At 72.6% G+C, this 226,427-nt stretch carries 208 protein-coding genes, 2 tRNA genes and 2 pseudogenes (2 of these 212 cut by a window edge); 120 read left to right on the top strand and 92 right to left on the bottom strand.

The window, feature by feature from the left end; genetic code table 11:
* Both IF19_RS0107935 and IF19_RS0107930 read right to left on the bottom strand, forming a co-directional pair.
* On the bottom strand, nt 1–461 hold the 5' portion of the coding sequence (locus IF19_RS0107935; protein ID WP_050493732.1) for a serine/threonine-protein kinase. Its footprint begins 1,615 nt before the window's first position; the window shows 461 of its 2,076 coding nt (coding positions 1–461); the start codon lies at nt 459–461; its stop codon lies off the left edge, out of view.
* 528 nt (nt 462–989) lie between these two features.
* Nucleotides 990–1,901 carry an SDR family oxidoreductase gene (locus IF19_RS0107930; protein ID WP_030115745.1) on the bottom strand — a complete coding sequence of 304 codons (912 nt, stop codon included), beginning with the start codon at nt 1,899–1,901 and terminating at the stop codon, nt 990–992.
* A 327-nt stretch (nt 1,902–2,228) separates the two neighbouring features.
* On the opposite strand from IF19_RS0107930, the gene IF19_RS0107925 reads away from it, so the two are divergent.
* The 3 genes from IF19_RS0107925 to IF19_RS0107915 all read left to right on the top strand — a co-directional run bounded on the left by IF19_RS0107925 (nt 2,229) and on the right by IF19_RS0107915 (nt 4,576).
* Entirely contained in the window at nt 2,229–2,990 is a 762-nt protein-coding gene (locus IF19_RS0107925; RefSeq protein ID WP_030115744.1) for an SDR family oxidoreductase, read from the top strand.
* 19 nt (nt 2,991–3,009) lie between these two features.
* Entirely contained in the window at nt 3,010–3,942 is a 933-nt protein-coding gene (locus IF19_RS0107920) for a LysR family transcriptional regulator (protein ID WP_050492572.1), read from the top strand.
* Nucleotides 3,943–4,246: 304 nt separating this feature from the next.
* Nucleotides 4,247–4,576, top strand: a complete 330-nt coding sequence (locus tag IF19_RS0107915; RefSeq protein WP_030115742.1) for a nuclear transport factor 2-like protein — start codon at nt 4,247–4,249, stop codon at nt 4,574–4,576.
* A 190-nt stretch (nt 4,577–4,766) separates the two neighbouring features.
* On the opposite strand, the gene IF19_RS0107910 is transcribed toward IF19_RS0107915, so the two are convergent.
* The 3 genes from IF19_RS0107910 to IF19_RS0107900 form a co-directional block, all read right to left on the bottom strand.
* On the bottom strand, nt 4,767–6,248 hold the full coding sequence (locus IF19_RS0107910; RefSeq protein ID WP_030276242.1) for a helix-turn-helix domain-containing protein: 1,482 nt from the start codon (nt 6,246–6,248) through the stop codon (nt 4,767–4,769).
* A 196-nt stretch (nt 6,249–6,444) separates the two neighbouring features.
* Nucleotides 6,445–7,266 (bottom strand): SAM-dependent methyltransferase, encoded by an 822-nt coding sequence (locus tag IF19_RS0107905; RefSeq protein ID WP_030115738.1) that lies wholly within the window; start codon nt 7,264–7,266, stop codon nt 6,445–6,447.
* On the bottom strand, nt 7,241–8,110 hold the full coding sequence (locus IF19_RS0107900) for a helix-turn-helix domain-containing protein (RefSeq protein WP_030115737.1): 870 nt from the start codon (nt 8,108–8,110) through the stop codon (nt 7,241–7,243). Before IF19_RS0107900 ends, IF19_RS0107905 begins: the two co-directional genes overlap by 26 nt.
* 399 nt (nt 8,111–8,509) lie before the next feature.
* Between IF19_RS0107900 and IF19_RS0107895 the strand changes: the two genes are divergently transcribed.
* Together IF19_RS0107895 and IF19_RS0107890 are read left to right on the top strand one after the other, a co-directional pair.
* On the top strand, nt 8,510–8,926 hold the full coding sequence (locus IF19_RS0107895) for a hypothetical protein (protein ID WP_030115736.1): 417 nt from the start codon (nt 8,510–8,512) through the stop codon (nt 8,924–8,926).
* A gap of 102 nt (nt 8,927–9,028) precedes the next feature.
* Nucleotides 9,029–9,547, top strand: coding sequence for a hypothetical protein (locus IF19_RS0107890; protein ID WP_030115735.1), 519 nt, complete (start codon nt 9,029–9,031; stop codon nt 9,545–9,547).
* Nucleotides 9,548–9,575: 28 nt separating this feature from the next.
* On the opposite strand, the gene IF19_RS0107885 is transcribed toward IF19_RS0107890, so the two are convergent.
* Nucleotides 9,576–10,205 carry a class I SAM-dependent methyltransferase gene (locus tag IF19_RS0107885; protein ID WP_030115734.1) on the bottom strand — a complete coding sequence of 210 codons (630 nt, stop codon included), beginning with the start codon at nt 10,203–10,205 and terminating at the stop codon, nt 9,576–9,578.
* Between the two features lie 546 nt (nt 10,206–10,751).
* Here IF19_RS0107885 and IF19_RS1000000138145 point away from each other — a divergent pair.
* The 3 genes from IF19_RS1000000138145 to IF19_RS0107870 are packed head-to-tail and all read left to right on the top strand — an operon-like array spanning nt 10,752 to nt 13,332.
* Nucleotides 10,752–10,907, top strand: coding sequence for a hypothetical protein (locus IF19_RS1000000138145; RefSeq protein WP_234313170.1), 156 nt, complete (start codon nt 10,752–10,754; stop codon nt 10,905–10,907).
* 5 nt (nt 10,908–10,912) lie between these two features.
* Nucleotides 10,913–12,745 carry an alpha/beta hydrolase gene (locus IF19_RS0107875; RefSeq protein ID WP_030115732.1) on the top strand — a complete coding sequence of 611 codons (1,833 nt, stop codon included), beginning with the start codon at nt 10,913–10,915 and terminating at the stop codon, nt 12,743–12,745.
* A gap of 5 nt (nt 12,746–12,750) precedes the next feature.
* Nucleotides 12,751–13,332 (top strand): hypothetical protein, encoded by a 582-nt coding sequence (locus tag IF19_RS0107870; protein WP_234313173.1) that lies wholly within the window; start codon nt 12,751–12,753, stop codon nt 13,330–13,332.
* Nucleotides 13,333–13,388: 56 nt separating this feature from the next.
* Here the strand turns inward: IF19_RS0107870 and IF19_RS0107865 are convergent, their stop codons facing one another.
* A complete protein-coding gene (locus IF19_RS0107865) occupies nt 13,389–13,748 on the bottom strand; it encodes a hypothetical protein (RefSeq protein ID WP_030115730.1) in 360 nt (119 codons plus the stop codon).
* A 456-nt stretch (nt 13,749–14,204) separates the two neighbouring features.
* Between IF19_RS0107865 and IF19_RS0107860 the strand changes: the two genes are divergently transcribed.
* The 3 genes from IF19_RS0107860 (at nt 14,205) to IF19_RS0107850 (ending at nt 16,676) form a co-directional block, all read left to right on the top strand.
* A complete protein-coding gene (locus IF19_RS0107860) occupies nt 14,205–15,437 on the top strand; it encodes a phospholipase D-like domain-containing protein (protein WP_030115729.1) in 1,233 nt (410 codons plus the stop codon).
* A gap of 245 nt (nt 15,438–15,682) precedes the next feature.
* Nucleotides 15,683–16,123, top strand: coding sequence for a hypothetical protein (locus tag IF19_RS0107855; RefSeq protein WP_030115728.1), 441 nt, complete (start codon nt 15,683–15,685; stop codon nt 16,121–16,123).
* Between the two features lie 196 nt (nt 16,124–16,319).
* Nucleotides 16,320–16,676 (top strand): antibiotic biosynthesis monooxygenase family protein, encoded by a 357-nt coding sequence (locus IF19_RS0107850; protein WP_032747423.1) that lies wholly within the window; start codon nt 16,320–16,322, stop codon nt 16,674–16,676.
* 86 nt (nt 16,677–16,762) lie between these two features.
* On the opposite strand, the gene argS is transcribed toward IF19_RS0107850, so the two are convergent.
* Nucleotides 16,763–18,544, bottom strand: coding sequence for an arginine--tRNA ligase (gene argS / locus IF19_RS0107845; RefSeq protein WP_030115726.1), 1,782 nt, complete (start codon nt 18,542–18,544; stop codon nt 16,763–16,765).
* Nucleotides 18,545–18,725: 181 nt separating this feature from the next.
* Here argS and lysS point away from each other — a divergent pair, with 181 nt between their 5' ends.
* Both lysS and IF19_RS1000000138650 read left to right on the top strand, forming a co-directional pair.
* Complete coding sequence (lysS, locus tag IF19_RS0107840; protein WP_030115725.1) at nt 18,726–20,495, top strand: lysine--tRNA ligase; 1,770 nt, start codon at nt 18,726–18,728, stop codon at nt 20,493–20,495.
* Between the two features lie 446 nt (nt 20,496–20,941).
* Entirely contained in the window at nt 20,942–22,210 is a 1,269-nt protein-coding gene (locus tag IF19_RS1000000138650; protein WP_032747421.1) for an MATE family efflux transporter, read from the top strand.
* Between the two features lie 74 nt (nt 22,211–22,284).
* Here IF19_RS1000000138650 and IF19_RS0107830 read toward each other — a convergent pair whose 3' ends face one another.
* The 3 genes from IF19_RS0107830 to IF19_RS0107820 all read right to left on the bottom strand — a co-directional run bounded on the left by IF19_RS0107830 (nt 22,285) and on the right by IF19_RS0107820 (nt 25,994).
* Nucleotides 22,285–23,823, bottom strand: a complete 1,539-nt coding sequence (locus IF19_RS0107830; RefSeq protein WP_030115723.1) for a DUF2637 domain-containing protein — start codon at nt 23,821–23,823, stop codon at nt 22,285–22,287.
* A gap of 214 nt (nt 23,824–24,037) precedes the next feature.
* Complete coding sequence (locus IF19_RS0107825; protein WP_030115722.1) at nt 24,038–24,895, bottom strand: hypothetical protein; 858 nt, start codon at nt 24,893–24,895, stop codon at nt 24,038–24,040.
* A 196-nt stretch (nt 24,896–25,091) separates the two neighbouring features.
* A complete protein-coding gene (locus tag IF19_RS0107820; protein WP_030115721.1) occupies nt 25,092–25,994 on the bottom strand; it encodes a hypothetical protein in 903 nt (300 codons plus the stop codon).
* 163 nt (nt 25,995–26,157) lie between these two features.
* On the opposite strand from IF19_RS0107820, the gene IF19_RS0107815 reads away from it, so the two are divergent.
* A complete protein-coding gene (locus IF19_RS0107815; RefSeq protein WP_030115720.1) occupies nt 26,158–27,351 on the top strand; it encodes an RtcB family protein in 1,194 nt (397 codons plus the stop codon).
* Between the two features lie 30 nt (nt 27,352–27,381).
* Here IF19_RS0107815 and IF19_RS0107810 read toward each other — a convergent pair whose 3' ends face one another.
* From IF19_RS0107810 to IF19_RS0107795, 4 genes are all read right to left on the bottom strand, one after another.
* Nucleotides 27,382–27,999 carry a dihydrofolate reductase family protein gene (locus tag IF19_RS0107810; RefSeq protein ID WP_030276238.1) on the bottom strand — a complete coding sequence of 206 codons (618 nt, stop codon included), beginning with the start codon at nt 27,997–27,999 and terminating at the stop codon, nt 27,382–27,384.
* A gap of 111 nt (nt 28,000–28,110) precedes the next feature.
* Nucleotides 28,111–28,869 carry an SDR family NAD(P)-dependent oxidoreductase gene (locus tag IF19_RS0107805; protein WP_030115718.1) on the bottom strand — a complete coding sequence of 253 codons (759 nt, stop codon included), beginning with the start codon at nt 28,867–28,869 and terminating at the stop codon, nt 28,111–28,113.
* Between the two features lie 260 nt (nt 28,870–29,129).
* Complete coding sequence (locus IF19_RS0107800; protein WP_030115717.1) at nt 29,130–29,864, bottom strand: Mut7-C RNAse domain-containing protein; 735 nt, start codon at nt 29,862–29,864, stop codon at nt 29,130–29,132.
* A 4-nt stretch (nt 29,865–29,868) separates the two neighbouring features.
* Entirely contained in the window at nt 29,869–30,753 is an 885-nt protein-coding gene (locus IF19_RS0107795) for a helix-turn-helix domain-containing protein (protein ID WP_050493718.1), read from the bottom strand.
* 105 nt (nt 30,754–30,858) lie between these two features.
* On the opposite strand from IF19_RS0107795, the gene IF19_RS0107790 reads away from it, so the two are divergent.
* A complete protein-coding gene (locus IF19_RS0107790) occupies nt 30,859–31,443 on the top strand; it encodes a TIGR03086 family metal-binding protein (RefSeq protein WP_030115715.1) in 585 nt (194 codons plus the stop codon).
* Between the two features lie 291 nt (nt 31,444–31,734).
* Here IF19_RS0107790 and IF19_RS0107785 read toward each other — a convergent pair whose 3' ends face one another.
* On the bottom strand, nt 31,735–32,319 hold the full coding sequence (locus IF19_RS0107785; RefSeq protein ID WP_078580496.1) for a hypothetical protein: 585 nt from the start codon (nt 32,317–32,319) through the stop codon (nt 31,735–31,737).
* A gap of 331 nt (nt 32,320–32,650) precedes the next feature.
* On the opposite strand from IF19_RS0107785, the gene hemL reads away from it, so the two are divergent.
* The 7 genes from hemL (at nt 32,651) to ccsB (ending at nt 40,922) form a co-directional block, all read left to right on the top strand.
* Nucleotides 32,651–33,922 carry a glutamate-1-semialdehyde 2,1-aminomutase gene (gene hemL, locus IF19_RS0107780; protein WP_078580505.1) on the top strand — a complete coding sequence of 424 codons (1,272 nt, stop codon included), beginning with the start codon at nt 32,651–32,653 and terminating at the stop codon, nt 33,920–33,922.
* A complete protein-coding gene (locus tag IF19_RS0107775) occupies nt 33,919–34,638 on the top strand; it encodes a histidine phosphatase family protein (protein ID WP_030115712.1) in 720 nt (239 codons plus the stop codon). Before hemL ends, IF19_RS0107775 begins: the two co-directional genes overlap by 4 nt.
* A gap of 555 nt (nt 34,639–35,193) precedes the next feature.
* On the top strand, nt 35,194–36,456 hold the full coding sequence (locus IF19_RS0107770; RefSeq protein ID WP_030115711.1) for a polysaccharide deacetylase family protein: 1,263 nt from the start codon (nt 35,194–35,196) through the stop codon (nt 36,454–36,456).
* A gap of 67 nt (nt 36,457–36,523) precedes the next feature.
* Nucleotides 36,524–37,126, top strand: a complete 603-nt coding sequence (locus IF19_RS0107765; RefSeq protein ID WP_030115710.1) for a TlpA family protein disulfide reductase — start codon at nt 36,524–36,526, stop codon at nt 37,124–37,126.
* 4 nt (nt 37,127–37,130) lie between these two features.
* Entirely contained in the window at nt 37,131–37,913 is a 783-nt protein-coding gene (locus IF19_RS0107760) for a cytochrome c biogenesis CcdA family protein (RefSeq protein WP_030115709.1), read from the top strand.
* 4 nt (nt 37,914–37,917) lie between these two features.
* On the top strand, nt 37,918–39,837 hold the full coding sequence (gene resB / locus IF19_RS0107755; protein ID WP_030115708.1) for a cytochrome c biogenesis protein ResB: 1,920 nt from the start codon (nt 37,918–37,920) through the stop codon (nt 39,835–39,837).
* Complete coding sequence (gene ccsB / locus IF19_RS0107750) at nt 39,834–40,922, top strand: c-type cytochrome biogenesis protein CcsB (RefSeq protein ID WP_030276234.1); 1,089 nt, start codon at nt 39,834–39,836, stop codon at nt 40,920–40,922. The genes resB and ccsB overlap by 4 nt, the downstream gene beginning before the upstream one ends.
* Before the next feature lie 233 nt (nt 40,923–41,155).
* Here ccsB and IF19_RS0107745 read toward each other — a convergent pair whose 3' ends face one another.
* The gene (locus IF19_RS0107745) at nt 41,156–41,509 is read right to left on the bottom strand and encodes a PLD nuclease N-terminal domain-containing protein (RefSeq protein WP_030115705.1); all 354 of its coding nucleotides are present in this window, start codon (nt 41,507–41,509) and stop codon (nt 41,156–41,158) included.
* 211 nt (nt 41,510–41,720) lie between these two features.
* Between IF19_RS0107745 and IF19_RS0107740 the strand changes: the two genes are divergently transcribed.
* Together IF19_RS0107740 and mqnP are read left to right on the top strand one after the other, a co-directional pair.
* Entirely contained in the window at nt 41,721–43,178 is a 1,458-nt protein-coding gene (locus IF19_RS0107740) for a menaquinone biosynthesis decarboxylase (RefSeq protein WP_030115704.1), read from the top strand.
* Complete coding sequence (mqnP, locus tag IF19_RS0107735) at nt 43,175–44,095, top strand: menaquinone biosynthesis prenyltransferase MqnP (RefSeq protein ID WP_030115703.1); 921 nt, start codon at nt 43,175–43,177, stop codon at nt 44,093–44,095. The genes IF19_RS0107740 and mqnP overlap by 4 nt, the downstream gene beginning before the upstream one ends.
* A gap of 34 nt (nt 44,096–44,129) precedes the next feature.
* On the opposite strand, the gene IF19_RS0107730 is transcribed toward mqnP, so the two are convergent.
* Nucleotides 44,130–44,762: a rhomboid family intramembrane serine protease gene (locus IF19_RS0107730; protein WP_030115702.1), complete on the bottom strand. Its 633-nt coding sequence runs from the start codon at nt 44,760–44,762 to the stop codon at nt 44,130–44,132.
* A 122-nt stretch (nt 44,763–44,884) separates the two neighbouring features.
* On the opposite strand from IF19_RS0107730, the gene IF19_RS0107725 reads away from it, so the two are divergent.
* The gene (locus IF19_RS0107725) at nt 44,885–45,571 is read left to right on the top strand and encodes a UbiX family flavin prenyltransferase (RefSeq protein ID WP_030115701.1); all 687 of its coding nucleotides are present in this window, start codon (nt 44,885–44,887) and stop codon (nt 45,569–45,571) included.
* 42 nt (nt 45,572–45,613) lie between these two features.
* Here IF19_RS0107725 and IF19_RS1000000138645 read toward each other — a convergent pair whose 3' ends face one another.
* Entirely contained in the window at nt 45,614–45,748 is a 135-nt protein-coding gene (locus IF19_RS1000000138645) for a hypothetical protein (protein ID WP_256438788.1), read from the bottom strand.
* Nucleotides 45,749–45,880: 132 nt separating this feature from the next.
* Here IF19_RS1000000138645 and IF19_RS0107715 point away from each other — a divergent pair, with 132 nt between their 5' ends.
* The 4 genes from IF19_RS0107715 (at nt 45,881) to IF19_RS0107700 (ending at nt 49,865) form a co-directional block, all read left to right on the top strand.
* Entirely contained in the window at nt 45,881–46,336 is a 456-nt protein-coding gene (locus tag IF19_RS0107715) for an Lrp/AsnC family transcriptional regulator (RefSeq protein WP_030115700.1), read from the top strand.
* A 114-nt stretch (nt 46,337–46,450) separates the two neighbouring features.
* Nucleotides 46,451–47,614: an aminofutalosine synthase MqnE gene (mqnE, locus tag IF19_RS0107710; RefSeq protein WP_030115699.1), complete on the top strand. Its 1,164-nt coding sequence runs from the start codon at nt 46,451–46,453 to the stop codon at nt 47,612–47,614.
* 182 nt (nt 47,615–47,796) lie between these two features.
* The gene (locus tag IF19_RS0107705; RefSeq protein WP_030328721.1) at nt 47,797–48,090 is read left to right on the top strand and encodes a DUF4229 domain-containing protein; all 294 of its coding nucleotides are present in this window, start codon (nt 47,797–47,799) and stop codon (nt 48,088–48,090) included.
* Nucleotides 48,091–48,494: 404 nt separating this feature from the next.
* On the top strand, nt 48,495–49,865 hold the full coding sequence (locus tag IF19_RS0107700; RefSeq protein WP_030115697.1) for a dicarboxylate/amino acid:cation symporter: 1,371 nt from the start codon (nt 48,495–48,497) through the stop codon (nt 49,863–49,865).
* A gap of 98 nt (nt 49,866–49,963) precedes the next feature.
* On the opposite strand, the gene IF19_RS0107695 is transcribed toward IF19_RS0107700, so the two are convergent.
* Nucleotides 49,964–51,184, bottom strand: a complete 1,221-nt coding sequence (locus IF19_RS0107695) for an alpha/beta hydrolase family protein (protein WP_030276232.1) — start codon at nt 51,182–51,184, stop codon at nt 49,964–49,966.
* A gap of 201 nt (nt 51,185–51,385) precedes the next feature.
* Between IF19_RS0107695 and IF19_RS0107690 the strand changes: the two genes are divergently transcribed.
* Nucleotides 51,386–52,030 (top strand): TetR/AcrR family transcriptional regulator, encoded by a 645-nt coding sequence (locus IF19_RS0107690; RefSeq protein ID WP_030115694.1) that lies wholly within the window; start codon nt 51,386–51,388, stop codon nt 52,028–52,030.
* A gap of 36 nt (nt 52,031–52,066) precedes the next feature.
* On the opposite strand, the gene IF19_RS0107685 is transcribed toward IF19_RS0107690, so the two are convergent.
* The 7 genes from IF19_RS0107685 to IF19_RS0107655 form a co-directional block, all read right to left on the bottom strand.
* Nucleotides 52,067–52,582, bottom strand: a complete 516-nt coding sequence (locus IF19_RS0107685; protein ID WP_030115693.1) for a MarR family winged helix-turn-helix transcriptional regulator — start codon at nt 52,580–52,582, stop codon at nt 52,067–52,069.
* 49 nt (nt 52,583–52,631) lie between these two features.
* Nucleotides 52,632–53,045 carry an STAS domain-containing protein gene (locus IF19_RS0107680; protein ID WP_030115692.1) on the bottom strand — a complete coding sequence of 138 codons (414 nt, stop codon included), beginning with the start codon at nt 53,043–53,045 and terminating at the stop codon, nt 52,632–52,634.
* Nucleotides 53,042–54,145 carry a cobalamin B12-binding domain-containing protein gene (locus tag IF19_RS0107675; RefSeq protein WP_030115691.1) on the bottom strand — a complete coding sequence of 368 codons (1,104 nt, stop codon included), beginning with the start codon at nt 54,143–54,145 and terminating at the stop codon, nt 53,042–53,044. Before IF19_RS0107675 ends, IF19_RS0107680 begins: the two co-directional genes overlap by 4 nt.
* Entirely contained in the window at nt 54,142–55,725 is a 1,584-nt protein-coding gene (locus IF19_RS0107670) for a PP2C family protein-serine/threonine phosphatase (protein ID WP_030115690.1), read from the bottom strand. The genes IF19_RS0107675 and IF19_RS0107670 overlap by 4 nt, the downstream gene beginning before the upstream one ends.
* 315 nt (nt 55,726–56,040) lie before the next feature.
* On the bottom strand, nt 56,041–57,228 hold the full coding sequence (locus IF19_RS0107665) for a PP2C family protein-serine/threonine phosphatase (RefSeq protein WP_030115689.1): 1,188 nt from the start codon (nt 57,226–57,228) through the stop codon (nt 56,041–56,043).
* A gap of 235 nt (nt 57,229–57,463) precedes the next feature.
* Nucleotides 57,464–58,363 (bottom strand): MaoC/PaaZ C-terminal domain-containing protein, encoded by a 900-nt coding sequence (locus tag IF19_RS0107660; RefSeq protein WP_030120795.1) that lies wholly within the window; start codon nt 58,361–58,363, stop codon nt 57,464–57,466.
* Between the two features lie 5 nt (nt 58,364–58,368).
* Entirely contained in the window at nt 58,369–59,691 is a 1,323-nt protein-coding gene (locus IF19_RS0107655) for a 3-oxoacyl-ACP reductase (RefSeq protein ID WP_030115686.1), read from the bottom strand.
* Between the two features lie 100 nt (nt 59,692–59,791).
* On the opposite strand from IF19_RS0107655, the gene IF19_RS0107650 reads away from it, so the two are divergent.
* Together IF19_RS0107650 and IF19_RS0107645 are read left to right on the top strand one after the other, a co-directional pair.
* Entirely contained in the window at nt 59,792–61,081 is a 1,290-nt protein-coding gene (locus IF19_RS0107650) for an acetyl-CoA C-acetyltransferase (protein WP_030120796.1), read from the top strand.
* A 220-nt stretch (nt 61,082–61,301) separates the two neighbouring features.
* Nucleotides 61,302–63,227, top strand: a complete 1,926-nt coding sequence (locus IF19_RS0107645) for an AMP-dependent synthetase/ligase (protein ID WP_030115684.1) — start codon at nt 61,302–61,304, stop codon at nt 63,225–63,227.
* Nucleotides 63,228–63,266: 39 nt separating this feature from the next.
* Here the strand turns inward: IF19_RS0107645 and IF19_RS0107640 are convergent, their stop codons facing one another.
* Complete coding sequence (locus tag IF19_RS0107640) at nt 63,267–63,713, bottom strand: PIN domain-containing protein (RefSeq protein ID WP_030115683.1); 447 nt, start codon at nt 63,711–63,713, stop codon at nt 63,267–63,269.
* Complete coding sequence (locus IF19_RS0107635; protein WP_030115682.1) at nt 63,710–63,952, bottom strand: type II toxin-antitoxin system Phd/YefM family antitoxin; 243 nt, start codon at nt 63,950–63,952, stop codon at nt 63,710–63,712. Before IF19_RS0107635 ends, IF19_RS0107640 begins: the two co-directional genes overlap by 4 nt.
* 251 nt (nt 63,953–64,203) lie before the next feature.
* On the opposite strand from IF19_RS0107635, the gene IF19_RS1000000138135 reads away from it, so the two are divergent.
* On the top strand, nt 64,204–65,793 hold the full coding sequence (locus IF19_RS1000000138135) for a glycosyltransferase family 39 protein (protein WP_030115681.1): 1,590 nt from the start codon (nt 64,204–64,206) through the stop codon (nt 65,791–65,793).
* Between the two features lie 31 nt (nt 65,794–65,824).
* Here IF19_RS1000000138135 and IF19_RS0107625 read toward each other — a convergent pair whose 3' ends face one another.
* Nucleotides 65,825–67,315: a cytochrome P450 gene (locus tag IF19_RS0107625; RefSeq protein ID WP_063751474.1), complete on the bottom strand. Its 1,491-nt coding sequence runs from the start codon at nt 67,313–67,315 to the stop codon at nt 65,825–65,827.
* A gap of 360 nt (nt 67,316–67,675) precedes the next feature.
* On the opposite strand from IF19_RS0107625, the gene IF19_RS0107620 reads away from it, so the two are divergent.
* On the top strand, nt 67,676–68,509 hold the full coding sequence (locus tag IF19_RS0107620) for a M23 family metallopeptidase (protein ID WP_030115679.1): 834 nt from the start codon (nt 67,676–67,678) through the stop codon (nt 68,507–68,509).
* Between the two features lie 160 nt (nt 68,510–68,669).
* Nucleotides 68,670–69,587, top strand: coding sequence for an MOSC domain-containing protein (locus IF19_RS0107615; RefSeq protein ID WP_030115678.1), 918 nt, complete (start codon nt 68,670–68,672; stop codon nt 69,585–69,587).
* A 186-nt stretch (nt 69,588–69,773) separates the two neighbouring features.
* Here the strand turns inward: IF19_RS0107615 and IF19_RS0107610 are convergent, their stop codons facing one another.
* The 3 genes from IF19_RS0107610 to IF19_RS0107600 form a co-directional block, all read right to left on the bottom strand.
* Nucleotides 69,774–71,240: a Cys-Gln thioester bond-forming surface protein gene (locus tag IF19_RS0107610; RefSeq protein WP_418952712.1), complete on the bottom strand. Its 1,467-nt coding sequence runs from the start codon at nt 71,238–71,240 to the stop codon at nt 69,774–69,776.
* An 814-nt stretch (nt 71,241–72,054) separates the two neighbouring features.
* Nucleotides 72,055–72,621 carry a hypothetical protein gene (locus IF19_RS0107605; RefSeq protein WP_050493717.1) on the bottom strand — a complete coding sequence of 189 codons (567 nt, stop codon included), beginning with the start codon at nt 72,619–72,621 and terminating at the stop codon, nt 72,055–72,057.
* Between the two features lie 351 nt (nt 72,622–72,972).
* A complete protein-coding gene (locus IF19_RS0107600) occupies nt 72,973–73,383 on the bottom strand; it encodes an ATP-binding protein (protein WP_030115675.1) in 411 nt (136 codons plus the stop codon).
* Nucleotides 73,384–73,626: 243 nt separating this feature from the next.
* Here IF19_RS0107600 and IF19_RS0107595 point away from each other — a divergent pair, with 243 nt between their 5' ends.
* The 4 genes from IF19_RS0107595 (at nt 73,627) to IF19_RS0107580 (ending at nt 76,079) form a co-directional block, all read left to right on the top strand.
* Nucleotides 73,627–74,481: a helix-turn-helix domain-containing protein gene (locus tag IF19_RS0107595; RefSeq protein ID WP_030115674.1), complete on the top strand. Its 855-nt coding sequence runs from the start codon at nt 73,627–73,629 to the stop codon at nt 74,479–74,481.
* A gap of 47 nt (nt 74,482–74,528) precedes the next feature.
* A complete protein-coding gene (locus IF19_RS0107590) occupies nt 74,529–74,699 on the top strand; it encodes a DUF397 domain-containing protein (RefSeq protein ID WP_324605202.1) in 171 nt (56 codons plus the stop codon).
* Nucleotides 74,700–74,871: 172 nt separating this feature from the next.
* Nucleotides 74,872–75,408: a CYTH domain-containing protein gene (locus tag IF19_RS0107585; protein WP_030115672.1), complete on the top strand. Its 537-nt coding sequence runs from the start codon at nt 74,872–74,874 to the stop codon at nt 75,406–75,408.
* Nucleotides 75,409–75,554: 146 nt separating this feature from the next.
* Nucleotides 75,555–76,079: a DUF6924 domain-containing protein gene (locus IF19_RS0107580; RefSeq protein ID WP_050493716.1), complete on the top strand. Its 525-nt coding sequence runs from the start codon at nt 75,555–75,557 to the stop codon at nt 76,077–76,079.
* A 350-nt stretch (nt 76,080–76,429) separates the two neighbouring features.
* On the opposite strand, the gene IF19_RS0107575 is transcribed toward IF19_RS0107580, so the two are convergent.
* A complete protein-coding gene (locus IF19_RS0107575; RefSeq protein ID WP_030115670.1) occupies nt 76,430–76,816 on the bottom strand; it encodes a VOC family protein in 387 nt (128 codons plus the stop codon).
* Between the two features lie 221 nt (nt 76,817–77,037).
* Between IF19_RS0107575 and IF19_RS0107570 the strand changes: the two genes are divergently transcribed.
* The 6 genes from IF19_RS0107570 (at nt 77,038) to IF19_RS0107545 (ending at nt 85,818) form a co-directional block, all read left to right on the top strand.
* Nucleotides 77,038–77,982, top strand: coding sequence for an LLM class F420-dependent oxidoreductase (locus IF19_RS0107570; protein WP_030276229.1), 945 nt, complete (start codon nt 77,038–77,040; stop codon nt 77,980–77,982).
* A 153-nt stretch (nt 77,983–78,135) separates the two neighbouring features.
* Nucleotides 78,136–78,933, top strand: coding sequence for an SDR family NAD(P)-dependent oxidoreductase (locus tag IF19_RS0107565; protein ID WP_030115667.1), 798 nt, complete (start codon nt 78,136–78,138; stop codon nt 78,931–78,933).
* Between the two features lie 131 nt (nt 78,934–79,064).
* A complete protein-coding gene (locus tag IF19_RS0107560) occupies nt 79,065–80,189 on the top strand; it encodes an LLM class flavin-dependent oxidoreductase (protein WP_030115666.1) in 1,125 nt (374 codons plus the stop codon).
* 498 nt (nt 80,190–80,687) lie between these two features.
* Nucleotides 80,688–82,427, top strand: a complete 1,740-nt coding sequence (locus IF19_RS0107555) for an N-acyl-D-amino-acid deacylase family protein (RefSeq protein ID WP_030276227.1) — start codon at nt 80,688–80,690, stop codon at nt 82,425–82,427.
* The gene (locus IF19_RS0107550; RefSeq protein WP_030276225.1) at nt 82,424–83,887 is read left to right on the top strand and encodes an aldehyde dehydrogenase family protein; all 1,464 of its coding nucleotides are present in this window, start codon (nt 82,424–82,426) and stop codon (nt 83,885–83,887) included. Before IF19_RS0107555 ends, IF19_RS0107550 begins: the two co-directional genes overlap by 4 nt.
* A gap of 350 nt (nt 83,888–84,237) precedes the next feature.
* The gene (locus IF19_RS0107545; RefSeq protein WP_030115663.1) at nt 84,238–85,818 is read left to right on the top strand and encodes an APC family permease; all 1,581 of its coding nucleotides are present in this window, start codon (nt 84,238–84,240) and stop codon (nt 85,816–85,818) included.
* A gap of 32 nt (nt 85,819–85,850) precedes the next feature.
* Here the strand turns inward: IF19_RS0107545 and IF19_RS0107540 are convergent, their stop codons facing one another.
* The 3 genes from IF19_RS0107540 to IF19_RS0107530 form a co-directional block, all read right to left on the bottom strand.
* On the bottom strand, nt 85,851–86,579 hold the full coding sequence (locus IF19_RS0107540; protein ID WP_030115662.1) for a siderophore-interacting protein: 729 nt from the start codon (nt 86,577–86,579) through the stop codon (nt 85,851–85,853).
* A 181-nt stretch (nt 86,580–86,760) separates the two neighbouring features.
* Nucleotides 86,761–87,249, bottom strand: coding sequence for an SEL1-like repeat protein (locus IF19_RS0107535; RefSeq protein WP_030120802.1), 489 nt, complete (start codon nt 87,247–87,249; stop codon nt 86,761–86,763).
* A gap of 55 nt (nt 87,250–87,304) precedes the next feature.
* Nucleotides 87,305–88,903 (bottom strand): CehA/McbA family metallohydrolase, encoded by a 1,599-nt coding sequence (locus IF19_RS0107530; RefSeq protein WP_050493715.1) that lies wholly within the window; start codon nt 88,901–88,903, stop codon nt 87,305–87,307.
* 193 nt (nt 88,904–89,096) lie between these two features.
* Here IF19_RS0107530 and IF19_RS0107525 point away from each other — a divergent pair, with 193 nt between their 5' ends.
* Nucleotides 89,097–89,942 (top strand): LLM class F420-dependent oxidoreductase, encoded by an 846-nt coding sequence (locus tag IF19_RS0107525; protein ID WP_030115659.1) that lies wholly within the window; start codon nt 89,097–89,099, stop codon nt 89,940–89,942.
* A 343-nt stretch (nt 89,943–90,285) separates the two neighbouring features.
* Entirely contained in the window at nt 90,286–91,770 is a 1,485-nt protein-coding gene (locus IF19_RS0107520) for a peptidoglycan D,D-transpeptidase FtsI family protein (protein WP_030115658.1), read from the top strand.
* A gap of 227 nt (nt 91,771–91,997) precedes the next feature.
* On the opposite strand, the gene IF19_RS0107515 is transcribed toward IF19_RS0107520, so the two are convergent.
* A complete protein-coding gene (locus IF19_RS0107515) occupies nt 91,998–92,951 on the bottom strand; it encodes an SMP-30/gluconolactonase/LRE family protein (protein WP_030115657.1) in 954 nt (317 codons plus the stop codon).
* Nucleotides 92,952–93,051: 100 nt separating this feature from the next.
* On the opposite strand from IF19_RS0107515, the gene IF19_RS0107510 reads away from it, so the two are divergent.
* A complete protein-coding gene (locus IF19_RS0107510) occupies nt 93,052–93,510 on the top strand; it encodes an Lrp/AsnC family transcriptional regulator (RefSeq protein WP_030115656.1) in 459 nt (152 codons plus the stop codon).
* Nucleotides 93,511–93,575: 65 nt separating this feature from the next.
* Here IF19_RS0107510 and IF19_RS0107505 read toward each other — a convergent pair whose 3' ends face one another.
* Nucleotides 93,576–94,376, bottom strand: coding sequence for an HAD family hydrolase (locus tag IF19_RS0107505; protein ID WP_030115655.1), 801 nt, complete (start codon nt 94,374–94,376; stop codon nt 93,576–93,578).
* Nucleotides 94,377–94,540: 164 nt separating this feature from the next.
* On the opposite strand from IF19_RS0107505, the gene IF19_RS0107500 reads away from it, so the two are divergent.
* Nucleotides 94,541–97,129, top strand: coding sequence for a bifunctional FO biosynthesis protein CofGH (locus IF19_RS0107500; protein ID WP_030276222.1), 2,589 nt, complete (start codon nt 94,541–94,543; stop codon nt 97,127–97,129).
* Nucleotides 97,130–97,174: 45 nt separating this feature from the next.
* Here the strand turns inward: IF19_RS0107500 and IF19_RS0107495 are convergent, their stop codons facing one another.
* The 3 genes from IF19_RS0107495 to IF19_RS0107485 are packed head-to-tail and all read right to left on the bottom strand — an operon-like array spanning nt 97,175 to nt 100,315.
* Nucleotides 97,175–97,690 (bottom strand): hypothetical protein, encoded by a 516-nt coding sequence (locus IF19_RS0107495; RefSeq protein WP_030115652.1) that lies wholly within the window; start codon nt 97,688–97,690, stop codon nt 97,175–97,177.
* Entirely contained in the window at nt 97,687–99,834 is a 2,148-nt protein-coding gene (locus tag IF19_RS0107490; RefSeq protein ID WP_030115651.1) for a hypothetical protein, read from the bottom strand. Before IF19_RS0107490 ends, IF19_RS0107495 begins: the two co-directional genes overlap by 4 nt.
* Nucleotides 99,835–99,886: 52 nt before the next feature.
* Complete coding sequence (locus IF19_RS0107485; RefSeq protein ID WP_030115650.1) at nt 99,887–100,315, bottom strand: hypothetical protein; 429 nt, start codon at nt 100,313–100,315, stop codon at nt 99,887–99,889.
* Nucleotides 100,316–100,464: 149 nt separating this feature from the next.
* Between IF19_RS0107485 and IF19_RS0107480 the strand changes: the two genes are divergently transcribed.
* From IF19_RS0107480 to IF19_RS0107470, 3 genes are all read left to right on the top strand, one after another.
* A complete protein-coding gene (locus IF19_RS0107480) occupies nt 100,465–101,139 on the top strand; it encodes a class I SAM-dependent methyltransferase (protein ID WP_372340795.1) in 675 nt (224 codons plus the stop codon).
* A 16-nt stretch (nt 101,140–101,155) separates the two neighbouring features.
* A complete protein-coding gene (locus tag IF19_RS0107475) occupies nt 101,156–101,437 on the top strand; it encodes a hypothetical protein (RefSeq protein ID WP_030115648.1) in 282 nt (93 codons plus the stop codon).
* 336 nt (nt 101,438–101,773) lie between these two features.
* Nucleotides 101,774–102,631: an NPP1 family protein gene (locus tag IF19_RS0107470; RefSeq protein ID WP_030115647.1), complete on the top strand. Its 858-nt coding sequence runs from the start codon at nt 101,774–101,776 to the stop codon at nt 102,629–102,631.
* 112 nt (nt 102,632–102,743) lie between these two features.
* Here the strand turns inward: IF19_RS0107470 and IF19_RS0107465 are convergent, their stop codons facing one another.
* The 3 genes from IF19_RS0107465 to IF19_RS0107455 all read right to left on the bottom strand — a co-directional run bounded on the left by IF19_RS0107465 (nt 102,744) and on the right by IF19_RS0107455 (nt 105,721).
* Nucleotides 102,744–104,102 (bottom strand): tetratricopeptide repeat protein, encoded by a 1,359-nt coding sequence (locus tag IF19_RS0107465; protein ID WP_050493714.1) that lies wholly within the window; start codon nt 104,100–104,102, stop codon nt 102,744–102,746.
* Between the two features lie 114 nt (nt 104,103–104,216).
* Entirely contained in the window at nt 104,217–104,978 is a 762-nt protein-coding gene (locus IF19_RS0107460; RefSeq protein WP_030276220.1) for a class I SAM-dependent methyltransferase, read from the bottom strand.
* Between the two features lie 149 nt (nt 104,979–105,127).
* Complete coding sequence (locus IF19_RS0107455) at nt 105,128–105,721, bottom strand: hypothetical protein (protein WP_106973598.1); 594 nt, start codon at nt 105,719–105,721, stop codon at nt 105,128–105,130.
* Between the two features lie 156 nt (nt 105,722–105,877).
* Here IF19_RS0107455 and IF19_RS0107450 point away from each other — a divergent pair, with 156 nt between their 5' ends.
* From IF19_RS0107450 to IF19_RS0107425, 6 genes are all read left to right on the top strand, one after another.
* A complete protein-coding gene (locus IF19_RS0107450; RefSeq protein ID WP_372340794.1) occupies nt 105,878–106,009 on the top strand; it encodes a hypothetical protein in 132 nt (43 codons plus the stop codon).
* 12 nt (nt 106,010–106,021) lie between these two features.
* Nucleotides 106,022–108,427 carry a tetratricopeptide repeat protein gene (locus IF19_RS0107445; RefSeq protein ID WP_030276218.1) on the top strand — a complete coding sequence of 802 codons (2,406 nt, stop codon included), beginning with the start codon at nt 106,022–106,024 and terminating at the stop codon, nt 108,425–108,427.
* Nucleotides 108,428–108,469: 42 nt separating this feature from the next.
* Nucleotides 108,470–108,739: a ribbon-helix-helix domain-containing protein gene (locus IF19_RS0107440; protein ID WP_030112188.1), complete on the top strand. Its 270-nt coding sequence runs from the start codon at nt 108,470–108,472 to the stop codon at nt 108,737–108,739.
* The gene (locus IF19_RS0107435; RefSeq protein ID WP_030112187.1) at nt 108,736–109,173 is read left to right on the top strand and encodes a type II toxin-antitoxin system VapC family toxin; all 438 of its coding nucleotides are present in this window, start codon (nt 108,736–108,738) and stop codon (nt 109,171–109,173) included. Before IF19_RS0107440 ends, IF19_RS0107435 begins: the two co-directional genes overlap by 4 nt.
* Before the next feature lie 179 nt (nt 109,174–109,352).
* Nucleotides 109,353–109,970, top strand: coding sequence for an AAA family ATPase (locus tag IF19_RS0107430; RefSeq protein WP_030115640.1), 618 nt, complete (start codon nt 109,353–109,355; stop codon nt 109,968–109,970).
* Nucleotides 109,971–110,141: 171 nt separating this feature from the next.
* Nucleotides 110,142–111,257: an ADP-ribosylglycohydrolase family protein gene (locus IF19_RS0107425; protein WP_030115639.1), complete on the top strand. Its 1,116-nt coding sequence runs from the start codon at nt 110,142–110,144 to the stop codon at nt 111,255–111,257.
* A 170-nt stretch (nt 111,258–111,427) separates the two neighbouring features.
* Here IF19_RS0107425 and IF19_RS0107420 read toward each other — a convergent pair whose 3' ends face one another.
* Nucleotides 111,428–112,210 (bottom strand): SDR family oxidoreductase, encoded by a 783-nt coding sequence (locus IF19_RS0107420; protein WP_030115638.1) that lies wholly within the window; start codon nt 112,208–112,210, stop codon nt 111,428–111,430.
* Nucleotides 112,211–112,295: 85 nt separating this feature from the next.
* On the opposite strand from IF19_RS0107420, the gene IF19_RS0107415 reads away from it, so the two are divergent.
* Nucleotides 112,296–113,141 (top strand): hypothetical protein, encoded by an 846-nt coding sequence (locus IF19_RS0107415; RefSeq protein ID WP_030115637.1) that lies wholly within the window; start codon nt 112,296–112,298, stop codon nt 113,139–113,141.
* 257 nt (nt 113,142–113,398) lie between these two features.
* Here IF19_RS0107415 and IF19_RS0107410 read toward each other — a convergent pair whose 3' ends face one another.
* The 3 genes from IF19_RS0107410 to IF19_RS0107400 all read right to left on the bottom strand — a co-directional run bounded on the left by IF19_RS0107410 (nt 113,399) and on the right by IF19_RS0107400 (nt 115,700).
* On the bottom strand, nt 113,399–113,602 hold the full coding sequence (locus tag IF19_RS0107410) for a DUF397 domain-containing protein (RefSeq protein ID WP_030115636.1): 204 nt from the start codon (nt 113,600–113,602) through the stop codon (nt 113,399–113,401).
* Nucleotides 113,603–113,864: 262 nt separating this feature from the next.
* The gene (locus tag IF19_RS0107405; RefSeq protein WP_030115635.1) at nt 113,865–114,722 is read right to left on the bottom strand and encodes a helix-turn-helix domain-containing protein; all 858 of its coding nucleotides are present in this window, start codon (nt 114,720–114,722) and stop codon (nt 113,865–113,867) included.
* Nucleotides 114,723–114,980: 258 nt separating this feature from the next.
* Complete coding sequence (locus tag IF19_RS0107400) at nt 114,981–115,700, bottom strand: GOLPH3/VPS74 family protein (protein ID WP_030115634.1); 720 nt, start codon at nt 115,698–115,700, stop codon at nt 114,981–114,983.
* A 193-nt stretch (nt 115,701–115,893) separates the two neighbouring features.
* Between IF19_RS0107400 and IF19_RS0107395 the strand changes: the two genes are divergently transcribed.
* The gene (locus IF19_RS0107395; protein WP_030276213.1) at nt 115,894–118,632 is read left to right on the top strand and encodes a serine hydrolase; all 2,739 of its coding nucleotides are present in this window, start codon (nt 115,894–115,896) and stop codon (nt 118,630–118,632) included.
* Nucleotides 118,633–118,930: 298 nt separating this feature from the next.
* The gene (locus tag IF19_RS0107390) at nt 118,931–120,877 is read left to right on the top strand and encodes a membrane protein (protein ID WP_030115631.1); all 1,947 of its coding nucleotides are present in this window, start codon (nt 118,931–118,933) and stop codon (nt 120,875–120,877) included.
* A gap of 124 nt (nt 120,878–121,001) precedes the next feature.
* Here the strand turns inward: IF19_RS0107390 and IF19_RS0107385 are convergent, their stop codons facing one another.
* Complete coding sequence (locus tag IF19_RS0107385) at nt 121,002–121,781, bottom strand: ATP-grasp domain-containing protein (RefSeq protein WP_030276212.1); 780 nt, start codon at nt 121,779–121,781, stop codon at nt 121,002–121,004.
* 128 nt (nt 121,782–121,909) lie between these two features.
* Here IF19_RS0107385 and IF19_RS0107380 point away from each other — a divergent pair, with 128 nt between their 5' ends.
* Entirely contained in the window at nt 121,910–122,770 is an 861-nt protein-coding gene (locus tag IF19_RS0107380) for an aminoglycoside phosphotransferase family protein (RefSeq protein WP_030276210.1), read from the top strand.
* A 108-nt stretch (nt 122,771–122,878) separates the two neighbouring features.
* Here IF19_RS0107380 and IF19_RS0107375 read toward each other — a convergent pair whose 3' ends face one another.
* The 5 genes from IF19_RS0107375 to IF19_RS0107355 all read right to left on the bottom strand — a co-directional run bounded on the left by IF19_RS0107375 (nt 122,879) and on the right by IF19_RS0107355 (nt 128,378).
* Nucleotides 122,879–123,577, bottom strand: a complete 699-nt coding sequence (locus IF19_RS0107375; RefSeq protein WP_030115626.1) for an 8-oxoguanine DNA glycosylase OGG fold protein — start codon at nt 123,575–123,577, stop codon at nt 122,879–122,881.
* Between the two features lie 156 nt (nt 123,578–123,733).
* Nucleotides 123,734–123,806: transfer RNA gene (locus tag IF19_RS0107370), tRNA-Arg, on the bottom strand.
* Between the two features lie 202 nt (nt 123,807–124,008).
* Complete coding sequence (locus IF19_RS0107365; protein ID WP_030289900.1) at nt 124,009–126,738, bottom strand: non-ribosomal peptide synthetase; 2,730 nt, start codon at nt 126,736–126,738, stop codon at nt 124,009–124,011.
* A gap of 81 nt (nt 126,739–126,819) precedes the next feature.
* Entirely contained in the window at nt 126,820–127,644 is an 825-nt protein-coding gene (locus tag IF19_RS0107360; protein WP_030115623.1) for an SDR family oxidoreductase, read from the bottom strand.
* Complete coding sequence (locus IF19_RS0107355) at nt 127,635–128,378, bottom strand: thioesterase II family protein (RefSeq protein ID WP_030115622.1); 744 nt, start codon at nt 128,376–128,378, stop codon at nt 127,635–127,637. The genes IF19_RS0107360 and IF19_RS0107355 overlap by 10 nt, the downstream gene beginning before the upstream one ends.
* Before the next feature lie 1,224 nt (nt 128,379–129,602).
* Here IF19_RS0107355 and IF19_RS1000000138130 point away from each other — a divergent pair.
* From IF19_RS1000000138130 to IF19_RS0107325, 4 genes are all read left to right on the top strand, one after another.
* Nucleotides 129,603–129,791: a hypothetical protein gene (locus IF19_RS1000000138130; RefSeq protein WP_030115621.1), complete on the top strand. Its 189-nt coding sequence runs from the start codon at nt 129,603–129,605 to the stop codon at nt 129,789–129,791.
* A 144-nt stretch (nt 129,792–129,935) separates the two neighbouring features.
* Nucleotides 129,936–130,310 carry a PadR family transcriptional regulator gene (locus IF19_RS0107335; protein ID WP_030115620.1) on the top strand — a complete coding sequence of 125 codons (375 nt, stop codon included), beginning with the start codon at nt 129,936–129,938 and terminating at the stop codon, nt 130,308–130,310.
* A complete protein-coding gene (locus IF19_RS0107330; protein WP_030115619.1) occupies nt 130,307–130,885 on the top strand; it encodes an HAAS signaling domain-containing protein in 579 nt (192 codons plus the stop codon). Before IF19_RS0107335 ends, IF19_RS0107330 begins: the two co-directional genes overlap by 4 nt.
* A gap of 189 nt (nt 130,886–131,074) precedes the next feature.
* Nucleotides 131,075–132,304: a class I adenylate-forming enzyme family protein gene (locus IF19_RS0107325; protein ID WP_030115618.1), complete on the top strand. Its 1,230-nt coding sequence runs from the start codon at nt 131,075–131,077 to the stop codon at nt 132,302–132,304.
* Between the two features lie 94 nt (nt 132,305–132,398).
* On the opposite strand, the gene IF19_RS0107320 is transcribed toward IF19_RS0107325, so the two are convergent.
* The gene (locus IF19_RS0107320; RefSeq protein ID WP_030115617.1) at nt 132,399–133,676 is read right to left on the bottom strand and encodes a M6 family metalloprotease domain-containing protein; all 1,278 of its coding nucleotides are present in this window, start codon (nt 133,674–133,676) and stop codon (nt 132,399–132,401) included.
* Nucleotides 133,677–133,943: 267 nt separating this feature from the next.
* On the opposite strand from IF19_RS0107320, the gene IF19_RS0107315 reads away from it, so the two are divergent.
* Together IF19_RS0107315 and IF19_RS0107310 are read left to right on the top strand one after the other, a co-directional pair.
* Complete coding sequence (locus IF19_RS0107315; protein ID WP_106973597.1) at nt 133,944–134,732, top strand: TetR/AcrR family transcriptional regulator; 789 nt, start codon at nt 133,944–133,946, stop codon at nt 134,730–134,732.
* A 214-nt stretch (nt 134,733–134,946) separates the two neighbouring features.
* Nucleotides 134,947–136,488 (top strand): MFS transporter, encoded by a 1,542-nt coding sequence (locus IF19_RS0107310; protein WP_032747170.1) that lies wholly within the window; start codon nt 134,947–134,949, stop codon nt 136,486–136,488.
* A gap of 145 nt (nt 136,489–136,633) precedes the next feature.
* On the opposite strand, the gene IF19_RS0107305 is transcribed toward IF19_RS0107310, so the two are convergent.
* Nucleotides 136,634–137,146: a MarR family winged helix-turn-helix transcriptional regulator gene (locus IF19_RS0107305; RefSeq protein WP_030115614.1), complete on the bottom strand. Its 513-nt coding sequence runs from the start codon at nt 137,144–137,146 to the stop codon at nt 136,634–136,636.
* 265 nt (nt 137,147–137,411) lie between these two features.
* Between IF19_RS0107305 and IF19_RS0107300 the strand changes: the two genes are divergently transcribed.
* A complete protein-coding gene (locus IF19_RS0107300) occupies nt 137,412–138,194 on the top strand; it encodes a dioxygenase family protein (protein ID WP_030115613.1) in 783 nt (260 codons plus the stop codon).
* A gap of 41 nt (nt 138,195–138,235) precedes the next feature.
* Here the strand turns inward: IF19_RS0107300 and IF19_RS01000000134575 are convergent.
* Nucleotides 138,236–139,254, bottom strand: a pseudogene (locus tag IF19_RS01000000134575) (questin oxidase family protein).
* A gap of 576 nt (nt 139,255–139,830) precedes the next feature.
* On the opposite strand from IF19_RS01000000134575, the gene IF19_RS0107290 reads away from it, so the two are divergent.
* On the top strand, nt 139,831–140,835 hold the full coding sequence (locus tag IF19_RS0107290; protein WP_030115612.1) for a sigma-70 family RNA polymerase sigma factor: 1,005 nt from the start codon (nt 139,831–139,833) through the stop codon (nt 140,833–140,835).
* 249 nt (nt 140,836–141,084) lie between these two features.
* Here the strand turns inward: IF19_RS0107290 and IF19_RS0107285 are convergent, their stop codons facing one another.
* A complete protein-coding gene (locus tag IF19_RS0107285; RefSeq protein ID WP_030276204.1) occupies nt 141,085–142,140 on the bottom strand; it encodes a helix-turn-helix transcriptional regulator in 1,056 nt (351 codons plus the stop codon).
* A gap of 245 nt (nt 142,141–142,385) precedes the next feature.
* Between IF19_RS0107285 and IF19_RS0107280 the strand changes: the two genes are divergently transcribed.
* On the top strand, nt 142,386–143,813 hold the full coding sequence (locus IF19_RS0107280) for an MFS transporter (RefSeq protein ID WP_234313171.1): 1,428 nt from the start codon (nt 142,386–142,388) through the stop codon (nt 143,811–143,813).
* A gap of 165 nt (nt 143,814–143,978) precedes the next feature.
* Here the strand turns inward: IF19_RS0107280 and IF19_RS0107275 are convergent, their stop codons facing one another.
* Nucleotides 143,979–144,734, bottom strand: a complete 756-nt coding sequence (locus IF19_RS0107275) for a DUF6227 family protein (RefSeq protein ID WP_030115609.1) — start codon at nt 144,732–144,734, stop codon at nt 143,979–143,981.
* Nucleotides 144,735–145,063: 329 nt separating this feature from the next.
* On the bottom strand, nt 145,064–146,281 hold the full coding sequence (locus IF19_RS0107270; protein WP_234313169.1) for a P1 family peptidase: 1,218 nt from the start codon (nt 146,279–146,281) through the stop codon (nt 145,064–145,066).
* 269 nt (nt 146,282–146,550) lie between these two features.
* Between IF19_RS0107270 and IF19_RS0107265 the strand changes: the two genes are divergently transcribed.
* The 6 genes from IF19_RS0107265 (at nt 146,551) to IF19_RS0107240 (ending at nt 152,089) form a co-directional block, all read left to right on the top strand.
* Nucleotides 146,551–147,660, top strand: coding sequence for a hypothetical protein (locus tag IF19_RS0107265; RefSeq protein ID WP_030115606.1), 1,110 nt, complete (start codon nt 146,551–146,553; stop codon nt 147,658–147,660).
* On the top strand, nt 147,657–149,984 hold the full coding sequence (locus IF19_RS0107260; protein ID WP_030115605.1) for a molybdopterin oxidoreductase family protein: 2,328 nt from the start codon (nt 147,657–147,659) through the stop codon (nt 149,982–149,984). Before IF19_RS0107265 ends, IF19_RS0107260 begins: the two co-directional genes overlap by 4 nt.
* Before the next feature lie 6 nt (nt 149,985–149,990).
* Nucleotides 149,991–150,593, top strand: a complete 603-nt coding sequence (locus tag IF19_RS0107255; RefSeq protein WP_030115604.1) for a 4Fe-4S dicluster domain-containing protein — start codon at nt 149,991–149,993, stop codon at nt 150,591–150,593.
* Complete coding sequence (locus IF19_RS0107250; RefSeq protein WP_030276199.1) at nt 150,590–151,405, top strand: QcrA and Rieske domain-containing protein; 816 nt, start codon at nt 150,590–150,592, stop codon at nt 151,403–151,405. Before IF19_RS0107255 ends, IF19_RS0107250 begins: the two co-directional genes overlap by 4 nt.
* Entirely contained in the window at nt 151,402–151,797 is a 396-nt protein-coding gene (locus IF19_RS0107245) for a hypothetical protein (protein WP_030115602.1), read from the top strand. Before IF19_RS0107250 ends, IF19_RS0107245 begins: the two co-directional genes overlap by 4 nt.
* Nucleotides 151,798–151,858: 61 nt before the next feature.
* Entirely contained in the window at nt 151,859–152,089 is a 231-nt protein-coding gene (locus IF19_RS0107240) for a hypothetical protein (RefSeq protein ID WP_030115601.1), read from the top strand.
* A 201-nt stretch (nt 152,090–152,290) separates the two neighbouring features.
* On the opposite strand, the gene IF19_RS0107235 is transcribed toward IF19_RS0107240, so the two are convergent.
* The 5 genes from IF19_RS0107235 to IF19_RS0107215 form a co-directional block, all read right to left on the bottom strand.
* A complete protein-coding gene (locus IF19_RS0107235; RefSeq protein ID WP_172674271.1) occupies nt 152,291–152,845 on the bottom strand; it encodes a hypothetical protein in 555 nt (184 codons plus the stop codon).
* A 643-nt stretch (nt 152,846–153,488) separates the two neighbouring features.
* Nucleotides 153,489–154,427: an S-methyl-5'-thioadenosine phosphorylase gene (locus IF19_RS0107230; RefSeq protein WP_030115599.1), complete on the bottom strand. Its 939-nt coding sequence runs from the start codon at nt 154,425–154,427 to the stop codon at nt 153,489–153,491.
* Between the two features lie 272 nt (nt 154,428–154,699).
* Nucleotides 154,700–155,047: an FmdB family zinc ribbon protein gene (locus IF19_RS1000000135940; RefSeq protein WP_030115598.1), complete on the bottom strand. Its 348-nt coding sequence runs from the start codon at nt 155,045–155,047 to the stop codon at nt 154,700–154,702.
* Nucleotides 155,048–155,113: 66 nt separating this feature from the next.
* Nucleotides 155,114–156,394, bottom strand: a complete 1,281-nt coding sequence (locus tag IF19_RS0107220; protein ID WP_030119720.1) for an MFS transporter — start codon at nt 156,392–156,394, stop codon at nt 155,114–155,116.
* Nucleotides 156,395–156,853: 459 nt separating this feature from the next.
* Complete coding sequence (locus tag IF19_RS0107215; RefSeq protein ID WP_030115595.1) at nt 156,854–158,446, bottom strand: potassium/proton antiporter; 1,593 nt, start codon at nt 158,444–158,446, stop codon at nt 156,854–156,856.
* A 278-nt stretch (nt 158,447–158,724) separates the two neighbouring features.
* On the opposite strand from IF19_RS0107215, the gene IF19_RS0107210 reads away from it, so the two are divergent.
* A complete protein-coding gene (locus IF19_RS0107210; RefSeq protein WP_030115594.1) occupies nt 158,725–161,469 on the top strand; it encodes a penicillin acylase family protein in 2,745 nt (914 codons plus the stop codon).
* A 108-nt stretch (nt 161,470–161,577) separates the two neighbouring features.
* On the opposite strand, the gene IF19_RS0107205 is transcribed toward IF19_RS0107210, so the two are convergent.
* Entirely contained in the window at nt 161,578–162,204 is a 627-nt protein-coding gene (locus IF19_RS0107205; protein ID WP_030115593.1) for a 5-formyltetrahydrofolate cyclo-ligase, read from the bottom strand.
* 93 nt (nt 162,205–162,297) lie between these two features.
* Here IF19_RS0107205 and galU point away from each other — a divergent pair, with 93 nt between their 5' ends.
* The 7 genes from galU (at nt 162,298) to IF19_RS0107170 (ending at nt 167,893) form a co-directional block, all read left to right on the top strand.
* Complete coding sequence (gene galU, locus IF19_RS0107200) at nt 162,298–163,200, top strand: UTP--glucose-1-phosphate uridylyltransferase GalU (RefSeq protein WP_030115592.1); 903 nt, start codon at nt 162,298–162,300, stop codon at nt 163,198–163,200.
* Between the two features lie 4 nt (nt 163,201–163,204).
* Nucleotides 163,205–164,515 (top strand): molybdotransferase-like divisome protein Glp, encoded by a 1,311-nt coding sequence (gene glp / locus IF19_RS0107195; RefSeq protein WP_030115591.1) that lies wholly within the window; start codon nt 163,205–163,207, stop codon nt 164,513–164,515.
* A gap of 99 nt (nt 164,516–164,614) precedes the next feature.
* Nucleotides 164,615–165,115: a cyclic pyranopterin monophosphate synthase MoaC gene (moaC, locus tag IF19_RS0107190; RefSeq protein WP_030115590.1), complete on the top strand. Its 501-nt coding sequence runs from the start codon at nt 164,615–164,617 to the stop codon at nt 165,113–165,115.
* Nucleotides 165,116–165,246: 131 nt separating this feature from the next.
* Nucleotides 165,247–165,720: a MogA/MoaB family molybdenum cofactor biosynthesis protein gene (locus tag IF19_RS0107185; protein ID WP_030115589.1), complete on the top strand. Its 474-nt coding sequence runs from the start codon at nt 165,247–165,249 to the stop codon at nt 165,718–165,720.
* A 17-nt stretch (nt 165,721–165,737) separates the two neighbouring features.
* A complete protein-coding gene (locus IF19_RS0107180; protein ID WP_030115588.1) occupies nt 165,738–166,361 on the top strand; it encodes a GNAT family N-acetyltransferase in 624 nt (207 codons plus the stop codon).
* A gap of 161 nt (nt 166,362–166,522) precedes the next feature.
* Complete coding sequence (gene sepX / locus IF19_RS0107175; RefSeq protein WP_030276196.1) at nt 166,523–167,725, top strand: divisome protein SepX/GlpR; 1,203 nt, start codon at nt 166,523–166,525, stop codon at nt 167,723–167,725.
* A gap of 94 nt (nt 167,726–167,819) precedes the next feature.
* Nucleotides 167,820–167,893: transfer RNA gene (locus IF19_RS0107170), tRNA-Ala, on the top strand.
* A gap of 178 nt (nt 167,894–168,071) precedes the next feature.
* On the opposite strand, the gene IF19_RS0107165 is transcribed toward IF19_RS0107170, so the two are convergent.
* Complete coding sequence (locus IF19_RS0107165) at nt 168,072–168,344, bottom strand: pyridoxal-phosphate dependent enzyme (RefSeq protein ID WP_030115585.1); 273 nt, start codon at nt 168,342–168,344, stop codon at nt 168,072–168,074.
* Between the two features lie 234 nt (nt 168,345–168,578).
* Here IF19_RS0107165 and IF19_RS0107160 point away from each other — a divergent pair, with 234 nt between their 5' ends.
* Both IF19_RS0107160 and IF19_RS0107155 read left to right on the top strand, forming a co-directional pair.
* Entirely contained in the window at nt 168,579–168,797 is a 219-nt protein-coding gene (locus IF19_RS0107160) for a hypothetical protein (RefSeq protein ID WP_030115584.1), read from the top strand.
* A gap of 479 nt (nt 168,798–169,276) precedes the next feature.
* Entirely contained in the window at nt 169,277–170,509 is a 1,233-nt protein-coding gene (locus IF19_RS0107155) for a S1 family peptidase (protein WP_030115583.1), read from the top strand.
* A gap of 125 nt (nt 170,510–170,634) precedes the next feature.
* On the opposite strand, the gene IF19_RS0107150 is transcribed toward IF19_RS0107155, so the two are convergent.
* Nucleotides 170,635–171,825, bottom strand: a complete 1,191-nt coding sequence (locus tag IF19_RS0107150; protein WP_234313168.1) for a helix-turn-helix domain-containing protein — start codon at nt 171,823–171,825, stop codon at nt 170,635–170,637.
* A gap of 174 nt (nt 171,826–171,999) precedes the next feature.
* On the opposite strand from IF19_RS0107150, the gene IF19_RS0107145 reads away from it, so the two are divergent.
* The 5 genes from IF19_RS0107145 to IF19_RS0107125 all read left to right on the top strand — a co-directional run bounded on the left by IF19_RS0107145 (nt 172,000) and on the right by IF19_RS0107125 (nt 176,581).
* Nucleotides 172,000–173,520: a sigma-70 family RNA polymerase sigma factor gene (locus tag IF19_RS0107145; RefSeq protein ID WP_030276194.1), complete on the top strand. Its 1,521-nt coding sequence runs from the start codon at nt 172,000–172,002 to the stop codon at nt 173,518–173,520.
* A 195-nt stretch (nt 173,521–173,715) separates the two neighbouring features.
* Complete coding sequence (locus IF19_RS0107140) at nt 173,716–174,174, top strand: hypothetical protein (protein ID WP_128647543.1); 459 nt, start codon at nt 173,716–173,718, stop codon at nt 174,172–174,174.
* Nucleotides 174,175–174,186: 12 nt separating this feature from the next.
* The gene (locus IF19_RS0107135) at nt 174,187–175,539 is read left to right on the top strand and encodes a hypothetical protein (RefSeq protein ID WP_030115577.1); all 1,353 of its coding nucleotides are present in this window, start codon (nt 174,187–174,189) and stop codon (nt 175,537–175,539) included.
* Between the two features lie 29 nt (nt 175,540–175,568).
* Nucleotides 175,569–176,069 carry a hypothetical protein gene (locus tag IF19_RS0107130; RefSeq protein WP_030115576.1) on the top strand — a complete coding sequence of 167 codons (501 nt, stop codon included), beginning with the start codon at nt 175,569–175,571 and terminating at the stop codon, nt 176,067–176,069.
* A complete protein-coding gene (locus tag IF19_RS0107125; RefSeq protein WP_030115575.1) occupies nt 176,066–176,581 on the top strand; it encodes a hypothetical protein in 516 nt (171 codons plus the stop codon). Before IF19_RS0107130 ends, IF19_RS0107125 begins: the two co-directional genes overlap by 4 nt.
* 91 nt (nt 176,582–176,672) lie before the next feature.
* Here the strand turns inward: IF19_RS0107125 and IF19_RS0107120 are convergent, their stop codons facing one another.
* On the bottom strand, nt 176,673–177,164 hold the full coding sequence (locus IF19_RS0107120; protein ID WP_030115574.1) for a GNAT family N-acetyltransferase: 492 nt from the start codon (nt 177,162–177,164) through the stop codon (nt 176,673–176,675).
* Between the two features lie 49 nt (nt 177,165–177,213).
* Here IF19_RS0107120 and IF19_RS0107115 point away from each other — a divergent pair, with 49 nt between their 5' ends.
* On the top strand, nt 177,214–178,029 hold the full coding sequence (locus tag IF19_RS0107115) for an exodeoxyribonuclease III (RefSeq protein WP_030115573.1): 816 nt from the start codon (nt 177,214–177,216) through the stop codon (nt 178,027–178,029).
* Nucleotides 178,030–178,145: 116 nt separating this feature from the next.
* On the opposite strand, the gene IF19_RS0107110 is transcribed toward IF19_RS0107115, so the two are convergent.
* Entirely contained in the window at nt 178,146–178,787 is a 642-nt protein-coding gene (locus tag IF19_RS0107110; RefSeq protein ID WP_030115572.1) for a MerR family transcriptional regulator, read from the bottom strand.
* A gap of 168 nt (nt 178,788–178,955) precedes the next feature.
* Between IF19_RS0107110 and IF19_RS0107105 the strand changes: the two genes are divergently transcribed.
* From IF19_RS0107105 to IF19_RS0107090, 4 genes are all read left to right on the top strand, one after another.
* The gene (locus IF19_RS0107105) at nt 178,956–180,554 is read left to right on the top strand and encodes a flavin-containing monooxygenase (protein WP_030115571.1); all 1,599 of its coding nucleotides are present in this window, start codon (nt 178,956–178,958) and stop codon (nt 180,552–180,554) included.
* Entirely contained in the window at nt 180,551–181,519 is a 969-nt protein-coding gene (locus IF19_RS0107100; RefSeq protein ID WP_030115570.1) for an alpha/beta fold hydrolase, read from the top strand. The genes IF19_RS0107105 and IF19_RS0107100 overlap by 4 nt, the downstream gene beginning before the upstream one ends.
* Nucleotides 181,516–182,409, top strand: coding sequence for an SDR family oxidoreductase (locus IF19_RS0107095; RefSeq protein WP_030192223.1), 894 nt, complete (start codon nt 181,516–181,518; stop codon nt 182,407–182,409). The genes IF19_RS0107100 and IF19_RS0107095 overlap by 4 nt, the downstream gene beginning before the upstream one ends.
* Nucleotides 182,410–182,565: 156 nt before the next feature.
* The gene (locus IF19_RS0107090) at nt 182,566–182,757 is read left to right on the top strand and encodes a hypothetical protein (protein WP_030115567.1); all 192 of its coding nucleotides are present in this window, start codon (nt 182,566–182,568) and stop codon (nt 182,755–182,757) included.
* A 236-nt stretch (nt 182,758–182,993) separates the two neighbouring features.
* Here IF19_RS0107090 and IF19_RS0107085 read toward each other — a convergent pair whose 3' ends face one another.
* Entirely contained in the window at nt 182,994–186,395 is a 3,402-nt protein-coding gene (locus IF19_RS0107085; protein WP_030276192.1) for a S41 family peptidase, read from the bottom strand.
* Between the two features lie 189 nt (nt 186,396–186,584).
* Between IF19_RS0107085 and IF19_RS0107080 the strand changes: the two genes are divergently transcribed.
* Both IF19_RS0107080 and IF19_RS0107075 read left to right on the top strand, forming a co-directional pair.
* The gene (locus tag IF19_RS0107080; protein WP_030115564.1) at nt 186,585–187,157 is read left to right on the top strand and encodes a TetR/AcrR family transcriptional regulator; all 573 of its coding nucleotides are present in this window, start codon (nt 186,585–186,587) and stop codon (nt 187,155–187,157) included.
* Nucleotides 187,158–187,283: 126 nt separating this feature from the next.
* Nucleotides 187,284–189,503: an MMPL family transporter gene (locus IF19_RS0107075; RefSeq protein ID WP_030115563.1), complete on the top strand. Its 2,220-nt coding sequence runs from the start codon at nt 187,284–187,286 to the stop codon at nt 189,501–189,503.
* Between the two features lie 180 nt (nt 189,504–189,683).
* Here IF19_RS0107075 and IF19_RS0107070 read toward each other — a convergent pair whose 3' ends face one another.
* Nucleotides 189,684–190,130, bottom strand: a complete 447-nt coding sequence (locus IF19_RS0107070; protein ID WP_030192219.1) for an SsgA family sporulation/cell division regulator — start codon at nt 190,128–190,130, stop codon at nt 189,684–189,686.
* 440 nt (nt 190,131–190,570) lie between these two features.
* On the opposite strand from IF19_RS0107070, the gene IF19_RS0107065 reads away from it, so the two are divergent.
* The 7 genes from IF19_RS0107065 to IF19_RS0107035 all read left to right on the top strand — a co-directional run bounded on the left by IF19_RS0107065 (nt 190,571) and on the right by IF19_RS0107035 (nt 196,086).
* Nucleotides 190,571–191,737, top strand: a complete 1,167-nt coding sequence (locus IF19_RS0107065; protein ID WP_030115561.1) for a serine hydrolase domain-containing protein — start codon at nt 190,571–190,573, stop codon at nt 191,735–191,737.
* A complete protein-coding gene (locus tag IF19_RS0107060) occupies nt 191,734–192,537 on the top strand; it encodes an SDR family NAD(P)-dependent oxidoreductase (RefSeq protein ID WP_030119730.1) in 804 nt (267 codons plus the stop codon). The genes IF19_RS0107065 and IF19_RS0107060 overlap by 4 nt, the downstream gene beginning before the upstream one ends.
* Before the next feature lie 41 nt (nt 192,538–192,578).
* Complete coding sequence (locus IF19_RS0107055) at nt 192,579–193,061, top strand: GNAT family N-acetyltransferase (protein ID WP_030115558.1); 483 nt, start codon at nt 192,579–192,581, stop codon at nt 193,059–193,061.
* A gap of 58 nt (nt 193,062–193,119) precedes the next feature.
* Nucleotides 193,120–193,620 carry a hypothetical protein gene (locus tag IF19_RS0107050; protein ID WP_030276190.1) on the top strand — a complete coding sequence of 167 codons (501 nt, stop codon included), beginning with the start codon at nt 193,120–193,122 and terminating at the stop codon, nt 193,618–193,620.
* A gap of 169 nt (nt 193,621–193,789) precedes the next feature.
* The gene (locus IF19_RS0107045) at nt 193,790–194,326 is read left to right on the top strand and encodes a hypothetical protein (protein WP_030119731.1); all 537 of its coding nucleotides are present in this window, start codon (nt 193,790–193,792) and stop codon (nt 194,324–194,326) included.
* Between the two features lie 238 nt (nt 194,327–194,564).
* Nucleotides 194,565–195,149, top strand: coding sequence for a GNAT family N-acetyltransferase (locus IF19_RS0107040; RefSeq protein WP_030115555.1), 585 nt, complete (start codon nt 194,565–194,567; stop codon nt 195,147–195,149).
* 22 nt (nt 195,150–195,171) lie between these two features.
* Nucleotides 195,172–196,086 carry an aminoglycoside phosphotransferase family protein gene (locus tag IF19_RS0107035; protein WP_063751481.1) on the top strand — a complete coding sequence of 305 codons (915 nt, stop codon included), beginning with the start codon at nt 195,172–195,174 and terminating at the stop codon, nt 196,084–196,086.
* A gap of 108 nt (nt 196,087–196,194) precedes the next feature.
* On the opposite strand, the gene IF19_RS0107030 is transcribed toward IF19_RS0107035, so the two are convergent.
* Complete coding sequence (locus IF19_RS0107030) at nt 196,195–196,797, bottom strand: TetR/AcrR family transcriptional regulator (RefSeq protein WP_030115553.1); 603 nt, start codon at nt 196,795–196,797, stop codon at nt 196,195–196,197.
* A 164-nt stretch (nt 196,798–196,961) separates the two neighbouring features.
* Between IF19_RS0107030 and IF19_RS0107025 the strand changes: the two genes are divergently transcribed.
* The gene (locus IF19_RS0107025) at nt 196,962–198,041 is read left to right on the top strand and encodes a hypothetical protein (protein WP_234313167.1); all 1,080 of its coding nucleotides are present in this window, start codon (nt 196,962–196,964) and stop codon (nt 198,039–198,041) included.
* A 142-nt stretch (nt 198,042–198,183) separates the two neighbouring features.
* Here IF19_RS0107025 and IF19_RS0107020 read toward each other — a convergent pair whose 3' ends face one another.
* The 3 genes from IF19_RS0107020 to IF19_RS0107010 all read right to left on the bottom strand — a co-directional run bounded on the left by IF19_RS0107020 (nt 198,184) and on the right by IF19_RS0107010 (nt 200,446).
* Nucleotides 198,184–199,035: a DMT family transporter gene (locus tag IF19_RS0107020; protein WP_030115551.1), complete on the bottom strand. Its 852-nt coding sequence runs from the start codon at nt 199,033–199,035 to the stop codon at nt 198,184–198,186.
* Complete coding sequence (locus tag IF19_RS0107015) at nt 199,032–199,559, bottom strand: YbaK/EbsC family protein (protein WP_030115550.1); 528 nt, start codon at nt 199,557–199,559, stop codon at nt 199,032–199,034. Before IF19_RS0107015 ends, IF19_RS0107020 begins: the two co-directional genes overlap by 4 nt.
* Nucleotides 199,560–199,699: 140 nt before the next feature.
* Nucleotides 199,700–200,446, bottom strand: a complete 747-nt coding sequence (locus IF19_RS0107010; protein WP_030115549.1) for an AraC family transcriptional regulator — start codon at nt 200,444–200,446, stop codon at nt 199,700–199,702.
* 54 nt (nt 200,447–200,500) lie between these two features.
* Here IF19_RS0107010 and IF19_RS0107005 point away from each other — a divergent pair, with 54 nt between their 5' ends.
* Nucleotides 200,501–201,697 (top strand): MFS transporter, encoded by a 1,197-nt coding sequence (locus tag IF19_RS0107005; protein ID WP_030115548.1) that lies wholly within the window; start codon nt 200,501–200,503, stop codon nt 201,695–201,697.
* A gap of 33 nt (nt 201,698–201,730) precedes the next feature.
* The gene (locus IF19_RS0107000) at nt 201,731–202,345 is read left to right on the top strand and encodes a 3'-5' exonuclease (protein ID WP_050493710.1); all 615 of its coding nucleotides are present in this window, start codon (nt 201,731–201,733) and stop codon (nt 202,343–202,345) included.
* 136 nt (nt 202,346–202,481) lie between these two features.
* On the opposite strand, the gene IF19_RS0106995 is transcribed toward IF19_RS0107000, so the two are convergent.
* Both IF19_RS0106995 and IF19_RS0106990 read right to left on the bottom strand, forming a co-directional pair.
* Nucleotides 202,482–202,703: a hypothetical protein gene (locus IF19_RS0106995; protein ID WP_136975131.1), complete on the bottom strand. Its 222-nt coding sequence runs from the start codon at nt 202,701–202,703 to the stop codon at nt 202,482–202,484.
* Between the two features lie 128 nt (nt 202,704–202,831).
* Nucleotides 202,832–204,472 (bottom strand): penicillin-binding transpeptidase domain-containing protein, encoded by a 1,641-nt coding sequence (locus IF19_RS0106990; protein WP_030115545.1) that lies wholly within the window; start codon nt 204,470–204,472, stop codon nt 202,832–202,834.
* A gap of 643 nt (nt 204,473–205,115) precedes the next feature.
* Between IF19_RS0106990 and IF19_RS0106985 the strand changes: the two genes are divergently transcribed.
* The 3 genes and pseudogenes from IF19_RS0106985 to IF19_RS1000000138125 form a co-directional block, all read left to right on the top strand.
* Nucleotides 205,116–205,715: a DUF3592 domain-containing protein gene (locus IF19_RS0106985; protein ID WP_234313166.1), complete on the top strand. Its 600-nt coding sequence runs from the start codon at nt 205,116–205,118 to the stop codon at nt 205,713–205,715.
* Between the two features lie 193 nt (nt 205,716–205,908).
* Complete coding sequence (locus IF19_RS1000000136850) at nt 205,909–206,064, top strand: hypothetical protein (RefSeq protein ID WP_093902362.1); 156 nt, start codon at nt 205,909–205,911, stop codon at nt 206,062–206,064.
* A gap of 136 nt (nt 206,065–206,200) precedes the next feature.
* Nucleotides 206,201–206,311 (top strand): annotated as a pseudogene (locus IF19_RS1000000138125) (DNA-binding protein); the annotation flags it as partial.
* A 48-nt stretch (nt 206,312–206,359) separates the two neighbouring features.
* Here the strand turns inward: IF19_RS1000000138125 and IF19_RS0106970 are convergent.
* Both IF19_RS0106970 and IF19_RS0106965 read right to left on the bottom strand, forming a co-directional pair.
* Nucleotides 206,360–206,983, bottom strand: a complete 624-nt coding sequence (locus tag IF19_RS0106970) for a hypothetical protein (protein WP_030115543.1) — start codon at nt 206,981–206,983, stop codon at nt 206,360–206,362.
* A 66-nt stretch (nt 206,984–207,049) separates the two neighbouring features.
* A complete protein-coding gene (locus tag IF19_RS0106965) occupies nt 207,050–208,819 on the bottom strand; it encodes a dolichyl-phosphate-mannose--protein mannosyltransferase (RefSeq protein ID WP_030115542.1) in 1,770 nt (589 codons plus the stop codon).
* Nucleotides 208,820–208,872: 53 nt separating this feature from the next.
* Here IF19_RS0106965 and rsmI point away from each other — a divergent pair, with 53 nt between their 5' ends.
* Complete coding sequence (rsmI, locus tag IF19_RS0106960; RefSeq protein ID WP_032747401.1) at nt 208,873–209,763, top strand: 16S rRNA (cytidine(1402)-2'-O)-methyltransferase; 891 nt, start codon at nt 208,873–208,875, stop codon at nt 209,761–209,763.
* A 77-nt stretch (nt 209,764–209,840) separates the two neighbouring features.
* Here the strand turns inward: rsmI and IF19_RS0106955 are convergent, their stop codons facing one another.
* From IF19_RS0106955 to IF19_RS1000000137595, 5 genes are read right to left on the bottom strand one after another with little or no spacing between them, the layout of a single operon-like run.
* Nucleotides 209,841–210,959 carry a serine hydrolase domain-containing protein gene (locus IF19_RS0106955; RefSeq protein ID WP_030115540.1) on the bottom strand — a complete coding sequence of 373 codons (1,119 nt, stop codon included), beginning with the start codon at nt 210,957–210,959 and terminating at the stop codon, nt 209,841–209,843.
* Nucleotides 210,956–211,885 (bottom strand): DUF6895 family protein, encoded by a 930-nt coding sequence (locus IF19_RS0106950; RefSeq protein WP_030192192.1) that lies wholly within the window; start codon nt 211,883–211,885, stop codon nt 210,956–210,958. Before IF19_RS0106950 ends, IF19_RS0106955 begins: the two co-directional genes overlap by 4 nt.
* On the bottom strand, nt 211,882–212,901 hold the full coding sequence (locus tag IF19_RS0106945; RefSeq protein WP_030115537.1) for a DUF6895 family protein: 1,020 nt from the start codon (nt 212,899–212,901) through the stop codon (nt 211,882–211,884). Before IF19_RS0106945 ends, IF19_RS0106950 begins: the two co-directional genes overlap by 4 nt.
* Nucleotides 212,898–213,605, bottom strand: coding sequence for a hypothetical protein (locus tag IF19_RS0106940; protein WP_030192190.1), 708 nt, complete (start codon nt 213,603–213,605; stop codon nt 212,898–212,900). Before IF19_RS0106940 ends, IF19_RS0106945 begins: the two co-directional genes overlap by 4 nt.
* 10 nt (nt 213,606–213,615) lie before the next feature.
* Nucleotides 213,616–213,792 (bottom strand): hypothetical protein, encoded by a 177-nt coding sequence (locus IF19_RS1000000137595; protein ID WP_093902358.1) that lies wholly within the window; start codon nt 213,790–213,792, stop codon nt 213,616–213,618.
* 471 nt (nt 213,793–214,263) lie between these two features.
* Between IF19_RS1000000137595 and IF19_RS0106930 the strand changes: the two genes are divergently transcribed.
* From IF19_RS0106930 to IF19_RS0106915, 4 genes are all read left to right on the top strand, one after another.
* A complete protein-coding gene (locus IF19_RS0106930) occupies nt 214,264–214,635 on the top strand; it encodes a hypothetical protein (RefSeq protein ID WP_030115535.1) in 372 nt (123 codons plus the stop codon).
* Between the two features lie 131 nt (nt 214,636–214,766).
* The gene (locus IF19_RS0106925; protein ID WP_030115534.1) at nt 214,767–215,633 is read left to right on the top strand and encodes a TatD family hydrolase; all 867 of its coding nucleotides are present in this window, start codon (nt 214,767–214,769) and stop codon (nt 215,631–215,633) included.
* Nucleotides 215,634–215,729: 96 nt separating this feature from the next.
* A complete protein-coding gene (gene rsmA / locus IF19_RS0106920; RefSeq protein WP_030115533.1) occupies nt 215,730–216,602 on the top strand; it encodes a 16S rRNA (adenine(1518)-N(6)/adenine(1519)-N(6))-dimethyltransferase RsmA in 873 nt (290 codons plus the stop codon).
* Nucleotides 216,599–217,504, top strand: a complete 906-nt coding sequence (locus tag IF19_RS0106915) for a 4-(cytidine 5'-diphospho)-2-C-methyl-D-erythritol kinase (RefSeq protein ID WP_030115532.1) — start codon at nt 216,599–216,601, stop codon at nt 217,502–217,504. Before rsmA ends, IF19_RS0106915 begins: the two co-directional genes overlap by 4 nt.
* 1 nt (nt 217,505) lies before the next feature.
* On the opposite strand, the gene IF19_RS0106910 is transcribed toward IF19_RS0106915, so the two are convergent.
* Nucleotides 217,506–218,249, bottom strand: a complete 744-nt coding sequence (locus IF19_RS0106910; protein ID WP_030115531.1) for a PASTA domain-containing protein — start codon at nt 218,247–218,249, stop codon at nt 217,506–217,508.
* 349 nt (nt 218,250–218,598) lie between these two features.
* Here IF19_RS0106910 and IF19_RS0106905 point away from each other — a divergent pair, with 349 nt between their 5' ends.
* Nucleotides 218,599–219,933 carry an acyltransferase family protein gene (locus IF19_RS0106905; protein WP_030115530.1) on the top strand — a complete coding sequence of 445 codons (1,335 nt, stop codon included), beginning with the start codon at nt 218,599–218,601 and terminating at the stop codon, nt 219,931–219,933.
* A gap of 3 nt (nt 219,934–219,936) precedes the next feature.
* Here IF19_RS0106905 and IF19_RS0106900 read toward each other — a convergent pair whose 3' ends face one another.
* From IF19_RS0106900 to IF19_RS0106880, 5 genes are all read right to left on the bottom strand, one after another.
* Nucleotides 219,937–220,197, bottom strand: a complete 261-nt coding sequence (locus tag IF19_RS0106900) for a Txe/YoeB family addiction module toxin (RefSeq protein WP_030115529.1) — start codon at nt 220,195–220,197, stop codon at nt 219,937–219,939.
* The gene (locus IF19_RS0106895; protein WP_030115528.1) at nt 220,194–220,445 is read right to left on the bottom strand and encodes a type II toxin-antitoxin system Phd/YefM family antitoxin; all 252 of its coding nucleotides are present in this window, start codon (nt 220,443–220,445) and stop codon (nt 220,194–220,196) included. Before IF19_RS0106895 ends, IF19_RS0106900 begins: the two co-directional genes overlap by 4 nt.
* 84 nt (nt 220,446–220,529) lie before the next feature.
* The gene (locus tag IF19_RS0106890; protein ID WP_030119739.1) at nt 220,530–221,594 is read right to left on the bottom strand and encodes a hypothetical protein; all 1,065 of its coding nucleotides are present in this window, start codon (nt 221,592–221,594) and stop codon (nt 220,530–220,532) included.
* Nucleotides 221,591–222,718: a hypothetical protein gene (locus tag IF19_RS0106885; protein WP_030115526.1), complete on the bottom strand. Its 1,128-nt coding sequence runs from the start codon at nt 222,716–222,718 to the stop codon at nt 221,591–221,593. Before IF19_RS0106885 ends, IF19_RS0106890 begins: the two co-directional genes overlap by 4 nt.
* A gap of 73 nt (nt 222,719–222,791) precedes the next feature.
* On the bottom strand, nt 222,792–223,508 hold the full coding sequence (locus IF19_RS0106880) for a lipoprotein (RefSeq protein ID WP_030115525.1): 717 nt from the start codon (nt 223,506–223,508) through the stop codon (nt 222,792–222,794).
* A 154-nt stretch (nt 223,509–223,662) separates the two neighbouring features.
* Here IF19_RS0106880 and IF19_RS0106875 point away from each other — a divergent pair, with 154 nt between their 5' ends.
* A complete protein-coding gene (locus IF19_RS0106875) occupies nt 223,663–225,486 on the top strand; it encodes an ABC-F family ATP-binding cassette domain-containing protein (protein ID WP_030115524.1) in 1,824 nt (607 codons plus the stop codon).
* A gap of 395 nt (nt 225,487–225,881) precedes the next feature.
* Nucleotides 225,882–226,427, top strand: partial view of an outer membrane protein assembly factor BamB family protein gene (locus IF19_RS0106870; protein WP_030276187.1) — the 5' end (the start) only. 1,350 nt of this gene lie beyond the right edge of the window; 546 of the gene's 1,896 nt are visible here — the first part of the coding sequence; the start codon lies at nt 225,882–225,884; its stop codon lies off the right edge, out of view.

The raw sequence follows: 226,427 nt of genomic DNA, 5'->3' as shown, positions 1-226,427 counted from the left end.
TTCTCCCGTACGAGGACGTTGCCCGGCTTCACGTCGCGGTGCACCACCGACGCCGCGTGGACCGCCCGCAGCCCCTGCACGATCTGGAGGCCGATCTTCGCCGCCCTCGGTACGGAAAGGACCTGCTCGCTGCTCAACAGGTCAGCCAGGGAACGCGCGTCGAGCAGCTTCATCACGATCCAGACCTGGCGGTCGGTCTCGACCTGGTCGTGAACCGTCACCACGTTCAGGTGCTCGATCTTGGCGATGGCCTCGGCCTCGCGCCGCGCCCGCTGCATGGCGTCCGCCTGTGTGCTCGCGGTCATGGCGTTCCGGTCCATCAGCCCCTTCACCGCGACGAACCGGCGCAACCGCAGGTCGTACGCCTTCCAGACCTCGCCCATGCCGCCGCTGCCGATCGGCTCCAGCAGCTCGTAGCGGCCGTCGATCACGGTCCGCGCGGCGGGCTGATCGGGGGCCACGGGCCACGCGTTGCCGGGCGGGGCCTCGTCGGGCCGTGGCTGGAAGGAACGGCTCTCGTCGGAGCGGGCCCCGGAGGAGCGGCTCTCGTCGGAGCGGGCTTCGTCCGGGCGGGCCTGGTGCGCGGGTGTGTTCGGCCAGACCTGCGGGGGCTCTGACGCGGGCTGCCCGGGGGCGTCGTCCGCCCATCGGTCGTGAGGGCCCCCGGCCCGCAGCCCGTCGCCGCGCCCGTCCTCTCGCCGCCCGCCGTCCCCGTCTTCCGGCCTGCGGTCGTGTACCTGACCGTCGTCCGGCCTGTGGTCGTGTACTCGACCGTCGTCCGCCCGACCGTCGTCCGCCCGCCCGTCGTCCTGCCGACCGCCGTCCGCCCGGCCGGACCTGTCTTCGTTGTGCATACGACCCCCTGTGCACTCCATGACCCAGGCCAGATTAGACGTGATACGGCGCGTGCGGCTGTGCTGACGTGGCGTCAAGAGCCCTGTGGCGGGCCGTCGGCGCGTCCGCGGCGCGGACCGTTCTCCCGTAAGGCGTCAGGAAGCCGCGCCGCCGTTGCTCTTGAGCAACTGCCCGTTGATCCACTGGCCTTCGGGTGAGCAGAGGAAGTCCACCAGGTGGGCGGTGTCGCGCGGGGTGCCGAGGCGGCCGAGCGGAGTGCCCTGGATCAGGGACGCGCGCAGGTCGTCGGTCATCCAGCCGGTGTCCACCGGGCCGGGGTTGACGACGTTCGCCGTCACGCCGAGGTGGGCCAGCTCGTGCGCGGCGGCCAGCGTGATGCGGTCCAGGGCGCCCTTGCTCGCTCCGTAGGGGAGGTTGCCCACGGTGTGGTCGCTGGTGAGTGCCACGATCCGGCCCGTCGGGGGCCGGGGAGCGGAGTGCGGGCCGGGACGACCGCCGGAGTCTGCGGTCGCGTGGCCGGAAGCGTCGGCCGGTGCGTCGGCGCCCGTACCGTACGAGCCCGCGCCCGGGGCGTCCGCCCGCCCGCCCCGGAAGCGCAGCCCGTACTCGCGGATCAGCAGCCAGGTCGCCCGTGCGTTCACCGCGAAGTGCCGGTCGAACGCCTCCACGGTGGTGTCCAGCAGGCCCGAGTCCACCGACTCCGCGTGCGAGAGGACCAGTGCGGTCACCTGCCCGCCGAGGCGTTCCTCCGCCTCGTCGAAGATCCGTGCCGGGGCGTCGGGGTCGGTCAGATCCGCCTCGATCGCCGCCGTACGGGCCCCGGCCGAGGTCAGCTCGTCCGCGATGGACGCGGCGGCTCCGGGCTCGGCGCCCCACTCCATCCGGCGGTCGTACGGCGTCCAGTAGGTGAAGGCCACGTTCCAGCCGGAGGCGGCCAGCCGGCGCGCGATGCCCGCGCCGATGCCGATGCTGCGGCCGACCCCGGTGATCAGGGCGACGGGGCGTGCCGGGCTGGAGGCGGCCGAGGGCTGTTCGTCGAAGGTCACACGGTGATCCTTCGTGACCCGAACGGGTACGTCAACGGGCTTTCCGGGCTCGGATTCACCCTCTCGCACCGCCGCTGACCTGCGACGATCCATCTTCCTGGTGGGCCGACCCGATCTTTGTGTTTCCGTACGGCGAGGCGCGCTCCTAGCGTGGTCGGTGCGCGGCGGAAACTGTGATGAACAGTGTGTACCGCGCATATCGGAAGGCGCTCGGAACCCGCTGGGAAAGCGCTCGGACGCGTACCGAAGCGGATGGCCCGATCGGCCCGATCGGACCGAGTGGCCCGAGCGACCCGAGAGATCCGAGAATCGAGAGAGGGAATCGTCATGGGTGAGCAGCAGACGGCACTGGACGGCAAGACCGCGGTGGTCGCCGGAGGGGCGAAGAACCTCGGCGGACTCATCAGCCGCACGCTCGGCGAGGCCGGTGCGAACGTCGTCGTCCACTACCACTCCGAGAACACGGCCGCCGACGCCGAGAAGACGGCGGAGGCCGTACGGGGCACGGGCGCGCAGGCCGTCGTCGTCCGCGAGGACCTGACCCGGGTCGAGGGCGTGCGCAGCCTCTTCGACCAAGCGCTCGACGCCTTCGGCGGGGTGGACGTCGCCGTGAACACCACCGGCATGGTGCTGCGGAAGCCGATCGCCGAGACGACCGAGGAGGAGTACGACCGCATGTTCGCGATCAACTCCAAGGCGGCGTACTTCTTCCTCCAGGAGGCCGGCGCGCGCCTCAACGACGGCGGCCGCATCGTCAGCCTCGTGACGTCCCTGCTCGCCGCCTTCACGGACGGGTACTCCACCTACGCGGGCGCGAAGGCCCCGCTGGAGCACTTCACCCGGGCGGCCGCCAAGGAGCTCGCGCCGCGCGGCATCTCTGTGAACAACGTCGCTCCCGGGCCGATGGACACCCCGTTCTTCTACCCGCAGGAGACGCCGGAGCGGGTGGAGTTCCACAAGTCCCAGGCGATGGGCGGCCGGCTGACGGAGATCGAGGACATCGCGCCGCTGGTGAAGTTCCTCGTCACCGACGGTGGTTGGATCACCGGGCAGACCATCTTCGCCAACGGCGGGTACACGGTCCGTTGATCCTCGTCCGGGAGGCCGCGTGAGTCTGGACCTGCGCAAACTGGAGCACCTCGTCGCCGTCGCCGAGGAGGGCGGATTCACCCGGGCGGCCGAACGGCTGCACCTCAGCCAGCAGGCGCTCAGCACCAGCATCCGCACGCTGGAGCGGCACGTCGGCGTCCAGCTCCTGGACCGGGGTCACCAGCACGTCACCCCGACCCCGGCCGGACAGGCCCTCATCGAGGACGCCCGCGCCCTGAACGCCCAGGCGCTCGCCGCCCTGGACCGCGCCCGGCGCATCGGGCGCGGCCGGGCGGGGCACCTGCGCGTCGGCCACACCCCGGCGGTCACCGCGGAGGAGGTCGTGGAACTGCTGACCCGCGCCCGTACGGAGGAGGAGGGCATCCAGGCCCACGTCCGCCAGCTCTTCCCCGACGAGCTGCGCGAACACCTGCTCACGGGCGCCTGCGACGTGGGGCTGAGCCGGGCGATGCCCGCCGGTACGGGGCTGACCCGGGCGCGGATCGCCGAGCACCGCCTGCGGGTCGCCGTACCGGCCGGGCACCCGTTGGCCGACCGCGCCTCGGTGGCCCTGGCCGACCTGCGCGACCAGCCGCTCACGGTGTGGGGCGAGCCCGGCTCGTCCGCGTACACCGACCTGCTGATCGGGCTGTGCCGGCAGGCGGGCGTGGAGCCGGACACGCGCCGCAATCCGGTCCAGGGCACGCCTCCGGTCACCGCCGTCACCGCGACCGGGCGCATCGCCTTCGTCACGACGCCGGCGGGCCCGGCGGCGGGTGGCGCGGCCCGGGTGGTCGACCTCGACCCGCCCGTACGGGTCCCGGTCCACGCGCTGTGGCCGACGCACACCACGTGCCCGGGGCGGGACCTCTTCCTCAGCCGGACCGGCAGCGGGGACGGTAACGGGCACGGGGGCGGAAGGGGAGGCGAGGGCGGCTCAGGGGGCGGGTGAGGCGGACGGGGCCCGTGTGTGCGGTGCGGGCAGTTCGGGCGGCTCCCCGGCCGGTTCCGCCACCTTGCCCGGTTCCGTCGGCCGCTCGGCTTCGTCGTACCGCTCAGCCCCGTCGGTTGATCCGGGCGTACGTCCACCGGAACACATGCCGCAACGGAACGTGCAACCCAGCGCGGTGCCGTCGTCGCTCGTCGTGCGGCGAGCCCGCGCCCGACATGCGGGGGCGGGGGCGACGACACAGACTCAGGTGGGGCTCCGGGACGTCCGCTCCCGGACGCAGACAAGACAGCCGAGGAGGAACACGATGACCGCATCGGTCAGCGACCCGGTGGTGCGGAAGTTCGTCGCCGCGGTGAACGCGGGCGACAAGGACGCCTTCTTCGCCGACGTCCTCACCGAGGACGCCACCATGTCCGACGACGGCAGCGAACGGGACCTGGCGGCCTGGACGGAGAAGGAGATCTTCTCCCCGCAGGCCAACGGGCGCATGGAGGTCGTGGAGGCGTCCGACGACGGCCGCAGCCTCGTCGTCGACTACACCAACGACACCTGGGGCACCATGCGGACCCGGTGGATCTTCACGGTCGCCGGTGACCGCGTCAGCCGCTTCGAGACGGGCCAGGCGCCGTCCTGAGCCCGCTGTACGGGTGCGTCGGCGGAGACGCGGGGGACGGGAGACCACCGGCGGATGCGCGGGCGGGGGCCGGGACGCGAGCCCCGCACGAGGTTGGGAAACGGGCCCGCGAGCCCCGTACGAGGTCTGGAAACGGCCCCGTGAGCGCCGTGCGGGGTCTGGAAGCGGCCCCCGTACAGAGCGCCGCCCCTCACGCGCGGCGGTAGGTGCGGCCGCCGCGGCGGGGGAGGTCCGCCGGGGCGTCGCGGCCGCAGCGGGTGATCCTCAGGGCGAGGTGGATCTCGGCGCGTACGGTGGCGTCGGCGAGGTTCTGCGCGAGGTGGTCGGCGCACTGGTGCAGCCAGGTGGTCAGCGTCGTGCGGTGGACGTGCAGTTCGGTCGCGGCGGGGGCGGTGCGGGCGTGATGACGCAGCCAGCAGGTCAGGGCGATCCGCAGACGCGGCTCCAGGCCGTCGACGAGCCCGCCCGCCCAGGCCCGTACCGCCCCGGTGTCCAGGATTCCGCCCGGCAGCGCCTCCAGCCGCGCCTCACCCGCGTTCCGTAGGGCTGCCTCGTCGGAGCCGGAGGCGGCATCGGCAGCGGCGTCGGAGTCGGCGGGCGCGGGGGCGCGGAGGGCGAGCAGCAAGTGGGCCCGGACGGTGGCGTCCTCCAGGTCCGCGTCGAGCAGCCGGGCCGCCTCGCGTATCCGGGCCCGTACGGTACCGGCGGAGAGACCGAGGGCCTCCGCCGCACTGGGTTTGCTGCCGGTGCGCAGCCACACCAGCAGCAGGTGCTGCTGGGCCGGGTCCAGCGGGCGCAGCACGGCCGCCGCCCACCGCGCGTACGGGGCGGCGGGCAGGAGCGGTGCGAGCCGGGGTGCGCCGATCGCGTCGGCGGGGACGATGCGGTGCGCCGGGGTGGCGCTGTGCCGGGCGGCGGCCGCGTCGCAGTAGGCGGTGGACATCTCGGCCAGGGGCAGCGGCCCCGCCATGCCCGCGAGCAGGCCGTGCCGCTCGCACACCCGGGAGACCAGGCGCAGGATCCGGCCGTCGTCGGAGCCCCGGTGCACCTCGGCGACGACCAGCTCGCCGTCCAGCCGGCCCAGCAGCGTGCAGGCGTCGGCGTGCGGGGTGAGGGTGGGGCGTACCGCTCGCCACAGCACCTGGTGGGCGGCGGGGGTGTCCTCGCCGGTGAGCCGGTAGACGGTCACGTGCGTGTAGGCGCCGCCGCCCAGGGCGTCGACGACGGCGTCGGCGTGCCCGGCCAGCAACAGCCGTAGCAGGGTGGTGTGCAGTCGCATCTGCTCCCCGCGCAGCTCCGCCGCCCGCTGCCCGCGCACCTCCAGGAGCGCCGCCGTGGTCGCGGCGACGTGACCGGTGTGCTCGGCGGGCGTGGCCGGTGCGGGGGCCAGCACGAGAACGGCTCCGGCGGCCGGGAGTTGGACGCTGTACGGGTGGTCGTGCGGGGCGGCCGCCGCGTGGACGCCGTCGGCCGCCGCGGCGGCGGGGGCGCTGTAGACGGCCCCGGCTATCGGATCGGCCAGCACGGCCCACCCCTGGACCAGGGTCGCGGCCTCGGCGATCAGCCGGGCGCCGGAGCCGGTCGCCGCGCGCAGCAGGCGGCCCGTCGTGTCGCGCCCGTCGCGGGCGTCCCAGGGGCCGTTGGGCCCGTGGCCGGTCGTGCCTGTGCCCATGATGCCTGCGCCTGTACCTGTGCCTGTGATGCCCGTACTTGTGCCTGCTATGTCTGTGCCTGTGCCCGTGGTGCGGTCTGTGCCCGTGGTGCGGCCTGTGTCGCGTACGTCGGTCGTGGTGCGCCGGTCCACGTCGCGTGGAGTGGACCCGGTCGCGCCGATCCACGTCGCGTGACGCGGATCGGCGGTGCGCCGGTCAGGGAATGCGGGCGACCGCACCCCAGCCGGCGCGGTCGGTGGTGGTGCCGGTGTTGGCGTCGGGGCGCCAGTTCGGCCAGGACACCATGCCCGGCTCCACCATCTCCAGCCCGTCGAAGAAGGCGACCGTCACCTCCGGCTCCCGGAAGATGTACGGGATCGCGCCGCTCGCGTTGTACTCGTCCTGGACGGCCCGGTGGGCGTCGTCGGACGCGGTGGAGTGGCTGAGGGAGAGGTAGCTGCCGGAGGGCAGGCGCTCCACCAGGCGGCGGACGAGCGAGAGGGCGTCGTCCCAGTCCACGATGTGGCCGAGGACGTCGCTGATCACGAGGGCGACCGGCTGGGTCAGGTCCAGGGTCTTCGCCGCCCCGGCGAGCACCGCGTCGGTGTCGCGCATGTCGGCCTCGACGTACGCGGTCGCGCCCTCGGGGGTGCTGGTCAGCAGCGCGTGGACGTGCAGGAGCACCAGCGGGTCGTGGTCGACGTAGACGATGCGGGAGTCCGGGGCTATCCGCTGGGCGACCTCATGGGTGTTGTTCGCGGTCGGCAGCCCGGCGCCGACGTCGAGGAACTGCCGGATGCCGGCGTCCCGGGCGAGGTAGGTTACCGTGCGGCGGAGGAAGTCGCGCGACTCCTGCGCGAACGTCTCGATCAGCGGGTACTTCCCCCGGTACGCGTCGCCCGCCGCCCGGTCCGCGGGGAAGTTGTCCTTGCCGCCGAGCCAGTAGTTCCAGACACGGGCGGAGTGCGCGACGCTCGTGTCGATCTGGGAGGGCAGTTCCGGCCCGTTCGCCTCAGGCCCATTTCCGGTCGTACTCATCCTGCAACACCTCTCCTGTTCGGTCCGGCCGCATCGCCATCACGCACGACACGTCCAGCATTCCCTGATACGTCTGCACCGGGTGCGGGCTGTCCCACACCTCCGCCGTTCCGGGCAGACCTCCCTCCCGCACCACATGGTCCGCGATCTCCCGGACTTCCACCCGGTAAAGGCTCAAGGCCGGTACGCCGGTCAGCGGGTGTGGCGGAGCGTACTCGGGGTGCAACTGCACCGTCACATCGCCGCGTTCGGCGATCCGCCGTAGTGCCCGAAGCTGTTCGCGCATCACCTCTTCGCCACCCACCCGGCAGCGCAGCGCGGTGACGGGGAACACCGCCCAGAGCCGCGTCTGCTGCTCCCGCAGACGATGTTGACGCTCCATCAGGAAATCCGCACGCCGTTTCCGTACGGCCTCGTCCTGGTCGGGGTGGACCGCCGCGTCCACGGCCATCGCGTACGCGGGCGTGCGCAGCAGTGCCGGCACCAGCGCCGGGTCCCACGTGCGGACGACGCCGGCGGCGGACTCCACGCTCATCACGTCCATCTGCCAGGGGGCCATCGCGTCCCGCCAGGGATGCCACCAGCCGGGCAGGTTGGCCGCGTTGAGCCGTCCCATGATGTCGTCGGTCTCCGCCGCGCCCGCCCCGTAGGCGGTGAGCAGGGCGGACACCTGCCCCACGTCGAGCGAGGTCTGCGCCTGTTCCAGCCGCCGCAGCGTCGAGGGGTGCCACCCCAACTGCGCGGCGGCCTGCGGTACGGACAGGCCCGCGCCCTCCCGCAGCCGCCGGAGGCGGGCCACCAGGACCAGATGCCGCGCCGTCCTGCCGGATCTCTCGCGCGCCACGGCGCCACCTCCCCGGTTCGGCTCGATCTCACCGACATTCCGCGCAGGTTGCGCGGAATGCACACAGCGCACCTTGCGACGTTCGCACGGCGCTCCCAAGGTAAGCATGTCCGACCGTATTCCACGCCAACAGGGAGGGACAGAGGCGATCTTGCTCCCGTCGCCCACCGACTGCCGCACGACATCCGCTCCAGCGAGCCTCCAGCACCTCTCCCACAGGCCCTGACCCCCCACCTCACGGCCCGCCCGCACCGCGCCACCCCCGGACCTCACGCAGACCCGCGCTCGCGCCCGTAGCCCAGTGCCGCCCGTAGCTCCGCACCGCCTCGGCTGTCCCGCGCCCGCGCACGCCGTTCCACGCACCGTCGTTCCGGCGGCCCGTTCTCTGGAGCCCACCTCATGAACCACCTGACCGACCTGACCGCAGTGCCCGATCTGGCCCCGCTGACCCACCCGAAGCTCCGGTCCGTCGTCGCCGTTCCGAGGTCCGCTCCGCCCCGCCCGCTCGACCTGCGCGTCCGCGCCCAGCGCATCCAGATCGACGAACTCGTCGTCGACGATCCGCACCAGGTGCTCGCCCACGCCCAGCAGGCGGCGCTCGACGACCCGGACATGGCTGCCCAGTTCGGCCACGGCCCGATGGACACGATGTCGCTCTCGGAGGCGGCGGCCCTCCTGTGCGCGCTGTACGACACCGACGCCCTCACCACCATGGGGCTGCGCCTCACCCGCGAAACCACCCGCGTCTCCGCCTCCAACCAGCAGTCGGAGCCGGTGTCGTTGGTGCGGACGACCACGGTGGAGGGGCACGACTGACACGCCCCGCGCAGGGCGTGAGGCCCGCCCCCGCAGGGCGCAAGCACCGTCTCCGAAGCGCACGTTGGGGAGGACGCCGGCCGCGCGCGGCAGACTGGGCGCATGGACTCAGGACTCGCCGCGCTCCTGGGCGCCGCCGTCGGCTGCGCCGCGACCCTCGGGGCCGCCGTGGTCACCGGACGGGCCCAGGCCCGCTCCCAGCACGCCCAGCAGAACCGCCAGCACCGGCGGGACGCGTACGCCCGATACCTGAGCGCCCTCCACGACCGCGATCTCGCCATGGACGCGGTGCTCGACGTCCTCCGCTCGGACCGGCCCGATCCGGCGGCCCTCGATGAGCGGACGGACCGCTTCGTCGCCCTGGCCCGCGAGGTCCACCGGGCGTGCGAGGTCGTCATCCTGGAGGGACCGGCCTCCGTCGCGGACCTCGCGAGCCGCGTCACCGACGCCTCCGCCGACCTCTCGTACGTCATGCGCCGCATGGCCGAGAACGCCCGCGCGGGCGACACCACCCGCACCACCGAGGACGCGGCCCTCGCCGCGGAACGGGAGCAAGCCCTCTACACCGCGATCAAGGAATTCCGCCTGGCGGCCCGCACCGCCCTCGGCCGGACGGTCTGACGGGGGCCGGGGCGGTGAGTGCGCCGTATCACCCCGCCGCAAGCACCAGGCGAGTCCAGCGGACTCCCTCGCGGCCGTGAAGATCGTCGCGCTCGCTGCGGTGTACCACCCGCAAGCCGTACGAACGGCCCAAGAGCACCGTTTCGGCCGCCGAGACGTCGAACATGCGGCGGCCCTCAGGGACGGGGCCGTGCCGCAGAGTGAGGAAGAACCGGCCTTCCGGCGCCAGCAACGAGGCTGTCCTTGCCATCGATCCCCTGCGCTCCGCCTCGTTCAGGTGCATCCACACCGCTGTGGCGAAGACGGCGTCGAAGCGGCCCGGGTGCCGGTGGAGCGGCAGTTCGGGGAGGGCGTCGTCCACCCAGTGAACGGTTCGGGTCCCGTGGATCCGCTCTCCGTGTGCGCGTAGTTCGGCGGTCGGCTCCGCCGCCACGCACCGGTACCCGCGAGCCGCCAGCGCCGCGGCGTCCCGCCCGGTGCCCGCGCCCACGTCCAGGACGCGGGCAGGCGCGACGGGCAGCAGGTGCAGCACCTCGCGGTGGACCTCCTCGAAGCTGACCTGCTCGTACTGGACGGCCAGCGCGTCGGCTGCTTCGGAGTACCCGGCAGTGCTTCCGTCCGCGACGGCGGGGCGCGGGGAGGATCGTCGGTCGCTCATGGGTGGGCAGAGTAGCGGCGGTGAGTTCACCACGGGCCGTACGGACTGCGGCAAGGGACGCCGCGAGCTCGACGGACAGGGCGTTCCGGTGTCGCCTGCGGGATTCCGTGGCCCTGGAGATCTCTTCGCAGTCGGTGCGTGCGCAAGCGCCCGGGTCCGACTGTCACGGCTCGCCAACCGCTTCGTGTCCGAAAATTGTTCTCGATCGCATACATGTTTCGCTCGCCGCGCTACTCTCTCGCATCGCAGACAGGGAACGCGTACAAACGGGGGATGGCCATGTCCAGTTCGGAGCGCTGGCAGGAACTGTTCGGACCGGGCGGCGATGAGCCGGCGATGAGGCTTGCCTCGGCATCCTCCAGCCTCGGGGCCGAAGGAGGTGGAACTGGGAACCTCAAGCATTCCAAAGGGCCTTGGACCAGTGCCTCCGGTACGGCCGGGGAACTGCGGACCAGGACCGAGACGAGCAGGTCGGTACTCAAGCGAGGCCACGAAGGCGTCCAGGCGGGGACAACCGGTCTCAGCTCTGTCGCGGCCCTCAAGAGTGTGCTGACGTCCTGGGAGGACCGCCTCCAAGCCGTACGGGACGAGTGCGGACAACTCGCGGGGAGTCTGCTGACGGTCGCCAAGGAAATGGGGGAGTCGGAGATTGCTGTCAAGTCGTCCGTCAAGGGAGTCCACGTCCCCGACGCGGTGGATTGAAGGCGATGACCCCCGCCCTCACCTGGCAGATGCTGCGCGATCTCAAGACTTCCGGTCTCACGCAAGCGGGCGACAGATGGCACGAGGTGTCGAGCCGATCGGCCGCTGACCGGGGACAGGTCGACCGCGCGATGTCAGCGAAGCTCCGCGAGACCCAGGAGAGCGAGTCCGCGGAAGCCGCCCTTCGCGGGCTCCGGCGTCTCAGCCGGAATTTCCAGTATCTGCAGACGGAATGCGGACTGGTCCGTACGGCACTCAACGGGCTCGCCGGTGATCTCGCCGAGCCGCAGAGCCAGTTGAAGCAGGCACTCGATGATGCTGCCGCGCTGAACTTCACCGTGCGAGAAGACGGCTCCGTGAGCTACCCGGCTACCGAGGTCGCAGACATGACCGGAGCCAAGCGGGAAGCGGCAGGCGGCAATTCTCAGGGAGACGCCCGTCTCCCGTTGGACCGATCCGGCCTCGGCCCGCCGGGACAGCGGTCGTTGCATCCCGGGTACTCCGGGTTCGTGCCGACGAATCCCAACGCGGCGAAGGCGCAGGAAGTGGCCGACCGTATCGCCCGAGCCGTACGGTCCGCACAGGAGATCGACGCGCGGTACGCGAAGGTACTCCATGGCCTGAGGGCGGAGAAGGGCCTGGACGTCACGGCGGCCACGCTGAAGGACGTAGCCCGGGACACTGCCGATGTCCGCTCCACCGCAGGTATGCATCTCGCCGAAGGCATCCCGCAGGACAAGGACCCCGCCGAGCGTAAGAGGTGGTGGGACGGGCTGTCCGAAGAACAACGGCAGGAGTACCTGAAGGTTGCCCCGGACCTGATCGGCGATCTCGACGGCATTCCGGCGGTGATGCGCGACGAGGCGAACCGCAGGCACCTCCCGCTCCTCATCGAGGCGCTGGAACGTCGGGGCGGTGACGACGCGAAGGACAAAATTGATGCCCTCCGAATGCTCCAGGACAAACTCGAAAAGCCGAGCAATCCACCCATGTTCCTCTTGGGGATCGGGTCCGAGAGCAACGGACGCGCGATCGTCTCGTACGGAGATCCAGACGCGTCGAAGCACGTTGCGGCCTACGTCCCCGGTCTCGGCACCAAGCTTGACGGCGATTTTGTCGAAGAAACCATGAAGCGAGCCCAGGATACGGCCCTTGGTGCGCAAGAAGTGGATCCGTCCAGCGCCGCCATCATCTGGCTGGGCTACGACGCTCCACAGAATGTGGACGTGATGGATAAGGGTGATGCGCAACGGGGCGCACCGGCGTACAACGAGTTCATGTCGGGCCTCTCGGTGACGAATGCGCACGAGGATCCGCACGTGACGGCGATCGGGCACTCCTACGGCTCGCTGACCGTGGGCACGGCAGCACAGCAGGCGGGCGGGATCCCAGGCGTTGACGATGTGATCCTGCTCGGCAGCCCTGGCGTGGACGCGCAGAAGGCAACAGAACTTGGTGTCGGTAAGGACCATGTGTTCGTCGGTGCTGCCGATAACGACCCGGTCACCCACCTGCCGTCGAAGAGAGAGGTTGGGCTCGGCGTGATAGCAGGGAGTGTGCTGGGAGGCCCGCTCGGGGTGCCGGCGGGAATCGAGGTCGGGCGTGACCTTTTCGATGCCGGGAACGACGATGTGTATTTCGGTAAGGATCCGGCGAGCGAAGCCTTCGGGGCCCAGCGCTTCCGGGTGGACGACGGGCCGAGGATGGTTTTTGAGGCCGGTCTGTTCGATGCTCATTCCCAATATTTCGATCCAGTGAAGGATCAGGATTCAGCGGAAAGCATCGCGAAGATCGTCGGTGGAAGTCCTGAACACATTGTGAGGGAGAAGCATCGGTGAGGCGCATGAAGCAGGCTTTTCGCCGGTTTTCCGTGATGGTCGCGATCGGCGTACTGCTCGCTGGGTGCGGGCTGTTGAGTGAATCCCATAATGAGAAAGGGGCGTCCACGGGAATGGACATGCAGGCGGCGGCGGAACATGCCGACGGGATGTTCTACGCGACGGTCGGAGAGGTCAAGCCGGAGGTCGCATGGACCCACCGCGCGACGACGACCGGCAGGTGCGATGTATCGCGCTATTGGGCGGTGATGACGGTCATCTCGGAACAGCGGCGGGGTAACTTCCTGGGTGTGGTCGAGCGCTTCTGGAAGGCGAATGACTACCGGATCGGCACGGTCAATCCGAGCAAGGACCTGCCGACGATCATTGCCACATCCCCGGACGGCTTCGGCATCAGAGTCAGCTTCGGCTACAAGGGACAGGCGTTCTTCGAGGTCACCACTCCCTGTGTGGACAAGTCGGAGGTGGCTCCGCCCACGAAGGCGGCGAACGGCCGCGCGTACGAAGGCAAGATCCCCACGCCCGACGTCCGCTCGGACTTCTGGTCGGCCGCGTCCCCGGTGCCGAGCCCGTCCGCTTCGGGCTGACGCCGCCGGCTTCCCCCTCGGCGGACCCGGCTCAGGCGGAGGAGGCGGGGCCCCCGTCAGTCCAGCCGTTCCAGGGCGAGGGCCGTGTGCTGGGTGTCCAGGCCCTCGACCGCGACGATCGTGCAGGCGGTGACCCTGGCCCGGTAGACGCGGCTGACGACGAGGTCGGCGCGCGGGGTGAGCGGGTACGGGTTGGCCGCGAAGCTGTTGCCGCCGTTGCCGGCGCGGCTGGCGTGGACGTGGTTCATGTAGCGGATGCCGGTGTCCAGATCGAGGACGACCGGGTGGCGGAACGCCTCGCTCAGATCCCAGCCCTTGCGCTTCTTCTCCGGCCGGGTGTCCGCGTACTCGGTCACCTCGACGGTGTGTCCGACCGGTATCGGCACGGCGTGGTTGAGCGGCAGGATGAACGACATGCCGGTCAGCGTAGAAGGGCGCCGGTCCGGGAAGAAGGGCCCGCCGCCGCCGTACCGCGCGCAGGCTGACGGGCGGGCGCGCGCCGGGGGAGCCCGGCAGGCGCGACGGACGCGGCCCGGCAGACGCCAGGACACGGCGTACGTACGGGGGCGGGCGAGGCCCGGTGGACACGGCATACGTGTGAGGCCCGGCAGGCGCGACGGACGCGGCCCGGCGCACGCGAGGACACCGCATACGTGCGGGGGCGGGCGGGGCCCCGGGCGATGGGTGAAACGGGCGAGGCGGGGAAGACGGGCGGAGCGAGTGCCCGAGCCGTCGCCGCCTCCGGACGCTGACCGATAGCAGCCGTACACGCGGACAGGACTCGGGAGTACAGTCTGCGAGGCCCTGGCAGCCCCGCCGCCGCGCGACGACGGTGTACGGCCGCCCCACCCCCGTACCCCACCAGGTGAAACATGTCCGCCACTACCGCTGAAACCGCTGCCGACGCCCCCGAAGCCACCGACCGACCGGCCCTGGACGATCGCACCTGCGAGCGGCGGACCCTCCGGCTCAGACGCAGGCTGGAGCGGCTGATAGGGATTGCCGCCACCGAGGGCAACGCCCTCGTCCCGCTCCGCAACGGCGACCAGATCTTCGGCGCGATGCTGGAGGCGATCCGGGGCGCCGAGCACACCGTGGACCTGATGACCTTCGTCTACTGGCGGGGTGACATCGCCCTCAAGTTCGCCGAGGCCCTGGCCGACCGCGCCCGCGCCGGGGTCCGGGTGCGGCTCATGCTCGACGGGTTCGGGTCGCGGCTCATCGAGAAGGACCAGCTGGCCATGATGGACGAGGCCGGCGTCACCGTCACCTGGTTCCGCAAGCCCCTCTACCTCTCGCCGCTCAAGCAGAACCACCGCTGCCACCGCAAGGTCCTCGTCGTCGACGAGCAGACCGCGTTCACCGGCGGTGTCGGGATAGCCGAGGAGTGGTGCGGCGACGCCCGCAACGAGCGCGAGTGGCGGGACACCCACGTCAAGGTCACCGGGCCCGCCGTCGACGGACTGGCCGCCGCGTTCGCCCAGAACTGGGCCGAGTGCCACGACGAGCTGTTCGACGACAGCGACCGGTTCATCACGGAGGAGCACCACGGCGACTCGATCGTCCAGGTCGTCCGGGGCTCCGCCTCCCTCGGCTGGCAGGACATGCAGACCCTGATCCGGGTCGTCCTGGAGTCCGCCGAGGAACGCGTCCGCCTCACCACCGCCTACTTCGCTCCCGACGCCTACTTCACCGGGCTCCTCTGCGCCGCCGCCCGGCGCGGGGTGGAGGTCGAGATCCTGCTCCCCGGCCCGCACACCGACAAGCGGGTCTGCCAGCTCGCCGGGCAGCGGTACTACGAGGAGCTGACCGCCTGCGGCGTGAAGATCTACCAGTACCAGCCGACGATGATGCACACGAAGTCCATCACCGTGGACCGGGTCGCCTCCCTCATCGGCTCCACCAACTTCAACCGGCGCTCCCTCGACCACGACGAGGAGGTCATGCTCGCCGTCCTCGACCGCGACTTCACCGCCACCCTCGACGGCCACTTCGACGAGGACCGCGAGAAGAGCGTGCTGATCGAGCGCGCCCGGTGGAAGCGGCGCGACCTCCTCCAGCGGGCCCGGGAAGCGGCCGTCGTCCCCATCCGCCGCTTCCTCTGATCCGCACGGGAGAACCGGGTTCCGCCGGTCGCGGCTTCCGGAGGCCGCCGCCCCGCACGGAAGACCCGCGGGCGGCACCCGGGCCGCCGCCCCTCCCCGCCCCTCCCCGCACGGAAGAACCGGGGCGGCTCCCGCCCCCCTCCCCGCCCCCGCCGCACACCCGCTCCAGGTGTCGGGCGTGGTCCGGCGTTCGCCGGGAAGGCGGGGAGGGCGACCCCTCGTCCGCCATGTGAAGGGAAGGGCCCATGAGCGCCACCGCCGAGACCTCTCCGGCACCGTCCGCCGCGGTGATCACCGAACCGCTGCCCGACCTTCAGCTCCAGCTGCTCATCCAGCTCCTCGACGAGGACCCTCGCTCCAGCCTGCCGCTCACCCTCACCCACCCCGGCGGCCTGCTCCACGGCGATGTCATCGGGCACGAGCAGTGGAAGGCCGAGTGGGCCAGGAGCCTGCGCCAGGTCGAGGGCGAGGGCGCCAACCTGCTCGCCGAGTTCCCGGAGACGGTCGACCAAGGCGTACGGGAGCTGCGCGCCGAGGAGGAGGCGGCCGGGGCGAGCCGGCTGCCCCGCTGGATCCACCTGAGGGACGTCACCCTCATCGCCGGGGCCATGACGCCGGTCTCGCTGCCCCTGTGGCGCGGACGCCTCGCCGACGTGTCGGGGTGGGCGCTGGGCCGCCCGCAGTAGGCCGGGAGCCGGGCCGCCGTCGGCGCGGCGGCGGGCGAGAAGCCGGCCGTCGGTGCGTCCGTAGCGGGCGAAGGCGAGCGAAGGGCCGCCGCAGCAGCCCGGAGCGGAAGCCGGGCCGCCCGCAGCAGCCCGGCGTGATCCGGGCGAGAAGCCGGCCGCCCGGATCACCCCGTCGGCCGGCTCCTAGAGTGGCGGCATGACCACAGAGAACGGCTTAACGGCCGACGCGCCGCAGTCCCCCGTCACCTTCATCAACGTCTTCGAGATCGCCGCCGACGAACTCGACGCGTTCATCGAGAAGTGGGAGCAGCGCGCCCGCCTCATGCGCGACAAGCCCGGCTTCATCGACTCCCGGATGCACCGGGCCCGCTCCACGGACTCCCGCTTCCAGCTCGTCAACGTCTCCCACTGGGAGAGCCAGGAAGCCTGGGAGACCGCCACCGCGGACCCCGACTTCGCCTCCCGCACCCGCGCCGCCCGCGAGGAGAGCCGGCAGCCGATCACCCCGAACCCGGCGGTCTACGACGTCGTCGTGGAACTCACCGCACCCTGAGGGGCTTCTCCCGTACGCACGTCGGCCCCGGCGCCTGTCCAGGCGCCGGGGCCGATCGCGTACTACGTCGAGCGCCGGGAGCGTCGTCAGAGCTTCTCGGGCGTCCGGATGCCGAGCAGCGCCATCCCCCGGTGCAGGGTCCGGGCGGTCAGCTCGACCAGGAACAGCCGGTTCTCCACGACCTCGGGGGCGTTGTCCGGGCTGAGCACCTGGCACTGGTCGTAGAACGTGGTCAGGTGCGACGCGAGCTGGTACAGGTACGCGGCCAGCTTGTGCGGCTCGTACCCCGCGGCCACCTCCGCCAGCACCTCGCCGAACTGGTCCAGGTGCAGACCGAGCGCCCGCTCCGCCGGGACCAGCTCCAGCTCCGGGTGGGCGGCCGGAACCGCGTCACCGGCCCTGCGCAGGATCGACCGGATCCGGGCGTACGCGTACTGGAGGTACACCGACGTGTCGCCGTTCAGCGCCACCATCTGGTCCAAGTCGAACTTGTAGTCCCGCACGGCGGAGGTCGACAGGTCCGCGTACTTCACGGCCCCGATGCCGACGTACCGGCCGTTCTCGACGATCTCGTCCTCGGACAGGCCCACCTTCCCGGCCTTCTCCCGGACGACCGCCGTGGCCCGCTCGACCGCCTCGTCCAGGAGGTCCTGCAGCCGGACGGTCTCGCCCTCACGGGTCTTGAACGGCTTGCCGTCCTTGCCGAGGACCGTGCCGAAGGCGAGCTGCACGGCCTTGACGTCCTCGTTCAGCCAGCCGGCCCGCCGGGCCGTCTCGAAGACCATCTTGAAGTGCAGTGACTGCCGGGCGTCCACCACGTACAGCAGGGTGTCGGCCTTGAGGTCCTGCACCCGGTCCCGGATCGCGGAGAGGTCGGTGGCCGCGTAGCCGTAGCCGCCGTTCGTCTTCTTCACGATGAGCGGGACCTTGTTGCCGTCCGGGCCCTTCACATCGTCGAAGAACACGCACAGCGCACCCTCGGAGCGGACGGCGACACCCGTCTCCTCCAGGATCCGGCAGGTCTCCTCCAGCATGTCGTTGTAGCCGGACTCACCGACGATGTCCGGGTCGCGGACCTCCATGTCGAGCTTGTCGAACACCGAGTGGAAGTAGATCTTCGACTCGTCGACGAAGCCCTGCCACAGCTCCAGCGTCTCCGGGTCCCCGGCCTGGAGCGCCACCACCCGGTCCCGGGACCGGGCCTTGAACTCCTCGTCCGAGTCGAACAGGGCCCGCGACTCCTTGTAGACCCGGTTCAGCGTCGACATCGCCGCCTCGCCGTCGCTCGCGCCGTCCGCCGCGCCGTCGTGCTTCAGGGCGCCCGGGTGCTCGATCAGGTACTGGATGAGCATGCCGAACTGGGTGCCCCAGTCGCCGATGTGGTGCCGCCGGACCACGTTCTCGCCGGTGAACTCCAGGATCTTGACCATCGCGTCGCCGATGACCGCCGACCGCAGGTGGCCGACGTGCATCTCCTTCGCCACGTTCGGCTGGGCGTAGTCGATGACCGTGGTCCCGGCGTCGGCGTCCACCGGCACGCCGAGGCGGCCCTCGGTGTCGGCGGCCCGCGCGGCCAGCGTCTCGACGATCGCCTTGTCGGAGAGCGTGATGTTGAGGAAGCCGGGGCCGGAGACCTCGATGTCCTTGATCAGCTCACCCGCAGGGAGGGCGGCGGTCACCTGGGAGGCCAGCTCCCGGGGGTTGCCCTTGAGCTTCTTGGCGAGCGCCAGGATGCCGTTGGCCTGGAAGTCGGCCCGGTCGCTTCGGCGCAGCAGCGGGTCGGCGGCGCCGGCATCCGGCAGTGCTGCCGTCAGGGCGTCCGCCAGCTGCTGCTGGAGCGAGGAAGCGAGGGAAGGGACCGAGGCCATGGTCTGGCTGCCGTTTCCGTAGGGGGACAAGGGATCGCTCCAGTATCCCACGGGGTGCAAAGCCGTTTTACGGTCGGCGTTCCGCCCGGCCCGCCCCGGACGGAAAGCCATTTTCGCGCTGCGGGGCATAGCTGGGAGAATGGCCCGTACCCCATCGGGAAACGACAGACGAGAGAAGGACGTGCCGACCGTGGCCGAGAGTCAGACCAGCACCGAGACCGACTGGGTCTCCCGCTTCGCGGACGATGTCATCGCCGAATCGGAGCGTCGTGCGCCTGGCAAACCGGTCGTCGTCGCCTCCGGCCTGTCGCCCTCGGGCCCGATCCACCTGGGCAACCTCCGCGAGGTCATGACCCCGCACCTGGTCGCCGACGAGATCCGCCGCCGCGGGCACACCGTGCGCCACCTGATCTCCTGGGACGACTACGACCGCTACCGCAAGGTCCCGAACGGCGTCCCCGGCGTCGACTCCACCTGGGCCGAGCACATCGGCAAGCCGCTGACCTCGGTGCCCGCCCCGGCCGGCTCCGCCCACCCGAACTGGGCCGAGCACTTCAAGGCCGCCATGACCGAGGCCCTGGACGAGCTGGGCGTCGAGTACGACGGGATCAGCCAGACCGAGCAGTACACCGCCGGGACGTACCGCGAGCAGATCCTGCACGCGATGAAGCACCGCGCCGACATCGACGCCGTCCTCGACCGCTACCGGACGAAGAAGGACCCGGCGGCGGCTCAGGGCAAGGGCGGCGGCAAGAAGCCGCAGCAGCAGAAGAAGGTCGACGAGGCCGAGCTGGAGGCCGCCGAGGGCTCCGGCGCCGCCGACGAGGACGACGGCAGCGGCAACAGCGCCGGCTACTTCCCGTACAAGCCCTACTGCGGCAACTGCGAGAAGGACCTCACCGTCGTCACCTCCTACGACGACGACACCACCGAGCTGAACTACACCTGCTCGGCGTGCGGCTTCGCCGAGACGGTCCGGCTCAGCGAGTTCAACCGCGGCAAGCTGGTCTGGAAGGTCGACTGGCCGATGCGCTGGGCGTACGAGGGCGTGATCTTCGAGCCCAGCGGCGTCGACCACTCCTCGCCCGGCTCCTCCTTCGTCGTCGGCGGCCAGATCGTCCGCGAGGTCTTCGACGGCGTCCAGCCCATCGGGCCCATGTACGCCTTCGTCGGCATCTCCGGCATGGCCAAGATGTCCTCCAGCAAGGGCGGGGTGCCCACCCCGGCCGACGCGCTGAAGATCATGGAAGCGCCGCTGCTGCGCTGGCTCTACGCCCGCCGCAAGCCCAACCAGTCGTTCAAGATCGCCTTCGACCAGGAGATCCAGCGGCTGTACGACGAGTGGGACTCGCTGGGCCGCAAGGTCGCCGACGGCACGGTGCTGCCCGCCGACGCCGCCGCGTACTCCCGCGCCGTCCGCACGGCGGCCGGGGAGCTTCCCAGCACCCCGCGCCCGCTCCCGTACCGGACGCTCGCCTCGGTCGCCGACATCACCGCCGGCGCCGAGGACCAGACGCTGCGCATCCTCGGCGAGCTGGACCCGGCCAACCCGCTGACCTCGCTGGACGAGGCGCGCCCGCGTCTCGACCGGGCCGAGAACTGGATCACCACCCAGGTCCCGGCCGAGGCCCGCACCATCGTCCGGGACGAGCCCGACACCGAGCTGCTGGGCTCCCTCGACGACCAGGGCCGTGAATCCCTGCGCCTCCTCCTGGAGGGCCTGGACACGCACTGGTCGCTGGACGGCCTCACCACGCTCGTCTACGGCGTGCCGAAGGTGCTGGCCGGCCTGGAGCCGGACGCCAAGCCGACGCCGGAGCTGAAGGCCGCGCAGCGGTCCTTCTTCGCCCTGCTCTACCGCCTCCTCGTCAGCCGCGACACGGGTCCGCGCCTGCCCACGCTGCTGCTCGCGGTGGGGGCGGACCGGGTGCGCAGGCTGCTCGGCGCGTAGCGGTGCGCTTACGCGGACGCTCGTCGGCCCGTGTGCCGGAGGGCCGCCGCCCAGGGACATCCCGGGCGGCGGCCCTCCGCCGCGTCCCGGGGCCGGGCACGGCGGCCGCCCCACCCGCCGAAGCCACCACCGGGCGGGGCACCGACCACGGCGCGGGGCCGCCCACCGGTCCCGCCGACCACGGCGCGTGTCCGCCCGCCGGGCCCGCCGACCACGGCGCGGGGCCGCCCACCGGACCTCCGGGTTCGGACGCGCGTCCGCCCACCGGCCCCACAGAACGCGACACGGGTTCGTCTCCCGGGTCTCCCGGCCACCCCGGCCGCCCTGGCCGGGCCCCGGGTTCGTCTCCCGGCCACCCCGGCCGGGCCCTGGGTTCCTCTCCCGGTCCAGCCGGCCGGGCGCTGATCGGGCGTACCGTCGTCACCGCTCTCCCGCTCTACCTGACCATGCTCGCCTCCACCGCGGGCGCCCTGGTCGACACCGCCGTACTCGGCCGGCACGCCACCGCCACGCTCGCCGCGTTCGCCCTCACGATGGCCGTGTACACCCCGGCCACCGCGACCGTCGCCGGTGCCCTGCGCGGGGTCATGCCCTTCACCGCCGCCCACGACGACGACCCCGACGCCCTGCTGCCGGTGGTGCGCGACGGCCTCTGGCTCGCCATCGCCACCGGGCTCCTCGGCGCCCTGGCCGTCGCCGGGGTGCCGCTCATCGGCCTCGCCTCCGGCGTACCGCACCGGACCCTGTCGGAACTGGGCGTGTTCCCCCACCTGATGGCGGCGAGCGTCCTGGTGGCCGCCATGGGCAACGCCGCCACCTCCACCCTCGTCGGCCTCGGCCGCTCCAGGCTCGTGATGCGCGCCGGGATGTCCGGCACGGCCGCGGCCGTGGTGCTCTCCCCGGCCCTCGTGAACGGCGTCGGCCCGCTCGACGGGCTCGGCCTGCCCGGAGCGGGGATCGCCATGCTGACGGCCGCCGCGATCAGCGCCGCGGTGGCGCACACGGGACTGCGCCGCTGCGCCGTCCTGGCCGGCCGGCCGCTCGGCCCCGGAACGCCGAGGGTCCGGGCGGTGGTCGCGCTGGCCGGCGTCGGCCTGCCGCTCGCGGCCACCGTCCTCATCAAGTTCGCCGTACTCGGCGTGCTGGCCGTCGCCGCCGCGCGCATCGACCCCGTGCACGCGGCCGCCCACAGCATCTCCGTCTCCCTGACCGGCCTGGTGTTCACCGCCGCCGTCGCCGTCGGCCAGGCCACGATCCCGCTGGTGGCGCCCCACCTGAAGGCCAAGGACGTCCGAGGGGTGCGCGCCGCCGTACGCGCCGGAGCTGTGACCGCCCTCGGCGCGGTCCTGCTCATCGGCGGGGTCCTGGCGGTCCTGCGCGTCCCGGTGCTCTCCCTCTTCACCCACGACGCGGCCGCCCGGGACCAGATCCTGGCCCTGCTGCCCCTCGTGCTCCTGGTGGTCGTCACCGACGCGCTCCAGGCGGTCTTCGGCTTCGGCCTCGTCGCGATCAGGGACACCGTGCCCGGCCTGCTCGCCTTCGCCGTCTGCTACGGGCTGCTGGCCCTGGCCGCCGTCCCGCTCACGGCCCGGGGCGGACTCACCGCGCTGTGGCTCGCCCTGCTCGGCGCCAACACCCTGCTGGTCGTCGGGCAGGCGACCTTCTTCCACCGGCGCAGCGGCCGGCTCGGCGTCCCGGGACCGGGCACGGACTGAAACCGGTCGGACGTGGACACGGGCCCGACCGCGCCGTGCTGTTCGCGGGGCGGGTCGCGCCGTGGGGCGGTGCGTCAGGCGCTCTGGTCGGCCGTCGTACGCTCCGAGGCGTACACCTGCTCGAACTCGGGCCACAGGCGCTGAAGCAGCTGATGGGCGTGGGGGTGGCGGACGTCGCGGTCCTCGGCGAGGTGGTTCACCAGGTCGTCGAGGCCCGGAGCGCCGCCGTGCTCGTCCTTGTACGCGCTGAAGGACTTGAAGGCCATGTTGGCGTACTCGTTGTCCTCCTGCGGCCACTGCTCCAACTGCGGTGCGTCCTCGGGGGCGTACGCGGGGGAGTCGTCGGCGTGCTCGGCAGGGACGGGGGTCTGCTCGGCAGGGACGGCGGCGTCGGCCGGGGCCTTGCCGGGGGCGGCCTCACCGGGCTCCCCGGAAGCTTCCCCGTGAGCCTCGACGCCGGCCTCGTCGCGGGCCCGGACCGGGGTGTGCTCCAGGCCCCCGTCCTGGTGCGGGTCGTACGCGCTCTGGTGCGGGGCACCGTCGGGCAGCTTCTGCGTCGCGAACCAGGGGCTGTCGTGCGTGGGCGGCACGGCGGGCGCCTGCTGCTGCGGCAACGGGCCCTGCGGGTGCGGCTGGTGGGGTTGCTGGGACTGCTGGGGGTTCTGGTTCTGGCTCTGGTGGGGCTGCTGGTCCTGCGGGTGCTGCTGGAGCCCCTGCTCCTGCGGGTGCTGCTGGTCCTGCGGATGCGGGTGCGGGCGCTGCTGGGGGTGCTGGTCGTCGCGCCCGGGGCCGTCCCCGTACGCCTGCTCGTGCCCGTGGTCGCCCTGCTCGCGCCCGTGCTCGTGGTCGCCGGGCCGCCCCTGCCCCGGCTCGTACGGCAGCTCCGCCTTCGGGCGTGGGCCCTCGACCGGCGGCAGCAGCGCCGGTTCGATACCGGCGGCGGCGAGGCCCGCCGGGGCGGTCTCGGCCAGCGGGACGCCGTACTTCGCCAGCCGCAGCGGCATCATCGACTCGACCGGGGCCTTGCGCCGCCAGTTGCGGCCGAACCGCGCCTGGAGCCGGGCCTGGTAGATCAGCCGGTCCTGTTCGAGCTTGATGACCTGCTCGTAACTGCGCAGCTCCCACAGCTTCATCCGCCGCCACAGCTTGAACGTCGGTACGGGCGACAGCAGCCAACGGGTGAGGCGGACCCCCTCCATGTGCTTGTCCGCCGTGATGTCCGCGATCCGGCCCACCGCGTGCCGCGCGGCCTCGACAGCCACGACGAACAGCACCGGGATCACCGCGTGCATCGCCGTACCGAGCGGATCCGGCCAGGAGGCGGCCCCGTTGAACGCGATCGTCGCGGCGGTCAGCAGCCACGCCGTCTGCCGCAGCAACGGGAACGGGATGCGCATCCAGGTGAGCAGCAGGTCCAGCGCGAGCAGGACGCAGATGCCCGCGTCGATGCCTATCGGGAAGACCAGGGAGAACGATCCGAAGCCCTTGTTCTCCGCGAGTTCGCGCACAGCGGCGTAGGAGCCCGCGAAACCGATCGCGGCGATGACCACCGCACCGGCGATGACGACCCCGATGAGTATGCGGTGCGTGCGTGTCAGCTGCATCGCGGCCACGCGCGATCCCCTCCCCGACCTCTGCTGCCCGACTGCGGCTTCCGCGCCCGGCGTTGGTTTTCAGCCGAACCTCAGACGTCCGGCGATGGCACAGCCTGGCACATGTGTACGAGTTTCGTTGCGCGGGGAGGGGGGAAAGCCCGGCCCCCGAGGGGGTCGGGCTCTCCAACGCGCGGGCCGGACCTGCGGTTTGGCGATCCGCGGGAGCGTCAGGTCACGACTTGGGCGTGGCCTTGGCCTTCTCCTTGGGGGAGTCCTCGTCCCCGGAGTCGGCCGAGTCCTTCTTGCCGTCGTCCCCGGCCTTCTCCGTGCCCTTGTCGGCGTCCTTGTCCTCGCCCTTGGCCGGGGGCGTGGCCTCGGCGGTCTTCTCGACCGCGCCGATCGCCTCCTTGACCGCCTTCTGCGCGCCCTCGACCATGTCGGCCGAGCTGGGCTTCTTCCCGCCCGCGAAACCCGCGCCGTTGTACGTCAGGGTGACGACGACGTTGCCGGTGCGCGCCACGACGGTGGCGTACTCGAAGTCCTCGTCCGTCTTGCTGAGGCCGTACGTGACGACGGTGGCCTCCTCGCCGATGCCCGCCGTCGCCTCGGCGGCGACCTTCGTGGCGCCCTCGGCGGCCTTGGCCTTGGCGATCTGCTTCGTGTAGTCGGCGGTGGCGCGCTCGGCCCCGCTGCCGAGCGCCTGGTCCGAATCGAACCGGGTGAGGCCGACGTCAAGCCAGCGGTACTGCGAGCCCTTGAGGCCCTTGTCGTCCAGACCGTTCCAGGAGCAGCTGCCCCGGGCCGAGAGGTCGCTGGACTGCCCGGCCGTGCCGCCCTTCTTCTTGGCGTCGGGCACCAGGTCCTCGACGGTCTTCTTCCCGATCGCGCCGCACGGGTCGGGCAGGTCGGAGAACTTCGCCGGCTCGACGGTGGGCTCGGAGGGCTTGGCGCTGGCCGAGCCGGACGGCGAGGAGCCCGCGTTCTTCTTGCCGTCGGAGCCGGAGTCCGACGAGCAGCCGACGGCTACGAGCATCACCGGAACGGCGGCGCAGGCGAGGATGCGGGACAGGCGCGGGGCAGATCGGTGCATGGTTCCTTCACTCGGATGGCACGGAGCTCTCGGTGCGGGAGGTCTCGGTTCGTGCGGTGTACGGGCGGGCGGGCTCGGTAGCGGGCGGGTACGTCTTCCGGACAGCCACCGTACGACGGGCGGCGACCGGCCCGCGCCGCCGCCGGGAACCCCGCGGGGGCCGGAAAGCGGCCGGTGAGGCCCCCTGGGCGGGCGTCTACTCGCTGAGCTTCTCGGCCAGTTTCCGGGCCAGTGCCTGCGCCTTCTCCTGGAGTTCCCTGCCGTCGGGCCGCTGCGTGATGAGGGCCGGCTGCTCGGCGTACCGGACGGTCACGACCACGTTCGATGTGCGGAACACCACGCTCACCGTGTGGTTCTGCGCGGTGGAATCCGCCCCTTTGGGAAGGTCCTGGAGGAATGCGGCATCTCCGAGATTGTCGAGGAGGCGGGAGGGAAGGGCGTCCTCGGGATCGCCGCTGCCGGGGTCACCGCTGCCGGGGGTGCCGCTTCCCGGAGTGCCGTCCGAGGCGGCGTCGTCGCTGCCGCCGCCGCTGGTCGCGGAGGACGAGGGGCTCGCGGTGTCCGTCGCCTTCCCGCCACCCTCGCCCTTCTCCTTGTCCTCTTCCTCTTCCTTGTCCCCGCTTCCGGTGGTCGCGGCCGCGTCCGCTGCGGGCGCCGTCGGGGAGGACAGCCCGGCGGCCTTCTTCCTCTTCTCGTACACCGTGTCGGCGCGGTCGTCGTCGCTGACCGCCGGGTCGTACGAGACGACGCGCTCGAAGTCGATGACGAGGCTGCGGGTGGCGTTCGGCGCGTCCGCCTTCCAACTGCACCCGACTTTGCGGTCGGTGTCGTACGTGACGGCCGCCGAACCCCGGAACACCTTCTCCCGCTGGTCCTGCGGCAGCTCGGCCGTGCCCGGCAGCAGGTCGTTGAGCGTGGTGCGCGGTACGGCGCGGCAGGGTGAGGGCAGGGTCGCGTAACGGCCCGGGGGTGCGGGCGAGACCGCCGGTGTGCCCGGCTTGCTGTCGGCGCCGTTCGCGTCACCGCCGCCGGCGCTGCAGCCGCCGACGACGAGCGCGGCCAGGAGTGCGACGCCGGGTACGTACGCCTTGTGTCGCACCGTCCCAGGCTCCCTTCGGTACGGAAAACGTGTTGCCGCTCGACGGCGGCCGATGGACACAATGTGTATCGCACGCGCCGCCGTGTCCGCCGGTCGGCCGACAGGTTTGCCGACCTTGGCACCGGTATTGCGCTTTCAGTCTTTTCGGGGGAATCGAGGAGTTATGTCGTACGTAGAGATACCGGGGGCGAAGGTCCCCATCCGCATGTGGGCGGACCCCGCGACGGTCGAGGACGGCGCGATGCAGCAGCTGCGCAACGTCTCCACCCTGCCGTGGATCAAGGGCCTCGCCGTCATGCCGGACGTCCACTTCGGCAAGGGCGCGACGGTCGGCTCGGTCATCGCGATGCACGGGGCGGTGTGCCCGGCGGCGGTGGGCGTGGACATCGGCTGCGGAATGTCGGCGGTGAAGACCTCCCTCACCGCGAACGACCTCCCCGGCGACCTGTCCCGCCTGCGCTCCAAGATCGAGCAGGCCATCCCGGTCGGCCGGGGGATGCACGACGACGCGGTGGACCCGGGTCGGCTGCACGGGTTCTCGACGGCGGGATGGGACGACTTCTGGGGGCGGTTCGGCGGAATCGCCGAAGCGGTCAAATTCCGCCAGGAACGCGCCACAAAGCAGATGGGAACGCTCGGCTCCGGAAATCACATGATCGAGTTCTGTCTCGACAGTGATGGGGCGGTGTGGCTGATGCTCCATTCCGGCTCCCGCAACATCGGCAAGGAACTCGCCGAGCACCACATCGGCATCGCGCAGAAGCTCCCGCACAACCAGGGCATCATCGACCGGGACCTCGCGGTCTTCATCTCGGACACCCCGCAGATGGCGGACTACCGGAACGATCTGTACTGGGCGCAGGAGTACGCCAAGTACAACCGCGCGATCATGATGGCGCTCTTCAAGGACGTGGTCCGCAGGGAGTTCAAGAAGGCGAAGCCGGTCTTCGAGCAGGAGATCTCCTGCCACCACAACTACGTGGCCGAGGAGCGGTACGACGGAACGGACCTGCTGGTCACCCGCAAGGGAGCGATCCGCGCCGGCTCCGGCGAGTACGGGATCATCCCCGGCTCGATGGGCACCAGCTCGTACATCGTGAAGGGCCTCGGCAACGAGATGGCGTTCAACTCGGCCTCCCACGGGGCCGGTCGCCGGATGAGCCGGGGCGCGGCCAAGCGACGCTTCACCGTGCGTGACCTGGAGGAGCAGACGCAGGGCGTCGAGTGCCGCAAGGACTCCGGCGTGCTGGACGAGATCCCGGCCGCGTACAAGCCGATCGAGCAGGTCATGGAGCAGCAGCGGGACCTGGTCGAGGTCGTCGCCAAGCTCAAGCAGGTCATCTGCATCAAGGGCTGAGCCCTTGACGCACAGGTGGGCCCCCGGCCCCTACGCCCCGCCCCCGTACGTGCCGTAGTCCGGTGATCCCGTCGTGGTGAAGATGTGGATCGAGACGCCGGCCGGGGTGGTCCGGTGGCTGGTCAGGCGCAGGCCCGTGGGGGCGCCGCCGTCCGGGAACAGGCGGCGGCCCTCGCCGAGGACGACCGGGGCGATGGCCAGGCGGAGTTCGTCGACCAGGCCGGCGGCCAGCAGGGACTGGGCCAGGCGGGCGCTGCCGTGGACCTGGAGGTCGCGGCCCGGGCGGCGTTTCAGGTCGGCGACGCGGGCGTGGACGTCGCCGGTCAGGATCGTCGTCGGGTCCCAGGTCGCCCCGGCCTCGGTCAGGGTGTGCGAGGCCACGTACTTCGGCAGGCCGTTGAGGACGGGTGCGAAGGGGTGGTCGGTCATCCGGGGCCAGTCCCGGGCGAAGTTCTCGTACGTACGCCGGCCCAGGAGGAAGGCGTCCGCCTCGCCGAGCCAGTCGCCCGCCACCTGCTCGAACGCCGCGTCCAGATGCGGTACGAACCAGCCGCCCCGGGTGAACCCGTCGCTGGTGTCCTCGTCCGGGGCCCCAGGGCCCTGGGAGACGCCGTCGAGCGTCAGGAACTCCTGCACCACCAGCTTCATCGTGGACCGCTCCTTCGGTGCGTGCGACGACGGGTCCGGCAGGACGCCGGTCCGGCGGGCGGGCGTACCCCCTGCTCCCTTCCTAGCAGGGGGAGGCGCCGGCCGCCGCGCTCAGAGCTCCCGGTGGACCTTCGTGTTGGACGCCTGCGCGCGCGGGCGGACCACCAGCAGGTCGATGTTGACGTGGCTGGGACGCGTGACGGCCCAGCCGATCGTGTCCGCCACGTCCTCGGCGGTCAGCGGGGCGGCGACGCCCGCGTAGACCTTGGCTGCCTTCTCCGTGTCGCCCCGGAAGCGGGTGGTGGCGAACTCCTCGGTCCTGACCATGCCGGGGGCCACCTCGATGACCCGGACCGGGGTCCCGACGATCTCCAGCCGCAGGGTCTCGGCGAGGACGTGCTCGCCGTGCTTGGCCGCCACGTAACCGCCGCCGCCCTCGTAGGCGGCGAGCGCCGCGGTGGAGGAGAGGATCACGATCGTGCCGTCGCCGCTCGCGGTGAGGGCGGGCAGCAGGGCCTGGGTGACGTTGAGGGTGCCGATGACATTGGTCTCGTACATCTGCCGCCAGTCCGCCGGGTCGCCGGTCGCCACCGGGTCGGCCCCGAGCGCCCCGCCGGCGTTGTTGACGAGGACGGCGAGGGTGCGGAACGCGGTGGCGAACTCGTCGACCGCCGCCCGGTCGGTGACGTCCAGCTGGTACGCCGTCGCCTGGTGGCCGGCCTCGTTCAGCTCGGCCGCCAGCGCCTCGACGCGGTCCTTGCGGCGGGCGGTCAGCACGACCCGGAAGCCCTCGGCGGCCAGCGTACGGGCGGTGGCGGCGCCGATGCCGCTGCTCGCGCCGGTGACGACGGCGATGGGGGTGGCGGCCATGGCGAATCTCTCCTCGGGCTGCTGATGCGTGCTGCTGACGCGTGCTGCGGTCGCGTACTGATGCCGCGTGCCGGTGTCGCGCACTGCTGGTCGGTACGGGCCAAGGATAGGCAGGCGTCGCGGACCGCCTCCGTGCGCGGGCGCACCCCGGCGTGCGGTGTGCGTGGGCCGGGCGGGCGCTGTACGCGCGGCGGGCGGATGGGCGCGGTGCGCGGGGTGGGCGCCGGGGTGCACGCGGCGGGCGGGCGCGGTGCGCGCCGCTACGCCGCCGCGCCCCCGAACTCGCGGACCGCCTCGGACACGATCGTCTCCAGGTGGCCGTGGTGGGCGCCGCGCCAGTAGACCCGGTCGCACTCCGCGCACTGGGCGAACACGTCGTACGCCTCCTGGGTGCCGTGCTCCAGCAGTCCGCTCACGGCGTCCTTGGCGGCCACGGCCAGCGTGCCGTTGCACGCGGTGCAGCGGGTCCACGGGGCCAGGACGGGGGCGAAACGGCCGAGGACGTCGCGCAGTTGCTCCTTGGGGCGGTCGCTGTAGACGTACGCTCCCGCCCAGATCTCGCGGCGGCGCAGCAGCCCCCGGTCCCGGGAGAGCAGGACTCGCCGCTCCCGCGCCGAGAGGGCGGCGAGCGCGGGGTCGCCGATGTCCTCGCTCTCGTACGCCGCGTCGACGCCCAGCAGCCGCAACCGGCGGGCCAGCGTGCCGAGATGGACGTCGAGGAGGAAGCGCAGGGGCGCGCCGGGGACCTGCTGGGGGCGTTCCACGGCGCGTACGGTGACGTGTTCGCCGGGGCCCGGCACGTGTGAGCGGGCCACGGGCGCGCCGTTCACCAGCAGGGTGCCGGCTTCGGTGAGCGGGACGCCGAGGGACTCGATGACGTGGCCGAGGGTCGAGGCGCCGTCCGTGACGAGGAGCGTGGGCCCGCCGCGACGCTCATGCGGAACGAAAAGTCGCAGTTCAGGGGCTACTTCGACGGTGATCTCGGGTCCGTTCACCCGGTCAGGATGCCACCGGCGGGGGAGGGGCTGCCAGGGGTTTCCCGGGGCGCGCGGGGGGCGCGTGTCCGTGCGGGGCGAACGCCGTCGGGGTGGCGCCCACCGTCGCGGTGAAGTCCCGCACCAGATGGGCCTGGTCGCTGTAGCCGAGGTCGGCGGCGAGCCGCGCCCAGTCGATCTCCGGGCCGGATGCGGCGGCCTCCAGCGCCTCGTGGATGCGGTAGCGGAGGATGACCCATTTGGGGCCGACGCCGACGTACGCGGAGAAGAGCCGTTGCAGGGAGCGTGCGGAGAGCCCGGTGTCCCGGGCGAGCCCGTCCACCCGGCGCACGGTGCGGTCGTCACGGATCCGGTCGACGACGGCCATCGCGAGAGCCGCCCGGGGGTCGGGGCGGGGTTCCAGCGCCAGCAGGCAGGCGTCCAGGGCGGCGACCCGGGCGTCCTCGTCGTCCGGGTCCAGGACGGCGTCCACCGGGGGCGGCGTACGGAGCACGTCGGCGGCGTCCACCCGGCGTCCGGTCAGGTCGGCGACGGCGTGCTCCGGCGCGAACGGGCGGAAGCCGCCGGGCCGGAACTGGACCCCGCAGACCCGGCCGCGCCCGGCCAGTTCCCGGGTGAAGAGGGCGTGGGCGACGCCCGCCACCTCGGCGTACCCGGACCGGTCCCGAGGGGCGTCCCCGTCGTCGTACCGCTGGAAGACCAGGTTCACCGACGGATGAGGGACGACGTGGGCGGCGTACGGCTCGGCGAGGTCCCAGTCGATGAGCCAGTAGTGCTCCAGGTACGGGCTGAGCGCGGCGGCGGGCTCGCGGCGGCGGAAGCGTACGCGGGCGAAGAGGTCCGGGGCGCCGACGATGCCCCGGGTGTCGCGGCGGGGTCCCTCGGTCATGACCGTGATCCTAGGGCGCGTCCGGCGGGCGGGGCCGGGACGTGCGAGGGGCCGTCTGTCGTGTTTCTTCTAGACGGCGGGGTGTGCGCGGCGCAGGGTGGCGGCATGACACAGAAGATCAGTGAACTGCTGGAGGCCGCCGCGGACTGGGCGATGCCGGTCGTGCGGGGCATCGACGACGCGCGGCTGGGCGATCCCACGCCGTGCGCGGAGTACGACGTGCGGGCGCTGCTGAACCACCTGTTCCTGGTGGTCGTGAACTTCCAGGCGCTCGCGGCCCGCGAGGACGTGGATTTCAGCCAGGAGCCGGAGTTCGTGACGGGCGACTGGCGGGGCCGGTTCGGTGAGGAGACCGCCCGGCTGGTGGAGGCGTGGGGCGCGCCGGGGGCCGAGGAGGGCACGACCGGGCGGATGGGGCTGCCGGCGCGGACGGTGGGGCTCATGGTGCTCGGCGACCTGACCGTGCACGCCTGGGACCTGGCGCGGGCGACCGGCGGGGACTTCGTGCCGGATGCGGGCGTGCTCGACGAGGTGGGCCCGGGGCTGGCGGCGATGGCTCCGCAGGCCCGCGAGATGAAGGTGTTCGGCGAGCCGTTCCCGGTGGGGGAGGACGCCACGGCCTTCGAACGGCTGCTGGCGTTGACGGGGCGCGATCCGGGGTGGACGCCGGGCGGGGCGACGGTGGGCTGAGCGGGGCGGGCGGGGCCCGGGGCGGTGCGGCGGGCTGAGCGGTGGGCGGGCCGGCGGTGCCCGACCCGGGCTGACACCGGAGGACGGTCCGCCGTGGGCCCGGCCCGGGCGGGGCACGCCGTTGTGGAGCGGGGCCTGTCCGCCCGCGTGTGGGGGCTCAGTTGGTGGGCTGGCCGCGCGTGGAGGGCCAGCCCGGAGCCCGGCCGCGCGTAGAGGCTCAGAGTGAGGGCCGGCCGCCCGGGGGCCGCCCGCTCGGGGCCGGGCCAGACAGTACGCCCGGGGCCCGTCCGCTCAGGGCCACACCAAGCAGTACGCCTGGTGCCCCGCGTCGTGCAGGCGGTGGGAGAAGTCCTGCCACTCGTGGAGCAGCTGGTAGACGTTGAAGGCGTCGCGCGGGCCGCCGCGGTCGGGGACCGTGGACCAGATGAACGCCGCCGCGCCCACCGACTCCTCGCCGACGCCGCGCAGCGGGTCGACCACGGTCATCGGGAGCTTCACCACCGCGTAGTCGGGGTGGAGGACGACCAGTTCCAGCGGGGGGACCTTGTGCAGCGGTATGCCCTGGATGCCGGTGAGGACCATGGCCGCCACGGTCTCCGGCTTGATCTTGGTGAACATGCCGCCCATGCCCAGCTCGTCACCGCCGAGTTCCTCCGGGCGCATCGAGATGGGCACCCGTGCGGCGGTGGCGCCGTCCGGAGCACCGAAGTACTTGTAGGTCACCCCCATCCCGCCCCCGCTCCTGGTCCCCGGGGGCGGTGTGCTCTCCGCACCCCTGCTCTGCGCGCGCTCGGTCCTGCGCCGGTGCCGCCCTCGACGGGCAGGCTCGGGCCCCAGGCCGTCGGTCCCTTCGCCCACTCCGCCACCGCGATGCATATCTCATCCACCCGACTACTTCTTAGGAGGCACAGTCCCCGCCGCGCAACCCGATCATCGTGTCAGTGACCTCCCCCGCGGGCGTGCGGTGAAACACCTGCCCGCAAGACCGTCCGTGCCTCTGACACCATGGCATGTGTGAGCTTTCCCTATGACGCCCCAGTTTCGCAGACGCGAGGGGGCTGACGCTCTTTCGTGATACGAGGGGAGCGCGCTCCCTGCTCACCGGTGGCCGAGATTGGTAGGGATTTCCCGGCCCGGCCTCCCGATACCCGAATCGCAGATCAGGACCAAAGTGGCGTATTCATACGAAGCCCCAGTTTCGCAGTCGCTGTTCGACCGGGCGTCCGTCGTGACGCCCGGCGGCGTGAACTCTCCCGTGCGTGCCTTCCGGGCCGTGGGCGGTACGCCCCGGTTCATGGTGTCCGGCACCGGTCCGTACCTGACCGACGCCGACGGCCGTGAGTACGTCGACCTCGTGTGCTCGTGGGGACCGATGATTCTCGGCCACTCCCACCCCGAGGTCGTCGCCGCGGTCCAGGAGGCGGTGGCCCGGGGGACCTCCTTCGGTACGCCGGGTGAGGGCGAGGTCGCGCTCGCCGAGGAGATCGTGGCGCGGATCGAGCCGGTCGAGCAGGTGCGGCTGGTCTCCTCCGGCACCGAGGCGACGATGTCGGCGATCCGGCTGGCCCGCGGTTTCACGGGCAGGGCGAAGGTCGTGAAGTTCGCCGGCTGCTACCACGGCCATGTGGACGCGCTGCTCGCCGCCGCCGGGTCGGGGCTCGCCACCTTCGGCCTGCCCGACACCCCGGGCGTCACCGGCGCCACGGCCGGGGACACGGTCGTGCTGCCGTACAACGACCTGGACGCGGTGCGCGCGGCCTTCGCCGCGCACCCGGGCGAGATCGCCTGTGTGATCACCGAGGCGTCGCCCGGCAACATGGGCGTCGTCCCGCCGGCGGACGGTTTCAACGCCGGGCTCAAGGAGCTGTGCGCGGCCGATGGGGCGCTGTACATCTCCGACGAGGTCATGACGGGCTTCCGTACGTCGAAGGCCGGCTGGTACGGCGTCGACGGGGTCCGGCCCGACCTGATGACCTTCGGCAAGGTCATGGGCGGCGGCTTCCCCGCCGCGGCCTTCGGCGGACGCGGTGACGTGATGGCGCACCTCGCCCCGGCGGGCCCGGTCTACCAGGCGGGCACCCTCTCCGGGAACCCGGTCGCCACGGCGGCGGGCCTCGCGCAGCTGCGGCTGCTGGACGACGCGGCGTACGCGAAGGTCGACGCGGTCTCCGCCGAGCTGCGCGCGCTGGTGGGCGACGCGCTCACCAAGGAGGGCGTCGCGCACACGGTCTCGGCCGCGAGCAACATGTTCTCCGTCTTCTTCACCGACCGCCCCGTGCGGAACTACGAGGACGCCAAGCGGCAGGACGTCTTCCGCTTCACCGCGTTCTTCCACTCGATGCTGGCGCAGGGCGTCTACCTGCCGCCCTCCGCGTTCGAGTCGTGGTTCGTCTCCACGGCCCACGACGAGCGGGCGGTCGAGCGTGTCGCCGCCGCCCTGCCCGCCGCCGCCCGCGCCGCGGCGGAGGCCACCGCATGAGCGAGAAGGGGAGTGACGCGAGCGTGAACCGGGACGAGCAGCTGACCGTCGTCCACGTGGTCCGGCACGGCGAGGTGCACAACCCGGACGGCGTGCTCTACGGCCGCCGCCCCGGCTACCACCTCTCCGACCTGGGCCGGAAGATGGCCGACCGGGTCGCCGAGCACCTGGAGAAGCGCGACATCACCCATGTCGTCGCCTCCCCGCTGGAGCGCGCCCAGGAGACCGCCGATCCGATCGCCCGGGCACACGGCCTGGAGCTGGCCACCGACCGCCGGCTGATCGAGGCCGGCAACGTCTTCGAGGGCAAGACCTTCGGCGTCGGCGACGGCGCGCTGCGCAAGCCGGACAACTGGAAGCACCTCACCAACCCGTTCAAGCCGTCCTGGGGTGAGCCGTACGTCGAGCAGGTCGTCCGGATGATGGGCGCGATCGACACCGCACGGGACGCGGCGCGCGGGCACGAGGCGGTCTGCGTCAGCCACCAGCTCCCGATCTGGATTCTCCGCTCCTTCGTGGAGCGCCGCCGGCTCTGGCACGACCCGCGCAAGCGGCAGTGCACGCTGGCCTCGCTGACCAGCTTCACCTACCGGGGCGACACGATCGTCTCGGTCGGCTACTCGGAGCCCGCCCGGGACCTGGTGCCCGCCCATCTGCTGGCCGGGGCGAAGCCGGTGAAGGGGAAGCCGGGGCAGTCGAAGGCGTTCGGCGCGTAGCAGTCGGCGGCGCGCCCCCGCCGCACGCTCTTCCCGCCCCGACGCCCCGCCCGGGCCTCGGGGCGTCCGGGGACATCACGGGACCGGTCACCGAAGCAACGGTGGCCGGTCCCGTCCCGTGCGGCGCCCGTTGCGAGCCGGTAGCCGGTAGCCGGTAGCCGGTAGCCGGTAGCCGACAGCCGACAGCCGCGAACCGTGAGTCGCCCGCTGTGAGCCGGAAGCCGGTGGTGGGTAGCCGTGAGCCGTCCGCCTCTCCCTCGCGCCTGTTCACGGCCCCCGCGCATGAGTTCGACGTTTCCGGGAAGCCGCCCCACATCCGCCGCCCGGCGGCAGAACTGCCGAGGGCCGTCCGTGCGTCCCTCACCCGGGGCGGCCCGCATATGTGTACGGGTCACGTACAGGCGTCGCGCCGTGTCCGGTCGGACTGTCGGACGATCGGCAAGGTAAAGCGTAAAGAAAGTCCCCAAATGTTCGGAACCGACGTGTTACGCACCTCATCTAACCCTTCAGCAGTTTGTATGGGCTTGATATAAAACGACCGCAGATGAGGACGGTATGCGCGACATCAATCGAAGGGGCCTGCTCGGTGCGGGGCTCGGGGCCGCAGCCGCGATCGGGCTCGCCGGATGCGGGACCTCCGGTTCCTCCGGTGACGGAGGGTCCGGGCAGGGCGGCAAGGGCGACGCCGGGACCGGCGGGAACGGCAGCGGCAACGGCAACGGCGCGCCGAAGAACAAGGTCCGGCCGATCGGCGACGGCTCGACCGCCGACACCGGCAAGCAGCCCCACCAGCCGCCGGCGCCCACCCCCCTCGAACCGGGTCAGACGCCGCCGCAGTTCGTGATCTTCTCCTGGGACGGGGCCGGCGAAGTCGGCAACGGCCTCTTCCCGCGCTTCCTCGAACTCGCCAAGGAACACGACGCGGCGATGACCTTCTTCCTCTCCGGGCTCTATCTGCTGCCCGAGTCGAAGAAATCCCTCTACCGCCCGCCGAACAACCCGCGCGGCGCCTCCGACATCGGCTATCTCACCGACGCGCACATCAAGGACACGCTGAAGTACGTGCGTCAGGCGTGGCTGGACGGCCACGAGATCGGCACCCACTTCAACGGACATTTCTGCGGCGGTTCCGGATCGGTCGAGCGGTGGACGCCCGCCCAATGGCACAGCGAGATCAATCAGGCTGTGTCGTTCGTCACGGAATGGCGGACCAATACCGGCTGGGAGGACGAGGACCCGCTCCCGTTCGACTACCGCAAGGAACTCGTCGGCGGCCGCACCCCCTGTCTGCTCGGCCAGGACAATCTGCTGCCGACCGCGAGCAAGCTGGGCTGGCGCTACGACGCCAGTTCGCCCGGCGGCCGCCAGATGTGGCCCGTCAAGCGCGGTGGCGTCTGGGACCTGCCGCTCCAGGCGATGCCGTTCCCCGGGCACTCCTTCGAGGTGCTCTCGATGGACTACAACATCCTCGCCAACCAGTCGCAGAATTCGACCAAGGGCATGCCCTCCCGTTATCCCGGCTGGCGCAAGCAGGCCACCGACGCCTATCTCGCCGGTTTCCAGCGCGCGTACGAGACGAATCGCGCGCCCTTCTACATCGGCAACCACTTCGAGGAGTGGAACGGCGGCATCTACATGGACGCCGTCGAAGAAGTGATCAAGAAGGTGGCGGACAAGAAGGACGTGCGCCTCGTCTCGTTCCGCCAGTACGTCGACTGGCTCGACGCACAGGACCCCGCCGTGCTCGACAAGCTCCGTTCCCTGGAGGTCGGACAAGCGCCCGCCGGTGGCTGGAACTCCTTCTTTAAACAGGCTTGACAAGGGGCTTTACGGGCACTGAGGGGGGCGCGCCGATCGCCGGAAACTGCCATGCGAAACTTTTCACATGAGCCTTGGCCGCGCGTCCCGACGCCGCTTCACCCTGCTCGCCGCCACCGCCGTGGCCGGTGCCCTGACGCTGTCCGCGTGCGGCGGTGGCGCCAAGTCGGGCGGCGGCGGCAACACCAACTTCGTCACCGGCACGGGCGGCGTCGCGACCGTTCCCAAGGCGGACCGGGTGGCCGCGCCGAAGCTCGACGGCGAGGGTTTGGACGGCAAGCCGGTCGACGTCTCCGACCACAAGGGCAAGGTCGTCGTCCTCAACGTCTGGGGCTCCTGGTGCGGCCCCTGCCGCCTGGAGGCGAAGTACTTCGCGAAGGTCGCCGAGGAGACCGCCGGCCAGGGCGTCCAGTTCGTGGGGATAAACACCCGCGACCCCGAGCGCGACAAGGCGATCAACTTCGAGAAGGACTACGGGGTCGAGTACCCGAGCATCTACGACCCGTACGGCAAGCTCATCCTCCGCTTCCCCAAGGGCACCCTGAACCCGCAGGCCATCCCGTCCACCGTGGTCCTCGACCGGGACGGGAAGATCGCGGCCCGCACGCTCCAGGCGCTCAACGGGGACGAGCTGCGGAAGATGATCGACCCGATCATCGCGGAGAAGTGACCCGGTGATCCCGCTCGCCGCCCACCACGAGACCGTCACGCTCGCCGCGACGAACAGCACCGTGTTGTCCGGGGCGCTCCTGGTCGCCCTGCCGCTCGCCCTGCTGGCCGGTCTCGTCTCCTTCTTCTCCCCCTGCGTCCTGCCGCTGGTCCCCGGCTACCTGAGTTACGTCACCGGGATCAGCGGCACCGACCTGGCCGACGCGCGCCGGGGCCGGGTGGTGGCCGGCGCCGCGCTGTTCGTCCTCGGCTTCACCGTGGTGTTCGCCTCCACCGGCGCGCTCTTCGGCTACTTCGGCCAAGAGCTCCAGATGCACGCCGAGGTGCTCAACAAGGTCCTCGGCGTGCTGATGATCCTCATGGGCGTCTTCTTCATGGGGCTCCTGCCGGGCGTGACGCAGCGCGAGTTCCGCTTCCACAAGCGGCCGGTGACCGGTCTGGCCGGGGCGCCGCTGCTCGGCGCCCTGTTCGGGATCGGCTGGACCCCGTGCATCGGCCCGACGCTCTCCTCCGTGCTGGCGCTCTCGACCCAGAGCGCCACCGCCGGACGCGGCGCGCTCCTGACCGTGGCGTACTGTCTCGGACTCGGTGTCCCTTTCGTCCTGGCCGCGGTCGCCTTCCGCAAGGCACTCGGCGCGTTCGGCTGGGTCAAGCGCCACTACGCATGGGTGATGCGGATCGGCGGCGGCATGATGATCGTGACCGGAATCCTGCTGCTGACCGGTGTGTGGGCCACGCTCATGCAGCACATGCAGAGCTGGTCCAGCGGCTTCGTTGTAGGGATCTGAGTTCATGAGCAAGGCGAACAGCACGGGCAGCACCGGCACGCGGCGGCCCGCGGACACGGACGCGGACGAGGCGACGAGCGCCTCGGCCCCCGGGCCGGACGGGTCCGCCCAGGACTCCGCCCACGGCGCGGCCGGCGAGCGGCTCTCCACCGCGCCCCGCGAGGACCGCCCCGAGACCGGCGGCGTGCCCGCGATGGGCGTGGTCGCGTGGGTCCGCTGGTTCTGGCGGCAGCTCACCTCGATGCGGGTGGCGCTGATCCTGCTCTTCCTGCTCTCGCTCGGCGCGATCCCGGGGTCCCTGATCCCGCAGAACAGCGTCGACGAGATGAAGGTGGAGGCGTTCAAGGGCCGGCACACCACCCTCACGCCGCTGTACGAGAAGCTCCAGCTCTTCGACGTCTACAGCTCGGTGTGGTTCTCCGCGATCTACATCCTGCTGTTCGTCTCGCTCATCGGCTGCATCGTGCCGCGCACCGGCCAGTTCGTCGGCCAGCTCCGCAGCCGTCCGCCGGGCGCGCCGAAGCGGCTGACGCGGCTGCCCGCGTACACCACCTGGCGCACGGAGGCCGAGCCCGACGAAGTCCGCGCGGCGGCCCTGAAGGTGCTGCGGAAGCGGCGCTTCCGGGTGCACGAGGCGGGCGACGCGGTCGCCGCCGAGAAGGGCTACCTGCGCGAGGCCGGGAACCTGGTCTTCCACATCGCCCTGATCGTCATGCTGGTGGCCTTCGCCTGCGGACAGCTCTTCAAGTCCGAGGGCGGCAAGCTGATCGTGGAGGGCGACGGCTTCGCCAACACCCAGACCCAGTACGACAACATCAAGTACGGCTCGCTCTACGACCCCGACTCGCTGGCCCCGTTCAGCTTCGTGCTGAAGGACTTCGTCGGCACGTACGAGAAGAGCGGCCCGCAGCGCGGCACCCCCCGCACCTTCGAGGCCCGGGTGACGTACGCGGAGGGGGCCGACGGCCCGGACCGCGACGGCGTCATCAAGGTCAACGAACCGCTCGTCGTGGACGGCACCAAGGTCTATCTGATCGCCCACGGCTACGCCCCCGTCGTCACCGTCCGGGACGGTTCGGGCAAGGTGGTCTCGCGGTCCGCCGTCCCGCTGCTGCCGATCGACAACAACATCACCTCGTCCGGCGCCATCAAGGTCATGGACGGCTACAAGGACAAGAACGGCGAGAAGACCCAGCTGGGCTTCAAGGCGTTCTTCGTGCCGACCTTCGCCGGTCACGGCAAGGGCCAGATGTTCTCGCAGTTCCCCGCCCTGGACTTCCCCGTGCTGGCGCTCAGCGCCTACCACGGCTCCCTCGGCGTCGACTCCGGGCTCGCGCAGAACGTCTACCAGCTCGACACGTCCAAGATGAAGGAGTTCAAGGACGAGAAGGGCGAGCTGCTCAAGAAGATGCTGATGCCCGGCGAGAAGCTGGACCTGCCGGACGGCGGCGGTTCCATCACCTACGAGGGCACCGAGGAGTGGGCCAGCTTCCAGATCTCGCAGCAGCCGGGCAACGGGTGGGCGCTCGGCGGGGCCGTCGCCGCCATCGCCGGGCTCGCCGGTTCGCTCTTCATCCAGCGCCGCCGCGTGTGGGTCCGGGCCGTCCGGGGCGCCGACGGCGTCACGGTCGTGGAGATGGCGGGCCTGGGCCGCAGCGAGTCCGCCCGGCTCCCCGAGGAGCTGGGCGAGCTGTCGGGCGCCCTCGTCGCCACCGCCCCCGTCGCCCCGGCCGCCCCGGAGGAACCGGACGCGCCCGACACCCCAGACGCGCCCGACACCCCCGACGCCCCGCACACCGACGGGAAGCCGATCACCCCGCACGCCGGCCAGGACCAGGAACAGGACCAGGACCCGGACGCGCCCGAAGCCACCAACGAGGCCGGGAGCCGGCCCGTACACCCTGCCGAAGGGGCTGAGAAGTGAATCTCGCCGCCGCAACGAACGAGAGTCTGGCGAGCGCCAGCAACGTTCTGATCTATTCGTCGATGGCCGTCTACACCCTGGCCTTCTTCGCGCACATCGCGGAGTGGGTCTTCGGCAGCCGCAGCAAGGTCGGCCGCACGGCCGCCGCGCTGTCCGCCCCGGCGGCGAAGGCCGCAGCCGGTACGGCGGCCCCCGCCGTGAAGACGCAGGCCGGCGGCACCGCCGTGCTGGAGCGCCCCGAGGTCGTCACCCGCTCGGCCAGTGGCACCCGCGACGTGCCCGACGGACCGGGCGCGGCCGGCGGCACCTTCAAGGGCGACCTGTGGGGCCGTATCGCGGTCTCGCTGACCGTGGTCGCCTTCCTCGTCGAGGCGGGCGGCGTCGCCACCCGCGCGCTGTCCGTGCAGCGGGCCCCCTGGGCCAACATGTACGAGTTCTCCATCACCTTCTCCACGGTGGCGGTCGGCTCCTACCTGGTGCTGCTCGCGTTCAAGAAGAACGTCCGCTGGATCGGCCTCCCGCTGGTCACCACGGTCCTGCTCGACCTCGGCATCGCGGTCACCACGCTCTACACCGACAGCGACCAGCTCGTCCCGGCCCTGCACTCGTACTGGCTGTGGATCCACGTCTCCACCGCGATCCTGTGCGGCGCGGTCTTCTACCTCGGCGCGGTCGGCACGATCCTCTACCTGTTCCGCGACAGCTACGAGAACAAGCTCGCCTCGGGCGGCACGCCCGGGAAGTTCGCCTCCTCGGTGATGGAGCGGCTGCCCTCGGCCGCCTCGCTCGACAAGTTCTCGTACCGGATCAACGCGGCGGTCTTCCCGCTGTGGACGTTCACGATCATCGCGGGCGCGATCTGGGCGGGCGACGCGTGGGGCCGCTACTGGGGCTGGGACCCCAAGGAGGTCTGGTCCTTCATCACGTGGGTCGCGTACGCCGCCTACCTGCACGCCCGCGCCACCGCCGGCTGGAAGGGCCGCAAGGCCGCCTACCTGGCCCTCATCGCCTTCGCCTGCTGGCTGTTCAACTACTACGGCGTGAACATCTTCGTCTCCGGCCTGCACTCCTACGCCGGAGTCTGATCCGCCGGACACGCTCAGGGCGCGTCCGACGAATCTTGATCGGGGCCGCGACGCCTGGAACGGCACCTCGCGGCGTTGCCGAAACGCCCGAATCGCTCCGCGATGCAGGCGTTCCAGCGCCTTGCGATGCACCGCACCAGACGCCGCGGCCCATCCGATCCTGATCCGCCGGACACGCCCTCGGCCCCCGGACGGCACAACGTCCGGGGGCCGAGGTGTGTGCGCGGCGTCCGTCAGGAGGCGGGCGGGGCCTTGTCGTCGGGGTTGGTGCCGTCGCGGCGGCCCCGCTCCTCCTCGGCCTCCGCATCCGGCTTCCGGTCGTCCTTGAGGGACTTCAGGAAGTCCGGGTTGTCGTCCGGGGCCACCCACTGCTGCCGCCTGCTGCGCTGCCAGGAGCCGGGTCCGGACGCGCCGGCCGCGGAGCGGCGGGTCTTGCCGGCGATCAGCCAGACGACCGGGCCGACGATCCAGAACAGCAGGATGATGAAGACCCAGGCGATCTTCGGCAGATGCTTGGTCTCCTCCTCGGAGGTGTTCAGGCAGTCGATGAACGCGTAGATTGTCAGAGCCAGCGGTACGAGAAACATCAGGGCTCTCATGGTGCGTCCCCCAGGAGGTGGCGGCGGGCGGGATGATTGCCCCGTATCGCCGCCAGGGTACCGGCTCGACATGAAGGATCCCGGGCCCCGGCCGGGTCCGGCGCGGGTCCCGGCGAAGGCCCGTCCGGGCCGTGCGACGCGGCCCCGCCGGGGGGAGCCCCGGCCCGGGCGCGGGGGCGGGGATGACAAACTGGACCGCATGGCTTACGACGATCTTCGCTCCCTGCTCCGGGCTCTCGAGCGCGATGGTGATCTCAAGCGCGTCAAGGTCGAGGTCGACCCCCACCTGGAGGTCGGTGAGATCGTCGACCGGGTCAACAAGGCGGGCGGCCCGGCCCTGCTGTTCGAGAACGTCAAGGGGTCCTCGATGCCCCTGGCGATGAACGTCTTCGGCACCGACCGTCGCCTGCTCAAGGCCCTCGGGCTGAAGTCGTACAGCGACATCAGCGACAAGATCGGCGGGCTCCTCAAGCCGGAGCTGCCGCAGGGCTTCGTCGGCGTGCGGGAGGCGTTCGGGAAGCTCGGCTCGATGGTGCACGTGCCGCCGAAGAAGGTGAAGTCCGGCGACGCGCCCGTCCAGGAAGTGGTGCTGACCGGCGACGACGTCGACCTGGACCGGCTGCCCGCGCTGTTCACCTGGCCCGAGGACGGCGGCTCGTTCTTCAACCTCGGCCTCACCCACACCAAGCACCCCGAGACCGGCATCCGGAACCTGGGCCTCTACCGGCTCCAGCGCCACGACAAGCGCACCATCGGGATGCACTGGCAGATCCACAAGGACTCCGCCAACCACTACCAGGTCGCGGCGAGGCGCGGGGAGCGGCTGCCCGTCGCCATCGCCTTCGGCTGTCCGCCCGCTGTGACGTACTCCTCCACCGCGCCGCTGCCCGGCGACATCGACGAGTACCTGTTCGCCGGGTTCGTCCAGGGCAAGCGGATCGAGATGGTCGACTGCAAGACCGTGCCGCTCCAGGTCCCCGCGCAGGCCGAGGTCGTCATCGAGGGCTGGCTGGAGCCGGGCGAGATGCTGCCGGAGGGCCCGTTCGGGGACCACACCGGCTTCTACACCCCGCAGGAACCGTTCCCCGCACTGACCATCGACTGCGTGACCATGCGCAAGCGGCCGCTGCTCCAGTCCATCGTGGTGGGCCGGCCGCCGACCGAGGACGGGCCGCTGGGCCGGGCCACGGAGCGCTTCTTCCTGCCGCTGCTGAAGATCATCGTGCCGGACATCGTGGACTACCACCTGCCCGAGGCGGGCGGCTTCCACAACTGCGCGATCGTCTCGATCGACAAGAAGTACCCGAAGCACGCGCAGAAGGTGATGAGCGCCATCTGGGGCGCGCACATGATGTCGCTGACCAAGCTGATCGTGGTGGTCGACTCCGACTGCGACGTCCACGATCTGCACGAGGTGGCCTGGCGGGCGCTCGGCAACACCGACTACGCCCGGGACCTCACCGTCACCGAGGGTCCGGTCGACCACCTGGACCACGCCTCGTACCAGCAGTTCTGGGGCGGCAAGGCGGGCATCGACGCCACGAAGAAGCTGCCGACCGAGGGGTACACCCGGGACGGCGGCTGGCCGGAGATGGTCGTCTCCGACCCGGAGACGGCGGCGAAGGTCGACCGCCGCTGGAAGGAATACGGGCTGTGAGCAGTACGGCAGAGGCGGCGTCGGTCCCCGGGCCCGCGCCGTCGGACAGCAAGGTGAAGGCGTTCCTGCGGCTGGTGATGATCGAGCACTCGGTCTTCGCGCTGCCCTTCGCGTACATCGCCGCGCTGACCGCGATGTTCCTGAAGGACGGGACGATCCACTGGGGCGTCCTGCTGCTCGTCACGCTGGCGATGGTGGGGCTGCGGACCTTCGCGATGGCGGCCAACCGGATCATCGACCGGGAGATCGACGCCCGCAACCCGCGCACCGCGGGCCGGGAGCTGGTGACCGGCGCGGTGTCGGTGAAGTCGGCGTGGACCGGGGCGCTCGTCGCGCTGGTGGTGTTCCTGGGGGCGGCGGCCCTGCTGAACCCGCTGTGCCTGGCCCTCGCGCCGGTCGCGGTGGTGCCGATGGTGGTCTACCCGTACGGCAAGCGGTTCACGAACTTCCCGCACGCCATCCTGGGGCTCGCCCAGGCCATCGGGCCGGTCGGCGCCTGGCTGGCGGTGACCGGAAGCTGGTCGTGGGACGCGGTGATCCTCGGGCTCGCGGTGGGGATCTGGATCGGCGGGTTCGACCTGATCTTCGCCTGCCAGGACGTCCAGGCCGACCGGGCGCACGGGGTGCTCTCGTTCCCGGCGCGGTTCGGGATTCCGGCGGCGCTGTGGGGCGCGCGGGTATGCCACGTGATCACGACCGGGCTGCTGGTGTGGTTCGGCCTGGCCACGGACGCCGAGGTCTTCTACTGGATCGGCATGGTGATCGTCGCGGCGGCGTTCGTGTACGAGCACCGGGTGGTGCGGCCGCACGACCTGTCCCGGCTGAACCGGGCGTTCTTCTCGGTGAACGGTTTCATCGGCATCGCGCTGTTCGCCTGCGCGCTGCTGGACCTGCTGGTGCGGGGCCTGACCCCGTGACGCGGTGACGCGCCTCGGTCGCTGAGGGCGTGCCTCAGACCGTGACCAGGTTGTCCGGTCCTCGGCGTGCGGGCGGACGGCGGAAGAGGAACGCCGCCGCCACCCCGCCGATCAGCCCGAAGAGATGGCCCTGCCAACTGATCCCGGAGTCGGTCGGCAGGACGCCCCACAGCAGCGAGCCGTAGACCACGGCGACGCCGATGCCTATGAGGACGTCCCAGGGGCGGCGGTCCACGAAGCCGCGCACCAGGAGATAGCCCAGCAGCCCGAAGACCACGCCGGACGCGCCGAGCGTCACCGTGTTCGCCGGGGCGGTGAGCCAGACGCCGAGGCCGCTGGCCACGATGATCGTGAGGACGACGGCGGCGAACCGGCGGAGCCCCGCGAGGGCGGTGATGAAGCCGAGGACCAGCAGCGGCACGCTGTTGGAGGCCACGTGCTCCCAGCCGCTGTGCAGGAACGCGGCGGGCACCACGTCCCGCAGCTCCGCCACCTCGCGCGGGCTGATGCCGTAGGTGTCCAGGGCGTTGCCCGTGACCTGGTCGATGCCTTCGAGGACCCAGAGCAGGGCCACCCAGCCGGCCATCAGGAGCCCCGCGGTCAGGGCCCGCCCGCCGCCGGTGGTGCCGCGGCGCGCGGTGCGGTCGGTCGTCCAGTAGTCGCCCATGGTGTACCCCTGCCCCCGGGTTGCCCGTCACCCGGTTGAACGTCTGCGGCGGCCGCCCGGTTCCGGGTGCCGGGTGCGAAGGGGCGCCGGATAGGCTCGCGGGTGTGGAATCCAGGACTTCAGTGACTCATCAGCAGCGGCGGCCTTGGATTGTCGGGGTGTCCGGTGCTTCGGGTACCCCGTTCGCGGCCGCCGTCCTGCGGGGGCTCCTGGCGGCCGGCGAGAGCGTCGATCTGGTGGTGAGCCGGGCCTCGCGCCTCACGCTGCTGGACGAGACCGGCATCGCGTTCCGGGACGGGCACTGGCGCGACGACCTGCGGGTCTGGCTGGAACGGGGCGCCGACGGGAAGCCGGACGCGTTCGCGGTGGGGGAGGCCGAGCTGGAGCGCGTACGCCACTGGCCGGCCGGCGATCTGGCCGCCGGGCCGTCCTCCGGGTCGTACCCGGCGCGGGGGATGCTCATCGTGCCGGCCTCGACGGCCTGTGTGGCCGGGGTGGCGCTCGGTCTGTCGAAGGATCTGCTCCAGCGGGCCGCGAGCGTGACGCTCAAGGAGCGCCGTCCGCTCGTCGTCGCGGTGCGCGAGACCCCGCTGAGCGGCCAGACGCTGAAGCAGATGGTGGCCCTGGACGAGGCGGGCGCGATCGTGCTGCCCGCCTCTCCGGCGTTCTACGCGGGGGCGACGCACATCCAGGACCTGGTGGACTTCGTCGCCGGGCGGGTGCTGGACGCGGCGGGTGTGCCGCACGGCCTGTACCGCCGCTGGGAAGGAGAGCTCGGTGGCGGCTCCCGCGACCCGGGGGGCCGTTAGGTCCCGGGGGGCCGTCAGGGGCCGTCGGAGCCCGTCCCGGCGTCAGCGCTTCTTGTGCGCGCGCGGGGTGCGGGTCTTGTCGACGCGGTGGGCGGCGGCGGGCTGGTGGGCACGCGAGCGGTTGGCCAGGTCCTGCAGCTCGCGCATCCGGGCGTAGGCCATCTCGATCGTGTACACGGTGACGTCACTCCTGAAGATTCGAAAGCGTTTCTTGGATGTTCTGAAAGATTTGTAGGGTGTCGGCCCTACATGCCTTAGATTCTACACGTAAACTCGCGGTACTGCTGAACAATGGAAGGTTTCAGTCATATGGACGCGGTGGACAGGCAGCTCATCCAGGCCCTCAGGGAGAACGGCAGGGCCTCGTACGCCGAGCTGGGACGGCTGGTGGGGCTCTCCGGGCCCAGCGTCACCGACCGCATCAACCGGCTGGAATCTGCCGGTGTCATCACCGGCTACCGCGCCACCGTCGACTCCGCCTCGCTCGGGCTGGGGGTGACCGCGCTGATCGGGATCTCCCTCTCCGACGCGGCCGACCACGAGGACGTGGCCCACCGCCTCAAGGACCTCGCGGAGATCGAGGACTGCTGGTTCATCGCGGGCGACGACTCGTACATGCTCAAGGTCCGCGTCGGGGACGTGGACGGGCTGGAGCGGACGATCCGCCGGCTGAGCGGCACGAAGGGCGTCTCGCGGACCCGGACCACGATCGTTCTCTCCACCAAGTGGGAGAACCGGGTCGGGGAGCTTCCCGAGGAGTCGTAGGGGCCCGGCGGCCCCGGACCGGCCCGCGCGGCCCGGCAGGGGGCCGCTCCCCGCCGGAGGCCGGGGGAGTACCGTGGGGCGGAGTCTGAACACGGAGAAATGGGAGGCGCCCTAGTGGACGCGGGACTCAAGCGCGAGCTGGAGGAGAAGGTCCGGGCCGGCGAGCGGCTGACCCGCGAGGACGGGATCGCCCTCTACGCGTCCGACGACCTGGCGTGGCTGGGCGGCCTGGCGCACGAGGTGCGGACGCGCAAGAACGGCGACGTCGTGCACTTCAACGTCAACCGCCACCTCAACATGACCAACGTGTGCACCGCCTCGTGCGCGTACTGCTCCTTCCAGCGCAAGCCGGGCGAGAAGGACGCGTACACCATGCGCATCGAGGAGGCCGTCCGCCTCGCCAAGGCGATGGAGGGCGAGAACCTCACCGAGCTGCACATCGTCAACGGGCTCCACCCGACCCTCCCGTGGCGCTACTACCCGCGCTCGCTCAGCGCCCTCAAGGAAGCCCTGCCGGACGTGGCGCTCAAGGCGTTCACGGCGACGGAGATCCACCACTTCGAGACGATCTCCGGGCTCTCCGCCTCCGAGATCCTCGACGAGCTGATCGAGGCCGGGCTCGAATCGCTGACCGGCGGCGGGGCGGAGATCTTCGACTGGGAGGTCCGCCAGCACATCGTCGACCACCGCACCCACTGGGAGGACTGGTCGCGCATCCACCGCCTGGCGCACGAGAAGGGGCTCAAGACCCCCGCGACGATGCTGTACGGGCACATCGAGGAGCACCGCCACCGCGTCGACCACGTGCTGCGGCTGCGGGAGATGCAGGACGAGACCGGCGGCTTCCAGGTCTTCATCCCGCTGCGCTACCAGCACGACTTCGTGGACATGAAGGACGGCAAGGTCCGCAACAAGCTCCAGGCGCGCACGACGATGGCGACCGGCGCCGAGGCGCTCAAGACCTTCGCGGTTTCCCGGCTGCTCTTCGACAACGTCCCGCACGTCAAGGTGTTCTGGGTGATGCACGGTGTGCAGACCGCCCAGCTCGCGCTCCAGCACGGCGCGGACGACATGGACGGCTCGGTCGTCGAGTACAAGATCACGCATGACGCCGACGACTTCGGGACGCCGAACAAGCTCGGCCGCGACGATCTGCTGGACCTGATCCGCGACGCCGGTTTCCGGCCGGTCGAGCGGAACACCCGCTACGAGATCCTGCGCGAGTACCCGGGCCCCGACCCGGACCGGCGCGAGTCGCCGCAGCCGATGCGCGTCTGACGCGCACCGCGTCGCGTTCCGCGTTTCGTCCCGCGTTTCGTTCCGCACGAGAGCCCCGGCCCGCTGTCCCCGGCCGGGGCTCTCGTGGGTCCGGCAACCCCCTGAACCGAGAGAATTCGGACCATGCTTCACTGGACGGGCAGAAGCGTGTCGAGAATTCCCGGGAAGAGAGAGGGCCCACCGTGTCCGCTGCCAAGCCGAGCGCGATGATCCGTTACACGGCGTTGCGCCTGCTGATCTTCGTCGGCTGTTTCTTCGTCGCCGGTGTCGCCGTCCACTTCGGCCTCGTTCCCTCCGGTCTCGGCGGCTCCAACATGGTCTGGGTGATCCTCCTCGGCCTGATCCTCTCCGCGCCGCTCAGCTATGTGCTGCTGCGCAAGCAGCGCGACGAGATGTCCGAGCAGATCGTCGCCGGCGTCGACCGCACCAAGGCCCGCCTCGACGCCAACCGCACCCGCGAGGACGCGGTTCAGTAAGGTTCCTCACACGCGCGCGCCGCGCGTACCGCCTTCCCCCAGGCCCCGTACCGGAGCAGACCGCTCCGGAGCGGGGCCTTCGGCGTTCCGCCCGTACCCCACAACGGGGAAAGCGCTGTCCCCTGACCAAAGAAACGCTTTGAGGTTCTCAAAGTTCAAGTGTTAACGTGTTCGACATGAAGACAGCAGTGCGCCTCCGCCATGCCGTGAGCATCCCGCTCGTGGCGCGCCTGCACGTCGATCTCTGCCGCTGTATGTCCGCGGTCTGTTGCCGCAGCGTCTGATCCGGCATCATGCAGCGGCGCCGCCCCCGACGCGGGCGCCGCGACCCCGTCCCCGTTCCACCGCACGACCGCACGGGCACCCCCGTGCGTTTCCGATGCGATCCCCGTTGGAGTGTGTCCGTGTCCGCGTCCCCCGCGTCCACCGCCCCGGAGGCCGAACAGCCGTCCGGCCCCGGCCCCCGCCGCTACGTGCCCAGGGTCCCGTTCTGGATCCAGATCGTCGTCGGTCTGGTGCTCGGCGTACTGCTCGGCTGGCTCGCCCGCAGCTTCGAGCTCGGCTGGCTCGTCACCACCCTCGACGAGATCGGCTCGCTCTTCGTCCAGCTCCTGAAGCTGGCCGTCGCCCCGCTGGTCTTCTTCGCGATCCTGGTGTCGATCACCAACCTGCGCCAGGTCAACAACGCCGCCCGGCTCGCGACCCGCACCCTGCTCTGGTTCATGATCACCTCGCTGATCGCGGTCGCCATCGGCCTCGCGATCGGCCTGATCACCAACCCCGGCGCCGGCACCGGACTCACGCCGAAGGACGGCGCGCTCTCCGAGACCAAGGGGAGCTGGATCGACTTCCTGACCGGCATCGTCCCGGACAACGTGATCACGCCGTTCACCGAGCTGAACGTGCTCCAGATCGTGTTCATGGCCGCCGTCGCCGGTATCGCCGCGCTCAAGCTCGGTGAGAAGGCCAAGCCGATCCTCACCCTCAGCCAGTCGGTCCTGGAGCTGCTCCAGAAGGCCCTGTGGTGGGTCATCCGCCTCGCCCCGATCGGCACCGTCGGCCTCATCGGCTACGCCATCGCCGACTACGGCTGGGACCTCATCGGCAAGTACGCGACGTTCACCGCCGACGTCTACATCGGCTGCGCCCTGGTGATGTTCGGCGTCTACCCGCTGCTCCTGGCCACCGTCGCCAAGGTCAGCCCGCTCCAGTTCTTCAAGGGCGCCTGGCCCGCGATCCAGCTCGCCTTCGTCTCCCGCTCCTCGGTCGGCACCATGCCGGTCACCCAGCGGGTCACCGAGCGCCTCGGCGTCCCGAAGGAGTACGCCTCCTTCGCCGTCCCGTTCGGCGCGACCACCAAGATGGACGGCTGCGCCGCGATCTACCCGGCGCTGGCGGCGATCTTCATCGCGCAGATCTTCGACGTGCAGCTCGGCATCGGCGACTACCTGCTGATCGCCTTCGTCTCGGTGATCGGCTCCGCGGCCACCGCCGGCCTCACCGGCGCGACGGTCATGCTGACCCTCACGCTGTCCACGCTGGGCCTCCCGCTGGAGGGCGTCGGCCTGCTCATGGCGATCGACCCGATCCTCGACATGATGCGCACCGCCACCAACGTGGCCGGCCAGGCGCTGGTCCCGGTGATCGTCTCGGCCCGCGAGAAGATCCTCGACCACGACGCGTACGACACCGCGTCGGCCTCCCCGATCGACTCCCTCGACCAGGACGACGTCCGCGACGCCGAGCGGAAGGTGACCCTGCCGGCCCCCGCCTGACCCGGCGGGCGGCACGCGCCGCGCACGACCGCGCCCCCGGCCACGTCTTCCGTACGTGGCCGGGGGCGCGGTCGTGTCCGAAGACTCCGGGTGCGCGGTCAGGGCCGCCGGAAGAGCACCTCGGGGTGGGCCGGGCTCGGGCCGTCCAGCAGCCGGGCCGGCCGGCCGCGCAGGGACCGGTCGAAGAACGCGGTCACGTAGGCGCGGGTGATCGCGGTCGAACGGGTGGCGGAGAGCGGCGCGCTCGGGTCCACGATGCCGAGCTGCTCCCCGATCTCCGGGGTGTCGGTGAAGGTGAAGTGCCCGGAGTCCCGGACCGTCAGCCACCGCTTGAAGCCGTCCAGCCGCGTCCAGCCCTCGTCCCAGGTCGTGTCGCCGCCGCCCGGGCCGTGCCCCGGCTCGGTCCCCAGCATGAGGAACGGCCGCCCGCCGAGGCCCCGCGCGCTCACCGGGTCGAAGAACATGCCGTCCATGTTCACGCCCGCGTCCACCCGGCGGTCCGCCGCCATGGTGGAGGCGGCCGCGTTGCCCCCGATCGAGTGGCCCGCCATGCCGATCCGGTGCGGCTCGATCGTCCGGGCGTGCCGCCACGCCGGGCGCGGGCCCGTCAGCCGGTCCAGCAGGAACGACACGTCGGCGGCCCGCCCGGTGGAGACGGCGGCCAGCACCTTCCGCCGCCCGGCCTCGTCGGGCTGCGCGTCCACCGCGTCGCACGCGGCGCACGGCAGGACCCGCCCGTCGGGCAGCTCCATCCCGGTGGTCTCGTACGGGTGGTCCGCGCTCGCCACGACGTAGCCCCGGCTCGCCAGCTCCTCCGCGAGCCCGGTCAGCGTGGCCCGGGGCGTGCCGAAGCCGGGGGAGAGCACGACCAGCGGGAAGCGTCCCGGGGCGGGCGCGGCCGCCGTACGGGCGTGGGTGCGGGCGGCGCTCACCAGACCCGGCCACGCCGGATCGTCGAGCCCGCGCTGCGCGAGCATCAGCCGGGCCTCCTCCACGGCCAGGTACGGGGCCGGGTCGCCGCCGGTGCCGGGGCGGGCCGGGTAGTGCAGGGTGACCGAGAGCCGGCGCGGCCCGGCGTCCGGCGCCCAGGGGTCGGGGCGGGCGTGGTCGGTGAGGAGGAGGGCGTCGCGGCCGGTGGCGTACGGGCCGGTGGGCCGGGGGAGGGCCAGGGCGGAGGGGGTGGCCGCCACCGCCGCCGTCGGAATCGAGGCCGAGGCCGAGGCGGGGGCGGCCGTCGTGGCCAGGGTGGCCAGGGCGACCAGGGCCACCGCTGCCGAAGCGGCGGCCGACCGCCGCCGGTTGCGCGGGAAGATTGTCATGTCCGCCACGCTAGGCGGCGGTTCCGGGTCTCCGCGTCGGACGTCGGGTGGAAGCGGGTAGGACCGAGGTATGACCCGCGTCATCCGATGGTCGCGGAGCCTCCGCCCGGCGCTTTCCTTGATCACTCGCTGCGACGTGGGGCCGCCGGTCGCCGTAGGGTGGACGGGAGCAGGGCAGCGGGGGCGGGGAGGAAGCCGGACATGGGTGCTGTGAAGGGCAAGCGGATGCCGCGCGCCGTGCGCGAGCAGCAGATGATGGACGCCGCCGTGCGGACCTTCGGCCAACGCGGTTACCGGGCCGCCTCCATGGACGAGATCGCGGAGCTGGCGGGCGTCTCCAAGCCGCTGGTCTACCTGTACCTGAACTCCAAGGAGGACCTGTTCTCCGCCTGCATCAAGCGTGAGGCGGACGCCCTGCTGGAGGCGGTACGGGCCGGAGTGGACCCCTCGCTGCCCGCCGACGCCCAACTCTGGTCGGGGCTGCGGGCGTTCTTCGTCCACACCGCCGAGAACCCGGACGCGTGGTCGGTGCTGCACCGTCAGGCGCGGTCGCACGGCGAGCCGTTCGTCACCGAGGTCAGCGGGATGCGGGACGGGATCGTCGCGTTCGTGACGGGTCTGATCGGGGCCGCCGCCCGCGAGGCCCACAGCGACCCCGCGCTCGCCGACCGGGACGTGGCGGGTTTGGCCCAGGCGTTGGTCGGCGCTGCGGAGTCGCTGGCGGGCTGGGCCAACGACACCCCGGACGTCTCGGCGCGGGAGGCCGCGGCGACCCTGATGAACTTCGCCTGGGCGGGCCTGGAGAACCTGATGCACGCCCGCCCGTGGACGCCGCCGGCCGGATAGACGGGGCTCCGCGGACCTTCTGTACGGTCCGGGTGCTCAGGCCGCCGAGTTTCGGCCGGCGGTGGTGCGGAGTCGGTCGCCGGGGGCGGCCGACGGGTCGAGCTGGGCCCGCAGCCCCGCGAGGCCCTGGGCCAGGGCGCCGCGTTCGCCGGGCGTCATGTTCTCTATGGCCTGATGGAGCACCGTGTCGCGCTGGGCGCGGATGCGTTGCAGGTGCTCCCGTCCGGCCGGGGTGAGCCGGAGGGTGATCTCGCGGCCGTTGTCCGGGCACGGCAGGCGTTCGAGGAAGCCGATGGCCTGGAGGCGGTCGCACATGCGGGTCACGGTCGGCGGTGCTGAGGAGAGGCGGTGGCACACCGCGCGCATGCGGACGCCCTCCTCGCCGTCGATGACGTACATCAGACGGAGCTGGGACGTGGAGCCGGGCGCGGCCGTCCCCGTGGTGGCGTTCCTGGCGTGGTCCCACATCACGTCGAGGAGCTCGACGATGGAGCTCGCGGCGTGGATCGGCTCCTGCCGGAACCCGGTGGTGGCGGCCTCTGAGGCGTTCATGGTTGCCCGTCGGTGGGTGCTTCTGTCCGGTGGAGCGCCGGGCAGTGGCTCAGGTGGTGACGTCCGGTCCGGTGGGGCGGGCCGCCCCGGCGCTCTCCTCGGCGGCCGAGGTCGCCGAGGACCGGGGCGGGGGCGGGGCGGTGAGGTGGCCCAGCGTACCGGTGAGGGTCAGGAGCCGTTCCAGCCGCGCGGGCCGGTCGTCCAGATGCAGCCGCACCCCGGCCTCCGCGGTGCGGCGCGCGATCATCAGCAGCGCGCACAGGCCCATGGAGTCCACCGCGCCGAGGTCCGCGCAGAGCAGGTGCAGATCGGTCAGCGCGGGCCGGGCGGCGAGCCGGTCGGTGGCCTCCTGTACGAGGAGGTCGGCGTTGTCGTAGTCCAGGTCTCCGTGGAGTTCTATCCGGACGCTGTCCTCGCCGTCGACCGTGGTCAGCTGGAGGTGGTGGTGGGGGTGCGTGGTCATGCGGGGTTCCCGGCGGCGGTGGAGTGGTCGGTGGAGAGGGCCCTGGTCCCGGCCCCGATGATGCGGACGGCCCGGGAGAAGTCCTTGAGTTCGCGGGCCAGCAGGTCCAGTGTCGGCGGCAGGCTCGCCGCCGGTACGCCCCGGGCGACGAGGATGCGGGCGGTCCAGGTGATGAACCGGGTGAAGAGCTCCTCGTCGTCCAGGTAGAGGGCGGTGGCGAGGAAGTCGACGATGTGCGCGAGGTCCTCGGCGGTGCGCTCCCGCTGTACGTCGGTGTACGAGCGCATCGCGGGGAAGGCATCCTCCAGCGCGGTGAAGACCTGGCGCACCAGGGAGGCACCGCTGCGGGAGACCAGGGTGTACTCCTGGTCGGCCAGGTGCGGCAGGTCGTCGTACTGCTGGTGGTCCAGTTCCGGCCGGGGCAGCGGCTCCCGGGCGAGGAGGTCGGCGGCGGCGCGGGCGTCGGGCGCCCAGGCGTCGGCGCCGAGCGGCTTCGCGTACTCGCCGTCCGGGCCGAAGGCGGCCCCGCCGACCAGGACCGGGACCCCGATCGCCTGGCAGGCGGTGATCGCCGCGTGCGCGGTGGGCAGCCGGGTGGGGATCGAGCTGGAGAGCGCCACCGCGTCGGCCTCGGTGTTGTGCAGGTGGACGATCAGGTGCGGGGTGGGGATCTGCGCGCCGAGGTAGTCGACCTGCCAGCCGCGCAGTTTGAGGACCTCGGCCAGCAGGCGGGCGGGCAGCCCGTGCCACTCGCCGTCCACGCAGGCCACGGTGAGGCGGCCCCGGGTGGCGGTGGTGCGGGCGGCGGGGTGCGTACTGAGCGCGGCGACGGCCCGCTCGTTGATGGCGGTCGCCGCGTGCTCCTGGGCGACGCTCATCCGGTTGGCCGCCCACTCCTCGCCGACACGGCCCTGCACCCGGGCGATCACGTCCAGCAGGACGCTCTCCGGGTCGGCGCCCTCGTCGAGCAGGCGCAGGACGAGATCGCCGGCCGCGTACTCGTCCCCGGCGGAGACGGCTGCCCACAGCAGTTCCACCGACCGCTCGATGTGCCCGGCGTGCCCCATGGCGGTGAGGCGGGTCACGGTGCTGGTACTCATGCGGTGTACCTGCCCCGGGTGTGCCCGTTCACCGCGCTCAGATGGTGCGTCCGGGGCGCGGAGATCACGACGACGGCCATGTCGTCGTGCGGCCGGTCGTTCAGCCACTGGGCGGCCAGCATCTGCACGTGCTCCACGATCCCCTCGGCGGGCATGCCCGCGCAGCCGGCGAGCGCCCGCTTGAGCCGCTCCTCCCCGAACAGGTCGTCGCCCATCGGGCCGCCCTTGGCCTCGGTGATCCCGTCGGTGTACAGCACGCAGGACTCGCCGGGCGCCAGGGACGTGGAGACGGTGGCGGCGGTGACCGTGGGGATGGCCCCGATCAGGGTGCCGTGGGTCTCGGCCTCCTCGACCGTTCCGTCCGCGCGGACGATCAGCGGGCTCGGGTGGCCGCCGCTGGTGAGCTTGAGGTCCACCGTGCTGCCGCGCCGGACGGCGGAGGCCAGGACCATGGTCGCGAAGCGGGTGTGGTGCGAGCTGAGCATCGAGGTGTTCAGCAGACTCAGCATCCGCTGGTGGTCGTCGGCCAGGGGCAGCAGCGCGTGCAGGGTGTTGCGGATGCGGCCGGTCAGCACGGCGGCCTCCAGGCCCTTGCCGCACACGTCCCCGAGCAGGACGAGGGACGGCTCGCCCTCGACGGTCGCGGGGTGCACGTCGTAGAAGTCGCCGCCGATCCGCTCGTGGTCGGCCGAAGGCCGGTAGCCGCCGGCGAAGTCCACCCCGGAGATCTGGTGCAGGGCCGGGGGCAGGAGCTCGCGCATCAGCAGGTCGCTGATGGAGCTCTGCTCCGCGTACAGCCGGGCGGCCGACATTCCCGCGCCCGCGCGGGCGGCGAACAGCCGGGCGAAGACCTCCTCCTCCTCGGTGAAGGCGGCGGCCTCCGCCCTGCGCAGCAGGATCAGCGCCCCGGCGGGGACCCCGTGGCCGGGCAGCGGGGTGATCACGATCGAGCCGACCGGGCCGATGCCCTCGGGCACCATCCACGCGGGGGCCGCCGACGGGTCGATCCACCGGGACGGGACCGGCGGGAACCCGCGCAGCGCCTCTCCCAGCCCGGGTACGGCGTCGGGGTCCGCGGTCACGGTGGACGTCTCGGGCTCGCCGCCGCGCAGGCAGGTCACCACGGGCAGCCGCTGACCGCGCACCGGAGCTATCACGAGCGCCGCGTCGGCGAGGCTCTCCGCGGCCATCTGCGCCGTCGCGTCCATGCAGCGCGCCAGGTTGAGGGAGGACAGCAGGACGTTGGACGCCTTCGCCAGGAACGCGCCCCGCTCCTGCTCCATGCGCAGCGCCTCCCGGACGAGCCGGTGGTCGGTGTCGTCCACCAGCCACCAGGCCACGGACCCGTCGTCCCGTACCGTGGGGTGCGCCTCGTAGAACCGTCCGCCGATCTCACCGGCCGGGGCCCGGCCGGAGTCCGGCGCGGTGTGCGGGCCGGGGGAGCACAGCCCCGCGTGCGCGTCGCGGAGCCAGCCCGGGACCACGTCCGCGAGGGGCGCTCCGGGGGCGGCGGCGGGCAGGACCGGCACCGCCGCGTCGTTGCACCGGACCACGAGGCCCCGGGCGTCGGCGATCAGCACCGGGTACGGTGCCTGGCCCCAGGGGAAGTCCGGGTGCGTGTCCGTGCGGGTTCGCGCTCGGGTGGAAGCCAAATATCGAGGGCCCGCTGGGCGAACCCCTCACCTCATCAACTAGACGATTGCCTTGAGGCAACCATCCCTCACGTCGTCCCCCTGTGACAACCCGGGCCCCGTTCCGTACGCGACACCCGTACAGAAGGTCGCGGAGTCTTCACCCCATGACCACATGCCCGGCCCGGCGCGATTCAGCCCGGCGCGGTCCACCGCCCGGCGCGATTCACCACCGGACGGGGTTCCCCGCGTCTCCTCGCGTCCCTAGGGGCTCGGGGCCTCACGACCGTGCCAGTCCAGGCACATCACGAGCGAGTCGTCGGCCGCCGGACCGGAACCCCGGTGCCCCAGCAGCTCCTGGAGCATCACCCGCGGCACCTGCGGCGCGGGCAGCAGCCGGGTGCTGTTGATCGAGGCGGCCAGCGCCCGGAGGCTGTACTTCTCACCGGCCGGGGACAGCGCGTCGTACACGCCGTCGCTGACGAACAGCAGCCGGTCGCCGGGCTCGACCCGGAAGCGCTGGGAGACGTAGTCGGTGTCCTCGAACATGCCGAGCGGCATCTGCGCGTCGAACGCGATCTGCTCCACCGCTCCCGCGCGCACCCGCCACACCCGGGGCGAACCCGCGTCGATGACCTCCACCTCCCCGGTCGGCAGGTGGAAGCGGAAGAGCAGGGTCGACAGGTGCTGCTCCCCCCGGTGCTGCCCGTACACCGCCTGGTCGGCCAGGTACGCCTGGTCGCTCAGGCTCAGGCCGGCGCGGCGGGCGTTGCGCAGCGCGTTGACGCAGAGGTTCGTCAGCAGGGCGGCGTCGATGCCCTCGCCCATGCCGTTGCTGACCGTCACGTACAGGTCGTCGGCCGAGGCCGACCAGTCGAAGCTGTCGCCGAAGATGGCGTAGGCGGGCTCCAGCTGGGCGCCGAGGCTGTACTCCGGCCGCGCGCAGGAGCGGCCGGGCAGGAGCTGCCACTGCATCTCGGCGGCCAGGGTCAGCCGCTCCGCCCGCCGCGCCTGGAGGAAGAGGTCGGTGTCGCGCTCGGCGACGACCACCTCGTGGGCCAGGGCGTCGGCACACTCCTGGAGGTCCGCCAGGACGTCGGCCGCCGGGCCGCCGTCCTCGTCCGCCGCCAGGGTGACGCTGAGGACGCCCAGCCGGTCGCCCCGGACGCTGACGGGGAGGTGGGCCGTCACGGTGTCCGCCGAGCGGTCCCGAACGCAGTGCGCGGCCTGCGCGCCGAAGGCGCGGCCGGGCGCGCTGTCGTGGACCGGCACCGGGGGACGGGTGTGCGGGAGGACGCCGACGGGCTGCAGCCGGGTCATCGCGTAGTCGACGAGCAGCAGGTCCACCGTGCGGGCGCGGTGGCGGCGCTCGATCAGCGAGCGGACCACGTCGAAGATCTCGTGGGGTGCGGCCTCACGCAGTGCGCGCTCGACCGCGCTGGGTCTCTCCACCGGTACCGGACCTGCTTTCTCGGGCGTGCGACCACCGGGCGGCAGCGTCGACGGCCGGCCGGAGCGGGCGAAGGCGCCCACACGGGAGTGTCACATGCGCGCGGTCCGGCCCCTGGAAGCGCCCACCGCCGGACGGGCGGGGCCGCCCGCCCCGCACGCGCCCGGGAGCGGCCCGAAGGCGGCACGGAGGCGGCCCGGGAGGCAGGTTCGGGATACAGGCCCAGGGGATGGCCCCTTACCCCTTCCGGGTCACCGCCCCCACCAGGTGGACGCGGTCCCCGGGGCCGCGCAGCGCGAAGGCGTCGCCGGCGGCGTCGGCCGCGTACGTCACGGTGGCGGGCAGCAGGACGGGGGCCCGGAAGTCGATCCGTACGGTACGGACGGCGGCCGGGTCCCGGGTCTCGGCCAGGCAGCGGGCGGCCGTCCACATGCCGTGCGCGATGGCCCGGGGGAAGCCGAAGAGCCGGGCGGTGAGCGGGTACAGGTGGATCGGGTTGCGGTCCCCGGAGACGGCCCCGTAACGCCGCCCGAGATCGCCGGGCAGCGACCACTCGGCGCGGGCGGGCAGATGCTCGGGGGACGCGGCGGCCGGGCGACCTGCCGTGCTCGCGGTCGCCGTCGGCAGGTTCGCGCCCGCCTCCGCGGCCGACGGCGTGCTCGCGGGGTCCGGCTCCGGGCGGCGGGGCGCGTGCCGGGACAGATAGCCGCTGCGGGACTCCCACACCAGCTCCCCGGCCACCCGCGCCTCGGTCGTCATGGTGACCTCGGTGCCCCGGCGGTGCGGGTTCAACTCCTGTGCGTAAACCGTCAGTTCGAGCGGTTCCGTCGGCTCGACGGGCCGGTGCGGGGCGATCTCGATCCAGGTGTGGACGAGCCCGAGCACCGGCAGCGGGAAGGCCCGGCCGGTCATCAGCCGCATGGTGTCCGGGAAGGCCAGCACATGCGGATACGTGAGCGGCAGCGCGCCGGACTCCGTGAACCCGCAGATCCTCCCGTACGCGGCGAGGGGCCCCGGCGCGACGGGTGTGGCCGGGCGGGTCGGGCGGTCCGGGGGCAGCGCGGCGTCCGGGCGGCCGGCGCGCTTGAACGGCGAGAGGAGGGCCCCGCGCACGAGCGAGGCGCTGAGCGAGGTCATCGGTCTCACGCCCCCAGCAGGCTCTGGCCGCAGACGCGCAGCACCTGGCCGTTGACGGCGGCGGAGCCGGGCTGCGCGAACCAGGCGACGGTCTCGGCGACGTCCACCGGGAGCCCGCCCTGGGACAGGGAGTTCATCCGGCGGCCCGCCTCCCGGATGAAGAGCGGCACGGCCGCCGTCATCTTCGTCTCGATGAACCCGGGGGCCACCGCGTTGACCGTGACCCCGTGCTCGGCGGCGGCGCGCGGGCCGAGCGAGCGGACCAGGCCGATGATCCCGGCCTTGCTGGCCGCGTAGTTGGTCTGGCCGTTGTTGCCCGCGATGCCCGCGATGGAGGCCGTGGCGACGATCCGCCCGCCCCGGTTCACCGCGCCCGAGGCCAGGAGTTCGTCGGTGGTGCGGAGCACGCTGTCGAGGTTGACCTCGATGACCTGCGCCCACCGTTCGGCCGGCATGTTGGCGAGTCGGCGGTCGCGGGTGATCCCCGCGTTGTGGACGAGGACGTCGAGCCCGTCCGGCGCGCCGGCGGCGATGCGGGCGGCGGCGTCGGGCGCGGTGATGTCCAGCGGCAGCGCGGTGGCCCCGAGCCGGTCGGCGGTGCGCGCCAGGTCGTCCCCTGCCTGGGGCACGTCCAGCACGATCACCCGGGCCCCGTCGCGGGCCAGTACCGAGGCGACGGACGCGCCGATGCCCCGCGCCGCCCCGGTGACCAGGGCGGTGCGGCCGGTGAGCGGGGCGTCCGGGTCGGCCGCCGGGTCCGGCGCGGCGTCGGTCAGCTCGATCACCTGGCCGCTGACGTAGGCGGACCGGGGTGAGAGCAGGAAGCGGAGGGTGGACTCGGCGGCCACCGGCGCGGCCCCGGCCGGGAGCCGGACCAGCTGGACGGTGGAGCCGCGCCCGATCTCCTTCCCCAGCGACCGGACGAAGCCCTCCAACGCCTGCTGGGCAGCGGCCTGGTGGTGGTCCTCGGAGGACGGGGGCGTGCCGATGACGACGATCCGGCCACCGGGAGCCTGCGACCGTACGACCGGGTGCAGAGCCGCGTGCACCTGGGCGAGGCCCCGGGCGGAGGTGACCCCGGTGGCGTCCAGCACGATCGCGGCCGGGCGCTCGGACCGCTGCTCCACGGCGAGGCCGGTGGCCGCCAGCACCTTGGCCAGCTCACCCCCGATCGCCGAATCCCCGGCGGTCAGATGCAGCAACGGCCCCTCCAGGCGCGGGGTTTCGAGGGACCAGCGGCGCAGCGGGGCGGGCTGCGGCAGGCCGAGGCGGCGGGTGAGGAAGCGGCCGGGTGCTGTGCCGGTGAGGTGCAGATAGCGATCGGCCATTGTCCTGACTCCCTGCTCGGTCGTAGATTTACCGTTGAGTAAGGTTACTCAAGAGTCAGGAGATGGTCGAGATGAACAATCCCGGACCGACCGAGACGAGATGGTCACGATGACGCGCCCGTTCGTTCCGCTCCCCGTGCCGCGGGTGCGCCGCGTCGCGGTGCTCGGCGGCAGCCGCGTCCCGTTCGCCCGGTCCGACGGCCCGTACGCGACCGCCTCCAACCAGGACCTGCTGACGGCCGCGCTGAACGGCCTGGTGGAGCGGTACGGACTGGCCGGCGACCGGGTCGGGGCGTTCGTCGCGGGCGCGGTCCTCAAGCACAGCCGCGATTTCAACCTGGCGCGCGAGACCGTCCTCGGCTCCGCCCTCGATCCTCGTACCCCGGCGTACGACATACAACAGGCGTGCGGCACCGGTCTCCAGGCGGTCGTCGCCGCCGCGAACACCATCGCCCTCGGCTCCGTCGACTCGGCGATCGCGGGCGGCTCCGACACCACGAGCGACGCCCCGCTCGGCGTCAACGACGAACTGCGCCGCATCCTGCTCGCCGCCCGCCGCGCGAAGTCCGCCGGAGCCCGCCTCAAGGCCCTTTCCGCCGTACGCCCCCGCCACCTCGTCCCGGACATCCCGCGCAACGCCGAACCCCGCACCGGCCTGTCGATGGGCGACCACGCCGCCGTCACCGCCCGCCGCTGGGCGGTCACCCGTGAGGACCAGGACCTGCTGGCCGCCACGAGCCACCAGCGCCTGGCCGCCGCGTACGAACGGGGCTTCCTGGACGACCTGGTGGTCCCGTACCGGGGCCTGGGCCGCGACCAGAACCTGCGCCCCGGCTCGACGGTCGAGAAACTCGCCACGCTGAAACCGGTGTTCGGCACGGACGGCCCGAACGCGACGATGACGGCGGGCAATTCGACCCCGCTGACGGACGGCGCGGCGACGGTCCTGCTGGCGAGCGAGGAGTGGGCGGAGGCGCGCGGCCTCGAACCGCTGGCGTACCTCTCCCTGTACGAGACCGGCGCGGTGGACTACGTGGACGGCGAGGACGGCCTGCTCATGGCCCCCGCGTACGCGGTGCCGCGGCTGCTGGAGCGGGCCGGGCTGGGCATCGAGGACTTCGACCTGGTGGAGATCCACGAGGCGTTCGCCTCCCAGGTGCTGGCCACCCTCGCCGCCTGGGAGAAGCAGGGCCTGGCCCGGGTGGACCGCGCCCGCCTGAACGTCGCCGGGTCCTCCCTGGCCACCGGCCACCCCTTCGCCGCGACGGGCGCCCGGATCGTCGCGACGCTGGCCAAGCTCCTGGCGGAACGGGAGGGGCCGGGCCGCGGCCTCATCTCGATCTGCGCGGCCGGCGGGCAGGGGGTGACGGCGATCCTGGAACGGCCGTAGGAGCAGCTTCGGCTGCCGCAGCCGTACGGCCGTGGGAGCTGTGACGGCTGTGGGAGCCGTGATGGCTGCGACAGCTGTGATAGCTGCGGGGGCCGTACGGCTCCGTGCGAGCCGTACCCGCCCTGCCCGTAGCGAGCCGTACCCGCTCTGCCCGCAGTACCTGCCGGACGGACGACCCGGCGCACCGACCCGCCCGACCCCCCAGAACGAGGAGCCGCACGTGTCAACGCCACCTTCCGCCCCCGCCACCACCACGACGCCCCCCGGGCCCGTCCTGGTCGAACCGACGAAGAAGCGCGGCCCGGACGGCCGCGTCGAGGAGGTCTCCGTACCGAGGTTCGCCCCGGCCGTGCGGCGCGGCTCGCTCGCCGAGATCCCGTTCGACAACGCCCGGGAGGCCCCGGCGGACCCGGTCCTCAGCCGCAAGGACGCCGAGGGCGCCTGGCACGACGTGAGCGCCGCCGACTTCGCCGCCGAGGTCCAGGCCGTGGCGAAGGGGCTGATGGCGGAGGGGCTGCGGGCCGGGGACCGGATCGCGATCATGGCCCGGACGACGTACGAGTGGACGCTGCTGGACTTCGCCGCCTGGGCGGCCGGGCTGGTGACCGTCCCCATCTACCCCACCTCGTCCGCCTTCCAGGCCCGCTGGATCCTCCAGAACTCCGGCGCGGTGGCCTGCGCGGTGGAGACGAAGGAACAGGGCCGCCTCATCAGCCAGGAGCGCAAGCAACTCGGCGACCTCGCGCACCTGTGGCAGTTCGACACGGGGGCGGTCGGCCACCTGAAATCCCTCGGCAAGGACATCCCCGACGAGGCGGTGACCGCCCGCCGGGCCGCGCTCGAACCGGACACCCCCGCCACCCTGATCTACACCTCGGGCACCACCGGCCGCCCGAAGGGGTGCGTCCTGACCCACGGCAACTTCTTCGCCGAGGTCGACAACGCCATCGAACTCCTCCACCCGGTCTTCAAGTCCGTCTCCAAGGACCCGGCCTCCACGCTCCTCTTCCTCCCCCTCTCGCACGTCTTCGGCCGCATGGTGGCGATCGGCTGCATGCGGGCGAGAGTCCGCCTCGGCCACGCCCCGTCTATCCAGACGGAGGACCTGCTGGCCGACCTGGCGGGCTTCCGCCCGACGTTCCTCCTCGCCATCCCGTACGTGCTGGAGAAGGTCTACAACACGGGCCGGGCCACGGCGGAGAAGATGGGCCGGGCCTCCTCGTTCGACCGCGCGGCCCGCATCGCGCAGCGGTACGGCAAGGCGGTCGAGGCCGCCGAACACGGCACGGGCCCCGGCCCCGGGCTCGGCCTGCGCGCCGCCCGCGCCCTGTACGACCCGCTGGTCTACCGGCGTATCCGGGCGGCACTGGGCGGCAAGGTCCGGTACGTGATCTGCGGCGGCTCCCCGCTGGGCCGCCGGCTCGCCGCGTTCTACGAGGGCGCTGGCATCGGCATCTTCGAGGGGTACGGCCTCACCGAGACGACGGCCGCCCACACGGTGACCCCGCCGCTCAAGCCCCGCCTGGGCACGGTGGGGTGGCCGCTGCCCGGGACCTCGGTGCGCATCGCGGAGGACGGCGAGGTGCTGCTCAAGGGCGGCCAGGTGTTCCGGGGCTACTGGGACGGCGAGCGGGCCGAGGTGGTCCCCGCCCTGCTGGCGGACGACTGGTTCCCCACGGGCGACCTGGGCACGCTCGACGAGGACGGCTATCTGACGATCACCGGCCGCAAGAAGGACATCATCATCACGTCGGGCGGCAAGAACGTCACCCCGGCCCCGCTGGAGGACTGGCTGCGCGCCCACCCGCTGGTCAGCCAGTGCATGGTGGTCGGCGACAACCGCTCGTTCATCACCGCCCTGATCACCCTGGAGCCGGACGGCCTCCAGCACTGGCGCCAGATGACCAAGAAGCAGGACGTCCCGCTGCGGGACCTGATCCACGACGAGGACCTGCGCACCTCGCTCCAGAAGGCGGTGGACGAGGCGAACCGCCTGGTCTCCCGCGCGGAGTCGATCCGCAAGTTCACGGTCCTGCCGGTGGACTTCACCGAGGAGAAGGGCCACCTGACCCCGTCGCTGAAACTGAAGCGGGAGGCGATCGCCCGGGACTTCGCCACGGAGATCGAGGAGCTGTACCGGAAGTGAGCGGGGGGCGGGTCGGGGGCGGGGCTGCGAGCGCCGCCGTCACAGGTCCTCTGGAAGCAACCGGAATGCCTTGTGGCCGGTCAGGGGGCGGACCATACGGAAGTGGCGGTCCGAGGTGAAGAGGACCTCGGTGCGGTACGCGGCGGCCAGGGCGACGTTCATCGCGTCCGTCAGTCCGATGCCCTTGCCGCCGTCGGCATCGGTGTACCCTTCCGCGACCGCGATTGCCGCACTCAGGTGCGCTCCGACGGAGGGGATTTCGAACCGACGAGTGGCGGCGTTGCGCTCGATGAAGCGCGCGACCGTAAGAGCCTTGTCGGAGCCCGCCCTGGTGGAGATCAGATAGTCCAGCTCGGCAAGGACCAATGGAGAGACGATCAAGTGGCTGATCGTCGACAGCGCCTTCTTGTGCCCTTCGTGCCCGGTAAGCCGTGGGTCGAGAAGCCGGTAGAGGGCGTTGGTGTCGGCAATGGCGATCAGACTCACGACCCCATCCCCTTGAGCGCATCCTCGATGTCCTCGTCCGTGAGGTCGGGCAGGGCGAGGTCGGGGAGGTCTATGGCGCCCATCGGGTCCGTGGGGTGAGGGGGAACGTCATTGTCGGTGATGGGGACGACACGTGCTACGGGGGTGCCGTTCTTCGTGACGGTGATGGTTTCGCCCCGCGCCGCCGCTGCGAGGATCTGTGAGGATTTTTGGTTGAATTCGCGGGCCGTGGTCTCCATGTAGTACACGGTACTACGCCGCCTTGCGGTGTCAGCTCGACAGTCCTGCGGATCTGCTCCCGGAGAGCCCGGTGGTTCGGTACCAGCCGTCCGTGTGTTCCGGTGCGTTCCGTATCCTTCGTCGTTCTGTGCGGCTCCGCGCGTCACGCGCGCGGAGCCGCCCTTCCCCGCGCCCCCGTACTCCTGAATTCCTGAAGCCCCGCGTCACCGTGCGTGCCGGAACTCCCAGCCAGAGGTCAGAGCCACCGTTCATGACATGCGATCCCCGTGTACTTCGCAGAACGCTCCTCGTGGGGCTCATACCCGCCGTGTGGACCGTGGTCCTCGGCCTGTGGGGGCTCTCGCGGCAGAACAGCGTCTGGCGGGACGAGGCCGCGACCTGGCAGGTCGCCCGGCGGTCCACCGGGGACATCGTGCGGATGCTGGAGCACGTCGACGTCGTGCACAGCCTCTACTACCTCTGCATGCACGGCCTCTTCGCCGGGTTCGGGCCGTCCACCACCGTCCTCCGTCTGCCCTCCGTCCTGGCCGTAGCGGCGGCGGCCGCCTGCGTGGCGCTGATCGGCCACCGGCTGGCGGGCGCGTACGTCGGGCTCGGAGCCGGGCTGGCCCTCGGGCTGCTTCCGGCCGTGCAGTTCTACCTCCAGGAGGGCCGCCCCTACGCCCTGGTCGCGGCCGGGTCCGCGGTCTCGACCTTGCTGCTGGTGAACGCGCTGCGCGGGCGGGCCCGGAAACGGACCTGGGCGGCCTACGCCTGCGCCGTCCTCGTCTGCGGCTGGCTGAACTGGCTGGCGCTGCTGATCCTGCCCGCGCACCTGATCACCCTGCTGTGGTCGCGTGCCCCGCGCGGTGTCCGTGTCCGGTGGGCGGTGGCCGCCGGGGCCGCCACCGCCGGTGTGCTGCCGCTCGCCCTGTTCAGCCTGGACCAGTCCGGCCAGGTGTCCTGGGTGCCGCCGCTGACCTGGCACATGATGATCGGCCCGGCGATCCTCCTGGCGATCGGCGGCCTGGGCGGCCTGCTGGGCCGGCGGACGGGGACGGGGACGGCGCCGGGTACGGGAATGGGGGCGGCGGAACGTACGGGGGCGGCGGACCGGACGGACCGAACCGGGCGAGCGGACCGGACGGACCTTGCGGACCGGGCGGGACGGCCGGGACCGGTGACGGGTTCGCCCTCCGTGGCCGCGGTCGGGCTGCCCCTCCTGGCCGTACCGCAGCTCGGTCTGATCGGGCTCTCCCTCGTGAAGCCGCTCTTCGTGGACCGCTACATCCTGTTCAGCCTGCTCGGCCTGGCCCTGCTGATCGGCGCGCTCATCGGCCGGGCCGTGGACGAGGTCGCACGGCGTTCCCGGCCCGCCGCCCGCTGTGTTCTGCCGGTCCTGGTGGCCGTCGCCCTGGTCGCGCTGCTGCCGCAGTCGCTGGCCAAGCGGTCCCCCGTGAGCAGGGTCGACGACGTCCTCGCGGCGGCCGAGCGGACGCGGCAGCTGAAGCACGACGGCGACGGGGTGCTGTTCATCCCGGCGGCGCGGCGGGACACCTGGCTGGTCACGCCCGACGCCTTCACCGGCACCCGCGACATAGCCCTCGCCGAGACCCCCGAGGAGTCCGGAACCCTCAAGGGCGTGGAGGCGAGCCCCGCCCGGGTCCGGGCCGCGATGCTCGCCCAGCGGCGGATACTGCTGGTCACGGACGCCACCGGGGTCGCGAGGCCGACGCGGGGGCGTCGGGACCGCACCAAGGCGGAGGTGCTGGCCACCCACTTCACCCTGGTCTCCGACGAGCGAATACGCGGGCGGCGCGTGGCCGTCTACGAGCGCCTCGCCCCGGCGGGCGGGGGATGAGCAAGGACCGGCGTCGCTCACCGCTCACCGCTCAGCGTTCGTCGGAGTCGGAGGCAGGGGCAGGGGCAGAGGCGGACCCCGACCCGGACACCGGACAGGAGCCCACGCCGGGGCCCGTCTGCGGGCCGGGCCCCGGACCCGCCCCGGAATCAGCGGCAGGGCCGGGGCCCTGCGGAGGCACAGCCCCCTCGGTGCGCGGCGTTCGGGGCGCGACGACCATGGACAGGCCCTTCGGCGTGGGGGTCAACTCCAGGCTGACGCGGACCTTCCTCCCCGGCCGGGCCATGCGGAAAGTTCGCGCGTGCACGAGCCCCGCCAGCGCGACGGGCCCCATGATGTCGGCCGCCGCCGCGCCGGGGCAGTAGCGGGGACCCAGCCCGTAGGCGAGCACCGGGCCGGGGGAGAGCGGCGGCTGCGCGTCGGGCGACCAGCGCAGCGGATCGAAGTCGTCCGGCCGGGCGTAGCGGGCCGGATCGCGGCGCAGCGCCCCGAGCGGCAGCGTCACCACCGCGCGGGCGGGCAGGCTCTGCCCGCCCAGGCAGGTGGCGTCCCGCGTGCGGCGGACCAGGAACGGGATGCCGTGGACGCGCGTGACCTCCGTGATGAACCCGGCCGCGCGGGGCAGCAGTTCGGCCCGGACGCCCTCGGACGAGGGGGCCGCGCCGAACGCGGCGTCGGCCTCCGTCCGCAGCGCGTCCTGGTGTTCGGGGTGGCGGCCCAGCTCGTAGCAGGCCCAGGCGAGCGTCCCCGTGGTGGTCTCGATGCCCGCGAGCAGCAACGCGTACAGATCGTGCTCCACCGCCCGCCGGTCGTCGCCGGAGGCACGCTTGAGCAGGGAGACGACGTCGCCGCCGTCCGGGTCCGGCCGGTGGTTGTCGTACACCTCGCGGGATGCCCGGTCGAGCAGCGCGGTCGCCCGGCGGAAGGCGCGCTGGCGCGGCGCGGGCAGCCACGGCCACGGCGACAGGGTGTACTTCCAGATCATCCCGGCCGACACCGCGGAGCGGGACCGGGCGAGCCCGGACAGGGTCTCCGGGGACAGCGTGCTGTTCAGCACGGTCTCCACGACGAGCCCGGCCGCGAGCCGCCCCATCTCGTACCGTACGTCGACGGGGCGGTCGGACGGGATGCCGTCGACCAGGTGCCGGGTCCGGGACCACACGGACGTGCCCAGGCCCTTGAGGCGGGGAGCGGCCAGCGCCGGACGCATCACCGCCCGCCGCTCCCGGTGGGCCCGGCCCTCGGCCCCGGTGATCCCCCGCCCGGCGACGTCCTCCAGGCACGGGTCCGTGCCCCAGAACTGGAAGACGTCCTCGGAGCTGCCGACCTTCCGGAGGAGTGCGGGGTCGTTCATCTGGAAGGCGACCGCCGGCCCGGTCCGCGTCCTGAGGACGGGCCCCGCCTGCTGGAGCCGCACCGCGACGTTCGCCGGATCGAGCCAGAAGCGCAGGGAGCGGGAGTACGCGATCCCCGACTCCCGCCGCGCGGTCCGGGACGTCCCGGAACCTTTCTTCTCGGACACGTTCTGCGGCCTCCTCGGCTCTCGACTCCTGTCGCGGGGCTGGCCCCGGCGCATCGGACGCGGCCGACGCGGGCGTCGGCTCCGACATCGGGCCGCGTATGCGAACGAGGTGCGGCCGCAAAGGACACTCCGGGCCCCGGGCCGGCTTGGGTTCAAGGGGTCCGTACGCGCCCCGCACGAGCCCGGAGCGATTTTGGCCCGTAGCGGGGCGGGGCCCGCCGGCTGCGCCGCGCATCGGCGGTCTGTCGCGCGGGCCGCCGGTACGGCATTCTGGTGGCCGCTCAACACGCGTAGATCCACGGGCACTTCGTCTCCAGCACCACTCCCACCACGGTCCTGCTTCGACCCCGAAGGATTCCCATGCGCTCACCCCGCACCTGCCTCCTGGCCCTCCTCGCGCTCCTCGGAGGGCTGCTCACCACCGCCGCCACCGCGAGCCCGGCGGTCGCCGCGCCGAACTTCAAAGCTCCGTACGCCTGCGGCCAGCAGTGGACCTACAGCCATCACTCCGCCGAGGTCAGACAGGCCCTCGACTTCGTCCGCACCGACGGCGGCGGCACCGCCGGCTCCCCGGTCCTCGCTTCGGCCGCCGGGACCGCGTACCGCTACTCCCAGCCGAGCGGCGCGGGCAACTACATCGCGATCGAGCACGGCGGTGGCTGGAAGACGTACTACTTCCACCTCGCCGCGTTCTCCGTCGCCAACGGGGCCCAGGTCGCCCAGGGTCAGCGGATCGGCACCACGGGATCGACCGGCAACAGCTCCGGCGCGCACATCCACTACGAGCAGCTCTACAACGGCGTCGGCCAGACGATCGTGATCAACGGCCGTTCGCTCGCGCCCTATCCGGGCTCGTACCACAGCAAGTACCTGACCAGCGACAACGGTTGCGGTGGCGGTGGGGTCGGAAAGTACTGGGTCGACACGTTCGCCAACGCCACCGGTTACGCCGCCGCCAACACGGCGGACGCGCAGGGCGTCCTCAACGCCGGTACGAACTACGTCTACTGCAAGGTGTGGGGCGCGCGGGTCGGCACGGCGAGCCAGTTCAACCACTGGTGGCTGCGCACCGACCTGGACACGGTGTACGCGGGCAAGAACGGCCGCAACGCGTACGTCTCGGCGTACTACCTCTCCCGCTGGGGCAACGACGAGGCCCGCGACAACAACGGGGCGGTGATCCCGAACTGCTGAGGCCACAGCGGCTGCTGAGGCCGTCGGGGCTGCCGGGTCCGTCGGGGCTGCTGAGGCCGCCGGGGCGCGACCGCGCGGCCCGCCCCGGCCTGGCACCCTGTGTGCGTACGGGCCCGACGGCAGCAGATCCGCGGGCGGAACGTCGCGAGGGAGAAGCCGCATGGCCACGGTCGCCGAACTGATCACCTACCCGGTCAAGGGATGCGCGGGAACGTCGCTGAGCAGCGCGGAGCTGACCCCGGCCGGCCTCGCGCACGACCGCGCCTTCATGGTCGTCGGCGTCGACGGGGTCTACCGCAGCCAGCGCCGCGACCCCCGTCTCGCCCTGATCCGGCCCACCGTCAGCGCCGACGGCCGTACGCTCACGCTCGCCCCCGCCACCGCCGCCGGACCGTCCGGGGAGGCACAGGCCGGGGCGCGCGGAGAGGCGTACGGCGAGGTGCGCGTCGCGGTCACCACCACCGCGCCCCGGCGGGACGTGGACCTGTTCGGCACGGCGTATCAGGGCATCGACCAGGGCGACGAGGCCGCCGCCTGGCTCTCGGACTTCCTCGGCGTCCCGAGCCGCTTGGTCCGCGTACCGCCGGAGCACGACCGCAAGACCGACGGCATGACCCCCGGCACCTCCGGATACGCCGACAGCAGCGCGGTCCATCTGTTCACCCGCGCCTCGTTCGCCCTCCTGGGGACGCGGCTGACGGAACAGGGCTCCGAGCTCCTGCCGTTGGACCGCTTCCGCCCCAACATCGTCGTCGACAGCACTCCCGGGGAGGACGGGGCGGAGAACGCAGCGGAGGACTGGGCGGCGGAGCCGCACGCCGAGGATCGGATCCGCCGCGCGACCGTCGGCTCGGCCGAACTCGGCTACACGAAGCTCGCCGGGCGCTGCGCGGTCACCCTGGTCGACCAGGAAGCCGGGGCCCGGGGCGGCGCGGAGCCGCTCCGGACGCTCGCGACCTACCGGCGGGCCTCGTCCGGCAGTGTGGTGTTCGGCGTGAAGTTCTCCGTGACGCGCCCGGGCACGCTGTCGGTGGGCGACGAGGTGGCCGTGGCGGAGTGGGGCGTCACGGAGATGTGACGCGGAGATGTGGCGCGCAGGTGTGACGCCGGGGGCTGTCCCCGGCGGATCCACGGCGACGCGCTTCGGCCCTTCGGCGTGGCCCGGAGACCCGAAGCCCCGAGCTCTGGGACCGGGGCCCGGACGGCGAAGGGCCCGGCACGCATGGCGCGTGCCGGGCCCTTCAACGTACTGGCTGAGCTGGTGTTACTGGCCGACCGTCTTCTTCTTGCGCAGGAAGAACACCGCCGCGCCACCCGCGACGACGAGGGCCGCCGCGACACCCGCGATCATGGGCGTGGCGCTGGAGCCACCGGTCGCCGCGAGGTCGTCGCCACCGCCGGTGGTGCCGCCCGTGGTGTCGCCGGTCGTGCCACCGGTCGTGTCAGCGGACTCGCTGGGGCTCGGGCTGGTGGACGGGGTCTCGCCGCCGCCACCGCTCGTGCCCGGGGCCGGGGTGCCCTGGGTCTCGCAGTCCAGGACGCCCTCGAAGCGCTCCGAGAAGCCGTTGGGGCCGGAGACGGTGATGTCGTACTTCTCGTCCTCGCCGACCGGCACGGTCACGGTCGTGCTCTCGCCACCGGCGACGGTGTGCTTGTCACCGGCGAGCTCGAACTCGAAGGGGGAGTCGCCCGCGTTGCTGACCTTGACGTCGACGCCGCCCTTGACGCAGTTCTTCTCCGCGGTGGCCGAGGGGATGGCACCCTTCTTGGCCCAGTTCGCGGTCGCCGCCGCGGTCACCGAGGTCTCGGTGGAGCCGGCCAGGATCTGGGTCTGGCTCTTGGTCGGGCTGGCGAAGGCGCGGCCGACCGGAACCTGCGTGGACGCCTTGGCCGTGACGGAAGCCTGGCCGTCCTCGGCGCCCGCGGGCACGTCGAAGTACAGCTCGGTGCCGTTGGCGGCCGACGTCACGGGCTGGCCGTTCTTGTCGGTCACCTTGACACCGGCAGCGGTGGCGTCGGCGCCGGGGGCGACGGAGACCGAGTTGGCGTCGGTGTTCACCGTCACCGGGCCGATCTTGTCGCCCGACTTACCGGAGACCGAGTTCGGGCCCAGCGTCAGGGAGGTCTTCGGCTCCTGGAGGTTCTGAGCCTGTGCTTCGAGCCAGTCCGCGAGCTTCTCGGCCTGCGGGTCGTTCGCCTCGACCTTCGCCTTGTCGGAGAAGCGCCAGATGGCGACCTGCGTACCGGCGGCGGCCGTCTTGTCCGTCAGCTTCGAGGCACCCGCCTTCTGGGCGAGCGCGTTCACGTCGCTGACCTGCGGGTAGGAGTTCCGGAGAATCCAGAGGATCTTGCCGGCGTCGTCGTTTTTGCCGAGCGAGGTCTGGCCCCAGGGGGTCTCCAGGTACTTCGCCTTGCGCTGGGTCGGGTTGTGGATGTCGATGCAGTACGACTGCAGCTTGCCGCCGCCCTCGACGCTCATCTCGAACAGGCCGGCGGAGACGGAGCTCTTGCCGTTGCTGTTGAAGATGGTGGCGGAGTCGTACGTCTTCAGTCCGTCCAGGGTGGCGACCGCGCCGCCCTGGTGGTGGACGTCGTCACCATCGGCAGCGGCGGTACCGGCCCCGGCGAGGGAGCCGAGGGCCAGCACGCCGACCGTGGCCGCCGTTGTGGCTATCCGGCGACCGGCGGTGCCCCGCCCGGTCGCGGTGGATGCTGAGCGCGTTGCAAACACAGAAGTCCCCTCCGGAGCGGCTCATCCTCGAGGCGCGTCAGATGCGCCACACGAGATACGTGGGAGAGTCGCGAAAGTCAGTGCCAAGTGCCCTGTGAGCACGGGGAGATCCTATGGAGAGGGTGGGGACAGATGTTCCCCCGGGGCTCGATTTAAGTCTTCCGAATCGGAATCGTTACCTCCGTGGACCGGCGCGTCGGCTCGCCACGGCATGCGGGAGAGCTCCGGCCGACGGTCGTCCCAGTCGCGGGACCTTCCGGGTGTGTGCGGTGTCGTTGTGCCAATTCACCAGGTCACAGCCGGTTCTGACGGTGGGCCCCGCAGTCTGCGGACCGGGGGTCCGGTGAGCGCGCGGTCCTTGGGCAGGGCCTGGCGGTGGCGCGGCCGGCCGGTCGGACCGGTGAGGACGGACCTAGGACTGACTTAACCGACGGGTCCTTCAAGGGACTCGATAAACGCGCGAGGCAAGTCCGGAGTGGCCCGGCGGCTTTTGACGATCAACACGAAACCGCCCCTTCGCGGCAGTGCGTGCCTCTCTGTTTCCGGTGGGTGACCGGGTCTCGGTCGGGAGTCCCTGGAGTACAACCTTTCGCCATTTCGGATTCACGCGAAAAGGTCGAGGGGCGTATGCCGTCGAGCGAGGTGGTCGACGTGGCGCCCCCGGGGCGGGCGCCTCGGTTACCCCCAGGAGGCGGTCGTTGCGGGGCCGACACTCCTGGGCCGTACGGGCTGCGGCTGGCCTGCACGCCCGGACGCGGTTGTCGTCGGGCGACCGACACGCCGGGGCGCGGTCTTCCGCAACCGGTCCGGCTGCTCAGAACCGGAGCGCGCGGACCAGTCGGCGCGCCGTCCTGGCGTCGATGGCCCCGAGGTCGAGGAGCCCGGGGGCTTCTTCCCGTACGGATACGGAGAGGGCGCCGCCGCCGGTGGCCTCCGGGAAGACGCGGCCGAGCAGGGCTCCCACGAAGGCGGCGTCGGTCCCGGCGGGCGGGGCGGGCCGGGCGGCGGGCGGCGGCACCGCACCGAGGACCCGGGCCAGGCGAGCCGCGTCCTCGACGCGGACGGGCCCGAGGGTGATGCGGCCCTGGCGCACGCGGAGACCCGGGAGTTCGATCCGGTGCCCCGCGCAGATCTCCCGTAGCGCGCGGGCGGTCTTGAGGGTGCGCTTGGTCCCGGTGCGGATCAGCCGGGCGAGCTGGCGGGCGTCGGCCGGGGCGAGAGGGCCGATGCACACGTCGCCGTCGGCCGCGCCCCCGGTGACCGGCGCGTGCAGCCCCGCCTCGCTGAACGCCGCACGCAGTTCGTCGGAGGCGGGCGCGGGCGAAGCCGCGTGCGCGGGTCGGTCGGCGGCGGTGGGCGCGAGGGCGTCCGGGGCGTTCATGCGGGGCTCCTGTGCGGGGAGATGGGCGGGCAGACGGGCGGTAAGAGGGGAGGACGGAGACCGGGTACGCGGTCCAGCGCCAGATCCCCTCGTGGACGGGCAGCTCGTACGCGTATCCCCGGCCCCGCCGCAGGGAGCGGACGGCGGCCTCGGCGGTGCGACGGTCATCGAGCCAGAGCCGGGCTCGGCGTCGGGCGTCACGGCGGAGGCCCGGCGTCAGCCCTCGCACGGATGCGCGCATCCAGGCGACGGCGTGCGCGGGCGCGGTGGTGAGCAGACCGCCCGGGGGCGGTCCCGCCGCTTTGCCGGGGGTGTCCGCGTGACACCAATAGGCGCGCGGCAGCCTGCGGTTCACGCCGCGTACGCGGGCGGCGTGGTGAGGATGTCGGCCCAGACGTCCTTGCCGTCCCGCCGCATCACGGTCCCGCACCGCGCCGCGAGCGCCGCGATGAGGAGGACGCCGCGCCCGCTCTCCTCCTCCCACACGGGGTCGCGCCGCTCGGGCGGCGCGGTGTCGGAGTCGCTGACGGTGACCCGTACGCCGTCGGGCCTGCGGCGGAGCGTGATCGTGCAGCGCGGCGAGCCGGTGTGCCGCATGACGTTGGTGAGCAGCTCGTGGGCGCAGAGCGTGGCGGCGTCACTGAGTTCCCGCAGCTCCCAGAGGTCGAGGTGCGCGCTGACGATGCGCCGCATGATGGCGAGCGTCTCGGGGCGGGCGACCAGTTCCTGCTGGTAGTCGGGCGGGGCGGACTCGGGGGCCATGGGCACGGCTTCCTCCATTGCGCGGGAAAGGAGTTCGGCTCGCAGGAGCACGCCCTGTGATCGGTGCGCCGCCCTGCGTGTTGGGCAACAGAGTGGACTGCCGCGAGCGCTACCCGCAACTATTTCTGCTGCAAAATTGTAGATACGCTCGTGTGGGTGAACACTCGTGCAGATTGTGGGAGTTGCGAAACTTGGTCGAGAGTGGGTAACACTGAGTCACTCGCATCAGGGGAGGGTCACCGCATGGCAAGTCATCCGCGCCCAACGGTGCGGCGCCGACGCGTCGGCGCCGAGCTGAAACGTCTCCGGGAGAAGGCCGGCGTCAGGATGGAGGATGCCGCCGAGCGCATCGGCGGCGACAAGCCCAAGATCTCCCGCCAGGAGAACGGCCGCCAAGGCGTCTCGAAGCTGGAGATCGAAGCCTTGCTGGAGCTGTACGGAGTGTCGGACGACCGTCTCCGCACGGCGCTGATCACCCTGGCCCGGGAGGGGCGGCGGAAGGGCTGGTGGGCGCAGTACAGCGACATACTCTCGTCGAACTTCCAGGAGAGGCTGTCGATCGAAGCCGACACCGCGCGGATTTTGTCCTTCCAGCCGATGCTCGTGCCGGGGTTGTTGCAGACGGTCGAGTACGCCACACAGGTGATTCGCTCCGCAGGCAAGAACGCTACCGAGGAGCAGATCGCTTCCTACATCGACGTACGCAGGAGTCGGCAGGAGATCTTCACGCGTGAGAATCCGCCGCAGTTCGTCTGTCTCCTCGATGAAGCGGTGCTCCACCGGGAGATCGGCGGCCCCGCTGTCATGGCGGCCCAGCTCGGCAAGATCCTGGAGATCAGCAATCCTCCGAAGCTCACCATCCAGGTGGTGCCCTTCGCTGAGGGCTGGCACGCGGGCGCGGATGGGGCCTTCAACATCTACAGCTATCCCGACCCGATGGATCTCGATGTCGTCAACCTGGAGTACCTCGACGGTGCGCTCTACCTGGAGGAAGACGAATCCGTGGAGCGCTACCAGTTGCGGACGGCATCGCTCACGACCAAACAGTCGATGGAGCTAGTCTCTTCAGTGCAAGAAGAGTTCGCGAAGAGAGCGTAAGGCGGAGACAGCAGATGGCGCGATACGGCCTGCCTGACGGTGCCTGGGTGAAGTCGTCCTACAGTGGCGACAACGGCGGGTCGTGCATCGAAACCCAGCCGACCGTCGACGGCCTCGTCGCTGTCGGCGACAGCAAGGACCGCGCTCTCGGGGCGCACACCTTCGGCCGCGACCAGTGGCGGGCCTTCGTCACCGCCGTACAGGACGGCTCGCTCTGAGGACGTCCGCTGCACGCCGTTCGTGAGCGGATGAGCCGATTACGCGCTGCGGTAACGAGCACGTACGCATCAGGAGCCAGATGGCGACGGAACCGGCGCGGGTGGGTGCGGCGCGCTTGAGCCAACGAGGCTGACGAGACGCGCGCTGCTTCATGTGACCAAGGGGAGAACCGTGCCGGTCGTCGAATGTGAAGCGAAGTACCTGGACGTCGACCCCGCCGCCATGGCGGCCCTGATCGCCTCGGCCGGCGGTGAGCACCGAGGCGGACGGCTGATGCGCCGGTACGTCTACGACACCGTGCCGCCGATGGAGGGGCGGTGGGTGCGGCTTCGCGACGACGGATCACTGACGACCCTCTGCGTCAAGGAGATCGCCTCCGACGCGATCGACGGCACCAGCGAGACCGAGACCGTCGTCGGGGACTTCGAGACCACGCACGCCCTGCTCGGACGCATGGGCGTACCGCCCCGCTCGTATCAGGAGAACCACCGCGACTCCTGGACGCTGCACGGCGTGCGGCTGGAGATCGACTCGTGGCCGCTCATCCCTCCGTACCTGGAGATCGAGGGTGACTGCGTGGAGGACGTCCAGCGCGCTGCGGATCGGCTGTCCATCGCCGTGTCGGAGCTGACGACCGAGAACACCGTCAAGGTCTACGCCAGGTACGGGATCGACCTGGAGAGCATCTCCGATCTGCGATTTCCCTAGCCTGAGCTTGTGGCCTCCGCAGGACCCGGCCACGACGTCACCCGTCCGGCCCCGGTCCTGCGCGACGCAGGCGCGCAGCTCGTCGTCCGTGGGGCATGAGAGGGTCCGTGCGGTGGGAGCGGGGCCGATCGAGGGGCGGGGAGCATATGAGGGAAGAGCTACCGAGGGTGGTCCGGGACGACGCGTGGGCGCCGCTCGTGATCCGGACCGACTTCACCGATGACGCCGCGTGGCGCGAGGTCGTCGCCGCGCTGGCGCGGGCCGTCGATGGGGAGGGGGGCGGGGAGTCGGCCGTGCACCTCGTGGAGGACCGGCGGTGGGAGGGCGTCCCGGGTGATCTGGCGCTTGCCGCGGCGGCGCGGGACGAGGAGCTGAGTGTGGTGTTCCTCGCCGACGACGTCACCATGCGCTCGCCGCTGCGTCCCCTGCTCGCGCTCGACCTCGGCGCGGACGACGACCAGGACCTAGACCCGGTCTACTACCAGGAGCTCATCGACTCCCCGCCTCCGCGCGAGGTGCGCGTCGTGCCGGACGCCGTCCACATGGTCCACGGGAACACGCAGCTCGCCAACGTGGACTTCGCGGAGTTCGTGGAGGACGCGGCAGCCGATCCGGACGGGGTCGTACGGGACGCGACGGCCGCCTCGGCCCCCACCGGGTCCAGGGGCTGAGGCGGCCGGTCCCGCTTTCCGATCGACCGGATGCGCCGGTAGCGGCGCTTGTCGAGGAGGATGTCCGTGTCGAGGCCGCCGTCCCGGACGATCTCCTGCAGGGCTCGCAGGGACTCCATGCGAGCGCCGAGCTGGGCGGCCTCGTCGCTTCCTTCGAGTCCTTCGAGGGCGGCCCTCGTGCCCGGCCCGTCCTGCTCGGCATGCCCGTGCGATGACGTCATCGCGTCTCCCCGGCCGGCCCCAGCCGTGCCCGCCGCTCCGGGGAGCGTGTCAGATCTCCGCCGATACGGAACGTCGTCGATGTCATGGTCTTTCCGGCCCCCAGGTTCGTAGGCCCAACGCCCACGCTTTCAGGGCGATTCGGGGCCCTGGAGGATCTGGAGGTAGTTGCCCGCCGGGTCCAGGAGCGTCGAGAAGAACCAGCCCCCGCCGACCTCCTCGACCGGGCGTACCCAGGTCACCCCGAGGCTGTCGAGGTGCCGTTCGGCTGCCCGGATGTCCCGCACGGTCAGGTTGATCATCTGACGGCCGGGCTCGGCCGCCCGGTCCGCGACGTCGTCGCGCTCGTCGAAGCCGATGATCGCCCCGGGGCCGATCACCAGCAGGTGTTCCGCCCAGCGGGCGCCCAGGGGCTCCAGCGCGGCGCGGTACCAGGCGATCAGGGCGGCGGAGTCCGTGCTGCCCAGGATCACCCCGAGCCCCGTGATGCCGGTGGTGTTCTCGGTGGAATCGGTCATCGGTGGTTCCTCGTTCCGCTGTCGTACGGGCCAGCCGTCGGGCCGGGCCGTGTTTTCCGGCTCCTCCTGGTGACCGTCGCCGGCCGCGAAACTCATCGGTCCCCGCCCCCCGTATACGTCCGTCCGGTGACGCCCCTTGTCTGATGGGCCGTCAGGTATGACGATGGCGGCCGTCGCCCGGGGCGGGCCGCCGCCCGGGGCCGGAGGGGAAGGAGGCCGCCGTGCCGATATCGCCCGACGGGCCGCTGTCGTACGGGATGCAGCTGCCGGTCCAGTCGCAGAGCGCCATCTACGCGGAACCCTGGGAGGCGGCGGCGACCCCCGCCGACCTCGTCCGCGTCGCGCGCGCCGCCGATCGCGGCGGTTTCGCCTACCTCGCCGGCTGCGACCACGTCGCCATCCCCCGGCGGCTCGCCGAGGGCATGTCCACGACCTGGTACGACCCCGTCGCCACGCTCTCCTACCTCGCCGGGGTGACCGAGCGCGTGCGGCTCATGAGCCATGTCGCCGTCGTCGGCCTGCGCCACCCGCTGATCACCGCCAAGCAGTACGCCACCCTCGACCACCTCAGCGGCGGACGGCTGATCCTCGGCGTCGGGGCCGGGCACGTACGGGAGGAGTTCGAGGCGGTCGGGGCCGACTTCGACGGACGCGGCGGGGTGCTGGACGAGACCGTCGACGCGCTGCGGGCCGCGCTCGGGCCGGACGAGTACCCGGAGTTCGCGGGGGAGCGGTTCTCCTTCAGCGGGCTCGGGCAGCGCCCCCGGCCGGCCCAGGAGCGGGTCCCGATCTGGGTGGGCGGCTCCTCGCCCGCCGCCACGCGCCGCGCCGCCGTCCGGGGGGACGGGTGGCTGCCGCAGGGCGACCCCCGGGACCGGCTTCCGGCGCTGATCGCCCGGGTGCGCGCCCTGCGGGAGCGGGCGGGCGTGGCGGAGCCGATCGTCATTGGCGCGATCACCGAACCGCTGTACGTCGGTGAGCCCGGGTGGCCCGTGGGGCGGCGCACCCTCACCGGAAAGCCGGCGGTGCTCGCGGAGTCGCTGCGCGCGTACGCGGCGATGGGCGTCCACCAGATCCAGGTGCGCTTCCGGAGCCGGAGCGTCGGCGAACTCATCGACCAGATGGCCGCGTTCGACGCGGACGTGGCCCCGCGGCTCGATGCGTGAGGCCCCGGTCCCGATGGGCGCGGGTCCCGATGGGGCGCGGGCTCCGGTGGCCCCGGCCTGTGGCGGGCGCGGGTCCCGACGGCCCCGGCCCCCGATGGCCCCGCCCGCGACGGGCGCGGGGCCCGTACCTCTCGACCAGTGAAGGAGAAGGACATGGGCAAGCTGGACGGGCGGGTCGTCCTCGTCACCGGGGCGGCGCGCGGGCAGGGCGAGCAGGAGGCGCGGCTCCTCGCGGGGGAAGGGGCGCGGGTCGTCGTCGCCGACGTGCTGGACGACCAGGCGACGGCGCTGGCGCAGGAGTTGAACGAGAAGCTGGGCGCGGACACCGCTCTGGCCGTCCGGCTCGACGTGGGCAGTGAGCCGGACTGGGCCGCCGCCGTGGCCGCCGCCAAGGGCGCCTTCGGGAAGATCGACGGGCTCGTCAACAACGCGGGCATCCTCCGCTTCAACGAGCTGCTGAACACCCCGCTCGCGGAGTTCGAGCAGGTGGTCCGGGTCAATCTGACCGGCACGTTCCTCGGGATGCGTGCCATCGCCCCCGAGATCGTGGCCGCGGGCGGCGGGACGATCGTCAACACCTCCTCGTACACCGGGCTCACCGGCATGCCGCTGATCGGCGCGTACGCCGCGACCAAGCACGCCGTGCTGGGCCTCACCAAGGTCGCCGCCATGGAGCTGGCCCGGAAGGGCGTCCGGGTCAACGCCGTCTGCCCCGGGGCCGTCGACACCGCGATGAGCAACCCCGCCCTGCTGGACCCGGACGCCGACCTGACGGCGTCGAGCGCCGCGCTGGACGCGTACTACCGCAAGCTCGTGCCCATGGGCCGGATCGGACGGCCCGAGGAGGTCGCCGCCCTGGTGCTGTTCCTGACCGGGCCGGACTCCTCGTACGTCACCGGGCAGCCGTTCGTCGTGGACGGGGGGTGGCTGGCGGGGGTCAGCCCCTTCTGAGCTGCCCGGTCTGCGACCTGACGCGGCATCAGCTATTGACGCCTCACCGCACCGGTGGAACAGTCGGTCGCATCACAATCTGACGGGCCGTCAGATCGGTCGTCAGGAAGACTTGAGGACGGTGAACCTCCGTGGAATTCGGGCTCTTTGTTCAGGGGTACGTGCCCGCCGCGCGCGCCCAGGTGGACCCCGAGGCAGAGCACAAGGCGCTGATCGAGGAGGCCGAGTACGTCATCCAGGCGGACAAGTCGGGCTTCAAGTACGCCTGGGCCTCCGAGCATCACTTCCTGGAGGAGTACTCGCACCTCTCCGCCAACGACGTCTACCTCGGCTACCTCGCGCACGCCACCGAGCGCATCCATCTCGGCTCCGGCATCTTCAACCCGCTCGCCCCCGTCAACCACCCGGTGAAGGTGGCCGAGAAGGTCGCCATGCTCGACCATCTCTCCGGCGGACGCTTCGAGTTCGGCACCGGGCGCGGGGCCGGCAGCCACGAGATCCTCGGGTTCATGCCGGGCATCACCGACATGAACCACACGAAGGAGCTGTGGGAGGAGACGATCGCCGAGTTCCCCAAGATGTGGCTCCAGGACGAGTACGTCGGCTTCCAGGGCAAGCACTGGTCGCTGCCACCGCGCAAGATCCTGCCGAAGCCGTACGGGGCCGGGCACCCGGCCATGTGGTACGCGGCCGGGTCCCCGTCCTCGTACGCCATGGCGGGGAAGAAGGGGCTCGGCGTGCTGGGTTTCAGCGTGCAGAAGGTCTCCGACATGGAGTGGGTCGTCGACTCCTACAAGACCGCGGTCGAGAACGCGGAGCCGGTGGGGGCGTTCGTCAACGACAACGTGATGGTCACGTCCACCGCCATCTGCGCCGAGACGCACGCCAAAGCCGTGGAGATCGCGGTGGGCGGCGGGCTGAACTACCTCCAGTCGCTGCTGTTCCGCTACCACGACACGTTCCCCCGGCCGGAAGGCATCCCGGAGTGGCCCGAGCTGCTGCCGGAGTACACCGAGGAGATCGTGGAACTGCTCATCGCCGAGGAGCTGATGATCTGCGGCGACCCGGACGAGGTGCTGAAGCAGTGCCGGCGGTGGGAGCGGGCGGGGGCGGACCAGCTCAGCTTCGGGCTGCCGATCGGGATCAGCCCCGAGGACACGATGAACACGATCCGGCTGATCGGGGAGCACGTGATCCCGCAGATCGACACCGACCCCGTGCACCGGACCTCGCGTTTCCGGGCGGCTGCGAGCTGAGGGCGCGTCGGCCCTCGTGGTCCCGGGCGGTGGTGAGCTGAGGGCACGTCCGACCTCGCGGTCCCGGGCGGCGGTGAGCCGCTCGGGACGCTGCCCCGGACCCCGCCCCTCAAGCGCCGTAAGGGCCGAGAGGGCGCGCCCCGCCGCCGCGCGGGGGCTGGTTCCGCCCAGAGCCGGGCGGCGGCTTCCCGGACCGTCGTCCTGACGAGCCGGGGTACGTACCGCGGCCGAAGCGTGCGTACCCCGGCCGTCCCACCCGGAGAAGGCCCCGCGCGACCCGATCCGAAGAAAGGCCCCGCGCGAGCCCGCCCGGGGCCCAGGGAAGGCCCCCGCGCGAGCCGGCCCGGAAGAGACCCCGCGCGAGCCCGCCCGGAGAAGGACCCCACCGGGGAAGGCGCCCCCGCGACCCCACCGGGGAAGGCGCCCGCGCACCCCCGCCCGGGAGAGCGGCCCCCGCGACCCCGTCCGCAGAAGAAGCCCACGCCGAAGGGAACCGCCATGCTCGACCACCTCATCCGCCGCGCGACCGTCGTGGACGGCACCGGCGGGCCCGCGTACCCCGCCGACGTCGGCATCCGCGACGGGCGGATCGCCGTCGTCGCCGAACCGGGGGCCGTCACCGAGGAGGCCGTCACCAGCGAGGACGCCGACGGGCTCGTCCTCGCCCCCGGGTTCGTCGACCCGCACACCCACTACGACGCCCAGCTCTTCTGGGACCCCTACGCCACGCCCTCCATGAACCACGGCGTCACCACCGTCGCCGGGGGCAACTGCGGGTTCACCCTCGCCCCGCTCCACCCCGACCGGCCCGAGGACGCCGACTACACCCGGCGGATGATGGCGCGGGTGGAGGGCATGGCGCTGGCCGCCCTGGAGGAGGGCGTCGACTGGACATGGTCCAGCTTCCGCGAGTACCTCGACGCCCTCGAAGGACGGATCGCCGTCAACGCCGGGTTCATGGTCGGGCACTGCGCCCTGCGGCGCCACGTCATGGGCCCGGACGCGATCGGCGGGCAGCCCACCCCGGCGCAGATGGACGCCATGCTCACCCTCTTCCACGACGCGATGGACGCCGGCGCCTGGGGGCTCTCCACCACCCAGTCCGCCACCCACTCCGACGGCGACGGCGAACCCGTCGCCTCCCGGCACGCCCGCCCCGAGGAGCTGCTCGCACTGTGCCGGGCGGTCGGGGAGCATGAAGGGACGCAGTTGGAGGCGATCGTCGCCGGGTGCCTGGACCGGTTCTCCGACGAGGAGATCGACCTGCTCGTCGACATGACGGCCGTCGCCGGGCGCCCCCTGAACTGGAACGTCCTGACCATCGACGCCGCCGTCCCCGACCGCGTGCCGCGCCAACTGGTCCCCAGCGAGCGCGCCCGCGCGGCCGGCGGCCGGATCGTGGCGCTGACCATGCCGATCCTCACCCCGATGAACATGTCGCTCGGCACGTTCTGCGCCCTCAACCTCCTCCCCGGCTGGGGCGAGATCCTCGCGCTCCCCGTGCCCGAGCGCGTCGAACGGCTCCGGGACCCCGCGACCCGCGCCGAGATGCTGCGCCGCGCCGACAGCGAGGAGGCCGGGGTCTTCCGGCGGCTCGCCGACTTCGGCCGGTACGTCATCGGGGACACCTACAGCGCCGCCAACGAAGGGCTCAGCGGGCGGGTCGTCAACGACATCGCGGCCGAACGCGGACAGGAGCCGTTCGCCTGCCTGGTCGAGATCTGCGCCGCCGACGACCTGCGGACGGTGCTGTGGCCGATGCCCACCGACAACGACCCCGCCTCCTGGGAGCTGCGGCAGCGCACCTGGGAGCACGAGGACGTGCTGCTCGGCGGCTCCGACGCGGGCGCGCACCTGGACCGGATGTGCGGGGCCCCGTACACCACGCGCTTCCTCGGCGACTGCCTGCGCGGGCGGAAGCTGGTGCCCCTGACCACCGCCGTGAAGATGCTGACCGACGACCCGGCCCGCCTCTTCGGGCTGCGCGAGCGCGGCCGGATCGAGGAGGGCTTCCACGCCGACCTCGTCCTCTTCGACCCCGAGCGGATCGACGCCGGGCCGGCGACCCTCGTCCACGACCTGCCGGGCGACAGCCCGCGCCTGGACTCCAAGGCGGTGGGGATCGTCTCCGTACGCGTCAACGGGGTGGAGACCCTGCGCGACGACAAGGTGACGGGTGCGGTGCCGGGGACGGTGCTGCGCTCGGGCCGTGACACCCGGACGGTGAGTACCGCGTGAGCCCCGTACCCGAGCGGCTGTTCATCGGCGGGCAGTGGACCGAGCCCGCCGGCGGCCACTACGAGGTCGTCGACCCCGCCACCGAGGAGGTCGTCGGCCTCGCCCCCGAGGCGAGCCGCGCCCAGGTGTACGAAGCGGCGGCGGCGGCGAGAGCGGCCTTCCCGGCCTGGTCGCGGACCCGGCCCGAGGAGCGTGCCGCGATCCTCGACCGTACGGCGGACATCATCGCGCGCGACCTCCCCGCCCACGCCGAGATCGCCCGGCGGGAGAGCGGAGCCACCGCCTCCACGGCCCGGGGGATGCAGGTGGGCGTGGGCGTCGCCCGGTTCCGGCGGTACGCGCGCGGGGCCCTGGAACCGGTGGAGGAGGCCGTCGCCCCGCAGATCAACGAGGCCGGGCCGATGGGGCGGGCGGGGATCTTCGGGGCGCTGGCCGTCCGCCGGCCGGTCGGCGTGGTCACCTGCATCACCTCGTACAACAACCCCTGGGCCAACCCGGCGGGCAAGATCGCGCCCGCGCTCGCGATGGGCAACACGGTCGTGGTGAAGCCCGCCCCGCAGGACCCGCTCTCCGTCTACCGGCTGGCCGCAGCCCTCGCGGAGGCGGGCGTTCCGCCGGGGGTGGTGAACGTCGTCACCGGCTCCGGTCCGGAGGCGGGCGAGGCCGCCGTGGACTCCGGGGACGTGGACATGGTCAGCTTCACCGGCTCCACCGCCGTCGGGCAGCGCATCGCGGAGGTCTGCGGGCGCGGGATGAAGCGGCAGCTGATGGAGCTGGGCGGCAAGGGGGCCGCCCTGGTGCTGGAGGACGCCGACCTGAGCTCGGCCGTCGCGGGGATCGGGACGACGTTCTCGTTCTACAGCGGACAGATCTGTACGGCTCCGACCCGCGTCCTGGTCCACCGGTCCCGGTACGACGAGCTGACCGCCCGCCTGGCCGCGTACGCGAACGCGCTGACCGTGGGGGACCCCGCCGACCGGGCCACCGTGGTCGGCCCGGTGATCTCCGCCGCCCACCGCGACCGCGTCGAGGCGTACGTGGAGCTGGGCCGGAAGGAGGGGGCGCGGGTGGTCGCGGGCGGCGAGCGGCCCGGCCACCTGGACCGGGGCTTCTACGTGGCCCCCACGCTGCTGGCCGACTGCACCGCCGACATGCGGGTGGTCCGGGACGAGATCTTCGGTCCGGTCGTCGTGGTCGTCCCCTTCGACGACGAGGAGGAGGCGATCGCGCTGGCCGACGACAGCGACTACGGCCTCATCGACTACGTGTGGTCCGGAGACGTGGCGCGCGCCTTCCGGATCGCCCGGCGGCTGCGCGCGGGCGGGGTCGGCGTGAACACGGTCGGGCGGAACATGGAGGCCCCGTTCGGCGGGTTCAAGAAGAGCGGGGTGGGGCGGGACGTGGGCTCGTACGCGCTGCACGCCTACAGCGAGACGCAGGCGATCGTCTGGCCGGGGTGAGGGCGGGAGGCGGTCCGGGCGGGGGGCCGGGACGAGGCCGGGGGACGGTCCGGGCCGGGGCCGGGACGGCGGCCTGGGCGCGGCCGGGGGACGGTCAGGGGACGGTCGGACGGGGGCTCGGGCTCGCTGCCCGGACCGGCGCGGGAAAATTTTGAATCCACCCAAAACGGACACGGCTGCGGTTACCGTACGTGGTTACTCTCGGTTCGGTGGCACGCATTGCAAGGTTCTGCGCAAATTTGACCTTCAATTCATCAGGTGTTCGCGGGAGATTGGGTGATGCATCCAAGGGTGAGACAGAGGAGTCTCATCCTCCGGATGTGGATATCGCAGCGCATAACGTCCTCCTCATGACTCAGCTGGACGCGCGGCCACAGGCCGGAGACACGGTACGGGGAAGTGCCCCGGCCGACGGTGACGGTGGCGGTGTGCGGGGCAAGGGGCTCGGCGGCAATTCCGTCGGCCTCATGGGAAGCGCCGTCATCGGCGTCTCCACCGTCGCCCCGGTCTACTGCCTGACGTCCACCCTCGGCTCGACCGCCGGAGAGGTCGGCGTGCAGATGCCCGCCGTCTTCCTGGCCGGCTTCCTGCCGATGCTGCTCGTCGCCTTCGCCTACCGCGAGCTGAACCGGGTGATGCCGGACTGCGGCACCTCCTTCACCTGGACGGTGAAGGCGTTCGGCCCGCGCGTCGGCTGGATGTGCGGCTGGGGCCTCGTCATCGCGACGATCATCGTGCTGTCCAACCTCGCGGGCGTCGCCACCTCGTACTTCTGGCTGCTGGCGGGCGAGATCACCGGCAGCGCCTCGGTCGCCGCGATGGACGACAGCAAGCCCGTCCACATCCTGACGTGCCTCGTACTCATCGCGGTCGCCACCGCCATCAGCTACCGGGGCATGACGGCCACCAAGGGCGTCCAGTACGCCCTCGTCGGCCTCCAACTGGTCGTCCTCGCCGTGTTCGTGGCCATGGCCCTGAGCAAGGCCGGCAGCGGCGGGCCGGAGTTCGCGTCCTCGCTCGACTTCTCCTGGTCCTGGCTGAACCCGTTCGCCGTCCAGTCCTTCGCGGCCTTCACCGCCGGCCTGTCGCTCTCCATCTTCATGTTCTGGGGCTGGGACGCCTGCCTGACCGCCAACGAGGAGACCACCGGCAGCGAGAAGACCCCCGGCCGCGCGGCCCTCATCGCGATGGTCGTCCTGGTCGGCTCCTACCTCGCCACCGGCATCGCCGCGCAGATGGCCGTCGGCTCCGGCGAGTCCGGGCTCGGCCTCGCCAACCCGGAGACCTCCGACAACGTCTTCGCCGCCCTCGCCGGACCCGTCATGGGCCCCGGACTCGGCGTCCTGCTCTTCCTCGCGGTGCTCGCCTCGGCCGCCGCGAGCCTCCAGACCACGTTCATCCCGGTCGCCCGCACGGTGCTCGCGATGTCCGCGTACGAGGCCATGCCCGCCTCGTACGCCAAGGTCCACCCCCGCTTCAAGACCCCCGGCCGCGCCACCGTCACGGCGGGCATCGGCACCGGCGTCTTCTACACCGTGATGACCCTGGTCAGCGAGCACGTCCTGGTCGACACCATCTACGCGCTCGGCCTCATGATCTGCTTCTACTACGCGCTGACCGCGTTCGCCTGCGTCTGGTACTTCCGCGCCGAACTCGCCCGCTCCGCCCGGGACCTGGTCTTCAAGGGCCTCTTCCCGCTGGTCGGCGGCGTCCTGCTCGCCGCCGTCTTCGCCAAGACGCTCTACGACATGTGGGACCCGGCGTACGGCTCCGGCTCCTCGGTCTTCGGCGTCGGCTCGGTGTTCGTCATCGGGGTCGGGCTGCTGCTCCTCGGCGTGGTGCTGATGATCGCCATGGAGCGCCGCAGCCCGGCGTTCTTCCGGGGCGAGGTGCTCACGAAGGAGACCCCGGCCCTCGTGGTCGAGGACTGAGGTCTCCGGAGAGGCGGGGTGAACGTGCTGGGCTACGGCCGCCAGTAACCCAGCGCGTTCACCCGGTCCTTGGGCAGGCCCAGCTCCTTGCGGAGGTACGCGGACAGGGCCCGGGTGGTGGACGTGTCGCAGGCGACCCAGACGTACGCGTCCGACCGGTCCTCGCCCAGCAACCCCGGCAGGGCCGCCTTCACCTCGGCGACGAGATGCGCCCCCGCCTCGCGGCGCTCCACGTGGTGGAGGGTGTGGTGGGCCTCGTCGAGGCGGAACGGCAGTTTCCGGTCGTCCTCGTGCGCGGTTTCGAACCAGATCGTCGCGGGGGTGCGCGGGACCGCGTCCAGCAGGGAGTTGACGGCGGGCAGCGCCGCCGCGTCACCGATCACGAAGAGCCGCGCGGGAGCCGGGTCGGGCAGCGTGAAGCCGGTGCCCTGGAGCGTCGCGTCGATCGTGTCGCCGGCCTTCGCCTCCCGCGCCCAGGCGCACGCGGGCCCCTCGTGCAGGGCGAATTCCAGACTGAAGGTACCGGCCTCCGGATCGGGGTCGACCAGGGTGTAGGCGCGCTGATGCGGTTTGCCGTCCTTCTCGAACCACAGCCGCACCCACATCGTCGGATGCGCCCCTCCGGTCGCCGCGAGCAGCCCGCCATCAGTCACGTGCACCCGGCGGAAGCGGTCGGTGACCTGTTCCGCTCCGGTCACGGTGAACGTGAAGTCACGCCCCCGGAACAGTTTGAGGACGACGCCCTCCCAGCCATGACCCACGGTCCATCTCCTGCCTCGCCCCGGCCTTTCGGCCCCTCACCAGAGATTTGCTTTAGGTTAGGCTAACCTAAATTCCCCAGGCTGGGCAGTGACGGAGAACCGCCGAAACCGGGGAGGTCGAGGCGACGGGGGCGAGCCCGCACCTCTGCCCCGTAACGAGAGATGCGCCACCCGGTGAGCCCTATCCCGTAGGCCCCGCGCCGTCCCGGTGCAGGGCGCCGCCCGGGCGGAACAGGCGCTTCGCCACCGTGTGGCCGTGGTCCGCCGCCATCCGGAACCACGGTTCCGCCTCCGGCAGGCCCCGGCGGTGCTCGACCAGGCGGCCCAGCTCCCACATCGACTCCGCGTCGCCCGCCTCCGCCGCCTGCCGCAGCATCCGTTCCGCCGCGTCGGGGCGGCCCTCCGCGCGGGCGGTCAGGGCGAGCGTGCGCAGCCCCCGTACCGCCCGCGCGTCTCCGGCGGCGGCCGCCGCCGCCAGTTCGCGCGGGTCGGCCGGGCGGCGCGAGCGGTTCCACAGGAGCAGCAGGATGCCGAGCAGCCACATGATCCAGCTCAGGCCGGTCAGCGTGCCGTCGCCGGTGATCACGCCGGTCAGGCTCAGCACGCCGCCCGCCGGGAGCAGGAAGTACCCCAGCCCGAGCCCCGGTCCCCGCCCTGGTGCCGACCCCATGCCCGCTCCTCTCCGCCCGGCCGACCGCCGCGCGTGCCCTGACCCTTCCCGTATCTCAGCTCTCCGTACCGGTCCCCGCGTCGAGGAAGACCGGGTTGGTGAGCGCCGCGAACGCGCCCGGCAGCCCCGGCACGGTCGGGGCGTGCCGGACCTCGGCCCGTACATACGCGGCGTGGGCGGGCGTCGTACGCCACTCCACCACGCCCGCCCCCGACCCGGGCAGCGGCGAGGTCAGCAGCACCCCCTGGTCGGTGACCAGCCGCACCGTGCAGCCGGCCGCCGCGCCCGACACCTCCAGCCGAACGGTCACGGGCGCGTCCGCCGCCGCCCGCAGCCGCTCACCGATACCCGCGTGCCGCCCCCGCCCGTCCGTCGCGCCGAAGGAGAGGGCCAGGCCTGCGGATTCGGCGATGTACGAGCGGCCCGCCCGGATGCCCGCGAGGATCGCCCGCCGAGACAGCGCGTCGGCCAGCACGACGGTCTGCGGGTGGCCGACCCGGTCCGGTTCGCGGTGGGCGTCGCTGTTGCCCATCGCGGGGAGCCAGCGCCCCGGGCCGCCGCCCGTGTCCCGCACGGAGGCCGCCAGAGCGCTGTCCCACTCCGCGAGCGCGACCTCGTCGTCCGGGGTCCACGGACCGTTCCACACCTCGACCGCGTCCGCCTCGGCGAAGCCGAACTTCCAGGAGCAGCCGATGCAGGTGGCGTGCGGATGGGCGGGCACGACGAGCCCGCCGGCCCCGCGCACCCGGCGGGCGTACCGGCCGAAGCGCTGGTCGCGGGCCCGGTAGCGCCAGTCGATGAAGACGCCCGGGTCCGTGCCGACGGCCAGCACGTGCCCGTTGCGGGTGGTGATCTCCTCGCCGGTCAGGATCAGCAGGTCGTCGCCCCACAGCCCCTCCCACGCGGCGTGCGCGGAGGTGGTGTTGTGCTCGCTGCTGTTGATGAAGTCGAGCCCGGCGGCCCGCGCGGCGGCGGCGACCTCGGCCGGGGTGCGCCGGCCGTCGGAGTGCGTGGAGTGGAGGTGGCAGTCGCCCCGGTACCAGGCCCGGCCGCGCCCCTTGGCCCGCTCCGGCGGGTGGACCGGCACGGGGGCCGGGGCGGACTCCCCGAAGCGCAGGGTGACGGTCACCTCGTACGGGAGGCCCTCGGGCGCCACGGTGTAGGGGGCCAGGGCGATGTGCCAGGTGCCGGGGCGTACGGGGCCGGGGAGGTAGCCGGGGGTGGCGGCGTCGGCGCGGACGAAGAACGAGGTGCGCGCCCCGCCGGACCAGCCCCGGAAGCCGCGCCCGCCCAGCGCCGTACCACGTTCGTCGAAGAGGCCGATGTCGAGCGCGTTGCCCTGGACTCCGGGCGGCACGGGCGGTCTGCCGTACGTGTAGGAGACGGCGAACTCGGCCACCCCGGGCGGTACGTCGACGGGGAGGTAGACGTAGTCCGGTGATCCGGCGGGCAGCGTCCCCCGCAGGGTCCGGGTCCGGGCGGGGTGGGGGACGTCCGTGCAGGTCCCGGCCGCGTTCTCCGGGTGGTCGTCGGCGTGGGCGGTGCTCGCGGTCGCCCACGTCAATCCGGTGGCGGCGGCCCCGGTGAGGAGGCCGCGCCGGGTCGTCGCGGGCGGTAACGGGTTCGGGGTGCGCGGTGCGCGGTCGCCGTTCATGGCTCCACGGTCTCGGATTTCCCCGACGTACGGCTTACGTTGGCGCTGCGCGGGGACGGCGGCGAGAAGGACGGAGGAGAGAAGGCCGACGGAGAGAAGGACGGCGTACGGGACGGGTGCGGGAACGGAGTACCGGCCCGGCGTACGGATACGACGACGTACTGATGCGATGCGGACCCCGGAGGTGTCTTCGATGCGGATCTCCACCACGATCTTCCTCACCGACGAGACGGTGACCCCCGTCAGGCTCGCCCGCGAGCTGGAGCAGCGCGGCTTCGGCGGGCTCTACCTGCCCGAGCACACGCACATCCCGGTGAGCCGGCGCACGCCCGCCCCGATGGGCGGTGAGCTGCCCCGCGAGTACGGCCGCACGCTCGACCCGTTCGTCGCGCTCGGGCAGGCCGCCGCCGTCACCGAGCGGCTGGCGCTGGGCACCGGCATCACGCTGGTCGCCCAGCACGACCCGATCGGCCTGGCCAAGCAGGCCGCCACCCTGGACCACCTCTCCGGCGGCCGGTTCACGCTCGGCGTCGGTTACGGGTGGAACGTCGAGGAGGCCGCCGACCACGGGGTCGCCTGGTCGACGCGCCGGGAGCTGGGCCGGGACCGGATGGCGCTGATGCGGGCCCTGTGGGCGGACGAGCCGACCGGGTACGAGGGCGCGTTCGGGTCCGTCCAGCCGAGCGAGGCGCACCCGAAGCCCGTCCAGCGGCCCCGCGGCCCGGTCAACGGCCCGCGCACCCTGATCGGCGGCGGGGCGGGCCCGAAGCTGTTCGCGCACATCGCGGAGTACGCGGACGGCTGGCTGCCCATCGGCGGCCGGGGGCTCACGGAGTCCCTGCCGGAGCTGCGGGCGGTCTGGGAGGAGGCCGGACGCGATCCGGCGCACCTCCAGGTGGTGCCGTACGCGGTCCGCCCCACCCCCGGGAAGCTCGCCCACTACGCGGAACTGGGCGTCGAGGAGGTCGTGCTCCAGCTTCCCCCGGCGGACGAACCTGAGGTCCTGCGGGCGCTGGACGCGTACGCCGCGTACCTGTAGGAGCGCCCGCCCGGTACGCGCCGGCGCGGGCAGCCCGTCGTACGTGCCGGGCGTGGGGCAGCCCGCCCTACGCGCCGGAGCGCGGGCCCGCCGTGCCCGTGGCGGGTGCGCCGGGGCGGCCCCTGTACGCGCGCCGGGGCGCGGGCCCGTACGCGCCCGCGACGAGTGCGCCCCGGCCCCCGTCGGCGCCTGTGACGAGCCCGGCACGGACCGCGTACGGGGGCCGCCCGTGCAACCGAGGGCGTCGACAAGGCATCCTTAATCACCGGGATCGCATACGCGGGCCCGGTCGGCGGGCGGCACCTCGTGCGCGGACCGGCGGCCCGCCCGGGTGGGGAGTGGAATGAACAGGCCGTTGCGGCACATAGCCATCTTCTGCGGGCTGCTGGTGCTGGCCCTGCTGCTGCGGGCGAACTGGCTCCAGCACGTCGACCGCCAGGAGCTGGCCCAGAACGAGCACAACGCCCGCGTGCGGTTCGAGCGGTTCTCCACCCCGCGCGGCGACATCATCGTCGGCGGCAAGGCGATCACCGGCTCGAAGGAGACCGACAGCCGGGACTACGCGTTCCTCCGGACCAACAAGGACGGCGCGATGTACGCGCCCGTCACCGGGTACGCCTCCCAGTCCCGGGGGACCTCGCTGCTGGAGCGGACCTACGACAGCGTCCTCAGCGGGCAGGACGACCGGTTCGCCTTCCGGCACGCCAAGGACGTCCTGACCGGGCAGCCCCGGCGCGGCGGCGACGTGATCACCACGATCGACGCCAAGGCGCAGAAGGCCGCCTACAAGGGGCTGACCGACCTGGGCGCCCGGGGCGCGGTGGTCGCGCTGGAGCCGCGCACCGGCAAGGTGCTGTCGCTGGTCTCCACGCCCTCGTACAACCCGGAGGCGTTCGCCGGCATCTCGTTCAAGGAGAGCGACCGCTTCACCGCGCTGGAGAAGAAGAAGGACAAGCCGCTCGCCAACCGCCCGCTGCGCGAGACCTACCCGCCCGGCTCCACCTTCAAGATCCTCACGGCCGCTGCGGCGCTGGAGCACGGCGTGGTCACCGACGTGGACGCCCGCACGGACGCGGTCTCGCCGTACCCGCTGCCGCTCTCCACGAACAAGATCGGCAGCGAGGCCGGCGACGGGGTCTGCAACAAGGCGTCGATGAAGACCGCCATGCAGTACTCCTGCAACAACGTCTTCCTGGACGCCGCGTCCAAGCTGGGCGAGGACCGGATGCGGGAGACCGCGGAGAAGTTCGGCTTCAACGAGGACGTCTACGCGGAGGAGTTCGGCGACATGCTCGCCACGAAGAGCCTCTACCCGCCGAAGCTCGACAAGCCCGGTACGGCCCTGACCGGCATGGGCCAGGGCAGCCTGACCAGCACCCCGATGCAGATGGCGATGGTCACCGCGGCCCTCGCCAACGACGGCAAGCTGATGCAGCCCTACATCGTCGACGAGCTGCGCGGCCCGGACCTCTCCACGCTGGAGAAGAACGAGCCGATGGAGATGAGCCAGGCCGTCTCGCCGGAGACGGCGAAGAAGGTCCAGGAGATGATGGAGTACACCGCGAAGGAGGGCAGCGCCAAGCGCGCCCTGATCGACGGTGTGACGGTCGGCGGCAAGACGGGCACCGCCCAGCGCGGTGTGAACGTCCGCGACGAGGTCCCGTACGGCTGGTTCGTCAGCTACGGCAAGAAGGACGACGGCCGTTCGGTCGCGGTCGCCGTGTTCATCGACCCGACGGACATGGACATCTCCCGCTCCGACATCTCGGGTGGCCGCCTCGGCGCCCCGATCGCGAAGAGCGTGATGGAGGCGGTCCTGCGCGACTGAGCGCGGGACGGGCAGCGGGGCGGCGCGAGGCTGGGCTGCCCGGGGCCCGGTTCGTGGCTGCTCGGTCCGGGCTGCGCGCTGCGGCTCTCCTGCTGCCGATAGCCGATAGCCGATAGCCGATAGCCGATTGCCGGTAGCCGGCCACCGGCTGCCCGTCGTCGGTTGTCGGCTGCCGGGTGACAGCGGGGGAGGGCCGCCGGCGGGGTGCCGGCCCGCCCCCGTACGCGTCAGTCCGTGCGGCGTGATCCGGTCGGGTGGGTGCCGGTGACGCCCATGACCACGGAGTACAGGCTGGTCTCCGCCGTGATGAACAACCGGTTCCGCTTCGCTCCGCCCCAGGCGATGTTGGACACCGCCTCGGGCACGACGAGCCGCCCGATCAACGTGCCGTCCGGGTCGTAGCAGTGCACCCCGTCGCCCATGGCGGCCACCCACAGCCGCCCCTCGTCGTCGAAGCGGATGTTGTCGAAGCGCGCCGCGGCGCGCGCCCCGCCGGGCTTCGCTCCGCCCCGCGCGAAGACCCGGCCGTCCGACAGCTCCCCGTCCTCCCGCACGTCGAACACGCGGATGACGTTGTCCTTGGTGTCGGAGACGAACAGCCGCCGCTCGTCGGGGGAGAGGACGAGCCCGTTCGGCGCGCCGAAGCAGTCCGCCGCCAGGTGCACCTCGCCCGTCGCGGGATCCACGCGGTAGACGTGGTTGGCCCCGATCTCGCTCACGGCGCGGTGGCCTTCGTAGTCGCTGGTGATGCCGAAGTCCGGGTCCGAGAACCAGAGCGTCCCGTCCGACCGCACCGTCGCGTCGTTGGGACTGTTCAGCCGCTTGCCCTGCCAGCGGTCGGCCAGCACCGAGACCGTGCCGTCGTGCTCGGTCCGCGTCACCCGCCGGTTGCCCTGCTCGCAGGTGACCAGCCGGCCCTGTCCGTCCAGGGTGTTGCCGTTGGTGTGCCCGGCGGACCGGCGGAAGACGCCGACCGCGCCGGTCTCCTCGTCCCAGCGCAGCATCCGGTCGTTCGGGATGTCACTCCAGACCACCTGCCGCCACGCGGGGACGTACAAGGGGCCCTCGGCCCAGCGGCACCCGGTGTGCAGGACCTCCAGGGCCGCGTCACCGTTCATGCACCGCCCGGTCCGGAACCGTTCGTCGAACATCTCGTACAGCACACCGCGCTCGCCGGACATCGGCATCCCTCTATCCCCTGATGACCGAATGAGCTTCGGTCTGATCGGGAGATTGCCGTATGGGGTACGGTTCAGGCAAGGTCATACCGAAGGGAGAGCTGTGGATCACATCGACCGCTCCCTGCTGGCTCAGCTCCAGCAGGACGCCACCCAGCCCTACGCCGCGCTGGGCCGGGCCGTCGGGCTCTCGGCCGGAGCGGCCCACGAACGCGTACGGAAGCTGCGCGAGCGCGGGGTGATCCGGCGGACCACCGTCGACGTGGACCCGGCGGCGGCCGGGCTCGGCGTCCTCGCGTACGTCATGGTCGACTCGACCGCCTGGATGGGCGACGCGGCGGGCGACTTCGCCGCGCTCCCCGAGATCGTGGAGGCCCACGTCATCGCGGGCACCGCGTCCGTGCTGGTGAAGGTGAGGACCGCGACCACCGAGCAGTTGCAGGACGTGCTGCGCCGGATCTACGCGATCGACGGTGTCAGCGGGACGCAGGCCACGGTGGTGCTGGAGACCTTCTTCGAGCGCCCGGTCCCTCTGGAGCCCGCCGGTCCGGATCCGGCGTGAACGTCCGATGCGCGGTACGCGCACCGCGTACCGGGCGGGCGCCCGGTACGGCGGCGGAGCCGCCCCTACCGGACCGACCTCAACGCCCCGCGCCGGGCGCCCTCCCGCGCAGCCCCCGCGGCGTCCGTCTCCTCCCCGCCCGCTTCCTCCTCACCCGAACCCTCCCCGCCCGTCCCCTCCGCGTCTGATCCAACGGCCCCCGCCCCCGCGGCCTCCGCCCCCGCTCCCGGGGGCCTCACCAGCGCCACCAGCTCCGTCAGCGCGTCGATGCGGAACTCCGCCGTCTCCACCACGTCCGGGTGGTCCGCCCACCAGTGCCCGTACGGCCCCCGGCGCAGATGCGCCGTCCGCAGCCCCGCCGCGGCTGCCGGGAACAGGTCGTCGGCCGGGTGGTCGCCCACGTACAGGGTCGCCGCCGGGGGCGCTTCGGCCGCCTCGGCCACCCGGGCGAAGAACTCCGGGTCCGGCTTCCGTACGCCCCACTCGGCCGAGGTGACCACCAGATCGGCGGGCAGGTCCAGCGCCCGCAGCAACTCCCCGGCCCGCGCCGACCCGTTGCCCGCCACCACGACCCGGACGCCCGCCGCCCGCAGCTCGCCCAGCGCCGGCCGGACGTCCTGGTAGAGGTCCGACTCGTCGAGGTGCTCCCCGCGCCCGGCGACGGACCGGGCGCGGTACGCCGCCTCGACGTCCATGCCGGGCCGCAGGGTGCGCAGCGCGTCGGCCGCGTCGTGGCCCTGGGCGACGGCCGCGCCGACCAGGGCGCTGAGCGTGTGCGGCGGTACGCCGAGCCAGTCGGCCCACGAGGACCAGCGCCGGTCGTCGCGTACGAGGGTTTCACCGATACCGAGGACGATCGTCTCCATCATCGTCCCGACACTAGGCGCGCGGGCGGCGCGGGCGGGTGACCGGCCGGGCGGGTCGCCCAGGACCACCGGAACGAGCGGGCCGCACCGGAACGAGCAGGTCGGGGCCGGTCCGGACCCGACGCCCCGGTCCGCGGCGCGCGCCTCGCTCGTATGCTCGGTTCATGACCGATCCCGATCCTCAGAGCGGACGCCCGACCACCAACGCCATGCGACGCGCGCTCAAACGGGCCCGCGACGGCGTCGCCCTCGACGTGACCGAGGCCGCCGTCCTGCTCCAGGCGCGCGGCGACGATCTGACGGACCTCGCGGCCTCCGCCGCCCGGGTGCGGAACGCGGGCCTGGAGGCGGCGGGCCGGCCGGGGGTGATCACGTACTCGCGCAAGGTCTTCATCCCGCTCACCCGCCTCTGCCGCGACCGGTGCCACTACTGCACGTTCGTCACCGTGCCCGGCAAGCTCCGCCGCGCCGGGCACGGCATGTTCCTCTCGCCCGACGAGGTGCTGAAGATCGCCCGCGAGGGTGCGGCGATGGGCTGCAAGGAAGCGCTGTTCACGCTCGGCGACCGCCCCGAGGACCGCTGGCCCGAGGCGCGGGAGTGGCTGGAGGCGGAGGGGTACGACGACACCCTCGCGTACGTACGGGCCATGGCGATCCGGGTCCTGGAGGAGACGGGCCTGCTGCCCCACCTCAACCCGGGCGTCCTGACCTGGACCGACCTCCAGCGGCTGAAGCCGGTCGCCCCCTCGATGGGGATGATGCTGGAGACGACAGCGACCCGCCTGTGGTCCGAGCCCGGCGGCCCGCACCACGGTTCACCGGACAAGGAGCCGGCCGTGCGGCTGCGCGTGCTGGAGGACGCGGGACGTTCCAACGTGCCGTTCACCACCGGCATCCTGATCGGGATCGGGGAGTCCTACGAGGAGCGTGCCGATTCCCTCTTCGAGCTGCGGAAGACTGCCCGCGCCTACCACGGCATCCAGGAAGTCATCGTGCAGAACTTCCGCGCCAAGCCGGACACGGCGATGCGCGGGATGCCCGACGCCGAACTGGAGGAGCTGGCCGCCGCCATCGCGGTGGCCCGGCACATCCTCGGGCCGTCCGCCCGCATCCAGGCCCCGCCGAACCTGGTGGACGCCGAGTACGCGCTCCTCATCGGCGCGGGCATCGACGACTGGGGCGGCGTCTCCCCGCTCACCCCCGACCACGTGAACCCCGAGCGCCCCTGGCCGCACATCGACGAACTGGCCCGCAGGACGGCGGAATCGGGCTTCGAGCTCCGCGAACGGCTCACCATCTACCCGGAGTTCATCCAGCGCGGCGAGCCCTGGCTCGATCCCCGGCTCCTCCCGCACGTCCGCGCCCTGGCCGACCCGGAGACGGGCCTCGCCCGCGAAGGCGCGATCCCCGCCGGCCTGCCCTGGCAGGAGCCGGACGAGGGCTTCACCTCCACCGGCCGCACCGACCTGCACGCCACCATCGACACCGAGGGCCGCACCGGCGACCGCCGCGACGACTTCGACGTGGTGTACGGGGACTGGGAGGCGCTCCGCGAGGCGGCCGCCCCCGGCATGGTCCCCTCCCGCATCGACGCCGACGTACGCCAGGCGCTTGGCCAGGCCGCCGACGACCCGACGAAGCTCACCGACGACCAGGCCCTCGCCCTGCTCCACGCGGACGGCCCCGCCCTGGACGAACTGTGCCGGATCGCCGACGCGTTGCGGCGGGACGTGGTCGGGGACGACGTCACGTACATCGTCACGCGGAACATCAACTTCACCAACGTCTGCTACACCGGCTGCCGTTTCTGCGCCTTCGCCCAGCGCCGCACCGACGCCGACGCGTACACGCTCTCCCTGGACCAGGTCGCGGACCGGGCGGCACAGGCGTGGGACGTCGGCGCGGTCGAGGTCTGCATGCAGGGCGGCATCCACCCGGACCTGCCCGGGACGGCGTACTTCGACATCGCGCGGGCGGTGAAGGAACGCGTCCCCGGTATGCACGTCCACGCGTTCTCCCCGATGGAGGTCGTCAACGGGGCGACCCGTACCGGCATGTCGATCCGTGACTGGCTGACCGCCGCCAAGGAGGCCGGGCTCGACTCGATCCCCGGTACGGCGGCGGAGATCCTGGACGACGAGGTCCGCTGGGTCCTCACCAAGGGCAAACTGCCCACCGCAACCTGGCTGGAGGTCATCAGGACGGCGCACGAGGTGGGGCTGCGCTCGTCCTCCACGATGATGTACGGGCACGTCGACCAGCCCCGCCACTGGCTCGGCCACTTCCGTACGCTGGCCCGACTCCAGCAGGAGACGGGCGGGTTGACGGAGTTCGTCACCCTCCCCTTCATCCACACCAACGCCCCGGTCTACCTGGCCGGCATCGCCCGCCCGGGCCCGACGGACCGCGACAACCGGGCCGTCACCGCGATGGCGCGGCTCCTGCTCCATCCGCACATCACCAACATCCAGACGAGTTGGGTGAAGCTCGGCACGGAGGGTGCGGCGGAGATGCTCCGCTCGGGCGCGAACGACCTGGGCGGCACGTTGATGGAGGAGACCATCTCCCGTATGGCCGGGTCGAGTTACGGCTCGTACCGCTCGATCCAGGGCCTGAAGGCCATCGCCGACCTGGCGGGCCGCCCGTCCCGCCCCCGTACGACGCTCTACGGCGAGGTCCCGGCCGAACGGGTCGCGGCGGCCACGGCGTCGGACGGGCACCTGCCGGAGCTGCTGCCGGTGCTGCCGAACTGAGGGAGGGGGAGGGGCCGGGGGCTTCGCCTTCCGCCCCCTCCCCGCTCAGCAGCCCATGGCGGCGAGCCCGGTCGGCAGGTACGACCTGACGAACCGCTCGATGGCGTCGCTGTGGTCGCCCTCGGCGTTCGGCAGCTCCAGGTCGAGGATGTAGTTCCTTCCGGCCTTCGGGCACGGGGCCATCACCACGGACCGGGTGTGGGAGACCACGGCGTTGTCGCTGACATCCGAGGCCCGGAGCTGGTCGAAGCCCCCGAGCCTGCCGCTCTTGGCGTCCGCCGACACGTCGAACTTCCGTTGCCCGGAATGCTCGGTGAAGGCGAGTTGCGTCAGGCCGTCGACGTAGATCTGGCAGGAGAACGACTTGTCGGACACCCATGGCTCGTCGCTCAGCTCCGCGCCGCTGGGCAAGAGGGCTCCCAGCTCGTCCTTGCTGACGTCCCGGTCGCAGGCCTTACTGGGGACGGTGTACTCCTGCGGATCGCCGCATGCCGCGACGCCGGTGAGGAGGAGGACGGCGAGGGAGAGGCGGGCGGCGGAGGCCCGCGGCTTTCCGGTCATGATGATCCCACCATTCCGTTGGCGCTCTTGTTCCCGTTCAGGGCGGCGAGCGAGATGTCCATCTGCCTCAGGTACTCATCGCCGTCCGCCGAGAGCTTGTGGCCCGGGTTGACGCGGCTCCACTCCTCGCCGAGAGCGGTGAGGTACGCCTGACGGCTCTGGAAGTTCTCACTCTTGTCGATGGCGAGTTCGTCGTCGATGCGCGCCTGCTCCTCCATCTGCCAGGCGTAGGCCCCGGCATCCACACCGCGCTGCAACGCGTCTCCCACCACCGGGACGAAGTTCACCACGCCGCCCGCGCCGTGGTACGCCCACTTGGCCGGCCAGGACGGATCGTCCTTGTCCGTGTCCAGGGCGTGGTAGCGCGCCGACTCCATGAACCCGACCGTCTGACCGGCTCGCAGCAGCTCCTCCTTCGGGTCGCCTTCGTGCGGAGCGTGCATGTCGGCGATGATCGCCTGGTTCACCCCCTCCATGAGCAGGCCGTAGGCGTCCTGGTCCCGGGACACCTGCTTCGACACCTGGAGGAGATCCTTGTAGTCGAGCGCGCTGTCTCCCGAGTTCAGCGAGCTGGCCGACTGGTGCACCTTGTCGCCGTGGTTGGCGAGCAGGGCGGCCATGTCGTCGCGGAGTTCGGGCGGGAAGTCGTCCTTCTTGCCGGCCAGCAGGCCCAGGGACTTGTCCAGGACCTCCCGCTGTTCGGGCGTGCGGTCGTAATCGGTGACCACGGCGGGCACATCGGGGTTCAGGCCGGTGCCGGCGGCCAGCAGAGCCTTGCCGAGGGCGTCCCGCGACTGCATGGTGCCGTCACCCTCGCCGAAGGGATCGTCCTCGTCGTAGAACTCCCGCTCGGAGAGCAGGTAGTCGGCCATCGTCCTCGTCGGTGCGTTCGGATCGCCGCTGTCGTCGGGGAGTCGCTTGAGGAACAGGTCCGTCGCGAAGTCCGGGTTGTGCGACACGGCCTTGAGGTAGCCCGCCATGGGGTCGCTGCCCGGGGTGCCGCCCTCCCCCGTGTAGTCGAGCTGGGCCGCGATGCCGGGGTTGCCCCAGACGGCCGCCGGGTTGAACTGACTGCCCTTGGACTGCTCGAACGTGCGTATCGCGCTGCCGTAGTCGTCGAGGAAGCCGCTGTCGAACTTGCCCTTGACCATGAGGTTGCTCATGATCTGGAAGCCGTACGGCTTCACCATGATGCCCTCGTGGCCGAACTGCTTGCCGCCCGAGGCGATGATCTCCCTCTTCCAGGTGTCCATCGCCGGGCTGTCCACATGGGACGCGGTCGCCAGGGACATGCTGAGGTTCTGCTGGAGCCGGCCGAGGATCTTGGCCCGCTCGCCCTCGGGGGTCTTCCCCTGCCCCGGGTCGGCGATGTCCCGCCAGAACTGCAGGGTGCCGTCAGCGCCCAGTGTGGTGGCGAACCGCTCGCTGAAGCCCGGGTTGTCGCGCTGGGAGATCAGCGTCTCGTTGAAGCGCTCGATCTCCTCGGCGCTCCACTCCGAGGGGTCGCTCTCCTTCACTCTCCTCGCCCAGTAGTCGGCGTCGGCCTTGCCCTGCCGGTCGTCGGCCTCCTTGATCCCGCCGGGGCCGTCGCCGGTGAAGTCGTGCTTGTTCCTGGCGAGGGCGCGCAGGGCGCGGGCCGCGATGCGGTCGGTCTCGCTCGCCTCCCGAAGGACCCGCTTCACCCGGCTCTCCGCGACGGCGAGTTCCTCGTCGCTGGGGGTGGGGATGTCCCCGCTGCCCGCTGCCGCACCCGAGGGCACGGAGGCCACGGCCCCGCCCTTGGCGTTGATGTAGATGTTCCGCTTGGCGACGTCGTCGATGACCGTGCGCAGGTCGGCCTTGTGCCTCTTGAACGCCGCGCCGGCGTCGCGCAGGATGCCGAGCACGCTCGTGGCCTGACCGGCCACGTCCTGGAACTCGGCGGCGGTCTTGGTGACGAAGTCCCTGGTGACGCCTGCGTTGACGCCGCTCCAGTCGGCGGCGGTCGCCTCCGCCCGGAGCCGCTGGGCGTTCACCCCGCCCCCCTCGCCGGTGGAGAGCGTCTTGAGACGCTTGGACATGGTCTCCCAGTCCGTGACCGCGGTGTCGAGGGTGCCCAGCCGCAGATCCGTCAGTTCCTGCGCGGTCATTGTCTCGGTTGCCATGTGGTGCCCAGTCCCCGTGCGCTGTTCGCGAGTTCTTCCCCATTCGCGAAAGTTACTTTATGTAATCGTCGATCTTCGAAACCGGCATGCTCGTCGCGACCTTCACCTGATCCTTGGCGTGCTGGGCGCGGGTGTAGTCGAAGTGGTTGGAGATGTGCGCGCAGGCGTCCTTGAGCGTCTTCGTCTGGCTGTTCCACGCGTCGTGCAGCTCAGTCAGGGCCGCGCCCATGTCGAGTCCGTCGTTGAACAGATCGACCGACGCCGTGAACGTGCTGGGGCGGGCGTGGTCGCTGTCGACACCGAACTTCTGGCGCAGCTCGTACGCGGTGTCGCCCATCTTGCCCAGTTCGTCGTCATGGACGATCAGATCGCCGTTGCCCGCGCTGCCGCCTCCGGCAGGCGCCGCCTCGTTGAGCCGCATAGAGGCGTGATTCCTCGCCGCCGCTTCGCTTTTGAGCTGTTCCCACTCGTCCCAGGCCATGAACCGAACCGTCCCCCGCGCGTGACCGACTGTGAAGGCTTCGCCGTGCACGTTAGCAACTTGCCCGCCGTGTGAGCGCTTCGGAGGGTGATCAACACAACTCGGTCACACCTGTGGTCGGCTGCCGCGAGTCGACGTACGGTCGCGGGGTGATCGAACTCCCCTCGCACCTGGATGCGGTCCGGCAGTCGTACGACGCCGTCGCCGCCGACTACGCCCGGACCGTGGAGGGTCCCGCCGTCGCACTGGACCCCCTGTCGCGCGCCGTCCTGGGGGCCTTCGCCGAACTCGTCACGTCGGCGGGGATCGGGCCTGCGGCGGATGTGGGGTGCGGGCCGGGCAAGGTGACCGCGTACCTGTCCGGGCTCGGCGTCCCGGTCTTCGGGGTCGACCTGTCGCCGAGGATGGTCGAGCTGGCCCGCGCCGCCCACCCGGAGCTGCGGTTCGACGTCGGGCCGATGTCCGCGCTGGCCGCGGGCGACGGCGAACTCGGCGGCGTCCTGGCGTTCTACTCCACGCACCACCTGCCCCCGGACGAACTTCCGGCGGTGTACGGGGAGTTCCTGCGGGCACTCGCACCCGGCGGGCATCTGCTCCTGGTCACCCGCGTCGGCGACGAGGGGCACCAGCACCGCAGGTACGGATACGGCGGCGACTCCGCCCCGTTCGACAGCTATCGGCTGCCCGAGGACCGGATCGCCGAGCTGCTGGAGCGGGCGGGTTTCGCGATCGCGGCACGCACCCTGCAGACGCCCGAGGAGGGCGCGAAGCGTCCGGTGGCCGGCTTCCTGGCCCGGAAACCGGCCACCGCCGCGACTACCTGAAGAGGAGCAACCCGACATGCTCGACAAGGAGCAGGCCGAGCGCAGAGCGGCGGAGTTCCTCGCGGGCGAGAGCCGGTCCTGGGGACAGTCCTCTTCGGTCCGGATCATCCCCGAGTACTGCTTCGTCGACGGGGAGCAGTTCATCGCCCCCTACGACCACATCGACTATCTCGACAACGGACACGAAGGCATGCAGCTCGGCGGAAACCTGCCGGTGGCGGTCCACCTGGTCACCGGCGCCTGCCGCTTCATCGACTGGGAAGAGGCGGACGCCTTCATGGCACGCGATCTGCTCTGAACGCCCGTCACGCCCAGCGGTCCGAGCGGGCCTCGCCGCCCCCCCCGGCGAAGCCCGCTCCCCCTCCCGCCGGAGAGCACGTCACTGTCCGACACCCCCCCGCCAACCCGCCGGCTCGATCATGCGTCCTCCGTCGAGCCTCACGCCGAGTCCTCTTCCGCCATGGGACTGTCGGCCCACGCTGCCTTCGCTCCTTGGTCGTCTGCTGGGCCGGCAGTGGTCACGTGTCACCGGACGGAGCGGGAACGGCCCGTCGTTTCGTTCTGTCATGACCCGGGCAACTCGTGGGCGAGTCACTCCTGCCGTGACGTGCTGCTGAGTAAGGAGCGATACATCATGCGAACCTCGCCCATGCCGGACATGCCCCGCCAGGACCGTAGTGGTGCGCACGCGAATCCGTCCTGCTCTCTTCCCGTACGCGCCCGTCGAGTCGGCCGCGCCGCCGCCGTCCTCGCCGCCGCCGGGCTCCTCGTGCTCGGCGCCTCGTCCACCGCCCACGCCGATCCGCCGGGCAGCCTCCCGCAGAACGCCGGAGGGTACGAGCAGACCTTCTCTCCGGCCTACGACTACGACGGGGACGGCTGCTACGCCACCCCCGCCATCGGCCCGGACGGCACCCTCGCGCCCGGGTTGAAGACGACCGGCGCGATCAACGGCAGTTGCCGGGACCGTTGGGACCTGGACAACTCCCAGACGTACGCCCGCTCCCTGTGCAACAACGGCTGGTGCGGCATCGTCTACGCGAGCTACTTCGAGAAGGACCAGGCCGTCCACGGCAGCGGACTCGGCGGCCACCGCCACGACTTCGAGCATGTGATCTCGTGGGTCAACCAGGCGTCCAACCAGGTGGACCACGTTTCGACGACCCAGCACAGCACCGTCAAGACCTACCCGCGCTCGCAGGTGCGGTTCGAAGGCACGCATCCGAAGGCCGTCTACCACAAGGACGGGCCGAGCACGCACTTCTTCCGGCTCGCCAACGGCAACGACGAGCCGCCGGAGAACCACTACGGCACCTGGCGCTACCCCCCGATCGTCGACTGGAACGGTTTCCCCAGCGCCGGGTTGCGCGACAAGCTCATGAACGCCGACTTCGGCGCCGCGACCATCAAGGTCACCGACAAGGACAACCGCTTCCGGAACCTGCTGAACAACGCCAAGCCCGCCGGCATCCCCTTCGACCCCTGGGCCTGACGCGGAAGTTCACCACGCCAGCCCGGTGCGTCCCCGGCAGCCGCGCGACGCCGTGGCCCGCCCCTGTCCCCGGCGGGCCCGGCGCCCACGGTCGCTGTACCGGCCCCGGCGGTCAGAAGGGTGATGCGTCGGAGTGGGTGAGCTCCGGGGCGGGCGGGGTCGGTCCGCCCCTCGGCTGCTGGAGGAGTCGTACCGCGTCCTGGACGAGGCCGAGATCGATGAGGCGTTCGGCACGGAGGGAGCTGTTGAACTTCGGGTGCTGTTCGAGGACCGCGGCGGCTTCCTCGGCGCGGCCCGCTCCGGCGAGCAGGTCGGACACGGCCCAGGCCGCATAGCAGGTGTCGCCGTCGGGATGTGCCCGTGCTGCCTCGATCGCTTCGTCGAGGAGGCCGCAGTCGGCCATGAGCGGGAGCCGCATCTGGAAGAGCGCCCAGTCCTCCTTGCCGTCGCTCCGCGTCTTGATGGCATCGAGATGAGTCAGACCCTCCCGGGACCGGCCGTGGTCGGCGTACAGGGTGCAGAGAAGGTGGACGATCCAGTCCTCCGGATCGTGTTCGGTGTGCAGACGCAACACCTCGATCGCCTGGTCACTCCGTCCGTGCCGGACCAGGAGCGCGGACAGCTCTCCCACCACATGCCACATGCCGGACGGCGTGGCGCCGAACGTACGGTACGCGGCGATCGCGCCGTCGATGTCACCGCGTTCCTCCAGCACTTCGGCGAGGCGCTGCACGGCGTGCCCGTGGTGTTCGCACGCCGCGTACGCGCGGAGTTCCGTGATCCTGTCGTGCCTGGCCAGCAGGTCGGCCAGTTGGTCGCGGCCGTTGACGGAAGTGGTCTCGCGCCTGTGCAGCAGGGCTATCGCCTCATCGATGCGGCCCTGGCGCTCCCTGATCGTGGCGAGCAGGTCGACCGCGTTGGACGGTTCCCTACGGAGGTTGCCGCAGTCGGGATCGTCGCACGCGGGGGCCGCCCCTTCGACGCGCGCTTCCAGCAGGGCCGCCGCTTCCTCGTCCATGCCCGCCGCTTCGGCGACGTCGACCAGACATTCGGCGAGGAACCAGTCCTGGATCCCCGCGCGCAGGAGCGAAAACGCCTCGGCGCCGCGACCGTGCCGGGCCAGCAGGCGCGCGAAGAAGACCAGAGCCGACCGGTCACCGGCCTCCGCGTATGGGCGGGACAGCGCGATCGCCTCTGCGGCCCGGCCCCAGTCCTCCAGCAGTTCCGCCTGGCCTCGGGCCGCCGGCCACCAGTGCGTGGCGACATACGGAGCGAGCACTTCCAACGCCCGCTCGCGTCGGCCCCGACGCCCGAGCAGCCGCGCCCACTCCAGTGCGCAGAACCACTCCCCGCGTCCGGCCTGGAGCTCCACCTCGCGCTCATGACCGCGTTCGAGCAGCCGCGCCACCAGCCGTGGGGGAACGCAGCCCGTCAACGTTCGGGCGCGGTCATCAAGATCGTCAGCGTCCATGGCTGCGAACCTTAGCCCCAGCCGCCGACACGCCACACGCCGGAGCCATGGGCGTGCGGAGGATGCGCCGACGGGTCAGGGGGAGGCCACTGTCGCGCCGGCGAGGGAGTGCCGTCACCGCTCGGCGTGCGGAGCCTTCGGTTTGTGGGTGACCCAGAGCAGCTCCGCCGGCCAGCGGTGCGCCCAGTCGGGCGGGTCGGTCTCGTTGTAGCCGTTGAGGGTTCCGCGTTCGGGGCGCGGCTCGATGAGGTCGTCGATGACCAGACCCGCGCCGCGCAGGACCCTGACCCAATCACCGTAGGTGAGTTGGTAGCTGGTCGCGCCGTCGCCCTCGGCGATGGCGGCCAGCCCGAAGTAGTCCTGCCGCAGCGTCGTGGTCACCCGGCCGGCGGGTTCGTCGTAGCACGCCTCGAACCAGGGGCTGGCGACGTTGAAGACGAGCCGCCCGCCCGGCCGCAGGACGCGTGCGGCTTGAGGGACGGCCAGGTGCGGGGGCGCCCAGCTGAGTCCGCCGAAGTCGCAGAACACCAGGTCGAAGCTGGCGGTGGCGAAGGGGAGTTGTTCAGCGGCGCCCTGCACCAGCGGGTAGCGGCTCGCTCCCATCGCGGTGGCTGCTGCCGCGAGTTGGGTCTCCGCCAGGTCGAACCCCACCACGTCGGCGCCCTCGGCGGCGAGGGCCCTGGACCACTGGCCGGCGCCGCAGCCGAGTTCGAGGACGCGCTTGCCGACGACGTCGCCCAGGGCGCGCAGGTGCGTGTCGGGGATGGAGTACATGCCCCACAGCCGGGGTGCGGCGCCGATGCGAGGGTCGTGCTCGTGCTGGTAGTCACCGCTGATCTTGTTCCAGAGCCGCCGATTCGCGGGGATGCTGTCCACCTGCCGACTTCAGCACCGGCCGCCGGGACCGGTCAACACGGTTCTCGTGCCGGTCGGTCCTCGTCGTGGTCGATCCTCGTGCCGGTCGGTCCTCGCATCCGGCCCGACGCGGAACGGCCCCGGCGGCCCACGCATGCGCGGGCCGCCGCCTATCCCACGGAGAGTTCGAAGTACGCGGTCTCCCGGTATCCGGAGTGCGGGGGTGTGACCTCGACCGTGACCGGAGCCCCCTTACGGCTCGGCTCGACCAGGGCCGGCACGACGCGGCTCTCGCCCTCGGGGAGAACCGGCGCGAGGGCGTCCTCGGACTGTTCCGAGTTCACCCAGGAGGTGCTGTAGTCCGACGTGTCGTCCTCGTCCGCCGCGCCGCCCCTGACGGCGAGCGGACGGTCGAGCGAGGTGCGGCCGAGGTGGAGCTCGCCGTCGGTGTCGTTCTCGTACGTCACGGTCAGCCGGTAGACGCCGTCGCCCTCGGGCCGGGCAGCGCTGACGGTGACCCACAACCCGTCCTCGTACCGGGCCGTCATCCCTGCGCCGAGCGGCTGCGACGAACTGCCCTCCGGGCCGGGCTGTTCCATCTGCCCGTCCCCGTCGAGCCCCTTCTCGAAGTCGCTCAGCCCGGCCGCCGCGAGCGCGATCAGCACGACAGCGACGACCATCGCGATCGCGCAGCCGTAGAAGCCGCGTGAGCTTGGGGCGGGGTCTGTGTCCGCCGGGGCGGAGGTCGTCGCTTCCGTGTCCATGCGGCTCACGCTAGACAGGGGGCGGGGTGGGGGCATGAGCGCCGGTACTCAGGTCAGCGGCGCGACAACGAAGGCCAGCGCCACGAGGGGCGGCGTCCCGGAGGCTCGCGTCCCGCCCGGAGGGCATGCGAGCGTCGTGCTGAAGGGGCCCGGGAGGTGCCGGCGGACGAGGCCGCCGGGGAGGTCGCCGTACGGTTCGCGTTGACGCAGGCCGTTCTGTCCCCGGGCGAGGTGCTGGCCGTCGCGCGCAGTCGGGGGCAGCGGCTGCCGGACGGGACCGGGCGCTGACAGACTGGCCCCATGCCGCCGACCAGTCCCCGCCGCCTCTCCCTCCAGCAGATCATCGAAGGGCAGCGGCGCGCCGCGTTCGTCGGCAGGCAAGCCGAACTCGACCTGTACCGGCGCAACTTCACCATCCCGCCGGAGGACCCGCGCCATCGGTTCGTCTTCCACGTACGGGGCAATGCCGGTGTCGGCAAGACCTCACTCGTACGCGAATGGCGTGACGCGGCAGCCGAGTTCGGGGCCGTCACCGCGTCGGTCGACGAGAGCGCCGACTCCGTGCCGGACGTACTCGCCGCTTTCGCCGAGCAGTTCGCCGAGCAGGGATACCCGCTCAAGGCGCTCGACCGGCTCCTCGCCGTCCACCGGCGCGCCGTCCACGAGGCGGCCGGGCGGCTCACGGCCGACAACGAGGCGGAGCCCGGCGCGCCCTCGGCCGGAGCGCTCGCCGCCGCGCAGGCCGGGCTGATCGCGGCCGGCGCGATACCGGTCGTCGGAGCGCTCGCGGGCGGTATCGACCCGGCGGTCCTGGCCCGGGGCGCGGGTGGGCTGCGGGCGGTGTTCGGCGGGCGGGCCCGGCAGCAGCAGGAGGAGGCCCGGCTGCTGGCCGAACCGCTGCGGGCCCTCACCCCGGTGTTCGTCGCCGAGATCGACCGGGTCGCGGACACGGTTCCCTGGATCGCCCTGTTCCTGGACACCTACGAGCGCACCGCACCCCAACTCGACCGGTGGGTCTCGGACGTGATCACCGCCGGACGGTACGGGGACCTGCCCGCCAACCTCGTCCTGACCCTGGCCGGGCAGCGACGCCTGGACCCGGTGCACTGGGGCGACCGGGGCCGCCTGGTCGCGGACGTGCCGCTCGCCCCGTTCACCGAGGCCGAGTCGCGCCAACTCCTGCACGGACGCGGGGTGGTGGCGGAGACCGTCGTACGGGAGGTGCTGCGGCTCTCCGGCGGGCTGCCGGTCCTGGTGTCCACGCTCGCCGCCAACCCCGGTGCGGCCGGGGAGGCGAACGCCACCGCCGTCGAACGGTTCCTGGCCGGTGAGAGCGACCCGGTCCGGCGGGCGGCGGCGCTCGCCTGCGCCGTGCCCCGCCGGTTCGACGAGGACCTGGTCGCCGTCGCCGTGGCGGCGCCCGAGGACGGCTCGTACCCCGTGCCGGAGCTGTACGGCTGGCTGCACGAGCTGCCGTTCGTCGCCGAACGCCACTCCGGGCACTCCCGCTACCACGCCGTGGTCCGGGCCCCGATGCTCCGCCTCCAGCGGACCGGTTCGCCGCGCCGCTGGAAGGCGGCGCACGACCGCCTCGCCGACGCCTTCGTCGCCCGCCGGGACGCGGCGGGCGAGGGGATCGACCCGGAACGGCTCTGGGCCGAGCAGCCCTGGCGCCGGGCCGCCCTCGAAGTGCTCTACCACCGGCTCTGCGCCCGCCCGCGCGCCGCGCTGCCCGAGGCCCTGCGCGCCGGGATCTCCCTGTGCGAACAGCGGCCGTCCCGTACCCGGCACTGGGCCCGGATCATCGCGGAGGCGGGCGAGGACGCCGACAGCGCACTCCTGCGCGAGTGGGGCCGCGACCTGCTCGCCGCCATAACGGACCACGGCCCCCGCCCCACCGCCGTGCTCGGCCTCCTGCTCACCCGGGCCGAGCTGACCGACCGGGACAGGGCGGCCGCCCTCGTGGTGCGGGCCTGGGACCGCTTCCGGGCCGGGGAGTTGGACGCCGCGCTCTCTGACCACGGGCGGGCCGTCGCCGTCGACCCGCGCAGCGAACGCGCCCACCAGGGCCGGGCGGTGATCCTGCGGTCGCTCGGCCGGTACGAGGAGGCGCTCGCGGATCTGGACCGGGCGGAGGAGATCGCGCCCGCGTGGGCCTGGGCGGTGCGCGAGCGAGGGGAGACGTACCGGCGGATGGGGCGGTTGGAGGAGGCCCTGGCCGTCCTGGACCGGGCGCACGCCCTGGACCCGTCCGACGCGGTCCCGCTGGGCAGCCGAGGCCTGGTCCGCCACGGACTCGGCCGCCACGAGGACGCGCTCGACGACTTCGACCGGGCGATCGCGCTGTGGCCGGAGTACGCGTGGGCGCTGGTGCGGCGGGCCCGGGTGCGTACCGCTCTGGGCGACCCGGTGGGCGCCCTCGCCGACCTGGACCGGGCCGAGGAGCTGGCCCCCGGGCGGCCGGGCACGGAGGGGGAGCGGGGCGAGGTGTACCGGGCGGCGGGCCGGCACGAGGAGGCCGTCGCCTGCTACGACCGGGCCCTCGCCCTGGACCCCGGGTACGCCTGGGCGCACGGCAGCCGCGCCCTCGCCCTGGAGGCCCTGGACCGCCCGGCCGAGGCCCGCGCGGACCTGGACCGGGCGCTGGAACTGGACCCGGGCTACGCGTGGGCCCGGGAGCAGCGGGAGCGGTTGGGGCCGCTCTGACGACACCCTGCACATCCGGTACAGGACCTGTACCATGGCTATATGGCGCTGAAACGGACCAATGTGTACGCGGACGACGAGGATCTCGCTCTGATCAAGGAGGCCGCCGCACGCCTGGGCGTGTCCGAGGCGGAGCTGATCAGGGAGGGCATCCACCGGATCGCCCTCGCTCAGCGCGTCTGGGACGAGCCGATCGTCACTGACGACGAGACGTTCGATCTGGGCGGGCCCGTCACGCGTGATGACGTGCGGGGTGCCATGGACCGAGCGCTCGGGCCGGGCGAGTCGCGCGGGCGGGGACACGCTGCGTGATCGTCATTGCCGATACGTCCGGACTGCTGGCTCTGTTCAACAGCGGTGACCCGGCCCACCCGGCAGTGCGCCAAGCCGCTGGGAAGTGCGGACTACTGGTGGCCAGTCCCCTCGCGCTCACCGAGGTGCACCACGTGGCGACGTCCCGTGCAGGTCGCCGTGCGGCTGACCACATCCTGCGCTCGATCACGGGGCTCGTCAGGTCGCGCCGGATCGTGCTGGAGCCGCCGACGGCGGAGATCCTGGATGCGGCCCTCACCGTCCGGGCGCGCTACGCGTCTCTGAACCTCGATCTCGTGGACGCGGTCAACGTGGCCCTGGCGGCGGAGTACGACACGGACACCGTGCTGACCCGAGACATCCGGGACTTTCGTGCGCTGAGGCCCCTTGCCGGTCGCTACACGCACTTCAGAATCCTGCCGGACGATTTCTGAACCCCCGGCCCGGGTACGCCTGGGCCCACGGCAGCCGCGCCCTCGCCCTGGAGGCCCTGGACCGCCCGGCCGAGGCCCGCGCGGACCTGGACCGGGCACTGGAACTGGACCCGGGCTACGCGTGGGCCCGGGAGCAGCGGGAGCGGTTGGGGGCCACGGGGGAGTCGTAGGGTCGGGGGATGCGCGATGTGCGGGTGGTGCTGATCGGCGGAACCTCGAACACCGGCAAGTCGACCGTCGCCGGAAGGCTGGCGGAACGGCTCGGGTTCGAGCACCGGTCCACGGACGGCTTGGCCCGCCACCCGGGACGGCCCTGGCGGACCCCGGAGCACGAGGTCCCGCCCCATGTCGCCGAGCACTACGCGACCTCGGCCCCCGACGAACTCCTCGCCTCCGTCCTCGCCCACTACGAACGGCTCTGGCCGCGTATCGAGGGACTGATCACCGACCGTGCGCGCCCCGGTTCGGCGGGCCTGGTCCTGGAGGGTTCCGCGCTCCTGCCCGAGCGAGTCGCACGGCTCACGGTCCCCCGTACGGCCGCCGTGTGGCTGACCGCCGACGACGCCGTCCTGCGGGACCGGGTGCGGACGGCGGGGCGCTACGCCCGCGCCTCGGAGGAGGAACGGCTGCTCATGGACCGCTTCCTGGCCCGGACCCACCGCTTCCAGACGCGGACGGTGGAGGCGGTCGAGTCGCTGGGGCTGGCCCGCCTCGACGTCGGCGGCGGACGTACGGTCGAGGAACTGGCCGACGCCGTGATGGCCACCGCGGCACGCCCGAACCGGTCCGGCGGCTGACCTTCCCGCCGGCCGCCCCGGTCAAAAACGACCTGCGGGACGTCCGTCGACATACCCGTACGTACCCCGGTCCGCCCCCTCTGCCGTCCGTTCCCGTTCGATTACAGTGCTTGCGCGGTCGCCTCCGGAGGCCCGCGCAGCCGAGCACGTGGTGACGGGGGAGGAGGCGGGGTGAGCACAGGCGCCGCGGCCGTCTGGGGCCGGGCCGAGCAGCAGGACTTCCGCAGCCGGGTCCGCGGGGCCCTGCTCGGCGGGGCGGTCGGGGACGCGCTCGGCGCCGGGGTCAGCGGGCTCGCCCTGGAGGAGATCCGCGCGGCCCACGGCGTCGAAGGGGTCGCCGACTACGTGCCCGCCCACGGCAGACGCGGCGCGGTCACCGCCCTCACCCAGCTCACCCTGTTCACCGTGGACGGCCTGATCCGCGCCCAGGTCCGCCGCGACACCGGAGCCTGGCACCCGCCCACCGACGTGCACCGGGCCCATCTGCGGTGGGCCTCCACCCAGCACCACTGGGGGCCCGACGAACGGCGCGACGACAACGGCTGGCTGGCCGCCGAGGAGTGGCTCTACGTCCGCCGCGATCCCACCCGGGAGTGCCTCGGCGGCTTCGGCGACACCGTCATGGGCACCCTCGACCGGCCGAAGAACCCCACCGCCCGGGACGCCGGCGCGCTCACCCGGTCCGCCCCGTTCGGGCTCCTCGTGGGCTGGGAACCGGGGCTCGTGCTGCAACTGGCCGTCGAGTGCGCGGCCCAGTCCCACGGCCACCCCGCGGCCCAGCACGCCGCCGGCGCCTTCGCCGTCCTGGTGCACGGTCTCGCGCGCGGGGAGAGCCTGGACGCTGCCGTGCAGAACACTCTGGCCCTGCTGGCCGATCGCCCCGGCCACGAACCGGTGACCGAGGCCCTGCGCCAGGCCCTCGGCTCGGTGCGGCAGGGTATCCCGGGGCCCGCGCTGATCGAGGCGCTGGGGGCGACCGACGCCGCCGAGGAGGTCCTCGCCGTGGGGGTCTACTGCGCGCTGGTCAGCGAGGACATCCGGCACGGGCTGCGGCTCGCGGTGAACCACAGCGGGCCCTCCCGCGCCACCGGTTCGGTCTGCGGGGCGCTGCTGGGCGCGCTGCACGGCGAGACCGCGCTGCCACCGGCCTGGCTCGCGGAGCTGGAGGGGCGGGCCACGCTGCTCCAACTCGCCGACGACTTCGCGATGGAGATGACCCAGGGGCCCGCCCTGCACACCCCGTCCGCCGTCGCCCCGGGCTGGCTGGCCCGCTACCCGCGCACGTAACGCCGTTCGGCGGAGGGGCTGTTCGGGCCGCACCTTCCCTCGGCGACGCGTCGGCGCGTCGGCACGTTGGCATGGTGGCGCGTCGGCACGTTGGAAGGCCTGCACATCGCTACGTCGGTACGTCGGCGGGTCGGTACGTCGGCACATCACCGCATCGCCGCATCGCCGCGTCAGCGCATCAACTCGCCCGCGTTGACCAGCAGTGACTGGCCCGTGATCGCGCGGGCCCGGTCGGAGGCCAGGAACGCGACGGCCTCCGCCACGTCCCCGTCCGTGGCCAGCTCCGGCAGTGCCATCCGCGCGGTGAGCCGGTCCAGGACCTCGGACTCCGGTACGCCCTCGGAATCCGCCGCGAACTGTACGTACGCCTGTACCGGCGGCCCCCACATCCAGCCCGGCAGCACGGTGTTGACCCGGATGCGGTGCGGGCCCAACTCCCGCGCCAGCGAGTACATCGCCGAGGTGAGCGCCCCCTTCGACGCCGCGTACGCCGCCTGCCGCACCTCGGAGGGCGCGGCCACCGAGGACTGGGTGCCGATCACCACCACCGAGCCGCCCCCCTCCTTGAGCGCGGGCAGGCAGGCCCGGGTCATCCGCAGCGTGCCCAGGAGGTTCACGTCGATCACCGCCTGCCAGGTGGCGAAGTCCGCGTCCTGCAGCCCGCCGAAACAGCTGTCCCACGCGGCGACGTGGACCACCGCGTCGATTCCGCCGAACCGCTCCACCGCGAGCGCCGCCAGCGCCTCGCACTGCCCCTCGTCCGTGATGTCGGTCGGCAGGTGGGCCGTGCTCCGGCCCTCCGGGTCGATCTGCGCCGCCGACCTGGCCAGGTTCGCCGCCGTACGGGCCCCGAGCACCGCGTGCCCGCCGTCCCGGACGACGGTCTCCGCGACCCGGTGGCCGAGCCCCGGACCGACACCCGACACGACGACCGTCTTCCCCGCGAGCAACATCGACGCCTCCTGGCTCTGGCACATGATCTGACGACCCGTCAGGGTAGAGGGGGCCGGTACCCGAGGGAAGGGGAAGGGAGACCCGATGAGCGAGGACGCCGGAACGGGGAGCGAGCGGTACGCGGAGCTGGCGGGGGCGGGGCCGTACGGGGTCCGCCCCGGGCATGCGCTGATCACCCTGGTCGAACCGCATCCGGGCCATGAGTACGCGTACAACCGCTGGTACGAGGACGACCACTACTACGCGGGCGCGACCGCGATGCCCTGGATCTTCGCCGGGCGGCGCTGGGTGGCGCCCAAGGACCTCCAGGAACTGCGCTACCCGGAGACGTCGGCGGTGGCCCGGCCGGTCGGCGCGGGCTGCTACCTCTCCACGTACTGGGTGACCGAGGGGCGCTACGACGACCACATGAAGTGGACCGTCGCCATCAACCGGCGGCTGAATCGCGACGGCCGGGTCTACCAGGACCGGACCCACGTGTTCACCGCCTTCCAGGACCACGAGGCCACGGTCTACCGCGACGGGGCGGCGGGCCCCCGGGACTTCCACGCGCTCGACCACCCGTACGCCGGTCTCGTCCTCCAGGTCGTCGACGCCGAAGGGCCGCGACAGCGAGAGGAGTTGCTGGAGTGGCTGCGGTCCCGTCACCTTCCGAAGCTGTTGGCGGGATCACCGGCGGCGATGGTCATGGTGTTCCGGCCGACGCCCCTGCCCGGTGACCGGATGACGTACGTGAAGCAGGTCGAGGGGGTGGACACGCGGCTGACACTGCTGTGGTTCCTCCAGGAGGACCCGCGGAGCTGCTGGGCGAGCCGCTTCACCGGCCTCGACGCGGCGGTCGAGGAGAGCGGCCTGGGGCGGGTCGAGCTGGTGGCCCCGTTCGTACCGACCGTGCCGGGGACGGACCGGTACGTCGACCAGTTGCGGTGACGCCGCTGCTGGGGGAGAGCGAGGAGGAGAGGGGAGAGGGGCGGTGTGGGGCGGGCGCGTGGTGGCCGGAAGCGCATGCGCCGGTCCCGGAACGTGTCGAGGCCCGGAAGTGTCGGTACCGGAACATGCCGAGCCCGGGAGGTGCCTGCCCCGGAACGTGTCGAGCCCCCTCGGCCAGGACGGCGAACCGGTCGAGAGGGCTCCATCAGGTGGGGCGGTAACGCAAGTGGGGCGTGGTGCGCGGGGTGTTGAGCAGGTCAGGCGTCGACCGTGCCGGCGGCCACATCGCGCACGAACGCGTTCCACGCACCGGGGATGAAGGTGATCGAGGGACCCTCGGGGGCCTTCGAGTCGCGTACGGCGATGGCCTGCGCCGGGGACTTGACCTCGACGCACGCGCCGTTGCCCCCGGAGTACGACGACTTCGTCCACGTGTCCGTAGCACCCTGAAGAATTGCCATGTTCACTCCGGTTCAGAGAGTTGGGTGAGTCGCACCAACCTGATTCCGATTGGCGTGATCGACGCTACTCGCCAAGCCCCGTCCATGAGATGGCCGTTCACTCGTCCGGGCGGTCTTCGCCTGGTTGTCCTTCCTGAGTGGGTAGGCGGCGGTGTACCATTCCGCCGCCCACCCGAATGGCATCCCCGGAGTTCCGCTTCGGGTCCTCCGCTCGCGCGCCGCGAACCCGCCGTCCTGCAGCCGGTGTGCATCCGCGGGTCCTTCAGCTGGTGTACGACTTCGCGATCTTGCTGATGAACTCCCGGGTCTGCTCCACGTTCAGCGCCTGCGCCCGCAGGTGCTCGTACATCACGCTGTAGCGCTGCACGTCGTTCGCCTTCTCCAGGTACAGATCGCTGGTGACGCCCTCGATGTAGACGACGCTGGAGTCCGCCGCGTCCGGGAACTCCAGAATCGCGTACTGGCCGTTGATGCCCGGGTGGGCGCCCATGTCGAACGGCAGGACCTGGACGGTGACGTGCGGGAGGTGCGACTGCTCGACCAGGTGCTCCAACTGGTCCAGCATCACCTGCTTGTCGCCGACCACCCGGCGCAGCGCCGACTCGTCGATCACGGCCCACAGCCGCAGCGGGTTGTCCGGAGAGTTGACGCGGTCCTGGCGCCGCGACCGTACGTTGACGCGCTTCTCGATGTCCGACGGCGGGGCCTCGGGAAGCGCGCCGCTGATCAGCGCCTCCGCGTACGCCCGGGTCTGGAGCAGGCCCGGGATCATCTGCGGCTCGTACACCCGCAGCGACTCCGCGTCCGTCTCCAGACCGATGTAGACGCTGTACGGGATGTCGCCGAAGGCGTGCCACCAGCCCTGCTGGCGGGAGTCCTTCGCCATCTGCATGAGCGAGTCCACGATGCGGTGGTCCTCGACCTCGTACACCCCGCAGAGGTCGCGCACGTCGCGCTGGCTGATGGAACGGCGGCCGTTCTCCAGCCGGCTGATCTTCGACTGCGACACCAGCAGCCGCTCCGCGACTTCCTCGGCCGTCATGCCTTTGAGTTCGCGCAGGCGGCGCAATTCCTGGCCCAACCTGCGTCGCCTGACAGTGGGATTGACGTTGGACGGCACGGAAACGGCACCTCCGGCTATGTAGCTGTGCGTATCTACTGCTCAGCAGATTGCCACCCCTTGCCCCGGCCGCGCTGGGAAACGGTCACACACAGGGGCGCGGGGGCGTGCGCACCGGAGCACGGGAGGGCGCGCATGCGCACGGGGCAGCCGGTGATGGTGGCTACCGGCTGCCCCGTGCGTGGTGCGGCTCCCGGACCGGGTCCTGTGACGCGTCGGACGGCGGTACGGCGGTGTGCTGTTCCCGGACCCGTGCGGTCAGCTCGCGGCGGTGTGCGCCATGCTGCTGCGGCGGGTCTGTGATTGCGGCTGCAACGGAACGCCCGCTGCCTGCTGCGTACGGCGTGGCTGGACCGCCACCCCGTTCTGGACGTCCATCACGGCGTGCGCCACGAGGCCGCCCATCGGGTCGTGCCTGATCAGGTCCCGGAGCCGGGAACGCGATGAGCGTCCCTCGTTGCCCGGGTACAGGTGCTTGCCGAGTCCGACCGCGTGGGCCAGTGCGGCGAGCGCCGCGGTCCGCGGGTCCGGCGGTACGCCGGTGCGGATCGCACTGTCCAGCCGGTTTCTGATGTCCCGGCTGATCGCCGTGTCCGTCGCCTGGTAGCGAGTCGTCGGCAGCACTCCGCACATCTGGCCCGCCACGGCGTGAACCATGCCGCACCGCTCCAGATGAGCGAGGTAGATCTGGCGCAGCCCCAGTCGGGGCCCTCCTATCCAGTGGACCGCCCGGACCGGGCTGCCACGACGGCGCAGCAGCTCCAGTGCGGAGTCCAGAGTCGGATCTCCTGTCGGCCGTGGCATCACCACGGCGATACGATCCCCGTCAGGGGCTATCCGTCCTGCCAGAGCCAGCTCTACTAGCTGTGCCCCGGCCAGGCCGAGGTCGAGCGACTGCGGCTGCGCTGTGGTACCCGTGGTCGGGTCCAGAGCGAGCAACAGAAGCTCCTCCGGGATTGTTCTGCGGCTCCTGCCCATCCATGCCTCCCCGCGTGGATGTCTGACAGGGTGACCCCTCTCACATTCATCTGTCGAGAGCGCCTGACCGCTATGTATGGGAACCAGTAGGTATGTCGTTCTCGTCTAGCAGCTGGGCCAAGGGTTCACACAGGGACACTGGTAGATGGTTCGGACAGCGCGGGGCGGCCCCGCAGCGCATGAGGAGGCATCGGTGGCGGGCGAGTCCCCCGACAAAACGGAGCAGCGGAAGTCGTCGTCGGGGACGGCTGCGGAGGAGCGCGACCCGCGTTTCGCCGTCTTCCGCGACCCCGGCGAGGCCGCGGACGAGGCGGAGACCGAGGGCGCGGACGCCGGTACGGGCGCCGACGCGGGTTCGGATGCCGACGCGGGCTCGGGTACGGGAGCGGGTTCGGGTGCCACGTCGGACACGGCGACCGCGGTGTTCCGGCCGCGGCTGCCGGAGGACGGGGCCCGGCGCGAGCCGAAGGCGGAGGTGGAGGCGGACGCGAAGCCCGAGGCCGTGTCCGGCGGCGAGGCGTCCTCCGCGGCGGAGAACGCGTCCGAGGCCGGGAGCGACGCCGGGAACGGGCGTGAGGGCGGGCCGGAGGCCGCGCGGGAGCCGGAGAGCGCGCCTGAGGCCACTGCCACGGCCTCGGAGGGCGCCGGGGAGGCGGAGGAGCCCGCGAAGGCGCCGGAAGCCGCTCGGGGCAGCGCGAGCCCGGAGGCCGGCGAGAAGGCTGCGGACGCGGAGAAGTCCGACGCCGGGAAGTCTGACGCGGAAAAGTCCGGCGCGGAGACCGCTGACGGCGCTGACGCTGCTGACGGCTCCGAGGCTGCGGCGCCCGCGAAGGGCGAGGCGGACGGGGACGAGCCCGAGGCTGCGGACGGGGACGGTCGGCTGCGTGCAGCGGTCGCCGCCTGGGTCGATGCCGATGCCGAAGCAGGCGCCGACGCGGACGCCGAGACGGACGAGAAGCCGAAGCCGGGATCGACCTCGAAGGCCGAGAAGCCCGGGAAGGCTGAGAAGGCTGAGCAGGGCACGTCGGCCGGGCGGGAGAAGCGGGCCGGGCAGGACGAGCGGGACGGTGAGCCGGAGTCTGCGGCGAAGCCCGTACCGGCCGGCCGGTCGACGGCCGACAGCGGCTCCGACAAGGACACCGACGCCGACACCGACAAGGACTCGAACTCGGACGGCGACTCCGCCGCGGACTCCGGTGGCGGCTCCGACCTGCGGGGGATAGACCAGCCCACCGCTGTCTTCATGGCGGTCAAGCCGGGTGCCAAGGGGACCGGCGGGGTGGACCAGGCGACGACCGCCCTGAAGCTGCCGCGCGACCCCGGAACCGGAACCAAGCCCGCCGCCAAGCCGGGAGCAGCACAGCCCGGGGGCAAGAGCGCCGCCGAGCCCGAGAGCGACGCCGAGCGCACGAGCACCTTCGTACCGCTCCGCTCCGACGACGTCCGCACGCCCACCGCACCCCGCAAGCCCGAAGCCGGGTCGACGGCGGGGACGACCGGTGCGGCGACCGGAACCGCCGGTGCGGCGAACGGGGCCGACGCCGGGACCGGGACGCCCGCGCGTACCCCGGAGGCCGGTGCCCCGGCCCCCGCCGCCCCGTCCTGGGCCGCCGCCGAGCGGACCCGGCAGCAGCCGCTGCCGCCGAAGCCGCCGCTCGACCTGCTCGCCGAGCTGACGAACACCCCGCCGCCGCCGGAGACCCCGGTCCGTACCGCCGTCCGGCGGGTCAAGATCTGGACCCCGCTGGTGCTCCTCCTGCTGATCGTCTTTGCGATCGTGCAGGTGACCCGCCCGCTTCCGGAGCCGTCCCTGGAGCTCACGGCGAAGCCGACGTACACCTTCGAGGGCGGCGAGACGAAGCTGTCGTGGCCCGGTCAGGGCCAGTCGGCCGTGATGGTGGACGGTGTCGGCTCCCTCGGCACCGAGGGCCCGCAGAAGCCGGCCCCGATCGCGAGCGTCGCGAAGGTCATGACCGCGTACGTGATCCTCCGGGAGCACCCCCTCAAGGGTGACGAGGAGGGCGAGAAGATCACGGTCGACCAGAAGGCGGAGGACGAGTCCAAGCGCCCCGACGAGTCGACGGCCCCGCTGACCAAGGGCCAGAAGCTCTCCCAGCGGCAGATGCTCCAGTTGCTGATGATCCCCTCGGGGAACAACGCGGCCCGTCTGCTCGCCCGCTGGGACGCCGGTTCCGAGGACGCGTTCATCGACAAGATGAACGACGCGGCCAAGGACCTCGGGATGAAGGGGTCGACGTACACCGACCCGAGCGGGCTGGAGAAGACCACCGTCTCCACCGCCGCCGACCAGCTCAAGCTGGCCCAGGCGGTCATGCGCAACGAGGTCTTCCGCAAGATCGTGGACATGCCCGAGGTCGAGATCGAGGGCATAGACGGCAAGATCTACAACAACAACAACCTTCTGCTCCAGCCGGGCGTGAGCGGCATCAAGACCGGCTCCTCCACCCCCGCCGGCGGCAACCTGCTCTGGTCCGCGAACACCAAGGTCGACGGCAAGATGCTGTGGATCTACGGTGCGGTCATGGGGCAGCAGGCCGGCACCGGCCGCGTCTACGACAGCCTGGAACTGTCCCTCCAGAACAGCCTCAAGCTGATCAAGGACGCGCAGAAGGCCGCCACTTCGGCGACGGTCCTGAAGAAGGGCGACGTCGTCGGGTACGTGGACAACGGGTTCGGCGGGAAGACCCCGGTGGTCGCCACCAAGAGCCTCAAGGCGGTCGGCTGGTCCGGCCTGGAGGTCGAGCTCGAGGTCACGGACAACGGCGAGGGCATCGACCCCTCCGCGAAGGCCGGGAGCGAGGTCGGCATGGTGACCGTGGGCACGGGCACCGGGAAGATGACGGCCCCGGTGGTGCTCCAGGACGATCTGGCCCAGCCGGCCTTCGGCGACAAGCTGACCAGGGTCGGCTGACCGGAGCGGACGGTCGGTCCGGCCGACCGGTCCCGCTGACCAGGGCCGGCCGACCGGACCGGCCGGAACGGCAAGGCGAGGTCCGGCAAGGCGAGGTCCGGCGGGACGAGCACCGGGAAGACGAGGGCCGGAAGACGAGAAGGGGGGAGGGAGAAGCGGACCGTTTCTCCCTCCCCCCACCTCCCTCCCGGCCCATGACAGGAGTACGTGCCGGGGGTACGTGTTAGCGTCCCCGAACAGGTACGGGGTGAGCGTCCCCGAACACGTACGGGGCCGGCGGAGGACGGGGAGAGGCGTAGTGACCACCGCGGAGCCGAAGCCCGGCCGCGAGACGGACGAGACCGCGGGCAGCGGGGGAGACGCCCTGCACGTCCGCGTGCCGTCCCCCCGCGCACCGGAGCCCTCCGACGCCCCCGAGGCCGCGGAGCCCACCGACGTCCACGGTTCGGCCGATAGCGCCGGCTCCCGGACGACCCCATCGACCCCATCGACACCACCGGCCCCACCGGCCGCCCCCGAGACCCCGCGCGAGCGGGCGCACCGGCTGCTGCGGCACCCCGTCACCATCGCCACGGCGGCCGCGGCCCTGCTGCACGTGCTCTGGTTCTTCTTCTTCGCCAACACCGGCGGGGACATCGCCGCCCAGGACGCCTGGGCCGAGTTCGTGGGCCGGCACCCCGGGTCCGCGTACAACCTGGCCTGGTACGGGGGCATGCACCCCGTCTCGTACAGCGTGGTCTCGCCGTACCTGATGTCCGTGCTCGGCGTCCGGACGACGATGATGATCGTCGGCACGGTCTCCTCCGGGCTGACCGCGCTGATCCTCGTGCGCGTCCCGGCCGTGCGCAACCCGCTTGCCTGCGCGCTCGCCGGAGTCTTCGCGTTCCTGTGCAACGCGCTGTCGGGCCGGGTGACGTTCGGGCTCGGCATGATGTTCGCGGTCGGCGCGGTGGCGGCGGTGTTCTGCTGGCCGTACCGGTGGCGGTACAAGCGGTGGGCCAAGGCCGCCGTCGCCGCCCCGCTCGCCGCGCTGGCGACCGCGTCCAGCCCGGTCGCCGGCCTCTTCCTGGGGGTCGTCGCGGCGGCGCTCTTCCTCCACAAGCGCCGCCCCGGCGCGTACGCGATTGGGCTCGCACCGGTCGCCGTGGTGGGCCTGTCCGCGTGGCTGTTCCCGTTCTCGGGCACCCAGCCGATGTCGCTCGGGACCCTGGCGCTGCCGGTCCTCTTCTCGGTGCTCGTCTTCGTCCTCGTACCGCGCGACTGGAGCACCGTCCGCACCGCCGCCGCCGTCTACGGGGTCGGCACGCTGCTCACGTACGTCGTCGACTCGCAGATCGGGTCGAACATCACGCGGATGGCGATGCTGTTCGCCGGGGTCGCGCTGCTCGCCGCCCTGCCGTACGCGGTGCCGCGCAGCCGCCGCTGGTACGCCCTGGTCCTGGCCTTCGCCGGGCTCAACTTCTGGATCGGCTTCAAGAGCGTCGACGACATCGTCCGCACCGCCCCCGCCGCGTCCTGGAACCGCGAGCTCGCCCCGCTGGTCAACCAGCTCCAGCAGGTGGGGGCCGAACGCGGCCGGGTCGAGGTCGTCCCCGCGAGCAGCCACCGCGAATCCTCGGCGCTCGCCCCGTACGTCCAGCTCGCGCGCGGCTGGAACCGCCAGGCCGACATGGAGCGCAACCCGCTCTTCTACGACGACACCCTGGACCCGCTGAGCTACCGGGAGTGGCTGGACCGCTGGGCCGTGCACTACGTGGTGCTGCCCAAGGACCGGCCGGACAACGGGGCGGTCCAGGAGGCGGAGCTGATCGAGCAGGGCCAGCCGTACCTGCGCGAGATCTGGGGCGACCAGAACTGGAAGCTGTACCGGGTGCTGGACCCGGTGCCGCTCGCCGACCCGCCGGCGACGGTGGAACGAGCGGGCGCGGGCGGAGTGACGATCACCGTGAAGTCGCCGGGGCGGGTGCTGATCCGGATCCCGTACACGCGCTGGCTCGCCCTGGTCGACGAGGACGGCAAGGTGGTGCAGCGGCCGCAGGAGACCGAGGAGTCGAAGCTGCGGTCGAAGGACGACGAGACCGCGCCGAAGACGTACGTCAACACGCACGGCTGCCTGAACAAGGTCGAGGAGGGCCCGTACGGCGACGAGTGGACCGAACTGCTCGCGCCGAGGCCGGGGGTGTACCGGCTGACGGCCCCGTACCAGTTCGAGCCGGGCACGCCCTGCCCGGAGGAACTGAGCTGATCCGGACGCTGTCCTGCCACCGACGCTTCCTGCCCCGGGCGGTTCCCGGGCCCCGGACGCCGCCCGCCCCGGGCGCCTCCTGCGCCTGCGCGGGGCGGGCCGGGGCGGGCCGTCTCCGGACGGCTCAGCGCAGGAACTCCCGGTCATGCGGTGACAGTTCCGTACGAGGCCCGGCGGAGCGGAGGACGGTGTCGAGGGCCCGCTCGGGATCGGCTTCGTAACATCCGCTGGCCCAGGCGGCGTTGGCCTCGATCACGGCCCAACGCCCGTCGTCGTCGCGGCCGATGTCCACGACGACGGCCGAGGGCAGGCTGTCGGCGGCCGCCGCGAGCACGTCCCGCCCGAAGGCGAGCGCGTCGCCGTGCGCGGGCCCGAGCCGGAGCCGGCCGGTCTCGGCGTACTGCCCGGCGGTGTGGACGGACCCGTCGAGCAGGTGGAGGCGGTACTCGGCGGCGAACGTCATCACGTCGCTCACGAGCACGACGGTCGCCGGGTCCACGGCGTCCGGCCCGGGGAGCCGGGACCCGTCCGCGTACACGAGGGCCGGGATGCCCTTGTCGTTGGGCGACTTGACGAAGGCGGGGCGGCGCAGCCCGTACGCGTCCCCGATCGGCATCGCCCGTACGTCCCGGCGGGTGAGGGCGCGGGGCAGCCGGGCGAGCCAGTCGGGGGGCGCCTCCAGCAGGGCGATGCCGAGCGCGGGAGCCACGGCATCGGCGAACGACGGCCCGGCGTGCAGATGTACGGCGGCCTCCCCGTCGCCCGGTGCGGCCACCCCGTCCGGTACGGCGAGGGCGGTCGCCTCCACGACGTGCAGCCCGCGCCGCAGCGCGGCGGCGCGCAACGTACGGGCGGACGCGGTGAGTCGGGGCGGAAGGACGAGGGTGCGCGGCGGACGGGTCACGGTCGCCGATCCTCCCGCACGGGGTGCGCGGGGCCCACGGAATTTCCGGGCGCGGGGTGCCGCTCGCCCCGGGCGCCCACCGCCGGCGGCCCGTTGTGCGTACCGGCCGGACCTGCTTCGATCGTCGCATGATCATCGAACCGTCGCTCGTACGCGGCCTGATCGCCGCCCAGTTCCCGCAGTGGTCCGACCTGCCCGTGGAGGCGGCCGGCACCGGGGGGACGGCGAACGCGATCTACCGCCTGGGGGCGGACATGAGCGTACGGCTGCCGCGCACCGAGGGCAGCGCGGCGGACGTGGCGACCGAACACCACTGGCTGCCGAAGCTGGCCCCGCGGCTGCCGTTCCCGGTGCCGACACCGCTCGCGCAGGGCGCTGCGAGCGAGGGGTTTCCCCGGCCCTGGTCGGTTCACACCTGGCTGGACGGGGTGAACCCGGCCCCGGGCGACGCCACGGCGTCCTCCGACCTGTTCGCTGCGGACCTGGCGGAGTTCGTGCTGGCGCTGCGCCGGATCGACCCGCAGGACGCGCCGCCCGCCTACCGAGCCGAACCGTTGGCCTCCCGCGACGAGGCGACCCGTACGGCGCTGGCGAGCGTGGGCGGAGTGGTCGACGTGGAGGCCGCCACCACCGAGTGGAAGGAGGCGCTGGCCGCCCCACCGCACACGGGTCGTCCGGTCTGGGTGCACGGAGACCTCCAGCCGGGCAACGTCCTGGTCGACGACGGCCGCCTCACCGCCGTCATCGACTTCGGCTGCACGGGCCTGGCCGACCCGGCGCTCGACCTGATCGCCGCCTGGTACCTGCTGGCCCCCGACGCCCGGGACACCTTCCGCACCGCCCTCGCCCCGGACGACGCCACCTGGGCCCGGGGCCGGGGCTGGGCCCTGTCGATCGCCCTGCTGGAACTGGCGCACTACCGCGAGACGGACCCGCGCATGGCCCGGATCGCGGTCCACGTGATCGAGGAACTGCTCCACTCCCGCTGACGACAGGGGCGGACCCGGGGCGGGGCGGGCACGGGCCGGGTCCGGACCGGGGCCGGGGCCGGTGAAGGGCGGCCCCGGCACCCCGGCGGCGGCGTACGGAACGGGGGATCAGGGCCGGAACAGCCAGCGTTCGATCTCGTCGACGCCCACCTGGCGTTCGAGCCTCGCGCTCTCTTCCCGGGCCCAGCGCCCCAGAAGTTCGCAGTACCGGACATAGGCGGGGGTGGGCCACCCGTTCCCGCCGAGCGAGTCCCACCCGCAGGCGTTCTTCAGGGTGGCGGCCACCTGGGAGTCGAGGATCGCGCAGGGGTGTGTGAGCGCGCCCCGGCCGGCGAAGTACAGGACCTTGGTCGAGAAGGCCGGACCCAGGTACGCGATGGCATTGCGGTTTCCGGGCCGCAGCGCTTCGTAGGCCCGTTCGGGGCACTCCCGGGCGGCGTGCACCGCTGCACGCAGAGCAGCCGCGGACCCGGGCGGATCGGCCGCCACGGCTCGTATACGCCGGCGGTTGAGGCGGAGCTTCTTGCCGCTGCCCCAGGCGAGGACGCGCCACAGAAACCGCAGGACGTCCTCGTCGCAGCCTGGATCGAGGCGGTCGGCGTCCGCGAACAGGTCACCGCGGCTCAACTCCACCACCCCCGGCCCGACCACCGGCCCACCCGGAAGCCGAGCGGCGGCCAGCTCGGCGTTCCACCACGCACCGGCCACGGGGACGGCATGGCCGTCGATCCGCTCCGACCGAGGCCGCTGAAGAGCCTCACGACCAGCACGCGGCAACCGCAGACGGGATACGTCGGTGAGCGTCATGGCCGCATCCTCCCCTGGTGGAGGGGCGGATGGAGGAGGTTCCCGCACACTGCCGCCGCCTGTCCCTCACCCGCCCCGCGAAGGCTCGCGCCCCGCCCCGTGGGCAAAGAAGAAGGGCCAGGAAGGACGTCTGCCCTGACCTGGCCCTTCTGCCTGTGCCCCCGGCAGGATTCGAACCTGCGACACCCGCTTTAGGAGAGCGGTGCTCTATCCCCTGAGCTACGAAGGCAGGGGCTTGTGGAGAACCTCGGATCGGACCCGGCAAGTGGGTCGTGGCCTCGGTGCGCAAGCCCGCTCGTCAGTGGGGGCGCCGGCGCTCGCTGCGGTTTCCCGGGCGGGCGTTCGTGCGACCTGACCGCTGACGGGAACAGCGTAGCGGATCGGGGCGGGGCGGAGGCGTGGAGTGCGGGGGCTGGGGGTTATGCGGGGGATCAGGTGGTGAGTTCCCGGATCGTCGGGGTCCGGAAGAGGTCGCGCAGCGGTACGGGCTTCAGGCCGCGGGCGCGCAGCGCGGCGCTGATCCGGACGGCGAACAGGGAGTTCCCGCCGAGCTCGAAGAAGTCATCGTCGAGGCCGACGGGGGTGCCGAGGACGGTCTCCCAGATCTCCCGGAGGGCGCCGGCGAGGGCGGTGTCACCCGTGCCGTCCGGCTCCGGGGCGGGCCGTGCGGAGGAGGAGGAGCGGACCGGGGCGGGCAGCTGTGTCGCGTCCAGCTTGCCGTTGGGCGTCAGCGGGAGGGCGTCGAGGGCCGTGACCGTGGCCGGGACCATGTGCTCGGGGAGGATGCCCGCGGCGCGCTTGCGCAGGCCCTGAAGGTCGGCGGCGGTGCCGCCCGCCGGGACCACGTAGGCGTCGAGGCGGGCCGTGGCCGGGTCGGTGGGGTCGTCGCGGTGCACCACCACGGCGGCGGCGGTGACGGCCGGGTCCTCCAGGAGCACGGCGCGGATCTCGTCGGGCTCGATGCGGAAGCCGCGGATCTTGACCTGGCTGTCGATTCTGCCGAGGTGCTCCAGCCGCCCGTCGGTGCGCATCCGGCCCAGGTCGCCGCTGCGGTACGTCAGGGCCCGGGCGTCGGGGGCGTACGGGTCCGGCAGGAAGCGTTCGGCCGTCAGCTCGGGCCGGTTGAGGTACCCGGCGGCGACGCCCGCGCCGCCCACGCGGATCTCCCCGGTGACGCCGGGGGGCACGAGGCGGCCGCGTTCGTCGGTGACGTACAGGTGCCGGCCCGGCAGGGCGGGGCCCACGGAGCGGGAGCCGGCGAGGGCGAGTTCGCGGGTGACCGTCTGGGCGGTGACGTGCACGGTGGTCTCGGTGATGCCGAACATGTTGACCGTGCGGCAGGTGGTCTCGGGGTGCCGGTCGAACCAGGGCAGCAGCATGCGGCTGTCCAGCGGTTCGCCGCCGAACACGACGAGCTGGACCGGCAGCCCGGTGTGGTCGGTCCGCAGGAGCTGGGAGAACGCCGACGGCGTCTGGCTGAGCACGGTGACCCGCCGGGCGAGCAGCAGGTCGCGGAAGTCGTCCGGGTCGCGGGTGACGGCGTAGGGCACGACGACGAGCCGTCCGCCGGTCAGCAGGCAGCCCCAGATCTCCCACACCGAGAAGTCGAAGGCGGCCGAGTGGAAGAGCGTCCAGGTGTCGTCGGGGCCGAGACCGTACTCGTCGCGGGTGGCGTCGATCAGGGCGACGACGTTGCGGTGCGGCACGGTCACGCCCTTGGGGCGGCCCGTGGAGCCGGAGGTGTAGATGACGTACGCGGGGTCGTCGGGGGCGGGGGGCCCGGACGGCTCTTCCGGCTCTTCCGGCCCGTCCTCGGCGGTCCCGGCGCGCTCGGTTGAAGCGGGCGCGGTGAGTTCGTCCGGGGTCAGGGGTACGGCCCCGCCCTCGCGCGGGAACTCGGCGAGGCGGGTCACGACGACGCGCAGTCCGGCGTCCGCGACGGTGTGGGCGAGACGGTCGGTGGGGTAGGCCGGGTCGGCCGGTACGTAGGAGGCGCCCGCCCTGACCACACCGAGCAGGGTGACGACGAGTTCCGCGGACCGCTCCAGGCAGACGCCCACCCGGTCGCCCCGGCGCACCCCGCGAGCGCGCAGCCCGGCCGCGATCCGGGCGGAGCGCTCGTCCAGCTCGCGGTAGCTGAGCTCGGTGCCGCCGTCGCAGAGGGCGATGGCGTCGGGTGCGGCGGCGGCCACCCGGGCGAACGCCCGGGGCAGCGTGTCCGGGGTGCGGGCGGGGCCGGCGGCCGGCCGGCCGAGCCGGGCCACGCGGTCCCGCTCGTCCCGGTCGAGCAGTTCCACGTCCGCGACCGCGGTGTCCGGGGCGAGCACGGCCTGCCGGTACACCTGCGCGAGATGGCGCGTGAACCCCTCGGCGACCGCCGGCGCGACATGGCTGAGCCGGAAGTGGCAGGAGAGGCGGGTGGCGCCGTCCGGAAGGGGCGAGAAGACGAAGGTGAGCGGGAAGGGCGGAGCGAGGCAGGGGAGCCGTTCATCCGCCGGCGGGCCGGGGTCGGCCTCCAGGATTCCGGCGACCACGCCGTGTGCGGTGTGCGCGGGTTCGGTGGCAGCCAGATCGCGCAGGGTGGCCGATGCGGGCAGGGCGTACTCCCGTGCTCCCCGGTCGTCGGTGCCGACGGTGGCCGCCGCCGTGGCGCCGTGGCCGTCGTAGCGGGCCAGGGTCACGGCCAGGGCGGGCAGACGGAGGGCGGCGGGCGCGGTGGCGTGGGGGAGCGGGAGGTCCACGTGGCAGGCGGCGTGGGCGGTCGAGGACGGGTCGCCGCCACCCCAGTCCGGCGCGGCGGCCACGGGCGGCAGCCCGGCGCGCGGGGCGGCGGGGTGCGGGGCGGGGGAGGGCGGGCGCTCGCCCGTCAGGACCGCCACCAGGTGGTGCAGGCCGGGCCCGTCCAGGCGGTCCCGGTGGGCCACGACGACCAGGTCGGCCGTGCCGTCCTCGTACCGCAGCAGCACGCAGCGCGCGTCCCCGCGCACCGGGCGGCGCAGTTCGCTCGCCCGGCGGCGTACGGCGATCGGCCCGGTCGCGGCGCCGGGGATGTCGTCCGTCCACAGCCGCCACGGGCCCGCCACGGCCAGTCGGTCCCGCAGCCGTCGTACGTCCGTCCCGGTCACCGCGACGCGGACCGCATGGCACTGTGCACCCGGCACGGGTGTCCTCCCCTGTCCTCTGTCCTCGAAAGGTCCTGAACCATCCTGGGCGGTCGCGAGAACCGCTGCCGACCGCCGTGCTCAGCGGGCCGAGAAGCCGCCGTCCACGGTCAGGGTCGTCCCCGTCACCTGCCGGGCGTCGTCCGACAACAGGTAGACCACGGCCGCCGCCACGTCCGCCGGCTCGATCAGCGCGTTCATCGGCTGCGCCGCGACGAACTCCTGCTCGTGCTCGCTCACCGGTACGTCGAGGGCGCGGGCGATCTCGGCGAGCATCCGGCCCTCGGCGGTCGGGTCGTCGCGGACCGAGCCGGGGCAGACGGCGTTGACCCGTACCTTCCGGGGGGCGTAGTCGAGCGCCGCCGCCCTGGTGAGCCCGATGAGGCCGTGCTTCGCGGCGACGTACCCGGCGAAGTGCCGGTAGCCCACCAGGCCCGCCGTGGAGGCGATGTTGACGATGCTGCCCGAGCGGCGGGCGCTCATCGCCCCGCCGACGGAGCGGATCATCCGCCAGGCCCCGGAGAGGTCGACGTCGATCATCAGCGCCCACTCCTCCTCGCCGATCTCGTGCGCCGGCCGGCCCGACGGCGCCGCGATCCCGGCGTTGTTGACGACGCCGTCGAGCGCGCCGAACCGTTCCTCCGCCAGCGCCACCGCCTCCTCCACGGAACGCAGGTCGCGCACGTCGCAGCGGGCCGTGAGCACCGCGGAGCCGGCTTTGCGGCACAGCTCCGCCGTGTGCTCCAACTGGCCCGCCGTGCCCAGCGGGTACGGCACCCCGGGCAGGTCGTCGCAGAGGTCGAGCAGCGCCAGGTCGGCGCCCTCGGCCGCGCACGCCTCCGCCGTGGCCCGGCCCAGGCCCCGGGCCGCGCCGGTGACGACGACGGTCTTTCCGGTCAGGCGCACGGCTCGCCCTCCTCCGCGACGCCCGCGCCGGCGGCGACGACGTCCAGCAGGGCCGAGGCGGACTCGGTCAGGTACATGTGGCCGCCGGGCAGTTCCACGGAGCGGAAGCCGGCGCCGGCCACCTTCTCCCAGGCCGCCGCCTCCTCGCCGGAGACCAGCTCGTCGTGGCTGCCGCGCACCGCGGTGAGCGGGGCGGGCAGCGCCTGGTCGGTGGAGGGCGTGTAGCTCTCGTGCATCCGCACGTCGGCGCGGAGCGTCGGCAGGATCAGCTCGCGCATCTCCGGGTCGTCGAGCGCCTCGTGGGTGTACCCGGCGAACTCGTTGACCCGCGCCAGGAACGCGTCGTCGGGCAGGCCCGTGGCCCGGCGGCCGCGCTGTTCGGCGGGGTGCGGGGAGCCGCTGACGAAGAGGTGCACGAGTGCGGGGCCGTCCGGGTCCCCGGCCAGCCGGTGCGCCAGCTCGTAGGCGAGGACCGCGCCCAGGCTGTGCCCGAAGAGGGCGATGCGGCGCGGCAGCCGGGGGTCGTCGGCGAGCGCGGCGCGCAGGTCGGCGAGGAGGCCGTCGGTCGCCGTGCCGACGTCGGTGTACGGGTCCTGGTCGATCCGGCGCTCCCGGCCGGGGAGTTGCATCGGCAGGATCGTCAGCCGGTCGCCGGCGACGCGCTGCCAGGGGCGGAAGAAGGAGGCTCCGGCGCCCGCGAAGGGCAGGCAGACCAGAGTCGTACGGGTGGGCATCAGTGGACCCCTTCCGGGTCGTCGACGGCGAGCCGGGTGCGGTAGCGGACCGGAAGCTTGTTCAGGCCCCGGCTGGTGGAGTTGTCGAAGACCTATTCCAGCGCATCGTGCGGGACGGCGAGTTCGAGGCCGGGCAGGCGGCGCAGCAGGGTCGGTAAGGCGACCGAGCCCTCGACGCGGGACGGGGCAGCCGCCCGGTTCCCTCACGGAGGGGGCGAGTTGGGCGGGCCGTTGCCGTTCGTCGCGGTCGAGGACCCGCCGGCCCTGCTGCATCTTGGTGGCCGGGTGCCAAACGGACAGCACGCGAGTATCCCCCGAAACTCATGTGAACAATGGACCACTGGTGAGCAATGGGCCGATCACGGAAACCGCGAATGTATGCGGCGAAAGAATGGGGCGCAAGCAAAAGGAAAACGGAAAGGATTTTACTGTAAGGTGCGGCGGTGATCGCCGATCAATGTCTGAATTACGGTATGCGGGTCTCGATGGGCATGTCAAGGGTGTGCCTGGCGGGGGCGCCGCATTGCCTCCATAGTCATGATTCGGCGACTTTCATGCGATGACCTTCGGGCGGCGGGGCTTTCGGGCGGCCCGGGCCGAGGCCGCCGTTGCGGGCGGCCGGTGGACGGAAGGCAGGTCGCGCCACCGGTGACGGGGTCCCCGGTGGAGACGGCGCGGGCCGTGTCCCGGCGCGCCGTCAGACCATCTGTATGTGTCCCATTCATTGCATCGCCGCTGGGCGATTAAACGCATGGTCAAATCCCCGAGCCCGCCTGAAACCCGTCGTGTGCGTTGCCCCGCGGGCATCTCCACCGGACGAAAGGGCAACCCCCTGGAAAGTCCATGACGCCGCCCTGTCGAATGCGGCGATTTCCGGATGTCCCGTGCACCACGGGGTGGCGGCCGATCTCGTCGACCCCTGGCTGTCCAGCGACGGCGACGCATATGCCGTAGGGCGGCGGATGCGGGCCCAGGAGACCCTGACGCGCCAGGAGATCGACGACAAGGGCGGCTTCTGGAACATCGGCGGCAAGCAGCTCGCCGTCACCGACCGGCCGCGCCGCACCGAGAGGCAGACGCGCCTGAAGAAGCCCCTCGTGGTGAAGGCCGTCGAACGCCAGAAGGACATGATCAGCCCCCTGGTCGTCGACCTGATCGCCCCGCTCGGCGACGGCGGCACACATCGCCTTCGGTATCGGCCCGCACTACTGCGTCGGGTCCCGCGTGGCCCGGATCGCCCTGCGCATCCTCTTCGAGGAACTCCGCACGCGCTTCGAGGACTTCCAGCGCGCCGGCCCGCCGGAACGACTCGCGTACGCCTTCGTCTCCGGCTGGAAGCACATGCCGGTCACCGCCCGGCCCCGCGCCCGCGCCAACGGCCTGCCGGACCGAGGAATCACAGGAAGGGGGTGAACCCGGGGCGCGGGCGACGCGTCCCGCTCCCCGGGCCGCCCCCGACCGGCGGCAGCCACCCCGACCCCCAGCCATCGGCTGGGGGTTTCCGCATGTCCGGAGGGGCTTGCCAAGAGCCTTGTCCGGACAGGTACTATGCATCGCATGGAAGCAGGTGATGCGAGCAAGCAGGCGCGGGCAGCGGCCCAGTTGCGCAAGGGTGTCCTGGAGTACTGCGTGCTCGCTCTGATGCGGGACCGTCCTCGGTACGGCGTCGAGCTCCTGCGGGAGCTGGAGGGTTCCGGGGCCCTGGCCACCAGCCAGGGCACGGTCTACCCGCTGCTGTCCCGGCTCCGCCGTGACGACCTGGTCACCACCACCTGGCAGGAGTCCGCCTCCGGCCCGCCCCGCCGCTACTACGCGCTCACCGACAGCGGCAGGGCCGCGCTCGATGAGTTCACCCGCGTCTGGCCCGGCTTCCGTGACGCCGTCGACGCATTTCTGACCGTTCCCCACGCCTCTGCCGGAGACCACGCATGAAGACGACCGCCGACCCCGTACGCGACTACCTCGCCGCTGTCGAGCGGGAAGCCTCCGCGCTGCCCGCCGGCCGTCGGCAGGAGCTGGTCGCGGACCTCGCCGAGCACATCGAGGTGACCCGAGCGGAGCAGCCCGCGACCCCGGTGGGCGACATCCTCGCGGGCCTCGGGGACCCCCGGACGATCGCGGCCACGGCGCTGGCGGAGGCGGGCGTCCAAGGCGCCGCCCCCGCACCGGCCCGGCGCGGCAAGGTGCATCCGCTGGTGCCGCTCCTGATGCTCACCGTGCCCTACCTCCTCGTGATCCTCCTCCCCGACGTGTACGCGCTGCGCGTCGGCAGCGGGATCTTCCGGATCGTCGGCGGGGTCCTGCTCTGCACCTCGGTGCACTGGAGGCCGCGCCAGAAGGTCGTCGGCGTCACGGCCATCGGTCTGCTGCCGGTCGTCGCGGCGGTCCTCTGGAACGAGACCACCATCGCCCCGGCGGGCGAACTGCCCGCCCTCGTCGGCAACCTGATCTCCCTGACCGTGATAGCCGTCGGCTCGGTCTGGCTCTGGCGCTCCCGCCGGGCCTGACCCGGTCCCGCCCGGACACCGCCGTGCGAGCCTCGGCGGTGTCCGGGCGCTCAGGGTCTGTCCGGCCGCGGTCTTGGCGTCGCGCCGTCGTCCGCATAGCGTCTCGCCTGTCAGCAGGCGTCAGGGGTACGCCGACGGTCGCCAGGGGTGGCCGGCGGGGGCCCGCGCCGGATCGAGAAGAGGCCGCCCGTGCCCCATGTCCCACCGCCCCTGCCCCGGGCCGAGCACACCCGGCGGGTCGAGCGGGTCGAGGCGTCCCTCACCGCGCCGGGCGCACCGTACGCGGTGGTCGTCACCGAGCGGGGCGTACCGGAGTATGCCGACGGCCCGCGTACGCTGCGGGAGTTCGTGGAGACCACCTGGGCCCATGGGGACGCGCCGTTCCTGGTCGACGGCGAACGCACCTGCTCCTACGGGCAGTTCTTCGCCGCCGCCTCCGCCCTCGCCGTACTCCTGCGCGAGCGCTACGGGTTGCGCTCCGGGGACCGGGCCGTGGTGGCGGCGCGGAACGTTGCCGCGTGGCAGATCGCCTTCTGGGCCGCCCAGTTGGCCGGTATCGTCGCCGTACCCGCCGATGCGCGGTGGACCGACGAGGAGTTCGCCCACGTCCTCGACGACTGCGGGCCCGAGGTGCTCCTGGTGGACGGGGAGTGGCTGGGGCGGACCGCCGGATGGGCCCGTCGGACCGGAACACGCGTCGTCCTCCTCCCCGGGCCCGAGCCCGCGGGGGAGGAGGCGCCGGGGCTGCGGATCGAGCGGTACGAGGAGTTCCCCGCGCCCGATCCGCTGGCCGCGCCGCCGGACGTGGAGCCCCGGCCCGAGGACGACGCCACGATCCTCTACACCGCGGACGGCTCCGGCCGCCTCCGGGGCGCGGTGGCCACCCATCTCGCCCTGGCCGGAGCCGCCACCGACTCCCGCTACCACGCGGCGGTCGCCGCCCTGGTGCGCGGCGTGTTCCCGGGACAGGCCCCCGCCGTCCGGCTGACGCTCCCCTTCCCCCGCCCCGCCGCCTTCAGCGCGCTCTACGGTGCGATGGCGGTCGGCGCCGCGCTCCTGCTGGCCGAAGACCTCGCGGGGGCGGCGGAGGGGGAGGCCCACCCGCTGCCCGGCAGCGGTTACGGCCTCGCCGAGACCGGCGGCAGTGTGCTCGTGCCGTCCGACCCCGACCGGGGCGATGGTCCCGGTCGCGCGGGCCGGCCCGCGCCGGCGACCGAGGTGCGGATCGCCGGACCGTCCGGTGAGGCGCTGCCCGACGGGGCGGCCGGGGAGCTGTGGCTGCGGGGCCAGTCGCTGTTCCGCGGCTACTGGCACGACCCGGCGGCGACCGGGGCCGCCTTCGGTGACGGGGGCTGGTTCCGTACGGGGGACCGCGCCGTGCTCCGCGAGGGGTGGGTGTCGGTCCTCACGGGCGCGTGACCCGACCCCGACGTGCGGGGACTCACGGGCGCGTGATCCGACCCCGGCGCGCGGGGACTCACGCGCGCGTGACCCGACCTCGACGCGCGAGGGCTCACGGGCGCGTGACCCGTACCCGGTAGTTGCCGTCGTCGTCCTCGTCCAGCACGGATATCCGTACGCCGTGGGCGCGGTCGGTGAAGGTCTGGCCGGGGCGGAACGGGGCGTCGGACAGTTCCGCGTGCACGTTGGGGCGGCGGGTGCAGCCGCCGCTGTCCTCCGTGGCGTCGGCGACCGAGACCGGGCCTTGGCCGGTGTCCACGTCCGAGCTGACCTTGTAGATCAGCACCCCGGGGCGGCAGACCGCCTCGTCGTTGCCCGCCGCCGTGCGGACCTCCACGGCGTACCCGGACTCCGCGCTCAGCGGGACGAACGCGAGCTTGGAGCCGCCCTCGGACGCCAGGGGCCCGAGCGTGTGCTCGCTGACGCCGGGCCGGGAGGCGCAGCTGATCTGGTCGTTGTCGAGCCAGCCGAGCTTCCACTTGTGCCAGGCCAGGAAGTCGTTGTTGGCCCCCCAGTCCTCGGACATGATGTCCCAGTGCCCCACGGAGCCGCCGCCCTCCATCGTGTAGAGGTCGGGCAGCCCGAAGACGTGGCCGTTCTCGTGCGGCAGGACGCGGTATCCGGTCTCGGCGTACGAGCCCGAGCCGTCGTCCTGGCGGCTGTAGACGAAGGACGTGTTCGACAGCGGTACGCCGTCCGCCTCCGGGGCCTCGTCGTTGCCGGAGAACGTCACCGAGAGCACGGTGTCCAGCGCCGAGGGGCCCGCGTTCGGGGTGACGAGGACGTTGACCAGGTCGTACGCCGAGAAGTCGACCTCGGGGTCGGCGGCGGCGACGAGATCCTTCACCAGCTGGCGGTAGCCCGGCTCGAACGGTGAACCGCGCTCTATCCCGTACTCCGCGAACGGCGCCGGCATCCGCAGCCAGTCCTTGACGGGGGCCTCGGGGCGGTAGTCGAGCCGCCCGTACGAGCTGGTCCGGAACCACTCCGAGGTCTGCGGGAAGAACTCCGCGTACCGGTCCTCGGCCGGTTCCGTGCCCTCCGCGTCCGGGAAGTCGATCATCAGGTTGAGCGCCCTGATCTCGCCGGTCGAGCGCGCGTAACCGGGGGGTGTGGGCAGGCCCTCGGACATCTGGACGCCCATGGCGGAGGAGATGCGGCAGGGCGCGAGGGCGGCGTCCTGGCTGGTGGGCGCGGGGCCGGCCGAGGCGCGACCGCCGGTCGGGAGCGTGGTGCTGGCCGTGGCCATGGCGGCTATGACCAGCGCGGTCGCTCCGACCAGGGCGATCGGGCGGCGGTGTCTGCGTATCCGGTGGCGGGGCTGCTGCATAGAGGCGCCTTCGGGGTCCGCGGCAGTCGGCCGGCCCCTGACTGCGCTCTGGCGATCAGCCTGTGCCGGGCGGTGCGCGGGCGCTCGTCGGGTGCGCCGATCGGAGGGTTTTCCTCGCGCAGTGAAGTGATGCACGTCACAACACGTGCCGAAATAAGCGGGGAGGCTCTCCCCGTTTGCACCTGTGTCCCCGCTAAACGGGGAAGCGGTCCCCGCTTACGGGGCGGGACCGATCGACCACGCAGAGGGAAAGGGGAGGGTGCTGTCATGGGGACGGGGAGCGTCGTGAAGGGCGGGACCGCCGCGGAGGCCGCCGCCGGTTCGACCGCGCGGGCCGCCGCCGGGACCGCCGCGAGGGACGCTGAGCCCGCGAAGGCCGCCGCGCGCGCCGACAGTGCCGCGCGCGCCAAGGGCGCGGCGCCGACGGCTCCGTGCCGCGGTACGCCCCGCCCGCGCGCCGACGCGCTGCGCAACCGTGAGCGGATCATCGCCGCCGCGCGCGAGCTGTTCGTCGAGTTCGGGCCGGACGTCGCGCTCGACGACGTGGCCCGGCGCGCGGGCGTGGGCAACGCCACGCTCTACCGCAACTTCCCCGACCGGGCCGCCCTCACCCATGAGGTCGTCCTCGCGGTGACCTCCCGCACCACCCTGCGCGCGGAGGAGGCCGAGGCGGCGGAGGCCGATCCGTTCGCCGCGCTCAGCCGCTTCGTCCACGCGGCGGCCGACGAGCGCATCGGCGCCCTGTGCCCGATGCTCTCCGGCGTCTTCGACCGGGACCACCCCGACCTGCTCGCCGAGCGCGGGCGCCTCGAAGAGGCCGTCGAAGGACTCGTGGCGCGCGCCCAGTCCGCGGGGCGGCTGCGCACCGACATCGCCGTCGGTGACGTGCTCGTCGCCCTCTCCCAGCTCACCCGGCCACTCCCCGGCATCGCCTGCCAGGGCATCGACCGGTTCACCCACCGCCATCTGCAGCTGTTCCTCGACGGACTGGAGACCCCGGCCCGCTCCGAACTTCCCGGCTCGGCGGCGACCTTGGAGGACCTGCGGCGCTCCTGACGCCCGCACCGAACTGAACCTTCCGGCCCACCGGCGCCCCCTCCCTCCCGAACGCCTTCCTCACGAACTCCGGCCCGTGCGCCCCTGCCGCGCGCGGGCGGCCCACGCAACCGTCCCGCGTACGCCGCAGCGCGTACCGCCGACGCTCATCTCGCGGTGCCCCGGCGCCCTCGCACGTCCCTAGGTGGCTACTCCCATGTCAAAAACAGCCGGTATGTCACGTATCGCTGACACCGCTCTTCCCGATCCGAGTCGCTGGAAAGCCCTGGCCTTCATCGCGCTCGCCCAGCTGATGGTCGTCCTCGACGCGACCATCGTGAACATCGCGCTGCCCTCGGCCCAGACCGACCTCGGCATATCCGACGGCAACAAGCAGTGGGTCATCACCGCCTACGCCCTCGCCTTCGGCGGTCTCCTCCTCTTCGGCGGCCGGATCGCCGACCTGTGGGGCCGCAAGCGCACGTTCGTCGTCGGCCTGGTCGGCTTCGCGCTGGCCTCCGCGCTCGGCGGGGCGGCCCAGAACGAGGCGATGATGTTCGGCTCCCGCGCCCTCCAGGGCGTCTTCGGCGCCTTGCTCGCCCCGGCCGCGCTCTCCCTGCTCGCCGTCATGTTCACCGACGCCAAGGAGCGCGCCAAGGCGTTCGGCATCTACGGGGCCATCGCCGGCGGCGGCGGCGCGGTCGGGCTGATCCTCGGCGGCTTCCTCACCGAGTACCTGAACTGGCGCTGGACGTTCTTCGTCAACATCCCGTTCGCCGTCGTCGCCGCCGCGGGCGCGTACTTCGTCATCCGCGAGCCCTCCGGCGCCCGCAACCGCGCGCCGCTCGACATCCCCGGCGTCGTCCTCTCCACGCTCGGCCTGGTCGCCCTGGTCTACGGCTTCACCCGCGCCGAGTCGTCCGGCTGGTCGGACGGGCTGACGATCGGCATGTTCATCGCCTCCGCCGTGCTCCTGCTGGCCTTCGTCGTGACCGAGTCGCGCGTGAAGTCGCCGCTGCTGCCGCTGCGCGTCCTCACCGAGCGGAACCGGGGCGGGGTCTACCTCTCGCTGGGCCTCGCCATCATCGCGATGTTCGGGCTGTTCCTCTTCCTGACCTACTACCTCCAGGTCGTGAAGGGCTACTCCCCGGTCAAGACCGGCTTCGCGTTCCTCCCGATGATCGCGGGCATGATCACCGGCTCCACCCAGATCGGCACCCGGCTGATGACCCGGGTCCCGCCGCGCCTGCTGATGGGGCCGGGCTTCCTGGTCGCCGCGGTCGGCATGCTGCTCCTGACCCAGCTCGACCTCGGCACGAGCTACGCGGCCGTCATCCTGCCCGGCATGCTGCTGCTCGGCCTCGGCATGGGCACGGCGTTCATGCCGGCCATGTCCCTGGCCACGCACGGCATCGAGCCGCGTGACGCGGGGGTCGCCTCCGCCATGGTCAACACCTCGCAGCAGGTCGGCGGCGCGATCGGCACCGCCCTGCTGAACACCATCGCGGCGAGCGCCACCACCGCCTACGTCGCCGACCACGCGGCCCGCGCCACGGACCCGCGGCTGCTGGAGCTCCAGGCCATGGTCAGCGGGTTCGCCGCGGCGATCTGGTGGGCGGTCGGCATCCTCGTCGCCGCCGCGGCCATCGCGTTCACCCTGATCAACACCGGCCGCCCCGGGACGGGCGCGGCCGCGGGTTCCGGTTCGGGAACGGCGGACGGCGTGTCCGGCGCGGACGCCGAGGAGGAGTACAGGATTCCGGTCATCGCCCACTGAGGGCCGGCGGGTGACGGCCGGGCCCCGGCCGTCACCCGCCGGTTCTGCCGGTGCCGCTCCGCTGCCCTGGCTCCGCTCAGTGATCCGCCGCCCGGCTCCGGCCGGGAAAACGCCCTGGCTCCGGCCGGGACAGCCCGGTGATCGCTCAGCGGAGCCAGGGCAGATCCGCGTTCGCGCCCTCCGGCTCCAGGCCGGTGGCGAGCGCCTTCATGATCTCCCCGAGACTCTTCACCTGCTCCGGCGTGAGCCGGTCGAACATCGCCTGCCGTACGGCCTCGACGTGGCCCGGCGCCGAGCGGCTGAGCATCGCGTGACCGTCGTCGGTGAGCACCGCGTTCTGGCCGCGCTTGTCGGAGGGGCAGTCCTCGCGGCGCACCCAGCCGTTCCTCTCCAGCCGCGCGATGGCGTGGGAGAGCCGGGACCGGGTGATCTTCGCGTTCCGGGCCAGCTCCGTCATCCGCATCCGGCGGCGGGGGGCCTGCGAGAGCTGGACGAGCAGCCCGTAGTAGGTGTGCGGCATTCCGGCGTCACGCTGCAACTGGCGGTCGAGGTGGTCCTCCAGGAGCGTGGTGGCATGCAGATAGGCGCGCCAGGTGTGCTGCTCCTCGTCGGTGAGCCAGCGCGGCGCGCCGGTGGATGCCGTGGTCATGTACTCCACTGTACGACCTTTTCTTGAAAGTTGAACTAGATAGAGCTAAGGTCTCCGGAGGTAGGAACTTGAAAATTCAAGAAGCCTGCCCCAGGAGGTCCCCGCAGGGGATCCGGCGGAGTTCCGGCGGGAATTCCGCAGGGCCCCTGAACAACGATCCCCCGGATGACCTCGGGGAACTCCTGCTCTGACGAACTCGTGACCGGATCCGAACCCGCCGGCGCCCCTGGAACGGGGCCGTCGCCCGGACCCGCGTCCAGTGGATGGGAGTGCCATGACAGCCACCGCGGAGCGCATGCCCGCCCTCTACCTCTCGCACGGCGCGCCGCCGCTGGCCGACGATCCGGTCTGGCCCGGCCAGCTCGCCGCCTGGTCCGCGGAGCTGCCGCGCCCGCGCGCGATCCTGATGGTCTCCGCCCACTGGGAGGAGGCCCCGCTCGCCCTCGGAGCCACCGAGACCGTGCCGCTCGTCTACGACTTCTGGGGCTTCCCCGAGCACTACTACGGCGTACGGTACGGAGCGCCCGGCGCCCCGCAGCTCGCCGACAGCGTCCGCAAACTGCTGCGGGGGGCGGGCACCCCGGTGCAGGACATCCCGGACCGGGGCCTGGACCACGGGGCGTACGTCCCGCTGGTCGAGATGTTCCCGGACGCCGACATCCCCGCACTCCAGATCTCCCTGCCGACCCTCGACCCACAGAAGCTGATGGACGTCGGGCGCAAGCTCGCCCCGCTGCGCGACGAGGGCGTTCTCATCGTCGGCAGCGGCTTCTTCACCCACAACCTGGCCGCCCTGCGGCATCAGGGCGGCGGCGTCCCCGGCTGGTCGGCGGAGTTCGACGACTGGGGCGACCGCGCGCTGCGGGCCCAGGACATCGACGCGCTGATCGACTTCGAGCACACCTCCCCGGCCGGGAAGCTGGCCCACCCGCGGACGGAGCATTTCGCACCGCTCTTCGTGACGCTGGGCGCGGCCGAGGACGAGCTGGACCGGGGGCGCAGCGTCATCGACGGCTTCTGGATGGGGCTGGCCAAGCGCTCGGTGCAGTTCGGCTGAGAAGCGCTGCGGGCCCCCGGCCGGCGCGGAGCACGGGTGGTCTAGAAGACCGGCCGATTCAGCTCGATCGCCCGCCGGGCGGCGGCGAAAGCGAGCGCGTCGCCCACGTCCAGTGCCGTGTCCGTGAACTTGATCGTGTGATCGTCCCCGTGGGCCGCCGCCCGCGCGAACAGGTCTTCCGCGTCCGCCGCCGCGCCGCCCGTCGCGGGGACCGGGGCGGGCGCCCGGGGCGCGTAGGCGGCGGTGACGGCCGCGCTCGCCGCCCAGGCCGCCCGCAGACTCGGCTCCCACAGCCGGGCGGGCGGGGCCGGCAGGGTGCGCAGGACCGCGTTGGGGGCGGTCGCCGCGTGGACCAGCATGATCGGCTCGCCGTAGCCGTGCGTCGCGTACCGGTGGGTCGAGGCACCAGCTCCCGAAGCGCGGACCGGGCGGCCTCCGCGTCGGCGGGCCCCCGACCCGGCCACTGCGGGAAGCCGGTCAGCTGAGCGAACCTGTCCCGGACGCCTCCGCTCTGTACGGGCACCGGCTCCACCCGGTCCAGCGCCGCCGCCGCGCTCGGTGCGGGGGCGAGCTGCGTCGTGGCGGGCAGCGGCTGGTGTCGGGCGGCCCAGTAGCCCAGGGCGTGGGCCAGTTCCCGGACGCGCGGCGCGGTCGCCTCACCCGCCAGCAGGGTCCGTACGGCATGGCCCAGCCGGATCACCGGATGTGTGGCGCCCGCCGCGATGCCCGGCAGCAGCCGGGGCCACCACTCGACGAGCACGTCCTGCCACGGGCGCCCGGCCGTCTCGCGCTCGAAGAACGCCGTCCAGTCGCCGATGCGGCGGGGGTCGCCCAGCGCCTCGCGCCAGTCGTGCGCGGTGACCGGGGCGCCGGCGGCCGGCATCTCCTCCAGCTTCGGCCCGTAACGGTCCAGCCAGCGGTGCACGGCCGCCGCCCGGCCGTGCCGCACGAGGGCTTCCACGGCCATCGGTGCGTGATTGCTGAGCCAGCCGTCGCGCTCCGGCCCCGAGAGGTGGATGCGCTCCAGCGCTTCGTCGAGGATGCCCGTGGTGTCGTCCATGCCGTGAGGCTAGGCAGGCGTGGAGCGCGGGGGATCGGGCTGTGGTCTCGACGTGTCTCGGTCCCCTGTCCCGAGATGCTCGGTCCGGGGCCCCGGCGGCTCTCGGTCCACGGTCCTGGTCCGTCACCGCTGCCACCGCCCCGAGCAACCCGGACGCCGCCCCCGCCGTCTTCCGAGGCGGAAGCGCGCTCGCAAGGCGTCCGCCCGGGCGGACGGGTCCTACCGGAGACCGGACGGCCAGGGGTGGCGGCCGATCCGAGGGCTCCGCGAGGGCCGTGCGGGGGACGGCGGACGGGACGAAGTGGGCGGGTAAGTGAGCGCGGTCTCATGGATGCGCCGATCGCGGGTATCCGGCCGGGGAGCCGGAATGGGGCCGAATCGCCCGCCGTACCGGCTCTGACCTGCGTTTCCGGGGGTACTCGGGAACGGTATCCGGGGGTCGGAGCCGGACAGGGTACTGCATGATCACGAAAATGAATGGTCGGCATGGGAATTCTGTCCGGATTCCAGTCGTTGTTTCCATCGGATGCAGGGCACCCGGAAGGGTGTCGCGACCTACTCAGCAAGGGAGCACGCATGGCAACCCGTGCCGTCGCCCGTCGTCAGTCCGCCACCTCCGGTGGGACCGACGCCCGGGCAAGCAGTGTTCGCGCCGTGGGCGGGGAAATCGCCGATCGCGACCTGGTCGGCATGTACCTGGACGAGATCGCCCGCACACCGTTGCTCGACGCCGCCAAGGAAGTCGACCTCTCCCAGACCATCGAGGCGGGCGTCTACGCCCAGCAGATCCTCGACGGCGAGGTGGAGAGCGACGCCGGTGGTGCGAAGCGTGAGGAGCTGGAGGCGCTGGTCGCCGAGGGCGAGCGCGCCAAGGACATATTCATCCGTTCCAACCTCCGACTCGTCGTCGCCGTGGCCCGCCGCTACCCGCGCGCGGGGCTTCCCCTGCTCGACCTGATCCAGGAGGGCAACGCGGGCCTGGTGCGCGCGGTCGAGAAGTTCGACTACGCCAAGGGCTTCAAGTTCTCCACGTACGCGACCTGGTGGATCCGCCAGGCCATCACCCGGTCCATCGCCGACCAGTCCCGTACGATCCGGCTCCCCGTCCACCTGGTGGAGGAGCTCGGCCGGATCCGCCGGGTTCAGCGCGAGTTCAACCGCGAGCACGGGCGCGACCCGGAGCACGAGGAGATCGCCGCCGAGCTGGACTCCAACGCCGAGCGCGTCGGCAACGTCCTGGACTGGGCCCGCGACCCGGTCAGCCTCAACATGTCCGTGGACGACGACGGCGACACCCAGTTCGGTGACCTGCTGGAGGACACGTCGGCCGTCTCGCCCGAGCAGTCGGTGCTGACCCTGCTCCGCAGCGAGGAGCTGGAGGACCTGATCGGCAAGCTCGACAACAGGACCGCCTCCATCATCAAGATGCGGTACGGCATCGAGGACGGGCGCGAGCGGACCCTGACCGAGGTGGGCAAGCAGCACGGCCTCACCCGGGAGCGGATCCGCCAGATCGAGAAGCACGCGCTGCTCGAATTGAAGCGAATGGCGCACGACACGGGCTTTGACGCTGTGGCGTGAGCCAATAAACCCGTAATCTCCCCATCAAGCCGGTTCGCACCGGCTGACCGACCGGGTCGTTCCGGTCGACCGACCGGTTTTCCGGTCCCCGAGCTGAGCCCCGGCGCCCACCCCCCCCGGCGTCGGGGCTCATCCCTGTCCCGGCCCTTCACATGGCCTCGCTCCTGCTTCTGCTGCTTCCGCGCGCGGCCGAGCCAGTGCCGTCCTGCCGTCCGTGCGCGGCCCCGCCCGGCCTCGGGCGGTGCGCGGTCACACGGGGCGGGCGGCGCGGGTGAGCCGGGAGCCCAGGTCCGCGAGGTACTCCACCAGTTGCGGCGGCCCCTGCGCGGAGAACTCGCAGTCCACGAGCGCCAGCCGCAGCGCCACCCACTCCAGCGAGTCGGTGCACGAGGACCGCAGCCGGCAGCCGCCCTCCCCGTCCGGTTCCGGCGCGCCGAGATGCGCGGGCAACCGGGCCGCCACGAACTCCGCCGGTGCCGAGAACCGCACGTCGAGCCGCAGCTCCGGCTGCATCCGCCGCATCGACCGCGCGAGGAAGACGGCCGCGTCCCCGCCTCCGCTCCCGTGTGCCTTCCCGCTCCCGCCGCCGCTGCCGTCCCGTGCGCCGTCCGGCCCGGCGGCCGGAGCGTCCGGCGGACCCTCGACCGGCAGCGGCCTCGGGGCGAAACGGGCCCCCGTCGCGTACGGCTCGCCGACCCGGTCGACCCGGAACGTACGCCAGTCCTCCCGGCCGAGGTCGTACGCCACCAGGTACCAGCGCTGCCCGGCGCTCACCAGCCGACAGGGCTCGACCAGACGCTTCGACGGGGTGCCGTCGCCGCTGAGGTACGCGAACCTGAGCCGCTCCCGCCCCGTCACGGCCGAGGCCAGCGTCGTCAGGGTCCGCGGATCGATGGTGGAGCCGTCGCCCCTGGTCAGCGCCACGGTGGCGTTCTGGAGGGCGGAGACGCGGTGCCGCAACCGGGAGGGAAGCACCTGCTCCAGCTTGGCCAGCGCCCGTACGGACGCCTCGTCGACGCCCTCGATCGCGTGCCCCGCTCCGGCGCGCAGGCCGACGGCGATGGCCACCGCCTCCTCGTCGTCCAGCAGGAGGGGCGGCATGGCGGCGCCCGCCACCAAGCGGTAGCCGCCCACCGAGCCGCGCGAGGCTTCGACCGGGTAGCCCAGGTCGCGCAGCCGGTCGATGTCGCGGCGGATCGTGCGCGGGCTGACGTCGAGCCGGTCGGCCAGTTCGCCGCCCGGCCACTCGCGGGGGGTCTGGAGGAGCGACAACAGTTTCAGCAGTCGTGCCGGGGTGTCCGTCATGGAATTCAGGGTGCCGGTTCATCAGGTCATGATCTGGCCTAATGGCTCCCTAGGTTCCTCCCATGCCTTCTTCCGCACCTTCGCCGCTCGCGGCACCGCAGACCGATGCGACCATCACGGTCGCATCAGCCACACCAGCCACACCAGCCACACCAGTCACACCGGTCGTGCCGAGCACGCCGACCACCGAGGCCCCCTCGTCCGCTCCGGCCGACCGGCGGCGCTGGTTCGCGCTGGCCATCGTCATGACGGCGGCCTTCATGGACCTGGTCGACGTCACCATCGTCAACATCGCGATCCCCAGCATCCAGCAGGAGACCGGGGCATCGGTCGCCGCGATCCAGTGGATCACCGCCGGATACGCCCTCGCCTTCGCGGCCGGACTGATCACGGGCGGCCGGCTCGGCGACATCTACGGGCGCAAGCGGCTCTTTCTCATCGGGATCGGCGGGTTCACGCTGGCCTCGGCGCTCTGCGGCTTCGCCGGCGGTCCCGAGATGCTGGTCGCGGCGCGCATCCTCCAGGGGGCGACGGCCGCGCTGATGGTGCCGCAGGTCCTGTCGATCGTGCACGCCACCTTCCCCGCGCACGAACGCGGCAAGGTCTTCGGACTCTTCGGCGCGATCGTCGGACTCGGCGCGGTCTCCGGTCCGCTGCTCGGCGCGCTGCTCACCCAGGGAGACCTGTTCGGGCTGGGCTGGCGGCCGATCTTCCTGATCAACCTGCCCGTCGGCATCGCGGGGCTGGTCCTCGGCGCGAAGTTCATCCGCGAGTCGAAGGCCCCCAGGGCGGTCCGGCTCGACCTGCCGGGCGTCGCCCTCATCACGCTGGCCATGCTGATGCTCATCTACCCGCTCACCCGGGGACACGAGCTGGGCTGGCCGCTCTGGGGCCACCTGTCCATGGTGGGGAGCCTGTTCGTCTTCGGCGCGCTGGTCCGGTACCAGCGGCACAAGGCACGGACCGACGGCTCGCCGCTCATCGAACTGTCCCTGTTCCGGGTCAAGAGCTTCGCCGCCGGTATCGCCGTGCAGCTGACCTTCGGCGTCGGCCTCGGCATCTTCTTCCTGGTCTGGACCCTCTACATGCAGACCGGGCTCGGCTGGAGCGTGCTGCGCGCCGGCACGACGGGCGTCCCGTTCTCGGTGGCCGTCTCGGTGGCCGCCGCGATCTCCGTGCAGAAGCTGGTGCCCCGCTTCGGCCGCAAGGTCCTCCAGGCCGGCGCGCTCCTCATGATCGCCGGGCTGCTGATCTACCTCTGGGAGAGCGAGCGGTACGGGCTCGGCATCACGTCCCTGCAGATGGCCGTTCCGCTGGTGGTCATGGGCGCGGGGATGGGGCTGATCGTGGCGCCGCTGACCGACGCGGTCCTCTCCGAGGTGCCGAAGGAGCATGCCGGTTCGGCGTCCGGGCTCATCAACACGGTGCAGCAGATGGGGACGGCGCTCGGCCTCGGCCTGGTCTCCGTGGTCTTCTTCGGGGCGATCGGCGACCGGTTGACGCCTGCCGAGGTCGGGCCCGCGTTCGTCGGCGCCTTCCAGCAGACGCTGTGGTGGGTGGCCGGAGTGCTCGCGGTGATCTTCCTGGTGATGTTCGCGCTTCCCGCCCGGCCGCGCGCCCACACGGAGGGCGAGGCGGCGGGGGCGCCGGAACCGTCGGCGGACGCCGCGTGACGACCCCGCAGACGGGTCGAACCCGTCCGGCGTGATGGGCAGGGCGGCGGTGTCCGCCCTCCCTGGTGTGGTGGCCGGTTCTCCTGCGCTGATCCGCAGGGGAACCGGCCTTCCGCGCGGGAGCCGCAGGCGTCCGCAGGGCCACCGGGGCCGTCGCGCAGGGCGTCAGCAGATCCGTGCGCGGCTCTCCATCGCCGCGCGGGCGGTCTGCTCGTCCTCGTAGACCTCGCACATGTGGCGGCCGTCGGGGGTGGCCGTGTGCTCGACCTCCCACAGGCTCGTCTCGCTGCCGTCCAGCAGCAGGAACGCGTGCTCGTAGAGCGTGAATCCCGCGGACCGGCCGTCGACATCGCACTGCCGCCCGAAGATCTGCGTGATGTGGTGGGCGAAGGCGGCCCGGAGCAGCCGCGCCGTCGGTTCGCCCGGCCGGTCGGCGTTCTCCGCGCGACGCAGCACCCGGCGGGCGTGGTCCGCCGAATTGTCCGGCGAGTACGTGCGGGGGAGCACGGACGGCGGCGCGGACATCAGGATCGTCAGCATCTCCAGCTCTCCCGGCGCCTCCGGCGCGCCCTCGTCGCCGAAGAGCGGGGAGTCGTCGAAGCTGCCGGCCAGCCGGGAGGCCGCGACACGGGCGTCGCCCTCCTCGTCGTACACCTCGTGCCGGGGCGGGGCCGACACGTCGCGGCCCTCGCTGTACACCAGCTCCCACAGGGACAGTGCGGAGCCGTCGGTGAGGAGATACGTGTGCCGGTGGGTCTCGCGGTGCAGTACGGCGCTGTGGTGCGACGAGTGCAGCGAACTGCTGTGGGCGAGCGCGGTGCCGAGGCGGTCGACCGTGCTGTCGGGCAGCTCGAAGGAGTTGAGGGCGCGTCGCAGGAGGCTGTCGAGGTGGTGCTCGGTTGACTCGTACGGATCGCTCAAGGTGGTGTCTCCAGGCCGTCGCCGCGTGTTACTTGGTGCGTGCTCAACGTAGTCCCTGGGTCCGACATCGTGACCGGGGTTGGTAAAAACGTAGGGCGCACGCAGAAAGTTCCCCGCCTGTTCCCGGCGCATTTCGGGCGGTTGGGGGTGAACTCCCTTGCGAAGAAGGTGAATCGGTCACCCCCGCGCGCCCCCTCACTCACCCCGCACGCCCCCTGCTCAGCCGACGGCTAGCTGATAGTCCGGCTCACCGGCGCCGCCCTACCGGCCCACCGGCTGCCGGACCACCGGCCCACCGGCCGACTTACCCGTACAGCTCCCCGGGCGGCCTACCCGTACAGCTCCCCGTACGAGAGGAACCGGCCGCCCGGGCCCTCGACGCTCCGGGCCGCGCGCACCGCCTTCACGATGGCCCGCGCCAGGACGTCGGCGCCCGCCGCCAGGATCTCGTTGACCGCGACCGGATCCCCTACCGGTACCGGCCGCTGCCCGGTCGCCAGCGTGAACACGGTGTCCCCGTCCGTCAGCAGATGCACCGGGCGCACCGCGCGCGCCAGTCCGTCGTGCGCGGTCCCCGCCAGCTTCTGCGCCTGCGCCCGGGTCAGGTCGGCGTCCGTGGCAACGACCGCGATCGTCGTGTTGAACGGCGGCGTCCCGCCCCCGGCCGCCTCCGCCTCCTCCCGCACCCGCGCGAGACGGCGCACCGCCTCCGCGTGGACCTCGGCCGGGGGGTACGCCGGAGGCTCACCGGCCCCGTACTCCCCGAACAGCACGCCGGTCCGGGGGTCCACCACCGCGCCCGCCGCGTTCACCGCGACGAGGGCGGCCACGGTGACCCCGGAGGGGAGGCGGAGGCTCGCCGTACCGATGCCGCCCTTGACCTCCCCGGCCACCGCACCGGCCCCCGCGCCCACGCTCCCCTCGGCCACGGGCTGCCCGAACCCCGTGGCGGCCGCCGCCTCCACCGCGGCCCGGCCGATCGACGCGTCCGGGCGGGCCCGCCAGTCGCCGCCCCGGCCCAGGTCGAAGAGGGCCGCCGCCGGAACGACCGGCACCACCTGAGTGGGACCCGGGCCGACCCGGACGCCCCGGCCCTGCTCCTCCAGCCAGGCCACCACGCCGGAGGCGGCGTCGAGCCCGAACGCGCTGCCGCCCGTGAGGACGACGGCGTCGATGCGCTGCACCAGGTTGCGCGGGTCCAACGCGTCCGTCTCCCGCGTGCCCGGCCCGCCGCCCCGTACGTCCACGGCGGCCACGGCCCCGCCCTCGGGCGCCAGGACGACGGTCGTACCGCTCAACGCCCCCGCCCCGGCGACCTCCGCGTGTCCCACCCGGACACCGGCCACATCGGTCAGCGCGTCCACCCGCGGCGCACCCGCACCCTCCCCGCCCCGGGCGTCGAAGCCCACCGTCTCCCGGGTCCGTGCCCCGGCTCCCGCCCCCTTCCGGCTCCCGCCCCCGGCGCCCTCGGGGGCGGCCGGGCCTCCCGGGTCACCGGTCGGCCCGCCGGTCGGTTCCACGGGCTCCACGGCGTCCTCGGGCGTCATCGTGCGGCTCCTCCGGTCGAGGTCGGGGCCCGCCGGGAACACGGACCGGTGCGTAGTGAACGTACCGGCGGCGTGAACCCGGCGCGCAAGCCCTCGTCCGAATCGGCCACCTGGGCGGCCACCTGTGGGGCGCCCGACCCGCTGTCCGCACCGCAGTCCGCACGGTCGCGCTCACCCACTGCCCGCCCTTGCGACTGTCCGGGCGACCCGCTCACCCGCCCACCTGTCAAAACGGGTGAAAAGCCACTGAACGGTCCTACGGTGGCCGGGTGACCGAGCCCTCAGAAGCCACCGCAGCAGCCGATCCATCCGATCCCGGCAGCCCGGCGGAGTCGTCCACCGCCGCGACCGGGCTCCGGTCCGTCACCACCCGGGCCACGCTCGCCGGCGTCGGGGTGTCCCTCCTCCTGATCGTCGCGATCGTGCTCGGCAGCCGTATGCTCCGCACCTTCGACTCGGCCCTCCTCCCGTACGCCGTGGCCACGGTCTTCCTCGCCTTCGGCGTCGCCTACCGCTACACCGTCTGGATCTCCGCCCCCGGTGCCCGACGCCTCTTCAAACAGGGCTGGCGCAGCCTCTTCTCGATGGAGAACTTCCGCAAGGCCCCCACCGCCCTGCCGAAGATGATCGCCACCTACCTCGGCTTCCAGAAGTTCCTCGGCGCCCGCTCGCACGCCCGCTGGGCCGCTCACCAGCTCATCTTCTGGGGCTGCGTCCTCGCCGCCCTGATCACCTTCCCGCTCACCTGGGGCTGGTTCACCTTCACCTCCGGCACCGGCTCGGGCCCCGGCTACGAGATGCGGATCTGGGGGTTCAAGATCCTCGGCTTCGACTCGCTCAACCTGCTCGGCTGGCTGATGTTCCACGGCCTCGACATCGCCGCCGTACTCGTCATCCCCGGCGCCTCGTACTTCCTGTGGCGCCGGATGAAGGACCGGGGAGCCGCCACCGGCCAGCGCTTCGCCTACGACCTGGTGCCGCTGATCGCGCTCATCGTCATCTCCGTGACGGGCCTCCTGCTCACCTTCTCCTCGATCTTCCTGCACGGCGGCGGCTACCAGTTCCTGGCGATCCTGCACATGGTCTCGGTCGTCTTCACCCTCATCTACATCCCGTTCGGCAAGTTCTTCCACATCGTCCAGCGCCCGGCCGCGGTCGGCATGCAGCTGTTCAAGTACACCGCCCGCGAGAACGACGAGGTCTTCCTCTGCCGCCGCTGCCAGGAGCCCGTCGACACCGGGCCCTACGTCGAGAACCTGCGCGGCACCATGCGCGACCTCACCCTCGACTTCGACTCCTGGGCCGAATACTGCCCGCGCTGCAAGCGGGTGCTGCGCGGCAGCGCCTACCTCTCCCATGTGAAGAAGGGCTTCAAATGACCGCGGACCCGCGGGCCGCCGCCGACCGCCGTACGTTCATCCCGCTCGACCCCTCCCTCGCCCCGCCCGGCACCCGGGCCTTCCGGGACGCGGGCGGCATCCCGGCCGACCGGTGGCACGCCGACCAGAACGGCGAGACCCTCGTGCCCACCCACTGCTGCTTCTGCGGCGTCCAGTGCGGCATGTACCTGCGCGTGGACCACGGCGGCAAGGTCTTCGGCGTCGAACCCCGCAACCACGACATCAACCGGATGCGGCTCTGCCCCAAGGGCATCAACGCCTACCAGCAGGTCAACCACCCCGACCGGCTCACCGCCCCCCTGATGCGCCGCTCCCGCGACGAGGAGTTCCGAGAGGTCTCCTGGGACGAGGCCCTCGACTTCACCGTCTCCGAGATCAAGCGCATCCAGCGGACGCACGGCAACGACGCCTTCGGACTCCTCGGCGGGGCCAGCCTGTTCTCCGAGAAGACCTATCTGGTGGGCAAGTTCGCCCGGGTCGCGCTCAGGACCCGCCACGTCGACTACAACGGCCGCCTCTGCATGGTCAGCGCGGCCGGCGCCAACAAACTCGCCTTCGGCATCGACCGGGCCGGCAACCCCTTCTCCGACATCCTGCTCACCGACTGCCTGCTCATCGCGGGCTCCAACGTCGGCGAGTGCTTCCCCGTGATGACCCAGTACGTCTGGGGAGCCCGGGACCGCGGAGCCTCCCTCATCGTCATCGACCCGCGGGAGACCGCCGTCGCCCGGACCGCCGACATCCACGTCGCGCTCAAGCCCGGCACCGACTCCGCCTTCTTCACCTCCGTCCTGCACGTCGTCATCGAGGAAGGGCTCACCGACGAGCGGTTCCTCGCCGCCCACGCCACCGGCTGGGAGGAGGTCAAGGCCAAGGCCGCCGCGTACCCGCCCGCCCGGGCCGCCGCGATCTGCGGTATCCCCGCCGAACAGATCGTCCAGGTCGCCCGGATGTTCGCCCGCGCCCCCAAGGCCATGGCCTGGCACGCCCGGGGCATCGAACACCACTCGCAGGGCGTCGAGAACTGCCTCTCCGTGATCAACCTGTGCACCGCCACCGGCCACCTCGGCAAGCCAGGCGCCGGCTACGGCACCATCACCGGCCAGGGCAACGGCCAGGGCGGCCGCGAGCATGGCCAGAAGGCCGATCTCCTGCCCGGCGGACGCTCGATCCTGAACGAGGAGCACCGGCGGCAGATCTGCGAGATCTGGGGCATCGAGGAGTCCGAACTCCCGCCCGCCGGGACCTCCATGATGGAAATGGTCTGGCAGATGCAGCGGCGTGAGATCCGCGGCCTGATCGGCATCTGCAACAACCCCTTCGTCTCCCTGCCGAACTACCGGGTGGTCAAGGAGGGGTACGACGCCACCGAGTTCCACGCGCAGTTCGACTTCTTCCTCTCCGAGACCGCGGCCAACGCCCACGTCGTCTTCCCCGTCACCACCTGGGCCGAGGACGAAGGGGTGATGGCCAACGCGGAGGCCCGGGTGGTCAAGCACAACAAGGCCCAGGACCCGCCGCCCGGCGTTCGCACCGACACCTGGGTGATGTGCGAACTCGCCCGCCGCCTCGGCGCCGGCGACAAGTTCGACTTCCCCGACTCCCGGGCGGTCTTCGACGAACTGCGCACCGCCTCCGCCGGCACCGTCATCGACTACTACGGCATCACCTACGAGCGGCTGGAGGAGACCGGCGGCATCGCCTGGCCGTGCCCCACCACCGACCACCCCGGCACCCCCCGTCTCTTCGAGGACGGCCGGACCTACCACCCCGACGGGAAGATCCACCTCCAGGTCGTCGAATGGCACCCGCCGATGGACCCGTACGACGACGAGCACCCCATGTCCCTCACCACCGGCCGCACCGTCGCCCACTTCCTCTCCGGCAACCAGACCCGCAGGCTCGGCGCCCTCGTCGAACAGACCCCGCGCCCCTGGGCCGAGATCCACCCCTCGCACGGCTTCCGCAACGGCGAACCCGTCCGCGTCGTCACCCGGCGCGGCAGCGAGGTGTTCCCCGCCCTGGTCACCGAGGCGATCCGCCCCGACACCGTCTTCGTGCCGTACCACTGGCCCGTCCCCACCGCGGCCAACGCGCTCACCATCGACGCCCTCGACCCCCGGTCCAAGATCCCCGAGTACAAGGTGTGCGCCTGCCGCATCGAGCACGCCGAGCAGATCGACGAGGTCCCCGCGCCCCCGGTCGCCCCCGGCCACGTCGCCTACCCCGAGACCCAGGTCTCCCGTACCGACCCGTTGCCGCCCACCGCCCCCCAGGGCCGTGGCACATCGGAGAGGAGCTGAGCCACCGTGATGGGCAGAACGATCTTCATCGACCCGGGCCGCTGCATCGGCTGCCAGGCATGTGTCTCGGCCTGCCGCGAATGCGATTCGCACCGGGGCAAATCGATGATCCATCTCGATTACACCGACGAGGGCCACTCCGTCGCCTCCCTTCCCACCGTGTGCATGCACTGCGAGGACCCGGTGGCCCCCTGCGCCGAGGTCTGTCCCGCCGACGCGATCCTGGTGACCGCCGACGGTGTGGTGCAGCAGGCCGACACCACCCGCTGCATCGGCTGCTCGAACTGCGTCAACGCCTGCCCCTTCGGCGTGCCGAAGATCGACCTCCAGGCGAAGCTCCAGATGAAGTGCAACCTCTGCTACGACCGCACCGCCCACGGCCTCGCCCCCATGTGCGCCACCGTCTGCCCGACCGGGGCCCTCTTCTACGGAACGGTCGAGGAGCTCCAGGCGGAGCGCCCCGGCGTCCAGGTCGCCGACACCTTCGTCTTCGGCGAGACCGAGGTCCGCACCGGCGTGGCGATGGTCGTCCCCGCCGAACGGGTCCAGTGGCCGGTCCCCGGCGGACTGCCCGTCGTCGAGATCAACGGGAGGGACGTCCGCCGATGAGCGTCACCGAGCAGCCCCCGGCCGGCGAGCACCCCGCCGGGGGAGACCCGCGCGAGGCGCTCCAGGACCGGATCGCCGCCGACTCCCTCACCACCCGACGGGACTATCTGCGGATCGTCACCACCGTCTCCGGCGGACTCGCCGTCGGCGGCATCGGGGTGGCCGCCGGCATGCTCCACCGGCACGGCGACGACGAGAAGGGCAAGGCCCCCGAACCGAAGCGCATCGCCGCGCGGCTCCTGCCCGGCGAGTCGATCGCCTTCCGCTACCCGGGCGACGAGGACCGGGCCGTCGCCGTCCGCCTCGGCGACGGCACCCTCGTCGGCTACTCCGCCGTCTGCACCCACCTCGCCTGCGCCGTCCTGTGGCGCGAGGACCGGGGCCCCGAGGGCGAGCTGTACTGCCCGTGCCACGAGGGGGTGTTCGACGCCCGGTCCGGCGAGGTCACCGCGGGCCCGCCACCGCGCGGGCTCCCCAAGGTCGTGGTGATCGAGCAGGACGACGGAAGCGTCTGGGCGGTGGGGACCACCCGCTCGGGGGAGAGCGTCGAGGAAGGGCTCTGCCGGGGGCTCGGCGGGGAGCGTCCCGACCTCGCCGCCCGTATCGGCTGCCCCGACATCAGCGGCGGGGCCGAATCCCCGCCCCGGGCCGCCGCAGACCGGGGCCGGGATGCCGGAGCACGGCCCCGGGACGCCGCAGACCGGTCCCGGACCGTCGGAGCACGGCCCCAGGCCGCCGGAGCGCAGCCCCGGTCCGCTGGAGACCCGCCCCGGAACCGGCGCACCGCCGAGAATCCGGGCGGGCGGGCATGAGCGAGACCCCGCACCCCGAGCAGCCGCTGCCGCCCCCTGGCAGCCACTACCCCACCTACCACCCCGGCAGCGCAGAGCCCGAGCTGAACCGGCCCGTCCACGAGCGGTACCCGCAGATCCGCCCCACCAGCGGCTACGGAGACCCCCGCGTCCGGCACACCGGCCCCGGGCCCGGAGCGGACACCGACCAGGACCCCGAGCGCTCCTCCAAGCTGACCGCACGGCTCGTCCTCGCCATGACCGTCGTCATCGGCCAGCTCTGGGGCCTGACGGTCCTGATCGACGAGTGGATGATGGGCAATACCGGCACGGCCTGGTGGGGGGCCGGCTTCCTCTGCCTGTCGTTCCTCGTCGTGCTCGGTCTGTGGCTCCTCGACCCGAGGGACCGCTGAGCCCCGGCGCCCGGCCCCATGGCGGCTCACCTCTCGCGGTGGGTCGCCGTACCCTGGAGCCATGAGTGCCGCCCCCGCCCCCCGACCGCGCGATGCGAAGCAGCAGGAGCAGCAGCCGCGGGAGCGGCCGCACCGGGAACCGAAGCCCAAGCCCGCGCTGATCTTCGACGATCCGTTGGACCGGCAGTCGGCGGACGATACGGACCAGGGGTGGGGTGAGCGGCCTCCGGCCGGTGACAGCGCCGCCGACCTGGCACGCTTCCTGGACGAGAAGCCGCCCCACCACATCTGAGCAGCGACCCGAGGAACCACCCGCGCCCGCACTCGGCCGGACCAGCGGAGAGCCGCGCGCGTCCACCCCGGTCCGGCGGCGCGCGGAGCCGTCGGACCGGACCGGCAGGAAGCTGCCCGGGACCGGCCCGACCAGCCGCGAGTCGCCCCCGCCCGCCGGGCCGGCGGCCTGTTCGTCCGAGGACCCGTGAGCCGCCTGATGTCAGCGCTCATCGGACACCGCCACGGCCAGCCGCCCCGAAACACCCGCGCCCAGCAGCGCCGTCGCCGTCGACCGTTCCACGGAGAGCACCACCAGCGCCCCGGCCCCCGGAACCGTTCCGTCCGACACCTCCGACACCTCCGACGCATCCGGTACGTCAGACATCTCCGCCGCGACGACTCCGTCCGCGCTCGCACCCGCCCCCGGCCGCCCGGTGTCCACCCCCGCCGGAGCCCCCGGCACCTTCGCCACCCGCGCTCCCCGGGCGACCACGCGCGCCTCGTCCCCCGCCCCTCCGACCGCGATCACATCGACCCGGTCGCCCGGCCGCAGCAGCCGTACCGTCTCCGGATCCGCGATGCGCACCGGGGCGGAGACCAGCCGCACGGACGCCCGGCCGGAATCCGGAGGAGCCTGGGCCGAGTGAGCCTCACCGTCGCCGCCGCTCAGACCCGTGGTGGCCAGTGCCGCTCCCGCCAGGGCGAGGCCCGCCGCAGCCGCGCGCCGCTGCCGACGCAGCATCCGGCGGAGCCGGTCCGCGCCACCGCCGCGCACCCGCAGCGGAGCGAACGGCCCCACCCCGCACGGCGCGGGTACCGGCGAAGGCGGCCTGGGCGGCGGTTCTCCGCGCCCCACGCAGGCGGACACGGGAGGGGGCGGGGAAGCGGGCGCGGCGGCGGGGGAGCGGTGCGTGGCGTGCGCGCACGAGGAGGTCGCGGCGGGTGGAGAGGGCGGAGAGGCGGCAGGAAGGGGCGAGGCGGAAGGAGGCGGGGGAAAGAACGAGGACCGGGACATGGCACCACCGATGGTCGGGTCGGCGTGCGCGAGGAGCAGCGCGGGAAGCGCGAGCAGCAGCGCACGAAAGAGGAAAGAGGGGAGTCCGGGCCGGTCGTCCCGGCCGGACTCCCCTCACTCTCCTCCGTCCGCGCAGATCCCGCTGGGGCCTGTGGACAGCCGACCGGTACGGGAAAACTCCGTCACCCGATCCGGTGAGCTGCCAGGTCGCTCGCTGACGCCAGGCCCCCTGAAGCGCACCTTGAAGCACCCCTCAAGCGACCCGCACACACCCGTGACAGCCGTAGCCAAATCCTCAGCCCCCCGGCTGGAGCCGCAGCCTGCCGCAGCCCGCAGCAGCAGCCCGCCGCCGAGGCCCGCCCCCGGCGCGACGCCCTGGCCGGGCCGGCGCACCGGCCGCCCGCTACGGCAGCGCGATCCCCGTGTCCATCCCGTCCAGCGCGCGGGCGCAGGCGCAGTCGCGGCTCTCCGTCTTCGGGAGCCCGGCCACCGCGTCGAACAGCACCGAGCGCAGCCGGTCCACATTGGCCGCGAACACCTGGAGGACCTCCTCGTGCGAGACCCCCTCGCCCGCCTCGGCCCCCGCGTCCAGGTCGGTCACCAGGGTCATCGTGGTGTAGCAGAGCCCCAGTTCCCGGGCGAGGACCGCCTCCGGGTGTCCCGTCATGCCCACGACCGACCAGCCCATCGCCGCGTGCCAGCGCGACTCCGCGCGCGTGGAGAACCGGGGTCCCTCGACCACCACCAGGGTGCCGCCGTCCACCGGCTCCCAGTCCCGTCCGCGGGCCGCCGCGAGCGCGGCCCTGCGGCCCTCGGGGCAGTACGGGTCGGCGAACCCCAGGTGGACGACGTTCGGCACGGTTCCGTCGGGGAGGGGCTCACCGTCGTAGTAGGTCTGCACGCGGGCCTTGGTGCGGTCCACCAGTTGATCGGGGACGAGCAGGGTGCCCGGGCCGAACTCCGGCCGCAGCCCGCCCACCGCGCACGGGCCGAGGACCTGCCGGACCCCGACGGACCGCAGGGCCCACAGGTTCGCGCGGTAGTTGATGCGGTGCGGCGGCAGGTGGTGGCCGCGTCCGTGACGGGGCAGGAAGGCGACCTTCCGGCCGCCGAGTTCGCCGAGGAAGACCGAGTCGCTCGGCTTGCCGTAGGGCGTGTCCACGGAGACCTCGGTGACGTCCTCCAGGAAGGAGTAGAAACCGGAGCCGCCGATGACCCCGATCTCCGCCGGGCCGTCGACCGCGGCAGGGCCTGTGCCCGCCGCGTCCGCGCTCACCGTGTCGATACCCGCACCCGTGCCCGTACTCGTGCCGGAGCCCGTTCCCGTATCTGCGTTCGCCATGCGGTCACCGTATCCGTACGAGGCGCCTCCTCGGAGGGGTACCCGGCCAAAGCCCCGGCCCCCGGGAGCACGCCCCCGGTAAACGCCGCGGCCCCTGGGAACACGCCCCGGCAAACGCCCCGGCCCCCGGGAGTACGCCTCCGGGTACACGCCCAGGGACCCCGTTGAACGCCCGGAACCCCGGGCACGCGCCCAGGGACCCCGGCAAACGCCCGGACCCCGCCGAGGTGCTCGGCGGGGTCCGGGGAAAAGCGGGTGGGGCGTACGCGGGCTCAGGCGGCCGACGTACTGCTCGACGAAGCCGACGTGGAGGCCGACGACGAGGAGGAGGCGGACGACGACGCGCTCGCCTTCGTGTCCGAACCCGACGAACCCGACGAGGCGGGCGACGAGGAATCGGACGACTTCGAGGACGACGACGCCGGCGTGCTGCTCGACGAGGAGCCGCGGCTGTCGTTCCGGTAGAAACCGGAACCCTTGAAGACGATGCCGACCGCGGAGAACACCTTCTTGAGGCGTCCGTCGCAGCTCGGGCACACGGTCAGGGCGTCATCGGTGAACTTCTGCACCGCCTCGAGGCCCTCGCCGCACTCGGTGCACTGGTACTGATAGGTCGGCACTTGCTCCTCCTGGCACTCTCACTCGATGAGTGCTAACGACGCTCCATACTGACGTATTCCGCCGGATCAGTCCACCGTGACCGGCTCGCGGTGACCGATCCCACGCGCCACGGTGCGCCCCGCGGACGGGGGAGCCAGCCGTGAACGCAGGGCCAGCAGGGTCACCAGGGCCAGTGCGGTTCCGGCCAGCGGCACCAGGAATCCGGTGCTCGCGCCATGGGCGTCGGCGAGTTGGCCCGCCGCTGTCACGGCCGCCGCCTGGCCGAGCGCCACCGCGCCCGTCAGCCAGGTGAACGCCTCGGTCCGGGCGGTCGCGGGCACCAGCGAGTCGACCAGGGTGTAGCCGCTGATCAGCGCCGGAGCGATGCAGAGGCCCACCAGCAGGCCGAGTCCGGCCAGCAGCGGCACCGAGTGCACGGCCCACAGGCCGGACGCGGTCAGGGTCAGGGCCACGTATCCGACGATCAGCCGACGGCGCGGGCCGCTCTTCCAGGCGATGGCGCCACAGGCGATTCCGGCCAGCATGTTGCCCGCCGCGAAGATGCCGTAGAGCACCCCGTTCACCCCGGGGTGGCCGATCTCCTCGGAGAACGCGGTCAGGGAGACCTGCATCCCCCCGAAGACCGCGCCGATGCCCAGGAAGGCGACGATCAGGACGCGGACGCCGGGTACGGAGAGCGCCGAGGCGTGAGGTTCGGCCGCCGTCGCGGCGGGGCGGGGAGCCGGCTGGGTGGCCCGCTGCGCGGCGAAGAGCAGGCCGCCGACCAGGGTGAGGGCGGCCTCCGTGACCAGTCCGGCCGCCGGGTGCACGCCGGTGCACAGCGCGGTGGCGATCACCGGGCCGAGGACGAAGGTGAACTCGTCGGTCACCGACTCGAACGCGGCCGCCGTGGACATCAGCGGAGACGCGGGCCGGTCCGGGGTGGCCCCCAGCATCGCCGCCCAGCGGGCCCGCACCATGGGGCCGACCTGCGGGATCGAGGCGCCGGTCGGCACGGCGGCGGCGAACAGCGCCCACAGGGGAGCGTCCGCCAGCGCCAGGACGGTCAGGGCGCTCACGGAGACGGCGTGGAGCAGGACCCCGGGCAGGAGGACGGCGCGCTGCCCGAAGCGGTCGGCGAGCTTCCCGCTCTGCGGGGCGAACAGCGCCATGGAGACGCCGGAGACGGCCGCGACGGCGCCCGCGCTGCCGTACGAGCCGGTCGTGTGCTGCACGAGGAGGACGATGCCGATGGTGAGCATCGCGAAGGGCTGCCGTGCGGCGAAGCCCGGGAGGAGGAAGGTCCACGCACCGGGGGTGCGCAGCAGTTGCCCGTATCCGGGGCGGTCGGAGACCGTGGTCGCCACGGTCCTTGCCTTTCTGCCGCCTGGTAGCCCTGCTTCCCGGCGCCCTTGTGGGGCGGGCCGGACGGAAGCGGCCGAGAGCTGTCCTCTTCGCGCGGAACTGCGGTAGATGCCGGGCGACTCGCGGCCATCGGCGGGAGAGACGCCGGGCGAAGAGGCACCACGACCGCCATACGGTCGCGCCAGCTCTGCTTCAGACAGAGTTGGTCGATCAGGTTTGCCTTCATGCTACAGGCCGGAAACCCGTGTGGGCCTGCGATTGGGTGTGAGGCTCCCGGGGTGGCCTGTGATGTGCGCCGCGTTCGTCGCGCTTCGCCTCTGATGTCACCTTATGGGTGGTGGTTCGCCCTGCCGGGGCCCCGGACCCCGGCGTGATCCGGGAGCCCTGCCCCGCCCCCGCCCCCTCCGCTGCCGTACCCCCGGGCCTCCCCGGTGGCGGGCTCGGGGACGTACGCAGAGGACTCACGAGCGCGTTCTCGTGCCGCTCCCGTTCGCGTTCACGCCGCTCGTGTCGGCCCGGGTGTCGGCGCCGGCCCCGCCCAGCTTCTTGGCCAGCTTCATCGCCTGCGGGATGGCGGACCCGCCGTACGGGCCCACCGTGCCGGGCGAGCCGGACGCGGGAGGCCCGCCGGTGCCCAGCCAGCCGGCCAGCTTGCCGCCCTCGGCGACCGCCCGCAGACGTTCCTCCGCCCGGTCGCGCACCGGATCGGTGGCCACCACCAGCAGTTCGTCCCCGCGCCGCAGGACCGTCGCCGGGGACGGTACGAAGCTCTTGTTCTCGCGCACCACCAGGGTGACCGCCGCGCCCGCCGGGAGCCGGAGTTCACTGACCTCGACGCCGTGCATCTTCGACTTGGCGGGGACCGCGACCGACAGCAGATGCCCGCGCAGCCGCTCCAGCGGCGCGGACTCGATGCCGAGGTCGTCGGCCTCGGCCGGGTCCTCGGCGATGTTCAGCTTGCTCGCGACCCAGGGCAGCGTCGGCCCCTGGATCAGGGTGTAGACGATGACCAGGACGAAGACGATGTTGAAGATGCGCGTACTGCCCTCCACCCCGGACACCATCGGAATGGTCGCCAGGATGATGGGCACCGCCCCGCGCAGCCCCGCCCAGGACATGAGGGCCTTCTCGCGGGCCGGCAGCCGGAACGGCGCGAGACTGAGGAAGACCGACAGCGGACGCGCCACCATGGTCAGCACCAGACCCACCACGACGGCCGGCCAGAAGTCGTCGACCAGGTCGTGCGGGGTGACCAGCAGGCCGAGCAGCACGAACATGCCGATCTGGGCCAGCCAGCCGAGCCCGTCGGCGAAACCGCGCGTGGCGGGCCAGTGCGGCAGCTTGGAGTTGCCGAGGATCATCGCCGCCAGGTAGACGGCGAGGAACCCGCTGCCGTGGGCCATGGCGCCCGCCGCGTACGCGGACACGGCGATGGCCATCACGGCGATGGGGTAGAGGCCGGAGGCGGGCAGGGCCACGTGCCGCAGCCCCAGGGAGCCCAGCCAGCCGACCGCGATGCCGATCGCGGCGCCGATGGCCAGCTCCAGGGCGATCTCCGCGACCAGGACGTACCAGTGCTCGACCGGTCCGGCCGCGGAGAACGCGACGACCAGGATGACGACGGGAGCGTCGTTGAAGCCGGACTCGGCCTCCAGGACGCCGGTGATCCGGGGCGGCAGGGGGACCCGGCGCAGCACGGAGAAGACGGCCGCCGCGTCGGTCGAGGAGACGACCGCGCCGACGATGAGGGCCTGACGCCAGTCCAGACCGACGAGGTAGTGCGCCGCCGCGGCGGTGATGCCCACGCTGATGCCGACGCCGACGGTCGAGACGACGGCGGCCGCCGGCAGAACCGGTCTGACCTCTTTCCACTTCGCTCCGAGCCCGCCCTCGGCCAGGATGACGACCAGGGCGGCGTAGCCGATCACCTGCGTCAGCTCGGCGTTGTCGAACTTGACGTCGAAGATGCCGTCCTGTCCGAGGGCGATGCCGATGCCGAGGTACAGGAGCAGGCTGGGGAGTCCGCTGCGCGAGGAGATCCGTACGGCCGCCACGGCGACGAGCAGCACGAGCGAGCAGACGAGCAGGAGTTCGTTGAGCGCGTGGACAGTCAGGGCCAGGTTCCTTCCCTGCGTGCGCCTGCCGGATCGTCCTCCGGCAGCCAGGTACTTCGTTACCTTACCTAATCTTTAACGATTTCTTGACGGGTTCGAGAGTTCGTGCGAGGAAGACGCAAATGGATGCATCTCCATACCGCGTCCGAGTGGCTTCTCCGCTGCGCCTATGGTTGCTCCTGCACTCCCAGGACCACCCTGCCCCTCGAAGGACAGCGATGCCCGCCAACACAACCGCCTCTTCCGGCCCTTCCGACGCGAAGAAGCCCGGCAGGAAGAAGGGGCGACGCGCCCGCCTGATCGTGCTCGTCCTGGTGCTGGCGCTCCTCGCGGGTGTCGGCTACGGGGGGTACTGGTCCGTGTCCACCGTGCGGGCCTCGTACCCTCAGACCACCGGGTCGATGACGCTCGACGGCCTCTCCGGCGAGGTCGAGGTCAAACGTGACGCGTACGGAATTCCGCAGATCTACGCGGACACCGACGCCGACCTCTTCCGTGCCCAGGGCTTCGTCCACGCCCAGGACCGCTTCTGGGAGATGGACGTCCGGCGGCACATGACGTCCGGTCGGCTCTCCGAGATGTTCGGCTCGGGCCAGGTGGAGACCGACGCCTTCCTGCGCACGCTCGGCTGGCGGAAGGTGGCGCAGAAGGAGTACGACGAGGTCCTGGACGCGGGCACCAAGAAGAACCTCCAGTCGTACGCCGAGGGCGTCAACGCGTACCTCAAGGGCAAGGACGGCCGGGACATCTCGGTCGAGTACGCGGCGCTGGGCCTGACCAACGACTACAAGCCCGGCGAGTGGACCCCGGTCGACTCGGTGGCCTGGCTCAAGGCGATGGCCTGGGACCTGCGCGGCAACATGCAGGACGAGATCGACCGTTCGCTGCTGACGAGCCGTCTCGACAGCGACCAGATCGAGGACCTGTACCCGGGCTACCCGTACAAGGAGCACCAGCCGATCGTCCAGAACGGCGCGGTGTCCCCGGTCACCGGGAAGTTCGACCCCGAGGCGAAGCCCTCGGACAACGTCGGCTCCCCGACGCCCCAGGGGGCCACGGACGGCCTGAACACCCAGCTCTCCGCCCTCTCCGACACCCTCGACGAGATCCCGGCGCTGCTCGGCCCGAACGGCAACGGCATCGGCTCGAACTCCTGGGTCGTCGACGGGAAGCACACGACGTCCGGCAAGGCGCTGCTCGCGAACGACCCGCACCTCGCGCCGATGCTGCCCTCCCTCTGGTACCAGATGGGCCTGCACTGCCGTGAGGTGTCCAAGAGCTGCCAGTACGACACGGCCGGCTACACCTTCTCCGGCATGCCCGGTGTGATCATCGGTCACAACCAGGAGATCTCCTGGGGCCTGACCAACCTGGGCGCCGACGTCACCGACCTCTTCCTGGAGAAGGTCTCCGACGACGGCTACCTGTACGACGGGAAGACCCGGTCCTTCACGACCCGTGAGGAGACCATCAAGGTCGCCGGCGGCAAGGACCGGAAGATCACCGTCCGCGAGACGAACAACGGGCCCCTGGTCTCCGACCGCAGCAAGGAACTGGACAAGGTCGGCCAGAAGGCGCCCGTCAGCAACGCCGCACCCGACCGGGCCGACGGCTACGCGGTGGCCCTGAAGTGGACCGCGCTGGAGCCCGGCAAGTCGATGGACGCCATCTTCGACATCAACCGGGCCAAGGACTTCACCACCTTCCGGGCGGCCGCCGAGAAGTTCGAGGTCCCCTCGCAGAACCTCATCTACGCCGACACCGAGGGCAACATCGGCTACCAGGCCCCGGGCAAGATCCCGGTCCGCTCCGCCGGGTACGACGGAACGCGTCCGGCGCCGGGCTGGGACCCGAAGTACGCGTGGAAGGGCTACATCCCCTTCGACGAGCTGCCCTACGAGTACAACCCGGACCGCGGCTTCATCGTCACCGCCAACCAGGCCGTCATCGACGAGAAGAAGTATCCCCACCTCCTGACCAAGGACTGGGGTTACGGCGCCCGCAGCCAGCGGATCAACGACCTGCTGACCCAGAAGATCAAGGGCGGCGAGAAGGTCTCGACCGATGACATGCAGAAGATGCAGATGGACGACTTCAGCGAGATCGCGGCGCTGCTGGTGCCCGAGCTGAAGAAGATCAACATCTCGGACCCGAGCGTCCGCGAGGCGCAGAAGCTGCTGGAGGGCTGGGACTACTCCCAGGCGCCCGACTCGGCCGCCGCGGCGTACTTCAACGGCGTCTGGCGCAACATCCTGAAGCTCGCCTTCGGCAACAAGCTGCCCAAGGAGATGCGCGTCAAGGGCGACTGCATCGCCGTCCCGCCGGCCAAGAACAGCGGCCCGGCCGACCAGCAGAAGCGGCTCGTCCGCGAGTGCGGTCAGCGCGACGGCGACACCGCGCAGCCGGACGGCGGCGACCGCTGGTTCCAGGTGGTCCGCGAGATCCTGGACGACCAGGACAACGCGTGGTGGAAGGCGCCCGCCCGGGGCCGGGAGGACGCCCTGGAGAACCGGGACGACCTCTTCGCCCGCGCGATGGAGGACGCCCGCTGGGAGCTGACCTCCAAGCTCGGCAAGAACATCGACACCTGGAGCTGGGGCCGGCTGCACCGGCTGACCCTGAAGAACCAGACGCTCGGCACCGAGGGCCCCGGCCTGCTCCAGCGGGCGCTCAACCGCGGCCCCTGGGACCTCGGCGGCGGCGAGGCGGCGGTCAACGCCACCGGCTGGAACGCGGCGGGCGGCTACGAGGTCGTCTGGGTGCCGTCCATGCGCATGGTCGTCAACGTGGGGGACTGGGACAAGTCCCGCTGGATCAATCTGAGCGGGGCCTCCGGGCACGCGTTCCACGCGCACTACACCGACCAGACGGACAAGTGGGCCAACGGCGACCTGCTCGACTGGTCCTACGGGAAGCAGGCGGTCGACGAGGCCACGGTCGACACGCTGACGCTGAAACCGTAGGGGCGGCCCGGACCGCCGCGTGTGAAGCCCGGCGGGCCGGGGGGCCCGGGAGGACACACGCCCCCGGGAGCCCCCGGCAGCGCACCGGGTCAGGCGCTCCCGGGACGCTCACGAAGCGAAGCGGCGCGTTCCGCCCGGGGTGACCACCGCGTCGACGGGGTGGTCGTGCGGTTCCGAAGGGACCCGCGTGACCACCTCGTTCTCGTACAGGAGCACGACGAGCGGGGGGCGTGCCCCGGCGGCCGCCAGCCGGGCCAGCACCCGGTCGTAGCTGCCGCCGCCGCGCCCCAGCCGCATCCCGGACCCGTCCACCGCCAGACCCGGCAGCAGTACGGCGCCGGCCTCCACGACAGCGGCTGGGCCCAGGCGCGGCCCGTCCGGTTCGAGCAGACCGCGCCCGGCGGGCAGCAGGTGCTCCGGCCCCTCGTACGCGGCCCAGTCCAGGTCGTTGTCGGCCAGGAGGACCGGCAGCAGCACCCGCACCCCGCGACCGCGCAGCGCTTCCAGGAGGTCGCGGGTGCCCGGTTCGCGGCCCACCGACACATACGCGGCGACCGTACGGGCCTCGGCCAGTTCGGGCAGGTCCAGCGCCGACCGGGCGAGAACCGCGGCGTTCCGTGCGACGTCGTCCTTCGTCAGGAGGGCACGGGCGGCGAGCAGGTCGCGGCGCAGCGGACTCTTCGCGGAACCGCTCGGGGACGGATCGGCGCGATGGCCGGAGTGGTCGGTGTTCATACGCGACTCACGTGACTCTCCTATGGGCATATTTAAGGACGAAGTTCACCGGAATATCAGCTTCCGGCCGAGTGCAGCCGTTAAGGTCTGCTCATGACTCAGTCGAACCCCAGGATCAGCAAGGCCGTCATTCCGGCAGCAGGGCTGGGTACCCGGTTCCTGCCCGCCACGAAGGCCACTCCCAAGGAGATGCTGCCTGTCGTCGACAAGCCGGCCATCCAGTATGTCGTCGAGGAAGCCGTGGCAGCGGGTCTCTCCGACGTGCTGATGATCACCGGCCGCAACAAGCGTCCCCTTGAGGACCATTTCGACCGGAACTACGAGCTGGAGTCCGCGCTCACCCGCAAGGGCGACGGCGAACGCCTCGCCAGGGTCCAGGAGTCCAGCGACCTGGCGACCATGCACTACGTCCGCCAGGGCGACCCCCGCGGTCTCGGGCACGCCGTCCTGTGCGCCGAGCCGCACGTGGGCGACCAGCCCTTCGCGGTGCTCCTCGGCGACGACCTGATCGATCCGCGCGACCCGCTGTTGGCCCGGATGGTCGAGGTCCAGGAGCGCGAGGGCGGCAGCGTGATCGCCCTCATGGAGGTCGAGCCCTCCCAGGTCCACCTGTACGGCTGCGCGGCGGCGGACGCCACCGTCGACGGCGACGTCGTCCGCATCACCGACCTGGTCGAGAAGCCGGACCCGGCCGACGCCCCCAGCAACCTCGCCATCATCGGCCGGTACGTCCTGGACCCCGCCGTCTTCGGCATACTGCGCGACACCGCGCCGGGCCGCGGCGGCGAGATCCAGCTCACCGACGCGCTCCAACTGCTCGCCGCGGACGAGACGATCGGCGGCCCCGTACACGGCGTCGTCTTCAAGGGCCGCCGCTATGACACCGGCGACCGGAGCGACTACCTGCGCGCCATCGTCCGACTGGCGTGTGAACGTGAGGACCTGGGCCCGGACTTCCGGACCTGGCTGCGCAAGTACGTCGCCGAGGAGATGTAATTACGTGAGCAGCAGGATCTGGTCGGTCGACGAGCACCTGGACGACATCCTCGCCTCGGTGCGTCCGCTGGAGCCCATCGAGTTGCAGCTGCCCGACGCCCAGGGGTGCGTCCTCGTCAAGGACGTCGTCGTCGAGGTGGCCCTGCCGCCCTTCGACAACAGCTCCATGGACGGGTACGCGGTCCGGGTGGCCGACGTCGAGGGCGCGAGCGAGGAGTTCCCCGCGGTGCTCACCGTCATCGGCGACGTGGCCGCGGGCAGCGCCGGGCTCGCCGACGACCAGGCCGTGGGGCCGGGGCAGGCCGCCCGCATCATGACGGGCGCCCCGCTGCCCGCGGGCGCCGAGGCCGTGGTCCCGGTCGAGTGGACCGACGGCGGTACGGGCGAGGGCCCGGCCGACGCCATGCACGCGCACAGCGGCGCCCCCGAAGGCGCCACCGGCGAGGTCCGGGTGCACCGGCCGGTCACGGCGGGAGCCCATGTCCGCGAGGCCGGCGGCGACGTCGAGCCGGGCGCCCTCGCGCTGGCCGCCGGGTCGGTCGTCGGCCCGGCGCAGATCGGACTGCTCGCGGCGATCGGCTGCGCCACCGTGGTCGTACGGCCCCGCCCCCGCGTGGTGGTCCTGTCCACCGGCAGCGAGCTGGTCCAGCCCGGCGAGCAACTGGCCGCCGGCCAGATCTACGACTCCAACAGCTTCGCGCTGACGGCCGCCGCCCGGGACGCCGGAGCCATCGCCTACCGGGTCGGCGCGGTGAGCGACGACGCCGAGACGCTGCGCGCCACCATCGAGGACCAGCTGATCCGCGCGGACATCGTCGTCACCACGGGCGGCGTCAGCGTCGGCGCGTACGACGTCGTCAAGGAGGCCCTGTCCTCCGTGGGCGACGAGGACGAGCCGGGCAGCGGCGTCGAGTTCCGCAAGCTCGCCATGCAGCCCGGAAAGCCGCAGGGGTTCGGCTCGATCGGCCCGGACCACACCCCGTTGCTGGCCCTGCCGGGCAACCCCGTCTCCTCGTACGTCTCCTTCGAGCTCTTCGTGCGCCCCGCCATCCGCGCGCTGATGGGCCTGGAGGACGTGCACCGCCCCACCGCCCGCGCCCGGCTGGACACGGAGAAGGCGCTGACCTCGCCGGAGGGCCGCCGCCAGTTCCTGCGCGGCCGGTACGACGCGGAGGAGGGCACGGTGACGCCGGTCGGCGGCTCCGGCTCGCACCTGATCGCCGCGCTCGCCCAGGCGGACGCGCTGATCGTGGTGGACGAGGACACCACCTCGGTCGAGCCCGGCACGGAGACGGACGTGATCCTGCTCCGCTGACCGCCGCGCCGTGGCGGTACGGTATCTGCCGCCGTGCCTTCCGGAGGTCCCCCTCCGGGCCCGAGGCTTCCCGGCGCCCCTACCGCTAGGCGGAGTGAGTTGAGTACGCAGAACAGGCTGACGCACATCGACGAGGCGGGCGCGGCCCGCATGGTGGACGTGTCGGCGAAGGACGTCACCACCCGCGTCGCCCGCGCGTCGGGCCGGGTGCTCGTCGCGCCGCGGGTGATCGAGCTGCTGCGTGGCGAGGGGGTCCCCAAGGGCGACGCCCTCGCCACCGCCCGGATCGCCGGGATCATGGGGGCCAAGCGCACCCCGGACCTGATCCCGCTCTGCCACCCGCTGGCCGTCTCCGGGGTGAAGGTCGACCTGGGCGTGGCCGACGACGCGGTGGAGATCACGGCGACGGTGAGGACGACGGACCGCACGGGCGTGGAGATGGAGGCCCTGACGGCGGTGTCGGTGGCCGCCCTCACGGTCGTCGACATGGTCAAGGCGGTCGATAAGAGCGCGGTCATCACCGACGTACGGGTCGAGGAGAAGTCGGGCGGCGCGTCCGGCGACTACCGGCGCGCCGAGCCGGAGGGAAGCGACGCGTGACCCCGCCCGAGCACGAGAGCACCGCCCACGGCCGGCCCGCACGGGAAGCCGGGCCGACCGGCCACGACCGGCCCGCGCAGGCTGCCGAGCGGGAAGCCGCCGCGCCGCACGCCCCGTACCGCGCCCTCGTCGTGACCGCCTCCAACCGGGCCTCCGCCGGTGTGTACGCGGACAAGGGCGGCCCGCTGATCGCCGAGGCGCTGACCGGCCTCGGCTTCACGGTCGAGGGGCCGCAGGTCGTCCCGGACGGCGATCCGGTCGAGGCGGCCCTGCGCGCGGGCGTCGCCGCCGGCTACGACGTGATCGTCACTACCGGCGGTACGGGCATCTCGCCCACCGACGCCACCCCCGAGGCCACCCGGCGCGTCCTCGACCACGAGGTCCCCGGCATCCCGGAGGCGATCCGCGCCGAGGGCTTGGCCAAAGTGCCGACGGCAGCCCTCTCCCGGGGCCTCGCGGGCGTGGCCTCCCGCACCCTGATCGTCAACCTCCCCGGTTCCACGGGCGGGGTGAGGGACGGGCTCGCCGTCCTCGGCCGGCTCCTGGTGCACGCCGTCGACCAGCTCCGCGGCGGCGACCACCCCCGACCGGGGAGCCCGAGCTGAACATCGCGACCTGGCCGGTGACGCTGAGGGACGGAGCGATCGTCCTGCGCCCGATAAGGATGCGCGACCAGCGGGAGTGGCGCGAGGTCAACCGGCGCAACCGCGACTGGCTGAGCCCCTGGGAGGCCACCATTCCGCCGCCCGCCCCCGGCGCGCCGGTCGCGCAGCGCCCCACCTACCGGCAGATGGTCCGTCATCTGCGCGCCGAGGCGAACGCGGGGCGGATGCTGCCGTTCGCCATCGAGTACGAGGGCCGGCTGGTCGGCCAGCTCACCGTCGCGGGGATCACCTGGGGTTCGATGTGCTCGGGCCACGTCGGCTACTGGATCGACCGGGGCGTCGCCGGGCGCGGGGTCATGCCGACGGCCGTGGCGCTCGCGGTGGACCACTGCTTCCGCACGGTCGGCCTGCACCGCGTCGAGGTCTGCATCCGTCCGGAGAACGGGCCGAGCCGCCGCGTGGTGGAGAAGCTCGGATTCCGTTCGGAGGGCGTGCGCCCGCGCTACCTCCACATCGACGGCGCCTGGCGGGACCATCTGATCTTCGCCCTCACCGCCGAGGAGGTGCCCGAGGGGATGCTCCGACGCTGGCACCGGTCGCGCCCGGAGACCCCCCGTATCCCCCGGCATCCCGAAGAATAAAATAAGTGTTCGAATCTAATCGCCGGATGGCCGTAATGGATCGCCGATCGGCGGCCGTTCAATCGCACCATCACAAAAAAAGTCAGTGATATCAGCCGGTTCGCGCGACACACCGGGCCAATTGGCGGATCCTTCCGCGCAAACCCCTCTACGGTGTGAGCGTGAGCAGCAGCGGCCTCATTTACGCAGTCATCGTCGGGGCCTGGGCCGCCTACTTGGTGCCGATGTGGCTCCGCAGGCAGGACGAGCTGAACGAAGCCCGTCCGACAGAGCGCTTCAGCACCGCCATCCGGCTGCTGTCCGGACGGGCGGCGATGGAGCGCCGGTACGCCAAGGAGCTGCGGGAGCGCACCGCCGAGGAGGCGGGGCCCGACGCCGACCCGGACCGGGAAACGGACCGTATGGAATCCGTGGACGTCCGGGCCTTCGCCGCGCCTCCGGCGCATACGGAGGTCAGGCTGGGCGACCCGGCGCACGCGCCCGCGCAGGACGCCCCGGCGTCCGGCCGTCCGGCGCACGACCGCGCAGCGGGGAAGCAGCCGCCGGAGCGCACGGCCTCCGAGCGCCGGTCCGGCGAGCGCCCCGCCGAGCAGGTTCCCCCCGCCCGGCGAAGCCCGCGCTCCGGTGCGGGCGAGGCCGAACGGGTCCGGCGCGCCCAGCGCTCCCAGGTCCTGGCCCGGCGCCGGCGCACCACCGTCGTCCTCTTCCTGGCCTTCACCCTCGGCGCGGTCGTCGCGGCGGTCGGCGGCCTCGGCTTCCTCTGGGCGCCCGCCGTTCCGGCCGTGCTGCTGAGCACGTACATCGTGCACCTGCGCGCCCAGGAGCGCCGCCGGTTCGCCTTCACGATGGACCGCCGCCGGGCGGAGGACGCGGCGCAGCGCCTGCGTGAGAACCGCCCGCGCCGGCACCAGCCCACCGCCCCCGACGCGGTCGAACCGGACGACGAATCCGAAGCCCACCCCGCGGAGCCGGAACCCACGCCCACGGTCTCCCCCCAGGAGGCCGGGCGCCGCGCCCTCGTCGAGCAGACGGACCACGCGGAGTGGGTGGACCAGCAGCGCGAGCGCGGCCGCGTCCAGGGCGACAGCTGGGAGCCCGTTCCCGTACCGCTGCCCACCTATGTCACCGCACCCGTCGCCCCCCGGGCCACCGGCGGCGTCGAGGTCGGGGACCCGGAGACGTGGAGCGCGGCCCGCTCCAGCACCGCCGAGCCGCAGACGGGCACCTCGCACCCGACGACGCCCGAGGCCGACCCGGCGCCGCGCCGCCGCGGCGGCGAGTCCCGCCGCAACCGCGACCGGGGCCGGACTCCGCTCTTCGACCAGTACGACGACGAGGACCGGCCGCGCGCGGCCAACGAGTGACGCGTGCGAAGCCCGGAAACCCGGCACCGCTGACCAGCGGAGGAGCGGATTTCCAACCACCCCCTGGAGGGTGCTAGAGTTTCACACGTCGCAAGGGCCTGTGGCGCAGTCTGGTAGCGCACCTCGTTCGCATCGAGGGGGTCTGGGGTTCAAATCCCCACAGGTCCACAAACGACAGTTCTTGAGTAGCTCTCAAGAACGTCACGAGATCCCGTCCCGCCGAAAGGCGGGACGGGATCTCGTCGTTTGTGTGGCGATCGCAGGGCCCGTCGTTCTTCCTGCGCACGTTCACCGGACAGGTGGACGAGGCGCGCGGCGGTGTTCCGGGGGACGTGTACCACTGGGTCTACGACGGCGCGTATCCGTCGTCGCGGCCGTGGCGGACCGCCCATGCCGCCGCAGCGTAGGCGGCCGTGGAGACCGCCGCGTGCCCGGTCGAGGCGACCGCGACCGTACCGAACCCCCTGTCCCGTGCCCACGAAACGGCCGGGCTCGCCATGCGGTCCTTGAACGAGCCGGTCGGATTGGCCCGTTCGTCGTTGATCCGGACGCCGGGCAGGTGTCGCAGGGGCACCGGCGGGGCGCCGCCCTCGCCCGGCGAGACGGGGGCCGGGAGCACCGGGAGCAGGGGGCGCCGCCTCCGCATGGCGGCGTCGCCCGGGAGGGCTTCGGGGCGGTGGGGAGCGTCGGCTTTCGGACTTTGACGGCCGATCTCCTCGCCCCCGCACTTTGCCGCCCTCTCCTCTCCTATGCTCTACACGTCTGTAGAGGAAGGCGGAGAGCGGCAGCCCGTGCCCACTCCGTCGTATCCGCGCGCCCCGTGGGGGGCGTGCGTCGGAGGAGAGGAACGAGCGTGGCCTCGATCGATCTTGACAAGGTGCTGGACAAGGCGTGGGCGGACAAGAGCGTCCCCGAGGTGCTGGCGGCGCCGGTGTCCGCGCTCAAGGGCGTCTCGGACCGCCAGGGCGACCTGCTGAAGGAGGCGTTCGGCATCAAGACCGTCGCCGACCTCGCCGAGCTGAAGTACGTCGGCTGGGCGCAGGCCTTGGCCGCGCTCGACGCGGCGAAGTAGCCTCCCGCACGGCAGTCGGCCCGTCTCGCAGAATAGTTCGCGCGTCCCGCCGGGCAGTTCGTGCCTTCCGCCGGGGTGTTGGTTCATCCGAGACGGTAAGTCCACCTGTTTCGCCGGGTGGTTCGCGCGTCCCGTCCGGTCCATGCGACCGGGCGGGACGCGTCGTTTCCGGGGCCGTGCGACGGGCCGCGCGCCACCGTACGGCGGCGGACGGCGACGGGGGATCACGCAGGTCCGGCGGGGTGCGGGACGGTGAACGGCCGGTGTCTTCTCTACAGTTCTCGGCCAGTTCTGTAGAAAAGAGCCCCACCGCCCCTCCTTGTCGCGGCAGTTCCGGCTGGGCCAGAGTTCGAGGCGCGGCGACAGGAACATGTCATCGCCGCCGGGCAGTGTCCATGGAACACACCGCGCTTCCCCAGGCGCGGTGTGGCCACCCCCCCCATTGTCTGGACGCTCGCCCGCGTAGCGGAAGGATTCGCGTGAAGCACGGAAAGAAGAACACGCGCAGATACATCGTGGCCGCCTCCGTCGGCGCCCTCCTGTCGGCCGGAGTCGCCACAGGGGCGTACGCCGGTACGACGGGGGAGTCCTCGGCCCCGGCGTCGGCCCCCGCATCGGCTCCGGCGTACCAGCCGGAGATGCTGAAGGCGCTCGCCACCACCCTCGGCGTCAGCGAGAAGGCCGCCGCCGAGCGGCTCGACCGCGAGGCCGACCAGCGGGACCGGTTCGCGGAGCTGCGGAAGGACCGGGTCGAGACGCTCGGGGCCTTCTTCGCCCAGGACGGTTCGCTGGTCGTCAACGCCGCCGACGCCGAAGCGGCCGAGGACGTCCGGGCCGCGGGTCTCCGGGCCCGGGTCCCCGAGCGCGGCGAGGGCGAACTCGACCGCATCAAGGCCCAGCTCGACGCCAAGGCGCTCAAGAGCGCCCCGGCCGGGGTCTCCGCCTGGTCCGTCGACCTCGCGTCGGACACCGTGACCGTCGAGGTGAACGGGGCGTCGGACGCGGCCACCCGCAGCTTCCTCACGACCGCGCGGAGCAACGGCGACGCCGTCCGCGTCGTCAAGGGCCAGGAGAAGCTGGAGACCCAGGCCGTCGTTCCGCCCGGCAGCCGGATGACCTTCAACGGCTACCTGTGCTCCGTGGGTTACGGCGCCAAGGACCGCAACGGCAAGCAGGTGCTCGTGACCGCCGGGCACTGCATCGAGGACCTGCCGGCCCTCGCCTACAACGGAACCCGGTTCGCCAAGGGCACCCACACCCGGTTCGCGCTGGGCACCCGCAGCGTGGACATGGGCATCGCCTCCGTCGACGCCGGCAACTCGATCGGCCTCGACATCACCACGTACGGCAAGGCCGGCACCGTCCCGGTCAAGGGCAGCAAGCGGGCCCCCTCCGGCGCGGCGCTCTGCAAGTCCGGCCAGACCACCGGCTGGACCTGCGGCAAGGTCGGCTCGTACAACGTGAGCGTCACCTACACCGACCAGAACGGCGGCCCGGACACCGTCGTGACCGGTCTGGCCAGCTCCAGCGTCTGCACCCAGGGCGGGGACAGCGGCGGCGCGTACGTCTCCGGCGACCAGGCCCAGGGCATGACGTCGGGCGGTCCGACCAACCAGCGCTGCAGCGGCCAGGTCAACTCGCCCGGCTCGTCCTACTTCCAGCCGCTGGACGACGCCCTCGCGTACTACGGGCTGACGCTCAACACGAAGTAGTCCGCGACACACGAGACCGGCCGAAGGCCACCCCCCAGAACACGGGAGGCCGTCCACTCATCCTGGGCGGCCTCCCGTCTCCATGTTCGCGGCCCGTCATTCCCGTTCAGGGACCGTCGTTCCGTTCACGGACCGTACTCCCACGCCACCCCGTGCACGCCGGGCTTGCACCGGGAGGTGAGGACGTGGACGTCGTGCGCGGCTCCCAACGGAATACGCCGTTGTGCGCGGGGCGGGACGCCGACCTTCTCCCGGACGTAGCGGTGGCAGTCCACCGGCAGGGCGCCGGGATGGAAGTAGACCTGCTGGAGGTATTCGTGGAGGTTGGTCCGCGACCAGCGCTCGTAGTGCGTCGCCGGGGTCAGGGACGGGCTCACCTCGACCGCGTAACTCACCACCGTCGTGTCCAGCTTGGCCAGCTTCCGTCCGAAGTGGATCTCCAGCACGAGGGACTTGAGCCCCTTCAGGTACGTGGCCTCGGCCAGCCGGCCGCAGGTGACCCGGATGTCGACCGGCTCGGCCGCCTCGTCGTCGAAGCTGAGCACGAAGAGCGCCCGGTCGGCCCCGGCCCGGCCGGCCCGCAGGACGTTGGTGGTGGAGAACCCGCTCATCGTGCCGCTCTCGCCGATCCGCACGATGTCGTGCACCATCAGCGAACTCGTCTCCTGGTTGAAGTGGCGGAACCGCGCGCCGAGCGCCTTCTCCACCACCGAGTCCTCCCCGAGGATCTGGAGCGCCGCGCCCTCCGCGCCCGGCGGCGTGGTCCGGCCGCGCGGGCGGCGCGGCCCGAGCAGCGAGCGGAGCGTGCCGGCGGGGAGGTCCAGGATCTCCTCCAGCACGTCCACCGCCCGCAGCGAACGGGCCCGTTCCGGCTGGCTGCGACCGCGTTGCCAACTGCTGAGGGTGGCCTGGCTGATGGTGATGCCGCGCGCCTTGAGCCGTTCGCTCACCCGTTCCAGGGAGAGCCCGCGCCGGCCCAACGCCTCCCGCAGGACCGCCGGGAAGGTGTCGGCGCCGGTCGCCGCCGCGTGCAGAGCCGAGGTGGTGAGGGCCCGGCCGGTGCGCGCGGCGGTGATGTGCGCCTCCTCCGTGCGTACGGGTTCGGCGGAGGCGGCGTCGGCGCCCGGCTGGTCCGGCCGTGCGTCGGCGTCGGCGGCGGTCCGCCCCCGGTCGTCCCGACTGTCCCGGTCGTCCCGGTCCGGCCGGCCTCCCCGGTCCGGCGGGTCCGGCTGGTCCGGCGGGTCCGGCCGGTCTCCGTCTTCCCGGTCCGGCCGTGCGGTGGCGCGTGTCTTGTCGGAGTCCGCTCTGCGCGACATGTCCCTCCCGTTTCCGGCACTCTCCCGGCGGGGCGGTCTGCGGGCCCCCGCATACTGGGTGACCACCGGAGAGCGGCCGGATAACAGAACTCCCGGACGTGACCTGCCCCACGTACGGTGGCGAACCGGAACGCGCGGACAGGCGGCGGGGCGCATGTGGGCGACCGAACGCAGATGGTGAACAGAACGAAGGACGTGGTGGGTGTGACGGGCGTGGAGGGCACCGCTCTGGTCCTCGCGGCGAGGAACGGCGACCGGGCCGCCGGGGAACGGCTGGCCGCCCAGTACCTCCCCCTGGTCTACAACGTCGTCGGGCGCGCCCTCAACGGCCACCCGGACGTCGACGACGTGGTGCAGGAGACCATGCTCCGGGCGCTCTCCGGCCTGCCCGCCCTGCGTGATCCGGCCCGCTTCCGCTCCTGGCTCGTCGCCATCGCCATGAACCAGGTCCGCAGCCGCTGGTCCCACCTCGGCCACCGACCCGCCCCGCTGGAGGAGACCGACGAGCCCGCCGACCCGGCCGCCGACTTCGTCGACCTGACGATCCTGCGCCTGGAACTCTCCGGCCAGCGGCGCGAGACGGCCGAAGCGACCCGGTGGCTGGACGACGCCGAACGCGACGTGCTGTCGCTGTGGTGGCTGGAGACGACCGGCGACCTCACCCGGCCCGAACTGGCCGAGGCGCTCGGCCTCTCCCCGCAGCACGCCGCCGTACGCGTCCAACGGGTGAAGAACCAGCTCGACATCGGCCGTACCGTCGTCCGGGCCCTGGCCTCGGACCCCCGCTGCCCGGCCCTGGCGGACCTGGTGGGCGACTGGGACGGTACGCCGACGCCCCTGTGGCGCAAGCGGATCGCCCGCCACGTCCGGGGCTGCGCCGCCTGCTCCGACGGCAGCACGGGGCTGGTCCCCGCGGAGGGACTGCTCTCCGGGCTCGCCCTCGTGGTGCCGCTCTACGACACCGGGCACGCGGCGGCGGCCGTCGCCACCTCGGCCGCACCGGCCACCGCCGCCGCGACGGGGCAGGCGGCGTCGCACGCCGCCCCGGCCGCCTTCTCGGCGGGCAAGGCGGCCGGGCTCCTGGCCGGGGCGGCCGCCGTGACCGCCCTCGCCGTACTGGTCTGGCCCTCCGCACCCGCCCCGCCCGAGTCGCGTGGCGCCGCCCCCAGCCCCACGCCGCCGGCCGCGAGCGCCCCCGCCGAGCCGGGCCCCGCGCCGTCCACGCCCCCACCGACGCCCACGCCCACCGTGAGCCGTACGCCCACCGCCGCCCCGAAGCCCACCGCGTCGCGCGCGACCGCCGCACCGCGCCCCGGACCGGACGCCCGCGTGGTCACCCGGGTCAACACCCTGCGCGCCGCCAACGGCTGCCCGCAGCTCGCGACCGACCCCCGGCTGACCCGGGTCGCCCAGCAGCACTCCGCCGACATGGCCGCACGCGACTACTTCGGCCACACCGACTCCGCGGGCCGGGACATGGGCGAGCGGGTCGAGGCCACCGGCTACGACTGGTCGGCGGTCGGCGAGACCATCGCGACCGGTACGCGCGATCCGGCGGCGGTCGTCGAGGAGTGGCGCACCAGCCCGGGGCGCGGCCAGGACATTCTCAACTGCGACTTCACGCACGTGGGCGTGGGCATCGCCGACTCCCCGCGCGGCCCCTACTGGACCCAGGTGCTCGCGACCCCGAGGTGAGCATCCGCCGCGTCGGCCCAGTCGCGGACTGTTCGACCGGATCCTCCAACTCCCCTTAATTAGCGGGCGCGAAGAAATATCCCGAAGGCTCGTGTCATGTGATCGTCCGGCCGGTAAGGTTCGTGCCATCGAAACCGGGTGCCACGTCCGAGGTTGTTGTCCGGCGTGCGCGCAGACGCGGGGGTGTGCGGGTCGATGAGTTCCGGCAGCGTTGCAGAACAGAAGATGCAACTGGCTCAACTGGATGGCGGCGGGGCAGGCGGCGGCGCGGGAACTTTGGCCACCACCGCCGCGGACAAGGCGCGCGCGCAGGCGTACATACGCGACCACCTCACGAGGAACACCGCCGATGCCGGCCGCATGGCCGAAGGCGGTGGGGCAGGGCCGGTTCCTGTGACTCCCGTTCTGCCGACGCCGAGTGTGCTCAGGGCGGACACGGGGCTGGAGGGCCTGTCGGAGTGGGCGTCCGCAGCCGGATTGTCCGACGCGATGAGCACATGGCGGGGGCAGGTAGGGCGGCTCATGGCCCGGTTGGGCAGGGAGCAGGCGGCGTTGGGCGAGGCGAAAGACATCTTCCGGGGCCACGAGCTCAGCACATCCTCGGAGCTCGATTCCGTGCGGGTGGCACCGCCCAGCCCCTTCGACAGGATGTGACCGGTACCTCTCGTGACACTCACCTACCAAGATGTCATCAGCGCGGATCTGTCATCGCTCCTGAAGGCCTCCGAGGTGTGGCGGAGGATGGGCGACCGCTTCGGCGAACTGAGGGACGACTATGCGACGCACGTGACGAACGCCCTGGGGAACGGCAACTGGCAGGGCGACGCCTTCGGTTCCCACCGGACGTCCTCCCGGGTGACTTCCTTCGAATACGCGGCGGCCGAGAAGGAAGCACACGCCGTCGCCGGGCTCCTGGAGGAGGCGCACGGCGAGTTGGCCCGATTACAGAAGGCCGTGAAGGACCTCGTCGCCGATGCCGAAGCGAAGGACTACCGGGTCGCCTTCGACGGCAGGGTCGAATACATCGGTGACGACAAGCTTTCGCCTCAGGCTCGGACCGCCTTCGACCATGATCCGGACCGCGAGCGGGCGATCGCTCTCTCCCGGCAGCACGCCCAGGAGTGGGCGGAGGCGATCGCCTCCGCCGTGAGGGCTGTCGACACCGCGGACCAAGGCGTCAGGAGAGCACTGGTCAGGGCGGCCGCGGACACGTCCATGGACGGTGACGGCTTCGGTGGGTTCAACGCGCACGGTGTGGGCGGCCTGGCCGAAGCCGGTGCGGTCGAGGACGGCACCGCCACGAGACCTGGCGGGTGGATATCCGACGGCAAGTCCTCCCTGACAGGTCCCGATCTCGGGTTTACCGTCACCGGCCCCAAGTACGGCAAGGAGGGGACCGTCAAGGCGTATGCGGACCTCTTCCACGCCACGGCTGACGGAACGCTGACCCGAGGCGATATGACCCTCTCCGGGGTTGCTGACGGCTACGGAGGAGCTCGCGCCACTGCCAACCTCGGCATCACCGGGGAGGGGCTCGTCGCCAAGACCGAGGTGTCAGCGGGACTCCGAGGGCTGACGGAGGGCCGGGTCGAGTACGGGCACGTCGGCGCTTACAGCCGCCTGGAAGCGTTCGCCGGCGGGGAGGCGGCGGGCAGCCTCAAGGCGACGAAGAACGAGCTGACCGTGGGCGGCAAGGCCTTCGCCGGGGCCAAGGGGGGCTCGGCTGCGGGCGTTGAAGTCGCGGGCATCGGCCTCGGGGGGACCGCCGAGGGGTGGAAAGGCGTGGGAGCGGAGGCGTGGTGGGGCTACAAGAAGGACGAAACCACCGGTGAGTACAAGATCGGCGGCAAAGCGGGCCTGTCGCCCGCCATGGGGGGTGCGGTGGGGCTTGAGATCACCGTCGATCCGGGCGAGTTCGCCCATGCCGCCGGTGATGCGGCCCGTGCGGTCGGTGATGCGGCCGACGCGGTCGGCGGCGCCGCAGGCTCTGCTAAGAAGACTGTCGCCGACTGGTTCTGATGCACCGTTTCCTTGGAAGGAGGCGCTTGATGTCCGTGACGTTGCCGGTGCCCATCGCGTTCCGTCTCCCGGAGGGGTGGGAACCCGCTCTCTCCGGGGCGGACGAAGCCGCGGGCGTGGCCTTTGCGGCTGTACTTCCACGGCCGGACGGGTTCTCTCCCAACATCACTGTCGACGGCGCGCACCTGCCGGAGACGACGTCCCTTGCCGACGCCGCCGACGCCTCGGTGGAGAGGCTGCGCGAGGTCGCCGCATCCGTGGTGGTGGCTGATCGCCGTGAGGCCGGGTCGGCGGAGGTGCCCGCGCTGGCGCAGCGGCTCACCTTCTGGGGAACCGTCGGCGGTGTGCGCCGCGAGCTCGTCCAGTCCCAGGTCTATCTGTGTCTGGTGGACGTGGCGGACCCGCACAGACGGGCGGTCGTTCGGCTCGCCCTGACCGCGGACGAGGAACGGCACGACGGAGTGGTCGGGGACTTCCAGGAGTTCGTGCGCTCGGTCCGCCCGGACACTGGGACAGGGATATCGCCATGAGCCGTTTCAGGGACCGGATGACCGGGACCAAGTACCCCGAGAGCGGCGTCGCGCCGCTCCCGGCCGAGGAGGTCCGGGCCGCGCTGTTCGCGGTCAACGGGGCGGAGAAGCCCTTTCGCGTACGGCATGCCTTGCCGACGGAGAAGGGCGATCTGGTCGCCGAGTGGCGGGTGCTGGAGCCCGCCTGGCGGTCCTATTTCGTCCGGACGCAGGTGGACCGGCTGATGAAGACCCGGATGCTCCTGGACCCCGAGAAGCACGAGGTGCGCAGCCTGGACGAGGAGTGGCAGGTCACCTGGCTCGGGGACACCCCCCGGCTGGCGACCTCGCGGGCCTACGGCCGGGGGCAGCTGACCACCGTCATATGGGAGTGGGAGTACGAGCGGGACGCCGACGGACACCGCCGCCGGGTCAAGGTCTACCGGTTCGACTCGCGGGTGATGAAGGGCGCCCTGCAGAAGGCGGTCCTCGGCGCGGGGTGGACCTGGCGGGGCAAGATGTACAAGCTGTGACCCGTCTCCGCGGCCCGTACCCCCGGTGCGTGGGCCGCGCTGCCACGCCCCGCGCACCCCGGCCTACGGGACGCGGCTCCCGCGCGCCGGGTCAGGCGCCGGGGGCGCGCAGCGGCTTGGACATGCAGATGCTGCTTTCGTACTCCCGGTAGTGGCCGAACTTCTCGCACACCGCGTAGCCGCTCGACGTGTACAGCGCGACGGCCTCCGGCTGCTGGTCGCCGGTCTCCAGAACCATGCGGACCCGGCCGGCGGCGCGGGCGTCCTCCTCCAGGGCGGCCAGCATCCGCCGGGCCAGCCCCCTGCCGCGCCCCTCGGGGATCACGAACATCCGCTTGATCTCGGCGTCGCCGTCCCAGTAGCCCTGGTCGTTGCGGTTCTGGGTGCGCCAGCCGCCGGTCGCCACCGGGCGCTCGCGCTCGTCGTAGGCGATCAGGTACAGACCGTGCGGGGGCGTGAACATCGTGGGGTCGAGCGGTGTGACATCGCCCTCGTCGCCGTAGCGCTCGGCGTATTCGAGCTGCACCTGGTCGTTGAGTTTGACGGCGTCGGGGTGGTCGAACGCCCGAGGGTGAATAAGCATGCTGGGTATCGTATATCTGTGCGCAGGGATGTGTAGGTACTGTTTACGGATGCTGACCGTTACCTCCGCGAATGTAAACGGACTTCGCGCCGCCGCCAAAAAAGGCTTCGTCGAGTGGCTGGCGGGGACCGACGCCGATGTGATCTGCCTCCAGGAAGTGCGGGCCGAGCTCGCCCAGCTGCCCGAGGGGGTCGGTGACCCCGAGGGGTGGCACACCGTCCACGCGCCCGCCGCAGCCAAGGGCCGGGCCGGCGTCTCGCTCTACTCGCGGCAGGCTCCCGAGCGGGTCCAGATCGGCTTCGGCGGTCACGGGGCGCCCGGGGCGGAGGAGTTCGACGCGAGCGGCCGGTACGTGGAGATCGACCTCCCCGGCGTCACCGTCGCGAGCCTGTACCTGCCCTCCGGCGAGGTCGGCACCGAGCGCCAGGACGAGAAGGAGCGCTTCATGGCGGCCTTCCTGCCCTACCTCCAGGGACTCAAGGCGCGCGCCGCGGCGGACGGTCGCGAGGTCGTGGTCTGCGGCGACTGGAACATCGCCCACCAGGAGGCCGACCTCAAGAACTGGAAGGCCAACCGCAAGAGCTCCGGCTTCCTCCCCGAGGAGCGCGCCTGGCTGACCCGGGTGCTGGACGAGGCCGCGTACGTCGACGTCGTCCGGTCGCTCCACCCGGACGTCGAGGGGCCGTACAGCTGGTGGTCCTACCGGGGGCGCGCCTTCGACAACGACACCGGCTGGCGCATCGACTACCAGATGGCCACCCCGGGGCTGGCCGGGCGCGCGGTGAAGGCGTGGGTCGAGCGGGCGGCCACGCACGGCGAGCGCTGGAGCGACCACGCGCCCGTCACGGTCGTCTACGAGCGGTAGGTCCGCGCGGGCCGTGTCCCGCGCGGGTCGTGCGCGGGCGGGTCCGGGGCTCGTGGGGTCGGCGTGCGGGAGTCCGTGCGCCGGAACTCGTGAGGCGTGCGTACGCGCGCCCGCGCTCACGTCTTCGGGGGCTGTGTGCCGTCCTCGCGCCGTAGCCTCCGGTCCAGGGCCATCGACAGCTCCGCGTCCACCACCGCGCGGGCCAGTGGCCGGAGTTGGGCCGGTTCGGTCTCCTTCGTATGGGCATGCAGTACGCGTACGAAGATCTCCGCGAGCGCGTCGGCGTGCTCGCGGACGCGGCGGCCCGAGGAGAGCACCGTGGACAGCGGCACCCCTTCCCGTACCAGCTCGGCCGACACCTCCAGGAGGCGGCGGCTGATGTGCACGATCTCGTCGCCGTCCGTGGCGAGGTACCCGAGGTCCAGAGCGGTGGCGAGGTTCTCCGGGGTGACCTCGCCCTCGAAGTAGTCCGCGAGCTGCTCCGGGGTGAGGCGGACCGGGGTCTCCTCGGTCGGCTCGCCCAGGCCCAGCACCTCGGCGACGTCGCGGCCGCTCTCGAAGGTGGCGGCCAGGTCCGCGATGCCGTTGAGCGTGTGGCCGCGCTCCAGCAGGCCGGTGATGGTCCGCAGGCGGGCGAGATGGTGGTCGTCGTACCAGGCGATACGGCCCTCCCGGCGCGGCGGCGGGATCAGCCCGCGCTCGCGGTAGAAGCGCAGGGTCCGCACGGTGATGCCCGCTGCCCGGGCCAGCTCCTCCATGCGGTATTCGCGGTGCTCGCGTCCTTCAGCCACAGGGGCACCCTATGTTGTACCGCCGGTAACTTTCCTCGGTCCGCCCCCTACCCATCAGTACGGTCCTGCTCTACTCTCCGAACCATGCCAGTGATTGCTGGCAGGGTGGCGTGACGTACCGCGGGAGGCGGCAGCATGGCCCAGCAGGAACACGTACGTGTGGCGGTGATCGGAACCGGATTCGGGGGCCTGGGGGCCGCTGTCCGGCTGCGCCGCGAAGGCATCACCGATTTCGTCGTCCTGGAGAGGGCCGGATCGGTGGGCGGCACCTGGCGCGACAACAGCTATCCCGGCTGCGCCTGCGACGTACCGTCCCACCTCTACTCCTTCTCGTTCGCGCCCAACCCCGACTGGCCCCGCACCTTCTCCGGCCAGGAGCACATCCGGGCCTACCTGGAGAGCGTCGCCGACAACTTCGGGCTCCGTCCGCACATCCGGCTGAACCACGAGGTGAAGCTGATGACGTGGGACAAGGAGAACCTGTACTGGGTGATCGAGGGCGCTGACGGATCGATCCTGCGCGCCGATGTCGTCGTCTCCGCGACCGGGCCGCTCTCCGACCCCAAGACGCCGGACATACCCGGGCTCGACTCCTTCCCCGGCAAGGTCTTCCACTCCGCGCGCTGGGACCACGACTACGACCTGGCCGGCAAGCGCGTCGCGATGGTCGGCACCGGCGCCTCCGCGATCCAGATCGTCCCGGCGATCCAGCCGAAGACCGCCAAGCTCACCCTCTTCCAGCGCACCCCGCCCTGGGTCATGCCGCGCATGGACCGCGCCATCGGCAAGGCCGAGCGCGCCCTGCACCGGGCCGTCCCCGTCACCGGCACCGCGCGCCGCGGACTGCTGTGGGGCATCCGCGAGCTGCAGGTCAGCGCCTTCACCAAGCACCCCCAGCAGCTCGGCCTGGTGGAGAAGCTGGCCAAGTCCAACATGGCGCGGGCCATCAAGGACCCGGTGCTGCGGGCCAAGCTGACCCCGAACTACCGCATCGGCTGCAAGCGCATCCTGCTCTCCAACGCCTACTACCCGGCGCTCGCGAAGCCCAATGTGGACGTGGTCGCCGCCGGGCTCACCGAGGTCCGCGGCTCCACGGTGGTCGGCGCCGACGGGAGCGAGGCCGAGGTCGACGCGATCATCTTCGGCACCGGGTTCCACGTGACGGACATGCCGATCGCGGAACGGGTCGTCGGCACCGAGGGCATCACCCTCGCCGAGACCTGGAAGGACGGGATGAACTCGCTGCGCGGCGCGACCGCCGCCGGGTTCCCCAACTGGATGACGATCATCGGCCCGAACACCGGGCTCGGCAACTCCTCCATGATCCTGATGATCGAGTCCCAGCTGAACTACATGGCCGACTACCTGCGGCAGTTGAACGTCCTGGGCGGCCGCGCCGCGCTCGACGCCCGGGACGCCTCGGTCACCGCCTGGAACGACAAGGTCCAGCAGCGGATGAAGCGCACCGTGTGGAACACCGGCGGCTGCACCAGCTGGTACCTGGACGCGGAGGGCCGCAACACCACGGTCTGGCCGGGCACCACGGGCGAGTTCCGGCGGCAGACCCGGTCGGTGGACCTCGCGGAGTACGACGTCGTCCGGGCCGGCGGCGCGGGCGGCGCGCCGCGGGGCGGCGGGAGCGGGCGCGTGCCCGAGCAGCCCGGCCGCACCGACCGCGAGACCGTGACCGCCGCGTCGGACGCGGGACCGGTCGCCGAGGAGGCCGCGCGATGAGCCGCCTCCTGCACCGCTACAGCGTGCCGCCGGTGCCCGACGCCGAACTGGCCGTACGGTCCGCCGACGGGGAGCGCGTCCACGTCGAACTGCACGGCCCCGAGGGCGCCCCGGCGGTGGTCCTCGCCCACGGCTGGACCTGCAACACCCGCTTCTGGGACGCCCAGATCCGCGACCTGGCCGTCGACCACCGGGTCATCGCCTACGACCAGCGCGGCCACGGGCTCAGCCCCGAACCGGGCCCCGGCGGCTACAGCACGAACGCGCTGGCCGACGACCTCGAAGCCGTCCTCACCGCGACGCTCGACCCGGGCCGCAAGGCGGTGATCGCGGGGCACTCCATGGGCGGGATGACCGTGATGGCCGCCGCCGCCCGGCCCGCGCTGCGCGAACACGCGGCCGCCGTCCTCCTCTGCTCCACCGGCAGTACGCGGCTGACCGCCGAGGCGCTGGTCGTCCCGATCCGCGCGGGCGCGCTGCGGACCCGGATCACCACCGCCGTCCTGGGCGCCAAGGCGCCGCTCGGCCCGGTCAACCCCGTGACGAAGAAGGTCCTCAAGTACGCGACGATGGGGGCCGGCTCGGCTCCGGACCGGGTCGACGCCTGCGCCCGGATCGTGCACGCCTGCCCGCGCCGCGCCCGGGTGGCATGGGGCCATGTGCTCGCGGAGCTGGATCTCGCGGCGGGCGTACGGGAGTTGCGGGTGCCGACGGCGGTGATCGCCGGCACGGACGACCGGCTGACCCCGCCGGTCCACGCACGGGCCATCGCGGACGCCCTGCCGGTCGACCTCGGGCTGACCGAGCTGGCGGGCATGGGCCACATGACACCGGTGGAGGCCCCGGAGGCCGTCACCGCGAAGATCAGGGAGCTGGTCACCCGGTACGTCGCCGAGGGAGCGGGCGCGCGGGGGACGGCCGGACAGGGGAAGGCCGCCACGGCCGAGAAGGAGGATGTCGCATGAGCGGCAAGCGGAGTCTGGAGGGCCAGGTCGTCGTCGTCACCGGCGCGGCCCGGGGCGTGGGCGAACTGCTGGCCCGCAAGCTGTCCGCACGCGGCGCGACGCTGGCGCTCGTCGGCCTGGAGCCGGACGAGCTGAAGCAGGTCTCCGAGCGGCTGCACGGCGAGAGCGACCACTGGTTCGCCGACGTCACCGACCACGAGGCGATGGCCCAGGTCGCCCGCGAGGTCAAGCAGCGCTTCGGCAAGGTGGACGTGGTCGTCGCCAACGCGGGCGTCGCGGCCGGCGGCCCCTTCGCCGACTCCGACCCGGACGCCTGGCGGCGGGTCATCGAGGTCAACCTCATCGGCGGCGCGGTCACCGGGCGGGCGTTCCTGCCGGTGCTGATGGAGAGCCGCGGCTACTTCCTGCAGATAGCGTCGCTGGCCGCGATCACCCCGGCCCCGATGATGACCGCGTACTGCGCGTCCAAGTCGGGGGTGGAGGCGTTCGCCCACAGCCTGCGCGCCGAGGTCGGATACAAGGGCGTGAAGGTCGGCGTCGGCTACCTCTCCTGGACCGACACCGACATGGTGCGCGGAGCCGACCAGGACGACGTGATGCGCGAGTTGCGGCAGCGCCTGCCGTGGCCGATGAACCGCACGTACCCGCTCGGCCCGGCCGTCGACCGGATCGTGGACGGCATCGCCCGGCGCTCCCCGCACGTGTACGCCCAGTGGTGGCTGCGCGGGATGCAGTCGGTCCGCGGCTACCTCCCGTCGGTCATCGCGGTCGGCGGTCCGCGCGAGATGCGGCGGTTCGAACCGCGCCTGCACACCGTGTCCAAGGGGCTGGTGGGGGCCGGGGGCGCGGCGGACCAGAACGCGCGGGCGGAGCGCGCGGACAGCGCGTAGCGGGGCGGCCCCGCCGTACGCGGTGGGGCGTCCGGGCCGTGCGTCACGGTGGGTAATGGCCCGACATGCGCGGTATGTCGGTGCGTGCGAGGCTGGGCACGGCCCCACCGGGGCCGTCCTCGTACGTACCCCACGCATCCCACAGGAGTGAACGGCATGGGTATCGCAGACCAGTTCAAGGACAAGGCGCAGGAGCTCGCCGACCAGGCCAAGCAGAAGGCCGGCCAGGGCAAGGGCGAGGCCAAGGACCGTGCCTCCCAGGGCGGCGACCGGAAGCCGGACTCCTCGGACATGAAGGACCGCGCCCAGGAGGCGGCGGACCGGGCGCGCGAGCGCTTCGACCGTTGACGGTCGCCGAGGTGTGACCCGTGCGCGCCGCGGTCCCGCGTGCGCACGCGTCGCGTCAGGAGGCGCACCCGGTTGTCCGGGTGCGCCTCCGTCATGTGTGCCCCGCGACGCCGCCACCGGCCGCCGGACGGATGCCGCGTGGCAGGGCCGATTCGGCCTGGGAGAGCCCGAGTGCGATGCGACGGTCGCGGACGGCCTGCCCTCCCGCCGGGCGGGGCGGAGGTCGAGACCCCGCCCTACCGCGGCGGCAGCGGCGGTCTGCTCAGGTTCGGGGCCGTGGCGTACGTCGGAGGGGTCGCCGCCGGGTGGGCGGCGAGAAGCTCCAGGGCCAGGCGGACCGCGTCGTCCAGGACCGCGTAGCGGCCCTCCGCCCAGTCCAGGGGGGTGCGCAGGGCCTCCACGTCCGGTTCGACGCCGTGGTTCTCCACCGACCAGCCGTACGTGTCGAACCAGGCCGCGTTCATCGGCACCGTGATCGACGTGCCGTCGCCCAGCCGGTGGCGGCCGGTCATGCCGACCACGCCGCCCCAGGTGCGCTGGCCCACCACGGGGCCCAGCTTCAGCAGCCGGAACGCGGCGGTGATCATGTCGCCGTCCGAGGAGGTCGCCTCGTCGGCCAGCGCGACCACCGGGCCGCGCGGCGCGTTCGAGGCGTAGCTCACCGCCTGCGCGTTGCGCGTCAGGTCCCAGCCGAGGATCGTGCGGGTCAGCTTCTCCACGACCAGCTCGCTGATGTGGCCGCCCGCGTTGCCCCGTACGTCCACGATCAGCGCGGGCCGCGCCACCTCCAGGCGCAGGTCCCGGTTGAACTGGGCCCAGCCGGAGCCGCCCAGGTCCGGGATGTGCAGGTAGCCGCACTTGCCGCCGCTCAACTCCCGTACGACGTCACGGCGTTTGGCCACCCAGTCCTGGTAGCGCAGCGGCCGCTCGTCCACCAGCGGCATGATCGCCACCCGGCGCGAGGGCCCCCCGCCCGCCGGGGAGAACGTCAGCTCCACCGTCGTTCCGCCCGCCGCCGACAGCAGCGGGTACGGCCCGGCCACCGGGTCCACCGGCCGGCCGTCGACGTGGGTGAGGACCGCGCCCTCCCTGATCCCCGTGCCCGCCAGCGGCGACCGCGCCTTGGAGTCCGAGGAGTCGCCGGGCAGGATGCGCTGCACGGTCCACGCGCCGTCCCGGCAGACCAGGTTGGCCCCGAGCAGGCCGATCGCCCGCTGGTAGTGCGGCGGGCCCTCGTTGCGGCGGGCCGGGGAGACGTACGCGTGCGAGGTGCCCAGCTCGCCCAGCACCTCGCGCAGCAGGTCCGCGAACTCGTCCGGGGACGCGACCCGTTCGACCAGCGGGCGGTACTGGTCCAGCACCCCGGCCCAGTCGATGCCGCACATGTCCGGCTCCCAGAAGAAGTCGCGGATGATCCGGCCCGCCTCCCCGTACGCCTGGCGCCACTCCGCCCCCGGGTCCACCTCGTGCAGGATGCGGCGCAGGTCGAGGTAGACCGTGGTGTCGCCGTCGCCGGGCTCGGTCGCGGGGACGGCGCGCAGCTCGCCGTCGTCCATCACCACCAGCCGCGAGGAGTCGCCGCTGACCGCGAACCAGTCGAGGTGGTCGACCAGTTCGGTCCTGCGGGCCTTCGCGATGTTGAAGTGCTCCAGGGTCGGCCGCCCGGACATGTCGGCCGGGTTGGCGAACGTCTCGCCCAGCGCCCCCGAGATCGGCCAGCGCAGCCAGACCAGCCCGCCGCCGCTCACCGGGGCGAGGGCGGAGTACTTGGAGGCGGAGACCGGGAACGGTGTCACCCGGCTCTCCAGCCCCTCGAACTCGACCATGACCGTGGACCCCTCCGACACCCCCGTGGCCGGTACGTCCACCGGGTCCAGGCCGCCCGCCGCCGGACGCCCGTCCGGGGAGAGCGCGAAGGGGGAGGGGGTCGCCGAGGAGAGCGGGACCAGGTACGGGCGGCAGCCCAGCGGGAACGACAGGTCGCCGGTGTGGACGTCGTAGACCGGGTCGAAGCCGCGCCAGGACAGGAACGCCAGATAGCGGCCGTCCTCCGTGAAGACCGGGTTCTCGTCCTCGAAGCGGCCGTTGGTGACGTCCACGATCACCGGCGCGCCGGGCCCGGAGATCCGGGCCAGCTTGATCTGCCGCAGCGAGCGGCCGACGCCCGGGTGCGACCAGGTCAGCCAGTCGCCGTCGGGGGAGAAGGCCAGATCGCGGACCGGTCCGTTGACCGAGCGGATCAGCTCGGTGAGCCCGGGGTGCTCGTCGACCGGCGCGGCGCTGTCGGGCACGGGCGCGCCGGTCGCCGCGTGGAGGTCGGCGCGGGTCGAGCCGCTGGGGGCCTTCACCGCCGCTTCCGATGCCTCCGCCCCGGTCGGCGCGGTCTCCGGCTCGCCCGTGTCCAGGAGCAGCAGCCGGCCGTCGTGGGAGGCGATCGCCAGGCGCTCCCCGTCCGGGTCGGCGACCATCTCCTGGACCCGGCCCAGCTGCCCGGTGGCCAGCCTGCGCGGCGGGCGGTCGCCGCTGGCGCGCGGCAGGTACGCGATCTCGACCGCGTCCGGCCCGTCGGCGTCGGTGACGTACGCGACCCGCCCGCCGCTGCCGAGCATCTCCGGCAGCCGCACCCGTACGCCCGGGGTGTCGGCGATGGTGCGGGCGGGGCCGTCGCGGTGGGTGAGCCAGTAGAGGCTGCCGCGTACGGTGACGGCGCTGGCCCGGCCCGTCTCGTCCACGGAGAGCGAGTCGACGTTGCTGGCGGCGGACACCTGGTGCACGCGCCGGCCGGTGCGCGGGCCCCCGAGGCGTACCTCCAGCCGGCGCGGGGTGGCGTCGGGCGCCTCCAGGTCCTCCACCAGCCACAGCTCGCCCGCGCACTGGTAGACCACCCGGTGGCCGTCGCTGGACGCGTTGCGGGCGTAGAAGGCGTCGTGGTCGGTGTGGCGGCGCAGGTCGGTGCCGTCCGTCCGGCAGGAGTAGAGGTTGCCGACGCCCTCGTGGTCGGAGAGGAAGGCGATGCGGCGGCCGACGAACATCGGGTTGGCCAGATGGCCGTCGATGTCCGGGAGCAGCCGTTCGCCGTGCAGCCACAGCCGGCCCGTGGCCCCGCCCCGGTAGCGCTTCCAGGCGGCCGGTTCGTGCGGGGGCGTGCCGGTGAGCAGCAGGGTGCGGCGCTCGCCGTCGAGGTCGGCGACCGCGATGTCGGAGACCGGGCCCCAGGGGAGCCTGCCGCCGGGGCCACCGTCGGTGGGGACGCTGTAGGACCAGGAGAAGTACGAGAACGGCTGGTTGTGCGAGGAGACGGCGAGGATCTGGGCCGCATCCCCCGGATCGGGGGTCCAGCCGCAGACCCGGGCGTCCGTCGAGCCCCAGTGGGTGAGTCTGCGCGCCGGGCCGCCGTCCACCGGGGCGAGGTGGATCTCGGGGTCCAGGGTGCGCCAGGACGTGTACGCGATGGAGGAGCCGTCGGGCGAGAACCGGGGGTGGCTGACCCGGGTCCGGTCGACGGTCACCCGCCAGGCGCGTCCGGGGCGGTGCCCGGCGGCGGCGAGGGGGGCGACCCAGAGGTCGTCCTCGGCCGCGAAGCACAGCATGTCCTGGTGGAGGTGGGGAAAGCGGAGATACGCGACGTCGTCACTCACCCTCCCCATGTTTTCGGCGGGCGGGGCCGGGGGCAACTTGTGGTGCACGACACAAGCGAAACGATTTCGTTTCGCTGGAGGGTGGAGGTACGGTTCTGCTGTACGAAACAGTTTCGTTCAGCGCTGAGCGGGGCTGTTGTGCGAAACTGCCGGACGGTACTGCCGGTTGAGCGCGAAGGAGGTCGGCACATGGCACGCACCAGGCTGACTCCCGAGCGTGAGGGCGAGCTGTACGAGGCCGTCCTCGACCTGCTCCGCGAGGTCGGTTACGACGCCCTGACCATGGACGCCGTCGCCGCCCGCACCCGGTCGAGCAAGGCGACCCTCTACCGCCAGTGGGGCTCCAAGCCCGAGCTGGTCGCGAGGGCGCTGCGCCACGACAAGCCGGGTGACCTCTCGGACATCGACACCGGTTCGCTGCGCGGGGACTTCCGTGCGGCGCTGAGCCGGACCGACGACTGCCAGATGGAGAAGGACGCCGCGCTGATGCGGGGTCTGAGCCATGCCGTCCACGCCAACCCCGAGCTGCTCAAAGCCCTGCGCGAGCTGCTGATCGAACCGGAGATGACCGGCTTCGACCAGTTGCTGCAACGGGCGGTGGACCGGGGCGAGCTGCGTCCGGACAACCCGGCGCTGAAGTACATCCCGCACATGGTGGTCGGCGCGCTGGCCGCCCGGCAGCTGATCGAGGACCGTCCTGTCGACCAGGCGTTCCTCATGGATTACGTGGACGCCGTGGTCCTCCCCGCCCTCGGCGTCTGACGTCCCCGCACCCGCCCCACCCGTACCGCCCTCTCCCCGACGCTCCACCTGACACGCCGCTCTCGTCGTCGGGCTGGTTCCTCATGCCCGCTGTCCCTCACACGACCTGACCGGGAGTACGCCCCCGTGGCCACTTTCCTCTACAAGCTCGGACGGCTCACCTTCCGCCGCCGCGGCTTCGTCGCCCTGATCTGGGTGGCGTTGCTGGCGGTCGCCGGAATCGGTGCTGCCACCGCGTCCACCGCCACCTCCAGCTCCTTCTCCATCCCCGGCACGGAGGCGCAACGCGCCTTCGACCTGCTGGAAGAGCGCAATCCCGGGATGAGCGCCGACGGCGCCACCGCCCGGGTCGTCTTCCAGGCGCCCGGCAAGGAGAAGGTGACCGATCCCGCCAACAAGGCCGAGATCAGCGGCATCGTCAAGGAGCTGCAGTCCGGCTCGCAGCAGATCGCGCAGGTCGCCGACCCGTTCCAGGCGAAGGCGGTGAGCCAGGACGGTTCGACCGCGTACATCTCCGTCTCCTACAAGGTCAGCTCCATGGAGCTGACCGACGCCACCCGGGACTCCCTGGAGGACGTGGGCAAGGAGGCGCAGAAGAGCGGGATGAAGGTGGAGATCGGCGGTGACGCCCTCCAGGTCATGCCGCACACCGGGACCGCCGAGATCATCGGTGTCGTCATCGCCGCGGTCGTCCTCGTCATCACCTTCGGCTCGCTGGTCGCCGCCGGACTCCCGCTGGTGACCGCGCTCGTCGGGGTCGGCATCGGGGTCTCCACGATCACCGCGCTGGCCAACGTGCTGGACCTGGGCTCCACCACCTCGATCCTCGCCATGATGATCGGCCTCGCGGTCGGCATCGACTACGCCCTCTTCATCGTCTCCCGCTACCGCGCCGAACTGGCCGAGGGCCGGGAGCGCGAGGAGGCCGCCGGGCGGGCCGTCGGCACGGCCGGATCGGCCGTCGTCTTCGCGGGTCTGACCGTGGTCATCGCTCTGGTGGGCCTCGCCGTCGTCAACATCCCGATGCTGACGAAGATGGGCTTCGCCGCGGCCGGCACCGTGGCCATCGCGGTGCTCATCGCGCTCACCCTGGTCCCCGCCGCCCTCGGCTTCGCGGGCAAGCGGATCATGGGCCGCAAGGCGCGCGCGGCCGCCGAGAAGGAGGAGAGCCCCGACGCCAAGCCGAACATGGGCACCCGCTGGGCGCGGTTCGTGCTGCGCAAGCCGGTCTGGGTCATGCTCGTCGGCGTCCTCGGCCTCGGCGTCATCGCCGTACCGGCCGCCTCGCTGGAGATGGGGCTGCCCGACGACGGCGCCCAGCCGAAGTCGACCACGCAGCGCCAGGCGTACGACATGCTCTCGGACGGCTTCGGCCCCGGGTTCAACGGTCCGCTGATGGTCGTCGTCGACACCAGGAACAGCTCGGACGGGAAGGCCGCGGCCGGCCGGGTCGCCGAGGAGATCGAGTCGATCGGCGTCAGCGCCGTCGTCCCGCCCGTCTTCAACAAGGCCGGCGACACCGCGACCATCACGGTCATCCCGAAGGACCGGCCGTCCTCGCACGCCACGGAGGAGGTCGTCCACGACATCCGCGACGCGGGCGAGGACGTCAGGGCCGACACCGGGGCCGAGGTGCTGGTCACCGGCGCGACCGCGATGAACATCGACTTCTCGCAGAAGATGAACGACGCGCTGCTGCCTTATCTGGCGCTCGTCGTCGGCCTGGCCTTCCTGCTGCTCATGCTGGTCTTCCGCTCGATCCTCGTCCCGCTGAAGGCGGCCCTGGGCTTCCTGCTCTCGGTGGTCGCCGCGCTCGGTGCGGTCGTCGCGGTCTTCCAGTGGGGCTGGCTCGGCTCGCTCTTCGGTGTCGAGCAGACCGGTCCGATCATGAGCATGATGCCGATCTTCATGGTCGGTGTGGTCTTCGGTCTCGCGATGGACTACGAGGTCTTCCTCGTGACCCGGATGCGCGAGGCGTACGTCCACGGCGAGACCCCCGGCCAGGCCATCGTGACCGGCTTCAAGCACGGCGCACGGGTGGTCACGGCAGCCGCGGTGATCATGATGGCGGTCTTTTCCGGCTTCATCGGCTCCACCGAGCAGATGGTCAAGATGATCGGCTTCTCGCTGGCCGTCGCCGTCCTCTTCGACGCCTTCGTGGTGCGCATGGCGATCGTGCCCGCCGTGCTGGCCCTGCTCGGCCGGAAGGCGTGGTGGCTGCCGCGCTGGCTGGACCGGGTGCTGCCCAACGTGGACGTGGAGGGCGAGAAGCTGCAGAAGCAGCTCACCGAGGGGTCCGGCTCCGAGGGCGGAGAGAGCGGCGAGCGCGAACTCGCCCGCGTCTGACGCCCCCGGGCCCTAGGCCCACCGAACTCCGGGGCCGCGCCCGAGCGGAGCGCGGCTCCGGGAGCGCCGGTCACCTGTGGGGACGGGGTCCGGGGCACGGCGAGAAGCCCCCGTGCGGCACACCGCACGGGGGCTTCTCGCGTACGCGGGACCGGGGCGCGTCACGCCGTACTGCCAGGGTCACGTCCCGTCGTACTGCCCGTGCGCGGCGCGTGCGGCGACGGTTCGCGCGCTCTCCGGGCGAGGGGTGGTGCGGGACGGCGGCTGCGGCTTCCGTCCGCCGTCCGCGGCCGGGGCCCCCGACTGGGCCCGGGTGCGGGCGAGGAAGCGGATCAGCGTCCGGATCTCGAACTGGAACACCTCGACCCCGTCCGTCGAGTGCAGCTCCACAATCAGCTGCGTGCGGCCGCACGGCCAGACACGGACGTCGCCGCGCTCGATCGGGGTGAGGAGACCGCGTTCCAGCAGGTCGCGGCCGAAGGCCCAGTCGGTGCCGTCCGGCAGTCCTATGTGGACGGTGCGCCGTTCGTCGGCCGGGTCGTAGCGCAGTTCGACGGGGACCGGCCGGGTCAGCGGGCCGTCGGTGATGAGCCGGGCGCGTGCGTGTTCGTGGATCACAGGGGACATGGCCGGCTCCTCCTATATATGTAGCTCTGTCCTCTAATGTCCCATATTCAGCGGGAACGGCACGGCGAGCGTGTGCACACCGTGACAGCGTGCGACCCGGGGCGGAGGCGACGCGGCCCCGGAGACCGGAGCCCCCTTCCACGTACCCGGAGAAGGCTCCTCTCCTGTACGGGTACCCGCTGGACGCGCCGGCGTACCTGTTGCACCGCTCACGCCCGCGCCGCGCCCCCGCCGCGCTCCACCGCGCTCCGCCGCACGTCTCCGCGCTCCGCCGCGTCCACCGTGAACGGACCGTGACAACCCGGCGGCCGGGGCGACCCGCATCCCGAACACCCCACCGGGGCGTGCACCATGGGGGGATGAGCGGGAGCGCGGGAGTGAGCACGACGGCGGGTGCGGAAGCGGACGGCACGGACGGAGGCGCGGGGGAGCGGGCGGCCGTGGACGTACGCGGCACGGTGGCCCCCGGGTACGAACCGGTCGCGGACGCGTTCGTCCGCAACTTCGAGCAGCGCGGGGAGCGGGGTGCGGCCGTCGCCGTCTACCGCCACGGACACAAGGTCGTCGACCTGTGGGCCGGTACGCGGGACGTCGACGGCACCGAGCCGTGGGCCGTCGACACCGTCCAGATCGTCCGCTCGGCCGGCAAGGGCATCGCCGCCGCCGTCCCGCTCATGCTCCACCAGCGCGGACAGGTCGACCTGGACGCACCGGTCTCCACCTACTGGCCGGAGTTCAAGGCGAACGGCAAGGAGCGCGTCCTGGTCCGCGACCTCCTCGCGCACCGGGCCGGGGTCCCCGCCCTGGACACCGCCCTCACCCCCGCCGAAGCCGCCGACGGGGTCTCGGGCCCGGCCGCCGTCGCCGCCCAACGCCCGTACTGGGAGCCCGGAACCGATCACGGCTACCACGCCCAGACCTTCAGCTGGCTGATCGGCGAACTGGTCCGCCGCGCCACCGGCCGCACCATCGGCCGTTGGATCGCCGAGGAGATCGCCCGCCCGCTCGGCCTCGACTTCTGGTTCGGGCTGCCCGCCGACGAGGCCCACCGCGTCGGCCGCATCGGCCCGGTGGAGCCCCCGGCGGCCACCGCCGCCGCGGGCGGCCTGCGCGTACGCCCCAAGCGGTCCGTCGTCGAGGCGTACCGGGACCCGGAATCCCTCACCCGCCGGGCGTTCGGCGCGATCGACCCGTTCCCCGACGAGAACGACCCCGCCTACCGCGCCGCCGAACTCCCCGCCTCCGGCGGCATCGCGACCGCCCGGGGCCTGGCCCGCTGCTACGCCGCGATGATCGGGCCCGTCGACGGCCACCGCCGGCTGTTCGCCCCCGCGACGCTCACCCTGGCCCGGACCGAGGAGTCGGCGGGCCCCGACCGGGTGCTCGTCGTCAACACCCGTTTCGGACTGGGGTACATGCTCCACGGGCCGGCCTCCCCACTGCTCGGTCCCGGCTCCTTCGGCCACCCCGGCCGCGGCGGTTCGCTCGGGTTCGCCGACCCCGAGTCGGGCGTCGCGCTCGGCTACGTCACCAACGGGCTCCAGAAGGGAGTCACCGCCGACCCCCGTGCCCAGGCGCTGGTCAGGGCAGTACGGTCGGCGCTATGACACCTGAACCCGCCCCGGAATCCGCCCGCTTCGACGGCTACAGCGTCCTGATCACCGCCGCCGGCCAGGGCATCGGCGCGGCGACGGCCCACCGCCTGGCGGCGGAAGGGGCCTCGGTCCTCGTCACCGACCTGGACGCGGAGCGCGCGTCGGGCACGGCGGCGGCGATCCGCGAGGCGGGCGGCACGGCCGACTCCCTCGCCTGCGACGTGGCCGACCGGGCGGCGGTGGAGGCGGCGGTGGCGTACGCGGTCGCGACCTTCGGCCGGCTCGACGTCCTGGTCAACAACGCGTACGCGGTGAGCGAGGACACCGCGCTCTTCGAGGACGAGACGGACGAGGCGTGGGACCGCACCCTCGACATCACCCTCTCCGGCCCGTTCCGCTGCGCCCGCGCCGCCCTGCCGCACCTGGTCGCCTCGGGCCGGGGCGCGATCGTCACCATCGGCTCGGTCAACGGCGAACAGGACTTCGGCGGCCACGGGTACAGCGCCGCCAAGGCGGGCCTGACCAGCCTGACCCGTACGCTGGCGGGCCACGCGGGACCACGCGGCGTACGCGTCAACCTCGTCGCCCCCGGCACCGTCCGCACCGACGCCTGGGCGGGCCGCGACGCCGAGTTGGAGCGGGCCGCCGCCCTCTACCCGCTCGGCCGCGTCGGCGCCCCCGAGGACATCGCCGCCGCCGTCGCCTTCCTCGCCTCCGCGGACGCCGCCTGGATCACCGGGACGACCCTGCGCGTGGACGGCGGCATCCTCGCGGTGAACACGGGCTTCCAGCAGGCGATGGCGAAGCCGTAAACGCCTGGTGGGGAAGGGTGCGGGGCGCTTAGTCTGCGCGGATGATCAACCATGGACACACCGACAGGACCGGTCGCCCCGTCACCCTCCACGCCGTGGACGCGGACAACTGGCGCGCCGTCGCCGACAGCGCGCCGCGCGACGACCAGCGCGACTGGGTACCGGCCCTGGCCGCCCGCTACCTGGTGCTGAGCAGCCGCGAGGACGACTGGAACTCGCTGGCCGTGCTCGCGGGCGAGGAGGTCACCGGGCACATCATGTGGGCCCGGGACGAGGACGGTTCGTACTGGATCGGCGGCATGCTGATCGACGCCGCCCACCAGGGCACGGGCATCGGCCGCGCCGCCGTGCGGACCCTGGCCGCCTGGCTCTCCGCCCGCGAGGACTGCACCGCCGTACGCCTCTCGTACGCCCCGGAGAACGAGGCCGCCGCGCACCTGTACACCTCGCTCGGCTTCCGGCCGAACGGCGAGGACGAGGGCGGGGAAGTGGTGGCGGAGCTGGTACCGGCCGCGGCGCGGTGAGGCAGGCCGGACGGCCGCGTGCCGTGCCGGACGCCCCGCGGTTCCGGCCGGTGGTCAAGTGAGCCGCTGGTGGGACTTCTTGGAGGAGCGGACCCGCCAGGAGGTCGACGCCGCCGTGCTGCTGGACCGGCGGCTGACGGCGGTCAAGGCGGTCTGGGAGGCGCTGCGTCCGCTCGGAGTGGGGCTGCACGAGGCCGAGCGGGCGGTCCACGCCCGGTACGAGGCGCTCGGCGACCGGGTGCGGCGCACGCCGCCCGATCCGCTCGACCTTCCCTCGCTCGCGGCCCGCGCCGCCGACGCCCCGGGCCGGTTGGTGGCGGTCGAGGCGATCTGGGACGGCGACACCGTGCACGACTGGTTCGTGCTCCTGATCGCCGTCCTGGACTCCCCGGAGGGGGAGAGCCGGCTGGCGACGGTCCTCCACCGCCGCGACGGCCCGCCGCCCGGTGCGGCGGCCGCCGAGGCCGGCCGGGCGCTCGCCGAACACCTCGGCGTACCGTTCCACTTCGCCTCCCCGGACGTACCGGACGATCTGGCACCGCGCCGGCGGGCGGACTGACGAGAGGACCGGCGGGTCGGCGAGTGGAGGGAAGGGCCGACGACGTGAGGGACTGAGCTGCCGCCCGCCCCGCTCCTCGTCATCGCCCGGTCAGCACCTTCCGCCCTTCTGCCTTTCCGCCCGTGAACGCCAGGGCGGAACGGCCGATTCCTCGCCTACGCTCCCGATCATGTTCAAGTCAGGGGTGGGCTTCCTCGCGTTGTTCGGTCTCGGCTGGTGGCTGCTGGCCACGAGCGCGTTCGGCGGGGCGGTCCGGGTGGTCGCGGTAGGCGCCGGCTGCGTGGTCGCCGTGGGGCTGATGCTCGCCGCACGCCGGATTCTTCCGGCGTCGGCGGGAGGACCGTTCCCCGCGGATCGACGCCGCCGGTTCAACCAGATCAACGGTCTGCAGTGGCTCGTGATCATCGTCATCGCCGTGGTGTGCTCACGTGCGGGGGCGCCCGTACTCATTCCTCCGCTCATCGCTCTGGTCGTCGGGCTGCACTTCCTCCCGCTCGCCGCCGTGTTCGGCCAGCCCCGGCTGCGCGTGCCGGCCGCCCTGCTGGTGGCTGCCGGTCTGGCGGGCGGGGCCGTGTGGCTGGCGGAGGGGCCGGACCGGGCCGTCCGTTTCACCGTGGGCCTGATCTCCGCTCTCAGCCTGTGGGGGACGGCCCTGTGGACCGTGACCGGGGCGGCTTCCGCCGCCCGGCGCGGTGCCACCGGCTGAGGCGAGCGACTCGCGCCCGCCGCTCCACGCCGCCGCGCCCGCCACCCGGTGGTGGAGGTTCGCGCCCGCCGCTCCACGCCGCCGCGCCCGCCACCCGGTGGTGGAGGTGGCCCTGGGCCGGGACGGCGGTCGCGCGACGGGCATCCAGCCGTCGGCGCGGGCGGTCGTCCCACCCGTGACACCCGGCCCCGGGTAAATCCGATGGCGGGGGCGGGCATCGCGCGGCAGGATGCCCCGCATGACGCTGCCCACCCCCGAGTTGCACACCGAGCGCCTGCGCCTGCGGCCGTTCACCGAGGCCGACGCGGAACCGCTCTACGCGTTGCAGAGCGACGCCCACGTGCTGCGCTACTGGGACTCCCCGCCGTGGACCGATCCGGCCCGCTTCCAGAAGTTCCTCGCGACCTGCCGGAGGATCGAGGAGGAGGGCTCGGGAGCGCGGCTGGCCGTCGAACGCGTCTGTGACGGCTCGTTCATCGGCTGGTGCGGCCTGTTCGACTGGAACCCGGACTTCCGCAGTGCGTCCCTGTGCTACGTCTTCGACTCCGCCACGTGGGGCAACGGCTACGGCACGGAGACCGCGCGGGCCGTCCTGGGGTGGGCGTACGACACCCTGGACCTCAACCGCGTCCAAGCCGAGACCGACACCCGTAACGTGGGGTCCGCCCGGGTCCTGGAGAAGCTCGGCTTCGTCCGCGAAGGCACCCTCCGCGAGGACTGCGTCGTCAACGGCGAGGTCTCCGACTCCTGGATCTTCGGCCTCCTCCGCCGCGACTGGCACGCGACGGCCGACCGTCAGACAGGCCCTAGGACCAGGAGCTGAACCGGTGAACGGACCCGACGCGTTGGCCGCCGACGAGATCCCGCCGCCGCTGGTGTCCTCGTACGCCACCGGCTTCGGCGAGGAGGGGAGGGCGTGGATCGCCGCACTGCCGGCGCTCGCCGCGGACGTGCTGGAGCGCTGGGAGCTGCGGCGGGACGGAGACCTCTGGTCCGGCCAGGCGTCGTTGGTGCTGCCGGTGCTGCGCCGCGACGGCACGCCGGCGGCTCTCAAGCTCCAGTTGGGGCGGGAGGAGGCCACCGCCGCGCTGATCGGGCTCCGCGCCTGGAAGGGCGAGGGGATGGTCCGGCTGCTGGACCACGATCCCGTGAGCAGCAGCGTGCTGCTGGAACGGCTGGACGGCGCGCGCACCCTGGCCTCGGTCGACGACGACGACGCGGCGATGGGCGTCCTCGCGGCCCTGCACGCGCGGCTGGTCGCGGTCCCCGCGCCGGGTGGGCTGCCCGGTCTCGGCGACGTGGCCGCCGCGATGCTGGAGCAGGTCCCGCAGGCGGTCGCCGACCTGGTGGACCCGGCCGACCGGCAGATCCTTCGCGGCTGGGCCTCGGCCGTCGCCGATCTGGCCGATGACCCCGGGGACCGGTTGCTGCACTGGGACCTCCACTACGACAACGTCCTCGCCGCGGAGCGGGAACCGTGGATCGCCATCGACCCCGAACCGCTCGTCGGCGATCCGGGCTTCGACCTGTGGCCCGCCCTGAACAGCAGATGGGACGACGTCGTCGCGCCCGGCGGGCCCCGGCGGACGGTGCGACGCCGGTTCGACCTGCTCACCGAGGCCCTCGGACTGGACCGGGCACGGGCCGCCGGCTGGACCCTGGGGCGGCTGCTGCAGAACGCCCTCTGGGAGATCGAGGACGGCGGGACGCGACTCGCCCCGTCCGAGACCGCCATCGCGGAGTCCCTGCGCGACAGGTGACCGCGCGTGCGGTGGCCCCCCGCCCTCGCCGTACCGGCCCGGGCGGGGGCGACAGGTGTGGTGTGACGACTCCCCCTCGCGGTCGGGCAGGGGGCGGGCGGCCGCCGGTCAGCGGGGCTCCGCGCGGAGGTAGCGGGTCAGGATCAGCCGGAGCGTGGGGAGTTGCTCGGCCGCCTTGAACGCCGGGTCGGTGGCGGCGCCGGTGTAGAGCGAGGCGATCAGGGTCGTGACCCAGGAAGCGGTGGCGTCCGGGTCCAGGTCCGGATCGATCCGGCCGGCCGCCGCGGCTCTTCTCAGGAGGACGGCCACCGTTCTCTGCTCGGCGGCGTTGTCCCGGCTCAGCGCCTCCTCGACCTCCGGGTCCCGGTACGCCTGCACCATCGCCTCCATGACCAGGTGCGGCGCGAGCGGTTCCAGGGCCGGGGCGGCGAGCAGGTCGACGACCTCCAGCAGCGCGGCCCACGGGTCCTCGGCGGCCTCCGCAGCCGCCAGCCGTTCGGTCTTGTCGCTGTCCTCGTCCTCGAAGACGGCGAGGAAGACCGCCCGCTTGTTGGCGAAGTAGTGGAACAGATTGCCCGAACTCATCCCGGCGGCCCTGCAGATCTCCGCCGTGGTGGTGCGCTCGAAGCCCTTCGTGGCGAACAGCTCCGCCGCGACGCGCACGATGTGCTGGCGTCGCGCCTTGTGCTTGGCCGGGTCCACCGTCCTCATGCCGCTGCCTCCTCCTGGGTGGGCCGGCCCGGCCCCGGGTGAGCCGCCCGTCCCCGTCCGGGTACGCCGCTCGTCCCCGGTGCTGCCCATGGTGCCGCATTTATTAATAGACCGCGCGCTCTGTTTATGATTGAGTCGTGCCCTCCTCCTCCGAAGGGCCACACATGGCGGCTGACCTCGCACCCGCACCGGCGCGCAGCAGGATCGGAGCGGCCGTCGGGCTGCTGCTCCTGTCGCCCGTCTGCGCCGAGTACCTGATCGGCTACGACCAGATCATCAGCCGGCCCTGGGACATGCTGACCGGGCTGCTGGTCCTCGGCCCGCTGTACGGTGCGGCCGCCGTCCTGATCCGCGAAACCGCCCGGAGGACCGGGCGGGGGTGGCCGACGATGGTGCTGCTGAGCGTGGCGTGCGGGCTGGTCCAGGCCGGTGTCATCGACCAGAGCCTGTTCAACCCGGACTTCGTCCAGGAGGCGTCCTGGGACCAGGACCGGCTGCCCACCTACGTTCCCGCGCTCGGCATCAGCGTGAAGCATCTGGTGGGTTTCGTCGGCGGCCACGTCCTGTGGAGCTTCTGCGCGCCGATCGGCGTCGTGGAGTCCTGTGTCCCGCGGCTCGCGGGCCGGCCGTGGCTGGGGCGGATCGGCATCACCGTGATGAGCGTCCTGTACGGGCTGGGCGCCCTGGTCATCTTCAAGGAGCACAGCAAGGACTTCCTGGCGACGCCCGCGCGACTCGGCACGGTCGCCGCGCTCGCCCTGGGGCTGATCGTCGTCGCCTTCGCCCTGCCGCGTCGGCCGCCCGGTGGCGGTTCCGGCGGCCGGGTGCCTCCGCCCTGGGCGGCCGGCTGCGGGGCCGTGGTGCTCCTGGGCGCGCACCAGCTGTCCGCGCCGGGCTGGGGCGGGCTCGCGCTGAACGTCGCGGCGCTGGCCCTGGCAGGCGGTTCGCTGCTGCGGTGGTCGGGGCGGGCCGGCTGGGGGGCCGCTCACGTCCTGGCCGTGTGCGGCGCGGCTCTGGTCATCAACGCGGCCCTGTCCTTCGTCGTCGAGCCGCTCGGGGACGCCTCACCGGTGCTCAAGTACGGGGCCAACGCCGCGCTCATGGCCACCGTGCTGCTGCTGCTCGGGTGGGCCCGGCTCCGGCTCCGGCCGCACCTCGCCCGGCCGTCGGGGGAGACCGGGGCCGCCCCGGACGCGGGACGCGGGCGGGGACCGGAGCGTGTGCGGGAGACGCCGCACGGCTGAGCGTGGCGGGCTCTCGTCACCGTCTCCCCCCGGTCCTGCGCGGCAGGGGCGGCGTACGCGGCGGGTACGGCAGGCGGGGCGGGTACGGCAGGCGCGGCGGACGCGGCGGTTACGGCAGGCGCGGCGGGACGAGCCGGGGGCCTCAACTCGTGTGCAGCATCAGCCCGATGCCCACCACCATCAGTCCCGCCGCCGCGATCCTCGGAGCCCCGAAGCGCTCCTTGAAGAACAGCGTGCCGATCGCCGCGCCCACGATGATCGACGACTCCCGCAGGGCCGCGATCGGGGCGAGCGGCGCCCTCGTCTGGGCCCACAGCACCAGGCCGTACGCGACCACCGAGAGGGCCGCGCCCAGCAGCCCGCGCACCGCGAACGGCCTGAGCTGAGGCAGCAGTTCGGAGCGGCGGCGGTAGTACGCGTACGCCGGGATCGCCACGCCCTCCAGGATCATCAGCCACGCGACGTACCCCACCGGGGTGCCCGACGCCCGTACGCCGACGCCGTCCACCGTCGTGTACCCGGCGATCGCCAGGCCCGTACCGAGCGCCGCCGCGATCGCCGGCCAGTGCGGGCGCTTCCCCGAACCCCGGAGGCCCCACAGCGCCAGGCCGACCAGCCCGGCCGAGGCCACCGCCACCCCCGTCGCGGCCCAGGCGTCCGGCCGTTCACCGAGGAACACCGCCGCCAGGACCGTCACCACCAGCGGGGCCGTACCGCGGGCGATCGGGTACATCTGGCCGAAGTCGCCCAGCGTGAACGAGCGCATCAGCAGCAGCAGGTACGTCACGTGGAGCGCGGCGGAGACGAGCAGGTACGGCCACGCGCCCGCCGCCGGGAGCGGGGCGAAGAGGGCCATGGCCGCGCCGATCAGCAGCCCGCCGCCGGAGATCAGCGTGAAGGAGACGAGCTGGTCCTTGATCGCGTGGGCGATGGCGTTCCAACTGGCGTGCGCGACCGCGGCGATGAGGACCGCGAGGGCGACCAGTGGAGTCACTTGGCGGACTCGCGCACATCCGCGACCGTCGCGCCCGCGTGGGCGATCAGCGTCTTCGGGTCGAGCGGGAACACCGTGTGCGGGGTGCCCGCCGCCGCCCACACCACCGCGTGGTCCAGGATGCGCCGGTCAGCCAGGACGCGCGTCCTGGTGGCGTGGCCGAAGGGAGGGACGCCGCCGATGGCGTACCCGGTGGTCTCCCGGACCACGGCCGCGTCCGCCCGCTCCACCTTCCCCGCGCCCAGCTCCCGGCGGACCAGCTCCAGGTCCACCCGCGACGAGCCGTCCATCAGGACCAGCACCGGGACGCCGTCCGCCGCGAAGACCAGGGACTTGACGATCTCGCTGAGCGCGCAGCCCACCGCCGCCGCGGCCTCGGCGGCGGTCCTGGTCGCGTCCGGGAAGCGCCGGACCTCGACCTGGAGGCCCAGTTCGGCGAGCGCATCGGCGAATCGGGGATGGGCGTGGGAGACGGGCGCGGCCGGGGCGGAGGGAGTGGTTCCGGCGGGTTCGGGTGTGCTCATGGCTGCACGCTAGCGGTAGGTGCACGATGCACGCGAGCGGGCTCCGGAGGGTGGGCGGCGACGCCCGGCCGAACTGCTGCGGAAGGCCCGTCCGGGCGGGGTGGGGCGGGCCCCGGCTCGCGCCCCGGCCGTACCGGCTCTCAGCGCGGGTCGTGCGAGCCCGGCGTGTGGCCGAACGTGCGGCGGAAGACCTCGATGAAGGCGCTGATTGACGACCAGCCGCACCGGTGCGCCACCGCCGTCACCGGCGTCCGGTCGGTCAGCAGCACCAGGGCGTGGTGGAGGCGGAGCTGCGTGCGCCACTGCGGGAACGTCATGCCGAGGTCGGCGCGGAACAGCCGGGACAGCGTCCGGTCGCTCGCCCCGACCTGGCGGCCGAGCGCGGCCAGCGTACGGCCGTCGGCGGGGTCGTCCCGCAGGATGTCGCACACCGCGCGCAGCAGGGGCGCGGTCGGCGTCGGCAGGTGCAGGGGCTGCTGGGCGGCGGAGGTCCGCAACTGGTCGAGGAGCACGGCCCGGAGGCGGGCGCGCTCCGGGCTGTCGCCGCCCCCGACGCCGGTGTAGGCGATGAGCAGTTCGCGCAGGAGCGGACCGACCGACAGCACGGTCGGCACGTCCAGGCCGAGCGGGTTCTCGGTGACCGGCAACCCCACCACGTGCAGGTCGAGTTCGCCGTGGGCCCGGTGCGCGTGCACCGTACCGGCGGGCACCCAGATCGCACGGGTGCCCGGGGCGACCCACGTCCCCGCGTCCGTCGTGACGGTCAGCACGCCGCGCCCCGCGTAGACGATCTGGTGGTCGTCGTGGCGGTGGGCGTCGATCGAGCCGCCGGGGGCGAGGCGTCGGGTGTGGGTCGGCGCCACGGGATCGTGGCGGGATTCCGTCATGACGTGGCAGGTTATCGAAAGCGCGACACGGTTCGCCGGCCGGAGCATGACGGCATGCGAAAGAACACCCCGATCGCCCTGCTGTCCGTGGGTCACGCCTGCGTCGACGTCTACCAGGGCGCCGTCGCGGCTCTGGTGCCGTACTTCATCGCCGAGCGCTCCTACTCCCTCGCCGTCGCCTCGGGCATCGTGCTGGCCGCCTCGCTGCTGTCGTCCGTCGCCCAGCCGGTGTTCGGCGCCCTCACCGACCGGTGGGCCATGCCGTGGCTGCTGCCGGTCAGCACCCTGCTCGGCGGTGTCGGCATCGCGCTGAGCGGGCTGAGCGGGTCCTACCCGCTCACGCTCGTCTTCGTCGCGCTGTCGGGCGTCGGGGTGGCCGCCTACCACCCCGAGTCCGCCCGCGTCGCCCGGATCGTGAGCCGGGGCAGCCACCGGGCGATGGGCTGGTTCTCCACCGGCGGCACGATCGGCTTCGCGCTGGCCCCGCTCATGGTCGCCGCGGGGATGTCCGGCGGAGGGCTGCGCCGGACCCCGCTGTTCGTCCTGCCGGCGCTGGCCGGCGCGGCGATGTGCCTGCCCGTCGTCCGCGTCCTCCAGGAGCGCCGGGCCGCCGCGGACCCGCGCCTGACGCTGCCGCCCGGCCGCGACGACATCCCCTCCTTCGTGAGGCTCTCGGTCGCCGTGGTCTTCCGGTCGATCGCGTTCATCGGCCTGAGCACCTTCATCTCCCTGTACGTGCGCCAGCGCCTGGACGGCGGCATGGCCGTCGGCACGGCGGCCCTCTTCGTGCTCTACCTCGGCAGCACGGTCGGCTCCGTGCTCGGCGGGTCGCTCGCCTCGCGCTGGGACCGCGTGGTGGTCGCCCGCTGGTCCTACCTGGTCACGGCCGCCGCCATCGCGGGCGTGCTGTGGGCGCCCGGGCCGGCGGTCTTCCTGTTCGTGGCGCTGACCTCGGCGGGCCTGTACGTACCGTTCTCGCTCCAGGTCACCCTCGGCCAGGACTACCTGCCCTCCCGGGTCGGCACCGCCAGCGGGATCACCCTCGGCCTGACCGTCAGCATCGGCGGCCTGGCCAGCCCCGCGATCGGCGCCCTCGCCGACGCCACGTCGCTGCGCACCGCATTGGCGCCCCTCGTGCTGATGCCGCTGCTGGGCTGGCTGCTCTTCCGCCGCCTGCCCGAACCGCGCGTGGACGGGCCGGCGTCCACCGCCACCGGTGCCGACGCCGGGAGTCCCGCGAAAACCCGGTGACCCCGGGGGACCGGCGCTTCTACGCTCACGTTCATGAACACGTACGGGGGCAGGGGCGAGGACGGCGGGGCGGGCGCCCGTCTGCTGAACGTGGTCGACGTCGAGGCGACCTGCTGGGACGGGCAGCCGCCGCCCGGCCAGGTCAGCGAGATCATCGAGATCGGCCTCACCGTCGTCGACCTCCGCGCGGGCGAACGGACGGCCCGGCACCGGCTGCTCGTGCGGCCCTCCCGCTCGACGGTCAGCCCGTTCTGCACGGAGCTGACCGGGCTGACGCAGGCGGAGGTGGACGGCGGTACGTCCTTCGCCGACGCCTGCCGGACGCTGGCCGCCCAACACCGTACGGGGCTGCTGCCGTGGGCGAGTTGGGGCGACTACGACCGCCGTCAGTTCACCCGCCAGTGCCGGGCGGCGGGCGTGGAGTACCCCTTCGGACAGCACCACACCAACGCCAAGATCGCCTTCACCGCCGCGTACGGGCTGCGCCGCCGCCCCGGCATGGCCCAGGCCCTGGAGCTGGCCGGCCTCCCGCTGGAGGGCCGCCACCACCGGGGCGACGACGACGCGTGGAACATCGCGGCGCTGGTGCTGGAGCTGGCGGGGCGGGGCGACTGGCCGGGGGCGCAGGGCGTGTCCGGCGGACCGTGACCGGGGCGCGGAGGGCGTGGGCAGCCGGCGGACCGTGACCGGGGCGCGGAGGACGCGGGCACGCGCAGGGGCCTCCGTGGGCACGCGCAGGGGCCTCCGGGCCGCTGACCCGTGGACCCCAGCCGCTCTCCGGCACCTATCCGAGGTCCGCCGCCGCCTCCCGGAAGCGGCGGACCGCCCGTTCCGCCCGGCCGCGCGCGGCGTCGCCCGCCTCCGCGTCCTCGGAGCCCGCCGACAGGTGGTCCGCCCACGCGCGCAGCGCCGTACGGGCGTCCGCGCGCAGGATCCCGACGCGTTCGGGGCAGACGGCGTACAGAGCCGCGCCCCACCGGCCGAGGGCGTCCACGTGCTCCGCCATCCGCCCCGTCCCCGCCGACCGCCCGGCCGCCACCGCCGCGCCTTCCACGCCCCCCGCGCCTTCCATCCATCACGGCCCCCAGCGGCGAGCGGCGCCTTCTCGTCACCCGCACCGTCACCCGGCCACGGTCATCCGCCCGAGCGCAGGACCTCCGCGACGACCGGCCCCGCCGCGTCGCCGCCGTGGCCGCCGGACTGGACGACCGCCGCCGCCGCGAGGTCGTTGCTGAAGCCGGTGAACCAGCTGTTGGAGACGTCCTGCCCGCCGACCTCGGCCGAACCGGTCTTCGCGCCCTTGTCGCCGCCCACCGAGGCCATCGCCTCGGCGCCCGTGCCCCAGGCGGCCGTGGCGCGCATCATCGTCTTGAGCTGCTGCGAGACGGAAGCGGGCAGCGACCGGGACGCCTGCGCCACCTCCCGGTCGTCCAGCGACTTCGGGACGATGACCGGCTGCTGGAAGGTCCCGGTCATGGCGGTCGCGGTGACGGACGCCATGTTGAGGACGTTCATCTGGACGGTGCCCTGGCCGATGTACTGGGCGGCCGCCTCGCCGCCCGCCTCCTGCGGAACGCTGCCGTCGAACGTCACGACGCCCGTCTGCCAGTCCAGCCCGATCCCGAAGACGTCTTCGGCGATCTTGGGGAGGGCCGCGTCGTCCTTCGTGTCGTCGATGAGCTTGATGAAGGCGGTGTTGCACGACTTGGCGAAGCTCTGGGTGAACGTACTGCCGTCCGGCAGCGCGAAGTCGTCCAGGTTGTGGAACGTACGGCCCTGCCACATCGCTTCCTTGGGGCACTCCACCGCCTTGTTCGCCGTGACGAGGCCCTTCTCCAGCAGCATGGCCGCCGTCATGATCTTCAGCGTCGAGCCGGGGGCCTGCTTGCCCTGGAGCGCCACGTTGAACTCGGACGCCGGGTTGTTGGCCACCGCGCGGATCGCTCCCGTGGACGGCTTCACCGCGACCACGGACGCCTGCGCGAACTTCTTCACCGCCCGCTCCGCCGCCGCCTGCGTGTTCGCGTCCAGCGTCGTCTGCACCTTGCCGGGCTTGCCCTTGGTCAGGGTCAGCAGAGTGGCGTCCGCCTGGGATCCGTCAGCGGCCTGGATCCAGGTCTCGATGCCCGCCGAACCACCCGACGTCGCGCCGTACTTCTCGCGCAGCGTGTCCAGGATCGGCCCCAGCGACGGGTACTTCTCCTTCGTCAGCACTGTCCCGTTGCGGTCCACGGCCTCGATCGCCGGCGTCGAGGACTCGCCCGTCTTCAGCGTCGCACCCTCCGTCAACTGCGGGTGCACGACGGTCGGTTCCCAGTCCACCAGGGCCTTGCCGGTCGTCAGCCCCCGGACGACGGTCAACTCCGAGGCGTACGACAGGGGCTTCGACTTCCCCTCGAACGTGACCGTGGCCTCGACCGTGTACGGCACCTTCGTGCCGACCGGCGGGGCGGGCGTGATCTTCACCTTGCCGATGTGGGCGTCCTCGCCGTACGAGGCGAGCACCGGCTCCGCACCCGCCTCGTTGTTGGTGAGCAGCGCCGCGCCCGACGCGTCCCCGGCCGCCCACGCGTCGAAGAAGCCCTTCGACGTCTCGGCGATCTCCTCCGCGCTCGGCGGCCCCGTCCTCACCTTCGACGACTCGGACGCGCTCCGCGTACCGCCGCCGTCCCCGCCGACCGTGTCCCCGAGCATGCTGTACGCCCCGTAGCCGATGCCTCCGGCCACCAGCACGAACGCACCGCCGACCACGGCGACCTTCGCTCCGCTCCGCATCCTGCAGCCCCCTCCCCAGGAGAGCCCCCTGAACATGTTCAGGGGGCAACTGTGAGGAACCCTAAGGTCTGTCGGCGAGGCGGGAGGGTGTTGTTACCGGACCGGAATGCTTGGCCGGAAAGCGCTCTCCGGGCCGGTCTGCCCGGTGTGGCGGAGAGCCGTTGCGGGAGGCTGGCCGGAAATGCGCGGGGAGCGAGCGGCGGGGGACGGGCGCGCATGGGCGTGCGCAGGGATATCTGGAGGGGGCCCGGACTTGGGGCGGGTATGTCGTCTCCCGTGAAGCGCCTGCCGACCGTGGCCTTCCGGGCGGGGGCCGGGGAAAGAAGCGGAACCGCCGCCCGGCCGGCACCGGGACGCTCAGCGTGACCGGAAAGCCCCGGTACCTTCTCCGCCCCGACCGCTTCCACCGACTCGGCCCCCGGGAGGCGGCGGACGGCCCACCCGGCAGCGCGACCGGCTGCGGCGGGAGCGGGAGGCGCGGCGCTGGGAGGCGGGCCGCGAGCCCGCCCGACGTACGCGAGGACGTCCCCCACGGGCGACCCATTGCCGACAGCAGGCAGTCGGAGCCGGGTCCGCTGTGCCGACTTGACCCCCTGAAATCGTCCCGGCGCCGGTCTAGCCTGCTCGGAGACGGGGAGGGGGGATGGGGTTGAACGGCACGGTGGGCGGGGGCGGCTCCGGAGCGCGTACGGGGTCGGGCGCGGTGGGCGGCCGGAGGAACGGGAGCGCGGGGAGCGCCGGGAACGCGAGTTGGAACGCAAGGAGCGCCGGGGCCGGCGGCTGGGGCGGTAGGGCGGGTGTCCACGAGACCGGTCAGCACCTGGGGCCGCGCGCCTCCCTGCTGATGTCGCTGGCGTTCGCCCTGCTGCTGGGCGCGCTGTCGGCGCTGGTGATGTTCCCGGCGGCCCAGCATCTGCGCTCGCTCCAGGACGGCGAACGGGCCCGGGCCACCCTGCACACCGCCGGTGCGTGCATGACCGGCCAGTGCAAGGTGACGTTCGAGGCGGACGGGCAGACCGTGGTGGCCGACCTCCCGGTGGGGAGCGGAGGCGGCAAGAGCTCCGTCGGCGCCGCCGTGGACGTCCGATACCAGGCGGACGACCCGCGAGTGGTCGCCCGTACCCAGGACACCGGGGGAGGCGGCGCGGCCCTGCTCGCCTGGCTGACGGCGGGGGCCGCCGTGTTCTTCCTGGCGCTGTCGGGGGCGGCGGCGATCTTCCTCGCACGGCAGCGGCGCACATGATCACGAAGGCGGCGAACAGAATTTCGATGAAGTGTGTATGTGATGTGTGTAAGTGCCGAGGGGTGGGGCACTAGGACGAACGCAACGAGTTCTGGTGGTGTTCCACCGCCGGAACCGATCGATCGGGTGCACCGCGACCGTTGCGAACTGTGGGTGTTCACGCACCTACTCGGACTCGGCGATGGGATTAGGCATGATTCTCCTTGGACTTCTTCTGCTCATCATTGGCATGCTCGTCGGCGTGCCGCTGCTGACTACGGTCGGCGGAATTCTCATCGTCGTCGGAGCGGTCCTGTGGATCCTCGGCGCGACCGGCCGCGCGGTCGGTGGGCGAAAGCATTACTTCTAGGCTGACCAGCAGCCTGCTCCAGCACCACATGCGGGTGGCCGCGACAAGACACCGTCGCGGCCACCCGCATGTGGTGTGTAACGGAAGACGCGTGTACGGAAGGCGCCGGGCGAGGACCGGATACGGCTGTACCCGGACGGTGGCGGAGGCCGCCCTGCGGCAGCAGCGCCCGGTGGTCTTGCTGACCTCGGACATCGACGACACGACCAAGCTGTGTGGTGACAGAGTGCGGCTGGTTGCCGTGTGAAGGGTGACGTGCTCGGTGCGTCGCCGCCTGCTCAGGGAGCAGCTCCTGTCAGCCGTCGAACCAGACGACCAGCCGGACGCCCTCCTCGCCGTGCAGGTTCGCCAGCGTCCGCATCACCGACCAGACCGCGCCCCATTCGCTGTCGGGCACGACGTCCTTCCGCCGCAGGCGGCCCACGCGGAAGAGGCGGTCGCCGTCCGGCCACTCGGTGTTCTCGGGGAACACGGTGCCCGCGGAGAGGATCTGCCGGGGACCCGTGAGGCCGGAGAGCTCCGCGAAGCGGGTGAGGTCGGTGTTTCGTCCGTGCATCGTCCAACTGCCGTCAGAACCCCGGCGGAACTCGTGGACACAGCCGTCGACCTCGTTCGACACCTCGTCCCCGTCGGCGGCCGTCAGCTCCGCCCAGGTGATCCAGGACTCCCCGTGCCGGTCATCACCCCAGGTCTCCAGGGTGGTGAGGACCTCCCTCGACGCGTCCCGCGGGATGCCTCGGTGGTCGGCGAGCGGGCGGAACGACACGGCGTCGCGGACACCGAACAACGAGCCGAAGGCGACGTAGTCGCGCCCGTTGTAGAGGTGCGAGAGATCGATGGCCCGGAACCACTCACGATCGTCCTCGTCGAGCCAGCGGTCCCAGCGGCACTCGATGAACCCGTGCATGTCCGTACCCATCCCGGCATTGTCCTCCGCCGGCCGGAGGCGGGCGACGGATTTACCGGCCGCCCGCCGTTCTCCCAGCTAGACCCACGTGTCCAGCCACATCCGGTCCCGCCACAAGTCCTCCGGGATCGAGGTCCCCGTGTACAGCGGCCAGAAGTAGATGAAGTTCCAGATGACCAGGAGCACCAGCACGCCCACCGTGATCGCGCCCAGGGTGCGGCGGCGTTCGCCGGTCGGGTCGTCCTTCGTGAGGCCCAGGTCGGCCCTGGCCCCCGTGCCCGCCGCCGGGCCGATGACCGCGCCCAGCATCATCGTGACCGCGAGGCAGAGGAACGGGACGAACACCACCGCGTAGAAGAGGAAGATCGTCCGCTCCTGGTAGAAGAACCAGGGCAGCCAGCCCGCCGCCACACCGCAGGCGATCGCGCCGGCCCGCCAGTCGCGGCGGAAGAACCAGCGCCACACCACGTACGCCAGGGCGAAGCACGCCAGCCACCACAGCAGCGGGGTGCCGATGGCCAGCACCTCGGAGGCGCACTTGCCCGTGGACGACTCCGGGCAGCCCGTCTGCTCCTCGTAGAAGTACGAGACGGGGCGGCCCAGCACCAGCCAGCTCCACGGGTTCGACTCGTAGGTGTGGCCGGAGGTCAGGCCGACGTGGAAGTCGTACACCTGGTTCTCGTAGTGCCACAGGCTGCGCAGCCAGTCCGGGAAGAGCCAGGACCAGGTGGAGCCCTTGCCCTCGGTGGCCGCCCAGTTCCGGTAGTAGCCCTTGTCCGTGACGATCCAGCCGGTCCACGAGACGAGGTACGTGACGATCGCGACCGGGACCGTGGAGACGAACGCGGGGATCAGGTCCCGGCGCAGCACCGCCCGGTACGGGTGGACCGCGCCCGCCGTGCGCCGCGCGCCCACGTCCCACACCACCGTCATCAGGCCGAACGCGGCCAGGACGTACAGGCCGTTCCACTTCGTGGCGAAGGCCAGGCCCAGCATCACGCCCGCCGCCAGCCGCCACGGCCGCCACCCCAGGCGCAAGGTTTCCGCTACCCGGGCGTCCGGGCGCAGCACCCCCTCCTCGTCCACCGGTAGCGCGGCGGCCAGCCGGCGGCGGGCGTGGTCCCGGTCCACCACCAGGCAGCCGAACGCGGCCAGCACGAAGAACATGACGATCAGGTCGAGCAGCGCGGTCCGGCTCATCACGAAGTGCAGGCCGTCCACCGCGAGCAGCAGCCCCGCGAGGCACCCCAGGAACGTGGAGCGGAACAGCCGCCGCCCGATCCGGCAGAGCAGCAGGACGGAGAGCGTGCCGAGCGCCGCGACCATGAACCGCCAGCCGAACGGCGTGAAGCCGAAGAGCTGTTCACCGAAGCCGATGATCCACTTCCCGACCGGCGGGTGGACCACGTAGCCCGGATCGGTCGGGATCGGCACCGAGGACGGGTCGTTCAGGATCTGCTTGTCGACGTCCTTGGGCCAGGCACCCTCGTACCCCTGGTTGACCAGCGCCCACGCGTCCTTGGCGTAGTACGTCTCGTCGAATATCACCGCGTGCGGCTTGCCCAGGTTCCAGAACCGCAGCAGCCCGGCGACCAGCGTGACCAGCAGCGGCCCGCCCCAGCCGGACCAGCGCACCAGCCGTTCGGCCACGCGCGGGGGGACCGCGAGCACCGACCACACCTGGCGGCCGGGCCGCGTGTACGGCGGGTCCAGCCTCGCGCGCAGGGGGGTCTCCGGGCGCGGGAGGTAGCCGAAGCGGCGCAGCCGCCGTTGCCAGGAGGTCGGCTGTTCGCCGAGCGGCTCCCCGGCGTCGTGGCCCCGCCGGGTCTCGGGTGCGGTACTCGTCACCGCGCCATCGTAGGGAACGCATCTGTGCGAAGGGCGCTGCCCGTGCTGCGAGGATGGCTGATGTGACTGGAACGACTGGAACGCTCGTGCTCGCAGGGACCCCCATCGGTGACGTGGCGGACGCCCCGCCGCGCCTCGCCGCCGAACTGGAGCGGGCCGACGTCGTCGCCGCCGAGGACACCCGGCGGCTGCGCAGGCTCACGCAGGCGCTCGGCGTCCACACCTCGGGGCGTGTCGTCTCCTACTTCGAGGGGAACGAGTCGGCCCGCACGCCGGAGCTGGTGGAGGCCCTGACCGGTGGCGCGCGCGTCCTGCTGGTCACCGACGCCGGGATGCCGTCCGTCTCCGATCCCGGCTACCGGCTCGTCGCCGCCGCCGTGGAGCAGGACATCCGGGTCACCGCCGTCCCCGGCCCGAGCGCCGTGCTCACCGCGCTCGCCCTGTCCGGGCTGCCCGTGGACCGCTTCTGCTTCGAGGGGTTCCTGCCGCGCAAGGCCGGTGAACGTCTCTCCCGGCTCCGCGAGAACACCGACGAGCGGCGCACGATGGTCTTCTTCGAGGCCCCGCACCGGCTGGACGACACCCTCGCCGCGATGGCCGAGGTGTTCGGCGCGGACCGTCGCGCCGCCGTGTGCCGGGAGCTGACCAAGACGTACGAGGAGGTCAAGCGCGGCCCGCTCGGCGAGCTGGCGGTATGGGCCGCGGACGGGGTGCGCGGCGAGATCACCGTGGTGGTGCAGGGCGCCCCCGACACCGGACCGCAGGAGCTGGACGCCGAGGAGCTGGTGAGGCGCGTACGGGTGAGGGAGGAGGCGGGGGAGCGGCGCAAGGAGGCCATCGCCGCCGTCGCCGCCGACGCCGGGCTGCCCAAGCGGGAGGTGTTCGACGCGGTGGTCGCCGCCAAGAACGCGGAGAAGGCCGAAGGGACGCGGAAGCAGCCGTAGCGGTCCGGTTGATCCGGGTTTGATCCGGTTGGTTCGGTTCGTCGGGGCAGGGGTGGCTGTCCGGTGGGCAGCAGGGGCTACGGCGTCTCCGTCAGCAGCCCGTACGCCGTCGCCACGAACGTGTCCGCCCGGTGCACCCGCCGCGTCGCCGTCGCCGCCACGGCGAGCCCGGTGTCCGGGCGGAACCCCAGGAACGCCTGCTGGCCGAGGGTCGCCCCGGCGTGGAAGAGGACCGGGCCGTACGGGGACGGGTGGTGGAACCACGTCAGCGTGTGGGTGTGCGTGTGCCGCAGACCGCGCCGCAGCACCGGACGCCGGACCTCCGCCAGCGCCGCCGCCAGCGTCGGATCGGTGAGCTCCGGACCGGTGAGCTCCGGGCCGGTGAGTCCCGGACCGGTGGACTCCGGACCGCCGAGTCCCGCACCCGCCGTGTGCGCCTCCAGGAACGTGAGCATGTCCAGCGGGGTCGCCCGCACCGCGCCCGCCGCCGTGAACCCCCCGGTGTCCAGCGCGGGCACCGGCGTCCCGTCCCGGCGGTGGCCCACCGCCTCCGTGCCCTCCGGGCCCGGCCGCACCCGGGTCGCGTCCAGGCGCAGCGGGGCCAGCACCTGTTGGTGCAGCAGCACCTCCCACGGTGTCCCGGTGGCCGCCGCCAGGGTGTGGCCGAGGACCGAGACGGCGAAGTTCGAGTAGTGCCAGCGGGTCCCGGGCCGGTGGCGCGGCCGGGCCCGCAGGAAGGCCCGGACCACGCGGTCGGCCGGGTAGCCGCCGTACGGGTCGGTCGACCAGCGGGGTACCGCCTGCGGGTAGAAGTCGGCGGGCAGCCCCGGCAGCCCCGAGGTGTGGGTGAGCAGATGGCGCAGGGTGATCCGGCGCACCGCCGGGTGCACCGGGAAGCCCGGGGCCAGCAGGTCCGCCGCCCGGTCCTCGTACCGGACCCGGCCCTGCGCCACGAGCCGGGCCAGCAGCAGCCCGGCGTACGGCTTCGACGCCGAGCCCAGTTCGTGGGCCAGCCGTTCGCGGGGGACCGGGCCGGGGGCGCCGTCGCCGCCGGTGTGCACGGTGCGCGCGCCGTTCCGGCTGAGCGCGAGCACCACGTCCGGGGCGTCGATCCGGCCGGCCGCCTCGGCCAGCAGGCGCGCGGTGGCCGGGTCCGCCGGGGCGGCGGACTCCGGGAGCGCCGTCGTGTCCGTCATGCCGGGGCCGGTGCGGCGCTGAGGTCGGACAGGGCGCGGGACATCGCGAGCGCCGAGGCGAACGCGGCGACCAGCGTCGGGTGGTAGACGAGGTCGAACACCGACTCCTCGTCCCCCTCCGGCATCCCCCCGACCACCGGCATCGCCCCGTCCGGCTCCTGCGCCTGCGCGAACCCCTGCCAGGCCGCCGCCTCCAGCGTCGGCTCCGGCAGGCACGCGTCCACGACCAGCAGCTCGCCCAGCAGGTCCCAGCGCTTCAGGTCCAGCCAGTCGTCCAGCCAGACCGGCAGCCACAGTGCCAGGTACTCCGCGATGTCCTCGGGCAGCCCGTCCGGCTTCTCGCCCCAGTCGGTGAGGTGGAAGACGGTGTGCGTGATGTCGTAGCCGATGTGGCCCTCGACCGTCCACGGCTCGGGCCGCCGCGCCAGCCAGGTGTGGGCCAGCGCCGCCGTCTCCGGAACGCTCGGCTCCACTCCGAACCGCCGCTCGATCGCGCTCAGCCCCAGCCGCCGCACCGGCAGCACCTCCAGCGCCGCCCAGCTCGCCAGACGGTGATTGAGCCGGATCGCGGACTCCAGCTCGGGCTGCCGGTACCCCAGCTCCCGGAACGGTACGTAGACCTCCAGCGGCACCGGCGAGAGCGGCTCGCGCCGCTGGCCGTCCAGCAGCCGCGCCCCGGAGTCCAGCAGCTCGTGCCAGGCGTGGTCGAGCAGCTTGCGGGCGAGGGAGGACTGCTGGGAGCCGGCCACGCCCTCGCGGAAGATGACCTTCCCGATCAGCGCCAGCTCGCCCAGCGGCTTGAACCGGTCCAGCACGCCCGCCTCCGGGGACGGGTCGGCCTCCAGCCGGAACCCCTCCCGGTGCTCGTACAGCCAGCCCAGGGCCTTGGCCCCGACGTCGTGGATCTGCTGGATGCCGCTGCTCATGCGGTGCGCCTTTCCCGGCCGGGCGGGGGCCCGTCCGTCTGCTCCGGCGGGCGCAGCGACCTCAGGGACAGGGCCGCCGCGAAGGCCGTGACGAGCGTGGAGTGGTAGCAGTCGATGAAGGGGTACGGGTCCGGCGCCGGGTCCTCGGCCGGTGCGCCGGTCTCCGGGACGCAGCCGGTCGGGTGCTGGACGCCCGCGAGCACCGGCCAGACCGCGTCCAGCAGTCCGGCGGGGGCGGGGCCAGGAAGGGAGGCCGCCACCGCGAGCAGCTCGCCGGTCAGGTCCCACTGGCCGCTCTCCAGGCAGCCGTCGGTCCAGGCGGGCAGCCAGGTCCGCAGATAGCCGTCGATCTTCTCCGGCACCCGGTCCGGCATCCGGCCCCAGTCGGTGAGGTGGAAGACGGTGTGGGTCAGCGCGTAGCCGGACGGGCCCTCGAACATCCACGGCTCCGAGAGACCGCCCAGCCAGGTCCGGGAGAGCACCGCGCCCGCGTCGGTGTGGGTGGGCGTGCCGACCCGCCGCTCGGAGTTGACCAGGCCGAGCTGGCGGTTGGCGTGCTGCTCGGTGTGGGCCCAGGCACGGGTCGCGGTGAGCGGGCGGGCCAGCGCCTCGAACCCCTCGTGGCGCAGCCCGTACCCGGCGAACGCGGCGTAGATCTCGTACGGGTACGCGGCGAACGGCTCGGCGCGCAGCAGCTCCAGCAGCAGCGCGCCCTCGCGCACCTGCTCCCAGGCGTACGCGACGAGGTCCCCGGCCACCTCGTGCTCCGGGGTGCCGGGGGCGGTGGTGCGCTGGATGGTGGAGCCGAGCTGGGCCAGCTCGCCCAGCGGCTTCAGCGTGCCGTTGACCTGGGTGTGGGGCTCCAGGACGTCGTCGGGGAGCGCGAAGCGGGCCCGGTGCGCGTCGGTCCAGCCGAGGGCGGCGCGCAGGACGCCGGGGAGGACGGCGAGCGCGGCCCCGGAGCCCGCGCCGGGACCGGGGCGCCCGCTCGGCTCCTGGGTCGCGGTCGTCGTCACCGTGCGCCCGCCCCGTCCATCAGCCGGGCGGCGCGGACGTGCAGGGCCACCCGGGGGTCGTGGCCGCCCATCTGCTCGACGAAGTCGAGGCCGCTGTCCAGGCCGAGGGTGGCCGGTGCGTCGCCGAGCGCGGCGAGCCAGCGGCCCGCGCCGGCCGCCTGGAGCCAGTCGCGCCGCCGCACCGCGCGGACGAAGCCGCGCGCCAGGTCGACGGTCCGGCCGGCCGCGGCCCGCTGGACGGCCGAGGGGGCGGCCGGGACGGCGAGCGGTGCGAGGACCGACAGCTGGTGGGTGAACGCCTGCCAGGGGGCTTCGACCAGCCAGGCGGCGTCGGGCTCCGCGTACGCGGTGGGGGCGGCCCCTCCCGGGGGCGGCGGGGCCATCCGCCGGAGCGTGGAGATCATGTGCCAGTGGCTCCACGCCGTGGCGGCGGGGGCGTCGGGCTTCGGCGGGAACTCCCGCACCGCCCGGTCGAGGACGGCGACGTCACCCGGGTGCGGATTCCGCCCGTACAGCACGCTCGGCAGCAGCAGGTCGGCCCCGATGACCCGTGCCGCCGCGATTCCGGTCCGATTCTCCTCGTCGATTCCCGCAGCGCCGCACACCGTGGCGAGGTGGTCCCCGCTCCGAAGAGCGAGGACCACCTCTGTTGCCAGGTCATGCACGGCGCCCGCGAGGGGCGACGACGCATGTGTCTGGTCCATGTTCCGACGTTCAGCCCTTCTTCGGGCGGGGGGTCGGGGGCGAGAGCAGAAGCGCGCCGCCGCCCGCGAGGAGCGCGAGGTACGCGCATTCACGGGAGTCGCGGTAGATGCCCTCGACCTCGCCCGGGTTGAGAGCCGCGTCCAGGTCGAGCTCGACGTCGGTGGCAGTGGTGTCCGTGGTGAACATGAGTTGTGCCCCGTCCTGTGGGAAATGGGGTGGACATAACGAGTGAAAAGGAGGAATGGGGGCGCCGCAAATCGGGCGGGACATCTGTGGAAATCACTCATTCAATTGAATGGTGAATTCTTGGGGTGCGGGTGGGGTGAAAGCCCGCAATAGCAAGGGAAAAGCGGGGGCGCACGGGGGTGGTGCGCAGGCGCATTCAGCTCGGTGCAGCGGCGCATTCGGGGGAGTGCGGCAGGAGGTCCGGGCGGCCGTCCGGGGATGGGGGTCACGCGCTGCCCACCCTCGGTCCTCGCCCGCGCCATGCGGCGGCAAAGGGCGGCCAAAGGAGTCCAAGAACGCATCAACAAAGCCTCTGAGCTGGTGCGTCCGTCCGGGGCCGGGTGTCCACTGGAAGGGACGGGTCACCCGGTCGGACCACCGGCCGGGACGCCCGCCCCCGGAGTGTGTGACCGGCGGCCAGGAGGAGCAGGCATGAGCGAGATCGCAGCCACCACCGTCCACGAGGCGTACGCCTTCGCCTGCATGAAGTGCGGGTACGGCTGGGAGCAGTCCTACGAGATAGAGCACCACGTCGACGTCCACGGCCACGCCTTCGTCGTCTACACGGCGGACGGCGAGCGCGTGCCGTCCCCGCTCTCCACGCCGACCTGCGCCAACTGCGGGGGACACGTGGTGCGCATCATGCGGGCGGGGCGGGTCGCCGGGGTGCAGGAGCTCCTGCGCAAGCAGCAGACGCCGCGCGCGGCGGAGGCCGCCGAGAAGAACCGGGCGGCTTCGTCCGCCGCCGTCCCGGACCGCCACTGGAAGCTGTCGGACCTGCTGCACCCCTTCCACCGCCGCTGACCCCCGGCCTCCACCGAGGTGCACGGTCCTTCCGGCGCGGGTGACGTGGGGTATCCCGCCGAGGAGGACGCACCGAAGTGGCTCCCCGGCCGACGGTCGTACGAGGGTGGGGCCCTCGTACGATCGTCGGCATGAGCCGTACCGAAGCCCCGCCGCTGCCCGAACCCCTGAGGGTCCCGGTCGCCGACTCCCACACCCACCTGGACATGCAGGACGCCACCGTCGAGGAGTCCCTCGCGCGGGCCGCCGCCGTCAACGTGACCGCGGTCGTCCAGGTCGGCTGCGACGTGGCCGGCTCCCGCTGGGCCGCCGAGACCGCGGCGGCCCACCCCGCCGTCCACGCCTCGGTGGCGCTGCACCCCAACGAGGCCCCGCGCATCGTCCACGGCGATCCGGACGGCACCGCGCGCCAGGGCGCCCGGGAGCCCGGCGGCAGGGCGGCACTGGACGAGGCGCTGGCGGAGATCGACGCGCTGGCCGCCCTCGACCACGTGCGGGGGGTCGGCGAGACGGGCCTGGACTTCTTCCGCACGGGGCCCGAGGGCGTCGCCGCCCAGGAGGAGTCCTTCCGGGCGCACATCGAGATCGCCAAGCGCCACGGCAAGGCGCTGGTCATCCACGACCGCGACGCGCACGCGGACGTCCTGCGGGTCCTGCGCGACGCGGGCGCGCCCGAGCGGACGGTGTTCCACTGCTACTCCGGCGACGCCGAGATGGCCCGGATCTGCGCGCAGGCCGGCTACTTCATGTCCTTCGCCGGCAACGTCACCTTCAAGAACGCCCAGCCGCTGCGGGACGCCCTCGCCGTCGCCCCCGCCGAGCTGGTCCTCGTCGAGACGGACGCCCCCTTCCTCACCCCCGCCCCGTACCGGGGCCGCCCCAACGCGCCGTACCTGATCCCGGTCACGCTCCGCGCTATGGCCGAGGTGAAGGGGATGGACGAGGACGCGCTGGCGACCGCCGTGTACGACAACACGGCCCGCGCCTTCGACTTCTGACCGGCGGGGCCGGCGGGCCCGGGGCGTACCCGGGCTCCCGGCGGTCCCGGAGCGTACGGGGGCGGGCCCGCGGCCCCGCCCCCGTACGCTTACCGGGTGAGCAGCACTGAGCCCGACGCCCTCCTGGGCCCCGCAGACATCCGCGACCTGGCCGCGACCCTGGGCGTACGCCCCACCAAGCAGCGCGGTCAGAACTTCGTCATCGACGCCAACACCGTCCGCCGCATCGTGCGCACGGCCGAGGTCCGCCCGGACGACACCGTCGTCGAGGTCGGCCCCGGGCTCGGCTCGCTGACCCTGGCGCTGCTGGAGGCGGCGGACCGGGTGACGGCCGTCGAGATCGACGACGTGCTCGCCGCCGCGCTGCCCGCCACCGTCCAGGCCCGGATGCCGGAGCGCGCCGACCGCTTCGCCCTCGTCCACTCGGACGCGATGCTGGTCACCGAGCTGCCCGGCCCCGCGCCCACCGCGCTCGTCGCCAACCTCCCGTACAACGTGGCCGTGCCCGTGCTGCTCACCATGCTGGAGCGCTTCCCCAGCATCGAGCGGACCCTCGTCATGGTGCAGTCCGAGGTCGCGGACCGGCTGGCCGCCCGCCCCGGCAACAAGGTCTACGGCGTGCCGTCGGTGAAGGCCAACTGGTACGCGGACGTCAAGCGCGCCGGAGCCATCGGCCGCACCGTCTTCTGGCCCGCCCCCAACGTAGACTCCGGCCTGGTCTCCCTGGTCCGGCGGGCCGAGCCCATCGCCACCAGCGCCTCCCGCGCCGAGGTCTTCGCGGTGGTGGACGCGGCCTTCGCCCAACGCCGCAAGACGCTGCGCGCCGCCCTGGCCGGCTGGGCCGGCTCCGCCCCCGCCGCCGAGGCCGCGCTCACCGCCGCCGGGATCTCCCCGCAGGCGCGCGGCGAGGCGCTGACGGTGGAGGAGTTCGCGGCGATCGCGGAGAACAAGCCGGAGGTGCCGGCATGAGCGCCGCCGTCACCGTCCGCGTCCCCGCCAAGGTCAACGTCCAGCTCGCCGTCGGCGCGGCCCGCCCCGACGGCTTCCACGACCTGGCCAACGTCTTCCTCGCCGTCGGCCTGTACGACGAGGTCACCGCCACCCCCGCCGACGCGCTGCGCGTCACCTGCTCGGGACCGGACGCCGCCCAGGTGCCGCTGGACACCACCAACCTCGCCGCCCGCGCCGCGCTCGCCCTGGCCGAGCGGTACGGCGTCGACCCCGCCGTCCACCTGCACATCGCGAAGGACATCCCGGTCGCGGGCGGCATGGCCGGCGGCAGCGCCGACGGCGCCGCCGCCCTGGTCGCCTGCGACGCCCTGTGGGGGACCGGCGCGAGCCGCGACGAACTCCTCGCCATCTGCGCCGAGCTGGGCAGCGACGTGCCGTTCAGCCTGGTCGGTGGGGCCGCGCTCGGCACCGGACGCGGCGAGAAGCTGACCCCGATCGAGGTCGGCGGCGTCTTCCACTGGGTCTTCGCGGTGGCCGACGGCGGACTCTCGACCCCCGCCGTCTACGGGGAGTTCGACCGGCTCACCGCCGGTACCGAGGTCCCCGAGCCGGCCGCGTCCCCCGCCCTGCTCGCCGCCCTGCGCTCGGGCGACCCGGACGCGCTCGCGGCCGCCCTGGGCAACGACCTCCAGCCCGCCGCGCTCTCCCTGCGCCCCTCTCTCGCGGACACGCTGGCGGCCGGCACGGCGGCGGGGGCCCTGGCCGCCCTGGTCTCCGGCTCCGGGCCGACCACGGCGTTCCTGGTCCCGGACGAGGAGACGGCCCGGAAGACGGCCGACGCGCTGCTGGCCTCCGGGACCTGCCGCGACGCCCGCGTGGCCGTATCGCCCGCGCCGGGCGCCACGGTGGCCGGCCGGTGAGTCACTGCCAGCGGTACGGCCTGACGCTCGGGTCGTAGGAGCAGGTGACCATCGTCCTGTTCGTGGCCATGAGCGTGCGGCCGCGGTCGGCCTTCGGGCAGAACTGGCCGTCGACGACGGGGTGCCCGTTGGACGTGCAGGCGTAGCCCGGCTTGCCGTCGGAACAGGTGGTCATCGAGCCGCCCGCGGGCTTCGGCCGCACCTTCGTGGGGGCCGGGGCGGGAGCGTGGGTGACGGGGGGCTTCGGCTTCGGGGCGGCCGTTCTGGGCGGGACGTAGGCCGGGTCGTTCTTCTGGTGCAGGTAGCCGTGGAAGCTGGTCGTGCAGTCGCTGAAGTCCTCCGCGAGCTTGACGGTGACCGTGGCGTCGGCGGCGAGCCGTGTGCCGTGCCCGGGGCTGGTGTCGCAGATGTACCAGTCGTCGTGGTCCCGGGGGAGGGTGACGTCCTTGTGCTGGGCGGCCGCCGTCAGGCGTGCGGTGGGTATGTCCCGGCGGTCCAACTCCGCCCGCGCCTGCTCGTAGGTCCGGCTGTGCAGGGCGGGCACGACGGGGTCGGGCGTGGGGATCACGGTCGGCGTCGGTGACGGCGTGGGCGTCGGTGACGGCGTGGGGGTGGCGGAGGCGGTGGGTGTGGCGACAGGCGTGGCCGTCCGGCCGGCGGCGTCGTTCTGGGCGCCGCCCTCGCACCCTGCCAGGGCGAGCACGCCGAGCAGGACGACAGGGGCGAAGTGGCGAGGAATCCGCACGGTGTGGGTACTCCGGTTCTGGGAACGGCGGGCGCCGCGGCGGATCGCCGAGGGGCAGCCGGTGTGCCTCCCCGCGAGTCGCGACGCCGGACCGCACGGAGAGAAGCCCCCCGGCCGACCTGCGCTGTTTCCCCCGAAGAGCAGATGGTGTGCTTGTTTTACTCGGCAATGACCGGGCTGTCCAGGTCTACTCCGCGGTAGGTGATTCCGGCGCTTTGCGCACGCGCCCCCCGCCCCGCCCCGCCCCGGAGCCTTCTCCCGCGTCCCGCCCGCCGACTCGGCTACTCAGGAACGGAATTGAGTACGCGCGCCCTGCCGCGCCCCACCCGGCCCGCGCGATCGTACGTTCATGGGATCACGTGTTCGCGAACTGGCCGGGGCGACGCCCGCCACCCGGGACCGCTACGTCGACCTCCTCCGGGTCGCCTCGCTCGCCGCGGTGGTGCTCGGCCACTGGCTGATGGCCGCCGTCACCCCGGACGGCGTCGGCAACCTGCTCGCCGTCGTCCCCGCCCTCCAGCCGCTGACCTGGCTGCTCCAGGTCATGCCGGTCTTCTTCTTCGTCGGCGGCTTCTCCCACGCGCTGTCCTACCGCTCCCTGCTCCGCAAGCGCCCCGGCGGGTCCGATGACTCCGTCTACTCCGCGTTCCTGCGCGCCCGCCTCCAGCGGCTGCTGCGCCCGACCACGGTCTTCGTCCTCGTCTGGGGCGCGGCGGCACTGTTCGTCCAACTCCTCGGCGGAGGCGGCGGACTCACCGGCGTCACCCTGCGCATGGTGACCCAGCCGCTGTGGTTCATCGGGATCTACCTGGCGATGGTCGCGTTCACCCCGCCGCTGCTGAGGCTGCACGAGCGGTACGGCTGGGGCGCCTTCGCCGCCCTGGCCGGCGCGGCGGCCGCGGTGGACGTCCTGCGGTTCGCGGCCGGCGTCCCGTACGTCGAGTTCCTCAACTTCGCCTTCGTCTGGCTGGCCGTCCACCAGCTCGGCTTCCTCCGCGCCGACGGCCGCGTCCGCCGCCCCGCGCTCCTGGCCGGGGCGGGCCTGGCCGCCGCCTGCGCGCTGGTCGCGTTCGGACCGTATCCGCTGTCCATGGTCGGGATGCCCGGCGAGAAGGTCAGCAACATGGCCCCGCCCACCCTCGCCCTGCTCGCCCACGGCCTCTGGCTCGTCGGCGCGGTCGAACTGCTCCGCGCCCCGGCCGCCCGCCTGCTGGAACGGCCCCGCGTCTGGCGCACGGTGGTGGCGGCCAACGGGGTGGCGATGACCGCCTTCCTCTGGCACCTCACCGCGATGTTCGGGGTGTACGGGGCGCTCCTCGCCCTCGACGTGCCGCTGCCCGCACCCGCCTCGGCCGCCTGGTGGGCCCAGGTCCCGGTGCGGATCGCCTGCGCGGCGGCCCTCACCGCCGCCCTCGTCGCCGCCTTCCGCACCTTCGAACGCCCCGCCGCCCCCAAGGCCCCCGGACATCCGACGGCCTCCGGAGGCGGCCCGCTCGCGGCCCTCGGCGCGACGCTCTGCCTGCTCGGCGTGCTGGGCCTGTCCATGGTCGGCTTCAACGGCCTGCTGGACGGCCGCACGGCCCTGCTGATCGCGATCCCGGTCAGCGCCCCGGCCGCCGTCGCGATGACGCTGGGCGGCTGGCTGCTGGTGGAACGGGCGGGGAGGGGCCGGGGCGCGCGGTAGGCGTCAGCGTCCGTAGTGGTAACGGCAGGCCGCGACGCGCACCTCGTCGTCCGCCACCTTGTAGATGAGCCGGTGTTCGTCGGTGATGCGCCGCGACCAGTATCCGTGGAAGCCGTGCTTCAAGGGTTCCGGCTTGCCCATCCCCTCGTTGCCGTTCCGGGCGATGTCCTGGAGCAGCGCGTTGATCCGCTTGAGGATCTTGCGGTCCTGGTTCTGCCACCAGACGTAGTCGTCCCAGGACGACTGGTCCCATACGAACTTCACTCCGCGAGCTCCCGCACGGTGCCGCCGCCGTTCTCCAGGCGGTCGATCGAGGCCAGCAGGCGGCGTGCGTTCTCGGGGCTCCTGAGCTGGTACGCGGTCTCCTTCAGGGACTCGTATTCGTCGAGCGCCACTATCACCACGGGTTCGTGTCCGGCGCGCGTGACGACGACCTCCTCGCGATCGTCGACGACCGAGCTCAGAGTCTCGGCGTACTTCGCGCGGGACTCGGTGTAGGTCATCGTGCGCATGACTGCCTCCCGGAATGTACAGCTTCTTGTACGTACGGGAAAGCGTACAGAGCCTCAAGGCCGGCAGCAACGGGCAATCCGGACCTACACCCCTTCCACCGCCCCGCAGCCGTGCTTCTTCGCCGAGCGCTCCGCGAAGCGCTGGAGCGCCGCCCGCAGCCCCTCGTGGTCCACGTCCGGAGCCGCGCTCTTCGGGTCGTCCTCGTCGTGGAGGGTCTCCACCTGGAACAGGGCGGTCCCGGCCGCGCCCGGGCAGCGGGCGGTCAGTTCGTAGGCGCCCGCCCTGCGGGGGGAGTGGTCGTCCGAGCGGTGGTCCAGCCGGCGGCGGGCCTCCCGGGCGGACGGCCCGTAGGACGCGGTGAAGCCGTACAGGAACGTACCGCTCCGGCCGCCCAGGGCGCAGTTCTCCAGGGGGGCCGGGTCCCGCGTGATCTCCCGCGCCGTGTGCACGCCCCACCGGGCGGCGGTCCTGGCGTCCACCACGCCCGCGCAGCTCCCCGTGGCATCGGCGACGGGCTTGTAGTCCCGGAGGGTCGTCGTGACGCCGACGCCCTCCACCCGTCCGCCGGTCCGGGCCGCGCAACCGGTGCGCCGGGCGTACGCCGAGGCCGTCTCCGTGAGGACCGCGACGAGCCGCTCCCGCGCGACCGGGTCGTCGAAACCGCCCCGGCCGAGGTCGGCGTCCGCCGTGGTCACCTGCCCGCGGCCGGACCGCTCGTCGCAGCTCAGCATCAGGACGGCCCGCGCCTCGTCGCGGTCCTCGCCGTCCGGATCGAACCTGAACGAACCGGTCCAACCGTGCCCGAGGGGTGCGTCGAATCCGCCGGTGTCCTCCAGACCCGGCAGGTGCTCCGTCCTCCCGGTCCACAGCACCAGACCGGCGTCCACGTCGTCGTCCGACGCGCTGACCGTGCAGTGCCCCCGGTCGCCCCAGCCGCTCGACGAGGCGAGGGAGGCGCCGTCGAACAGCTCCCGCACCGCCCCGGCCGCCAGGTCGCCGTCGCAGGCCGAGTCCAGCGCCCGGTCGTCGCGCCAGGAGTCGTAGCCGCCGGTGACCTGGAAGAGCCCTCCCGCCAGCAGGGCCGCGGCCACGGTCCAGGCCGCCGTGCGGCGCACCCACCGCCTGCGCCGGAACGGGACGTCGCTCACTTCCACACCTTTCCGAGGACCTTCACCGCACGGCAGCCGGACGAGGTCAGATACGCGTCGAGGATCCGGTCGGCCCGGTCGGCGGCGAGGGCGGACCCGGCCGTCTCCACCGCCACCCGGCTCAGCGTCCGGGCCCCCGAGCACGAGGACTCGGCCCAGACGGCCAGCGTGTACGACTTCTCGCCGCCCTCCGGCTCCGGGGCCCGGGACAGGGCGGCCAGCTCCGCCCCGTACGCCGTGCGCGCCTCGGGCAGCAGGCGGCCCCGCCAGCTCACCGACGACACCGAGGCAAAGTGGTCCAGCCGGTTCGCCGGCTTCACCCGCGTGACGCGTACGGAGCAGGCGTCCACCTCGTCGTGCGTGACGCCGTCGGGGTCGGGGTCCCCGCCGTCGAGCATCCCCGGCCGGAACCAGCGGCAGGACGGCGGGACCTCCTCGGACTCCTCGTACGGATCCTCGGCGGGCCCCGGCGCCGGCGGCCGCACGTCCGAGGGCTCCACCACCCGGCCCCCGCAACCGCCCCGGACCCGTACGTGGTCGGCGGCGGCCGCCACCACTTCGCTCAGCTCCTCCGCAGCCCCGGCGACCTCCGCCCCGTCGGCGGACAGCGAGGCGTGGACGCGGAAGCGGGTCACCGGCCGGGGGTAGCCGGCCAGGCCGTCCGGGCAGTCGGCGGTGACCTGGGTGGTGGCGCGGAGGTGCTCGGTGGCCCAGCGCGGCTCCTTCACGGTCCTCGTCGCGAGGACGTCCTTCAGCCGTACGCCCGACAGCGGAACGTCCAGCACCGGCACCGCCGCGAGCCGGAGATCCCCGTACCCGCCGCCCCAGAACTCGTCCCACCCCACCGAGCACCGCAGCAGGGTGCGCGGCCCGCGCCCCGACGGCCCGGTCAGGTCCAGGTCGTCGCGCAGCTCCCAGGTCTCGTCCCCGGGCAGCAGACCACGCACCGCCTCGCGCGGCAGGACACCCCCGCAGGCCGTCTCCAGCACCTCGGCGTTGCGGGCGTCGCGCCGCTCGGACCGTACGAGGAGGAAGCCGGCCGCCAGCGCCGCGGCGAGCACGGCCGCCGCGGCCTTCGGCAGCCACCGGTGCCGGGTGAACCGTTCCCATGCCGCTGCCGCCACGCCGCCCCCCGGTGCCGTCGAACCGTCGGCGCACGTTACCGCAGGGCCGCCGGCACCCGGTCGGGCAGCCGGGTCAGCCGAGCTTCAGGGACCGCTTCGCCAGCTCGTACGCGGGCAGCATCGCGGTGTGCTCCGCGGTGTCCATCCCGCCGAGGTGCACCACCACCGGCCCGTCGGGCGTCGAGACGGCGAAGGCACGCTGCCGCTTCTCCTCCTCCAGGAGTTCGCTGTACACGGTGTACTCCACCTCGGCGGCCGGGAGCCCACCGGCCTCCACCCGCGTGTACGTGGCCTTCTTGGCCTCCGGGTCGTCCGCCGTGAACGCCTTCAGCACCGCGCCGGGGTCGTCACGGTCGGAGGCGTCTCCCCGCCAGACCCGGAGGAAGCCGATGTTCCCCGCCGGCTTGGCGTCGATCTCGCACGCCATCCGCACGGTGCCCTGTTCGGTCAGGTCGGTCAGCGCCTCCGCCAAGGGGTTCTCCTCGTCGGCCGGCTCCACCTCGATCTTCTTCGGCTTCCACGCGGCGGCGAGGTCGAAGGACACCGGCAGTTCGCACGCCGAACCGGCGCCCCCGAGCCGCCCGCCCTTCTCCGCCACGGCCTTCGCCGCCCCGGCGCCGTCCGCCCCGTCCTTCCGCGCCGCCTTCGCGGGCGCGCCGCTCGCCGACGGCCCGGCCGACGCCCCGCCGCCGGCCCCCGCCCCGCCCGGCGACGAGGAACAGCCGGCCAGCGTCACCGCCGCCACGGCCGCCGCCACCGCGACCCGTCTCCGTGCCGTGCCACGCGTCATCACCATGAAGTCCCCACCCCGGAAGTGCTCGAATCCCCTCCGACCTGGGGCTTCTCCCCGAGGCCGATCGCGGCACGCTACCGCACCCCGCGCGGCGACTACCCTGGTACGTCGAGTCGGTCCTCACCACAGGGACCCCCGGGACAGGAGTGAAATGGCCGTCAATCTGGTCAATGTCGAGCAGGTCAGCAAGGTGTACGGCACCCGTGCCCTGCTCGACGGCGTATCCCTCGGGGTGTCCGAGGGCGACCGGATCGGCGTCGTGGGCCGCAACGGCGACGGCAAGACCACCCTCATCCGGATGCTCGCCAAGCTGGAGGAGGCGGACAGCGGCCGCGTCACCCACAACGGCGGACTGCGCCTCGGCGTCCTCACCCAGCACGACTCCCTCGACCCGGGGAAGACCATCCGGCAGGAGGTCATCGGGGACCTCGCCGACCACGAGTGGGCGGGCAGCGCCAAGATCCGCGACGTCCTCACCGGGCTCTTCGGCGGCCTCGCCCTCCCCGGCTTCGAGCACGGCCTCGACACCGTCATCGCCCCGCTCTCCGGCGGTGAGCGCCGCCGGATCGCCCTGGCGAAGCTCCTCATCGACGAGCAGGACCTGATCGTCCTCGACGAGCCCACCAACCACCTCGACGTCGAGGGCATCTCCTGGCTGGCCGGCCATCTGCGCGCCCGCCGCTCCGCCCTCGTCTGCGTCACCCACGACCGCTGGTTCCTCGACCAGGTCTGCACCCGCATGTGGGACGTCCAGCGGGGCGCCGTCCACGAGTACGAGGGCGGCTACAGCGACTACGTCTTCGCCCGCGCCGAACGCGAACGCATCGCCGCCACCGAGGAGGCCAAGCGGCAGAACCTCATGCGCAAGGAGCTGGCCTGGCTGCGCCGGGGCGCCCCCGCCCGCACCTCCAAGCCGCGCTACCGCATCGAGGCCGCCAACGAGCTGATCGCCGACGTGCCGCCGCCGCGCGACACCAGCGAGCTGATGAAGTTCGCCAACGCCCGCCTCGGCAAGACCGTGTTCGACCTGGAGGACGTGACCGTCCAGGCCGGGCCCAAGACCCTCCTCACCCACCTCACCTGGCAGCTCGGCCCCGGCGACCGCATCGGTCTCGTCGGCGTCAACGGCGCGGGCAAGACCTCGCTGCTGCGCGCCCTGGCCGAGGCCGCCCGCACCCAGGGCGAGGAGCAGCCCGCCGCCGGGAAGATCGTCGTCGGCAAGACCGTCCGGCTCGCCTACCTCTCCCAGGAGGTCCACGAGCTCAACCCGAACCTGCGCGTCCTGGAGGCCGTCCAGCAGGTCCGCGACCGGGTCGATCTCGGCAAGGGCCGCGAGATGACCGCCGGGCAGCTCTGCGAGCAGTTCGGCTTCACCAAGGAGAAGCAGTGGACGCCCGTCGGCGACCTCTCCGGCGGTGAGCGCCGCCGGCTCCAGATCCTGCGCCTCCTGATGGACGAGCCCAACGTCCTCTTCCTCGACGAGCCCACCAACGACCTCGACATCGAGACCCTGACCCAGCTGGAGGACCTCCTCGACGGCTGGCCCGGATCGATGATCGTGATCTCCCACGACCGGTTCTTCATCGAGCGCACCACGGACCGGGTCATGGCGCTCCTGGGCGACCGCACCCTGCGGATGCTGCCGCGCGGCATCGACGAGTACCTGGAGCGCCGCCGGAGGATGGAGGAGGAGGCGACCCCCTCGGCCGCCGCCCCCCGTACGTCCGCCGCTCCCGCCCCCTCCGCCGCCCCGGCGGTCTCGGCGCAGGCGTCCCGCGCCGCGAAGAAGGAGCTGCAGAAGGTCGAGCGGCAGCTCGACAAGCTCTCCACCCGGGAGACCACGCTGCACGCACAGATCGCGGAGCACGCCACCGACTTCGAGAAGGTCGCCAAGCTCGACGCCGAACTGCGCGAACTCGTCACCGAGCGCGACGAGTTGGAGATGCGCTGGCTGGAGCTGGCCGAGGACGCCTGAGGCGCCCGCCGCGCCGGGGCGCCCGCGCCCCGGCGCCGTGTGAGGTCCGGAGCGTCCGCGCCCCCGGGCGTACGACGTCGGGGACGCCCGCGCTCCGGCGCCGTACGCCGTGTCGGGGCGGAATCGGTGCCCGCGCGGCGATCGTCCCGAGTGATGGCCCATCACCTCCGGCCGAGGCGTAACGAGGGCATCACAAGGCGGTTCTCCCTTGGGAACAGGGGCTGGCCCGAACCCGCTGCCGGTGGGCGGCGGGTGGTAGAAAGAAGCCCCGCCCGACTGTCGTAACACCGCGGAATCCATGCCCGATTCGCTCCTTTCTGAGGGGGATTGACCTCCTTGGGAATGCGGGGGAGACCGGATCGAGCACCGGGCCGCACGAAGGGGGACGTGCTGATATGAGCCAGCCGCCCAGCCAGCAACCGCCGCAGGGAGGCTTCGGGGCTCCGCAGGAGCCGCCGAACGGAGCTCCTCAGCCGCCCCAGGGCCCGCCGCCGCAGACGCCGCCGCCCGCGCAGCCCCCGGCCGCCCCGCCGCAGACGCCCCCGTCCGGCGCCCCGGGGTACGGCTACCCGCAACAGCCCCCGACCCAGCCCGGCTACGGCTATCCGCAGCAGCCTGGCCAGGCCCCCGGTCCGTACGGTCAGCAGCCCGGCCCGTACGGCCAGCAGGCTCCCGGCCCCTACGGTCAGCCGGCCCCCGGCCCGTACGGCCAGCAGGCCCCCGGTCCCTACGGTCAGCCGGCCCCCGGCCCGTACGGTCAGCAGCCCCAGGGCGGCTACGGCTACCCGACCCAGCAGTACCCCGGCGCGCCCGGCCCCGGTGGACCGGGCTCCGGCGGCGGGTTCCTCAAGAACAAGACCGGCATCGTCGTCGCGGCGGCCCTCGCCGTGGTCCTGATCGCCGGCACCGGCACCTGGCTCCTCCTGAGCGGCGGCGACGAC

Origin of the sequence: Streptomyces californicus, from assembly GCF_000717645.1 — a bacterium.
GTDB lineage: Bacteria > Actinomycetota > Actinomycetes > Streptomycetales > Streptomycetaceae > Streptomyces > Streptomyces californicus.
Note: the sequence above shows the minus strand (reverse complement) of the source record. Positions and strands in the feature narration are given on the sequence as shown.

What these genes read in the sequence shown, in the direction of transcription:
- IF19_RS0107430 (WP_030115640.1), top strand. Translation starts at nt 109,353, where the DNA reads ATGCGCGATGTGCGGGTGGTGCTGATCGGCGGAACCTCGAACACCGGC.
- IF19_RS0107620 (WP_030115679.1), top strand. Translation starts at nt 67,676, where the DNA reads ATGCGCTCACCCCGCACCTGCCTCCTGGCCCTCCTCGCGCTCCTCGGA.
- IF19_RS0107605 (WP_050493717.1), bottom strand. Translation starts at nt 72,621, where the DNA reads ATGAACGCCCCGGACGCCCTCGCGCCCACCGCCGCCGACCGACCCGCG.
- IF19_RS0107825 (WP_030115722.1), bottom strand. Translation starts at nt 24,895, where the DNA reads ATGCACCGATCTGCCCCGCGCCTGTCCCGCATCCTCGCCTGCGCCGCC.
- IF19_RS0107380 (WP_030276210.1), top strand. Translation starts at nt 121,910, where the DNA reads ATGATCATCGAACCGTCGCTCGTACGCGGCCTGATCGCCGCCCAGTTC.
- IF19_RS0107875 (WP_030115732.1), top strand. Translation starts at nt 10,913, where the DNA reads ATGACCCCCGCCCTCACCTGGCAGATGCTGCGCGATCTCAAGACTTCC.
- IF19_RS0107525 (WP_030115659.1), top strand. Translation starts at nt 89,097, where the DNA reads ATGCGGATCTCCACCACGATCTTCCTCACCGACGAGACGGTGACCCCC.
- IF19_RS0107530 (WP_050493715.1), bottom strand. Translation starts at nt 88,903, where the DNA reads ATGAACGGCGACCGCGCACCGCGCACCCCGAACCCGTTACCGCCCGCG.
- IF19_RS1000000138135 (WP_030115681.1), top strand. Translation starts at nt 64,204, where the DNA reads ATGACATGCGATCCCCGTGTACTTCGCAGAACGCTCCTCGTGGGGCTC.
- IF19_RS0107675 (WP_030115691.1), bottom strand. Translation starts at nt 54,145, where the DNA reads ATGAGTACCAGCACCGTGACCCGCCTCACCGCCATGGGGCACGCCGGG.
- IF19_RS0107775 (WP_030115712.1), top strand. Translation starts at nt 33,919, where the DNA reads ATGAGCGAGAAGGGGAGTGACGCGAGCGTGAACCGGGACGAGCAGCTG.
- IF19_RS0107745 (WP_030115705.1), bottom strand. Translation starts at nt 41,509, where the DNA reads ATGTTTCTCGTACCGCTGGCTCTGACAATCTACGCGTTCATCGACTGC.
- IF19_RS0107000 (WP_050493710.1), top strand. Translation starts at nt 201,731, where the DNA reads ATGAACACGTACGGGGGCAGGGGCGAGGACGGCGGGGCGGGCGCCCGT.
- IF19_RS0107680 (WP_030115692.1), bottom strand. Translation starts at nt 53,045, where the DNA reads ATGACCACGCACCCCCACCACCACCTCCAGCTGACCACGGTCGACGGC.
- IF19_RS0107795 (WP_050493718.1), bottom strand. Translation starts at nt 30,753, where the DNA reads ATGACCGAGGGACCCCGCCGCGACACCCGGGGCATCGTCGGCGCCCCG.
- IF19_RS0107855 (WP_030115728.1), top strand. Translation starts at nt 15,683, where the DNA reads ATGAGCGCCACCGCCGAGACCTCTCCGGCACCGTCCGCCGCGGTGATC.
- IF19_RS0107025 (WP_234313167.1), top strand. Translation starts at nt 196,962, where the DNA reads ATGGCGGCTGACCTCGCACCCGCACCGGCGCGCAGCAGGATCGGAGCG.
- IF19_RS0107400 (WP_030115634.1), bottom strand. Translation starts at nt 115,700, where the DNA reads ATGGGCAGGAGCCGCAGAACAATCCCGGAGGAGCTTCTGTTGCTCGCT.
- IF19_RS0107070 (WP_030192219.1), bottom strand. Translation starts at nt 190,130, where the DNA reads ATGTCCCCTGTGATCCACGAACACGCACGCGCCCGGCTCATCACCGAC.
- IF19_RS0107580 (WP_050493716.1), top strand. Translation starts at nt 75,555, where the DNA reads ATGAGGGAAGAGCTACCGAGGGTGGTCCGGGACGACGCGTGGGCGCCG.
- IF19_RS0107515 (WP_030115657.1), bottom strand. Translation starts at nt 92,951, where the DNA reads ATGTCCGGCGAGCGCGGTGTGCTGTACGAGATGTTCGACGAACGGTTC.
- IF19_RS1000000137595 (WP_093902358.1), bottom strand. Translation starts at nt 213,792, where the DNA reads ATGTTCACCACGGACACCACTGCCACCGACGTCGAGCTCGACCTGGAC.
- IF19_RS0106985 (WP_234313166.1), top strand. Translation starts at nt 205,116, where the DNA reads ATGGGGTTGAACGGCACGGTGGGCGGGGGCGGCTCCGGAGCGCGTACG.
- IF19_RS0107445 (WP_030276218.1), top strand. Translation starts at nt 106,022, where the DNA reads ATGCCGCCGACCAGTCCCCGCCGCCTCTCCCTCCAGCAGATCATCGAA.
- IF19_RS0107440 (WP_030112188.1), top strand. Translation starts at nt 108,470, where the DNA reads ATGGCGCTGAAACGGACCAATGTGTACGCGGACGACGAGGATCTCGCT.
- IF19_RS0107285 (WP_030276204.1), bottom strand. Translation starts at nt 142,140, where the DNA reads ATGACGGACACCCCGGCACGACTGCTGAAACTGTTGTCGCTCCTCCAG.
- IF19_RS0107110 (WP_030115572.1), bottom strand. Translation starts at nt 178,787, where the DNA reads ATGGAGGAGCTGGCCCGGGCAGCGGGCATCACCGTGCGGACCCTGCGC.
- IF19_RS0107005 (WP_030115548.1), top strand. Translation starts at nt 200,501, where the DNA reads ATGCGAAAGAACACCCCGATCGCCCTGCTGTCCGTGGGTCACGCCTGC.
- IF19_RS0107465 (WP_050493714.1), bottom strand. Translation starts at nt 104,102, where the DNA reads ATGGACGCTGACGATCTTGATGACCGCGCCCGAACGTTGACGGGCTGC.
- IF19_RS0106940 (WP_030192190.1), bottom strand. Translation starts at nt 213,605, where the DNA reads ATGGACCAGACACATGCGTCGTCGCCCCTCGCGGGCGCCGTGCATGAC.
- IF19_RS0107555 (WP_030276227.1), top strand. Translation starts at nt 80,688, where the DNA reads ATGCTCGACCACCTCATCCGCCGCGCGACCGTCGTGGACGGCACCGGC.
- IF19_RS0107535 (WP_030120802.1), bottom strand. Translation starts at nt 87,249, where the DNA reads ATGGGGTCGGCACCAGGGCGGGGACCGGGGCTCGGGCTGGGGTACTTC.
- IF19_RS0106925 (WP_030115534.1), top strand. Translation starts at nt 214,767, where the DNA reads ATGAGCCGTACCGAAGCCCCGCCGCTGCCCGAACCCCTGAGGGTCCCG.
- IF19_RS0107815 (WP_030115720.1), top strand. Translation starts at nt 26,158, where the DNA reads ATGTCGTACGTAGAGATACCGGGGGCGAAGGTCCCCATCCGCATGTGG.
- IF19_RS0106905 (WP_030115530.1), top strand. Translation starts at nt 218,599, where the DNA reads ATGGGATCACGTGTTCGCGAACTGGCCGGGGCGACGCCCGCCACCCGG.
- IF19_RS0107895 (WP_030115736.1), top strand. Translation starts at nt 8,510, where the DNA reads ATGAACCACCTGACCGACCTGACCGCAGTGCCCGATCTGGCCCCGCTG.
- IF19_RS0107565 (WP_030115667.1), top strand. Translation starts at nt 78,136, where the DNA reads ATGGGCAAGCTGGACGGGCGGGTCGTCCTCGTCACCGGGGCGGCGCGC.
- IF19_RS0107685 (WP_030115693.1), bottom strand. Translation starts at nt 52,582, where the DNA reads ATGAACGCCTCAGAGGCCGCCACCACCGGGTTCCGGCAGGAGCCGATC.
- IF19_RS0107260 (WP_030115605.1), top strand. Translation starts at nt 147,657, where the DNA reads ATGACCGCGGACCCGCGGGCCGCCGCCGACCGCCGTACGTTCATCCCG.
- IF19_RS0107545 (WP_030115663.1), top strand. Translation starts at nt 84,238, where the DNA reads ATGACTCAGCTGGACGCGCGGCCACAGGCCGGAGACACGGTACGGGGA.
- IF19_RS0107715 (WP_030115700.1), top strand. Translation starts at nt 45,881, where the DNA reads ATGGACGCGGTGGACAGGCAGCTCATCCAGGCCCTCAGGGAGAACGGC.
- IF19_RS0107355 (WP_030115622.1), bottom strand. Translation starts at nt 128,378, where the DNA reads ATGCCCACCCGTACGACTCTGGTCTGCCTGCCCTTCGCGGGCGCCGGA.
- IF19_RS0107865 (WP_030115730.1), bottom strand. Translation starts at nt 13,748, where the DNA reads ATGTCGTTCATCCTGCCGCTCAACCACGCCGTGCCGATACCGGTCGGA.
- IF19_RS0106995 (WP_136975131.1), bottom strand. Translation starts at nt 202,703, where the DNA reads ATGGCGGAGCACGTGGACGCCCTCGGCCGGTGGGGCGCGGCTCTGTAC.
- IF19_RS0107080 (WP_030115564.1), top strand. Translation starts at nt 186,585, where the DNA reads ATGGCACGCACCAGGCTGACTCCCGAGCGTGAGGGCGAGCTGTACGAG.
- IF19_RS0107300 (WP_030115613.1), top strand. Translation starts at nt 137,412, where the DNA reads ATGACAGCCACCGCGGAGCGCATGCCCGCCCTCTACCTCTCGCACGGC.
- IF19_RS0107115 (WP_030115573.1), top strand. Translation starts at nt 177,214, where the DNA reads ATGCTGACCGTTACCTCCGCGAATGTAAACGGACTTCGCGCCGCCGCC.
- IF19_RS0107600 (WP_030115675.1), bottom strand. Translation starts at nt 73,383, where the DNA reads ATGGCCCCCGAGTCCGCCCCGCCCGACTACCAGCAGGAACTGGTCGCC.
- IF19_RS0107925 (WP_030115744.1), top strand. Translation starts at nt 2,229, where the DNA reads ATGGGTGAGCAGCAGACGGCACTGGACGGCAAGACCGCGGTGGTCGCC.
- IF19_RS0107280 (WP_234313171.1), top strand. Translation starts at nt 142,386, where the DNA reads ATGACGGCGGCCTTCATGGACCTGGTCGACGTCACCATCGTCAACATC.
- IF19_RS0107010 (WP_030115549.1), bottom strand. Translation starts at nt 200,446, where the DNA reads ATGACGGAATCCCGCCACGATCCCGTGGCGCCGACCCACACCCGACGC.
- rsmI (WP_032747401.1), top strand. Translation starts at nt 208,873, where the DNA reads ATGGCTGATGTGACTGGAACGACTGGAACGCTCGTGCTCGCAGGGACC.
- IF19_RS0107125 (WP_030115575.1), top strand. Translation starts at nt 176,066, where the DNA reads ATGAGCCGTTTCAGGGACCGGATGACCGGGACCAAGTACCCCGAGAGC.
- IF19_RS0107030 (WP_030115553.1), bottom strand. Translation starts at nt 196,797, where the DNA reads ATGAGGACGGTGGACCCGGCCAAGCACAAGGCGCGACGCCAGCACATC.
- IF19_RS0107785 (WP_078580496.1), bottom strand. Translation starts at nt 32,319, where the DNA reads ATGCATCGCGGTGGCGGAGTGGGCGAAGGGACCGACGGCCTGGGGCCC.
- IF19_RS0107120 (WP_030115574.1), bottom strand. Translation starts at nt 177,164, where the DNA reads ATGCTTATTCACCCTCGGGCGTTCGACCACCCCGACGCCGTCAAACTC.
- IF19_RS0107040 (WP_030115555.1), top strand. Translation starts at nt 194,565, where the DNA reads ATGACGCTGCCCACCCCCGAGTTGCACACCGAGCGCCTGCGCCTGCGG.
- IF19_RS0107210 (WP_030115594.1), top strand. Translation starts at nt 158,725, where the DNA reads ATGCCCGCCAACACAACCGCCTCTTCCGGCCCTTCCGACGCGAAGAAG.
- IF19_RS0107410 (WP_030115636.1), bottom strand. Translation starts at nt 113,602, where the DNA reads ATGGCAATTCTTCAGGGTGCTACGGACACGTGGACGAAGTCGTCGTAC.
- IF19_RS0107245 (WP_030115602.1), top strand. Translation starts at nt 151,402, where the DNA reads ATGAGCGAGACCCCGCACCCCGAGCAGCCGCTGCCGCCCCCTGGCAGC.
- IF19_RS0107475 (WP_030115648.1), top strand. Translation starts at nt 101,156, where the DNA reads ATGCTCGACAAGGAGCAGGCCGAGCGCAGAGCGGCGGAGTTCCTCGCG.
- IF19_RS0107320 (WP_030115617.1), bottom strand. Translation starts at nt 133,676, where the DNA reads ATGCAGCAGCCCCGCCACCGGATACGCAGACACCGCCGCCCGATCGCC.
- galU (WP_030115592.1), top strand. Translation starts at nt 162,298, where the DNA reads ATGACTCAGTCGAACCCCAGGATCAGCAAGGCCGTCATTCCGGCAGCA.
- IF19_RS0106955 (WP_030115540.1), bottom strand. Translation starts at nt 210,959, where the DNA reads ATGACGGACACGACGGCGCTCCCGGAGTCCGCCGCCCCGGCGGACCCG.
- IF19_RS0106875 (WP_030115524.1), top strand. Translation starts at nt 223,663, where the DNA reads ATGGCCGTCAATCTGGTCAATGTCGAGCAGGTCAGCAAGGTGTACGGC.
- resB (WP_030115708.1), top strand. Translation starts at nt 37,918, where the DNA reads ATGAGCAAGGCGAACAGCACGGGCAGCACCGGCACGCGGCGGCCCGCG.
- IF19_RS0107860 (WP_030115729.1), top strand. Translation starts at nt 14,205, where the DNA reads ATGTCCGCCACTACCGCTGAAACCGCTGCCGACGCCCCCGAAGCCACC.
- IF19_RS0107310 (WP_032747170.1), top strand. Translation starts at nt 134,947, where the DNA reads ATGTCACGTATCGCTGACACCGCTCTTCCCGATCCGAGTCGCTGGAAA.
- IF19_RS0107770 (WP_030115711.1), top strand. Translation starts at nt 35,194, where the DNA reads ATGCGCGACATCAATCGAAGGGGCCTGCTCGGTGCGGGGCTCGGGGCC.
- IF19_RS0107695 (WP_030276232.1), bottom strand. Translation starts at nt 51,184, where the DNA reads ATGACAATCTTCCCGCGCAACCGGCGGCGGTCGGCCGCCGCTTCGGCA.
- IF19_RS0107230 (WP_030115599.1), bottom strand. Translation starts at nt 154,427, where the DNA reads ATGGCGAACGCAGATACGGGAACGGGCTCCGGCACGAGTACGGGCACG.
- IF19_RS0107660 (WP_030120795.1), bottom strand. Translation starts at nt 58,363, where the DNA reads ATGACCTCGCTCAGCGCCTCGCTCGTGCGCGGGGCCCTCCTCTCGCCG.
- IF19_RS0107740 (WP_030115704.1), top strand. Translation starts at nt 41,721, where the DNA reads ATGGCTTACGACGATCTTCGCTCCCTGCTCCGGGCTCTCGAGCGCGAT.
- IF19_RS0107690 (WP_030115694.1), top strand. Translation starts at nt 51,386, where the DNA reads ATGGGTGCTGTGAAGGGCAAGCGGATGCCGCGCGCCGTGCGCGAGCAG.
- IF19_RS0107130 (WP_030115576.1), top strand. Translation starts at nt 175,569, where the DNA reads ATGTCCGTGACGTTGCCGGTGCCCATCGCGTTCCGTCTCCCGGAGGGG.
- IF19_RS0107335 (WP_030115620.1), top strand. Translation starts at nt 129,936, where the DNA reads ATGGAAGCAGGTGATGCGAGCAAGCAGGCGCGGGCAGCGGCCCAGTTG.
- IF19_RS0107145 (WP_030276194.1), top strand. Translation starts at nt 172,000, where the DNA reads ATGGTGAACAGAACGAAGGACGTGGTGGGTGTGACGGGCGTGGAGGGC.
- IF19_RS0106970 (WP_030115543.1), bottom strand. Translation starts at nt 206,983, where the DNA reads ATGGGTACGGACATGCACGGGTTCATCGAGTGCCGCTGGGACCGCTGG.
- IF19_RS0107790 (WP_030115715.1), top strand. Translation starts at nt 30,859, where the DNA reads ATGACACAGAAGATCAGTGAACTGCTGGAGGCCGCCGCGGACTGGGCG.
- IF19_RS0107635 (WP_030115682.1), bottom strand. Translation starts at nt 63,952, where the DNA reads ATGGAGACCACGGCCCGCGAATTCAACCAAAAATCCTCACAGATCCTC.
- IF19_RS0107615 (WP_030115678.1), top strand. Translation starts at nt 68,670, where the DNA reads ATGGCCACGGTCGCCGAACTGATCACCTACCCGGTCAAGGGATGCGCG.
- IF19_RS0107090 (WP_030115567.1), top strand. Translation starts at nt 182,566, where the DNA reads ATGGGTATCGCAGACCAGTTCAAGGACAAGGCGCAGGAGCTCGCCGAC.
- argS (WP_030115726.1), bottom strand. Translation starts at nt 18,544, where the DNA reads ATGGCCTCGGTCCCTTCCCTCGCTTCCTCGCTCCAGCAGCAGCTGGCG.
- IF19_RS0107575 (WP_030115670.1), bottom strand. Translation starts at nt 76,816, where the DNA reads ATGACCGATTCCACCGAGAACACCACCGGCATCACGGGGCTCGGGGTG.
- IF19_RS0107060 (WP_030119730.1), top strand. Translation starts at nt 191,734, where the DNA reads ATGACACCTGAACCCGCCCCGGAATCCGCCCGCTTCGACGGCTACAGC.
- IF19_RS0107455 (WP_106973598.1), bottom strand. Translation starts at nt 105,721, where the DNA reads ATGGACACGGAAGCGACGACCTCCGCCCCGGCGGACACAGACCCCGCC.
- IF19_RS0106930 (WP_030115535.1), top strand. Translation starts at nt 214,264, where the DNA reads ATGAGCGAGATCGCAGCCACCACCGTCCACGAGGCGTACGCCTTCGCC.
- IF19_RS1000000138650 (WP_032747421.1), top strand. Translation starts at nt 20,942, where the DNA reads ATGCTCGCCTCCACCGCGGGCGCCCTGGTCGACACCGCCGTACTCGGC.
- IF19_RS0107730 (WP_030115702.1), bottom strand. Translation starts at nt 44,762, where the DNA reads ATGGGCGACTACTGGACGACCGACCGCACCGCGCGCCGCGGCACCACC.
- IF19_RS0106880 (WP_030115525.1), bottom strand. Translation starts at nt 223,508, where the DNA reads ATGACGCGTGGCACGGCACGGAGACGGGTCGCGGTGGCGGCGGCCGTG.
- IF19_RS0107910 (WP_030276242.1), bottom strand. Translation starts at nt 6,248, where the DNA reads ATGGGCACAGGCACGACCGGCCACGGGCCCAACGGCCCCTGGGACGCC.
- IF19_RS0107250 (WP_030276199.1), top strand. Translation starts at nt 150,590, where the DNA reads ATGAGCGTCACCGAGCAGCCCCCGGCCGGCGAGCACCCCGCCGGGGGA.
- IF19_RS0107315 (WP_106973597.1), top strand. Translation starts at nt 133,944, where the DNA reads ATGGGGACGGGGAGCGTCGTGAAGGGCGGGACCGCCGCGGAGGCCGCC.
- IF19_RS0107915 (WP_030115742.1), top strand. Translation starts at nt 4,247, where the DNA reads ATGACCGCATCGGTCAGCGACCCGGTGGTGCGGAAGTTCGTCGCCGCG.
- IF19_RS0107045 (WP_030119731.1), top strand. Translation starts at nt 193,790, where the DNA reads ATGTTCAAGTCAGGGGTGGGCTTCCTCGCGTTGTTCGGTCTCGGCTGG.
- IF19_RS0107420 (WP_030115638.1), bottom strand. Translation starts at nt 112,210, where the DNA reads ATGTTGCTCGCGGGGAAGACGGTCGTCGTGTCGGGTGTCGGTCCGGGG.
- IF19_RS0107330 (WP_030115619.1), top strand. Translation starts at nt 130,307, where the DNA reads ATGAAGACGACCGCCGACCCCGTACGCGACTACCTCGCCGCTGTCGAG.
- IF19_RS0107240 (WP_030115601.1), top strand. Translation starts at nt 151,859, where the DNA reads ATGAGTGCCGCCCCCGCCCCCCGACCGCGCGATGCGAAGCAGCAGGAG.
- IF19_RS0106915 (WP_030115532.1), top strand. Translation starts at nt 216,599, where the DNA reads ATGAGCGCCGCCGTCACCGTCCGCGTCCCCGCCAAGGTCAACGTCCAG.
- IF19_RS0107490 (WP_030115651.1), bottom strand. Translation starts at nt 99,834, where the DNA reads ATGGCAACCGAGACAATGACCGCGCAGGAACTGACGGATCTGCGGCTG.
- IF19_RS0107015 (WP_030115550.1), bottom strand. Translation starts at nt 199,559, where the DNA reads ATGAGCACACCCGAACCCGCCGGAACCACTCCCTCCGCCCCGGCCGCG.
- IF19_RS0107290 (WP_030115612.1), top strand. Translation starts at nt 139,831, where the DNA reads ATGGCAACCCGTGCCGTCGCCCGTCGTCAGTCCGCCACCTCCGGTGGG.
- IF19_RS0107520 (WP_030115658.1), top strand. Translation starts at nt 90,286, where the DNA reads ATGAACAGGCCGTTGCGGCACATAGCCATCTTCTGCGGGCTGCTGGTG.
- IF19_RS0107870 (WP_234313173.1), top strand. Translation starts at nt 12,751, where the DNA reads ATGAAGCAGGCTTTTCGCCGGTTTTCCGTGATGGTCGCGATCGGCGTA.
- IF19_RS0106950 (WP_030192192.1), bottom strand. Translation starts at nt 211,885, where the DNA reads ATGAGCAGCGGCATCCAGCAGATCCACGACGTCGGGGCCAAGGCCCTG.
- IF19_RS0107765 (WP_030115710.1), top strand. Translation starts at nt 36,524, where the DNA reads ATGAGCCTTGGCCGCGCGTCCCGACGCCGCTTCACCCTGCTCGCCGCC.
- IF19_RS0107415 (WP_030115637.1), top strand. Translation starts at nt 112,296, where the DNA reads ATGAGCGAGGACGCCGGAACGGGGAGCGAGCGGTACGCGGAGCTGGCG.
- IF19_RS0107805 (WP_030115718.1), bottom strand. Translation starts at nt 28,869, where the DNA reads ATGGCCGCCACCCCCATCGCCGTCGTCACCGGCGCGAGCAGCGGCATC.
- IF19_RS0107105 (WP_030115571.1), top strand. Translation starts at nt 178,956, where the DNA reads ATGGCCCAGCAGGAACACGTACGTGTGGCGGTGATCGGAACCGGATTC.
- IF19_RS0107885 (WP_030115734.1), bottom strand. Translation starts at nt 10,205, where the DNA reads ATGAGCGACCGACGATCCTCCCCGCGCCCCGCCGTCGCGGACGGAAGC.
- IF19_RS0107205 (WP_030115593.1), bottom strand. Translation starts at nt 162,204, where the DNA reads ATGAACACCGACCACTCCGGCCATCGCGCCGATCCGTCCCCGAGCGGT.
- IF19_RS0107270 (WP_234313169.1), bottom strand. Translation starts at nt 146,281, where the DNA reads ATGACGCCCGAGGACGCCGTGGAGCCCGTGGAACCGACCGGCGGGCCG.
- IF19_RS0107470 (WP_030115647.1), top strand. Translation starts at nt 101,774, where the DNA reads ATGCGAACCTCGCCCATGCCGGACATGCCCCGCCAGGACCGTAGTGGT.
- IF19_RS0107655 (WP_030115686.1), bottom strand. Translation starts at nt 59,691, where the DNA reads ATGGCCGATCGCTATCTGCACCTCACCGGCACAGCACCCGGCCGCTTC.
- IF19_RS0107500 (WP_030276222.1), top strand. Translation starts at nt 94,541, where the DNA reads ATGACCGATCCCGATCCTCAGAGCGGACGCCCGACCACCAACGCCATG.
- IF19_RS0107485 (WP_030115650.1), bottom strand. Translation starts at nt 100,315, where the DNA reads ATGGCCTGGGACGAGTGGGAACAGCTCAAAAGCGAAGCGGCGGCGAGG.
- IF19_RS1000000136850 (WP_093902362.1), top strand. Translation starts at nt 205,909, where the DNA reads ATGATTCTCCTTGGACTTCTTCTGCTCATCATTGGCATGCTCGTCGGC.
- IF19_RS0107890 (WP_030115735.1), top strand. Translation starts at nt 9,029, where the DNA reads ATGGACTCAGGACTCGCCGCGCTCCTGGGCGCCGCCGTCGGCTGCGCC.
- IF19_RS0107905 (WP_030115738.1), bottom strand. Translation starts at nt 7,266, where the DNA reads ATGAGTACGACCGGAAATGGGCCTGAGGCGAACGGGCCGGAACTGCCC.
- IF19_RS0107595 (WP_030115674.1), top strand. Translation starts at nt 73,627, where the DNA reads ATGGCAAGTCATCCGCGCCCAACGGTGCGGCGCCGACGCGTCGGCGCC.
- IF19_RS0107650 (WP_030120796.1), top strand. Translation starts at nt 59,792, where the DNA reads ATGGTCACGATGACGCGCCCGTTCGTTCCGCTCCCCGTGCCGCGGGTG.
- IF19_RS0107850 (WP_032747423.1), top strand. Translation starts at nt 16,320, where the DNA reads ATGACCACAGAGAACGGCTTAACGGCCGACGCGCCGCAGTCCCCCGTC.
- IF19_RS0107055 (WP_030115558.1), top strand. Translation starts at nt 192,579, where the DNA reads ATGATCAACCATGGACACACCGACAGGACCGGTCGCCCCGTCACCCTC.
- IF19_RS0107100 (WP_030115570.1), top strand. Translation starts at nt 180,551, where the DNA reads ATGAGCCGCCTCCTGCACCGCTACAGCGTGCCGCCGGTGCCCGACGCC.
- IF19_RS0107495 (WP_030115652.1), bottom strand. Translation starts at nt 97,690, where the DNA reads ATGACCGGAAAGCCGCGGGCCTCCGCCGCCCGCCTCTCCCTCGCCGTC.
- IF19_RS0106990 (WP_030115545.1), bottom strand. Translation starts at nt 204,472, where the DNA reads ATGCGGAGCGGAGCGAAGGTCGCCGTGGTCGGCGGTGCGTTCGTGCTG.
- IF19_RS0107140 (WP_128647543.1), top strand. Translation starts at nt 173,716, where the DNA reads ATGAGTTCCGGCAGCGTTGCAGAACAGAAGATGCAACTGGCTCAACTG.
- IF19_RS0107810 (WP_030276238.1), bottom strand. Translation starts at nt 27,999, where the DNA reads ATGAAGCTGGTGGTGCAGGAGTTCCTGACGCTCGACGGCGTCTCCCAG.
- IF19_RS0107505 (WP_030115655.1), bottom strand. Translation starts at nt 94,376, where the DNA reads ATGGAGACGATCGTCCTCGGTATCGGTGAAACCCTCGTACGCGACGAC.
- IF19_RS0107095 (WP_030192223.1), top strand. Translation starts at nt 181,516, where the DNA reads ATGAGCGGCAAGCGGAGTCTGGAGGGCCAGGTCGTCGTCGTCACCGGC.
- IF19_RS0107150 (WP_234313168.1), bottom strand. Translation starts at nt 171,825, where the DNA reads ATGTCGCGCAGAGCGGACTCCGACAAGACACGCGCCACCGCACGGCCG.
- IF19_RS0106895 (WP_030115528.1), bottom strand. Translation starts at nt 220,445, where the DNA reads ATGCGCACGATGACCTACACCGAGTCCCGCGCGAAGTACGCCGAGACT.
- IF19_RS0107375 (WP_030115626.1), bottom strand. Translation starts at nt 123,577, where the DNA reads ATGACGCTCACCGACGTATCCCGTCTGCGGTTGCCGCGTGCTGGTCGT.